The organism is Brevibacterium sp. S111 (assembly GCF_004745075.1).
GTDB lineage: Bacteria > Actinomycetota > Actinomycetes > Actinomycetales > Brevibacteriaceae > Brevibacterium.
In genome coordinates this window covers 284037-499008 of sequence record NZ_RHFH01000001.1, presented here as the reverse complement: position 1 = coordinate 499008, position 214972 = coordinate 284037, and the positions used below count along the sequence as shown (strand labels likewise).

Annotated in this window: 183 protein-coding genes, 4 tRNA genes and 2 pseudogenes; 101 read left to right on the top strand and 88 right to left on the bottom strand. The window is 66.1% G+C overall.

What is annotated here, in order from left to right; all coding sequences use genetic code 11:
- Positions 1-211, bottom strand: a 211-nt coding sequence (locus tag EB836_RS02325; RefSeq protein ID WP_167854317.1) for a transposase, incomplete at its 3' end; no start/stop codon positions are given.
- Positions 212-513: 302 nt separating this feature from the next.
- On the opposite strand from EB836_RS02325, the gene EB836_RS02320 reads away from it, so the two are divergent.
- A complete protein-coding gene (locus tag EB836_RS02320) occupies positions 514-1629 on the top strand; it encodes a DoxX family protein (RefSeq protein ID WP_240689545.1) in 1116 nt (371 codons plus the stop codon).
- Positions 1630-1716: 87 nt separating this feature from the next.
- On the opposite strand, the gene EB836_RS02315 is transcribed toward EB836_RS02320, so the two are convergent.
- Positions 1717-2877 (bottom strand): DUF6882 domain-containing protein, encoded by a 1161-nt coding sequence (locus EB836_RS02315; protein ID WP_135537473.1) that lies wholly within the window; start codon positions 2875-2877, stop codon positions 1717-1719.
- A gap of 230 nt (positions 2878-3107) precedes the next feature.
- Between EB836_RS02315 and EB836_RS02310 the strand changes: the two genes are divergently transcribed.
- The 3 genes from EB836_RS02310 to EB836_RS02300 all read left to right on the top strand — a co-directional run bounded on the left by EB836_RS02310 (position 3108) and on the right by EB836_RS02300 (position 8932).
- On the top strand, positions 3108-4841 hold the full coding sequence (locus EB836_RS02310; RefSeq protein WP_135537472.1) for an ABC transporter ATP-binding protein: 1734 nt from the start codon (positions 3108-3110) through the stop codon (positions 4839-4841).
- Between the two features lies 1 nt (position 4842).
- Positions 4843-6894, top strand: coding sequence for an ABC transporter ATP-binding protein (locus EB836_RS02305; RefSeq protein ID WP_135537471.1), 2052 nt, complete (start codon positions 4843-4845; stop codon positions 6892-6894).
- 322 nt (positions 6895-7216) lie between these two features.
- On the top strand, positions 7217-8932 hold the full coding sequence (locus EB836_RS02300; RefSeq protein ID WP_135537470.1) for a hypothetical protein: 1716 nt from the start codon (positions 7217-7219) through the stop codon (positions 8930-8932).
- Positions 8933-9107: 175 nt separating this feature from the next.
- Here EB836_RS02300 and purQ read toward each other — a convergent pair whose 3' ends face one another.
- From purQ to purD, 9 genes are all read right to left on the bottom strand, one after another.
- A complete protein-coding gene (gene purQ, locus EB836_RS02295; protein ID WP_135537469.1) occupies positions 9108-9848 on the bottom strand; it encodes a phosphoribosylformylglycinamidine synthase subunit PurQ in 741 nt (246 codons plus the stop codon).
- On the bottom strand, positions 9845-10102 hold the full coding sequence (gene purS / locus EB836_RS02290; protein ID WP_135537468.1) for a phosphoribosylformylglycinamidine synthase subunit PurS: 258 nt from the start codon (positions 10100-10102) through the stop codon (positions 9845-9847). Before purS ends, purQ begins: the two co-directional genes overlap by 4 nt.
- Positions 10103-10240: 138 nt before the next feature.
- A complete protein-coding gene (locus tag EB836_RS02285) occupies positions 10241-11623 on the bottom strand; it encodes an FAD-dependent oxidoreductase (protein ID WP_135537467.1) in 1383 nt (460 codons plus the stop codon).
- A gap of 114 nt (positions 11624-11737) precedes the next feature.
- Positions 11738-12601, bottom strand: coding sequence for an ABC transporter permease (locus tag EB836_RS02280; protein ID WP_135537466.1), 864 nt, complete (start codon positions 12599-12601; stop codon positions 11738-11740).
- 1 nt (position 12602) lies between these two features.
- A complete protein-coding gene (locus tag EB836_RS02275; protein WP_135537465.1) occupies positions 12603-13571 on the bottom strand; it encodes an ABC transporter permease in 969 nt (322 codons plus the stop codon).
- Positions 13568-14731: a spermidine/putrescine ABC transporter substrate-binding protein gene (locus tag EB836_RS02270; RefSeq protein WP_135537464.1), complete on the bottom strand. Its 1164-nt coding sequence runs from the start codon at positions 14729-14731 to the stop codon at positions 13568-13570. The genes EB836_RS02275 and EB836_RS02270 overlap by 4 nt, the downstream gene beginning before the upstream one ends.
- Before the next feature lies 1 nt (position 14732).
- Positions 14733-15896, bottom strand: a complete 1164-nt coding sequence (locus tag EB836_RS02265; RefSeq protein WP_135537463.1) for an ABC transporter ATP-binding protein — start codon at positions 15894-15896, stop codon at positions 14733-14735.
- Between the two features lie 14 nt (positions 15897-15910).
- Positions 15911-17584 carry an amidohydrolase gene (locus tag EB836_RS02260; RefSeq protein ID WP_135537462.1) on the bottom strand — a complete coding sequence of 558 codons (1674 nt, stop codon included), beginning with the start codon at positions 17582-17584 and terminating at the stop codon, positions 15911-15913.
- A 450-nt stretch (positions 17585-18034) separates the two neighbouring features.
- A complete protein-coding gene (gene purD, locus EB836_RS02255) occupies positions 18035-20287 on the bottom strand; it encodes a phosphoribosylamine--glycine ligase (protein WP_135537461.1) in 2253 nt (750 codons plus the stop codon).
- A 33-nt stretch (positions 20288-20320) separates the two neighbouring features.
- Here purD and EB836_RS02250 point away from each other — a divergent pair, with 33 nt between their 5' ends.
- The 4 genes from EB836_RS02250 to EB836_RS02235 all read left to right on the top strand — a co-directional run bounded on the left by EB836_RS02250 (position 20321) and on the right by EB836_RS02235 (position 24285).
- Positions 20321-21451 (top strand): asparaginase, encoded by a 1131-nt coding sequence (locus EB836_RS02250; RefSeq protein ID WP_135537460.1) that lies wholly within the window; start codon positions 20321-20323, stop codon positions 21449-21451.
- Positions 21451-21852, top strand: coding sequence for a sterol carrier family protein (locus EB836_RS02245; protein WP_135537459.1), 402 nt, complete (start codon positions 21451-21453; stop codon positions 21850-21852). Before EB836_RS02250 ends, EB836_RS02245 begins: the two co-directional genes overlap by 1 nt.
- Entirely contained in the window at positions 21849-23327 is a 1479-nt protein-coding gene (locus EB836_RS02240; RefSeq protein WP_135537458.1) for an aldehyde dehydrogenase family protein, read from the top strand. Before EB836_RS02245 ends, EB836_RS02240 begins: the two co-directional genes overlap by 4 nt.
- Before the next feature lie 61 nt (positions 23328-23388).
- Positions 23389-24285: an EamA family transporter gene (locus EB836_RS02235; protein ID WP_135537457.1), complete on the top strand. Its 897-nt coding sequence runs from the start codon at positions 23389-23391 to the stop codon at positions 24283-24285.
- Positions 24286-24354: 69 nt separating this feature from the next.
- Here EB836_RS02235 and EB836_RS02230 read toward each other — a convergent pair whose 3' ends face one another.
- Positions 24355-25332 carry a universal stress protein gene (locus EB836_RS02230; protein ID WP_135537456.1) on the bottom strand — a complete coding sequence of 326 codons (978 nt, stop codon included), beginning with the start codon at positions 25330-25332 and terminating at the stop codon, positions 24355-24357.
- A 177-nt stretch (positions 25333-25509) separates the two neighbouring features.
- On the opposite strand from EB836_RS02230, the gene EB836_RS02225 reads away from it, so the two are divergent.
- The 3 genes from EB836_RS02225 to purM are packed head-to-tail and all read left to right on the top strand — an operon-like array spanning position 25510 to position 28652.
- Positions 25510-26013: a hypothetical protein gene (locus EB836_RS02225; protein WP_205683273.1), complete on the top strand. Its 504-nt coding sequence runs from the start codon at positions 25510-25512 to the stop codon at positions 26011-26013.
- Positions 26014-26056: 43 nt separating this feature from the next.
- A complete protein-coding gene (gene purF, locus EB836_RS02220; RefSeq protein WP_135537455.1) occupies positions 26057-27538 on the top strand; it encodes an amidophosphoribosyltransferase in 1482 nt (493 codons plus the stop codon).
- Position 27539: 1 nt separating this feature from the next.
- Positions 27540-28652 (top strand): phosphoribosylformylglycinamidine cyclo-ligase, encoded by a 1113-nt coding sequence (purM, locus tag EB836_RS02215; protein WP_135537454.1) that lies wholly within the window; start codon positions 27540-27542, stop codon positions 28650-28652.
- A 344-nt stretch (positions 28653-28996) separates the two neighbouring features.
- Here purM and EB836_RS02210 read toward each other — a convergent pair whose 3' ends face one another.
- A complete protein-coding gene (locus EB836_RS02210) occupies positions 28997-29215 on the bottom strand; it encodes a DUF3073 domain-containing protein (RefSeq protein ID WP_135537453.1) in 219 nt (72 codons plus the stop codon).
- 126 nt (positions 29216-29341) lie between these two features.
- Between EB836_RS02210 and EB836_RS02205 the strand changes: the two genes are divergently transcribed.
- From EB836_RS02205 to EB836_RS02195, 3 genes are all read left to right on the top strand, one after another.
- Positions 29342-30157 (top strand): hypothetical protein, encoded by an 816-nt coding sequence (locus EB836_RS02205; protein WP_135537452.1) that lies wholly within the window; start codon positions 29342-29344, stop codon positions 30155-30157.
- A gap of 125 nt (positions 30158-30282) precedes the next feature.
- Positions 30283-30861: a hypothetical protein gene (locus EB836_RS02200; RefSeq protein ID WP_135537451.1), complete on the top strand. Its 579-nt coding sequence runs from the start codon at positions 30283-30285 to the stop codon at positions 30859-30861.
- 69 nt (positions 30862-30930) lie between these two features.
- Positions 30931-31743, top strand: a complete 813-nt coding sequence (locus EB836_RS02195; RefSeq protein ID WP_135537450.1) for a hypothetical protein — start codon at positions 30931-30933, stop codon at positions 31741-31743.
- On the opposite strand, the gene EB836_RS02190 is transcribed toward EB836_RS02195, so the two are convergent.
- On the bottom strand, positions 31740-32669 hold the full coding sequence (locus EB836_RS02190; protein WP_240689544.1) for a LysR family transcriptional regulator: 930 nt from the start codon (positions 32667-32669) through the stop codon (positions 31740-31742). The two genes, EB836_RS02195 and EB836_RS02190, sit on opposite strands and share 4 nt — an antisense overlap.
- A 72-nt stretch (positions 32670-32741) precedes the next feature.
- On the opposite strand from EB836_RS02190, the gene EB836_RS02185 reads away from it, so the two are divergent.
- Positions 32742-33695 carry an EamA family transporter gene (locus EB836_RS02185; protein WP_135537449.1) on the top strand — a complete coding sequence of 318 codons (954 nt, stop codon included), beginning with the start codon at positions 32742-32744 and terminating at the stop codon, positions 33693-33695.
- A 59-nt stretch (positions 33696-33754) separates the two neighbouring features.
- A complete protein-coding gene (locus EB836_RS02180; RefSeq protein ID WP_135537448.1) occupies positions 33755-35065 on the top strand; it encodes a hypothetical protein in 1311 nt (436 codons plus the stop codon).
- 45 nt (positions 35066-35110) lie between these two features.
- Here EB836_RS02180 and EB836_RS02175 read toward each other — a convergent pair whose 3' ends face one another.
- Genes EB836_RS02175 through EB836_RS02165 form a run of 3 tightly spaced genes read right to left on the bottom strand, consistent with a single transcriptional unit; the run spans position 35111 to position 38348 of the window.
- Positions 35111-36586 carry an NAD(P)/FAD-dependent oxidoreductase gene (locus EB836_RS02175; RefSeq protein ID WP_135537447.1) on the bottom strand — a complete coding sequence of 492 codons (1476 nt, stop codon included), beginning with the start codon at positions 36584-36586 and terminating at the stop codon, positions 35111-35113.
- A 9-nt stretch (positions 36587-36595) separates the two neighbouring features.
- Entirely contained in the window at positions 36596-37273 is a 678-nt protein-coding gene (locus EB836_RS02170) for a uridine kinase (RefSeq protein WP_135537446.1), read from the bottom strand.
- Between the two features lie 52 nt (positions 37274-37325).
- Positions 37326-38348 (bottom strand): alpha-L-glutamate ligase, encoded by a 1023-nt coding sequence (locus EB836_RS02165; RefSeq protein WP_135537445.1) that lies wholly within the window; start codon positions 38346-38348, stop codon positions 37326-37328.
- 147 nt (positions 38349-38495) lie between these two features.
- Here EB836_RS02165 and EB836_RS02160 point away from each other — a divergent pair, with 147 nt between their 5' ends.
- The 4 genes from EB836_RS02160 (at position 38496) to EB836_RS02145 (ending at position 42706) form a co-directional block, all read left to right on the top strand.
- Positions 38496-38858 (top strand): VOC family protein, encoded by a 363-nt coding sequence (locus EB836_RS02160; RefSeq protein ID WP_135537444.1) that lies wholly within the window; start codon positions 38496-38498, stop codon positions 38856-38858.
- Between the two features lie 47 nt (positions 38859-38905).
- Positions 38906-39481: a HutD family protein gene (locus EB836_RS02155; protein ID WP_135537443.1), complete on the top strand. Its 576-nt coding sequence runs from the start codon at positions 38906-38908 to the stop codon at positions 39479-39481.
- A gap of 281 nt (positions 39482-39762) precedes the next feature.
- On the top strand, positions 39763-40992 hold the full coding sequence (locus EB836_RS02150) for a hypothetical protein (RefSeq protein WP_135537442.1): 1230 nt from the start codon (positions 39763-39765) through the stop codon (positions 40990-40992).
- A 235-nt stretch (positions 40993-41227) separates the two neighbouring features.
- The gene (locus tag EB836_RS02145; protein ID WP_135537441.1) at positions 41228-42706 is read left to right on the top strand and encodes a catalase; all 1479 of its coding nucleotides are present in this window, start codon (positions 41228-41230) and stop codon (positions 42704-42706) included.
- A 183-nt stretch (positions 42707-42889) separates the two neighbouring features.
- On the opposite strand, the gene EB836_RS02140 is transcribed toward EB836_RS02145, so the two are convergent.
- The gene (locus tag EB836_RS02140; RefSeq protein WP_135537440.1) at positions 42890-44491 is read right to left on the bottom strand and encodes an amino acid permease; all 1602 of its coding nucleotides are present in this window, start codon (positions 44489-44491) and stop codon (positions 42890-42892) included.
- A gap of 340 nt (positions 44492-44831) precedes the next feature.
- Here EB836_RS02140 and EB836_RS02135 point away from each other — a divergent pair, with 340 nt between their 5' ends.
- The 5 genes from EB836_RS02135 to EB836_RS02115 all read left to right on the top strand — a co-directional run bounded on the left by EB836_RS02135 (position 44832) and on the right by EB836_RS02115 (position 49937).
- The gene (locus tag EB836_RS02135) at positions 44832-46196 is read left to right on the top strand and encodes a glutamine synthetase family protein (protein ID WP_135537439.1); all 1365 of its coding nucleotides are present in this window, start codon (positions 44832-44834) and stop codon (positions 46194-46196) included.
- On the top strand, positions 46111-46950 hold the full coding sequence (locus tag EB836_RS02130) for a type 1 glutamine amidotransferase (protein ID WP_135537438.1): 840 nt from the start codon (positions 46111-46113) through the stop codon (positions 46948-46950). Before EB836_RS02135 ends, EB836_RS02130 begins: the two co-directional genes overlap by 86 nt.
- Positions 46947-48299 (top strand): aldehyde dehydrogenase family protein, encoded by a 1353-nt coding sequence (locus EB836_RS02125; RefSeq protein WP_135537437.1) that lies wholly within the window; start codon positions 46947-46949, stop codon positions 48297-48299. The genes EB836_RS02130 and EB836_RS02125 overlap by 4 nt, the downstream gene beginning before the upstream one ends.
- A gap of 84 nt (positions 48300-48383) precedes the next feature.
- Positions 48384-49151, top strand: a complete 768-nt coding sequence (locus EB836_RS02120) for a 3-oxoacyl-ACP reductase (protein ID WP_205683278.1) — start codon at positions 48384-48386, stop codon at positions 49149-49151.
- A 12-nt stretch (positions 49152-49163) separates the two neighbouring features.
- Positions 49164-49937, top strand: coding sequence for an FCD domain-containing protein (locus EB836_RS02115; protein ID WP_135537436.1), 774 nt, complete (start codon positions 49164-49166; stop codon positions 49935-49937).
- Between the two features lie 122 nt (positions 49938-50059).
- Here EB836_RS02115 and EB836_RS02110 read toward each other — a convergent pair whose 3' ends face one another.
- Positions 50060-51994, bottom strand: a complete 1935-nt coding sequence (locus tag EB836_RS02110; protein WP_135537435.1) for an aconitate hydratase — start codon at positions 51992-51994, stop codon at positions 50060-50062.
- A gap of 147 nt (positions 51995-52141) precedes the next feature.
- On the opposite strand from EB836_RS02110, the gene EB836_RS02105 reads away from it, so the two are divergent.
- Positions 52142-52987: a DNA-formamidopyrimidine glycosylase family protein gene (locus EB836_RS02105; RefSeq protein WP_135537434.1), complete on the top strand. Its 846-nt coding sequence runs from the start codon at positions 52142-52144 to the stop codon at positions 52985-52987.
- Positions 52988-53113: 126 nt separating this feature from the next.
- On the top strand, positions 53114-54064 hold the full coding sequence (locus EB836_RS02100; protein WP_135537433.1) for an aldo/keto reductase: 951 nt from the start codon (positions 53114-53116) through the stop codon (positions 54062-54064).
- Here EB836_RS02100 and EB836_RS02095 read toward each other — a convergent pair.
- Positions 54047-54751 (bottom strand): TetR/AcrR family transcriptional regulator, encoded by a 705-nt coding sequence (locus EB836_RS02095; protein WP_135537432.1) that lies wholly within the window; start codon positions 54749-54751, stop codon positions 54047-54049. The two genes, EB836_RS02100 and EB836_RS02095, sit on opposite strands and share 18 nt — an antisense overlap.
- 21 nt (positions 54752-54772) lie before the next feature.
- Between EB836_RS02095 and EB836_RS18365 the strand changes: the two are divergent.
- The 3 genes and pseudogenes from EB836_RS18365 to EB836_RS02085 form a co-directional block, all read left to right on the top strand.
- Positions 54773-55450: pseudogene (locus EB836_RS18365) on the top strand (NAD(P)-binding domain-containing protein); the annotation flags it as partial.
- A 214-nt stretch (positions 55451-55664) separates the two neighbouring features.
- Complete coding sequence (locus EB836_RS18360) at positions 55665-56162, top strand: hypothetical protein (protein WP_240689549.1); 498 nt, start codon at positions 55665-55667, stop codon at positions 56160-56162.
- Complete coding sequence (locus tag EB836_RS02085; protein WP_135537431.1) at positions 56159-56986, top strand: SDR family oxidoreductase; 828 nt, start codon at positions 56159-56161, stop codon at positions 56984-56986. The genes EB836_RS18360 and EB836_RS02085 overlap by 4 nt, the downstream gene beginning before the upstream one ends.
- On the opposite strand, the gene EB836_RS02080 is transcribed toward EB836_RS02085, so the two are convergent.
- On the bottom strand, positions 56967-58604 hold the full coding sequence (locus tag EB836_RS02080) for a GMC family oxidoreductase N-terminal domain-containing protein (protein WP_135537430.1): 1638 nt from the start codon (positions 58602-58604) through the stop codon (positions 56967-56969). The two genes, EB836_RS02085 and EB836_RS02080, sit on opposite strands and share 20 nt — an antisense overlap.
- 275 nt (positions 58605-58879) lie before the next feature.
- Here EB836_RS02080 and EB836_RS02075 point away from each other — a divergent pair, with 275 nt between their 5' ends.
- Positions 58880-59851, top strand: a complete 972-nt coding sequence (locus tag EB836_RS02075; RefSeq protein WP_135537429.1) for a helix-turn-helix domain-containing protein — start codon at positions 58880-58882, stop codon at positions 59849-59851.
- A gap of 184 nt (positions 59852-60035) precedes the next feature.
- The gene (locus tag EB836_RS02070; RefSeq protein ID WP_135537428.1) at positions 60036-61451 is read left to right on the top strand and encodes an aldehyde dehydrogenase family protein; all 1416 of its coding nucleotides are present in this window, start codon (positions 60036-60038) and stop codon (positions 61449-61451) included.
- Here the strand turns inward: EB836_RS02070 and EB836_RS02065 are convergent.
- Positions 61441-62361: a LysR family transcriptional regulator gene (locus EB836_RS02065; RefSeq protein WP_240689542.1), complete on the bottom strand. Its 921-nt coding sequence runs from the start codon at positions 62359-62361 to the stop codon at positions 61441-61443. The two genes, EB836_RS02070 and EB836_RS02065, sit on opposite strands and share 11 nt — an antisense overlap.
- 127 nt (positions 62362-62488) lie before the next feature.
- On the opposite strand from EB836_RS02065, the gene EB836_RS02060 reads away from it, so the two are divergent.
- Complete coding sequence (locus tag EB836_RS02060) at positions 62489-63661, top strand: acyl-CoA dehydrogenase family protein (RefSeq protein WP_135537427.1); 1173 nt, start codon at positions 62489-62491, stop codon at positions 63659-63661.
- Here the strand turns inward: EB836_RS02060 and EB836_RS02055 are convergent.
- Together EB836_RS02055 and EB836_RS02050 are read right to left on the bottom strand one after the other, a co-directional pair.
- Entirely contained in the window at positions 63631-63810 is a 180-nt protein-coding gene (locus tag EB836_RS02055; RefSeq protein ID WP_135537426.1) for a hypothetical protein, read from the bottom strand. The two genes, EB836_RS02060 and EB836_RS02055, sit on opposite strands and share 31 nt — an antisense overlap.
- 114 nt (positions 63811-63924) lie before the next feature.
- The gene (locus EB836_RS02050; RefSeq protein WP_205683272.1) at positions 63925-64821 is read right to left on the bottom strand and encodes an oxidoreductase; all 897 of its coding nucleotides are present in this window, start codon (positions 64819-64821) and stop codon (positions 63925-63927) included.
- 157 nt (positions 64822-64978) lie between these two features.
- Here EB836_RS02050 and EB836_RS02045 point away from each other — a divergent pair, with 157 nt between their 5' ends.
- Both EB836_RS02045 and EB836_RS02040 read left to right on the top strand, forming a co-directional pair.
- Positions 64979-66697, top strand: coding sequence for an ABC transporter ATP-binding protein (locus EB836_RS02045; protein ID WP_240689541.1), 1719 nt, complete (start codon positions 64979-64981; stop codon positions 66695-66697).
- Positions 66694-68487: an ABC transporter ATP-binding protein gene (locus tag EB836_RS02040; RefSeq protein WP_135537425.1), complete on the top strand. Its 1794-nt coding sequence runs from the start codon at positions 66694-66696 to the stop codon at positions 68485-68487. Before EB836_RS02045 ends, EB836_RS02040 begins: the two co-directional genes overlap by 4 nt.
- Positions 68488-68506: 19 nt before the next feature.
- On the opposite strand, the gene mgtE (EB836_RS02035) is transcribed toward EB836_RS02040, so the two are convergent.
- Positions 68507-69865 carry a magnesium transporter gene (gene mgtE / locus EB836_RS02035; RefSeq protein ID WP_135537518.1) on the bottom strand — a complete coding sequence of 453 codons (1359 nt, stop codon included), beginning with the start codon at positions 69863-69865 and terminating at the stop codon, positions 68507-68509.
- Positions 69866-70113: 248 nt separating this feature from the next.
- Here mgtE (EB836_RS02035) and EB836_RS02030 point away from each other — a divergent pair, with 248 nt between their 5' ends.
- On the top strand, positions 70114-70926 hold the full coding sequence (locus tag EB836_RS02030; RefSeq protein WP_135537424.1) for an isocitrate lyase/phosphoenolpyruvate mutase family protein: 813 nt from the start codon (positions 70114-70116) through the stop codon (positions 70924-70926).
- Between the two features lie 59 nt (positions 70927-70985).
- On the opposite strand, the gene EB836_RS02025 is transcribed toward EB836_RS02030, so the two are convergent.
- The 9 genes from EB836_RS02025 to EB836_RS01985 form a co-directional block, all read right to left on the bottom strand.
- Positions 70986-71309, bottom strand: a complete 324-nt coding sequence (locus EB836_RS02025; protein WP_135537423.1) for a hypothetical protein — start codon at positions 71307-71309, stop codon at positions 70986-70988.
- Positions 71310-71342: 33 nt separating this feature from the next.
- Positions 71343-72326 carry a patatin-like phospholipase family protein gene (locus tag EB836_RS02020; RefSeq protein ID WP_135537422.1) on the bottom strand — a complete coding sequence of 328 codons (984 nt, stop codon included), beginning with the start codon at positions 72324-72326 and terminating at the stop codon, positions 71343-71345.
- A gap of 85 nt (positions 72327-72411) precedes the next feature.
- Entirely contained in the window at positions 72412-73284 is an 873-nt protein-coding gene (locus EB836_RS02015; RefSeq protein WP_135537421.1) for an SDR family oxidoreductase, read from the bottom strand.
- A gap of 156 nt (positions 73285-73440) precedes the next feature.
- The gene (acs, locus tag EB836_RS02010) at positions 73441-75390 is read right to left on the bottom strand and encodes an acetate--CoA ligase (RefSeq protein ID WP_135537420.1); all 1950 of its coding nucleotides are present in this window, start codon (positions 75388-75390) and stop codon (positions 73441-73443) included.
- A gap of 107 nt (positions 75391-75497) precedes the next feature.
- Positions 75498-76589, bottom strand: coding sequence for a DUF418 domain-containing protein (locus EB836_RS02005; protein WP_135537419.1), 1092 nt, complete (start codon positions 76587-76589; stop codon positions 75498-75500).
- A gap of 105 nt (positions 76590-76694) precedes the next feature.
- Positions 76695-76770 (bottom strand) — tRNA-Phe (locus tag EB836_RS02000).
- 70 nt (positions 76771-76840) lie between these two features.
- Positions 76841-76914, bottom strand: a tRNA-Asp gene (locus tag EB836_RS01995).
- A gap of 55 nt (positions 76915-76969) precedes the next feature.
- Positions 76970-77042: transfer RNA gene (locus EB836_RS01990), tRNA-Glu, on the bottom strand.
- A 123-nt stretch (positions 77043-77165) separates the two neighbouring features.
- Positions 77166-77417, bottom strand: coding sequence for a hypothetical protein (locus EB836_RS01985; RefSeq protein ID WP_135537418.1), 252 nt, complete (start codon positions 77415-77417; stop codon positions 77166-77168).
- 130 nt (positions 77418-77547) lie between these two features.
- On the opposite strand from EB836_RS01985, the gene EB836_RS01980 reads away from it, so the two are divergent.
- Together EB836_RS01980 and ybaK are read left to right on the top strand one after the other, a co-directional pair.
- On the top strand, positions 77548-77895 hold the full coding sequence (locus EB836_RS01980; protein WP_135537417.1) for a metallopeptidase family protein: 348 nt from the start codon (positions 77548-77550) through the stop codon (positions 77893-77895).
- A gap of 236 nt (positions 77896-78131) precedes the next feature.
- Positions 78132-78632 carry a Cys-tRNA(Pro) deacylase gene (gene ybaK / locus EB836_RS01975; RefSeq protein WP_135537416.1) on the top strand — a complete coding sequence of 167 codons (501 nt, stop codon included), beginning with the start codon at positions 78132-78134 and terminating at the stop codon, positions 78630-78632.
- Positions 78633-78656: 24 nt separating this feature from the next.
- Here ybaK and EB836_RS01970 read toward each other — a convergent pair whose 3' ends face one another.
- On the bottom strand, positions 78657-79268 hold the full coding sequence (locus EB836_RS01970; protein ID WP_135537415.1) for a YigZ family protein: 612 nt from the start codon (positions 79266-79268) through the stop codon (positions 78657-78659).
- Positions 79269-79356: 88 nt separating this feature from the next.
- Here EB836_RS01970 and EB836_RS01965 point away from each other — a divergent pair, with 88 nt between their 5' ends.
- Positions 79357-80721 (top strand): aspartate aminotransferase family protein, encoded by a 1365-nt coding sequence (locus EB836_RS01965; RefSeq protein WP_135537414.1) that lies wholly within the window; start codon positions 79357-79359, stop codon positions 80719-80721.
- 72 nt (positions 80722-80793) lie between these two features.
- On the opposite strand, the gene EB836_RS01960 is transcribed toward EB836_RS01965, so the two are convergent.
- Positions 80794-82425 carry an amidohydrolase gene (locus EB836_RS01960; protein WP_135537413.1) on the bottom strand — a complete coding sequence of 544 codons (1632 nt, stop codon included), beginning with the start codon at positions 82423-82425 and terminating at the stop codon, positions 80794-80796.
- 104 nt (positions 82426-82529) lie between these two features.
- The gene (locus EB836_RS01955; RefSeq protein WP_135537517.1) at positions 82530-84257 is read right to left on the bottom strand and encodes a thiamine pyrophosphate-dependent enzyme; all 1728 of its coding nucleotides are present in this window, start codon (positions 84255-84257) and stop codon (positions 82530-82532) included.
- A gap of 187 nt (positions 84258-84444) precedes the next feature.
- Between EB836_RS01955 and EB836_RS01950 the strand changes: the two genes are divergently transcribed.
- Both EB836_RS01950 and EB836_RS01945 read left to right on the top strand, forming a co-directional pair.
- Positions 84445-87276: an ornithine decarboxylase gene (locus EB836_RS01950; RefSeq protein WP_135537412.1), complete on the top strand. Its 2832-nt coding sequence runs from the start codon at positions 84445-84447 to the stop codon at positions 87274-87276.
- A gap of 315 nt (positions 87277-87591) precedes the next feature.
- Positions 87592-88551: a hypothetical protein gene (locus tag EB836_RS01945; protein WP_135537411.1), complete on the top strand. Its 960-nt coding sequence runs from the start codon at positions 87592-87594 to the stop codon at positions 88549-88551.
- Between the two features lie 89 nt (positions 88552-88640).
- On the opposite strand, the gene EB836_RS01940 is transcribed toward EB836_RS01945, so the two are convergent.
- The 14 genes and pseudogenes from EB836_RS01940 to EB836_RS01880 all read right to left on the bottom strand — a co-directional run bounded on the left by EB836_RS01940 (position 88641) and on the right by EB836_RS01880 (position 103416).
- Positions 88641-89426, bottom strand: coding sequence for an amino acid ABC transporter ATP-binding protein (locus tag EB836_RS01940; protein WP_276606417.1), 786 nt, complete (start codon positions 89424-89426; stop codon positions 88641-88643).
- Positions 89426-90220 carry an amino acid ABC transporter permease gene (locus EB836_RS01935; RefSeq protein ID WP_135537515.1) on the bottom strand — a complete coding sequence of 265 codons (795 nt, stop codon included), beginning with the start codon at positions 90218-90220 and terminating at the stop codon, positions 89426-89428. The genes EB836_RS01940 and EB836_RS01935 overlap by 1 nt, the downstream gene beginning before the upstream one ends.
- Positions 90221-90435: 215 nt before the next feature.
- Entirely contained in the window at positions 90436-91125 is a 690-nt protein-coding gene (locus EB836_RS01930; RefSeq protein WP_205683271.1) for a basic amino acid ABC transporter substrate-binding protein, read from the bottom strand.
- Between the two features lie 365 nt (positions 91126-91490).
- Entirely contained in the window at positions 91491-92933 is a 1443-nt protein-coding gene (locus EB836_RS01925; RefSeq protein ID WP_135537410.1) for an MFS transporter, read from the bottom strand.
- Between the two features lie 197 nt (positions 92934-93130).
- Positions 93131-93871, bottom strand: coding sequence for a peptidylprolyl isomerase (locus EB836_RS01920; protein WP_135537409.1), 741 nt, complete (start codon positions 93869-93871; stop codon positions 93131-93133).
- A 179-nt stretch (positions 93872-94050) separates the two neighbouring features.
- On the bottom strand, positions 94051-95262 hold the full coding sequence (locus EB836_RS01915) for an MFS transporter (protein WP_135537408.1): 1212 nt from the start codon (positions 95260-95262) through the stop codon (positions 94051-94053).
- A gap of 192 nt (positions 95263-95454) precedes the next feature.
- Complete coding sequence (pcaC, locus tag EB836_RS18355) at positions 95455-95910, bottom strand: 4-carboxymuconolactone decarboxylase (protein WP_240689548.1); 456 nt, start codon at positions 95908-95910, stop codon at positions 95455-95457.
- Between the two features lie 111 nt (positions 95911-96021).
- Positions 96022-96810: pseudogene (locus tag EB836_RS18350) on the bottom strand (alpha/beta hydrolase); the annotation flags it as partial.
- Between the two features lie 42 nt (positions 96811-96852).
- Positions 96853-98223 carry a lyase family protein gene (locus EB836_RS01905; protein WP_135537406.1) on the bottom strand — a complete coding sequence of 457 codons (1371 nt, stop codon included), beginning with the start codon at positions 98221-98223 and terminating at the stop codon, positions 96853-96855.
- A gap of 5 nt (positions 98224-98228) precedes the next feature.
- A complete protein-coding gene (pcaG, locus tag EB836_RS01900; protein WP_135537405.1) occupies positions 98229-98813 on the bottom strand; it encodes a protocatechuate 3,4-dioxygenase subunit alpha in 585 nt (194 codons plus the stop codon).
- Positions 98806-99666, bottom strand: coding sequence for a protocatechuate 3,4-dioxygenase subunit beta (pcaH, locus tag EB836_RS01895; RefSeq protein ID WP_135537404.1), 861 nt, complete (start codon positions 99664-99666; stop codon positions 98806-98808). The genes pcaG and pcaH overlap by 8 nt, the downstream gene beginning before the upstream one ends.
- Before the next feature lie 56 nt (positions 99667-99722).
- Positions 99723-100907 carry a 4-hydroxybenzoate 3-monooxygenase gene (locus EB836_RS01890; RefSeq protein ID WP_135537403.1) on the bottom strand — a complete coding sequence of 395 codons (1185 nt, stop codon included), beginning with the start codon at positions 100905-100907 and terminating at the stop codon, positions 99723-99725.
- 209 nt (positions 100908-101116) lie between these two features.
- Entirely contained in the window at positions 101117-101953 is an 837-nt protein-coding gene (locus EB836_RS01885; RefSeq protein WP_135537402.1) for a phosphosulfolactate synthase, read from the bottom strand.
- Positions 101954-102024: 71 nt separating this feature from the next.
- Positions 102025-103416, bottom strand: coding sequence for an MmgE/PrpD family protein (locus EB836_RS01880; protein WP_240689540.1), 1392 nt, complete (start codon positions 103414-103416; stop codon positions 102025-102027).
- Positions 103417-103619: 203 nt separating this feature from the next.
- Here EB836_RS01880 and EB836_RS01875 point away from each other — a divergent pair, with 203 nt between their 5' ends.
- Together EB836_RS01875 and EB836_RS01870 are read left to right on the top strand one after the other, a co-directional pair.
- A complete protein-coding gene (locus tag EB836_RS01875; RefSeq protein ID WP_135537401.1) occupies positions 103620-104675 on the top strand; it encodes a YeeE/YedE family protein in 1056 nt (351 codons plus the stop codon).
- A complete protein-coding gene (locus tag EB836_RS01870) occupies positions 104672-104896 on the top strand; it encodes a sulfurtransferase TusA family protein (protein ID WP_135537400.1) in 225 nt (74 codons plus the stop codon). The genes EB836_RS01875 and EB836_RS01870 overlap by 4 nt, the downstream gene beginning before the upstream one ends.
- Positions 104897-104929: 33 nt before the next feature.
- Here the strand turns inward: EB836_RS01870 and EB836_RS01865 are convergent, their stop codons facing one another.
- Entirely contained in the window at positions 104930-105700 is a 771-nt protein-coding gene (locus tag EB836_RS01865) for a class II glutamine amidotransferase (protein ID WP_135537399.1), read from the bottom strand.
- Between the two features lie 74 nt (positions 105701-105774).
- Here EB836_RS01865 and EB836_RS01860 point away from each other — a divergent pair, with 74 nt between their 5' ends.
- Positions 105775-106308: an O-acetyl-ADP-ribose deacetylase gene (locus EB836_RS01860; RefSeq protein WP_135537398.1), complete on the top strand. Its 534-nt coding sequence runs from the start codon at positions 105775-105777 to the stop codon at positions 106306-106308.
- Between the two features lie 63 nt (positions 106309-106371).
- Here the strand turns inward: EB836_RS01860 and EB836_RS01855 are convergent, their stop codons facing one another.
- Together EB836_RS01855 and EB836_RS01850 are read right to left on the bottom strand one after the other, a co-directional pair.
- Positions 106372-106623 (bottom strand): hypothetical protein, encoded by a 252-nt coding sequence (locus EB836_RS01855; protein WP_135537397.1) that lies wholly within the window; start codon positions 106621-106623, stop codon positions 106372-106374.
- Positions 106624-107036: 413 nt separating this feature from the next.
- The gene (locus tag EB836_RS01850) at positions 107037-107795 is read right to left on the bottom strand and encodes a glucose 1-dehydrogenase (protein ID WP_135537396.1); all 759 of its coding nucleotides are present in this window, start codon (positions 107793-107795) and stop codon (positions 107037-107039) included.
- Positions 107796-107996: 201 nt separating this feature from the next.
- On the opposite strand from EB836_RS01850, the gene EB836_RS01845 reads away from it, so the two are divergent.
- From EB836_RS01845 to EB836_RS01835, 3 genes are read left to right on the top strand one after another with little or no spacing between them, the layout of a single operon-like run.
- Positions 107997-108560 (top strand): dihydrofolate reductase family protein, encoded by a 564-nt coding sequence (locus EB836_RS01845; protein WP_135537395.1) that lies wholly within the window; start codon positions 107997-107999, stop codon positions 108558-108560.
- 9 nt (positions 108561-108569) lie between these two features.
- Positions 108570-108833, top strand: coding sequence for a DUF2277 domain-containing protein (locus tag EB836_RS01840; protein WP_135537394.1), 264 nt, complete (start codon positions 108570-108572; stop codon positions 108831-108833).
- Positions 108830-109216 (top strand): DUF1304 domain-containing protein, encoded by a 387-nt coding sequence (locus EB836_RS01835; RefSeq protein WP_135537393.1) that lies wholly within the window; start codon positions 108830-108832, stop codon positions 109214-109216. Before EB836_RS01840 ends, EB836_RS01835 begins: the two co-directional genes overlap by 4 nt.
- Positions 109217-109251: 35 nt before the next feature.
- Here the strand turns inward: EB836_RS01835 and EB836_RS01830 are convergent, their stop codons facing one another.
- Positions 109252-110022 carry an IclR family transcriptional regulator gene (locus EB836_RS01830; protein WP_135537392.1) on the bottom strand — a complete coding sequence of 257 codons (771 nt, stop codon included), beginning with the start codon at positions 110020-110022 and terminating at the stop codon, positions 109252-109254.
- A gap of 150 nt (positions 110023-110172) precedes the next feature.
- Between EB836_RS01830 and mdlC the strand changes: the two genes are divergently transcribed.
- The 4 genes from mdlC to EB836_RS01810 are packed head-to-tail and all read left to right on the top strand — an operon-like array spanning position 110173 to position 115748.
- Complete coding sequence (mdlC, locus tag EB836_RS01825; RefSeq protein ID WP_135537391.1) at positions 110173-111786, top strand: benzoylformate decarboxylase; 1614 nt, start codon at positions 110173-110175, stop codon at positions 111784-111786.
- Positions 111787-111796: 10 nt separating this feature from the next.
- The gene (locus tag EB836_RS01820) at positions 111797-113254 is read left to right on the top strand and encodes a benzaldehyde dehydrogenase (protein ID WP_135537390.1); all 1458 of its coding nucleotides are present in this window, start codon (positions 111797-111799) and stop codon (positions 113252-113254) included.
- 30 nt (positions 113255-113284) lie between these two features.
- The gene (locus EB836_RS01815) at positions 113285-114565 is read left to right on the top strand and encodes an aromatic acid/H+ symport family MFS transporter (protein WP_135537389.1); all 1281 of its coding nucleotides are present in this window, start codon (positions 113285-113287) and stop codon (positions 114563-114565) included.
- A gap of 28 nt (positions 114566-114593) precedes the next feature.
- Entirely contained in the window at positions 114594-115748 is a 1155-nt protein-coding gene (locus EB836_RS01810; protein WP_135537388.1) for a PrpF domain-containing protein, read from the top strand.
- Between the two features lie 13 nt (positions 115749-115761).
- On the opposite strand, the gene EB836_RS01805 is transcribed toward EB836_RS01810, so the two are convergent.
- A complete protein-coding gene (locus tag EB836_RS01805; RefSeq protein WP_135537387.1) occupies positions 115762-118596 on the bottom strand; it encodes an ExeM/NucH family extracellular endonuclease in 2835 nt (944 codons plus the stop codon).
- 260 nt (positions 118597-118856) lie between these two features.
- Here EB836_RS01805 and EB836_RS01800 point away from each other — a divergent pair, with 260 nt between their 5' ends.
- Positions 118857-119759 (top strand): alpha/beta hydrolase, encoded by a 903-nt coding sequence (locus EB836_RS01800; RefSeq protein WP_167854316.1) that lies wholly within the window; start codon positions 118857-118859, stop codon positions 119757-119759.
- Positions 119760-119802: 43 nt separating this feature from the next.
- Here the strand turns inward: EB836_RS01800 and EB836_RS01795 are convergent, their stop codons facing one another.
- From EB836_RS01795 to EB836_RS01770, 6 genes are read right to left on the bottom strand one after another with little or no spacing between them, the layout of a single operon-like run.
- Positions 119803-120717: an endonuclease/exonuclease/phosphatase family protein gene (locus EB836_RS01795; RefSeq protein ID WP_167854315.1), complete on the bottom strand. Its 915-nt coding sequence runs from the start codon at positions 120715-120717 to the stop codon at positions 119803-119805.
- Positions 120718-120752: 35 nt separating this feature from the next.
- The gene (locus EB836_RS01790; protein ID WP_135537384.1) at positions 120753-121433 is read right to left on the bottom strand and encodes an HAD family phosphatase; all 681 of its coding nucleotides are present in this window, start codon (positions 121431-121433) and stop codon (positions 120753-120755) included.
- Positions 121430-122524 (bottom strand): ABC transporter ATP-binding protein, encoded by a 1095-nt coding sequence (locus EB836_RS01785; protein ID WP_135537383.1) that lies wholly within the window; start codon positions 122522-122524, stop codon positions 121430-121432. Before EB836_RS01785 ends, EB836_RS01790 begins: the two co-directional genes overlap by 4 nt.
- Positions 122521-123396, bottom strand: a complete 876-nt coding sequence (locus EB836_RS01780) for an ABC transporter permease subunit (RefSeq protein WP_205683269.1) — start codon at positions 123394-123396, stop codon at positions 122521-122523. Before EB836_RS01780 ends, EB836_RS01785 begins: the two co-directional genes overlap by 4 nt.
- Positions 123397-123422: 26 nt before the next feature.
- Positions 123423-124352: a spermidine/putrescine ABC transporter permease gene (locus EB836_RS01775; protein ID WP_135537382.1), complete on the bottom strand. Its 930-nt coding sequence runs from the start codon at positions 124350-124352 to the stop codon at positions 123423-123425.
- Positions 124349-125488 (bottom strand): ABC transporter substrate-binding protein, encoded by a 1140-nt coding sequence (locus tag EB836_RS01770; protein WP_135537381.1) that lies wholly within the window; start codon positions 125486-125488, stop codon positions 124349-124351. Before EB836_RS01770 ends, EB836_RS01775 begins: the two co-directional genes overlap by 4 nt.
- A gap of 348 nt (positions 125489-125836) precedes the next feature.
- Here EB836_RS01770 and EB836_RS01765 point away from each other — a divergent pair, with 348 nt between their 5' ends.
- Positions 125837-126628 (top strand): GntR family transcriptional regulator, encoded by a 792-nt coding sequence (locus EB836_RS01765; RefSeq protein WP_205683268.1) that lies wholly within the window; start codon positions 125837-125839, stop codon positions 126626-126628.
- 88 nt (positions 126629-126716) lie between these two features.
- On the opposite strand, the gene EB836_RS01760 is transcribed toward EB836_RS01765, so the two are convergent.
- A complete protein-coding gene (locus tag EB836_RS01760) occupies positions 126717-130151 on the bottom strand; it encodes a bifunctional proline dehydrogenase/L-glutamate gamma-semialdehyde dehydrogenase (RefSeq protein WP_240689539.1) in 3435 nt (1144 codons plus the stop codon).
- Positions 130152-130300: 149 nt separating this feature from the next.
- On the opposite strand from EB836_RS01760, the gene EB836_RS01755 reads away from it, so the two are divergent.
- Positions 130301-131842 carry an FCD domain-containing protein gene (locus EB836_RS01755; RefSeq protein ID WP_135537380.1) on the top strand — a complete coding sequence of 514 codons (1542 nt, stop codon included), beginning with the start codon at positions 130301-130303 and terminating at the stop codon, positions 131840-131842.
- Positions 131843-131865: 23 nt separating this feature from the next.
- Here the strand turns inward: EB836_RS01755 and mgtE (EB836_RS01750) are convergent, their stop codons facing one another.
- Positions 131866-133209: a magnesium transporter gene (gene mgtE, locus EB836_RS01750; protein WP_135537379.1), complete on the bottom strand. Its 1344-nt coding sequence runs from the start codon at positions 133207-133209 to the stop codon at positions 131866-131868.
- 263 nt (positions 133210-133472) lie between these two features.
- Here mgtE (EB836_RS01750) and udk point away from each other — a divergent pair, with 263 nt between their 5' ends.
- From udk to EB836_RS01735, 3 genes are all read left to right on the top strand, one after another.
- Positions 133473-134093, top strand: a complete 621-nt coding sequence (gene udk / locus EB836_RS01745; RefSeq protein ID WP_135537378.1) for a uridine kinase — start codon at positions 133473-133475, stop codon at positions 134091-134093.
- Between the two features lie 153 nt (positions 134094-134246).
- Positions 134247-135902 (top strand): HNH endonuclease signature motif containing protein, encoded by a 1656-nt coding sequence (locus EB836_RS01740; protein WP_135537377.1) that lies wholly within the window; start codon positions 134247-134249, stop codon positions 135900-135902.
- 185 nt (positions 135903-136087) lie between these two features.
- Positions 136088-136582, top strand: a complete 495-nt coding sequence (locus tag EB836_RS01735; RefSeq protein ID WP_135537376.1) for a hypothetical protein — start codon at positions 136088-136090, stop codon at positions 136580-136582.
- Between the two features lie 148 nt (positions 136583-136730).
- Here EB836_RS01735 and EB836_RS01730 read toward each other — a convergent pair whose 3' ends face one another.
- On the bottom strand, positions 136731-138674 hold the full coding sequence (locus EB836_RS01730) for an FAD-binding monooxygenase (protein ID WP_135537375.1): 1944 nt from the start codon (positions 138672-138674) through the stop codon (positions 136731-136733).
- Between the two features lie 101 nt (positions 138675-138775).
- The gene (locus EB836_RS01725; protein WP_135537374.1) at positions 138776-140158 is read right to left on the bottom strand and encodes an MFS transporter; all 1383 of its coding nucleotides are present in this window, start codon (positions 140156-140158) and stop codon (positions 138776-138778) included.
- Positions 140159-140287: 129 nt separating this feature from the next.
- On the opposite strand from EB836_RS01725, the gene EB836_RS01720 reads away from it, so the two are divergent.
- From EB836_RS01720 to EB836_RS01695, 6 genes are all read left to right on the top strand, one after another.
- Entirely contained in the window at positions 140288-141775 is a 1488-nt protein-coding gene (locus EB836_RS01720; protein ID WP_135537373.1) for a fumarylacetoacetate hydrolase family protein, read from the top strand.
- A gap of 62 nt (positions 141776-141837) precedes the next feature.
- On the top strand, positions 141838-142512 hold the full coding sequence (locus EB836_RS01715) for a GntR family transcriptional regulator (RefSeq protein WP_240689547.1): 675 nt from the start codon (positions 141838-141840) through the stop codon (positions 142510-142512).
- Positions 142509-144014, top strand: coding sequence for an aldehyde dehydrogenase (locus EB836_RS01710; RefSeq protein ID WP_135537371.1), 1506 nt, complete (start codon positions 142509-142511; stop codon positions 144012-144014). Before EB836_RS01715 ends, EB836_RS01710 begins: the two co-directional genes overlap by 4 nt.
- Positions 144015-144063: 49 nt before the next feature.
- The gene (gene hpaD / locus EB836_RS01705; protein ID WP_135537370.1) at positions 144064-145176 is read left to right on the top strand and encodes a 3,4-dihydroxyphenylacetate 2,3-dioxygenase; all 1113 of its coding nucleotides are present in this window, start codon (positions 144064-144066) and stop codon (positions 145174-145176) included.
- A gap of 33 nt (positions 145177-145209) precedes the next feature.
- Positions 145210-145995 carry a fumarylacetoacetate hydrolase family protein gene (locus EB836_RS01700; protein ID WP_135537369.1) on the top strand — a complete coding sequence of 262 codons (786 nt, stop codon included), beginning with the start codon at positions 145210-145212 and terminating at the stop codon, positions 145993-145995.
- A complete protein-coding gene (locus EB836_RS01695; RefSeq protein WP_135537368.1) occupies positions 145980-146768 on the top strand; it encodes an HpcH/HpaI aldolase/citrate lyase family protein in 789 nt (262 codons plus the stop codon). Before EB836_RS01700 ends, EB836_RS01695 begins: the two co-directional genes overlap by 16 nt.
- A 60-nt stretch (positions 146769-146828) precedes the next feature.
- Here EB836_RS01695 and EB836_RS18590 read toward each other — a convergent pair whose 3' ends face one another.
- Positions 146829-148808, bottom strand: coding sequence for an LPXTG cell wall anchor domain-containing protein (locus tag EB836_RS18590; protein ID WP_135537367.1), 1980 nt, complete (start codon positions 148806-148808; stop codon positions 146829-146831).
- A 774-nt stretch (positions 148809-149582) separates the two neighbouring features.
- Here EB836_RS18590 and EB836_RS01685 point away from each other — a divergent pair.
- Positions 149583-150947, top strand: coding sequence for a PrsW family intramembrane metalloprotease (locus EB836_RS01685; protein ID WP_240689538.1), 1365 nt, complete (start codon positions 149583-149585; stop codon positions 150945-150947).
- A 9-nt stretch (positions 150948-150956) separates the two neighbouring features.
- Positions 150957-152147 (top strand): MarP family serine protease, encoded by a 1191-nt coding sequence (locus EB836_RS01680; RefSeq protein ID WP_135537366.1) that lies wholly within the window; start codon positions 150957-150959, stop codon positions 152145-152147.
- A 90-nt stretch (positions 152148-152237) separates the two neighbouring features.
- On the opposite strand, the gene EB836_RS01675 is transcribed toward EB836_RS01680, so the two are convergent.
- The 3 genes from EB836_RS01675 to upp all read right to left on the bottom strand — a co-directional run bounded on the left by EB836_RS01675 (position 152238) and on the right by upp (position 155066).
- On the bottom strand, positions 152238-153179 hold the full coding sequence (locus EB836_RS01675) for an endonuclease/exonuclease/phosphatase family protein (RefSeq protein WP_135537365.1): 942 nt from the start codon (positions 153177-153179) through the stop codon (positions 152238-152240).
- A gap of 102 nt (positions 153180-153281) precedes the next feature.
- Positions 153282-154100, bottom strand: a complete 819-nt coding sequence (locus EB836_RS01670) for a winged helix-turn-helix domain-containing protein (RefSeq protein WP_135537364.1) — start codon at positions 154098-154100, stop codon at positions 153282-153284.
- A gap of 327 nt (positions 154101-154427) precedes the next feature.
- On the bottom strand, positions 154428-155066 hold the full coding sequence (gene upp / locus EB836_RS01665) for a uracil phosphoribosyltransferase (RefSeq protein WP_135537363.1): 639 nt from the start codon (positions 155064-155066) through the stop codon (positions 154428-154430).
- A 72-nt stretch (positions 155067-155138) separates the two neighbouring features.
- Here upp and EB836_RS01660 point away from each other — a divergent pair, with 72 nt between their 5' ends.
- From EB836_RS01660 to EB836_RS01600, 13 genes are all read left to right on the top strand, one after another.
- Positions 155139-155687, top strand: coding sequence for a tRNA adenosine deaminase-associated protein (locus EB836_RS01660; protein ID WP_135537362.1), 549 nt, complete (start codon positions 155139-155141; stop codon positions 155685-155687).
- A gap of 44 nt (positions 155688-155731) precedes the next feature.
- Complete coding sequence (locus tag EB836_RS01655) at positions 155732-156163, top strand: nucleoside deaminase (RefSeq protein ID WP_135537361.1); 432 nt, start codon at positions 155732-155734, stop codon at positions 156161-156163.
- A gap of 87 nt (positions 156164-156250) precedes the next feature.
- Positions 156251-156341, top strand: a tRNA-Ser gene (locus EB836_RS01650).
- A gap of 286 nt (positions 156342-156627) precedes the next feature.
- Positions 156628-158103, top strand: a complete 1476-nt coding sequence (locus EB836_RS01645) for an NCS2 family permease (protein ID WP_135537509.1) — start codon at positions 156628-156630, stop codon at positions 158101-158103.
- Positions 158104-158312: 209 nt separating this feature from the next.
- The gene (locus EB836_RS01640; RefSeq protein ID WP_135537360.1) at positions 158313-159818 is read left to right on the top strand and encodes an FAD binding domain-containing protein; all 1506 of its coding nucleotides are present in this window, start codon (positions 158313-158315) and stop codon (positions 159816-159818) included.
- The gene (gene xdhB / locus EB836_RS01635; RefSeq protein ID WP_135537359.1) at positions 159818-162196 is read left to right on the top strand and encodes a xanthine dehydrogenase molybdopterin binding subunit; all 2379 of its coding nucleotides are present in this window, start codon (positions 159818-159820) and stop codon (positions 162194-162196) included. Before EB836_RS01640 ends, xdhB begins: the two co-directional genes overlap by 1 nt.
- The gene (xdhC, locus tag EB836_RS01630) at positions 162193-162978 is read left to right on the top strand and encodes a xanthine dehydrogenase accessory protein XdhC (RefSeq protein ID WP_167854313.1); all 786 of its coding nucleotides are present in this window, start codon (positions 162193-162195) and stop codon (positions 162976-162978) included. Before xdhB ends, xdhC begins: the two co-directional genes overlap by 4 nt.
- A 114-nt stretch (positions 162979-163092) precedes the next feature.
- Positions 163093-164376 carry a guanine deaminase gene (gene guaD, locus EB836_RS01625; RefSeq protein WP_135537358.1) on the top strand — a complete coding sequence of 428 codons (1284 nt, stop codon included), beginning with the start codon at positions 163093-163095 and terminating at the stop codon, positions 164374-164376.
- A gap of 175 nt (positions 164377-164551) precedes the next feature.
- On the top strand, positions 164552-165382 hold the full coding sequence (locus tag EB836_RS01620) for a TIM barrel protein (protein WP_135537357.1): 831 nt from the start codon (positions 164552-164554) through the stop codon (positions 165380-165382).
- Positions 165383-165412: 30 nt separating this feature from the next.
- The gene (locus EB836_RS01615; protein WP_135537356.1) at positions 165413-166300 is read left to right on the top strand and encodes a 2-hydroxy-3-oxopropionate reductase; all 888 of its coding nucleotides are present in this window, start codon (positions 165413-165415) and stop codon (positions 166298-166300) included.
- 147 nt (positions 166301-166447) lie between these two features.
- Positions 166448-168241: a glyoxylate carboligase gene (gene gcl / locus EB836_RS01610; RefSeq protein ID WP_135537355.1), complete on the top strand. Its 1794-nt coding sequence runs from the start codon at positions 166448-166450 to the stop codon at positions 168239-168241.
- Between the two features lie 91 nt (positions 168242-168332).
- Entirely contained in the window at positions 168333-169688 is a 1356-nt protein-coding gene (allB, locus tag EB836_RS01605; protein ID WP_240689537.1) for an allantoinase AllB, read from the top strand.
- Between the two features lie 150 nt (positions 169689-169838).
- Positions 169839-170828, top strand: a complete 990-nt coding sequence (locus tag EB836_RS01600) for a DUF559 domain-containing protein (RefSeq protein WP_167854312.1) — start codon at positions 169839-169841, stop codon at positions 170826-170828.
- A 70-nt stretch (positions 170829-170898) separates the two neighbouring features.
- Here the strand turns inward: EB836_RS01600 and bcp are convergent, their stop codons facing one another.
- A complete protein-coding gene (gene bcp, locus EB836_RS01595) occupies positions 170899-171372 on the bottom strand; it encodes a thioredoxin-dependent thiol peroxidase (protein WP_135537353.1) in 474 nt (157 codons plus the stop codon).
- A gap of 14 nt (positions 171373-171386) precedes the next feature.
- A complete protein-coding gene (locus EB836_RS01590; RefSeq protein ID WP_135537352.1) occupies positions 171387-172598 on the bottom strand; it encodes a glycerate kinase in 1212 nt (403 codons plus the stop codon).
- A 189-nt stretch (positions 172599-172787) separates the two neighbouring features.
- Here EB836_RS01590 and uraD point away from each other — a divergent pair, with 189 nt between their 5' ends.
- The 4 genes from uraD to aceE all read left to right on the top strand — a co-directional run bounded on the left by uraD (position 172788) and on the right by aceE (position 177513).
- The gene (gene uraD / locus EB836_RS01585) at positions 172788-173282 is read left to right on the top strand and encodes a 2-oxo-4-hydroxy-4-carboxy-5-ureidoimidazoline decarboxylase (RefSeq protein ID WP_135537351.1); all 495 of its coding nucleotides are present in this window, start codon (positions 172788-172790) and stop codon (positions 173280-173282) included.
- Positions 173279-173602, top strand: a complete 324-nt coding sequence (uraH, locus tag EB836_RS01580; RefSeq protein WP_135537350.1) for a hydroxyisourate hydrolase — start codon at positions 173279-173281, stop codon at positions 173600-173602. The genes uraD and uraH overlap by 4 nt, the downstream gene beginning before the upstream one ends.
- A 157-nt stretch (positions 173603-173759) precedes the next feature.
- Positions 173760-174644 (top strand): factor-independent urate hydroxylase, encoded by an 885-nt coding sequence (pucL, locus tag EB836_RS01575; RefSeq protein ID WP_135537349.1) that lies wholly within the window; start codon positions 173760-173762, stop codon positions 174642-174644.
- Positions 174645-174759: 115 nt separating this feature from the next.
- Positions 174760-177513, top strand: coding sequence for a pyruvate dehydrogenase (acetyl-transferring), homodimeric type (gene aceE, locus EB836_RS01570; RefSeq protein WP_135537348.1), 2754 nt, complete (start codon positions 174760-174762; stop codon positions 177511-177513).
- Positions 177514-177661: 148 nt separating this feature from the next.
- Here aceE and EB836_RS01565 read toward each other — a convergent pair whose 3' ends face one another.
- Positions 177662-178444, bottom strand: coding sequence for an IclR family transcriptional regulator (locus EB836_RS01565; protein ID WP_135537347.1), 783 nt, complete (start codon positions 178442-178444; stop codon positions 177662-177664).
- A 162-nt stretch (positions 178445-178606) separates the two neighbouring features.
- Here EB836_RS01565 and EB836_RS01560 point away from each other — a divergent pair, with 162 nt between their 5' ends.
- From EB836_RS01560 to EB836_RS01550, 3 genes are all read left to right on the top strand, one after another.
- The gene (locus tag EB836_RS01560; RefSeq protein WP_135537346.1) at positions 178607-179986 is read left to right on the top strand and encodes an NAD-dependent malic enzyme; all 1380 of its coding nucleotides are present in this window, start codon (positions 178607-178609) and stop codon (positions 179984-179986) included.
- A 119-nt stretch (positions 179987-180105) separates the two neighbouring features.
- Entirely contained in the window at positions 180106-181413 is a 1308-nt protein-coding gene (locus tag EB836_RS01555) for an aldolase/citrate lyase family protein (protein ID WP_135537345.1), read from the top strand.
- Between the two features lie 29 nt (positions 181414-181442).
- A complete protein-coding gene (locus EB836_RS01550) occupies positions 181443-182267 on the top strand; it encodes a bifunctional allantoicase/(S)-ureidoglycine aminohydrolase (RefSeq protein ID WP_135537344.1) in 825 nt (274 codons plus the stop codon).
- Between the two features lie 103 nt (positions 182268-182370).
- Here EB836_RS01550 and EB836_RS01545 read toward each other — a convergent pair whose 3' ends face one another.
- The gene (locus tag EB836_RS01545; protein ID WP_135537343.1) at positions 182371-183846 is read right to left on the bottom strand and encodes a malate:quinone oxidoreductase; all 1476 of its coding nucleotides are present in this window, start codon (positions 183844-183846) and stop codon (positions 182371-182373) included.
- A gap of 214 nt (positions 183847-184060) precedes the next feature.
- Between EB836_RS01545 and EB836_RS01540 the strand changes: the two genes are divergently transcribed.
- Entirely contained in the window at positions 184061-185122 is a 1062-nt protein-coding gene (locus EB836_RS01540; protein ID WP_135537342.1) for an aminotransferase class I/II-fold pyridoxal phosphate-dependent enzyme, read from the top strand.
- 74 nt (positions 185123-185196) lie between these two features.
- On the top strand, positions 185197-186591 hold the full coding sequence (locus EB836_RS01535) for an FAD-linked oxidase C-terminal domain-containing protein (RefSeq protein ID WP_240689536.1): 1395 nt from the start codon (positions 185197-185199) through the stop codon (positions 186589-186591).
- 131 nt (positions 186592-186722) lie between these two features.
- Here EB836_RS01535 and mmuM read toward each other — a convergent pair whose 3' ends face one another.
- Positions 186723-187826, bottom strand: coding sequence for a homocysteine S-methyltransferase (mmuM, locus tag EB836_RS01530; RefSeq protein WP_135537340.1), 1104 nt, complete (start codon positions 187824-187826; stop codon positions 186723-186725).
- 21 nt (positions 187827-187847) lie between these two features.
- On the opposite strand from mmuM, the gene tgt reads away from it, so the two are divergent.
- Positions 187848-189101 carry a tRNA guanosine(34) transglycosylase Tgt gene (gene tgt / locus EB836_RS01525; RefSeq protein ID WP_205683267.1) on the top strand — a complete coding sequence of 418 codons (1254 nt, stop codon included), beginning with the start codon at positions 187848-187850 and terminating at the stop codon, positions 189099-189101.
- Positions 189102-189242: 141 nt separating this feature from the next.
- Here tgt and EB836_RS01520 read toward each other — a convergent pair whose 3' ends face one another.
- Both EB836_RS01520 and EB836_RS01515 read right to left on the bottom strand, forming a co-directional pair.
- Complete coding sequence (locus EB836_RS01520; protein WP_240689535.1) at positions 189243-190037, bottom strand: queuosine precursor transporter; 795 nt, start codon at positions 190035-190037, stop codon at positions 189243-189245.
- Positions 190018-192711 (bottom strand): M3 family metallopeptidase, encoded by a 2694-nt coding sequence (locus EB836_RS01515; RefSeq protein WP_135537339.1) that lies wholly within the window; start codon positions 192709-192711, stop codon positions 190018-190020. The genes EB836_RS01520 and EB836_RS01515 overlap by 20 nt, the downstream gene beginning before the upstream one ends.
- A 94-nt stretch (positions 192712-192805) precedes the next feature.
- On the opposite strand from EB836_RS01515, the gene EB836_RS01510 reads away from it, so the two are divergent.
- Positions 192806-193876 carry an AI-2E family transporter gene (locus tag EB836_RS01510; protein ID WP_135537338.1) on the top strand — a complete coding sequence of 357 codons (1071 nt, stop codon included), beginning with the start codon at positions 192806-192808 and terminating at the stop codon, positions 193874-193876.
- Between the two features lie 2 nt (positions 193877-193878).
- Here EB836_RS01510 and EB836_RS01505 read toward each other — a convergent pair whose 3' ends face one another.
- On the bottom strand, positions 193879-194088 hold the full coding sequence (locus EB836_RS01505) for a hypothetical protein (RefSeq protein WP_135537337.1): 210 nt from the start codon (positions 194086-194088) through the stop codon (positions 193879-193881).
- Between the two features lie 58 nt (positions 194089-194146).
- Between EB836_RS01505 and EB836_RS18340 the strand changes: the two genes are divergently transcribed.
- The 6 genes from EB836_RS18340 to EB836_RS01480 all read left to right on the top strand — a co-directional run bounded on the left by EB836_RS18340 (position 194147) and on the right by EB836_RS01480 (position 197838).
- A complete protein-coding gene (locus tag EB836_RS18340) occupies positions 194147-194317 on the top strand; it encodes a hypothetical protein (RefSeq protein WP_240689534.1) in 171 nt (56 codons plus the stop codon).
- Positions 194287-194514 carry a GNAT family N-acetyltransferase gene (locus tag EB836_RS18335; protein WP_240689533.1) on the top strand — a complete coding sequence of 76 codons (228 nt, stop codon included), beginning with the start codon at positions 194287-194289 and terminating at the stop codon, positions 194512-194514. Before EB836_RS18340 ends, EB836_RS18335 begins: the two co-directional genes overlap by 31 nt.
- Positions 194511-195080, top strand: a complete 570-nt coding sequence (locus tag EB836_RS01495) for a GNAT family protein (RefSeq protein WP_135537336.1) — start codon at positions 194511-194513, stop codon at positions 195078-195080. Before EB836_RS18335 ends, EB836_RS01495 begins: the two co-directional genes overlap by 4 nt.
- Positions 195077-195703: a M23 family metallopeptidase gene (locus tag EB836_RS01490; protein ID WP_240689531.1), complete on the top strand. Its 627-nt coding sequence runs from the start codon at positions 195077-195079 to the stop codon at positions 195701-195703. Before EB836_RS01495 ends, EB836_RS01490 begins: the two co-directional genes overlap by 4 nt.
- 192 nt (positions 195704-195895) lie before the next feature.
- A complete protein-coding gene (locus EB836_RS01485; RefSeq protein ID WP_135537335.1) occupies positions 195896-197419 on the top strand; it encodes an aldehyde dehydrogenase family protein in 1524 nt (507 codons plus the stop codon).
- Positions 197419-197838 carry a DUF779 domain-containing protein gene (locus tag EB836_RS01480; RefSeq protein ID WP_135537334.1) on the top strand — a complete coding sequence of 140 codons (420 nt, stop codon included), beginning with the start codon at positions 197419-197421 and terminating at the stop codon, positions 197836-197838. The genes EB836_RS01485 and EB836_RS01480 overlap by 1 nt, the downstream gene beginning before the upstream one ends.
- Positions 197839-197979: 141 nt before the next feature.
- Here the strand turns inward: EB836_RS01480 and EB836_RS01475 are convergent, their stop codons facing one another.
- The 6 genes from EB836_RS01475 to EB836_RS01450 are packed head-to-tail and all read right to left on the bottom strand — an operon-like array spanning position 197980 to position 205770.
- Entirely contained in the window at positions 197980-199347 is a 1368-nt protein-coding gene (locus tag EB836_RS01475; protein WP_135537333.1) for an alkylhydroperoxidase domain protein, read from the bottom strand.
- 1 nt (position 199348) lies between these two features.
- Positions 199349-200401, bottom strand: a complete 1053-nt coding sequence (locus tag EB836_RS01470; protein ID WP_135537332.1) for a putative FMN-dependent luciferase-like monooxygenase — start codon at positions 200399-200401, stop codon at positions 199349-199351.
- Between the two features lie 5 nt (positions 200402-200406).
- Complete coding sequence (locus tag EB836_RS01465; RefSeq protein WP_135537331.1) at positions 200407-202101, bottom strand: ABC transporter ATP-binding protein; 1695 nt, start codon at positions 202099-202101, stop codon at positions 200407-200409.
- Positions 202098-202970 (bottom strand): ABC transporter permease, encoded by an 873-nt coding sequence (locus tag EB836_RS01460; RefSeq protein ID WP_135537330.1) that lies wholly within the window; start codon positions 202968-202970, stop codon positions 202098-202100. Before EB836_RS01460 ends, EB836_RS01465 begins: the two co-directional genes overlap by 4 nt.
- A complete protein-coding gene (locus EB836_RS01455; protein ID WP_135537329.1) occupies positions 202967-204064 on the bottom strand; it encodes an ABC transporter permease in 1098 nt (365 codons plus the stop codon). The genes EB836_RS01460 and EB836_RS01455 overlap by 4 nt, the downstream gene beginning before the upstream one ends.
- Positions 204061-205770 carry a TIGR04028 family ABC transporter substrate-binding protein gene (locus EB836_RS01450; protein ID WP_135537328.1) on the bottom strand — a complete coding sequence of 570 codons (1710 nt, stop codon included), beginning with the start codon at positions 205768-205770 and terminating at the stop codon, positions 204061-204063. Before EB836_RS01450 ends, EB836_RS01455 begins: the two co-directional genes overlap by 4 nt.
- 482 nt (positions 205771-206252) lie before the next feature.
- Between EB836_RS01450 and EB836_RS01445 the strand changes: the two genes are divergently transcribed.
- The 3 genes from EB836_RS01445 (at position 206253) to EB836_RS01435 (ending at position 210643) form a co-directional block, all read left to right on the top strand.
- The gene (locus EB836_RS01445; protein WP_135537327.1) at positions 206253-206921 is read left to right on the top strand and encodes a VOC family protein; all 669 of its coding nucleotides are present in this window, start codon (positions 206253-206255) and stop codon (positions 206919-206921) included.
- Between the two features lie 157 nt (positions 206922-207078).
- Positions 207079-207876, top strand: a complete 798-nt coding sequence (locus tag EB836_RS01440; protein WP_135537326.1) for a DUF3152 domain-containing protein — start codon at positions 207079-207081, stop codon at positions 207874-207876.
- Positions 207877-208093: 217 nt separating this feature from the next.
- Positions 208094-210643: an ATP-dependent Clp protease ATP-binding subunit gene (locus EB836_RS01435; protein ID WP_135537325.1), complete on the top strand. Its 2550-nt coding sequence runs from the start codon at positions 208094-208096 to the stop codon at positions 210641-210643.
- 164 nt (positions 210644-210807) lie between these two features.
- Here the strand turns inward: EB836_RS01435 and EB836_RS01430 are convergent, their stop codons facing one another.
- The 3 genes from EB836_RS01430 to EB836_RS01420 form a co-directional block, all read right to left on the bottom strand.
- A complete protein-coding gene (locus tag EB836_RS01430; protein WP_135537324.1) occupies positions 210808-211605 on the bottom strand; it encodes a YidC/Oxa1 family membrane protein insertase in 798 nt (265 codons plus the stop codon).
- A 243-nt stretch (positions 211606-211848) separates the two neighbouring features.
- Positions 211849-212154 carry a hypothetical protein gene (locus EB836_RS01425; protein WP_135537323.1) on the bottom strand — a complete coding sequence of 102 codons (306 nt, stop codon included), beginning with the start codon at positions 212152-212154 and terminating at the stop codon, positions 211849-211851.
- A 52-nt stretch (positions 212155-212206) separates the two neighbouring features.
- The gene (locus tag EB836_RS01420) at positions 212207-212845 is read right to left on the bottom strand and encodes an endonuclease (RefSeq protein WP_135537322.1); all 639 of its coding nucleotides are present in this window, start codon (positions 212843-212845) and stop codon (positions 212207-212209) included.
- A gap of 145 nt (positions 212846-212990) precedes the next feature.
- Between EB836_RS01420 and EB836_RS01415 the strand changes: the two genes are divergently transcribed.
- From EB836_RS01415 to EB836_RS01405, 3 genes are all read left to right on the top strand, one after another.
- A complete protein-coding gene (locus EB836_RS01415; RefSeq protein ID WP_205683266.1) occupies positions 212991-213626 on the top strand; it encodes an ATP-dependent Clp protease proteolytic subunit in 636 nt (211 codons plus the stop codon).
- Positions 213623-214204 carry an ATP-dependent Clp protease proteolytic subunit gene (locus EB836_RS01410; protein ID WP_135537321.1) on the top strand — a complete coding sequence of 194 codons (582 nt, stop codon included), beginning with the start codon at positions 213623-213625 and terminating at the stop codon, positions 214202-214204. Before EB836_RS01415 ends, EB836_RS01410 begins: the two co-directional genes overlap by 4 nt.
- Positions 214205-214266: 62 nt before the next feature.
- The gene (locus EB836_RS01405; RefSeq protein WP_135537320.1) at positions 214267-214563 is read left to right on the top strand and encodes a hypothetical protein; all 297 of its coding nucleotides are present in this window, start codon (positions 214267-214269) and stop codon (positions 214561-214563) included.
- Positions 214564-214568: 5 nt separating this feature from the next.
- On the opposite strand, the gene EB836_RS01400 is transcribed toward EB836_RS01405, so the two are convergent.
- The gene (locus tag EB836_RS01400; protein WP_167854311.1) at positions 214569-214928 is read right to left on the bottom strand and encodes a helix-turn-helix transcriptional regulator; all 360 of its coding nucleotides are present in this window, start codon (positions 214926-214928) and stop codon (positions 214569-214571) included.
- Positions 214929-214972 lie beyond the last annotated feature (44 nt).

Genomic DNA, 214972 nt, shown 5'->3' with positions numbered 1-214972 from the left:
CGTCGGGAGCGCGTCGAGCTGATCCGGAGCCGGTTCCTTCAGTGCCAGTGGCCTTCGCGACCCACCGGCCCAGCGTCGACTCGTTGATGTCGAGGTCGCGGGCGACTTCGGCTCGGGACTTCCCGAGGTCGGTGACCATCGCGACGGCGTCGGCCTTGAACTCCGAGGTGAACTCTCTGCGGGGCCGCCGCGGGGATTGGTTGGTAGTCATGTGCAGCAGTTTCCTTTCATCGGGTTCTGCTGTCTACTCAAATCATGACACCCCACTCGCACAGGAGTCATCTCAAGATCACCCGTGCGAATCGTCAGCCCGAACGGTGGCCAGATGTCTGCGAGATCCATGCGTCGATCCTAACCTCGCATTCCCCGAACGAGTCGTGACGGCGCCGGGATATCTGCTGACCGATGTCGGTGCCGCGGAAGACTCCCGTCCAGGACTCGGTCCGCGTTCATGATCGTGCTTTCTGGAAAACCCCAATACCAGCATGCAATGCTGTCGGTAACGTGGACTCCATGACGACTCCTGATACACACGGACCATCGGATGCTCAGGTTACCTCGGACGCCGCTGACGTCCCTGACAGTTCAGACGCCACCGGAACCGCTGCTCAGCACGCCTCAGAGCCAGCCGCGCCCGGCGGCGAGCGTCCACGGTGGACCGCAGTGCTCTGGGCACTCCACTGGCTGCTGCGCATGGGCTTGGCCGTCTCGCTCATGCCCTACGCCTGGACGAAGGTCTTCCACGTTCAGATGGGATACGCGGACTACGCCGACGCACTCGTTCAGTACGGAGAGATGAGCCCGATGGGGCTGCTGTGGCGATTCATGGCATTCTCCCCGACCGTGCAGCTCCTTGCCGGGCTCGCCGAACTCATCGCCGTCATCCTGCTGCTCTTCCGTCGTACAGCCTGGCTCGGTGCCCTCATCGCGGTGCTCGACATGAGCATCGTGTTCCTGCTCAACCTGACGTTCGACGTCCCCGTCAAACAGCTGTCGGGAGCAATGGCGGTGGCCGGCATCATCCTCCTCGTCCCCAACGTCCCCCGCGTCGTGAGGTTCCTGCTCGGCCGGAACACCGGGCCGGCTGTCAGCGGCCTGATCTGGCGCAACAGAGTCTTCGTGCGCATCACCCGCTGGGCCTCACCGATCCTCGCCGTGCTCCTCGTCGTCGGCGGCGGCCTCGCCTCCGGGGCGAGCTTCGGCTGGGGGCGTCTGACCGGTTCCGAAGAGGTCTCGGGCGTCTACACGGCAGCAGCCGGCGGTACTCCGGTGAAGATCGACGGCACCGAGCACACAACAGACGACATCACACAGATCGCTTTCGGACAGATCAACTCCGGCAACGGCAATCGACTGAGCATCCGCTACGCTGACGGCGACTTCCAGGACGGCCTGTACACCGTCGACGGCACCTCGATCACAGCCGAGCTCTTTCCCATCCGGAAAGGCGCTCAGACGCTCATCCGCGACTCGTCCGGCACCCTCGAGTTCGACTACGAGAAGAAGGGTGACGATTCGTTCTCACTGCGCATCGACGGCTCGGAGCTGACAATCGAGAGCGATGAGGAACGACGCTTCCTCTTCGACCGCGGTTTTCGCTGGGCTCCCGAGGCACCAGTGAATCGCTGACGCTCAATCGCTGAGGCCCAGTCACATGATGGAGGCCCCACATTCCGCGCAAGGACCCGTGCAACGTCACGGGCCCTCGCCCTCGAGTCAGCGTCCGAAGAGCTTGGAGAACAGTCCCTTCTTCTTCGGCTTGTCTTCCTTCGCCGCAGGCTGTTCGACCTCTGCCGCATCCTCGGCAGGAGTCTCCGGCGAGGAGACATCTGTCGGCTTCTCATCGGTCCAGGAACCGGTCGAGTCATCGGCCGCGGAGCCTTCGCCGACGGAAGACTCGATCGGGGAGTCCGCCCCCGCCGAGGCGGCCGCAGGCTCGTTGCGGACCGGTTCGGCCGACCCGGGGCCGGCGCCTGGGTGCTCGGTGCGTCCGGCTCCGGCGGAACCAGCACCGGTGTCGGCGGGCGCAGCGGTGGTGGGGGCCGCCTCGGCGGACGACGTCGACGGTTCGGCTGGGGAAGGCTGCGCGGCAACCGTCCCACCGCTTTCCCCACCGGCGGTCGCTGTTGTCGGGCTCGCGGCCGCTTCGGCGGAAGTGTGCCCGGCCGCAGCAAACTGTTCGGCGGCCTCGCCCTCCAGCGGGGTATTCATATCGCAATTGGAGATACGGCGTTCGGAATCGAAGGACAGGTCAGCGGAACCGTCGGCGAAGAGCATCCGCAAACCGCCCTCGGGCAGCTCACGGACGGGGATCCCGCGCTTGGCCACGTACGCGTCGATGGCTGCGCGATGATCGCTCACCGTCGTCTGCGTCAGACCCTGCATGAGCGCGCGCACGGACACCTTCACCTGCGGCTCGGGCAAGACGATCTCGTCGGCTTCGACGAGAAGCCACACGGTCGTGCCGGCACCGGCAGCGGCCGGATAGTGAGTCCATCTGCCGGTGGCCTCCTTCGCCGCCAGGGTCAGCCGCAGCGCAAGCTCCTCATCAAGATCGAGTTCTGCGGTCGTGAGCTCGGCGACCTCCTCGGCGGCACCGAACTTGCGGACGTCGTGAGAGAGTCCGACGACGGCGTCGGGGAAGTCGTTGACGTTCTCCCATCCCCAGAGCCAGGTCTTGTCCCGGCCCGATTCGGACCCGAGCAGATGCGGTCGTGCACGCAGCACGACACCCTCGGAGGAGCTGAACGTCAGGTGCGGGTCGGCGCCGAAATCGACTTCCCATTCGGCGTCGGCGATGAGACCACCGAAATGCGTCTGCACCTCGGTGGAGTAGAAGACGGCGCGATTGACCAGATCCTGCAGAGTTGAGCTCATATTTCCAGCCTAAGCCGGAGCGCCCGAGAAGCGAGGAGGCACGCGGTGATTCGCTCGTGTCAGTGCCGCATGGTGTGCTGAAGGCAGAAACGAGCACTGGAGGAAGGGGCAGGACCGAGAGGAGATCCTGTCCGTCTACCGCTGAAAGGGGAAGGTATGTAAGATAGTCTGTTGCGCTTCGCATCTCTCACGACTCATTCGTCAGTCACTCTTCAATCAGGACGTTCAACGTGGCCCTACTCCGCCTGTCCCTGAAATATGCCAAAGACTATTGGCTGTTCATCATTCTGGTCGTCATCCTCCAATTGGCGGCGACCATCGCCGCGCTGTACCTGCCGAGCCTCAACGCCCGGATCATCGATGAAGGCGTGGCCAAGGGCGACACCGACTTCATCTGGTCGACGGGCATGACGATGCTGCTCGTCTGCTTCGTCCAAGTCGTCACCGCGATCGCCGCGATCTACTTCGGCGCGCGCACCGGCATGGGCGTCGGGCGGGACCTCCGCCGCGCCATCTACCGCCAGGTCGACGAGCTGTCGATGCTCGAGGTCGGGAAGTTCGGCTCCGCGACCCTCATCACCCGCAACACCAACGATGTCCAGCAGGTCCAGATGCTCGTGCTCATGACCTTGAACTTCATGGTCTCCACCCCGATCATGTGCATCGGCGGAATCATCATGGCGCTGCGTGAGGACGTCGGTCTGTCCTGGCTCGTCTGGGTCGCCGTGCCTGTCCTCTTCGTCGTCGTCGCGATCCTCGTCTACCTCCTCATGCCGCTGTTCCGCCGCATGCAGGACCAGGTTGACGACATCAACGGCGTCCTGCGCGAGCAGATCACCGGCATCCGCGTCATCCGTGCATTCGTGCGCGAACCCTTCGAGACCGACCGCTACGCCGACGCCAACCGGGCCCTGACCGAGACCTCGGTCAAGGTCGGCAACCTCTTCGTGCTCATGTTCCCCGCGATCATGATGATCCTCCACCTCGCCACCGCCGCAGTGCTGTGGTTCGGCGGACACCGTGTCGACGCCGGTCAGATGGAAGTCGGTTCGCTGACCGCTTTCCTGCAGTACCTGCTGCAGATCCTCGTGGCCGTGATGATGGGCGTGTTCATGATGATGATGATTCCTCGCGCCGTCGTCTGCGCCGAACGCATCGCCGAGATCCTCGATGCCCGCACCACCATGACCATTCCGGAAGGAGTCGACGAACTCCCGCGCCGAGGCGAGCTCGAGTTCCGCAATGTCACCTTCGGCTACCCCGGCGCCGAGGTGCCCGTTCTCGAAGGTCTGAACTTCACGGCGGAGCCCGGCACCACGACGGCGATCATCGGTTCCACCGGAGCCGGAAAGTCGACGATCGTCAACCTCATCCCCCGGCTCATCGACCCGCAGATCGGAGAGATCCTCATCGACGGGATCCCCGTGTCCGCTTTCAACCGTCATCAGCTGGCGCGGCTGATCGGCCTCGTCCCGCAGAAGCCCTACCTGTTCTCCGGCACGATCGCGACGAATCTGCGCTTCGGCAACGAAGACGCCACCGACGAGGAGCTGTGGGAAGCCCTGCGCGTCGCCCAAGCCGACGACTTCGTGTCCGAGAAGGAAGACCAGCTCGAACAGGGAGTCGCACAGGGCGGCACGAACTACTCGGGCGGACAAAGGCAGCGACTGTGCATCGCGCGGGCGCTGACCGTGAAACCGCAGATCTACGTCTTCGACGACTCGTTCTCCGCCCTCGACGTCGCCACTGACTCCCGACTGCGGGCGGCACTGTCCGAATCGACGGAAGAGGCCACTGTCATCGTGGTGGCCCAGCGCGTGTCCACCATCCGCGAAGCCGACCAGATCATCGTCCTCGAAGCCGGCAAGATCGTCGGACGCGGCACTCACGAAGAACTCGCAGAGTCCAACCCGACCTACCGCGCCATCGTCGAATCCCAGCTGACAGCGGAAGAGGTGAACTGACATGACGAACGACACCTCGACCGAAAACGCCGTGTCCACGGACGATGAATACATGCCCAGCGGCGAAGAACTCGAAATGAGCGGAGGCACCCCACCGCGCAAGGCCAAGCACTTCTGGCCCTCGGTCAAACGCCTCTTCGGGCTCATGGCCAGCGAGAAGATGGGGCTGATCAACGTCGTCGCGCTCGTCGTCGGCTCCGTCGTCCTCACCGTCATCGCCCCCAAGGTGCTCGGCAAAGCGATGGACGTCGTCTACTCCGGCATCATCGGCGCGCAGCTGCCGGCGGGCGCGAACATCGATGACATCATCTCCGGAGCCCGCGCCGAAGGCCGCGACGACTTCGCCGATATGCTCGCCACCGCAGATGTGGTGCCCGGAGAAGGCATCGACTTCACAGCGCTCGGGCAGATCATCATCATCGTCCTGCTCATGTATCTCGTGGCCTCGATGCTCATGTGGGCGCAGGGCTACATCCTCAACGCTTTGGTCATGCGCGTGGTCTACCGACTGCGTGAGGACATCGAACGCAAGATCAACCGTCTGCCGCTGCGGTACTTCGACACTCGGCAGCGCGGAGACGTGATGTCGCGAGTGACGAACGACGTCGACAACATCCAACAGGCGCTGCAGCAGGCGTTCTCCCAACTGGTGCAATCGGCTCTGACGATCATCGGCATCGGCGTGATGATGTTCATCGTGTCCTGGCAGCTCGCGCTGCTGGCGCTCATCGCCCTGCCTCTGTCGGCGATCATCGCCGGGATCATCGGCACCCGGTCGCAGAAGCTGTTCAAAGCGCAGTGGAAGCACACCGGCGAGGTCAACGGGCACGTCGAAGAGTCCTTCTCCGGACTCGACATCGTTCGGGCCTTCGGTCGTGACGAGGTCATGCTCGAAGAGTTCGACCGTCGCAACGAATCGCTGTATGCGGCGTCGGCCGGAGCCCAGTTCGTCTCCGGCATGATCATGCCGTCGATGCAGTTCGTGTCCTACCTCAGCTATGTGCTCATCGCCGTCGCCGGCGGCCTCAAGGTCGCCACAGGCCAGATGACGCTCGGTGATGCGACCGCTTTCATCCAGTACTCTCGTGAGTTCTCGCAGCCCATCTCCGAGATGGCCGGTGTCGCGAACATGCTCCAGTCCGGTGTGGCGTCGGCCGAGCGGACCTTCGAACTGCTCGACGCCGATGAAGAGGACCCCGATGAGGTGGAACAGACGCTTCCTCCGCGGACCCCAGGCAAGGTCACGTTCTCCGAGGTCAGCTTCCGCTACGACCCGCAGACTCCGCTCATCGAGAAAGTGTCCTTCACCGCGGACCCCGGCCACACGGTCGCGATCGTGGGACCGACCGGTGCCGGCAAGACCACCCTGGTCAACCTCGTGATGCGCTTCTACGAGATCACCGGCGGCAGGATCATCCTCGACGGCATCGATGTCCGGGAGCTCAGTCGTGCCGATCTGCGGTCGCATGTGGGCATGGTGCTCCAGGATGCGTGGCTGTTCGAAGGAACGATCGCGGAGAACATCCGTTACGGTCGTCTCGACGCCACCGATGAGGAAGTCATCGCTGCGGCGCAGGCGACGATGGTCGACCGATTCGTCCGGCAGCTTCCCGACGGCTACGACACGGTCATCGACGCCGACGGAGGCAGCGTCTCCGCCGGTGAGCGACAGCTCATCACCATCGCCCGAGCCTTCCTGGCCGACCCTTCGCTGCTCATCCTCGACGAGGCGACCTCTTCTGTCGACACCCGTACCGAGGTGCTTGTGCAGCAGGCGATGGCGGCCCTGCGAACCGATCGGACTTCCTTCGTCATCGCGCACAGGCTCTCGACGATTCGCGACGCCCACACCATCCTCGTGATGGAAGACGGTGCGATCGTCGAGCACGGCAGTCACGACGAGCTGCTCGCGGCCGGCGGCGCCTACCACCGCCTCTATATGTCGCAGTTCCGCGGTGAGGACGCTGAAGAGCATTTCACCACCGAGGTGCTCGCCGAAACCGATGCTGATGCCGTTGACATCGCGGATACGGAGTCGCCGACGAACACGTGATGGGTTGACCCGGATAACGTTTTTCGGGCCCGGAATGGCGAAAGCGATGTATTCGAGACAATCTTCCGAAGTCCGATGCAGGCGAGTACGAGGTCGGTTTCGCGATGATCGTGCAGGTCAGAGAGCGAGGTCTGTCGGACGCACGCCGGGCACCGAAACGGTCGGCTCGGGCCAGGGTTGCGAAGTGGTAAATATTCGGCAATACCGCTCTATCACTTCTGTCATGACCACAATGACCTAAAGTTCTCTGCTCTCCTCCACCTGCGTATGGTCCGTACCACAGCTGACGACGGCAGCCGGTCAGCATTCTGGAAGGACCATCATGAAACGGTTGGCAATGGCGGCGACATTCGCCCTGGCTCTCTCCCTCGGCGGATGGAGCCCGGCGGCCGCACAGGCAGACAGCGACACGGTCCCGCAATCGGCAGATCTCCATGCCGCAGGTGATGCCGGAGACGGTGCTGCGGATGCTCCCGAGACTGAGAATCCGGCACCGGAGGATCCCGGCGATGGTGAGGACGCCACGGACCCCGGTGGCGGCGGTGAATCCACCGATCCCGATGAGGGAGATCACGGAAGCGATGCAGGTGAGGGCGAGGACTCAGCTGACCCGAACGACGGCGAGGACTCCGCCGACCCCGACGACGGTGCCGACGGCGGAGGCGAGGATTCGACTCCGATCGACGCGTCCTTCTCCCTCGACCAGAAGACGATGCCCGTCGACGAAGCGGCTGAGGCCATCCCCTATACGATCACCGGACTCACCGCCGGAGACAGAGTCACCGCCTCGCCCGGCGAAGACGGTCCGATCACCGTCGACAGCGATGGAACGTTCAACGGATCGCTGCGCGGCAACTCCGAAGTGAAGGTCGGCGATGTCCTCAGCGTCACCGTGACGGTCGACAGGGACGGGCAGGAGTCGAAGACCTTCACCGGCAGCGTGACCATCACCGCAGCCGATGACGATTCCGATGGCGATCTCAGCGTCGATCCGAAGACTCAGGGCCTCGACACCTTCCAGAAGAACGGTGTCGGCATCACCCTGAGCAACTGTGTCATGGACGAAGAAGTGACCTTCACGGTCACCCGCGAGGGAGAGGACACTCCCATCTGGGAAGACACTCAGTTCGCGGCGGGGGAAGACGCCGCCGGCTTCACCACCTTCATTCCGGACGCCGGAGGAGACGAGCTGGTCGGCGACTACGCGGTGAGCGCGAGCTGCGGTGACACGACCGAGGAGACGACGTTCTCCGTCACAGCAGACGATGCTGCCGACGCGGACCTCACCGTGACTCCGAAGACTCAGTCGCTGCGCGACTTCCTCGACAGCGGTGTCACCATCACGTTGGTCAACTGCCACGTCGACTCCGATGTCACCTTCCGCGTGAGCACCAAGCACGATCCCGACACCGAGATCTGGTCGGAGACGCAGAAGGCAGGTGAGGACGCCGCCGGATCCGTCCGGTTCACTCCCGAAGAAGGAGGTGGCGGATGGGCGACCGAATTCCTCGTCATGGCCACCTGCGGTGATAAGAGCGCCGAGACGACGTTCACCGTCACCGATGACGGCAGCGCCATCGACCCGAAGCTCTCGATCACTCCTGAACGGATCTCCGGAACCGACTTCATCGATCGGGACAAAGGCGTAGAACTGACGGTCACCGAGTGTGCTCCCGACACTGATGTGCAGTTCGAGGTGTATTCGGCAGGCATGGAGGACAAGCTCTATGAGCAGACGGCGGCGGCCGATGAAGAGGGCACCGCCGGAATTCAGGTCTACGGTCTCGGCGACGATCCTGCGCACTACGTCGGAACCTACAATGTGCGCGCCACCTGTGTCGATACGTCCCGGGACGGGCAATTCGTCGTCACCGGTTCGGAGACCGGTGGGGGCGGGAGCGGAGATTCCGACAATGCCGGCGGCGGAGCATCGATGCCGCGCACCGGTGCAGAACTCACCGGACTGGTGGCAGGCAGCCTGCTCATCCTCGGCGGGGGAGCGGCGATCGCCTTGGCCCGGCGCAGAAGCCTGAACTGACAGTGACCGGTGACCCGTCGGGTCGGTGACGATACCCGGTCCGACGGCGCGCCCCGGTCCCGGCAGACAGGCGATCGGCCCCGGTCCCTCGACACAGAGTCGAGGAACCGGGGCCGATCTGAGCCCGGGAGGATACCCGAGAGAGCCCGGTGAGGCGCCCAGCCTCGTGAGAGATTCAGCCCTTGCTGATGAGCGTCCGCACGGCCGAGGAGAAGAATCCCTGACCGTCGGTTCCACTGCCGTCTTCGGGACCGAACCCGGCTTCGACGGCGTGCTCGGGGTGCGGCATGAGGCCGACGACATTGCCCGCTTCATTCGTGATCCCCGCGATGTCACGCAGAGAACCGTTCGGGTTGAAGCCCTGGTAGCGGAAGACCACACGGCCGGTGGCCTCGAGCTCGTCGAGCACCTCGTCGGTGGCGACGAATCCGCCCTCACCGTTCTTCAGCGGAATGCGGATCGTCTGACCCTGGTCATAGTCGCTCGTCCATGCAGTGTTCGCGTTCTCCACCACGAGGTTCTGATCGCGGCAGATGAAATGCTGGTGGTCGTTGCGGATGAGCGCACCGGGCAGCAGGTGGGATTCGCAGAGGATCTGGAAGCCGTTGCAGATGCCGAGCACGGGCATGCCCGCGTTCGCAGCAGCCACGACGGACTCCATGATCGGGGCGAAGCCGGCGATTGCGCCACAGCGCAGGTAGTCACCATAGGAGAACCCGCCGGGCAGGATGACGGCGTCGACACCGGACAGCGACGAATCCGCATGCCACAGGTTCACCGGGTTCGCACCCGCAAGACGCACGGCACGGGCCGCGTCGCGGTCATCGAGCGTTCCGGGGAACGTGACGACACCGATGGAGGCTCCGGACTCGGCCGCCGCCTCGGCGAGGGTGGGATCATCGGCCACAGCGGTCACGAGGCATCCTCGGCCACGCGCACTGCGACGACGTTTTCGATGACGGGGTTCGACAGGAGCTTCTCCGCGGCTTCACGGGCCTGGGCGAGCACTTCCTCGGTGGCCTCGCCTTCGACTTCGAGTTCGAACCTCTTGCCCTGACGAACCTCACCGAACCCGGTGAAGCCGAGGCGATTCAGTCCGCCGGAGATCGCCTTGCCCTGGGGGTCAAGGATCTCGGGTTTGGGCATCACCTCAACGACGACACGTGCCATGCGTGTTCTGCTCCTTTGTGAAAGTGTTCGGGAGTTCCTCCCGCGCTCGCCCAAAGTCTATCAAGCATGGCCGGTGCTCCGCCCCGCGGTCCGGTCGAAGGACCGCCGGGCCGTCCGGCAGCGAGACCGCCGGTGAGCTCAGGAGTCGAAGCCCATGCCCACGGCGTCCAGGACCTTGAGCAGCGGACCGCGTCGGCCTTCGTTCTCGTCGGCCTTGATCATCGCGTTCGTCGTCATCGTGATCCCCAGCCAGGCGATCGGCTCGGGAGGGAACGGCAGCGGCAGCTTGCGGACCATCTCGAGCTCGGTCAGTTCGGTCCTCTCACCGCTGAGCAGGTCGAGCATGACCGTGCCGGCGAACCGCGAGGCACCGACGCCGAGGCCGGTGAAACCGGCCGCCATCGCCACCTTATTGCCGTAGGCGGTGGTGAAGAAGGAGAAGAAGCGTGAGCAGGTGTCGATCGCCCCGCCCCATTTGTGCGTGAACTTCAGCCCCTCCAGCTGCGGGAAGGTCTCGAAGAAGTGCTCGGCCAGAGTCTCGAAGGTCTCGGGCCGCTGATCGTACTTCCACGAGATCTGCCGCCCATAGTGGTAGACGGCGTCCCAGCCGCCGAAGAGGATCCGATTGTCGGCGCTGAGCCGGTAGTAGTGGAAGCGGTTGGCGCAGTCGCCGATTCCCTGCCGCCCGTCCCAGCCGATCGCCGCCAGCTGCTCGTCCGACAGCGGTTCGGTCATGAGCGCGTAGTCGTAGACGGGAACTGTGTGCAGGCTGACCCGTTTGAGCAGGGACGGGAAGACGTTCGTCGCCAAGGCCACGTTTCGGGCGGCGATGGTCGCCTCCGGAGTGGTCAGCCGCACGGTGGACTTCTCATCGCTGACCGCGGTGACCTTCGTGCCCTCATAGACCTCGACGCCGAGTTCGCGGATGACCCGCAGCAGCTCCCAGCACAGCTTGGCCGGGTTGAGCATCGCGACTTCACGGGAATCCCACAGCGCACCCTTGTAGGTCGGGGACTTGACCATCTGGGCAAGCTCCTGCTGGTCGTAGAAGATGAATCCCGCGTCCGGATCATGGGCTTCCCGGAGGTCGGCGACCTGGTAGTCCTCGGTCGCGACGTCGAGCTCTCCGGTGCGTTCGAATTCGCAGTCCATCGAATACCTGGCCACGGCGGCCTCGATCTCGTCGAGGTTCTCTCGCCCCAGCTGAGCGAGGCGATCGTTCTCATCGGGCAGATGATTCGCGCCGTTGTCATAGCCGTGGGTCAGGCTCGCAGCGCAGAATCCGCCGTTGCGACCGGAGGCGGCCCACCCGATGGAGTTCGCTTCGAGAAGGACCACGTGCCGCTCGGGATCGCGTTCCTTCGCCTGAAGTGCGGTCCAAAGTCCGGTGAACCCGCCTCCGACGATGACGAGGTCCGCTTCGATGTCCTCGCCCAGAGGAGGCAGAGGCTCGGGTCGCTGGTCGGTATCGAGCCAGAACGGAACGGTTGAGGCGTCGGCCAATGCGGCGTTGACGTCCATGTCACTTCACTTTCTGCCTTGCGGCATTCTTGAGGCGTTCGGCGGTGCCGTGCGCCTGGACCCCGCCTCGGCGAGCGGAGGTGCCGCCTCGGCGGGGTCCGGGTCTCTCATGTCTCAGGCGGCCATGGTCTTGATGATCTCGGTGGCATTGCCTCCGGCCTTGCGCAGCACGAAGCCGACGAAGCCCAGGGCGGCCAGGGTGAGGACGAACATCACCGTCGACATCGCCGCGACCTCGGGGCGCAGGGCCACGCGGACGGCCGAGAAGATGTAGACCGGCCAGGGCGTGTAACCGGGCTGCTGGACGAAGCTGGAGAGGATCGTGTTGTCGAGGCTGACGGTGAACGACATCAGTGCCCCGGCGAGAATGCCGGGAGCCGCGATCGGCAGGGTGATGTCCTTGAACCGGTTCCACGGGGTGGCGCCGAGATCCGCGGCGGCATCCTCGAGCTGGGTGTCGATTCCGGCCAGCCGGGCCCGGACGATGAAGGTCACGATCGCCATGGAGAACATCGCATGGGAGATGATGAGTCTGACCAGGCCGTTGTTGAGCGGGGTGATTCCCCAGTCGACGCCGACGGTGACGAACCACGGCAGGAATGAGATGCCGTCGACGATCTCGGGTGTGACCAGTGTCAGCCCGAGCACGGCGGTCAGGCCGAGCGCCCACCAGGCGCCCCTCGGCGCCCGTGCCAGTGCCACCCCGCCCAGGGTGCCGAAGATCGTCGAGACGATCGCCGTGCCCACAGCCGCCTGAAGACTCGTGACGATCGAGGAGATGATGATGTCGTTGTTGATTCCGCTGATGTAGGCGTGCAGCCCGAAGCCGCGGAAGTTCGCGAGCACCTTGCCGTTGTTGAACGAGTAGGCGATGATCACCGCGATCGGCACGAACAGGTAGACGAAGACGAGGATGCCCCAGATGTGCAGACCGATATCGGTCGGGGTCCGGCGGGCGAATGTGTTCTTCTTCGGCATCTCAGGCCCTCCCATCCTGCAGCGGCACACTGTTGAGTCTGGCCGTGATCGTCTGTCCGAGCTTGAGCAGCGCGAATCCGACACCGACGACGACCAGGGTGGAGATGATGAGGATCATCGCCATGGCCGCGCCGACCGCCCAGTTCTGGGCGGTGTTGAACTGGTTGGCGATGAGCTGGCCGACCATCGACCCGCTCGCTCCGCCGAGCACGGTGGCCGTCACATAGTCACCGTTGAGGGGGATGAACACGAGCAGGCAGCCGGAGACGACGCCGGGCATCGCCATCGGCAGGGTCACGCGCATGAAGGTCTTCACCTTTCCCGCGCCGAGGTCGTAGCTGGCCTCCCGCAGCCTCTTGCCCGAGGCATCGATGGCCACGAAGAGGGGCAGGATCATCAGCGGCAGATAGTTGTAGACGACACCGATCTGCACCGCTGTGCGCGTGTAGAGGATGTCGAGGGGCCCGTCGAGCATCCCGATGCTCTGCATCCAGTTCGAGAGGAAGCCGTCGGGAGAGAGCATGATCTGCCACCCGAGGGTCCGGACCAGGAAGTTCGTCCAGAATGGCACCATCACCAGAGCCAGTGCCAGGGACCTGCGGGCCGGCGAGACCTTCACCGCCAGCCAATAGGAGAAGGGCAGGGCGATGAGCAGACACAGGATCGTGCCGAGGATCGAGATCCGCAGAGTCGCGAAGAACGTCGATACGAAGCTGGCCGACATCGCCTCCGGGTAGCGGTCGAAGGACAATTTGTCGGTGGCGATGGCGGTGAACTCATCGGGTTTGTATCCGAAGCTGTAGAAGATCACCAGGGCCAGGGGAATGATGAAGAAGAAGACGACATAGGCCCAGGTGGGAAACGACAGCGCCGAGGCTCCGAAGAGCCGTGAGGCGAGCGGTTGCTTCGTGGGCGCGGTCTCCCGTGTCTCTGCGGGCGGCTGCTGTTTCGGTCGCGCGGTCGTGCTCATGCTCCACTCCTGGCCTGGGCATCGGTGAGAATCTTCGTCCGGATCTGATCGGCCGGGGTCTGCTTGCTGGGTTCGAGACGGTCGAGGACCTTCTGCGGGGGGAAGATGAGGTCCGGTTCGTCGAGGTCGGCCTTCTTCGCCTGTTCCTCAAGCCCCTTCGTGCCGATCGGGTAGCCGATGTAGTCGAGCTGCTCGACCGCGGTGTCCGGGGACAGCATGTGGTTGATGAAGGCGTGTGCCGAATCCGGGTGCGGGGCGCCGGTGGCGATCGCCCAGCAGTCCATCCACAGATTCGCCGAGGGGGTCGGGAATACGAACTTCCAGTTCTCCGGATCCTTGATCTCGGTCAGTCCCTGCCGGGCATCGCCGTTGTAGGAGTGCAGGAGGGTGAAGCTGCCTTGGATCATGCTGGTGGCGGCGCTGCCGACATAGGCCTTCACGTTCGGGGCCAGCTGGTCGACGATGATATCGCGAGCCTTGTCGAGTTCGCCCTCGTCTTCGGTGTTGAGGCTGTGGCCCGAAGCTGCCAAGGCGATCGCCGCGACCTCCCAGGGATCCTCGAGCAGCGCGGTCGTGCCGGCGGCTTCCTTCTGTGCAGTGTCGAGGAAGTCCTGCCAGCTCGTGAGCTCCCGGTCGATCTTCTTCGTGTTGTAGACGAACCCCGTGGTGCCCCAGGCCTTGCAGATCGAGTACTTGTTGTCGGGGTCGAAGTACTGATGCGTGAAGTTCGGGTCCATGTGCTCGAAGTTCGGGATCAGACTGAGGTCGAGTTCCTGGAGGAGATTGTGATTGAGCATCTGCGGGATGTTCGCCCCTGTCGGCACGACCACGTCATAGCCGGAGGTGCCGCGTGAGGTCGACAGCTTCGCCACGAGCTCCTCGTTCGACCCGTAGGAGTCGACCTGGACGAGGATGTCGTTCTGCGATTTGAAGGCTTCGAGGAGTTCCGGATTGTCGTAGTCACCCCAAGAGTAGAGGTTGAGCTTCGGTTCGAGTTTGCCGTCGGTCGGCGGTGACGCCGCCATCTTCGTCGTCTTCCCGCAGGCACTGAGCGCACCGAGGCCGACGACTCCGAATCCGGCCAGCAGCGCTCGCCGGGTCAGCCTCGCCGAGGCGGCCCGGGGAGCCAGGAAGGTCACATCGGGAATCGTTCGCGTCATCTCAGGCACCGCCTTCGAAACCGTAGACGGCGACCGCATCGGCGTCCCAGCTCAGGTCGACTTCGGCGTCGGCGGCGAGGAGTTCGTTGCCGGCGGCGGGGACACGGGCGAGGAGCTCATCGTTGTCGCCGACGACGATCATGTACTGGATGACATCGCCGAGGAAGGACGTCGAGATCACCTTCCCGCGAGCGGTGTTCGGTCGGCCGGTCTCCTCTCCGGCCGGGGCCACGCGCATCCGCTCGGGGCGGATGGCCGCCCGCACCCTGTCTCCGACGCTGAGCGTGCCGGCTTCCCCCGCCGCCGAAGCGGGGCGCAGGTCCAGCGACGGGGTCTCCATGACCGTGCTGTTGGCCGAGACCATCTGCGCGGTGCCGCCGTCGGTGGAGGTCACCTCGGCGGGGATGAAGTTCTGTTTGCCGATGAAGCCGGCGACGAAGCCGTTGTGGGGGTTCGCGTAGATGTCCTCACCGGAACCGATCTGCTGGATCACACCGTCGTACATGACGACGATGCGGTCGCTCATCGCCAGCGCCTCGTCCTGGTCGTGGGTGACGAAGACGAAGGTCGTGTCGAGCTTCGTGTGCAGACGTTTGAGTTCGAGCTGCATCTCCTCGCGCAGCTTCCGGTCCAAGGCGGACATCGGTTCGTCGAGGAGGAGGACCTGGGGCCGGTTGACCAGGGCACGGGCCAAGGCGATGCGCTGCTGCTGTCCGCCGGAGAGCTGCTCGGGTTTGCGCCCGGCGAAGTCCTCCATCTGCACGAGGGCGAGGACGTCGCGGACACGCTGAGCGATCTCGGGCTTGGGCACCTTCGCCTGCTTGAGCCCGTAGGCGATGTTGTCGGCGATGTTCATGTGCGGGAACAGCAGATACGACTGGAACACCGTGTTGACGGGGCGCCGGTGCGGCGGCAGCCCGACGATGTCCTTGCCGTCGAGGTAGATGTGGCCGTTGGTGGGATGCTCGAAGCCGGCGATCATCCGCAGCAGGGTGGTCTTGCCGCAGCCGGAGGGGCCGAGCAGTGAGAGGAACTCTCCCCGGCGGACGCTCAGGTCGAGGCGGGCGATGGCGGTGTTCTCGCCGAAGACCTTCTTCACGCCCTGGATCTCGAGGTGGTCGAGTCCGGTGTCGGGCGTTGTTTCGGCGGTGGCTGTGCTGGTCATGATGGCCTTTCGTCTCAGGCGGAAGCGGAGCTGGTCGTTGCGGGCGGCTGCGATGTCTGCGGCGCGGTCTGCGATGACAGGGCGTCGTGGACGAGGCGGCCGTTGCTGATGGTCAGATCGTTCGTGATGTGCGCGATTTCGTCGGCCGGGAGATCGAAGGGGTTCGCGCTCGCCAGGGCGAGGTTCGCCCGCTCGCCGAGGCGGATGACGCCATTGGTCCGTGAGCGCAGCAGGTGGGCCGATCCGGAGGTGTAGGCCCGCAGCGCCGTCTCCACGTCGAGGGCCTCCTCGGGCAGCAGGGGCGAGATGTCCGCGGCGGTGGGGTGGGACCGGTTGACGGCGACGTGGATGGCCTCCCACGGATTCGCGGTCGACACCGGCCAGTCCGAGCCCATCGCCAAGTGGGTGCCGGCCGAGGCGAAGGAGCCGAAGGGGTAGAGCCATCCGGTGCGTTCCTCGCCGAGGACCGGGATGTTGAGGTCGATCATCTGCTCGTCATAGCAGGCCCACAGTGCCTGCAGGTTCGCGGTGATCCCCAGCTGCGCGAAGCGCGGGACGTCGACGGGATCGACGACCTGGACATGGGCGATGTGGTGGCGGGCCTCGGCACGGGGCGAGGCGATCGCGGCGAAGGCGTCGAGGGCCGCTCTGACCGCGGCATCGCCGATCGCGTGGCAGTGGATGTCGAAACCGGCCGCGTCGAGGGCGGCGAATGAGGCTTCGAGGTGCTCGCGGGTGAAGTAGCTCGTGCCGAACCCGCCGCAGGTGCACGTGTATTCCGTGTTCATCGCCGCGGTGCGGGATTCGACGATGCCGTCGAGCATGAACTTCACCGAGGTGGCGCGGAAGCGGCCCTCGCTGCGGGCCCGGGCGGTGAGTTCGGCCACCTCGGCGTCGATGTCCGTGACCTCGCGCGGCCACCACAGGCTGCCGACGACCTCGGAGTGCAGTTCCTCGGAGGAGGCGGCGCGGACATAGGCGTCATAGGGGTCGCGGTGCCCTCCGTAGTCGCCGACGATGGCGTCCATCCACGCGGTGACGCCGAGGGAATTGAGGTAGTTCTGCCCGGCGAGCAGGCCTGCGTGGACCTCGGCATCGGTGGCCTCGGGAACGTGGGCGGAGACGAGGTCGATCGCCGATTCGTGAAGACACCCGGTCGGAGTGCCGTAGTCATCGGCGACGATGATGCCGCCAGCCGGTGACTCGGTCGCGGCGTCGATCCCGGCCACGGTCAACGCCGCTGTGTTCACCCACGCCGAGTGGTGGTCGGCACTGAGCAGGAGGGCGGGCCGGTCCGGGCAGACTGCGTCGAGGATGTCCGCGGTCGGAGCGCCTCCGGGGAAGTCGGCCATCGACCATCCGCCGCCGATGACCCAGTTGTGTGCAGGGGCGGAGTCGGCGTGTGTCGCGGCGATGTGGCCGCGGATGAGGTCGAGGGTTTCGGCGAGGCCGTCGGCGCTGCTGAGATCGCAGGACAGCGACTCCTGCCCGCCGAAGGTCGTGTGTACGTGAGCGTCGACGAAACCGGGGGTGAGGAGCCTGCCGGTGGCGGTGATGGTCCGGTCCGCCGGCACCTGTGCCGGTCCCGTGGCGATCTCGGTGATGATGCCGTCGCGGATGCTCACGCGATTCTCGGGCCGGATCGTGCGCCCGTCGAAGATCGTGACATCGAGGATGTCGAGGTCCACTGCTGCCTCCCGACTGCATTGTCGAAGCTTCGGCGGGGCCGCGGAGTCCGCGCCCGCCGAGTGTCATTTTCGGTCCGGCGGCACGAGAGCCGCAAGAGCCCGCGTCCAGCCGTTACCTGTTCGTTTCACTGTCGGTGACCGAGCCCAGCGTGTGGTCTGAGTCACTGATGAGAAACGATAGCGGAAGTTCATGCCGGAATCCACTGATTCCGTTGCGTGAGACAGTTCAGGCTGATTGTTTCTTTCTTCGATGTGCTGATGACCGCTGAATCAGTGTGAACGCGTGCGTTTTTCGAAAAGCGCGTGGTGCCGCGCGGGACGGTCGCTGAGCGCGCTTGTCGCCGGGCGGGGCGGGGATGAATGCACGAGTGGTCACAGTGCCGAAGGGGACCGAACGAATTCGTCCGGTCCCCTTCGGCACTGTGACCACAGGCGGTGTGCGCTGCGAGATCAGCCGGGGAAGGTCTGCCCGGTGAGCTTCTCGAAGGCTTCGATGTAGCGGGCGCGGGTCTTCTCGACCACTTCGGCGGGCAGCGCCGGGGGTGGAGTGTCCGAGGACTTGTCCCATCCGGACTCGTGGGTCAGCCAGTCGCGGACGAACTGCTTGTCGAAGCTCGACTGCGTCTGCCCGGCCTCGTAGCCCTCGGCGTCCCAGAAGCGCGAGGAGTCCGGAGTGAGCACCTCATCGCCGAGGACGAGCGTGCCATCGGGCAGTGTGCCGAACTCGAACTTCGTGTCGGCGAGGATGATCCCGCGTTCGCGAGCGATCGCTTCGGCGCGCTGATAGATCTCCACGGTCAGCTCCCGCAGCCGCTCGGCGGTGTCCTCACCGACGGTCTTCGCGACGGCATCGAAGCTGACGTTCTCATCATGATCGCCGAGCTCGGCCTTCGTCGCCGGAGTGAAGATCGGGGGTTCGAGGCGATCGGCCTCGACGAGCCCGGCCGGCAGGCGGATGCCGCACACGGATCCGGTGGCCCGATAGTCGGCCATGCCCGAACCGGTGAGATAGCCGCGGGCGACGCATTCGACGGGGAACATCGACAGGTTCTTCACGATGAGGCCGCGACCTCGCACGGGCTCAGGCACATCGGAGCTGATGACATGGTTGCCGATGATCTCGGCCAGCTGATCGAACCACCACAGGCTCAGGCCCGTGAGCACCTTGCCCTTGTCCGGGATCTCCGAATCGAGCACCCAGTCATAGGCGGAGATCCGGTCCGAAGCGACCATGAGCAGCGATTCGGCGGTGGCCGCATCGGCGGCATCTGCAGGAATGTAGAGGTCACGGACCTTGCCCGAATACACGTGCGTCCAGCCCGGCAGCTGCGGGGCCGAGGAGGGGGCGGACTGCTCGGGAGCGGGGTAGATGTCGGCGAGGGAGATGCGGCCGGCGGCGGCCGCCTCGGCGATATCGGTGCGGTGCTGCTCACCGGGCCATTTGATCTCCTCGATCGCTGAGTACGCCCGCGCCCGCGCATCGTCGAGATCGGACCCGAGCGAGACGACGGAGAGCACGCGTCCGCCGGCGGTGACGATGTCACCGGCCTCGGCGATGTCCTTCGTGATCACAGCGTCTTCGGGAGCGAAACCGCCGCTGGAGCCGGTCGCAATCTTCGTGCCCGCGTGCTGCACGCTGATGTCCTCGAGCGTTTCCGCGGTGCCGAGCCCGCGGATGATGTCACCGGTGCTCGGGGCGCCCGGGTAGTTCTCCGCGGCCATGACCACGGTCACCGAGGCGCGCGGATCCCATTCGAGATCACCGACCTCGTCGAGGCGGCCCTCTGCGGCGGCGAGCAGGGTCTGGCCCAAGGGGCTGCGCAGGCGGGCGAGTACGGACTGGGTCTCCGGGTCGCCGAAGCGGACGTTGAACTCGACGACGCGCAGACCCTTCGACGTCATCGCCAGTCCGCAGTAGAGGAGGCCGGTGAACGGGGTGCCGCGGCGGGCCATCTCGTCGACGACGGGCTGGGCGACGGTGTCGATGATCTCCTCGACGGTGCCGGCCGGCAGCCACGGCAGCGGCGAATAGGCGCCCATACCGCCGGTGTTCGGGCCGGTGTCGCCGTTGCCGATGCGTTTGAAGTCCTGCGCCGGTGCCAGCGGAACGGTGCGCTGACCGTCGCAGAGGACGAAGAGGGAGACCTCGGGACCGTCGAGGAAGTCCTCGATGACGACCCGGTCGGAGACCTCGAGACACGACGAGGCGTGAGCGATCGCCGCATCGAAGTCGTCGGTGACGACGACGCCCTTGCCGGCGGCCAGCCCATCGGCCTTGACCACGTGCGGGGCGCCGAACTCGCGCAGCGCCGCAGAGGCCTCAGCGGTCGAATACGCGACCACGGTGCGCGCCGTCGGCACGTTCGCGGACTCCATGATCTCCTTCGCGAACGCCTTCGAGCCTTCGAGCACGGCGGCTTCGGCACTGGGGCCGAAGACCGGGAACGAGGCTTCGCACAGAGCATCGGCGACACCGGCGACCAGCGGAGCCTCGGGGCCGATGACGACGAGATCGACGTCGAGGGACTCGGCCAGGGCGGTCACGGCCGCGGAATCCGAGGCATCGACCGCCTCGGTGTGGGCGATCTGCGCGATCCCGGGATTGCCGGGCGCAGCGATGACGGCGTCGACCTGGGGGTCGCGCGAGAGAGCGAGGACGAGGGCGTGTTCACGGGCGCCCGAACCGATGACAAGAACCTTCACGCCACCAGCCTAAAGGGTCGTAGGCTGGAGTGCGTGACCAGTTCGACTTTCACCCCCACCGAGGCGGCCGAGCTCGCCGTCGTCATCCGTTCCGATTTCATCGAATCCCGGCACATCGGCTCCGCCGTGGTCCTCGACCCGCACGGATCGCCGGTGCTCGGGGTCGGCGCCCCCGAGATCCCCGTGTTCACCCGCTCGAGCCTCAAACCGCTGCAGGCGATCGCGGCGATGAGCCTCGGGGCCGAACTGCCCGGGCCCGCGGCGGCCCTGGCCACGGCCTCGCACAAGTCCGAAGCCGGGCATGTCGAGGTGGTGTCGAACATGCTCACGACTGCCGGGCTGAGCGTCGCCGACCTGCAGTGCCCTTTCGCCCATCCCGCAGACGGTGCCTTTCGGCGTCAGCTCCAGGACGACGCTCGGGCTGCCGGGGCTGCGGACACCGATCCCCGCTCGCCGCTGTACTTCAACTGCTCGGGCAAGCACACGGCGTTCCTCGCCGCGGCCCGCGCCATCGGTGCCGATACGGCCACCTACCTGCACCCCGACCATCCGGTGCAGCAGAGAGTTGCCGAGGTCGTCGAAGCCTTCGCTTCGGAGACGCCGGCCGCCGTCGGCGTCGACGGCTGCGGGGCACCCGTATTCGCGCTCAGCCTCACCGGCCTGGCTCGGGCCATCGGCCGAGCGGTGCGCACCGGCCATGCAGGTGCCGACGAAGGCGTCGCCTCGGCGAGGGCGGAGGGCTGGACCGCCTACGAACGCGAAGCGCGCACCCTCATGGGCGCGGTCTTCGCCGACCCGTGGGCCATCGAAGGCCACGGACGACCGAATACCACGGTCATCGAGCGTCTTGGAGTCTTCGCCAAGGGCGGAGCCGAAGGCGTGATCGTCATGGCCGCGAAGTCCGGGCACTCGGTGGCGGTGAAGTGCCTCGACGGGTCCTCCCGCGCCACCGGCCTCGTCGCTCTCACCCTGCTGCAGCGGGCCGGCGCATTCGACGGGGACGACGGCGCCGCCTCGGTCAGCGAAGAGGAGTTCGCCGCGACGGTCGCCGCGATCACGGACCCGGTCACGGGCGGAACGGATTCCGAGGGGCGGACGAGCGTTGTCGGACGGCTGGAGCTCGGGGAAGATGTTGCCGAGATCGGTGAGAGGAAGAGGGACTGATGGCGATTCGCAGAAGGATCGACCCGGATCAGGGACGCAGCGCACTGGAGATGTGGTCGAAGCAGACGACGCTCGACGCCGGCACGGTGGACAGGACGACCCTGGCGACCGCCGTGCGATTCGCGCTCGAGGAGCTCGCCGCCCGCGCCGAAGGCAACAGCGTCGAAGTCCGGGTTCCGCCGTTCGGGGTCACCCAATGCATCGCCGGGCCCCGTCACACTCGCGGGACCCCGCCGAACGTCGTCGAAACCTCCGCCGAGGTGTGGCTGGACCTTGTGACCGGTCGCACGGACTTCGCGTCCGCGCTCGCCGCCGGCGGCATCGACGCCTCCGGCACACGAGCGGATCTCGGCGATCACCTTCCCCTCTTCACTCCGGCAGATCTCGAGGATCGACGATGAGCGCGCAGATCACCCAGACGACCTCCTTCATCGGCGGACGGCACGTGCCCTCGCTGATCACGTATCCGAACAGCGATCCGGCCACCGGCGGGCACCTGGGCGATGTCTCCCGCGCCGGTGCCGACGAAGTCGACCGGGCCGTCCGAGCGGCGGCGAAGGCGCAGAAGGAATGGAAGAAGTCGAGTCCGGGGCAGCGGTCCCGGCTGCTCGTGGCGACCGCGGCCGTGATCGGGGACCACCGCGACGAACTCGCGCGCCTCGAGTCCGAAGACACCGGCAAACCGCTCACCCAGGCCTACGCCGACGTCGACGTCTGCGCCCGCTACTTCGAGTTCTACGGCCACACGATCGAGTCCTACTACGGGCGCCAGATCCCCATGGCCGATGACATGCACGTCTACACCAGGCGCGAACCCTTCGGCGTCACCGGGCACATCGTCGCCTGGAACTACCCGCTGCAGCTCATCGGCCGAGCAGCCGCAACCTCGTTGGCCACAGGCAATGCCGCCGTGGCCAAACCCGCCGATGAGACACCGCGGTCGACGGTCCGGCTGGCCGAACTCATCCACTCCGTCGGCTTCCCGGCCGGAGCCTTCAACGTCGTCACCGGCCTCGGCGCCGAGGCCGGGGCGGCCCTGAGCTCGCACCCGGACGTGGCGCACCTCGGATTCGTCGGGTCGACGCAGACCGGATCGGCGATCGCCCACGCCGCGGCAGATCGGGTCGTGCCGACTGTGCTCGAACTCGGCGGGAAATCCGCGAACATCGTCTTCCCCGACGCCGACATCGACGCGGCCGTCCCGTCCCTGCTGCGCTCGATCATCCAGAACGCCGGGCAGACCTGCTCGGCCGGCTCCCGACTGCTCGTCCACCGCGACGTCCACGCCGAGGTGGTGGAGAAGATGACTGCGGCCATGTCGTCGGTGACCATCGGCTACGGCCTCGACGACCCGATGCTCGGGCCCCTGATCTCGGCCGACCAGCACGAGCGGGTCCTCGGATTCCTCGCCGAGGTGGGTACCGGATCCGGGACGGCAGGTGCCGGGTCTGCGGGGTCGGGTGAGATCGTCACCGGCGGTGTTCGTCCCGAGGGCCTGGCCGATGACCTCGCCGAGGGGGCGTTCATCACCCCGACCCTCATCGATTCCGTCGACCCGCAGTCGCGGATCGCTCAAGAAGAGGTCTTCGGCCCCGTCGTCGTGACGATGCCGTTCTCCGACGAGGACGAAGCCGTGCAGTTGGCCAACGGCACCGACTACGGCCTCGTCACCGCACTGTGGACGCAGAACATCTCCCGCGCCCACCGTGTGGCCGCCGAGGTCGACGCCGGACAGATCTTCGTCAACACCTACGGAGCCGGCGGGGGAGTGGAGCTTCCCTTCGGCGGGTTCAAGAAGTCCGGGTACGGGCGCGAGAAGTCCATCGAAGCCCTTGACGAATACACGCAGACGAAGACCGTCGCCATCAAGCTGTGACGGTGTGGGTGCCCGCTGACCGGAGACCGCCGGCCGACCGGGGCGGGAACGGGGTGCGTCGATGACCTTCCCCGTGCTCGGCCTCGTCCTCCTCGCCTCGGTCGCCCACGCCCTGTGGAACCTCGCGGCGAAGTCCGTCACCGGCAAGGGCTACGCTTTCGTGCTCGCCTACCATGGGCTCTCGGCGATCCTCCTCGTCCCGATCGCGATCATCATCATCGCCTCCGGGAGTCAGCCGCTGAACTGGACGCTGGTGGGCGCTGCCGGGCTGAGCGCGGTGTTCCACATTGCCTATTCGGTGGCCCTGCAGTCCGGCTACGATCACGCGCCCTTGGGCGTCGTCTACCCGACGGCCAGGGGCACCGGGCCGGTGGTGACGATCATCATCGCCGTGGCCTTCCTCGGCGAACGTCCCACCCTCGCCGAGGCGCTCGGAGCCTTCACCGTCATCGCCGGCATCGCTGTGGTGACCATCCGTCCCCGCGGCGGAGGCAAGGCCCCCACGAGCGGATCCGGGCGGCGCCGCGGGCTCGCCTGGGGCGGGCTGATCGGGGTGTTCATCGCGTCCTACACGCTGTGGGATGACTTCGCGGTCAATCACATCAGCGACTCCCCGCTGCTCTACTTCGCCGTCTCCGAAGCCTGCGTCGGGCTCCTCATGACCGCCGGCATCGTCGGCCTGCCGGGAGGTGCGAGCCGACGTGCCGACTTCCGCAGCATCCTCCGTGAGCACAAGCGTGCCCTGGTGACCGTCGCGATCCTCTCACCGCTGGCGTATGTGCTCGTCCTCTACGCGATGCAGCAGGCCCCTGTGGCGCTCGTGGCTCCCGTGCGAGAGACCTCGATCATCGTCGGCACGCTGCTGGCCTGGTGGTTCTTCGGCGAGAAGAACGTCGTCCTCAAGCTCCTCGGAGCGCTCATCGTCGTCTCCGGCATCGGGCTCATCGCCCTCGGCTGACGACCCGGCACCCACCTGCCCGGCAGGTGGGCGGACGGCGGAGCGCCGGAGCGTCCGGCACAGTGCCGTTCAGCGGCGGCGGGCGGGCTGTCGTCTCGTCACCCGCACAACCCGAACCGGGCACACGGCGTGCGAGAGCACTCCCTGCGAGGTCGAGCCGAGGACGGTCGAGACGAATCCGCCGCGACCACGGGAACCGATGACCACGAGTTCGGCGGTGTACGTGGCGGACACGAGCACCTCGGTGGCGGGGGCGTCGAAGATCGAATAGCGGACCTCGAGGTCGGGGAAGTCTCCCCGCAGGGACTCGGCGGCGGCTTCGTAGGCCTTCGCCGCCTCGTCGTACATCCTGATCAGGTGCTTCTCGCTCGGCATCCATTCGGGCGAGAGGATGTGCGTGGCGGTGACGCCGACGAGCCGCAGCGGAAGCTGGTAGACCGCCGCCTGCGAAGCGGCCGCCCGCAGCACCGGAGTGTCGGTTTCGAAGGGGTCGACGGCGGCGACGATCTCACCGGAGAAGTCCGGCCGCGCACGGATGTCCTCCGCGGCGGTTCGATGATTCTTCACCCGGACGGGATCGTCGACCGGCAGGGGAGTCGACGGCATGACCCGAGTCGGCCAAGTGCTCGGGACGACGACGGTGGGGCAGTGCGAATGCGCGGGCATCGCCAGTGCCACGGACCCGAGCAGGCGCCCGGCGAACCCGCCGCGACCGCGGGCGCCGACGACGGCGAGGTCGGCGTTCTTCGAATGCTCGACCATGACCCCTGAGGCGTCGCCGGGAACGATCGTCGTCGACACGGGGACTCCGGATTCGGTGACCGTGGAGGCGGCCGCCTCGGCGATGGTCTCAACGGTCTTCTTCACGGCCGCATCGAAGTCGGCGGGATAGACGATATCGGCCTGGCTCATGTTGACGCCGGGGACGGCGTAGGCGGAGACGAGTCGGATCTCGGCGGAGGTCTTCTGCGCGTGAGCGATTGCCCACTGCAGTGCGCAGTCCGCGTTATCGGAACCGTCGATGCCGACGATGATCGTGTGTGCCATGTCTGAACCCCTGTCTGCTGTGACCGTCCAACTGGATGTGTTCAGTTTATGGGAACCGGCATGAGACTGCCTGGGAGGAGGCTCAGGGTGACTCGACTAGAATGTTCGCGACCTGTTGTGCCGGGGCCCTCTCCGGTGAACCATCGGCCGTGAGCGGCCCCCTCGCCCAAGGAGATCATGAAGGACCAGATCGACGTCGCCGTCCGCCGCAGCCCCAAGTATTCGGTGTTCATGGGCATCGGTGCGGTGCTCGGCGTCATCGTCGCGGGAGTCCTCGCGATGTTCGTCGACCCGGCGGACATGCCGATGGGCTACACCGTGGCCAAGGGGGTGGGACTCCTGCTGCTCGTCCTCGGCGTGGGCGGGCTGTTCATCGGCGGGCTCATCGCTCTCATCCTCGACTGGGCCGGCAGGAAGCGGGCGAAGGAGTTCCGGGTCGACGCGCAGATCGACATGGTCGATGACCCGAAGGAGATCGCTCGCCGTCGCATCGCCGAAGCCCGCGGTGAGGATCCGGATGCCGCAGCCGCCCCGGGGGCCGAAGCCGCAGCGGATGCGGACGGCACGGTCGCGGTCGAGGGCGGAGCCGCCTCGGCGAATGCGGATGACGCACTCGAGGTCGAGGACACGACCGACAACGGGGGAGCCGGGCGCGGACCCGCCCCCGATTCCACAGTCTGAGTCGGAGGCGGAGCTCGGTCGCGGGTGTGAGACAATTTCACTCGTGGCAAGACGAGACGGGCAGCTGACACACGAAATCGACCCCCAGGACCGCGGACCGCAGGACGAATGCGGTGTGTTCGGAGTCTGGGCCCCCGGCGAGGAAACCGCCAAACTCACCTACTTCGGGCTCTACGCCCTGCAGCACCGCGGACAGGAGTCCGCCGGCATCGCTGCCAGCAACGGCAAGCAGATCCTCATCTACCGCGATATGGGTCTGGTCTCGCAGGTGTTCCACGAACGCGATCTCGAACTCCTGCAGGGACACATCGCCGTCGGGCACACCCGGTACTCGACGACCGGATCGCCCTCATTCGAGAACGCTCAGCCCACGCTGGGACCGACCCCGTTCGGCACCGTGGCGCTGGCCCACAACGGCAATCTGACGAACTTCGACACCCTCGAAGCCATGGCCGATTCCCGTCGCGACCACGCGACGAAGGTCGTCGAAGAGGCGACGAAGAAGACCTCGCGCACTCGTCCCTTCCGCGACTCCTCGAACGACACCTCCCTGGTCACCGAACTCTTTGCGACCGAGCAGGGAGAGAACCTCACCGAGGCGGCGCTGAGTCTGCTGCCGCACGTCGAAGGAGCGTTCTCACTCGTCTACATGGACGAGCACACCCTCTACGCCGCCCGCGACCGGCACGGGGTCAGGCCCCTGTCGTTGGGCCGGCTGGAGAACGGGTGGGTCGTGGCCTCGGAGACCGCGGCACTCGACATCGTCGGGGCGAAGTTCGTCCGCGACGTCGAACCCGGTGAACTCATCGCCATCGACGAGGACGGGCTGCGCTCCCACCGCTTCGCCGAACCCGATCAGGCACGCTGCGTCTTCGAATACGTCTACCTCGCCCGTCCGGACAGCCTCCTGGCCGGCAAGAACGTCCACGCCGCTCGGACCCAGATGGGCCGGCAGCTGGCCGAGGAGTACCCAGTCGATGCCGACCTCGTCATCGCCACCCCCGAATCGGGCACCCCCGCGGCCGTCGGCTATGCCGAAGCCTCGGGCATTCCGTTCGGTCAGGGGCTGATGAAGAACGCCTATGTCGGACGCACCTTCATCCAGCCCTCGCAGACCCTGCGGCAGCTGGGCATCCGGCTCAAGCTCAACCCGCTGCGAGAGAACATCGAAGGCAGACGCCTCGTCGTCGTCGACGATTCGATCGTGCGCGGCAACACCCAGCGGGCGCTGGTGCGGATGCTGCGGGAGGCCGGTGCGAAGGAGATCCACGTCCGCATCTCCTCCCCGCCGGTGAAGTGGCCGTGCTTCTACGGCATCGACTTCGCCACCCGGGCCGAGCTCATCGCCAACGGGCTGACGACGAATGAGATCTGCGAGAACCTCGGCGCGGACTCACTGGGCTACATCTCCTTGGACGGCATGATCGCCGCCACCCAGCAGGAGCGCAGCCAGCTGTGCACCGCGTGCTTCTCGGGCGAATACCCGATTCCCGTCAACAACACCACTGCCGACAAAGGATGCTGAGTTGAGTTCCGACGCGAACCCGCAGGCCACCGCGCCGAAGTCCACCACCTATGCCGCCGCCGGCGTCGACGTCGAGGCCGGAGACCGCGCCGTCGAACTCATGAAGGCCGCCGTCTCGGCGACCCACAATGCCAATGTCGTGGGCGGAATGGGCGGATTCGCCGGCCTCTTCGACGTCTCCGTGCTCAAAGACTTCGACCGTCCGCTCATGGCCTCGTCGACCGACGGAGTCGGAACGAAGGTCGCCATCGCACAGGCCCTCGATAAGCACGACACCATCGGCTATGACCTCGTGGGCATGGTTGTCGACGACATCATCGTCTGCGGGGCTCGGCCGCTGTTCATGACCGACTACATCGCCTGCGGCAAGGTCGTGGCCGAACGCATCGCCGACATCGTCCGCGGAATCGCCGATGCCTGCGCTTCGGCCGGAGTCGCCCTCGTCGGCGGCGAGACCGCCGAACACCCGGGTCTGCTCGGCGTCGACGAATACGATGTCGCCGGTGCCGCCACCGGCGTCGTCGAAGCCGCCGACCTGCTGGGGCCCGAGAAGGTCCGTGACGGGGATGTCCTCATCGGATTGCCGTCCTCGGGCATCCACTCCAACGGCTACTCCCTCGTGCGCCACATCATCGCCGAGGCGGGCTGGGGACTGGACCGACAGGTCGAGGAATTCGGCCGCAGCCTCGGTGAGGAACTGCTCGTTCCCACCCATGTCTACACCGGTGAACTCGCCGCCCTCTTCGACGCTCTGCCCGGTGCCGTGCACTCGGTCTCCCACGTCACCGGCGGGGGACTGTCTGCCAATGTCGCCCGTGTGCTCCCGCAGGGACTGGTGGCGAAGATGTCGCGTGCCTCGTGGGAGATCCCAGCCGTGTTCTCCGTGCTCGGGGATCTGGGCGGAGTGCCGCAGGCCGATCGCGAACGCACGTGGAACCTCGGCGTCGGCATGGTCCTCGTCGTCGACCCGTCCGCGGTCGATGGTGTGCTGGCCGCAAGCCCCGGCGCCTGGGTGCTCGGCGACGTCACCGCCGATGACGGTGCACTGGCTTCCGAGCCCGACTACGTCCAGGGTGCGAAGGGCGTCGACGGCGGCGCCGCGATCCTGCAGTAGGTCGACGCAGTCGTCGGTGTTCCGCCGACTGTCGCGGCCGACTGTTGCGGCGAGATCCGCCGACTGTGCGGAGCATCCCTCACCGTTGGCCTCACACCCGCGTGTTCCTGCACGCCGGTGTGAGGCCAACGGTGGGTGGTGGCCCGAACTGTAGGCGATGAGGGCAACGGTGAAGGATGCCTCGACGGGCGTCTGCCGGACTCGGCGGGCGATGACGGGGCGGGCCGCCTCGGCGAGGGACTGCCCCAGCGCGGAAATGCGTGCGCGTACGACAGAGGGCGGGAACCGAAGTCCCCGCCCTCAAAGAAGTCGTTTCAGCCGCTCGCGACTGGAGTCATCCGCACTCAGTCATCGTCGTCTTCGTACTCGTCATCATCGTCGACGTTGTACTTATCGGCGTAAGCGGAGTAGTCGGGTTCGTCGTCGTACGGATCGGACGACCCAGACTTGCGCGAGTCGGCGCCCAGCTCCTGCTGGAGTCTATTAAGGTCGGTATCCGGGCTGTAGTACTTCAGCTTCCGAGCTACCTTGATCTGCTTTGCCTTTGCGCGGCCGCGACCCACTGGCGTGACCCCCTCCGTCGTCATTGGGGCTCTGGCCCCGGACTAGATCTCTGCTATGCGCTTAAATCCTACCTGTTCGTACTGGGAAGTTCCATTTTGCGAACCGACCTTGGATAGGCTGAGTCCATGGCCTACCGTCGCGATTATGTCGTCACCCTGCGGATCTTCGAACCTCTTGTCGTGCATTCCGAATTGCAAGACAGGCAGGTAGAAAGCAACCGGCAGCGGGTCGAAGAACAGATCTCCCGAGACGCCGACAAGCGCCTGATCTCCCTGCCGCCGAGCCCCGTGGCCGATTCTTTCCGCCGCACTCCCGTCTTCCTCCCGGCGTCTCAGTCATCGGACGGAGTCGATCGCTTCTGCCCCGCGCAGGAGGACATCCGCGGGTGGGAGGCCCTCGAATCGCTGGCCGAACACACCTCGAAGGCGACCCTGGATATCATCGCCCCGAAGTCGGTGCGGCGGCGGGCGGCCAGTCGCCGTGCCGAATGGCTGCAGGACGCGAAGGACACCCGCATCTTCACCCGCGTCTCGGCGTGGGATGTGCCCCCGGCCTGGTGGCTGTTCTTCTCCCTGAGCGAAGACCAGATCATCGCCGATGAAACCGAAGCAGGACTGCGCGTGTACATCCGCACGGACATCCTGGCCGCCTCGGCGCGCATGGAATGGGCCGCGGAGACGATTGCGGACAATTCGAAGGTCGTCGACATGGTCGAACAGACTTCGGCCCTGGCCGAGTGGGTCGACACCTTCGACATGAACTCGATCCTCGAGCTCGATCTCGGCGGAATGTCCGATGTGCTGTGGCCGACCGAGGCCCCCGAACTCGTCGACTCCTGGGTCACCGCGCTGAGCAACGACGATCACGAGTCCGCTGTCACCGCCTTCCAGAAGTACGCGGCCAGCTGGGAGCAGCTCAACCTCTACGCCCGCAGCTCCTAACCTCCCTTACTACCTCACGGCGGCCCAGCAACCTCGCGCCAGGTTGCTGGGCCGCCGTGAGGTAGTTCTGGGCGGATAGGATTGTCTGCGAATGATCCGCACCCGAGAGGACGAGCCCGCAGCGTATGGACGAGAAGAAGCGTCGCCTCCTGGCGAGACAGGACCCTGCCGCCGAAGGGTCGACGGCGGGCCGGTCCGTGGGCGGCCGGGCGCATTCCGAGAACACGGGCGCGGGCAGCCCCAAGCCGCCCACCCGGGTGAAACCGCTGTCGAAGCTCGGCATCGGCTGGCGCGTCGTCGTCCCGGCTGCGGCCCTCGTCGTCCTCACGTGCGGTCAGTTCCTCAACACGAACGACTTCTTCCCACTCGGCTCACTCACCCAGTACGCCACTGCCAAGGACCTCAACGGCACCGTCGGCTCCACCTGCATCGCCGCCCAGTTCCCCGGCGAGGACGAACCGCGTCGCCTCGGTTTCAACGCGGCGACCGTCGGCATCGAGCGCGGTGACGTCGAATCCCAGCTCGACCGGGTCATCGCCCACCCCGAACTCATGCAGTCGATGGCCGATTCGTACGTGCGGCTGCACCCGCTTGAGCCGAAGCCGGAGACGATGATCCTCTGCCGGACCACCACGCAGCTGAAGAACGGCCTGAGCGTCGGCGAACCCGAAGAGACGACGCTGGCGACCTGGGAGGTCCGATGAGTCGCACCCTGACTTTGACGACCACCCCCCGCCGAGGCGGGACCGCGCAACCCGTTCCTGCGCTGGTTCATGCCCGAGGTCCCCCTCGCCCGAGCGGCCGTGTTCCGGGTGTTCGTCTACGTCTTCATCATCATCGATGTGCTCACCATCTCCGGTGACGTCATCGCCCACGGGTGGACGCCCGAGTTCTACCAACCACTGTGGCTGGCACGCGTCCTCCATATTCCCGCCGTCGGCGTCCTCGGTGCGCAGCTCCTGCTGGCCGCCATCATCGTCTTCTCCCTCCTCGCCGCGGCCGGGATCATCCAGAGAATCAGCGGTTGGGCGGTGGCGATCAGCTTCGGCGCGTGGATGTTCTACACCCAGGGCTACGGCTACGTCGCCCACGATCACATGGCGCTGGTCATCGCCGCCTTCGTCCTGCCGACGATCGGGCCCGCACGCTTCCGCGATGTCGCGACCACCTCGGCGCGGGCGGGTTGGGCGCTCCGGGTCGTCCAGATCTCGGTCGTGCTCACCTATTTCTACTCGGTGCTCATGAAGTGGGTCGCCTCCGGCAACATCACCCATTGGGCCAACGGTGCGGTGATCATCTGGGCGCTCATGCGCCGCGGGGCCGAATGGTCGAAGCCGTTCCTCGAGGTGCCCGGCCTCCTCATCGCCGCACAATGGGCGACCCTGGTCTTCGAGTTCCTCTCCCCGGTCGCCCTGTTCCTCAAGGGCCGATGGCTCTATGCGGTCGTCGCATTCTTCTGCCTCTTCCACCTCATGACCTACCTGGCGTTGGGCATCCACTTCCTGCCGACCGTCATCTGCTGGGCGGCGTTCCTGCCGCTGGAGAAGCTCGTGCCGAAGCGCTTCACCGGCACCCGCACCGCCTAGTCGGCTGTGCGGGCCTCACCCTCGTCCGCTGTGCCCTCGATCTGGCTGAGCGCCGCGATCACCGCGCGCACCGCGACCCGCTCAGCCGTGTCCGGTCGCATCACCGCAACGATCCAACGCGTCGTGCTCACCCCCATCAGCGGCACAAGTGCCAACCCCGCATCTCGCGGCGTCGTGAACCGGGGAAGGAGCGCGGCCTGATCCGAGGAGGCGACGATCGCCTCGATGAGGCGGTTGTCCCTAATCCGTTGGACAACGTCGAGGTCGTGCCCGGTGACGTGCTCGATCGAGGTGAGAATTGTGTCGAAGGGATACCCGCGCGGCACCCCCACCCAACGACACCCGACGACATCGTCTGGGGCCAGTGAGGCACGCCCGGCGAGCGGATGGTCGGCGGCGAGGGCGACGTCGATGGGTTCGCGCGCGAGCGGAACGACGGTGAGTCCGTCGGTGCCGATGGGACGTTCGGCGACGAGGCTGTGCGCGACGACGATGTCGACATCCCGAGTCAGGCCCGCGAATTCGTGTTCGGCGAGGTCGACGTCGTCCATGCGCAGGTCGATCCCCTGGTGCTCCCGGCGCAGCCGTCGCAGGGCGTCAGGGAGGAGATAGGTGAGCGCGCTCGGCAGTCCGGTCAGGGTGATCTCTCCGACGGCCTCGCCGAGGTGGCCCTCCCACTGCGCCTGCACGCGGGCGAGCGTGCGGGCCACGTCCCGCCCGCCGTGGGCGAGCAGACGTCCCGCGGCGGTGAGCGTGAGTCCGCGTCCGGCGGGTTCGACGAGAGTGCGGCCGATCTCGCGGCTCGTCTGCCGCAGTTGCTGCGAGACGGCCGAAGGCGAGCGGTGCGTGACGTCGGCGACGGCGGTGACGCTGCCGTACTCGTCGAAGAGGCGCAGCAGTTCGAGATGCCTCGCATCAATAACCATGAAGCCAGGTTACACAGTGTATTAAGGATCTTGCGATTGTGCTTCAGTGTGACCGGGCCCGAGAATGAGGCCATGTCTTTCAAACACTGCCTGCTGGCCGCCTCGGTGGCGGTGATGTGGGGGTTGAACTTCCTCGCGATCGACCTCTCACTCGACCAGTTCCCGCCGTTCTTCCTCGTTGCGCTGCGCTTCGGTCTCCTCGCGCTGCCGGCGCTGCTGTTCGTGCCGAAACCGGACGTGAAGTTCCGCTGGATCGCCGGCTACGGGCTCGGCTTCGGGGTCCTGCAGTTCGCGTTCCTCTACTGGGCGATGGCCACCGGCATGCCCACCGGGCTGGCCTCGCTCGTCCTCCAAGCCTCCGGGCCCTTCACCGTGCTGCTGGGGATGACGTTCCTGCGCGAGCGGGTCCGCGCCTCACAGATGGTGTTCCTCCTCGTCGCGATGGCGGGCCTCGGCGTCGTCGGCTGGCAGCGCCTCGACTCATCGGCGAGCTTCCTGCCCTTCCTCCTCACCGTGGCCGGGGCGTTCGGGTGGGCGATCGGCAATATCTGCAATCGGCAGGCGCAGTCGGTCGAACCTGTGAAGTTCACGATGTGGATGTCGATCATCCCGCCGCTGCCGATGCTTCTCATCTCGCTCATCGTCGAAGGACCGGCCGCGATCGGCACATCGATGACGACGCTCGGCACGGCGACCGGCATGATCGGGGTCGCGGGGCTGATCTATACCGTCGTCATCGCCACGGTGCTCGGCTCCGGCATCTGGTCGTGGCTGATGTCGCGCAATCCCGCCGGTGTCGTCGCCCCGTTCTCCATGCTCGTGCCGATCGTCGGCATGAGCGCGGCCTGGCTCGTCCTCGGGGAGACCGTGACCCTTGGGGAGCTGTGCGGCGCCGTGCTTGTCATCATCGGTGTCCTCGGCGCCGGGCTGAAAGCGGCGAAGGGGGCAAGGATTCTCGCCGAGGCGGTGCCGATTGACGAGACAAACATCGAGCAGCCGCATTCCGACGTCCCCACGGGGACGTGATGACGGCAGTGGGGCAATGATGACTGCAGCGGAGCACACACCGATTTAGGGTTGTGCCCATGACCGAATCGGAGAACCGACTGCTCACCGCTGAAGAACTGCTCGCGTCCCCGCGGGGACGTTCGCTGGTGTTCACGATCGCTCGCCAAACGCCCGAAAAGATCGAACGTGAGCTCAGCGCGGACGACGGACCCCAGACAGACGCTGCGCGCGCATATGCGGAGTTCAACGAAACCGCCTTCATCGCCGCCTACCTTCAGGATCGGGCACAAGGCGCGGCTGTGGTGATGTACCAGGGGCCGGACACGTCAGAGCCGGAGGAGAATTCTGCACTCCCCGCCGACGTCGCCGAGAAGCTCGGGCACATCACACCTGTCACGCCCAGCCAAGACGACCTGGGAGACGCAATGGCCGAAGTGATCTCCGGGGCCATGTATTGGCAGCCTCCGCATGGAGCGGACATCGTGGCCGGCGCACCCGAAGTGCGGCAGGCACTCATTCCCTTCGCCGAGGCGATCCTCGCCACAGGTCTCCTCGATGATTGGTCGCGTCCCCTCGACCGGGAGAACCAATGGGCTCTGGCTTGGGACGACTCGGGCATCAAGGGCGTGCTGCCCGCTGTGTACTCCGCAGATCCTGAGAATCCTGCAGATCTTGCCGAAGTCAGTCGTGACGACATGGTTGCGCCCTTCGATGCCGACTCGGGCGTAGTGATGCCGCAGAATCTGGAGGGATGGCTGGCGTGGATGCTCACCGCCGAAACGGACTATCGCCACGACTTCGCAAAGGACCCGTTTAAGGAAGTCAGCGGCGAGTGGTGGTCGATTCCACCGTTCGGGCTCTGGACCTCGACGGACAGCTGGCCGAAGGGCACGCCCATCGGCGTCGACCTCGTCGAAGACGATGTCGGACTCGAGCGGGCCCGTGCCTGTCGACTGAAGATCCGAACCGAGGCGAGCATCTGCGAGATCCACACCCCGGACGACTGGGCGGACCTCTGCCGTCGCTATCCGCTCGACGTCACCGCGCAACGACGTCACGTATGGTTCGAAACGACCGGCCGCAAGGGCCGCTGGGTGATCCCTGACTGGTCACAAGTGGCCGAAGAGTTCGACGCCGTGCACGTCAGCCTCGCCGGATATCTGCGCACGGCCGGAGCCATCATTGACGTCGGCGATGCGAGCTTCATCGAGGACACGCCATCACGTCCGATGGCAGGTGACACGGATGAGAGGACGGTGAGTCTCATGGCCGGGTGGAACCCGGACACGACGTATTGGCTGGGCGACGTCGTCACCGGCATCGCCGAGGTGGCCGAATGGTCCTATGACGACGATGCGGATGCGTGGCGTAAAGTGCCGACTCGGTGAGCGATCGACGTCCCTGTGGGGGCTCCGTGACCGGCGCACCTAACGTCAGGGCGCCAGGCTCGGGGCCTCGTCGATGCCGAAGCGGGTCTTCAGCGCTCGGCGGGCGGCGAACCAACCGTTCATGCCGTGGACACCGGGGGCCGGCGGGGTCGCGGCCGAGCACAGAAACGCGCCGGGCACGCCGAGGCTGTAGGAGTCCCAGGTCAGGCGGGGGCGCGCCATCATCCGGTAGAAGGTCACGGCTCCGGTGGCGATGTCCCCGCCGATGTAGTTCTGGTTGTGACCGGCCATCTCGGAGGCGGGAATCGCGTTGTGCGCGACGATGCGGTCGCGGAAGCCGGGGGCGAAGCGTTCGATCTGCCGGGTGATGTACTCGGTCGGATCGAGCGGGCAGTCGAAGGGTACGTGAGCGTACGTCCACAGCGGGCGCAGGCCGCCCACCTCGCGTGCTGGGTCGAAGACGGTGGGGTCCGAGACGAGGCACACGGGGTCGGCGGGCATGCGGCCCTTCATCACCTGCCCCTCGGCGGCGGCCATCTGGGCGCGAGTTCCGCCGACGTGGATCGTTCCGGCTCGGCCCACCTCGGGGTCGGTCCAGGGGACGGGACCGTCGAGGACGAAGTCGACCTTCGCTGCGGCGTTGCCCTGTTTGAACCCGCGCAGCGCACGGTCGACGTGGGCCGGCAGCAGTCCGGAGAAGATCTGCGCCGCCCCCAGCGCCGAGGTGTCGAGCAGGTAGGCACGCGCCGCAGGCAGGTCGGAGACGTGGTCGATGCGGGTGTTCGCGTGCACTCGGCCGCCGTGGGCTTCGAGATCGGCGACGAGGTGGTCGATGATTGCCTGCGAACCGCCGATGGGGGAGGGCCAGCCCCCGGCGTGGGCGACCGTGGAGAGCATCGTGGCCGTGGCGGCCGTGCCCATCGCAGGCAGCCCGCCGATCGCATGGGCGGCGACCCCGGTGAATAGGGCCTGGGTCGATTCGTGGGCGAGCGGAATGTTCCACGCGGGGCTGGCCTGCGAGAGCAGCCGCAGCCCGAACTTCACGATGTTCGCGAGCCCGGGAAGATCGCGCAGGGTTTCGGGCACCGACCGCTTGTCGCCGAGGGACAGCCAGATCGCGTCATCGACACGGTCGAGAAGCGGGGCGAAGAAACGGCGCCATTCCGGCCCCGCCTCGCCGAGGTGGTCGACCGTTTCGTCGAGATCGTGGAAAGCCAGCGCGGCGGGTCCGCCGTCGAGCGGTTGGGCGTAGGAGATCTCGGGGGTGGTCAGCTCCATCCCGCGGGCGCGCAGGTCGAAGTCGACGAAGAAGGGGCTGGCGATGGCCAGCGGGTGCACGGCCGAGCACATGTCGTGGGTGATGCCCGGGGCCAGTCCGAGGTCGAGGGTCCGGGCACCGCCGCCGATCGTCGGCTGCGCTTCGAACACCTGGACCGAGAGCCCTGCACGGGCCATGGTGACCGCGGCCGCCAGGCCGTTCGGTCCGGATCCGACGACGACTGCATCCACCTCAGTGCTCATGTAGCCAGTCTAGGGGAGTGGGGTGACACGGGTGCCTTGTGCCAGTTTCGGCCGGTCCAAGTCGGTGTTGTCGAGGATCCAGGTGGCACGGTCCCACGGGGCCGCCTCGGCGAAGTAGAGCCTCTGTCCGCCGACGTAACGACGATTGGATTCAGACTCGGGATCCGCAGAGCTCAGGTGCGGGAACCGCGCATTCCCTCGCGGCACCGAGACCGCGAACGGCACCTCGATCCAGACGCTCGCATCCCAGATACCGCGCAGTTCGGGACGGTGGAGGAAGATCCCGTCGACGAGGAGGACGCAGTCACCCGGCAGGTCGACGGGTTGGGGTGAGGCAGGCTGATCGGCAGCGACATCCCACACCGCGGGCGTGATCGCCTCACCCTTGCGGAAGGGGTCAACGACGGATTCGACGAACGCTGGATAGTCGTAGGAGTCCCGATAGAAGCACTCGGGGCCGCAGCCCTTCGCGTGACGCACCGACCTGGGGTGATGGAATCCGTCGATGCTCACCCCTGCCAGTCGGCGGCCGTCGACCCGGGACGCGAGGTCGACGAGCTCGGAGACGAGCACTGACTTGCCGGCCCCGTCGAGGCCGTCGATCGCGATGAGGACGCGGCCGCCTCGGCGAATGGATCGCACTCGGTCGAGGAGTTCGCCTAACACCGTCTGCCGTGTCTCCGCCATGTCTTGAGGCTAACGCAGGACGCCGACTTTCGTGCCAGGTCCGAGGGCCAGGTCAGCGCACCGCCGCAGCTGAGGGAACCAGCGCGGTCACCTCGTCGAGCCGTGTCGCCAGCATCGAGGCGATCCGGTCGACGGCGGGCTGGCGGCCGGCTTCGCGTTCGGCCGCCTCGACGGTGGGGTTGTAGTTCGTGTTCGTGTTGATGTCGTAGACGACCTGACGGCCATCGGCAGTTTCGATGAACTCGATGCCGGCGATCTCGATGCCCAGATCCGCCATGAGAGACTCGAGCCTGCCGATCAGTGGAGTGTGCCGGGTGATCTCGGGGCGGAGGGAGAACTGGCTTACGGGGAAGGGGCCGGTTCCCGTTGCCCCAGCGCGGGGGATCTCGCAGGCATCGGCCGGGCACAGCTCGAAGGACCCGCCGGAGACATCGACGCGCACCGCGAAGTGGAAGCGGCCGCCGATGAACTCGGCGCGAGTGATGAACGGCTGCGCCGGCTGCACGTACTCCTGGATGAGGGTGATCCCGTCGATCGGCGCATTCGCTCCACCGAGCGCGAACTCCTCGGTGGCCGCGGCGAGCTCGGCGTGGGAGTCGAAACGGCGCACACCGAGGCCCTTGCCGCCCTGATTGTGCTTCGTGATGAACGGGGGAGTGAAGGCCGCGGCCGCCTCGGTGAGTGCTTCGGCGCCGAACGCCGCGGCGGTGCGTGGGACTTCGAATCCGCGTGCGGCCAGCTCGCGATGCTGACGGATCTTGCTCACCTCGAGCTCGTAGACGCCGCGGCCGTTGATGATCCGACGCTCGGCGGCGGCGAGCCAGTCGAGGATCGCGCGCCCATACTCCTTGACGTGCGGATCGGTGCGGGTGTGCGCCGAGGCTGACAGCCGTGACCAGAACAGACCCTGCGGAGGCTCGGCGGTGAGGTCGATCGTGGTTTCGGGCAGCAGCCACTCGACATGGGCGACACCGAGGCGGTCGAGCGCCTCCGTGAACGGGCCGATCCATTCTGGATTGTCATGGATGATGTAGACCGCCGGATCGACGACGGCGGGCAGAGCATGAGAACTCATCGCGAACCTTCACTGGAGGGGGTGGGCGATGCGACTGCGAACGGCAGAAGCATCGACGGATCTGCTCAACAATCCTACGCCCTCGCGGAAATGCCACCCGCCGGTCAGGTCCTTCGCCATGTCCGTGCCGCGGCGTAGACTCGGGTCATGGCTATCGCAAAGCAGCCCGTGGTCGTGCTCGACGCTCCCGACGCCGCGGAACTCGCGGAGTTCTACGGTCGGCTCCTCGACTGGAAGGTCGCGGTCGACGAGGACGGCACCTGGGCGGAAGTCACCTCCGATTCCTGGCCCCCGCTGTGCGTCCAGCAGGTCGAGGACTATCACGCACCCAGTTGGCCCGGTCAGGCCCACCCGCAGCAGATGCATCTCGACGTCATCGTCGAAGACCTCGACGTCGCGGAGAAGGCCGTGCTCGAGATCGGTGCGGGCAAAGCGGCCGAACAGCCGGGCGAGACGTTCCGCGTCTTCCTCGACCCGGCCGGTCACCCGTTCTGCCTCTGCCGAGGATGAGAACACCGGCACCGAGGCGGCCCCACCCGGCCGTGCACGGCTGAGTCATGCGCACGCTCGCCGCCTTCGCCGACCGGCCCGCCGTGCCGTGGGCCAACGGGGCCGGTGAGACCACCGAACTCGTCGCCCTCACGGAGTCCGCGTCTCTGACGCCGGGGCTGCGCCCATGGCGTCTGAGTATTGCCCGGTTGGACAGGACCGGCCCGTTCTCGGCTCTGCCCGGAATGGCACGCACGTTCCTCCCCACCGCCGAGGTGGTCCTCGAGATCGATGGGCGCACGCGCCGTGCGAACCCGACTCGGCCCGCGGCGTTCCACGGCGGTCAGAGCGTCAGCGTCGTCGAACTGACCGAGCACTGCTTCGCCGTCAACCTCATGGTCGCCGACCCCGCCGCCCTCATGGATGTCGACGTTGATGACGGTGACGACGCCCTCGTCGATGGCGATGACACCCTGATGATGAGCGTCGGCGCACCGATTCCCACCCAGGGCTTCCGCTTCGTGCTCACCTTGCACCCGACATCCGACCACCCACGCTTCAGTCTGTTCGCGCTCGAACCCGATGACCTCGTGCCCGAAGACTGGTCCGTTGTCGTGCTGAGCGGAGTGCACGAACCGCAGTGATGGTGCGCGGCGTCGAGCTGACCTGACAGATCAATGAGAATCGACTGTTCCCAGGGTCACATCGCCAGACATCATCCCAGGTGGTGATCGCTATGAAGCCGATCTGCCTCAGGGCTTTCCCAGCTTCGGGCGCACGGTGTCAGGATGCCCGGACGTAGCTGATCGACAATGAAGATCCACGGGCTTTTGGAGGAACATTGACGGCAGGCCACAGTGAGACGAGCAGACAGCGCGACACGAACGACGATCCGCATGTCCCGGAGCATTCTCAGACGCTGCCGATGATCACAGAAGAGGTCGCAGTCGCCCCCGCGAAGACGGCAGAGACTCCGACCCAGCATGTGAGCACTCCGGTGATTCCGCCCAACCCGGTCCGCCGCGAAACGCCTGCAGCGCCGAATACTGCGGCGCCGAATGATGTCACGGCTCCGGCGATCGTTGCCGCCCCCGCAGGGGAGAGCGCGGGCGAAGCCGAAGAGGAGAAGAAGTCCGAAGGCCGGATCTCAGCCACTCAGCTCATCGCCGGTGCCGGCGCTGCAGCGACCTCATCGGTCATCGGCGGTCAGCTCGGAGTCGCCGGAACCGTCGTCGGCGCCGGAGTCGCCAGCATCATCACGGCCCTGGCCGTCACTCTCTACGGCCGCAGCCTCGACAAAGGCAAGGAGAAGATCCAGGAAGTCAGCTCCAAGCTCGCCCCGGCCGTCAAAGCGAAGATCGCGAAGAACCCAGCGGACGCGAAAGGCGTCGTCGATCCTTCTCTCGCCGAGGATTCGGCCTTCGCCCCACCGGAACCTGCCGGTATCGACGCGAACCCGGCAGCCGCCTCGGCGAAGGAAGCGGAATCGGTCGGATATGAGGAGAACACCGGAACCGACGAGAAGCCGCGCGGCTGGTGGCAGCAGCTGCGCCGCAAGCGGGTCCTCTACCCGCTGACCATCGGCGTCGCTGCCTTCGGCATCGGACTCGGCGGCGTCGTCATGGCCGAATCCTTCACCGACGCCGACATCTCTCCGGGCACCTCGCAGATCTCACGATCGGTCTCGGGACAGTCATCGACGGGCGAAGACCCGGGCACCGGAACCTCCGATTCGGGAACCTCCGGTGAGGGCTCGGCCGGCGGCTCGGGATCCGGTCAGGACGGAAGCCAAGGCTCGACGGACAGCGGATCGGGCGGGCAGAATGCTCAGTCCACCTCGGCGGGGGAATCCGGCTCGCAGGGCACGGATACCGGTCAGGCCGACCAGGGCACAGACTCCACGACAAGCACCGGAACCGACACCGGCTCGACGACTGCCGAGGGCACCGACACGAGCAGCGGTGCGACAGGCTCCGACGGCACCGAAAGCACCGGTGGCGGCGGCGATTCCAGCGGCGGTGCGGACGGCTCGTCGAGCACCGGAGGCGGCAGCGGCAGCGGATCGTCAGGGGCAGGCGGCGGATCGGGCGGTGCGGGAACCGGCGGGTCGGCCGGCGGCTCCAGCGGTGGGTCGGGCACCTCGGCGCAGGGGTGAGCCGATCGACATCGGAAACGGGAATTTGGACAGTGCACCCTTGGTTGTGCCTGGTAGAGAACATCGCTAGGTTGAAAGTAACTCCGACAGTGCTCTGCCGAAGTCGGGAAATCGAGAACAGGTCAGCGGCGCGCTACCGGCCGTCTCGTCGCACCGGTGGAAGATGGTTCATCCGGTGGGCCGACGGCGACGGAATGCGCCCCGCGCCTGAGATCCAACGGTTGAAGGAGATGTAATGACGCAACATACAGATCACGAATACGCCGGACACGACAGCACCAAGCCGTCCACGACCGAATCCGGTAAGCCGAGGGAATCCGACGCCCATTCGCTGAGCGTGGGGGCCGACGGTCCGCTCCTGCTCCACGATGTGGCCCTGGTCGAGAAGCTCGCGCGATTCGACCGTGAGCGTGTTCCCGAGCGCAGCCCCCACGCCAAGGGCTCAGGTGCCTTCGGTGAGCTCGAAGTCACCGAGGATGTCTCCGCCTACACGAAGGCCGACTTCCTGCAGCCGGGTAAGAAGACCCCGATGCTCGCCCGCTTCTCCACCGTCGCCGGAGAGCTCGGCTCGCCGGACTCCTGGCGCGATGTGCGCGGATTCGCGCTGAAGTTCTACACCGATGAGGGCAACTTCGACATGGTGGGCAACAACACCCCCGTGTTCTTCGTCCGCGACCCCATGAAGTTCCCCGACTTCATCCACTCGCAGAAGCGTCTGCCTGACTCGGGTCTGCGCAGCAACAACATGCAGTGGGACTTCTGGTCGCTCTCGCCCGAATCCGCCCACCAGGTCTCCTACCTCATGGGACCCCGTGGTCTGCCCAAGACCTGGCGGAACATGAACGGCTACTCGTCGCACACCTACATGTGGGTCAACGCCGAAGGGGAGAAGTTCTGGGTTCAGTATCACTTCCACACCGATCAGGGTGTGGAGAACATGTCGAACGAGGAAGCCGGCAAGCTCGCCGGTGAGGATGCTGACTTCCACCGTCGCGATCTGTTCGAGGCCATCGAGCGCGGGGACTACCCGTCCTGGACCTTCTACGTCCAGATCATGCCGTACGACGAGGCCAAGGACTACCGGTTCAACCCCTTCGACCTGACGAAGACCTGGTCGAAGAAGGACTACCCGCTCATCAAGGTCGGCAAGTTCACCCTTAACCAGAACCCGTCGAACCACTTCGCACAGATCGAGCAGGCTGCCTTCAGCCCCTCGAACACTGTGCCGGGCACCGGTCTGTCTCCGGACAAGATGCTGCTGGGCCGCGTGTTCTCCTACCCGGATGCTCAGCGCAACCGGATCGGCACGAACTTCAACCAGCTGCCGGTCAACGCCCCGGTGACGAAGACGAACTCGTACGACAAGGAAGGCCAGATGGAATATCACCACTCTGGCAACGCTCCGGTCTACGCCCCGAACTCGTACGGACGTGCCTTCCAGGACGAACAGGGCCCGGTCGACAACGGCTGGGAGGCCGATGGCGAACTGGTGCGCAGCGCCTACAGCCTCCACTCCGAGGACGATGACTTCGGCCAGGCACACACCCTGGTCCGCGAGGTCTACTCCGAAGAGGAGCGCCAGGGTCTCATCGAGACCGTCGCAGGCGGACTCTCGGACGGAGTCGAGGAGCCGGTGCTGTCGAACGCCATCCAGTACTGGAAGAACATCGACGCCGAGGTCGGCGCGGCCATCGAGGCCAAGGTGAAGGGCTGAACACCCTGAGACCTTGAGCGCCTGACCGCTCGAACATACGGCGGCCCGGATACCGAAAGTGGTATCCGGGTCGCCGTTGTCTGTCCCCAGCCAACCCCCCTAATTGCTACGTGACGGCGGCCCAGCAACCTCGCGCCAGGTTGCTGGGCCGCCGTCACGTAGTAAGGGCGGGGCGGAGTAGGGCTAGTCGTCGATCTCTTCGAGCAGCTTCTTCTCGTCGATGGCCAGCTGGTCCTTGTCGAGGTGCTGCATGAAGTGTTTCCGGCCACGGGCGTACCACAGGATGACGCTGATGAGGGCAACTGCGATGACCGCTATCGGCGAGTAGTTGAATGTCGAAATGGTGATCGGCAGGCTGGGCGGAAGGACAAACAGGATGCAGATGAAGATGACCCACACGACTGCGATCCAGCCGATGACGCCACTCCAGCGTCCCAGGTTCCAGGGTCCATCGCTGAAGTCCTTACCCTTGAGACGGCGCAGCAGCACGGGAGCCACATAGGCGATGTAGAGGCCGATGACCGCGACACTCGTCACCGCCAGGTAGGCGGTCTCATTGAACAGCGCCGGCACGGTCAGCACGGTGGACAGAACGATGCACAGCCAGATCGAGTTCGTCGGTGTGCCCGTGCGCGGATTGACCTTCTTCCACCATTTCGATCCGGGAATCGCATCATCGCGGGAGAAGGCGTAGCTCATCCGCGAGTTCGCGGTCACCGAAGCCATGCCGCAGAAGAACTGCGCGCCGCAGACGATGAAGAGCAAGAACTTCGCCATGGTCGGGTTGTTCAGCGCGTCGAGGAACACCTGCGCTGGCGGCAGACCGGTCTCCGTGGCGTTGAGCGCCGTCAGCCCCGCTTCGGTGCCGTCCTGGATGGAGGCGGTGATCGAATAGAGCAGGATCCAGCCGCCGATGATCGAGATGAGCACGCTCATGACGATGCCCTTGGGCGCGGCGACGGCGGCGTTCTTCGTCTCCTCGGCGACGTGCGCCGAAGCATCGTAGCCGGTGTAGGTGTACTGCGCCATGAGCAGGCCCATGAGGAACACGAACGGCATGAACGTGAACCCGGTTTCGTTGTGCCAGGCCGTCATTGTCCAGCTGAACGACTGGTGCTTGGTCGGCATGATCCACAGGGCGCCGACGATGACGAGTACGCCGACGATATGCCACCAGGCAGAGACACCGGAAAGCAGGTTGACGAGGTTGACGCCGAAGGTGTTGAGCAGGCCGTGGGCGGTGATGATCACGAGGAAGAGCACGAAGGTGTTCAGCGCTGTGGGCACGACTCCGAAGGTCAGTGCCGCGAATGCCATCATCGTCGTCGCCGCACCATAGTCGATGGCCGCGGTGACGGCGACCTCACCGAGGAAGTTGAACCAACCGACGTACCAGGCCCAGTGCCGCTTATTGCGTTTCGCGAGACGGCCCGCCCAGAAGTACAGACCACCCGCGGTCGGATACTTCGAACACACCTCGGCCATGGCCAGGGCCACACAGAGGACGAAGACGCCGACCAGCGGCCAGCCGATGGTGATCGCCGAGGGCCCGCCCGAGCCGAGAGCGATGCTGTAGGAGGTGATGCAGCCGGCGAGAATCGAGATGATGGAGAACGAAACGGCGAAGTTGCCGAACCCCGACATCCCTCGTTTGAGCTCCTGCTTGTAGCCGAGTTCGGCGAGGCCGGCCTCATCATCGCTGAGGCCTGCGGTCGAGGGAGACGAGTCCGCGCCGTATGGTGGGTTCTTCGTCGGGTCCGGTGGAGGAGTGGCGTCATTGCTCATGGAGAACACCGTTCTGTTCGAAACGAGTTGGTCTGCGCGTGATCAGGTGCCATCCGATCGGCGATGATCGGGTTGTCAGAATGTGCCTTGGCGACACGAAATCCGAACGTATGACCGAGGTCACAGTTGAGTTCTGAGGTTGAGCATGGCACCCGACAAATGGTTTGTCAATGGTTGTTTTGCGCGTCTGCTGGGCGACAATACTCAAAATATGAGTGGACCTATTGCATAGAAAAGGATTGATGGCATACCTTAAATATGCGTACTCAGAACAGCTATCGACCAACTGAGAGTTTCCGCGAGCGGTCGCAATGACGCGCCACGATCGAGAAGAGGAACCATGAGCACTGCTCCATCACCATTGACCTTGGGCGAGCTGGAGAACGAGATCGAGTCCAGGGAAATCGACACCGTTCTCATCGCGGCCACCGATATGCAGGGTCGTCTGCAGGGAAAACGCGTCACCGGCCGCTTCTTCCTCGATGAGGTCAGAGATCACGGCACCGAAGGGTGCAACTATCTGTTGGCTGCTGACGTCGAGATGAATACTGTCGATGGCTTCGCCCTGACCTCGTGGGAGCATGGCTATGGCGACCTGATGTTCGTCCCGGACTTCTCGACCCTGCGCAGGATTCCCTGGCACCCGGGCTCGGCTATGGTCCAATGCGACCTGGCCCGCACCGATGGTACTCCGCTGGCCGTCTCACCCCGACAGGTTCTGAAAGCCCAGCTCGAACGACTCGAGGAGCACGGACTCGCTCCGATCGGCGCAACTGAATTGGAATTCGCGCTCTACAACACCAGCTATCGGGATGCGATGGTCGGCGACTACCGCAACCTCGAGGCTGCCAGCACCTACAACATCGACTACTCGCTCTTCGGCACAGGGCAGGTCGAAGAGTACCTGCACCGGCTTCGCACCGAAATGGACGGAGCAGGCCTCTATACGGAAAGCGCGAAGGGCGAATGCAACTTGGGTCAACTCGAGGTCGGGTTCCGGTACACCGATATTCTCGCCACCTGCGACAACCACGTCGTCTACAAGCTGGGTGCCAAACAGATCGCCGATCAACAGGGCCGATCGGTGACCTTCATGGCCAAGCCGAACGACCGTGAAGGCAGTTCCTGTCATATCCATATGAGTCTCAACGACCGTGACGGTACGCCCGTTTTCCCCACCGGACACGGCACTGAGATGTCGGAGACGATGCGGCAATTCGTTGCCGGAGTCGTTGCCACCCAGTACGACTTCACTTACCTCTATGCTCCGAATATCAACTCCTACAAGCGATTCGCCGACGGTTCATTCGCTCCCACCGCCGTCGGATGGGGATGGGACAACCGCACCTGTGCCGTCCGCATCGTCGGACACGGATCCGCGCTGCGATTTGAGCAGCGTGTCCCGGGCGCGGATGCCAACCCCTACCTTGCCTGCGCCGCACTCATCGCCGCAGGGGTATACGGATTGGAGAACCGATTGGAACTGCCTGAGGCGCTCGCCGGAAACGCTTACACCCAGGATGTGCCGAGCATTCCCCGGCGTCTCCACGAGGCCGTAGCGGCCTTCGACTCGTCGGCAACGGCGCGAGAATCCTTCGGCAACCAGGTCGTCGACCACTATGTCCACGCCGGCGAAGTCGAGATGGCGGCCTTCGACGCGGCAGTCACCGATTGGGAGGTCCGGCGTGGATTCGAACGGCTCTGATCTCCCGACGCACCGGCGGCCCCTCATCGGTTTGCCGACCTATTACGGGCGTGGTCAATTCGGTGTCTGGGACCGCGATGCGGCCTTCCTGCCCAGCGTCTATATCACCGCAGTCACGCGTGCGGGGGGCAGAGCCGTCCTCTTGCCGCCGGAACAGCCTTGGTCGGCAGGCGAAGTGGCCGACCTCGACGGGGTCATCCTCACTGGAGGAGACGACGTCGATCCTTCCCTGCACGGAGCCGAACCGCATGCGCGCACACAGGCGCCGAACACGCGTCGTGACAGGTTTGAGACCGCCCTCTACCGTCACGCGTCCGCTGCCGGGGTCCCTATCCTCGCCATCTGCAGGGGAGCCCAGATCGTCAATACGGTGCACGGTGGCACGCTTCATCAACATCTGCCGGATCTTGCAGGGCTTGACCCACACGAATCTGAAATCAAAGACGAGTTCGCCGAGGTGGTCGTGACTGCCGTTGCCGGCACGGCTGCTGCGCGGATCATCGGAGCCGAAACCACGGTCCGTTGCCATCACCATCAGTCCCTCGACCGCCTCGGCGATGGGCTGGTGCTCTCTGCTCGTGCATCCGATGGCACCGTCGAAGCGTTTGAGTCCGTCGATGCAGCGATGCTTGCGGTGCAGTGGCACCCGGAAGAGACTCTCGACGACCTGCGACTCTTCACCGACCTTGTCGGCAGAGCCGAACAGCGTCTTCGAGCCCGATCCACCGCGACCAATGAGGAGACCCGACCATGACCGACGTGCTCAACCCCTCGACCGGGGAGACCATCGCCGCTGTCGCAGGGCACACCGTCGAATCGACACAGGACGCGATCGGCCGTGCAGCAGACGCCTTCCAGCGCTGGAAAGCGACTGCTCCGGCCGAACGTGCCGAACTTCTACGGGCCTTCGCCCGTGCCGTTGACGCGGACATCGAGCATCTTGCCCGACTCGAAGTGGCTGAGGCCGGTCACACGATCGGAAATGCTCGGGGCGAGGCTGCGAATGTCCGCGATGTCCTCAACTACTATGCGGGCGGAGTCGAGCGCCACCTCGGTGATCAGATCCCAGTCGCCGGGGGAATCGATGTCACTTTCAATGATCCTCTTGGAGTCGTCGGGATCATCGTGCCCTGGAATTTCCCGATGCCGATCGCAGGCTGGGGTTTCGCACCGGCTCTCGCCGCTGGCAATACGGTTGTGCTCAAACCCGCCGAGCTGACCCCGTTGACGGCGATCCGCCTCGGCGAACTCGCGGTCGAAGCGGGGATTCCGGTCGACGTCTTTCAGGTGCTTCCTGGGGCGGGGTCGACCGTCGGCCAGGCATTCACGGACGACCCCCGGGTGGCGAAAATCGTGTTCACCGGGTCCACCTCGGTGGGGGAGAAGATCCTCGCAGAATCGGCCAAGACGATGAAACGTACGACTTTGGAGCTCGGCGGTAAGTCAGCGAACATCGTGTTCGCCGACGCCGACCTCGAACAGGCTGCGGCGACTGCGCCGTATGGGGTGTTCGACAACGCCGGTCAGGACTGTTGCGCCCGCTCGCGCATTCTGGTTGAGGACTCGGTGTTCGACCGCTTCCTCGAGCTGCTCGAGCCCGCGGTCAAGGGTGTCAGAGTCACCGACCCCAGCCAAGAGGACGCAGAAATGGGGCCGCTCATCTCCGCGGGCCATCTCGCATCGGTGCGGTCGTTCCTCGACGGAGTCGACGTTGCCTTCACCGGTGACGCACCGTCTGGAGCGGGCTATTGGCTCGCACCCAGCGTGGTGCTGCCGAAGTCCCCGCAGGATCGCATCGTCACCGAAGAGGTATTCGGTCCAGTGGTCACCGTCCAGCGCTTCCGTGAGGAATCCGAAGCGATCGCGATGGCCAACGACTCGCAGTATGGATTGTCCGGTTCGATCTGGACGCGCGATATCGGTCGCGGACTGCGCGCCGCCCGCGGAGTCGAGTCCGGAGCGTTATCGGTGAACTCCCATGCGGCGGTTCGCTACTCGACTCCGTTCGGTGGTTTCAAACGTTCAGGCATCGGCCGTGAGCTGGGGCCCCATGCGATGGATTCGTTCACCGAAATGAAGAACGTCTTCATCGCCACCGACTGACCGAACCGCTCATCCTCCCCTCAAGCAAAGGACTGATCAATGAACGCACCAATGACGACTACTGACCACACCTCCACTGAGATCATCTGCCGCCGCCTGCCGGGTCGCACCGCTGTCGTCACCGGAGGCGCCAGTGGAATCGGGCTCGCCACGGCGAAGAGGCTGGCTTCTGAAGGCGCCCACGTCGTCATCGCTGATTCGAACGCCGATGCCGGAGCTGCGGCCGCCGAGGCGGTCGGTGGGCTCTTCGTCGCCACCGATGTGACAGATCAGGCGGCAGTAGAGAACCTGTTCGACACCGCTGCTGCGACCTATGGAAGCCTCGACGTCGCATTCAACAATGCCGGGGTGTCCCCGACGGATGATGCCTCCATCACCGACACCGGAATCGACGTTTGGCACAAGGTCCAGGACATCAACCTGACATCGGTGTATTTGTGCTCGCAGGCGGCGCTGAAGCATATGCGAAAGCAGGGCCGCGGTTCGATCATCAACACAGCATCTTTTGTTGCGCTGATGGGCTCCGCCACCTCACAGATCTCCTACACCGCGTCCAAAGGCGGGGTGCTGGCGATGACACGTGAGCTCGGCGTGGAATTCGCCAAAGAGGGAATCCGGGTGAATGCACTGTGCCCGGGCCCGGTGAACACCGACCTGCTCCGAGAGCTCTTCGCAAAGGACCCCGAAATGGCTGCCCGGCGCCTTGTGCATGTCCCCATGGGGCGTTTCGCTGAAGCCGAGGAGATGGCGGCAGCCGTCGCCTTCCTCGCCAGCGACGATTCCTCATTCGTCACCGCCCAGTCATTCACCGTCGACGGAGGGCTGACCAACGCCTATACGACTCCACTGTGAGAAGGTGAGGACATGAGCGCAGACAGAACGAGCGCGCCGCAGGAGCAGATGACAGCATTGCGGGCGATCGCACCTGCGCGTTCGGGGAACGTCTTCGAAGAGACCATCGAGTGCCTGCTCCAGATCGTCAGGCTCGGAATCATTCCTCCCGGTCAGCGATTTCCTCCGGAACGCGAACTGGCTGAGCAGCTGGGAATCTCCCGCGCGACATTGCGTGAGGCCATTTCTGAACTGCAATCAGCCGGGTGGGTGAATGTGCGCCGCGGGCGCGGCGGCGGCACATTCGTCTCACGGTCCTACTCCGATGAGACTGGAGCAGCTGGTGTCGGCATGGCCGATCCAACGGTAGGGACCGGGCCGTCCGCAGACGAAGTCGAGGACACACTCGTTTGGCGTCGAATCATTGAAGTGGGTGTCGTCGAAGTAGCAGCCGGGCAGGATCTTTCTGCGGCCCAGCGCGGCCAGCTTGCTGCGGCAGTTGCGGCCAGTCGCGAGTCGGATCTGTCATCGTATCGACGACTCGACTCTCAGCTGCACCTGACTTGGGCGCAAATGACTGGATCGCCGAGTCTGGTCCGTTCGATGGTTGAGAGCCGTACCCGGGCGAACAAACTCCTCGGGCGGATCCCGATGATCGAACCCAATCTCATTCACTCTCACGAGCAGCATCAACGGATCCACGAGGCGATACTCGCCGGCGACCCGGAGTCTGCTCGAGCGGCGATGGCTGAACACCTTGACGGGACCGCCGCCCTATTGCGCGGGTTTCTGTCAGCACCACAGTAGGTGTCTCACGAGCCCGTGCTTCGGGCTCGTTTCGCCCCTCTGTTCCTCCCCCAATTGCTACGTGACGGCGGCCCAGCAACCTCGCGCCAGGTTGCTGGGCCGCCGTCACGTAGCAATTGGGGTTAGGATTCTTTGGCGGCGCGCTGGGCGATGCGGCCTCCGGCGAGGACCATCTCGACCTGACGAGGCGAGAGGCCGTGACGGAATTCGAAGATCCGACCCTCCACCTCGGCGGTGACGGTCTTCCCCTCGGCCAGCTCATCACGCAGCCGACGGAATTCGAGGACATCGCCTTGGGCCAGGGTCTCGTAATCGGACTCGTCGGTGAACTCGAGAGCGAGGACTCCGAAGTTCGCGAGATTCTGCCAGTGGATCCGTGCCAACGACTTCGCCACCACCACTCGCAGGCCGAGGTAGCGGGGAGCGATGACCGCATGCTCACGCGAGGATCCCTGCCCGTAGTTCTCCCCACCGACGATGGCATGGCCGCCGTCGTGCTCGGCGGCCCGAGTGGCGTAGGTGTCATCGACTTGGATGTAGACGAACTCGGAGATCTTCGGAATGTTCGACCGGTACGGCAGAACCCGTGAACCGGCCGGCATGATCTCGTCCGTCGATACGTTGTCGCCGACCTTGAGCAGGACCTCCAGGTCGATGTCGTCGGGCAGCGGTTCGAAGTTCGGCAGGGTCGAGATGTTCGAACCCTTGACGAGCTCGACCTTCCGCGCCTCTTCCGGCTCGAGCGGTGGGACGAGCATCTTGCGGTTGGCCGAGAACTTCTCGGGCAGCCTCACCTGCGGATAGTCCATACCGAGCTCACGCGGATCGGTGATCTTGCCTGTCAGCGCCGCTGCCGCCGCGGTCTCCGGCGAACACAGCCAGACCGAGTCCTCGTCGGTGCCGGAGCGACCGGGGAAGTTCCGCGGCATGGTGCGCAGACTGTTGCGCCCGACGGCCGGAGCCTGACCCATGCCGATGCAGCCCATGCACCCGGACTGGTGGATCCGAGCACCGGAGCCGACCAGTGAGGTCAGCCACCCGCCGGAGATGAGGTCGGCCAAGACCTCTCGGGAAGTGGGGTTGATGTCGAGGGAGATCTGCGAGTGGATCTGCCGGTCGGACAGCGTCTGAGCCACGACAGCGAAATCCCGGAGCCCCGGGTTCGCCGAGGAGCCGACGACGACCTGGAAGACATCCTCACCGGCAACTTCACGCACCGGGGTGACATTGCCCGGCGACGAGGGAGCGGCGATGAGCGGTTCGAGCTGCGAGAGGTCGATGGAGTCCGTGAGATCGTATTCGGCCCCGGCATCGGCGACAATTCGGGTGAAGTCCTCACCGCGATCACTGGCCTCGAGATAGTCGCGGACGGCATCGTCGGCAGGGAAGACCGTGGCAGTGGCACCGAGTTCGGCACCCATATTCGCGATGACGTGCCGATCCATGGCGGTGAGGTTCTTCAGCCCGTCACCGTGGTATTCGATGATCTTGCCGGCCCCGCCCTTGACCCCATGGCGGCGCAGCATCTCGAGGATGACGTCCTTGGCTGACACCCAATCGGGCAGCTCACCGGTGAGTTCGACACCCATGACCTGCGGGGCGCTGATGTAGAGGGGCTCACCGGCCATGGCCATGGCGATCTCGAGACCGCCGACGCCGATGGCCAGCATCCCCAGGGCTCCGGCGGCGCAGGTGTGCGAGTCCGAACCGATGAGTGTGGTGCCGGGGCGACCGAAGCGTGACTGGTGGACGGGATGAGAGACGCCGTTGCCGGCCGGAGAGAACCACAGCCCGAAACGCTGGGCGGCCGAGTGGAGGAACTCGTGATCCTCCGGGTTCTTCTCATCGGTCTGCAGCAGGTTGTGATCGACGTACTGCACGGACAGATCCGTGCGGATCCGGTCGAGGCCGAGCGCTTCGAGTTCGAGCATGACCAGCGTGCCCGTCGCATCCTGGGTCAGCGTCTGGTCGATGCGGATCCCGAGCTCGTTCCCCGGCGCAAGATCCCCGGACTCCAAATGTGATCGGATGAGCTTCTGCGCAACGTTCTCAGCCATCGTCAGCCTCCTTCGGCAGTATGCGATCCGCCGGGACCAGACCGGCCCGGCGGTCAATCCACGCTAGTCCTCACCCTAGGGGATCTCAAGGGGCCGCAGACCGGCAGAGTCTGTTGTCGTGTCCGCCTCAAAGCGCATACTGGAGTCATGCCGGAACTGCCCGAGATCGACGCGCTCGTGGAATTCCTGCGCCCACGACTCATCGGCGACTTCATCGAACGCGCCGATGTCGCAGAACTCAGCCTGCTCAAGACCGCCGATCCTCCGCTGGAATCCCTGCTCGGACTCGAGATCACCGGCGCGCGGAGAGTCGGCAAAGCCCTCATCGTCGATTTCGACGGGCTCCATCTCGTCTGCCGCTTCGCTCGTGCCGGCTGGCTGGCCTGGCACGATTCCGTGCCGAGGGCACCCGTGCGGATGGGCAAAGGCCCCCTCGGCCTGCGCGTGGCGCTCGCCTCGGGGGCCGGATTCGATCTCACCGAGGCGGGAACGAAGAAGAACGCGTCCGTGTCCCTCGTCCGTGACCTCGCCGAGGTGACCGCTCTTGCGCAGTCCGGTCCCGACGCTCTGACTGTCGACTCCCAGACCTTCGCCGAGGCTCTCGATGGGTCCCGCTCACACATCAAGACGATCCTCTGCGACCAATCGGCCATCGCCGGGATCGGCAATGCCTTCTCCGACGAGATCCTCCACTCCGCACAGCTCTCTCCCTTCGCCGCTGCGGAATCGGTCGATGCCTCGGCGCTGCGGGACACGATTCGCGAGGTGCTCGGCGATGCCGAAGAGGCCCTCGTGGGGCTGCAGCCGACGAAGATCAAGACCGCCAAGAAGAAGCTCATGCGGGTGCACGGCCGCACCGGCGAAACCTGCCCGGTCTGCGCAGCGACGATCGCGGAGGTCTCCTATGCGGAGAAGTCCCTGCAGTACTGTCCCGGCTGCCAGACCGGAGGGAAGAGACTGTCCGACCGTCGGATGGATCGCCTGCTCAGGTGACGAGAAGCCTCCACCGGTGAGGGCCAGTGTCCGTCGGAGGGGAATTATTCCTCCTGGTCGCATCGTTGTACCTGGTGGGCGACCTGAATGGGTAGTCGTCCATGACCGATCGAATACAGGAGCACAATGACGCAGCAGGTACAGATTCCCGGCACCGACCTCTCGATCTTCCCGATCAATCTGGGAGCGAACACCTTCGGCTGGACCGCTGACGAAGCGGAGTCTCATGCCGTGCTCGATGCCTTCACCGCCGCCGGCGGCAACTTCATCGACACCGCCGAGTCCTACCCGGCCTGGGTTCCGGGCAACACGGGCCGCGAATCCGAGACCATCATCGGCACCTGGCTGGCCGCCCGCGGCAACCGCGACAAGGTCGTCATCGCCACGAAGGTCGGTGACCACCCGGATCACAAGACACAGGATCCCGAGTACATCCGCACCGCCATCGACGCTTCGCTCGAACGACTCCAGACCGATTACGTCGACCTCTACTATGCTCACCGCGACGATGAGGTGACCCCCATCGCCGATATCGCCCGCGTCTTCGACGAGATCGTGCGCGCCGGCAAGGCACGCTACGTCGCCGTCTCGAACTACTCCCCGCAGCGGCTCGGCGAATGGCTTGCCGTCGCCGAGGAGGAGGGGCTGGCCCAACCCGTGGCCATCCAGCCGCAGTACAGCCTCGTCTTCCGGCATGAGTACGAGGCCGAGCTGGCCCCTGTCGCCATCGAGCACAAGCTCGGGGTCTTCAGCTACTTCAGCCTGGCCGCCGGCTTCCTCACCGGCAAGTACCGCACCGAGGCCGACCTCGAAGGGGCCAGCCGCGGCGGAATGGTCCAAGGCTACTTCAACGCCGAGGGCCTCAAGGCCGTCGACGAACTCGTCGCCGTGGCCGAAGCCAGAGACGCAGCCCCGGCGACCGTGGCACTGGCCTGGCTGCTGGCCAAGGGCGTCACCGCGCCGATCGCCTCGGCCCGCACCCCCGAACAGCTCGACGCTCTCATGTCCGCACCGAGCCTCGAGCTCACCTCGGACGAGTTCTCCCGCCTCGACGCGGCCTCAGCGACTTTCGCCTGAGTCGAAGAGCTCCTCGCTCACCCCGTGGGCGCGCAGAATCACCTCGGCGATCTCCGTGAGGAATTCGCCCGTCGGTCTGCGCTCCGCGGCCGGTGTGCGCACGCGCTGGACCAGCGCCTCGGTGATCCCTCCGACGAGGACGAGGCTTGTGAGGTCCAGCGCGTTCTCATGTCCCCGCCGGTCGCGACCGGCGGGCAGACCATAGATGGGGAGCACGCGTTCGACGGCAGAATCCACGGATGCGGCGAGCAGAAGCATCGTCTCCCTCCTCCGTTCCTCGAGAGACTCGCTGACGCCGACGGCCTCGACCTCGAGGACTCGAGCCTTGCGCTCGTCGTCGAGCATGGGCATGAGCGCCGCTGAGACGATGTGCACTCCCGCTTCGAGGAGCGTGACTCCCTGTGGAACCGAGATGGCGGCCAATGCCGCAGTGATCTCCTCGTTGAGCACGATGTAGAGACGCTCGAGCAACGGCTCCTGCGCGGAGAAGAGCTCATAGAACGAACGGCTCGAGACCCCGGATTCCTGACACAGCGCCTGCACACTCGTATGGCGGAAGCCGACCGTCCCGTAGAGCTCGAGCGCGGCGTCAAGGAGCCTGTCACGCCGAGCTTCGTCGCGCTCGGCACGAGAGGTCCCGCGCCACAGGCCAGGGGCCGGGGCGGAAGCGGTCTCGTCGAAGTTCATTACCCCAGTGTAGTGAAAATTATGATTTTCAATGGCATGATGTGTGACATGCCTTACACAGTCAGACAGAAGGATCGCGCTCCTGCGATCACCGAACCGATCCCGGCCGACCCGACGCTGCCGTCGGTCTGCGTCATCGGCGCCGGCCCCTCGGGCCTTTCCGCGGCCAAGGCCCTCTACACCGCCGGAGTCCCCTTCGACTGCTTCGAGAAGGGCAGCGCCTTCGGCGGCAACTGGCTCTTCGACAACCCCAACGGTGTCAGTGCCTGCTACGAGACGCTGCAGATCAACACCTCATGCCCGCGCATGGCCTTCTCGGATTTCCCGATGCCGGAGTCCTATCCGGCCTATGCCAGCCATGACCAGGTCCACGCCTACTTCCGCGACTACGTCGACCACTTCGGATTCGGCCATACGATCACCTATGACACCGAGGTCCTCGATGTCAGACGAGACGGCCGCCGGTGGGCCGTCGACATCGAATCCGCAGGAGTGCGCGAGACGCGCACCTATGATGCGGTGATGGTGGCCAACGGCCACCACTGGGATGCCAGATGGCCGGAACCGGCCTACCCGGGGCAGTTCGACGGCGAACAGATCCACGCCCACGATTATCGCAGCGGAGACCAGCTGGACGATCGCGACATCGTCGTCGTAGGGGCAGGGAACTCGGCGATGGACATCGCCGTCGAAGGATCCCACCGGGCGCGCAACGTCACCCTCTCCATCCGCCGCGGACAGTGGGTGATGAAGAAGACGGTGTTCGGCGCCGCCACTGACCAGGTCGCTCTGCCCGGATGGGTGCCCTGGTGGGTGACCAGCGCGAGGCTGCGCCTCGGCGCGCTCCTCTCGGGCGGACTGAAGAAGTACGGGTTGGCCGAAGCCGCCGCACTCACCGGGCCAATCGCATCCGGTGCAGTCGGATGCGATCCGGGACCGCCTCGGTGCAGGTGCCATCACGGTCCGGCCCGGGATCGAACGGCTCGAGAAGGACCGGGTGGTGTTCACCGACGGTTCTTCGGCCACAGCCGATCTCATCGTCTGGGCCACGGGCTACCGGGTGAGCTTCCCCTTCTTCGACCCCGGCCTCATCTCCGCCGAGAACAACGATCTTCCCCTGTGGAAGAGGATGGTCCACCCGGATCGGCCGGGACTGTTCTTCATCGGTCTCCTCCAGCCGGTCGGCGCGGTGATGCCGCTGGCGCAGGCTCAGTCCGAGCTCGTCGTGAAGGTCCTCACCGGAGAATGCGAACTGCCGAGCCGCAGGGACATGGTCAAGACGATGCACGACGACGATCAGCGGAACAAACGCCAGTTCTACGACTCTCCCCGCCATACGATGCAGGTCGACTTCGACCACTACCTGTGGGACCTGAAGCGGGAGATGCGCAGAGGGAAGGTGGCCGCGTGAACAGGCGGAAGACCCCAGATATCAGAGTCGTTGCGGTCACCGGGGGAGCGCGTGGCATCGGTGCGGAGATCGCGACCGCCTTCAGGGCGACCGGAGCCGAGGTTGCGATCGGCGACACCGATCGACAGGCGGCCGAACAGACCGCTCGCGAATCCGATGTGCACGCCTACTCCCTCGACGTCACTGACCCCGCATCCATTGAGGACTTCCTCGGGCAGGTGCGCGGCGACCTCGGCCCCATCGACGTCTTCGTCAGCAACGCCGGACTCATGTGGGTCGGTCCCTTCGCCGAGGAGCCGCATTCGGCCGCACGTGCCCAGGTCGAGGTCAACCTCCTCGGCGTGATCAACGGAATCAAGGCGGTGGCACCGGCCATGGTCGCTCGCGGGCGCGGTCATCTCATCACCGTGGCCTCGGCGGCATCGATCCTGCCGACGCCGGGTGAGGCGAGCTATGCGGCGACGAAGCACGGGGTCCTCGGCTATCTCAAGGCCGTGCGTGCCGAGCTGCGCGGCCGCGGTGTGCAGATCACGGCGATCATGCCCGGAGTCGTCGACACCGCCCTTGGGGCGGGCACGTCGAGCGGTGCGGCGAAGCTGCTCAGTCCCGCCGAGGTGGCCGCGGCCGTGGTCAAGTCAGCCTTCCGCCCCCGCTTCGAAGTCACTCTGCCCGGTTTCATCGGACCGGCCGTGCGAGTGGCCGGACTCCTGCCCACCGGGCTGAGGGACCGCCTCTTCGGCGCGCTGGTGCCCGACCAGGTTGCGCAGGTGCGGCCGGAAGAGCGTCGCGGCTATGAGCGGAGTTTCACTCTTCCGGAGCGGTGATCCCCTCCGGCGCTGACCCGACGAGGACGGCGGCGGCGCGTTCGGCGATCATGATCGTCGGGGCGTTCGTATTGCCGGTGGGCACAAGCGGCATGATCGAGGCATCCGCGATGCGCAGCCCCTCGAGCCCGCGGACCTTGAACGACGTCGGATCGACGACGGCGGACTCATCCTGGCCCATCCGGCACGTGCCGACCTGGTGGTGGTAGGTCACGACCGAGCCGCGGACGTAGTCCTCGAGGTCCTCATCGGCGACCTCGGGGCCGGGGTAGATCTCGGTCGGCTGCCACGGTGCCAGAGCCTCGGTCCGCCCGATCTGCCGGCACTGCCTGACCGAGGCGACGAGCGCGTCGACATCGGCTTGTGCGGAGAGCACATTCGGGTTGATGATGATCGCATCCTGCGGATTCGGTCCGCTCAGCGTCACCTCGCCGCGGCTCTCGGGCCGGACCAGTCCGCCCTGGAGGGTGAAGGCCCCTCCCGGCCCGGGCCCCGACTGCACCTGAGGGGCGGAATCCTGGGCGTACATCGGCACGGAGAAGAAGAGCGGCTGAGTGTCGGGGACGGGCAGTTCGGGTCGGGACTTCCAGAACAGATGCACCTCGGCGGGGGCGACCTCACCCATCGGCACCTCTGTCTCGCCGGTGGAGAAGATGACGGGGGACAGCCAATGGTCCTGGAGGTTCTTGCCGACCCCGGGCAGGTCATGGATGGGCTCGACCTCGACGGCGCGCAGCTCCTCGGCCGGTCCGACGCCTGAGCGCAGGAGCAGCTCCGGTGAAGCCAGGGCGCCGGAGGTGAGGATGACTTCATCGGCGGTGAGTTCACCCGTGCGACCGCGGAGGTCCACCTCGACGCCGGTGACCTGCTTGGTCTCGTCGATGAGCAGCCTGCGGGCATGAGTTGAGGTCAGCACCGTGAGATTGCCGTCGCCGAGGCGGGGCTTGAGGTAGGCCCGCCACGTGTTCAGGCGTTTGCCCTCGCGGACATTGAGCTGGATCCGGGAGATGCCTTCGACGCTGCCGGAGTTGTAGTCGGGGTTATAGCTCAGGCCCGCCTGTTCGCCGGCGACGACCATATCCTCCTGGAGCGGGTTGCGCTCGTAGTCGATGCGCACGTCCAAGGGGCCCTCGGCGCCGCGGGTCTCGGTGACCTCGCCGTCATAGTTCTCGATCGCGCGGAACACCGGCGAGACCTCGTCCCAGGACCAGCCTGGGCAGCCGGAATCGACCCACTGCTCGTAGTCCCAGGCATCACCGCGAACCCAGATCACGGCATTGAGGGCATTGGATCCGCCGAGGACCTTACCGCGCGGCAGATGGATCCTGCGGTTCATCGCCCCAGGCTGCGGGACCGTGTAGTAGTCCCAGTCCTGCGCGGAGTGCCAGATGAGTCCGAGGTTGTTGAGGTGATCGATGTTCGGGTTCGTCTCATCCCCGCCTGCTTCAATCAGGCACACACTCTTACCGGCGTCGATGAGCCTGCGGGTGATCACGCACCCGGAGGATCCAGCGCCGATGACGATGTAGTCGAAGTGCTCGGTGGGCAGTTCGGTCGGGAACGCGGAGGGCTCGCCGGTCGTCGCGGCGGCGCTGCCTGCGGTGCTGTCGGTAGTCATGGCCTCAGGCTAGTGAGGCGCGTCACGGTGCGGGAAGAGTCCGCCTGTCTGGGTGCACGCAGAGGCAAGCAATTCGGCCGGACCTGCGTGGAAAGTCAAGAAACCGCGTCGGCAGGCCCAGACGGATTTGACGGCGCCGATCTCTGCAGTATGCGGACCGAACGGTCGGTAATTCCCGGGATGGTGGTGACTCTCCGTTTCGGTGGGGATAGAGTGGCCGCACAGAGGTCGCCGCCGCTGAGGTCGGCGAACGTTCGCTTTCGTGAAGGACGAAGATGTTACTTGAGGGCACAGCGTCTGACTTCGACAGTTGGCAGAGCCTGGTTTCGGGCTCGTTCGTTCCGCTGGACACCGAGCCCCAGCGTCGAGGCGGTTTCAATGGGCGCATCAGCGCGCGGGACTACGATTCCGTCGTCATGTCCTATATCAATGCCAATCCTCATGCAGTGCTGCGCACGCCTGGGCTGATCTCGCAGGGGGCTTCCGCGCAGGACACAGCTGGGCCGACCTCGAGCTACTATAAGGTCTCACTCCAGCTCCAAGGTTACGGACTGCTGATTCAGGACGGCCGAGAAATGGCGCTGTCGCCGGGATCGCTGGCGATCTACGACACCTCCCGCCCCTACACGCTCAGCTTCGACAGCGACTTCTCTTCCTATGTGATGATGTTCCCGCAAGCGCGGGTCAACCTGCCCCGAGGCACCGTCGAGCAGCTCACCGCCACTCCGATCGGCGCGGATCACCAGCTCGGCGGGCTCGCCGCACAGCTCATCACCCAGGCCGGCGCAATGCTGCCGACCCTGAGCCGGTCGGTCAGCGTGCGATTGGCCGGAAATGTCGTCGACCTGCTCACGACCGTGATGGCCGATGAGCTCTCAGAGGCAGGGGACGGACCCGATGAACGACAGCGGCTCTGGTCCGATATCACTGCCTACATCGAAGCGAATCTTGCCGACCCGCAACTCTCGCCCTCGACCATAGCCGCCGCGCACTTCATCTCAGTGCGGACCCTGCATCAGATCTTCGAAGGCAGCGGGGAGACGGTCGCCGGCGACATCCGTCGGCGCCGAATCGAGCGGTGCCGCCAAGATCTTGCCGATCCGCTTCAGCGTCAGGTCCCGGTTGCGGCGATCGGCGCTCGTTGGGGGCTTGGCGATCCCGCCCACTTCTCCAGGCTCTTCCGCGGTGCCGTGGGCCAGCCTCCAGCGGGATATCGACGAAGCACCCTGGGCTCTTCTGCAAGCTGAGCGAAAACGGTGAATGGGCCGGTGCACCGATCGTCAACAACGGTGCCCCCAAAGCCAAGACGCACATCGGTCTCGCGAGTCATGCTGGCAGTACATCCATTCCTGTTAGGCGGATCACATGAGCATTCACGACGTGACCTGCTCACCTCGGCCCCCTGTCCGAGCAACTGACACAAGGAGAAACATGACCACCGAGCTCACGACCACCGACGCCCTGCTGGCCGCGATCGACGACCCCAGCGGACGCGAGATCCACGACCCCGCCACCGGTGAGGTCGTCGGCCGCACCCGTGAAGGCAGCCCCGCCGACATCGATGCCGCGGTCGCATCCGCCCGCCGCGCCCAGCCCGGCTGGGCCGCGAAATCCTCGCAGGAGCGCAGCGACCTGCTCAACCGGGCCGCCGATGCCATCGAATCCTCCGCCGAGGCGCTGGCCGAACTGCTCTCCCGCGAACAGGGCAAACCGCTCAACGGTCCCAACGCCCGCTTCGAGGTCGGCGCCTGTGCCGCCTGGCTGCGAGCCAATGCCGCCTTCGAACTCGAGCCCGAGGTCCTCGTCGACGATGAGGAGACCCATGCGGAGCTCCACTACGATCCGGTCGGCGTCGTCGGTGCCGTCGGCCCCTGGAACTGGCCGATGATGATCTCCGTGTGGCAGTTCGCCCCCTCTCTGAAGATGGGCAACACCGTCGTGCTCAAACCCTCGGAATACACTCCGCTGTCCGTGCAGGCGCTCGTGGCTGTGGTCAATCAGGTGCTGCCGGCCGATGTACTCTCCATCGTCCCCGGCGACGGGAAGGTCGGAGCGGCGCTGACCGATCACGCCGATGTCGACAAGATCATGTTCACCGGCTCGACGAAGACCGGTCAGGCGATCATGCGCTCAGCGGCAGACAGCCTGGCCCGCATCACTTTGGAACTCGGCGGCAACGACGCGGGCATCGTGCTCGCCGATGCCGATCCGGCGGCGATCGCCGGAGACCTGTTCTGGGGCGCTTTCATCAACACCGGTCAGACCTGTGCGGCGATGAAGCGTCTCTATGTGCCCGAATCCCTCTACGACCAGGTCTGCGAGGCCCTCGTCGAGGTGGCCGGACAGTCGCCGATGGGTGTGGGCCTGGAAGAGGAGAACGTCCTCGGCCCCCTGCAGAACAAGCAGCAGTACGATATCGTCGCCAGGCTCGTGCAGGCGGCGAAGGACGGGGGAGCGCGGGTGCTCATGGGAGGCGACCCCGTGGACGATCAGCCCGGCTACTTCTACCCCACGACGCTGGTCGCTGACATCGACAACGACAATCCGCTGGTTGCCGAGGAGCAGTTCGGGCCGGTGCTGCCGATCATCAAATACACCGATCTGGAGCAGGCCATCGAATGGGCCAACGGGCTCGACGTCGGACTCGGTTCCTCGGTGTGGGGCACCGACCTCGATGCCTGCCGGAACGTCGCGGCTCGTCTTGAGGCGGGATCGACGTGGATCAACAAGCACGGCGCCGTCGACCCGCGGATCCCCTTCGGTGGAGTGAAGAAGTCCGGGTTCGGGCTCGAATTCGGACTCGAAGGACTCAAGCAGGTCAGCGTCCCGCACGTCATCAGCTGGTGAGGACCGACTGCTTTGCGGCGGCTGCCGCGGGCACGACCTCACGGACGATCTCCAGTGTCCTGGCCAACGCCATCGACGGGTTATTGCAGCGCCAGCCGAGGGCGAGGGTGAAGGCATCTCCGCCCTCGGCGAGTTCGACATAGCGGACGCCGTCGATGCGGATGTGGTCCGATGAGGCGACGACGATAGCCACACCCACCTGTGCTCCGACCAAGGCCAGCAGGCTGTAGGGGTCCGGTGCCTCCTGCACGACGTGCGGGAGGAAACCGGCCTCGTCGGCCAGCCGCATCATCACCTCCCTGACCTGGGAGCCGTGTGCCGGGGCATAGGAAATGAAGGGCTCATCAGCGAGATCGGCCATGGAGACCTGATCCGCATCGGCCAGCGGGTGGGTGATCGGAACTGCGGCCATCACGGTCTCCCGGCGGATGACGTGGACTGCCACGCCGGTCGGGGCCGGAGGGCTGACGACGGCGAGGTCCATGTCTCCGTCTCGCAGTGCCTGAGCGGCCTGTCCGCAGTACATCTGCGGATTGAGTTCGAGGCTGATGCCCGGCTGTCTGGCGGCCACCTCACGGGCGATCCGGGACAGGATCGAATAGCCGCTGGTCCCACCGAAGCCGATGCGTACTCGTCCGACCGCTCCATCCTGGGCCGCGCGGGCGATGCGCGCTGCACCGTCGACCTGCGTGCGGATGGACTGTGCAGGGTCGAGCATCGCCTCACCGGAGGCGGTGAGTCGGACTCGTCTCGTCGTGCGCTCGAAGAGCTTGACCCCGAGCTCCTTCTCCAGAGATCGGATCATCTGGCTCAGAGCCGGCTGAGCGATGTGCAGCTTCTCAGCGGCGCGTCCGAAGTGCAGTTCTTCGGCGACCGCGATGAAGGCGTTGAAATGTCTGAGCTCCACCATTTCTCTCCTGTAGATTGATAGGCCAAATCAATCAATCCACTCAATATTAGGTCTTGGACGTGATGTAATTCCACTGGCAGGCTGGAAGAGCACGCCTCTCAGCCACCGAACACCCGAGGAGACCTCCATGACCGTTGCAGCCGACCCCTCCGACCTCCTCGACCTCGCAGGACTCTTCAGCGAGACCGAGCTCGAACTCCGTGACCGGGTGCGGGCCTTCGTCGATGAGCGGATCCGACCGAACATCGCCGACTGGTACGAGAACGCGGTCTTCCCGCGCGAGATCGTGGCCGAGATGGGCGAACTCGGACTGCTCGGCATGCACCTCGACGGATACGGGTGCCCGGGACGCTCTGCCGTCGAGTACGGGCTGGCGGCACTCGAGCTCGAGGCCGGGGACTCCGGACTGCGCACCTTCGTCTCCGTGCAGGGCTCACTGGCGATGTCCGCGATCCACAAGTTCGGCTCGGAGGAGCAGAAGAATCGCTACCTGCCGGGCATGGCCGCAGGCGAGATCATCGGCTGCTTCGGCCTGACCGAACCGACCGCGGGATCCGATCCCGGCTCTATGGCCACCACCGCCGAACGAAACGACGATGGATCCTGGAGACTCAACGGTGCCAAGCGGTGGATCGGGTTGGCCTCGATCGCCGATGTCGCCGTCATCTGGGCAGCTACCGATGAGGGGATCCGCGGCTTTCTCGTCCCCACCGAGACGGCCGGACTCACAGCGACCCCGATCGAGGCGAAGCTGTCGATGCGCGCCTCCATCCAGTGCGACATCGAACTCGATGACGTCGAACTCCCCGCCGAGGCGGTTCTGCCCGAGACCTCGGGACTCAAGGGACCCTTCTCTTGCCTCAACGAGGCCCGGTACGGAATCATGTGGGGTGCCATGGGTGCCGCCCGTGACTCCTTCGAGGTCGCACTGGACTATGCACAACAGAGGATGCAGTTCGACAAGCCGCTCGCGGCCTACCAGATCACCCAGGAGAAGCTGGTGAACATGGCCCTCGAAATCCAGAAGGGCCTCCTGATCGCCGTGCAGACGGGCCGACTCAAAGATGCCGGGACTCTCGACCCGGTGCAGATCTCGGTCGGCAAACTCAACAACTGCCGTGAAGCCATTCAGATCTGCCGCGAGGCCCGCGCCATGCTCGGCGGCAACGGCATCACACTCGAGTACTCACCGCTGCGGCATGCCAACAACCTCGAATCCGTGCGCACCTACGAAGGCACCGACGAGGTCCACACCCTCATCCTCGGCCGTCACATCACAGGCGAGCAGGCCTTCCGGTGATTCCGGTCAAGGCACCAGTCGACGAAGTCGCCGGCTTCGACTCGGGCCGTCTGCGAAGGCTGCTTTCGCAGCAGCGACCACCAGTATTCGAAGAGTTCGCGCCGCCGTCGCGCGACCTTCGCCGAGCCCTTCCTGCCTGTCGATCTCATCGAAAAATTGTTGTGTGATCTTCACGTCGCGGATCGTGACCCATTGGCCACTGCCGGGCATGCTCGTCGCCTCGCTGTGCACGCACAATCCACGTGAGTGAAGGTTCGTGGGGGCTATCGATCCCCGGCGGATGTCTTGGGAAACCCGACCTCGGTCAGCTCTTCGGACACCGTCCACAGTCGTTCTGCCACCTCGGCGTTCTTGGCCTGGATGGAGCGTTCGACGAGCGTCGGTGCACCGCGAGCACCGAAGAGGCCGCCCGGACCCACGTAGCTGTTGCCCGGGACGTCCGCGACGGCCGCGGCGAGCGTCGGCAGCACACCGTACTGTCCACTCTGCGCGACCATCCCGATGAACGCATTGCTGATCGCGCCGCGCAGTCCATTTCCCGGGGCCGCGAACAGATTCGTCCGCGCCAGACCCGGATGGGCGGCAACGGCGATGAGAGGAGAGGAGCTCTCCTTCAGACGCCTGTCGAGTTCGGAGGTGAAGAGCAGGTTCGCCAGTTTGGACTGCGCATAGGCAGGCATCGGCCGGTACCGTCTGCGCTCCCAATTGAGGTCATCGAAATCGATCGTGCCTGACCGATGAGCCAGGGACGAGAGCGTGACCACGCGATCGCGGATCTGCGGAAGCAGCAGGTTCGTGAGCGCGAAGTGGCCGAGATGGTTCGTCCCCAACTGCGATTCGAAGCCGTCGGCGGTGCGTCTGAACGGCGGAATCATGATCCCGGCGTTGTTGATGAGGATGTCGATCGGATCAGTGAAAGCTTCTGCGAACGACCGCACGGAGCCGAGATCGGCGAGGTCGAGCTCTCGGACCTCGACCTCGCCCTCCAAGGCTTCCGCCGCCGCTCGCCCCTTCTCGAGGCTGCGCACGGCCAGCACGACTCGGGCGTCCATCCCCGCCAATACGAGTGCGGCGGCATTGCCGAGTCCGCTGTTCGCTCCGGTGATGACGACGGTGCGTCCGGCCATCGAAGGGATGGTGTATTCGAGAGGCGTCGGCATATACGCCATCGTAGACGGTGCTCGTTCGGGCCCGCATGCTCCCAACGGCGTCTGATGGTGCTCGCCCGCTCCCGCCCGCTCTCGTCCGCTTTCTTCCGCGAACATCCGATCGCATTCAGCGAGCCGCGTGAAGGCGGAAAATGTTAGGCTTGCCTTCGTGCCGAAGACTCCCTCAACAGGTTCGATCCTCCTCCGCAGAGCCGCCCGGCGCCGCCTCAGACTGCTTGTGTCAGGAGCCATCACTCTGTCCATGTGGCAGGTCTGCGAAGCGCTCGTTCCCGTCGCCATCGGAATCATCGTCGACCGTGCGATCATTCCTCTGTCGATTCCGGCGCTCATCCTCTCAATCATCGGCCTCGGACTGCTCTTCACGATCCTCAGCCTCGGCTACCGCTTCGGATCCCGCTTCTGCAACGCCGCCCGCGAACACGAAGCACACGCACTGCGCGTCGAGATCACGCACGCCGCGCTCACCTCGGCGACGCTGCCGGCCGACCGTGCCTCCGGTGAGGTCCTGTCCATCGCCTCGGCCGACGCGGACACCGCCGCCCAATCCTTCGCCCAGGCCGGCCGCGGCATCGCCTCCGTGCTCGGCATGGTCACCGCCTGCATCTTCCTCCTCATCGCCGACCCGGTGACCGGCCTCGTCGTGCTCATCGCCGTGCCCATCGGCCTCCTCATCGTCGCCCTCCCGGGCCGTTCGGTGTCCTCGAAGGCCGCGGCACAGCTCGAAGCCGTCGCCCGGGCGGGCCGATCGGCCTCCGACCTCATGCACGGCCTGCGCGTGATCAAAGCCATGGGCGGGGAGGACTGGGCGGTGCGCCGCTATCGGAAGACCTCCGATGACGCCGCAGCTGCCGGCATCGCCACGGGGGAGAGGACCGGACGCCTGGCCGGACTCGGGGCCCTCGTGATGTCGACGGTGCTCGCCATCGTCCTCGTCGTCGCAGGGCTGCGCCTCATTGACGGGCAGATGAGCGTCGGGGCACTCATCGGCATCCTCGGAATGACGGCCTTCCTCACCGAACCGATGCGCGCGCTCGCCGACATCGTCGGCCTCTTCGCTCAATCCCACGGCGCCGCCCACCGCATCGCCCGGCTGCTCAATGACATCGACACAGAGGCGGACCCCTCCGCCGAAGACGATCCCTCCGCCGAGGCGGCCCACCCCTCCGAAGCCCCCACACCGTCCCCGTCGGTCACCGTCGACGACACCGCGATCAGTGTCAGCGGGTGGGCGGTCGGCGAGGGCCGCAGCATCGACTTCACCACCGAGTTCGGATCGCTGACCTGCATCGTCACCCCCGATGCTCGAGCAGAGTCCGAACTCCTCGCGGCCCTGGCCGGCCACGCCCGCGGTGCCGGACCGGATCGGATGATCGTCTCGCCCCACACCGTCGACCTGTTCGAGGGAACGATCCGCTCGAACATCACGATGATCGTCGGCACGACCGACCACCCGGTCACCGAGGAGGTGCTCACCGCCTCGGGGACGGATGAGCTCCTCGGCTTCGTCGACGGGGGACTGAACCACCGGATCCAGGAACTCGGCGGAAACCTCTCCGGCGGCCAGCGCCAGCGTGTGGCCCTGGCCCGGGCGCTCGACGCCGACCCCCGCGTCCTCGTCCTCCACGAACCGACCACCGCCGTCGATGCCGTCACCGAGGCCCGCATCTGCGCGGGAGTGTCCCGGCTGCGCCGAGAGGACGAGGCGGCAGCGACGATCATCATCACGAGCTCCCCGGCGTTCCTCGCCGCAGCCGACACCGTGGTGTTCGCACCCGCCGCAGGACCGGTGCTCATCGGCCACCATGCCGACCTCCTCACTGCCGAAGGTGCCAGCGCTGAGGCCTACCGTCAGGCGGTCACCCGATGACTGCGCCCACGCAGACCACCCTGTCGATCGCCACGCGTCGTCGCTCCTTCGCCCACCTCGCCCCGCTGCTGCGCCGACGCGGCGGCTGGATCGTCCTGCTCTTCGTCGCGGGCGTGGCCAACGCCGGGGCCGGACTTGTCGGACCGTGGGCGATCGGCCGCCTCGTCGACGAATTGCCCGCCGGAGCGGGGGCCGACGTGGTCTGGACCAGCGCGATCGCCGTCGCAATCGCCGGCATCGTCATGGCCGTGGGCACCTGGATCGGCGCCTGGGCTCTGGCCCACGTCGCCATGCCGGTCGTCGCCGAACTGCGCACCCAGGTCGTCGAATCCGCTCTGAGCCTCGAATCCCAGCGGGTCGAGAAGACCGGCACCGGCGACCTCGTCTCCCGCGTCGCCGACGACTCCCGCAAGATCAGCGAGGCCGCTGCCCAGGTGCTGCCGCTGGTCGTCGAGTCCCTCCTCGTCGTCATCGTCTCCGCCGCCGGCCTGGCCGCCATCGACTGGCGCCTGGGCATCGTCGGCCTCGCAGCTCTGCCCATGTATTGGCTCACCCTGCGCTGGTACCTGCCCCGATCGGAACCCATCTACAAGCAGGAACGTGCCGCATTCGGCCGACGTGCCGGCCGCCTCCTCGGCGGACTCACCGGGGCGAAGACCCTGCGTGCCTACCGTGCCGAGGCCGGGGAGCTGCGCCGCATCGACTCCGCCTCCGGGGAGGCCCGCGACCTGTCGATCGATGTCTTCCGCTTCCTCACACGTGCCTTCGGCCGCAACAACCGCGCCGAGGCCGTCGTGCTCTCGCTGCTCCTCATCACCGGATTCGTCCTCGTCTGGTTCGGCGAGTCCACCGCCGGCGCCGTGACGACCGCGGCCCTGGTCTTCCACCGCCTGTTCAACCCCATCGGAGCTCTCGTCGGACTCTTCGACCAGATCCAATCCGCCGGTGCCTCGCTGACCCGCATGGTCGGCGTCATCGACGAAGCCACGACCTCGCCGAGGCGGCCCATCGACCCCGGAACCGCTGACCCGGCGCTCGTGCTCGAGGATCTGTGGTTCACCTACGACGAGGACCCGAACTCGAGCAACCACGTGCTTACGGGCGTGAGCTTGCGCATCGACCCCGGAGAGGTCGTCGCCGTGGTCGGCACGACGGGCGCCGGGAAGTCGACCTTGGCGCGGATCGCGGCGGGACTGTCCGCTCCCACCCGCGGACGGGCCGCACTCGTCTTCGGCGGAGCCGCCTCGGCGGGGAAGCCTTCGCAGGACCTGACCGCACTGCCGGAGACGGTGCTGCGCGAGCACATCGCAATGGTCGCTCAAGAGGTGCACACGTTCAGCGGAACCCTGCGCGACAATGTGGCTCTGCCCGTGCCCGAGGCCGGTGATGACCAGGTGCGCTCGGCACTCGAGGAGGTCGGTGCCGGCTGGGTGAGCACACTGCCCGCGGGCCTCGACACCGAGATCGGGGACGGCGGAACCCGGCTGACGGCGGTGCAGGAGCAGACGATCGCGTTGGCGCGACTCGCGCTCGCGGACCCCGATTTCGCCATCCTCGACGAGGCGACAGCCGAGGCCGGATCCGCCGGTGCCCATGTTCTCGAGCAGTCGGCGCGGGCGGCGCTGGGCTCACGCGGGGCACTCGTCGTGGCTCACCGCCTCAGCCAGGCAGAGACCGCGGACCGCGTGCTCGTCATGGAGCACGGACGGGTCATCGAAGAGGGCACCCACGACGAACTCGTCGCCGCCGGCGGTCGCTACGCCGAGCTGTGGGCAGCCTGGTCGGCCTGAGCGCGCGGACCGCCGGGCCTCAGCGCAGCCCGAGGACCGTCGTGGCGATCGTGAAGTAGATGATGAGGCCGGTGGCGTCGCAGAACGTGGAGATGAAGGGATTGGAGAAGACCGCAGGGTCGGCCCCGACCTTCTTCGCGATGATCGGCATGAGACCTCCCACGGTCGCGGCCATCATGCACACCGACAGCAGCGTCAGCCCGATGACCAGACCGATCGCCCACTCGTAGACGAGCCCGGCGATGATGAAGCCCAGTGCACCGAGCACCGATCCCAGCAGCGCACCGACCCGCAGCTCCCTCCAGATGACCCTGCCGAGATCGCGGATGCGCACCTCGCCGACGGCCAAAGCGCGGGTGACCGTGGTCGCGGCCTGGTTGCCGGTGTTGCCGCCGGTTCCGGTCAGCAGCGGGATGAAGAGGGCGAGGACGACGACCTGATCGAGGCGGTCCTCATAGACCTCGAGGACCTGGACGGTGAGGATCGCAGACACGGCGAGGACGAGCAGCCACACGATGCGGCTGCGCACCAGGCGCATGATCGTCGAAGACAGGTAGGAGCGGTCGAGCGGTTCGGTACCGGACCCGCGGGCGAAGTCCTCAGCGTCTTCCTCGTCGATGATGTCAAGGACGTCATCCATGGTGAGGATGCCGACGAGGCGGTCCTCCTGGTCGGTCACCGGCATCGCGATGAGCCGGTGGGAGAGGAACTCACGAGCGGCTTCCTCACGGTCGGTCAGCGCATGAGTGCTCAGCGAATCGCGGACGATGTCCTCGATGACGGTATCCTCGTCGGCGGCGATGAGGTTGCGCAGCGACACCACTCCGCGCAGCACCCGACCGGGGCCGACGACGGGCAGCAGGTAGACGGTTTCGGGACCGTCGATGCGAGCGCGCACGACCTCCATCGCCTCGGCGGCGGTCCAGTCCTCGTGGATGCCGAGCACCTCGGGGGACATGTACCGACCGATCGCGGATTTCGGGTAGCCGAGGACCGCCGAGGTCATCGCCCGTTCCGTCGCCGTCAGCCCCTTCATCAGGCGGCTGGCGACCCCCGCAGGCAGTTCGCCGAAGAGTTCGGCACGGTCATCGGGGTCGAGGCCGTCGACGATGTCGGCGACCTCGGGTTCACGGAGATTGCCGATGAGTTCGGCCTGGTAGGCAGGAGGCAGGTCCTCGAAGACGTCGAGCGCCTCCTCCTTCGTCAGCACCCGGAAGAGCATCGCCGACTGCAGCGGCGTGGACGTGTGGACGAGACGTCCGATCTCGGCACGCGGCACCTGCCGGGCGAGAGCGGCGATCTCATCGAGACTTCGGGGATCGATCCGGCCCGTGAGCGCGGATTCGAGTCGGTCGGCTGCCTCGGTGCTCGCTCTCATATCCGCCACGAATTCCCCCTTGTCTCGTATGGACTTCTCCGCAGTCCACCCTAGGGCATGGGCAGAGGATGAGGGAGCCTGCGTTCGACTTCGCCGTCGGGACTCTTCGGACCATGCCGAAGTGCCGCGGTCCTACGATGAAGACCTCACCCGGAGATCACCGGCCACCGCGCCCGGCATCGCCGCAATCTCAGCGGCGAACGCCGACGACATGCGCGTGACGACGTGTCGAAGAACGGAGCACAGCAATGACTGACCACGACGATGCCACGACGGCTTTCCAGCACCTGCACCGGCCCGGGGATCCGTTCATCCTGCCGTGCGCTTGGGACGTGGCCAGCGCGCAGCTCTTCGCCGAGGCGGGCCACCGAGCCATCGGCACCACGAGTCTCGGCGTCGCCGCCGGAATCGGCGCCGCCGATGAGGACCGTGCGACCCTGGATGCGACCGTGAAACTCATCGCCGCCATCCGACGGGCATTGCCCGATCAGTTCGTGACCTGCGATTTCGAAGACGGCTACGGGGACAGTCCCGAACGCGTCGTCGATGTGCTGGGCGACAGCTTCGCCGTCGCCGGCACGACCGGGGCCGGGCTCATCGTCGATGGCATCAACATCCAGGACTCGCGGCACGGGCTCATGAGCGAACCCGCGATCCTGGCGGCCAAGGTCAGCGCCGTCAGGGACGCGTTCCCGGACCTGTTCGTCAACGCACGGATCGACACATTCTGGATCGGGCAGGACCGCCTCGGCGAGGTCCTCGACCGCATCGATGCCTACACCGACGCCGGAGCGGACGGGATCTTCGTTCCGGGGGACCTCGATCTGCCCACGATCGAGACGATCACCGGCTACAGCCGGCTTCCGGTCAACGTGCTCGCCAGTGCGCGGCACTCACGCACGGCCCTCGCCGAGGCGGGAGTGAGCCGGATCAGCACCGGATCGCTGCTCTACCGGGCGGCGATTTCGGCGGCCCTGCGCTCGCTCGATGGCCTCAACGACGACCTCCAGGCCGACACGGAAACCGTCCTGCCCTACAGGGCGTTCACCGAACTGGGCTGACTCAGTGCCTGACCGGATCCCGATGCCTCGTGCGCACAGGGGTCTGGGGAGAGGAGAGGTCAGTCCTCGTCGAAGTCATCGTCGATGACCTCGACGGAGTCGACGCCGTCATCGGCCAGTGCGTCGACATCGAGCCGGTCACCGGTGAGTTCGTCGACCTCGAAATCGTCATCGCCGTCGGAGACCATCTCATCGCCTGTCCGGTTGCCCTGTTCGGCGGCCGTGACCGGATCCGTATCGAATTCTCGGTCGAGCCCTGGTGCATCGGCCTCATCGTCCCAGCCGGCTTCGTCGATGAGGGCGTCGTCGGCACCTTCGATCCCGGAACCCACGGGGCCTTCGGCGCCGGGCTCGATGTAATCGTCGTCGGGGTTCTCCGTCATGATGTCTCCTTCGCCGGATGCGGGTCTTCCACACTAAACCCTGTCGAAACGTTCTTTCCACCGTTTCCAGTCCCACCGGGCCAGAAACTTCTCCCCGGCCTGGCGTCCCGAGGAGATGAGATCGATCTTGGCGGCCTCAGACAGGGCGAAGTCCGTGGTGCTGTGGCCGGAGGTGTCGACGAACACCGTCCGCTCGGTCACCGACGGGTCATCGATGTGTCTGCGGTCGTGAGCATTGAGCATCGTTGTCAGCAGCGACTTCGCGTACTGGTAGGTCGTGGCGTTCGGCTGCCATTGGGTCGCGGCGGTGTGCCGGGCGGAGAGCATGACGCCGAAGGTCGGCCATCGCGCCGGGCGTGAGTCCTTGCGGTCGAAGACGTCGACGGGGAAGTTCGAGAGCAGACCGCCGTCGGCGCCGAGCACCGATGTTCCGCCAGCCACGTCCTCCCGTGCGCACAGCGACCGGGGGCGGAAGAAGAACGGACTGGCTGCCGAGGCGCACACCGCCTCGGCGACGGATTGGGAGTCCGCATCGACGCCGAGCGCGTCCCGGTAGTCCCAGGGCAGGCGCAGCATGCGACCGCGTGAGACATCGGAGACGATGACGACGAGGCGATAGGACCGCTCGGGCGGGATCGCACCGTCCGGGTCGTCCAGTCGCAGGTCGCTCCAGGTGCGCACGCCCTGAGCGGCGAGTGCCTCGGCGAGGAAATCATGGAGCGCATCACCGAGATACATGCCCTTGTGCAGCAGCAGCCCCTGCACCTTGCCGAGCCAGGGCAGCAGTCGGAAAGCGGGGGAGATGTCCTCGAAAGCGGTGAAGTCCTGCTCGAGGACTCGCTGTCTGAGAGTGTCAGGGGGCAGCCCTGCCGCGGTCAGGGCACCGACGATCGCTCCGGCCGAGGTGCCGGCGATGCGGTGGAATCCGTAGCCGGCATCTGCCAGCGATTCGACGGCCCCGACGAGCCCGGGCAGCTTCGCCCCTCCGCCTTCGAGGACCAGATCGGTCGTGGCCATGGCTGCTCCTCTCCGCGCCTCACTGTCTCTATTGTGGACCGGACGCGACGCGGCGGCGGGAACTGCCAGGGGATCTGCGGTGGATTCAGCGGGCTCCGGCAGTCTGGCGCTTCCGGGCCGATCGACGCTGCCGGTCGCGTCCGTTCACACCGTTCCTGCCGGTGAAGTGGTCCATGGTCTGGTTCACGCCGAGGAAGTCCATGACCTTGTCGAAGGCCCGGGTCGGCAGCAGTCGCACACCGGGGACGAGGCGCACGAGCGACGGCATGACCAGCTGTTCGCGACCGGATTCGATCGCGTCGATGACCTGTGTGGAGACGGTGTTCTCTTCGAGGATCGGCAGCAGACGGGGGAACTTCGTCTGGACTCCGGCGAACATGCCGGTGTTGATGTAGAAGGGGCAGACGACGAGGGTGTTGACCCGGCTGCCCTCGGCGCGCAGCTCGCCGCGCAGCGATTCGGTGAAGCCGACCGCGGCCCATTTGCTTGCCGAGTAGTCGGTCTGTTTGGCCACGCCGGTCCAGCCGGCGGCGCTGGCGATGTTGACGATGGAACCGTGGTCGCGCTCCTGGATTCCGGGGAGGAATGCCTTCGTCGTCCAGTACAGTGCCAGGGTGTTGACGTCGAAGGTGCGCCGGATCGCCTCGGCATCGGCGTCGAGCAGCCTCTTGCCGGTGACGACGCCTGCGCAGTTGATGAGGATGTCGATCGGTCCGACTTCTTCGGCCGTGGCGGCGACCTGCGCGGAGTCGCCGACGTTGATGGTGAAGGCGCGGGCCCGGGTGCCCTTCGCCTCGATCTCCTGCCGGACGGTCTCGCCGTGCTCGGCCGACAGGTCCCAGATGATGACTTCGGCGGCGCCGCGGGCGGCGGCGTCGAGGGCCATGAGTCTGCCGATTCCGCTGCCGGCTCCGGTGATGAGGATACGGCTTCCGGCGATCTGTGTTCCGTGCGTCATGTCTGTGCGTCCTTGCAGTCGATGTCGATCTCTTCGGCTCCGGGTGCGGACCCGCGACCCCGCGGTGACCCACCCGATATTACTTATCAGTAAATCAGTGAGACGTGGGTCACCGCAAGGGTCCGGGGAGTCGAATCTCCGATCGCCGGGCGACGCTCAGCTCTCCGCGACGCCCTTCTGGATGAGATCCATGACCGAGGAGTCCGCGAGCGTGGTGACATCACCGACCTCACGCTTCTCGGCCACATCCTTGAGCAGGCGGCGCATGATCTTGCCCGAACGGGTCTTCGGCAGATCGGGCACGAGCATGATCGACCGCGGTGTCGCGATCGGACCGATCGAGGACCGCACGTGGCCGCGCAGCTCGGCGACGATGTCGTCCCCGCCGTCGGAGGCGCTCTCGCGGAGGATGACGAACGCTTCGATCGCCTGCCCCGTCATCTCGTCGCTCGCCCCGACCACGGCCGCCTCGGCGACCTTCGGATGGGCGACGAGCGCGGATTCGATCTCCGCGGTCGACATCCGGTGCCCGGAGACATTGAGGACGTCGTCGACCCGGCCGAGCACCCAGTAGTCGCCGTCGCGGTCGATCTTCGCACCGTCGCCGGCGAAATAGACGTCCGGGTACTGCGACCAGTAGGTCTTCTTGAACCGCTCCTCGTCTCCCCACAGGGTGCGCAGCATCGACGGCCACGGCTCCTTGATGACGAGGTAGCCGCCGTTTCCGGGCTCGACCGAATTGCCCGCATCGTCGAAGACATCGGCGACGATGCCCGGCAGCGGACGCATGGCTGCACCCGGCTTCGTCGCGGTGACTCCCGGCAGGGGACTGATGAGGATGCTGCCGTTCTCCGTCTGCCACCAGGTGTCGACGACCGGGCATCGGTCGCCGCCGATGTGCTCGCGGTACCACATCCAGGCTTCGGGGTTGATCGGTTCGCCGACGCTGCCGAGCAGCCGCAGGCTGGTGAGGTCGAACTTCGCGGGGATGTCGCGTCCCCACTTCATGAATGAGCGGATCGCCGTCGGCGCGCAGTAGAGGATGGAGACCTTGTACTTCTCGACGATCTCCCACCAGCGCCCGCGATGGGGCGTGTCCGGGGTGCCTTCATAGAGCACCGAGGTGGCCCCATTCGCCAGCGGTCCGTAGACGATGTACGAATGGCCGGTCACCCAGCCGATGTCCGCGGCCGTCCAATAGACGTCGGATTCCGGTTTGATGTCGAAGACCGCCCAATGGGTGAACGAGGTTCCGACGAGGTACCCGCCCGTGGTGTGCAGGATTCCCTTGGGCTTACCGGTCGTGCCCGAGGAGTACATGACGTAGAGCGGATGCTCGGAGTCGAAGGCCTCGGGCGTGTGGGTCTCCGACTGCCGGTCGACGACCTCGTGCCACCACAGATCCCGGTCGTCGTTCCAGGCCACGTCCTGGCCGGTGCGCCGGACGACGAGGACGTTGCGCACTTCGGGGCAGTCCTCCATCGCCTCGTCGACGACGGACTTGAGTGCCGAGGGCTTGCCCTTGCGATACCCGCCGTCGGAGGTGATGACGAATTCGACGCCGCAGTCCTTGACGCGGTCGGCGATCGCCGAGGAGGAGAAGCCGCCGAAGATCACGGTGTGCGGGGCGCCGAGGCGGGCGCACGCGAGCATCGCGAACACCGTTTCGGGGATCATCGGCATATAGATGGCGACCCGGTCCCCGGTCTTCACACCGAGCTCGGTCAGCGCATTGGCGGCCTTCGAGACTTCGCGGAGCAGATCCGAGTAGGTGATCGTGCGGGTGTCTCCGGACTCGCCTTCGAAGTAGTAGGCGACGCGATCGCCGAGCCCGTTCTCCACATGGCGGTCCACGCAGTTGTAGGCGGCATTGAGCCTGCCGCCGACGAACCACTTGGCGAAGGGTTTGTCCGACCAGTCGAGGACCGTGTCGAAGGGGGTGTCCCAGGTGATCCGCTTCGCCTGTTCGGCCCAGTAGCCGAGGCGATCGGCGGCCGCCTTGTCGTACTCTTCGGCTCCGACATTCGCCTGTGCTGCGAATTCGGCCGGCGGATCGAATCTCCGCCCCTCGTAGCTCAGCTCTTCGATGCTCGGGTTGGTGGCCATCGGCTGCTCCTTTCGCGAAGCTTCACTGCGTCGTGATTCGCGGATGCGAACGTGTTTTCAACGTACTCCAGTTGGCGGTGAAATCAAGGGGGCCGTGTGACGGGGGATCAGAGTCGGGAAGCGTCGGGCCACCGCAGCGGCGTGGTCTCCCAGTAGGTGCCGCACCGCCACACCCACTCCAGGGGACCGTAGCGGAAATGACGCAGCCAGAGGGTGGAGAGCGCACACTGGGCGATGATGATGACCGCCCAGATCCCGAGACCTGCCGGGGCGGAGATGTATCCGAGTGAGGTCAGCGGCGGGAGGACGAGCACGCAGATCACGGTCTGACCCAGATAGTTCGAAAACGCCATCCGTCCGTACAGGCGCAGAAAGCTCAGGCCTTTCGCGCCGAGGCGGGTGTGCAGGAGAAGGATCAGACCGGTGACGTACATGAAGCCGGGGACCATCGCGGTGCGGAAGGCGATCTCGTGAGCATCGGAGGATCCGACGCCGGTGTTGCCGGTCCAGATCCAGAGCGGAATCGAACCGATGAGGCCGAGGGCGAAGATGCCGGTGACATAGGCTCGGGGCGGTGAGGAGAACAGGCCGAGACCCGCCAGCCAGAATCCGAGCACCATGTGTCCGAAGGTCCGAGCAAAGGACAGCAGCGGCAGCAGCAGGGGCGGAAGGTGGAGATCGACTCCGCCCGCACTCGAGACCAGCTGCAGCACGTCGGGGACGATCGCGGTCACCACGCCGAGAGTCACGAAGGACCACCTCGGCAGCAGGGTCAGCGGCAGAAGAATGAGGGCGAGGACCCCGTAGGAAGCCAGCACGTCGATGCCGCCGAGGGCAGAGTTGATCACCCCGGCGATGATGAGGATGAGCATCCGGCGCACGTAGACCCACGTCGATCGGCCCTTCGCTCGCAGCCGCGTGAGGAATATGTGGACACCGGTGCCGAAGAGGAAGGCGAAGACGAAATGGAACTTGCCCAGGGCGACATCATCGACGACCTGCCAGATCGTCGCATCGGTGCCGACCGGTTCGTCTGCCTGACCGGCCTGAGACAGGAAGTAGCGGATGTTGATGAGCAGAATTCCTGCGATGGCGATGCCGCGGATGACGTCGATCGAGACGATGCGGTCAGCCGGGCCGGATTGCTGCGTCCGGTCGGTGTGCGTGTCCGGGGGCGGGTGCGACTGTTCGTGGCTCACGCCGGGCCACGCTATCAGACAAGGTCTGTTGCCGATCAGAAGTGGCGAGCAGCGTGAGTCGCGTTTCGGATACGCGAAAACCCCCGCCGCAGCAGGGGTTTTGCTTGGTGGCTCCGACCGGCGTCGATCCGGTGACCTTTCGATTTTCAGTCGAACGCTCTACCAACTGAGCTACAGAGCCGAATTGCCGACATGCGCAAAGTATGTCGAGAGAAACAAAGGCTCTTCCGAAGAAGAGCCTTTGTGCTCCGCGACCCTGACCGGACTCGAACCGGCGACCTCCGCCGTGACAGGGCGGCGCGCTAACCAACTGCGCTACAGGGCCAAACTGATGTGACCAGTGTATCTGTTGTGGTGTCGGACTTTCCAATCCTACACCGTACCCCCAACGGGATTCGAACCCGTGTCGCCGCCGTGAAAGGGCGGTGTCCTAGGCCTCTAGACGATGGGGGCCTAGTTTGTCCTCGGATTCCCCGTGGGCAACGACGTTAAGCTTATCCCACCCGATTCGCGGAATGCAAAACGAAACAGAGTGTCCTCCGTCACAGGGGGAGGCGGTGGTTTCGCCCCCGGTGGTCAGCCGCCTCGGCGAGGGGATTCAGCCCTCCGGCTCTTCGCGCGAAACTCCCGCCGCAGCTGGACGAAGCCGGCGACCATGACGATGAGGCCCAGGGTGAGGAACAGGATGCGCGGCCAACCGCCGAAGTCATCGAAGAGCATGTTCGGGAGGGTGAAGGCGAAGACGGCGCCGATGAAGTACCAGACCGAGGTCGGAGACTGCGGGTCCGTCTCCCTGCGTGTGCGCGCGTGGTGATTGCTGGTGGTCATCGTTGGTCCTCTCCGAGGGTCGAAATCCGAGGGTCGAAAATGCGGCCGCCTCCACCCTAGGCAGTACCGTCGCCTGGCACCTCCCCCTTGCGGTGGAGTTCATCTGAGGCGTCGACCTAGAGTAGGAGGCATGGAATCCCTGAGCGATGAGGAGTTCGACGCGATCCTCGACGAGGCGCTCGACCTCCTGCCTGCCGGGGTGACCGAGCAGCTGGACAATGTCGCCCTGTTCGTCGAGAGCCGTCCGGAAGACGGCGACCGGCACCTGCTCGGTCTATACGACGGCACGCCGATCGGGGAGCGGGGGATCGCGGGCTTCGAAATGCCCGACAACATCTTCATCTACCGCGACAACCTCATCGACTTCGCAGACGACCGCGACCATCTGCGCGACGAGATCGTCATCACCATCGTCCACGAGATCGCCCACTTCTACGGCATCGACGATGACCGGCTGCACGAACTCGGCTGGGGCTGAGCAGAGGGTCGCGCACGCTCTCGGGTCGGTTGCCGGCAGGTTGCTTTGCAGATTGCTTCGCGTGACGGCAATTGGCGCACGCGCCGCCACTTCGCCTATTGTGGGCGGGTACCCATCAGCACCGATACAAGAATTCCGTCCGTATCGACGCGGGATCACGGGGCCTGGAGAGAAGGTCCTGGGCAGCTGCGCCTATCGTGTCCCGCAGACCTGCGGGCAGGAGGCACGACCCCCTTATGACAGTTGCATCCAAGACAACCAGCGCGGCAACCCCGGCCGTGCGAGTGCTCAATCTGGCAGGAATCGAATACAGCCTGCACAGCTTCGATCACGATCCCGCCACCCGTCGCTATGGCTCGGAAGCCGCCGACAAGCTCGGCGTCGGCTCCGACCAGGTGTTCAAGACCCTGATGATCCAGGTCGACGGATCTCCCGTGACCGCGCTCGTGCCCGTCTCCGGACAGCTCGACCTCAAGGCCCTGGCCTCCGCGCGCGGATCGAAGAAAGCCCAGTTGGCCGGCGTCGCCGAGACCGAACGCCGCACCGGCTACCCCGTCGGGGGAGTCTCCCCGTTCGGGCAGCGCCATGCCGTGCCCGTCGTCATCGACCGCACCGCGCTCGAACATTCGGCCGTGTTCGTCTCCGCCGGCCGCCGCGGCCTCGAGATCGAGATCCGTCCCGAGGACCTCGTCATGCTCACGAACGCGCAGGTCGCGAAGATCGCCGCACTCGACTGAGTGCTCTCGGGCTGATCTCTCGGCTCACACCCATTCGACCTCACCGACCGTCGGCTCCGCCCGACCGGCGGTGAGGTCGGCGTATGTCGCCAACGCCAGATCCACCTCGGCGAGGGGGACGAGAATATCGAGTCCGACGTCACCACCGTACTTAGCCCGCGTCGTCCATCCCCGGTTCCCGGCCGTCCGCTCGAGGGCATTGGCCTGGGCGTAGTCGACGGCCGCGGACACCGGGACGCGTTCAAGCCGGGTGACGATTCCTGCCCGATCCACCGCCTCCGAGGTGGCCTGACCGTACGCGCGCACGAGCCCGCCCGCGCCGAGCAGGGTCCCACCGAAGTACCGGGTGACGACCGCGACGACGAAGGTCAGACCGTGCCCGGTGAGCACATCGAGGATCGGGGCGCCCGCGGTTCCCGCCGGTTCCCCGTCATCGCTGAAGCGCTGTGTCCGCGAATCCACGTCGAGCACGAACGCCGAACAGTGGTGGCGGGCCTTCGGATGCTCGGCACGTGCCTCGGCGATGACCGTGCGGGCTTCGGCCTCGTCGGCGACGGGGGAGAGGCGGGTGAGGAAGCGGGATTTCCTGATCTCGATCTCGGCTTCGACACTGCGGGTGATCGTCCGATAAGACATGGTCGTCACTGTAGCCGAAACTGATCTACGATGACCTCACGAGCGCACTTCACGCGCTCATCCCGGGTTCTTCAGCGAAAGGGTGACAATGGTGCACCGACTCAACGACGTCGATCTCGCAGCGATCAAGGACGAATCCGCCCGAGCCCATGAGCTCGACCGCGCGCACGTGTTCCACTCCTGGTCGGCCCAGCGGCTCATCGATCCACCGACCGTTGCCCGAGCGTCTGGTTCGACGGTCGTCGACGGTGAGGGCCGGGAGTTCCTCGACTTCTCCTCGCAGCTGGTGAACACGAACATCGGTCACCAGCACCCGAAGGTCGTGGCCGCGATCAAAGACCAGGCTGACCTGCTGTGCACGATCAGCCCCGCCACCGTCAACGCCGCCCGTTCGGAAGCCGCACGGCTCATCACCGACCGCACTCCGGCCGGGCTCGACCGCGTGTTCTTCACCAACGGCGGCGCGGATGCGAACGAACACGCCATCCGCATGGCCCGCCTCCACACCGGCAAGCACAAGGTCCTCTCCCGCTATCGCTCCTACCACGGCGGAACGGAGACGGCAGTCAACGTCACCGGCGATCCCCGGCGGTGGGCCAGCGACCGCGGCGACTCCGGAGTCGTCCACTTCTTCGGGCCTTTCCTCTACCGCTCCGAGTTCAGCGCCGCCACCGAGGTGGAGGAGACCGAGCGAGCGCTGCAGCACCTGCGCCGGACCATCGAGTTGGAGGGTCCGTCGACGATCGCGGCGATCATCCTCGAATCGATCCCCGGCACCGCCGGCATCATGATCCCCAGCCCCGAATACATGCAGGGAGTGCGGGCGCTGTGCGATGAGCACGGGATCGTGTTCATCGCCGACGAAGTGATGGCCGGGTTCGGACGCTCGGGCAGATGGTTCGCCTTCGAACACTTCGACATCGTCCCCGATCTCATCACCTTCGCAAAAGGAGTGAACTCCGGTTATGTGCCCTTGGGCGGAGTCGTCATCAACGAGGCGATCTTCGAGACCTTCGCCGAACGCGTCTACCCCGGCGGGCTCACCTACTCCGGGCACCCGCTGGCGTGTGCGGCGGCGGTCGCGACGATCAATGCGATGGAGGACGAGGGCATGGTCGACCATGCCGCTCGGATCGGGGAGAACATCATCGGGCCGCGCCTGCGCCAGATCGCGGAGAACTCCAAGCACGTCGGCGAAGTCCGCGGCACAGGCGCGTTCTGGGCGATCGAACTCGTCTGGGACAAGGAGTCCAAGGAACCGCTGGCGCCGTACGGCGGCGATTCGCCCGAGGTCGCCTCGGTGGTCGCGGCGCTGAAGGAGCACGGCGTGGTGCCGTTCAACAACTATCACCGGCTGCACGTGGTCCCGCCGATCAACATCAGCGAAGAGGACCTCGAACGTGGCCTCGGAGTCTTCGAGAAGGTCCTCACCGACCTCGACTTCTCCCGCTGACACCCTCCCAGAACTACCCGACGGCGGCCCAGCAACCTCGCGCGAGGTTGCTGGGCCGCCGTCAAGTAGCAATTAGGGGGTGGAGTGGGTGAAATCGCCGCCGAGGACGGTGGCGCGGACCGGGATCTGCGCGATCTCCGTCGGGGCGACCTCGCCGGGATGCGCCTCGAGGGCGACGAAGTCCGCGAGCTTCCCCCGCGTTAGCGTGCCCTTGTCCGCGCCCTGTCCCGAAGCGATGGCCGCCTGCGAGGTGTAGGCCGCGATCGCCTCGTCGACGCTCAAGCATTCGGCGGCCGAACCCATGACGTCGCCGCCGCGGGTGGCGCGGGTGACATACGCTTCGATGCCGCGCAGCACATTGCCGTCGGCACACGGCCGATCCGAACTGCCCGCCATCGGCACACCGGCGTCGATGAAGGACTTCGCACGGTAGAGCAGGCGGCGCCGCTCAGGCCCCAGGGACGCATTCATCCCGTCGCCGATGCCCTCGGCGAAGGCCGCCTGCGGGGTCACGACGATGCCGTGCTCGGCCAAGGTCGCCAGGTGCTCGTCGTGGACCATGGCCGCATGTTCGATGCGGTTGGGAACCGACCGCCGCCCGAAGCGCTTCTGTGCGTCGACGATGTTCTCGATCGCCGCATCGACAGCGGCATCACCGATCGCATGCACGGCCACCGACCACCCGGAGGCGTAGGTGTTCAGAATCTGCTTGCGCAGCACCGCGGCATCGTCCTGCAGGTAACCCGGATGGTCCTTGCCCGCATAGTTCTCCCGCATCGCCGCGGTCTCACCGGACATCGCTCCGTCCATGAAGAACTTCACGGGACCGATCGAGAGAAGATCGTCGCCGAGGCCGGTGCGCAGCCCCGCATCCAGACCGATGCCGAACCCGTCGGCGGAGTTCGCCGCGATCGGATGCAGCCCGTCGGCCTGCGGCATGAGCTGGGCACGGGCCCGGAGTCTGCCCTCGTCCCGGGCGCGCAGGTAGGCGCTGATCTCGATGGGGGAGTGGCCGATCCACCCGTAGGCGATTCCGCACTCGCCGAAGGACGTGATGCCCTCCTTCGCGTAGTACGCGGTGGCGAGGTCGATCGCCTCGACGAGGGTGTCGAGCGAATACGGTCGGATGAGATCCTGCACGAGTGCCTGCGCCGTCTCTTCGAGCAGCCCCGTGGGACGGCCGGCACCGTCGCGGACGACCTTGCCGCCGACGGGCTCTTCGAAGCCGTCGGCGAGGATCCCGGCCTGGCGCATCGCCTCGGTGTTGACGATCGCGGCATGCCCGGAAGTCTGCCGCATGAACAGCGGACGGCCTGCGGTGATCTCGTCGAGGCGGGCCAGCTCCGGGTACTCCCCGTCGTAGTCGCGGTGGGCGAACCCCGTGGCTTCGATCCACTCCCCAGCCGGGGTCGTGGCCGCGGCCTTCTCGAGCGCGGCGTAGACATCGGACAGCCCGCCCGGCAGCGCCGTGACGTCGACGGAGGCGAGAGTGAGGCCGAACCACGCGGTGTGGCAGTGGACGTCGTTGAAGCCCGGCAGCACCGTCGCCCCGCCCAAGGACTCGACCCGGTCGGCACTGACGCCGTCGAGTTCCTCGTCGAAGCCGATGATCCGGTTGTTGAACACCCCGATCTTCTGCGCCCGCGGGCGCGCCGGGTCGAGAGTGTGGGCGTCGAGGTCGGTGAAGATCGCGTCGATTCTCATGCAGTCACCTTAGTCAGGTTCGGCACCAGTTCGTTCATTGGTTCACGGCCCGCCCCGCCCGCCTTCACGGCAGGCCCAGTGCTCACAGCGGGCCGGCCCAGCGTTCACGGCAGGCGTGCCCTGCGGACGGACGGGTCGGTGGTGCAGTGGACGAGTGAGAGCCCCTTGTGCTCAAGCGCCCGTGCGAAGGCGTCCCGGAAGTCCTCCGTCCGCTCGACGCGGATGCCGAGTCCGCCGAAGGCCGTGGCCATGGCCGCGAAGTCCGGGTTCTGCAGCGCCGTGGCCGTGGCCCGGCCCGGGTACTCCCTGTCCTGGTGGCCGCGGATGGTGCCGAAGACCGAATTGTCGTTGACGACGACGGTAATATCGGCCCCGTACTGGACCGCCGTGGCCATCTCCTGGCCGTTCATAAGGAAATCCCCGTCCCCGGCGATGCAGAACACGGCCCGTTCGGGGTGGACGAGCCCGGCGGCGACCGCGGCCGGCAGACCGAATCCCATCGACCCGTTGCGCGGTCCCAGAACGGAGGGGAACCCGTGCGAGGGCAGGAATCTCGTCGCCCACCCGGAGAAGTTCCCCGCTCCGTAGGTGATGAGCGCGTTGTCCGGAAGCAGGTCTCTGACGTGGATGAATGCTTCGTCCATGTCGACATACCCCGCCGAGGCGGCCCGCCCGTCCGTGGAACCGTCGACCTGAGGTTCGCGCCACGTATCGAGTTCGGCCCGCGCCTGCCTCACCCAGTCCGGCAGCGGAACCGTGTCCCCGGCCGCTTCGGAGAGGGCATCACCGAGGGGCGGTTCGTCGATCGACCCGTCCGAGGACACCGAATACGTCCGGGACCCGTCCTCGGAGAACAGACTCTGCGCGAAGCGCGACACCGAGGTGACGATGTGCTGGTCGAGGCGACCGAAGTGACCGTGTGCGTCGGCATCGGGACCGATGACGACGGTGCGCTGATCCGTGCCCAGAGTGAAGCCGTCGGTGGACACATCGGTGCGGACGCAGCCGAGGAAGATGTGCAGGTCCGCCTCGGCGAGGACGCGTTCGGCCACGGGCGTGGCCCCGTAGCCGAGCATGCCGAGGAAGTTCGGACTGTCGTGGTCGATGCCGTCGTAGGCGCGGAAGGTGCCGAGCACGCCGATGCCGCGGTCGCGCGACCATTGGGCGATGCGTCGTGAGGTCGCCGGCGACCAGTCCTCGCCGCCGATGATGAGCACGGGGCGGTCGGCGGCGGTGATGCGGGCACGCAGCTCCGTGACGTCTCCGGCGTAGGGGGAGGCCGAACCGAGCACACGCGGCGGCAGCACCCGGCCGGAGCTCGCCTGCACAAGCACCTCTTCGGGCAGGCCGACGATGACGGGACCCGGCCGACCGCTCACGGCGGTGTGCATGGCGTCGACGACCACCTCGGCGGCCTTGGCCGGGTCGTCGAGGGTGAGCACCTTCTTCACGGTCGTTGAGAACCAGCCGTTGAGGTCGAATTCCTGGAACGACTCGCGACCGCGATGAGCGGTGGGGATGAGGCCGACGAACACGACGAGCGGAGTCGCATCCTGGAAAGCGGTGTGGACGCCGACCATGACGTTCGAGGCACCCGGCCCGCGGGTGACCATGGCGATGCCGGGCACACCGGTCATCCGCCCCTCGGCGACGGCCATATAGGCGGCCCCGCCTTCCTGACGGCAGACGATCGGGGTGATCGCCGAATCATGAAGCCCGTCGAGGACGTCGAGAAAGGATTCGCCGGGCACAAGATAGGCACGGCGGACCCCGTGAGCTTCGAGTTCCTCGACGATGAGGTGGCCTGCGGAAAGCGACGCGGAGGTATCCATACTCAATGCTTATCATCCTTTTCGCTCTTGTTGTTGTCTCACGAGGTCCCCACCAGGAACATTCGCCTGTGTGAGGTCGTATGATCGTGCAACAACGGAATCAGTGCGGCCCGCCGCCTGAACCCATGAGCAGGGAACCGTCGTCGCAGAGACGACGGAAGAGGACTGACAGCCAGGAGGCATACGCATGACCGGCATCGACTCCGACCAAGAATCGGCGCAGGCGCTCGACTTCACCGAACGCGGTGCCGACGGAAGGCGCGGTCGAGCAGGGTTCCAGTCGAAGCCGCGCAAGGCACAGCTCGAACGGGATCCGGGCATGCCGACGAGTACCTGGCGGCTGCGTTCCGATGCCTGGGAGTACCTGAAGTTCGCGATCAAGCGTCTGGCCGTCAGCGGCGGAGACTTCTCGATGATCGCCGAAGACGGCGAGGTCTGGCGGTCCCTGCGCTCGCTGAAGACGATCGAGCTCTACTGGGGCGGTTTCGGGCAGCGCTACGTCGAAGAGATCACCGAGCTGCTCTCGAACGGCGAATTCGACCGGGCACATGACATGATCACCCGGGCCGTCAACCGGCTGCGTGGAACCACGGTGCCCGACACGGGCGAGGACGACCTGACCGAGGACGAGCGCGCCGAGATCAAAGACCGGCAGGACACCCGGCCCCGTTTCGAGGTGCTCATCGTCGATGAGACCACCGAGGGCGGCAGGGACGAGCTGCACACCGACCTGCTCAAACTCCGCAACGCCTCTGACCAGTTCATCTACGACTACGTCATCGTCCCCACTGCCGATGACGCCGTCGCCGCGGCCCTGACGAACCCGAACCTGCTCGCCTGCGTCATCCGTCCCGGGTTCACCGACGACACCCGCGAGGTGCTCAGCCGCGATCTGCGCGATTCCATCGAGTTCGCGCACACCTCGACGAAGGAATCTCCGACGGCCCCGATGAGCCCGCTCAACTCGGTGCGCCGAGTGCTGCGTCTGGCCGACACCCTGGCGAACCTGCGCCCGGAACTCGACCTCTACCTCATGGCCGGTGCGCACATCGAAAGTCTCGCCGGGGCGCTGACCCACCGGTTCCGGCGCGTCTTCCGCCGTGAAGACCAGTTCGAACTGCACCTGTCGCTGCTGCGACGCATCCAGCATCTCTACGACACCCCGTTCTTCGACGCCATCCGTGAGCATGCGCGCCGCCCGGCCGGCGTGTTCCACGCCCTGCCGGTCTCCCGCGGCGGATCGGTCGTCGGGTCGAAGTGGATCGGGGACTTCGTCGACTTCTATGGGCTCAATCTGCTGCTGGCCGAATCCAGCGCCACCTCGGGCGAGCTCGACTCCCTGCTGGCTCCGGTGCACACGCTGAAGAAGGCGCAGGCGCTGGCTGCGCGAGCCTACGGCGCCAAGCGCACCTACTTCGTCACCAACGGCACCTCGACGGCGAACAAGATCGTCCACCAGGCCGTCGTCTCACCCGAAGAAGTGGTCATGGTCGACCGCAACTGCCACAAGTCCCACCACCACGCGCTCATGCTCACCGGTGCGCGCACCGCGTACCTCGAGGCCTACCCGCTCAACGATGTCGCCTTCTACGGGGCGGTTCCGCTGAGTCGGATCAAGCAGCTGCTGCTCGACTACCGGGCAGCCGGCCGCCTCGACGAGGTGCGGATGATCACCCTGACCAACTGCACCTTCGACGGCATCGTCTACGACCCGTACAAGGTCATGTCCGAATGCCTGGCGATCAAACCCGACCTCGTCTTCCTCTGGGACGAAGCCTGGTTCGCCTTCGCCCGGTTCCACCCGGTCACCCGCAAGCGCACCGCCATGGTCGCCGCAGAGACCCTCGAGGACACCCTGTCCACCAATGCCCATGCCGCGGCGTACCGAGAGCAGCAGAAGCGCCTGTTCGACCCCGAGACCGGTGCCCCGGCCCCCGATGCGGTGTGGCTGGAAGAGGACCTGCTGCCGCCGCCGGACGCGACGATCCGCGTGTACGCGACCCAGTCGACGCACAAGACGCTGACCGCGCTGCGCCAGGGTTCGATGATCCACGTCTACGATCAGGAGTTCGCCGCCGGCGCCGAGGAGGCCTTCCACGAGGCGTACATGACGCACACCTCGACCTCGCCGAACTATCAGATCCTCGCCTCCCTCGACCTCGGGCGCAGGCAGGTGGAGATGGAGGGCTTCGCGCTCGTGCAGAAGCAGCTCGACCTGGCGATGAGCCTGTCGTCGGCGATCGCTCGGCACCCGTTGCTGAAGAAGACATTCAAGGTCCTCACCGCCGCCGATCTCATCCCTGAGGAGTACCGGGTCACGGATCGGACGATGCCGCTGCGCGATGGCCTGTCGACGATGTGGGACGCCTGGGTCCGCGACGAATTCGTCGTCGACCCCAGCCGCATCACCGTCGAGATCTCCGGTACCGGGGTCGACGGAGACACGTTCAAGCACGAGCACCTTATGGACCGCTACGGCATCCAGGTGAACAAGACGAGCCGGAACACGGTGCTGTTCATGACGAACATCGGCACCTCCCGTTCGGCCGTGGCCTATCTCATCGAGGTCCTCGTCAAACTGGCCGGGATGTTCAACGACCCGCACGAGGCCCCGGAGCAGGATGCGCTGACGGAGCCGGCCGCGGTGATGCCTTCGCTGCCGGACTTCAGTGCCTTCGCCCCCGACTATGCCGCCGAGGTGCCTGCCGACGACCCGTCGAAGCAGCTGCCCGACGGGGACCTGCGCCGCGCCTACTATGCCGGTCTGCGCCGGAAGAACATCGAGCATGTGCTCCCGCACGAGCTGCGCCGACGCGTGGAGCGAGGTGAGCAGCCGGTCTCGGCCGGGTTCGTCACTCCCTACCCGCCTGGCTTCCCGGTGCTCGTGCCCGGGCAGATCATCACCGTCGAGGTGCTCGACTTCATGTCGGCGCTGGACACCCGTGAGATCCACGGCTATGACCCGCGCCTGGGCTACCGCGTGATCCTGCCGAAGGTGGTCGAGGGCGCCCAGAGCTAAGGCGGCGAGACGTCCGGTGCCGAGTGTTCGGTCTCGCGTGCCCAGCGCTCGCCACCGAGCGGGCCCCTCAGCGTCGCCCTTACGTCCAACGGGCCACTCAGCGCCGACTCGTCGCCCAACGGACCACTCAGCGTCGCTTCTACCCCCAACGGACCACTGAGCGTCGAAAGGACCAGTTGCAACCGGTCCTTTCGACGCTCAGTGGTCCGCTCGCTGACATTCGGCGCTCGAAACTGGATGACCTCGTCAGAGCTCCGTCCAGAAGATTAGTTCGTTTGATTGCATTTGCTGACAAGTGATGCACATAATTGCTTTATGGTATCGGTCTTCAGTGCCAAGGAGCTCCGTGAACTCGGCTTCACCGATGCAGGCATACGCGATGCTCTCGAGTGCTGTCTGGAGCGAGTGCGGCGAGGTCGTTTCGTGCTGCGTCGAAGCTGTTCCCAGGTGGGGCATGAGCCGCTGCGGCTCGTCCACGAAGCTTCTGCAACCGAACACCCGCGCACCTACGGCGACATTCGGGACGACACGGAGAGGCTCAAGATCCTCATCCGCTCTCACGCCGACGACCTGCCGCGGGATGCGGTGTTCTCACACATCTCTGCCGCAGTCATCCATGGGCTCGACCCACCGTTTCCTGCCACGGATGTCGCCGAGGCGATTCGACGAGGATTCCACCGGAGCAAGCCGACGATCCGAATCCGAGAACGGAAGCTCCCCGCCGACGACGCCTCTGCCGTCGCCGACCTTCCTGTGACGACGATCCTACGGACGCTGCTCGACATCGCAAATGACTACAGCTTGGAGACGTCGGTTCCGATCATCTCGGCCGCTCTGCGCCGGGGCGATGCCTCGATCGAGGACCTGTCGAGCGGGATCGTACGAGGAAGACGGGGATGCAGGGATGCGGTTCAGGCACTCAAGCTCGCAGATGAACGGCATGAGTCGCCGGGAGAGTCGCTGTGCGCGGTGAAGTTCTTCCGGTTCGGCATCACCGGAATGCAGCCGCAGGTCGACACCTTCGACGAGGCGGGAGCGTGGCTTGCGCGTAACGACTTCAGGCACGAGCGTCTGCCCGTGATCGCGGAGTTCCATGGTGTCGGCAAGTACTACCTCAGCGAAAAGGGCCCCGACCGGGCGAGCATCGAGAACCACGAACGACACATGAGGCTCCTCAACGCCGGTTTCCGGGTGTTCAACCTCGTATGGGCGGACCTCTTCCGGGCACGGGAGTTCAAGCGGATCAGCGCCGAAATCGCCAACCTCGGAGGCTGAGGCGATGTCGAAAGGACCAGTTGGCTTCGAGCGGCCCGCTTGCAACCGGATCTCTCGAAGCCAACTGGTCCTCTCGGAGACTCGCGGCGCTAACCCAGCTGTCCCGGGTGCAGCACGCGGGAGAGGAAGTCCTTCGTCCGCTGCTCCTGTGGATCCCCGATAACCTCCTTGGCCGGTCCGGTTTCGACGACGACACCGCCGTCCATGAACACCACACGGTCGGCGACCTGACGGGCGAACTCCATCTCATGGGTGACGACGACCATCGTCATCCCCGCCTCGGCGAGGTTGCGCATGACTTGGAGGACATCGCCGACGGTCTCGGGGTCGAGCGCCGAGGTGGGTTCGTCGAAGAGCATCACGTCCGGATCCATGCTCAGCGCTCGAGCGATCGCCACCCGCTGCTGTTGGCCGCCGGACAGTGACGAGGGCTTGGCCTCGATCTTCTCGGAGAGTCCGACCTTCGCGAGGTTCGCCTCGGCGACCTTGTCGGCCTCGGCCTTCGACCGGCGCAGCACCTTGATCTGGGCGACCGTGAGGTTCTCTCGCACGGTGAGGTGGCCGAAGAGGTTGAAGGACTGGAAGACCATGCCGATTCGCGTGCGAGCGGCATCGATGTCGAGGTCGAGGTCGGTCATATCCATCCCGTCGACGACGATCGACCCTCCTGTCGGATCCTCGAGGGTGTTGATGCAGCGCAGCATCGTCGACTTTCCCGATCCCGAGGGGCCGATGACGCAGACGACTTCGCCCTTGCTCACGTCGAGGCTGATATCGGTGAGCACCTGGTTGGACCCGAAGCTCTTCTGCAGGTTGCGGATCGAGATGATCGGGGTCGCCGTGGCCCGCGCCGAGGTGGTTGCTGAGTCGGTCATCATTTCACTCCTGAATCGGCGGAACCGTATTTGCGTTCGAGCACCCGTGACAGATACGACAGCGGGATTGTGATCACGAGGTAGCAGAGGGCGACCACGATGAATGGGGTGAGGTTCGCGGTATTGACGATCTCGGCTCGGGCGAGTGCTGTCAGCTCGCGGCCGTCGACGGAGGAGCCGAGGATGTAGGCGAGCGAGGAATCCTTCGTCAGCAGGATGAGTTCGTTGGTCAGCGGCGGCAGAATGATCCGCATCGCCTGTGGCAGGACGATCGTGAACATCGCCCGCGAGGACGACATTCCCAAAGAGCGGGCCGCCTCGACCTGCCCTTTGGGAACGGCCTGGATGCCGGCACGGATCGTCTCGGCCATATATGCGGACGACACCAGGGCCAACGCAATCATGATGATGATCAGCTGTGGGAGGTTGAAGCCTTTGAAGGCCAGGGGCAGACCGAAGCCCATGACGAGGAAGACGACGAGAGCCGGCAGCCCGCGGAAGAATTCGGTGTAGACGAATGCCAGCCAGCGGTAGACGCCGACCGAGGACAGCCGCATGAGGGCGAGGACGATGGCGATCGCCAATCCCAGAACGAAGCCGAGGCCGGTGAAGACGACGGTGTTCTTCAGCGCTTTGGTGATGACCTCGGGGAACATGCCGATGGCGATATCGACGCGGCCGAAGGTATCGATGAGTGTGGGCCAATCGGCGACGACCGCGATGACGGCGGCGATGACGATGAGGATGCCGTATTGGATCCCGCGCGAGATCTTCGCCTTCTGGCGTTTGCTCATCTTCGCTTTGGGAGTCGCAGTGGCGACGGGAATGTCGGTGCCGGTCCGGTCGCCGTCTCCAGTCACATGGTGTGATGACATGGGTGTTGTCCTTCTGATGCGGTGGCGGTGGTGACCGCCGGTGGAGGTGAAGTGCAGGTGGCGAGTTCGCGCTCAGCCGACGAGACGGCCGGCCGCGGCACTGACGCCGCGGCCGGCCGATGGATTACGGTCGATCATTTCGGAGCGTCGCCGAACCACTTCTCGTAGATCGAGTCGTACTCGCCGTTGTCCTTGATCTCCTTGAGAGTGTCATCAACGGCCTTCTTCATCTCCGCATTGCCCTTCTTCATGCCGATGCCGTAATGCTCACCGGTGTCGATGTCGAAACCGACAGCGAAGCCGTCGTTGTTCGCGGCATAGTCATAGAGCACACCGTTGTCGTTGATGACGGCGTCTGCCTGACCGTTCTTCAGCGCTTCGAGTGAGAGCGGAAGATCTTCATAGGTGATGACTTCGGCGTCCTTGAAGTGCTCGGTGGCGTAGTCGAGCCCGGTGGTGCCTGCCTGGGCGGCGACTTTGAAGTCTTTCAGTCCTGCTTCATCGTCGGCGGTCTTGTCATCTCTGGTCAGAATCGCCTGATTGGCGGGGAAGTAGGGATCCGAGAAGTCGATGGCTTCCTCGCGCTCAGGCGTGATCGTCATGGCTGCGGCGGCCACATCGCACTGATCTTGGGCGAAGGAGGCTCCAGCGGTGATCGGCTCGAACGGCACGTTGACGATCTCCTGCTCGACGCCGAGCTTCTTCGCCACGGCATCGACGATGTCGACGTCGAAGCCGACGACCTCGCCGTCCTTCTCGAACTGGAACGGCTGGTAGGACAGGTGGGTGCAGGTCGTCAGTTTGCCCTCTTCAACGAGAGGCACGCCCCCCTTCGGCAGTCGCTGCAGGTTCGGAATCGCCTCCACCGCCGCAGGCGGACAGGGCGAGCATGGCGCCGACAGCCACAGTGGCCAGGGGCAAGCGTCGTTTCATGGTTCCTCCAGTGAGTCGGTGACGGAGCTGTCACGCAAACGGCCTGTTCAGGCCTCGATGTCTGAACAGTCTCTGTGAGGAATCCTACCGTGAACTGAGTCACACAATGGGTGTGGTGACCCGCATCGTGGCGGTCGTTGCCAAATCGTAGTGTTGGCAGCCGCGGTTCCAGAGACGACGAGGCCCGACCGCCGAAGACGGGGTCGGGCCTCGAAGCGGCGAGCAGGGCACTCGCTGCGGTGTTCGGATCAGAACCTCAGCTGAGCTGATCCTCCATGTCGATCTCCGAGGTGTCCTTGGCCAGGTACAGCGCAATGAAGGTGAGGATCGCTGCGGCGATGATGTAGAGGCCGCAGTAGAAGATCGTGCCGCCTTCGTACTGCCACAGGGCCACCATGGCGAAGGGCGCAGGCCCGGCACCGATGACGCTGGACATGTTGTAGGACACCGCAGAACCCGTATAGCGGACGTTGGCGGGGAAGAGCTCGGGCAGATAGGCCGCCATCGGACCGAAGGTCAGCCCCATGAGGATGAAGCCGACGATGAGGGCGATGACCACGCCCACGGTGCCGGCGTTGAACAGAGCGTTGACGACGAGTCCATAGGCGGCGATGGCGACGGTCACGCCCATGAGCATCTTCCGACGTCCCAGTTTCTCAGCCAGCGGTCCGGAGACGACGGTGAAGACTCCGAAGAAGACGACACCGATGATGAGATAGGTGAGGAACTCGCTCTTCGTGTACCCCAGCCCCGCGACGAAGCCTGCGGGATCGAACGACTGTCCGGCCGCCTCGGCGGCGGTCTTCGCCTGATCGGGGTTGGCCGGGGAAGTGCCGTAGGTGAGGGTGAACGCGGTCATGAAGTAGAAGATCACGTAGGTCGCGAGCATGATGAATGTGCCGAGGACGAGCGGCTTCCAGCTCGTGGCGAAGACACGGCCGATCGGGGCCTTGGAGATCTGCTGCTTCTGCGCGACCAGCTGGAACGCCGGAGTCTCCATGAGGGAGAGGCGGACGTAGAGTCCGACGGCCACCAGCAGGGCCGAGAGCAGGAACGGAATGCGCCAGCCCCAGGCAAGGAAGGCCTCGGGGGAGGTCCAGGAGTTCAGGCCGACGAAGAGGAGGTTCGCGATGATGAAGCCGACCGGGGCGCCGAGCTGCGGGAAGGTGCCCCAGACGGCGCGTTTGCCCTTCGGAGCGTTCTCGGTCGCCAGCAGGGCCGCGCCCGACCATTCGCCGCCGAGGCCCACACCCTGGCAGAAGCGCAGGAGGACGAGGCACAGCGGTGCGAGGACGACCCAGCCCGGAGTGCTGGCCGTGGGCAGAAGCCCGATGAGGAAGGTGCCGATGCCCATGATGAGCAGTGAGGCGATGAGTGTCTTCTTCCGGCCGACCCGGTCGCCGAAGTGACCGAAGATGATCGAGCCGAGGGGGCGGGCGACGAAGGCGACGCCGAAGATCGCAAACGAACTCAAAAGCTGCGTCGTCGAGGTCTGATTGGGGAAGAACAGGGCCGGGAAGACCAGCGACGAAGCAGTCGCATAGGCGTAGAAGTCGAAGAACTCGATCGTGGTGCCGACCATCGAGGCCGTCAGCACCTTGCCGCGGGTGTTGTTCTTCCTGGTCGCCGCGATGGCGTCGGTCGCGGCCGAGGGATCCGGCGATGGGGTGGGGTTCCCCGGCTGTGTTTCAGTGGACATGGTGTCGTTGTGCTCCGCTGTTTCGTGAATGCAGGCACGGGCGGATGGTGCTCGTGTCAATGGAAAAGGCCGCCGGCGCTGTGCGGGCACAGCGTCGACGGCGACGACACGAGACTACGCGCGTCTCACGAATCGCGGGCTCGAGGTCTCATAGGCTGAGATCTATAGGTCGTCCGAGTAATCGACCGGGCTGACGATCACTGCGCTGCCGTGATGCCGGTGATGGTCACCTTCTCCTTCGGTGCACCGTCTCCGGAACCGGAGTCCGTGCCCTTCGCGGCGATGTCGGCGACGGTCTTCGTGCTCGCTTCGTCGAGGGATCCGAAGACGGTGTAGTCCGGGGGCAGCGAACTGTCGTCGTAGACGACGAAGAACTGCGAACCGTTCGTATCGGGTCCGGCGTTTGCCATGGCCAGGGTGCCGGCCGGGTAGGTTTCGGAGCCGTCGAGCTCATCGGCGAAGGAGTATCCGGGGCCGCCGCTGCCGGTGCCGGTCGGGTCGCCGCACTGGAGGACGAAGATGCCTTCGGTCGTCAGGCGGTGGCAGTCGGTGTCATCGAAGTACTGCTGATCGGCCAGCGATAAGAAGCTGTTGACGGTACAGGGGACGCGCTCGGCGTCGAGGACGACGGCCAGGTCGCCGGCGGAGGTCTTGATCGTGGCATCCACACTGTCCTCGGCCTTCGGCTTCTCTGCCGGGGCCTTGACCTCTTTCGCCGCGGACTGCTCGTCGGCGGGGTAGGAGCAGGTGCCTGAGGCGGCCTCGCCTGATGAGCCGGAACCGGCCGAACCATCGGCAGAGTCGGCGTCCGAATCCGACGAGCCGCACCCGGTCAGGGTGAACAGTGCGACGATGGCGAAGATCGCCAGGGCCAACAGTGCGATCGATTTCGAACGGTGGGTCAGGGCGTGCGGGCGACTCTGCGCGAGATGATCCATGCCTTCATCGTATCGGCACTCAATTTCGGGTCGCTTTCGGATACTTTCCGGCGCGAAAACTATCCGATAGTGACCACTGTTTGAGCAGCGCCTCATCGAGAAGCGGGTGGCGTGTCGAGAAACGGCTTCGCACATGCGTGTTTCTGCACCCCACCCGGTCCGCGGCAGAGGCCGCGGGGTCAGATCTCGACGGATGACCGAGCTCTCGGGTCGGGGGAGCCGCCTCGGCGGAGGATGATGGCGATGGTGAGGACGATGAGGCCGGCCAGGCAGAGCCCCACGCCCACCCAGGCCGGAGCACGGTATCCCAGACCGGCGGTGATGACGATGCCGCCGAGCCAGGCGCCCAGCGCGTTCGCGAGGTTGAAGGCGGCATGATTCATGGCCGCGGACAGGCTCGGGGCGTCGTGGGATTCGCGCAGCAGCCGCATCTGCAGTGACGTGGTGATCATCGAGCCGGCGATGCCGATGAGGAAGATCGCGATGATCGCGATGGCGGCGATGTGGGTGAAGGCGCCGAATGCTGAGAGCACGAGGGCGGAGAGGATCATCCCGCCGATTCCCGAGCGCTCGATGGACTTGTCGACCAGAGGCCCGGCGATGAGTGAACCCGCGGTCATGCCGAGACCGTAGACGGCCAACACCCAGGGAATCGCGACCTCAGGCACTCCGGCGACCTGGGTCATGGTCGGGGTGATGTAGGTGTAGACGGCGAACATGCCGCCGAAGCCGACCGACCCGGCGAGCAGGGTGAGGATGATCTGCGCCCGCCCCAGGGCCTTCATCTCACCGCGAGCCGAGGGCACTGCGCCGAGTTTCACCCGCGGCACCGCGATGGCCACCATGATGACGGTGAGGATCCCCAACGCTGCCACCAGGGCATAGGCGCTGCGCCAGCCCAGAAGGTTGCCGAGCGCCGCGGCAAAGGGAACGCCGAAGATGTTCGCGATCGTCAGACCGAGCATCACACGCGACATCGCCCGACCTCGTCGGTTGACCGGTACGAGCGAGGCCGCAACGACGGCGCCGATGCCCAGGTAGGCACCGTGGGGCAGGCCGCTGACGAAGCGGGCGATGTTGAACAGTCCGGCGGTGGGCGCGAGCATCGAGGCGATATTGCCCAGTGCGAAGAGGCCCATGAGCCCGAGGAGGAGGTTCTTCCGATCCATATGCGCGGCGATCGTCGTGATCAGCGGTGCACCGATGACGACGCCGATGGCGTAGAAGGACACCGCGTGGCCGGCCTGGGGCACGGTGATGCCGAGATCTTCGGCGATGAGGGGCAGCAGTCCCATGGTCGCGAATTCGGTCACCCCGATGCCGAAGGCACCGACCGCCAGGGCGAAGACGGCGAATTTGTAGACTCCGCGGGAGACCGGAGCGTCACTCATGGAGATCCTTCGGTGGGACGACGGGGGTGAACGCAGGGCAACGGAGACGGAATGCGCCGCTGACCGCAACCGCACCAGCCTATTGCCCGGGTGGTGCCGACCGGTAGTCCCACCGACCCAATGTGACGATTCGAACAGCCGCAGGCAGAACCTGCACCCTCGCCGAGGCGGCCGCCCGTTCCGGGCGAACGCTCAGTCTGCGTTCGTCTCCGGATTCGTTGCTTTCGCCCCTGCTCCCGTTTCCGCCTCGTATTCCGCCAGCGCCTGTGAGGCGACGGAGAATGCGGTGTTCGCGCTCGGGACCGAGCAGTAGATCGCCGACTGAAGCAGCACTTCTTTGATCTCGTCGCGGGTCAGGCCATTGCGGACGGCGGCTTTGACGTGCATGGCGAGTTCGGCCTCGTGGCCGCCGGCGATCATGGCCGTGAGCGTGATCGCCGAGCGCATGCGCCGCTCGAGGCCGGGGCGGGTCCAGATCTCGCCCCAGGCATAGCGGGTGATGAGATCCTGGAAATCGGCGGTGAAATCGTCGACCTTCGCATTCGCCCGGTCGACGTGAGCATCGGAGAGCACCTGACGGCGCACGGTCATCCCAGCTTCACGGACGTCATCTCGGCTCGCCTCCCGCGGCCCTGAAGCCGTCGGCAGTCCCGCTTCAACGCCGCCTGCCACGCCGGCAGCGCTTGCACCGGTTCCACTGCCGGCGCTGCCGCCGAGTCCCTTCCCGCGGAGGAAATCGTCGAGCAGGCTTGCTGTCACGGCCGGAGCCTCGGCCGGCACGAGGTGCGCGGCACCTTCGATGACTTCGAGCATGGCGCCGGGAACCGCGTTCGCGATCTCGGCGAGCTTCGTCGCCGGTGTCGGCAGGTCCTCGGACCCGGCGACGGCCAGCAGCGGACGGGAGATCTCGGGCAGGCGCTCGCGGACGTCGAAGTCAGCGAGAGCGAAGCACAAAGCGGCGTAGGAATGTCGGTCGGCGTCCTGCAGCGAGTGGAGCAGCGCGGCCGAGGCTTCGGGCTCACGGTCCATGAACCCCTCACCGAACCACCGCTGCGCCGAACCGATGATCTGGGTGGGCGTGCCGGAAGTCGCCACCGTCTGTGCACGTTCCTCCCATGCCGACGCCTCGCCGATCTTCGCACCCGTGCAGAACACGGCGATGCGACCGAAGCGTCCGCCGTGATCAAGACCCAGCTGCAGAGCAATGGCTCCACCGATCGAGTCCCCGGCGAGGTCGACCGGTGCCCCGGCTCCCGCCACATCGGGAAGAACCCGATCAAGGGTGGCAAGGACCGCCTCGGCGAGATCGGACATCGCGATCCGTGGGGCCACCGCAGTGTCGGTGGGGACGCCGAGTGCGGCTGACCGGCCGTGACCGGGAAGATCGATGCCGATGACCGTCGTCTCCGGGCTGAGCCCGCCGAGTTCGGTGGCCGCCTGCTGCCACAGGGCGGCGGCCGAGGTGCCCAGGGACGGCAGGACGACGAGGACCCGCGCTTCATCGGACGGTGTCCGGGGTGCGGCGAGTACGGATGCGGTGAGCTCCATGGATGTCACTTTCTCAGTCGGTGTCTCGGTCAGCTGTCTGTCTCAGTCGAAGGCCGGCAGGTCGATCTCCTGCGGTCCGGATTGGTCGATGGCGGCGAGGATGGTGCGGCGGATGTCCTCGGCCTCTCCGAGGTAGGACTCGGGTGTGAAGAAGTCCTCGACTCCGTTCTCGTCTCCGACCGCTTCACGCAGTGCGGCCACGGGATCGGTTCCGGGGGCGGTGATCGCCGCAAGCTGCTCCTTCGTCAGCCGATCGCCGAAGACGATGCCCAGCTTCTCGCCGAAGATGCCCGGACCAGCGGCGTCGAGGTTCGCGCGCATGGCTTCGGGATTGACGCTCAGCCCCGCGACCATCTCATCGAGGAGGATCAGAGACGAGATCGCCAAGGTCATGAGTTCGGACAGGGCCGGCCATTCGGCATGCCAGGCGCCGTCCGAGCGTTCCTCGACCGCTTCGGCCGCAGCCGTGGTCAGGGTGGAAAGTGCACCGGGCACGCGCATTCCGTTGCGGTGGAGGAGCACCGCCGAGGTGGGGTTCGACTTGTGCGGCATCGCCGAGGATCCGCCCGTGGCGGCCAGGGACAGCTCCCGGATCTCTGCACGGACGCCGACAAGGACGTCGCGGGCGATCGACGCGCCCACGGTCACGCACTGGGTCAGGTGGGAGCCCCAGGACAGGATGCGCACTCGGTCGGTGTGCCAGGGGACGGGGATCTGGGTGAGCGCGGCATCGGGGCCGACCATCTGCATATGGAATTCGCGCAGCAGCGATTCGGTCGAGTCGCCGGCGAACCAGCGGATCGCCGCGCGGGTGCCGGCAGCCCCGCCGACCTGCACATAATCGACGAACGGCGCCTGAGCTTGGACTTCGATGACCTCGGCGGCCCAGGTCGCGGCCTTGAGGCCGAAGGTCGTCGGCAGCGCCGGCTGCGTCAGCGTGCGGGCCAGGCACAGTGTCTCGGCATGGGCTTCGGAGAGGTCGACGAGGGCGGCGCCGATGACTTCGAGACGGGCCTGCATCTGTCGGACGACGCGGGAGACGAGCAGACCGATCGCCGTGTCGATGACGTCCTGGCTGGTCAGCCCCCGGTGCAGGCAGCGGGAGGCCTCGGGGGAGAGTCGAGCGCGGACGAGGGCGAGGAACGGGATGACCGGGTTGCCGCCCGCCTCGGAGTTCTCACCGAGGGTCTGGAGCTCGGCGTGATCGTCGGTGAGCTGCCTGATGGTCGCATCGATGGCGGCGGCCACCTCGGCGCGGATCTCGGAGGACACCAGCCCCACCCGTGCCTGCGAGACGATCCACGCGGTCTCGACCTGGCCGATCGCGGTGATGAGCGCGGCATCATCGATGGCTTCAGCGCCGCGCAGGTCGCCGGGGGCGAAGAGGAAGCGGGTGTGGGCGGTGTCCGTCATGGGTGTCAGTCCTCGTGGCTGGGGAACCGGAGGAACGGTGTTTCCTCCGCACCCTGCAACCGTATGTCGAAACGCAGCGATCCGTCAGCCCCTCGGGTGGCGATGAGGCGGTTTCTCTCGGACTCCTCGAGGGAGGACAGGAGAGGATCGGCGGCCAGCGCAGCGGTGTCCTCGGGCAGGTAGATGCGGGTGAACAGGCGATTGAGCAGGCCGCGGGCGAAGATGACGACGCTGATGAACGGTGCCTTGCCCTCCTCGGTGGGGCCGGGATTGACCGTCGAGAAGCTGAACTCGCCCTCGGGGTCGACGGCGGCACGGCCGAAACCGGTGAAGGTGAACCCATTGCGGCGCAGCGATCCCGACGCACGAACAACCTCACCGTTCTCGTCCGGCTGCCAGATCTCGAGGATCGCATCGGGGACCGGGTCGCCCGCGCCGTCGAAGACGGTGCCGGTCAGTTGCACGGCGCGTGCCGAACCGGGAGGGACGAGTTCGCTGTCGTGGTCGTAAGGCAGCGCGTAGCCGTAGAAGGGGCCGACGGTCTGGCCAGGCGTCGCTGTCAGGTCAGGGGTTGCGGTGGAGTCAGTCATCGTCCTCTTCTTCCATCCAGGTCCGGTTCGCTCCGGTGAGCACGATGTCCCAGTTGTAGCCCATGAGGAATTCGTGCTCGGTGATGTTGTGGTCGTAGGTTGCGACGAGGCGGTCGCGGGCCTTCTGATCGGTGATCGACTGGTAGATCGGGTCGAGGGCGAACAGCGGGTCACCGGGGAAGTACATCTGGGTGATCATCCGCTGAGTGAACTCGGACCCGAAGAGGGAGAAGTGGATGTGGGCGGGCCGCCATGCATTGTGGTGGTTCTTCCACGGGTAAGGACCGGGCTTGATCGTGGTGAAGGAGTACGAGCCGTCATCGCCGGTGAGGGTGCGACCGACACCGGTGAAGTTCGGGTCGATCGGAGCCGGGTGCTGGTCGCGTTTGTGGATGTAGCGACCGGCCGAGTTCGCCTGCCAGATCTCCACGAGCTGGTTGCGCACGGGCCGTCCTTCACCGTCGAGGACGCGACCGGTCACGCGGATACGCTCGCCGATGGGTTCGCCGTCGGCCTGGATGGTCAGATCCGATTCGAGGGTGCCGATATCACGGTGGCCGAAGGCGGGGGAGAAGAGCTCGATGGTCTCCGGGTCCGTGTGGCGGGGGTCCTTCGTCGGGTGCCGCAGGATCGAGGACCGGTAAGGCGCGTAGTTCAGTCGCGGTTGGGTTTCGGCCTTCTTCCCGGCGGCGACGTCCTGTTTGTGCTGCGATTCGATGTCAGCGATCTCGGCCGAGAGCGTCGCCTGAGACTCGGCGGCGTCATCGGGGCCCTTCACGGCCTGATCGATGACGACCGGGGAGGTGAACGCCTCGGTGGATTCGTCGGTATCCGTGTTCTGCTGTGGACTCATCGTCGAACCTTTCTGCTTCGGTGGGAGTCGTGGTGGGGGGCGGTGGGGGGAGCGGCTCAGCCATGGGGCCAGCCGGTGTAGCACTCGGCCAGGTAGCGGCGACCGTGCTCGGAATCGAGTATGGAACGGAGTTCGCCGAGGCTGCGCTTCGTTTCGAAGGCGTCCTGAGTCGGGTCGGTGTGAAGCATCCGGGTCATCTGGTAGGAGAAGTTCTGTGCCTTCCATACCCGTGTGGTCGCGGTCTGCGAATAGCCGGCCAGCGCCTCGGCGTCGGAGTCCTTCAGCGCCGAGGTGAGGGCGGGGGCGAGCACCGCGACGTCGGCGAACGCGAGGTTGAGGCCCTTGGCGCCGGTCGGCGGAACCGTATGGGCACTGTCGCCGGCGAGGAACAGCGAACCGTGCTGCATCGGTTCGGTCACGGCGGATCGGAACGGCAGAACCGTCTTGTCGATGATCGGTCCGGTCTTGAGTTCGAAGTTGTCGGGACCGTCGACCCGGGCCTGCAGTTCGGTCCAGATGCGGTCATCGGACCAGTCTGCGACGTTCGTGTCCGGGGAGGCCTGGAAGTACATCCGCTGGACGGTCTCGGAGCGCTGGGAGATGAGCGCGAAGCCGCGTTCGGAGCGGGAGTAGATGAGGACTTCGTGGCTGGGCGGGGCCTCGCAGAGGACGCCGAACCAGGCGAAGGGGTACTCGTGGAAGAACCGCTGCCGGGTGCCCTCGGGGATCATGGCGCGGCAGGGTCCGCGGGAGCCGTCGGCGCCGACGACGTAGCGGGCGCTGATGCGCAGGTCTTCACCGTCCGCGGTCCGGGCCGAGACCCAGGGTTTGTCGGATTCGATATCGCGCAGGCTGGTATCCGCGACCGAGTAGAAGATCGGGCGTCCCGTGCGTTCGCGGGCGGCGGCGAGGTCGACGAAGACTTCGTTCTGCGGATAGAGCCAGACGGACTCGCCGACCAGCTCAGGGAAGTCGAAATGGTTCGAAGTGCCGTTGACGCGGATGTCGATGCCGTCGTGGCGGTGCCCGTCGGTGTGCACGCGGGAATCGACTCCTGCGGCTTCGAGCATCCGCACGGATCCTGCCTCGAGGATTCCGGCACGGTGGGTGTGGGCGATCTCGTCGCGGCTGCGATTGTCGATGACGACTGAGTCGATGCCTGCATTGTGAAGCAGGTGGGCGAGCATGAGCCCCGCGGGTCCCGCGCCGACGATAGCGACATCTGTCTGAAGTTCTGGCACCGTGGCCTCCTTGCCTGTCTCGTCCTCTCAGTGTGCGCCCAGTCACTGACACGAAGCGATGTCATTCTCGATGAATGGGAGGAGCGGGCGAAGGGAGGGGTGATAGGACAAAGCGGAGGCGGGCGGCGGGAGCCGGCGGGAGCGCAGCAGCGCGCGGGGTGGCAGGCACCCCGCGCGCACTTCAGCAGGTTCGGTTCACGAGCGTCACCTCACGGTGCCGGGTTGATCACCCGTCCCCAGGTGGACTTGTTGCCCCAGATGTTCTGGCGAAGTCCCTCGAGCTGGAGGATCTGCGAGTGGTCGACGAACAGATTGCATTCGTTGCCGTAGTTCTTGATGTACCACTCGAAGACCGGACCGTCGGCGGCCTCGAACATGACGTTCTCCAGCCCCAGACCGTTGATGATCGAGGCGGCTGCGGCCGTGTTCCATCCGTCGACGTTCTCCGTGATTCCTTCGGATTCGATCATGATGATCGATGCGCCTGCATCGAGCGCCCGCTTGCCGCGGTCGACGAGATCGCCGATGTCCTTCGCTGATTCCGCGGCAAGCTCGGCTTCGCCCGAGTCTCCTCCCGAGCCGATCTGGATGCCCAGCTCCGGCTTGGCCTTGAGCCCGGCCTTGACGACCTTGTCGACGAGGCGTTCGAGTCCTGAGGTCGGGAGCATGATGAATCCGGTCGAGATCTCGATGACGTCGAAGCCGACTTCCTTCGCCTCCTTGAGATACTGGTCGACCGCGTCATCGCCAAAGCGCAGGACTGTCTCGATCCAACCGCCTGAAGACACATACGAACCGTTCTCATGAGCGATCTCGCTGAAAGCTCGGACCTGTTCGGGTGGGACGAGGGCGAAGGATCCGCCGGCCCACTTGATGCCGTCGATCCACTGCCCTGCGACGTCGAAGACGTCCTGGAGATGGCGAGTGCCGTAGGTCGAATAATAAGGGGCGCGGATCTCGGTCATCCCGCGGTTGCGGGGTTTGGCCGGACGATGGGCGCGGGGGACGAAGTTCATCGACACATCGAAATCTATGGTGTTCGACATGATCTTTCCTTTCTTCGGGTGTCGGCGACGGGCCGACTGGGTGCCGGCACGAGCCGGCGGTTGTCGCAGCCTCAGCTGCGAGTCCGGGGGACTTGGGCGAGCAGTTCGGTCAGCTCTCTGATCCGATGGTTCTCCAGCTCGTGGACGAGATCGGCGATGCGGTCACGCAGCCCCGCCTCGGCGAAGGGCGAGACCACGGCATCGAACTTCCGGCGGGCACCCGCCCAGTCGAGGGGATCCGTGGTGAAGCCCTCATAGCCGTTGGTGCTGGCGTGGAACCTCGTGCCGTCGGTGAGAGTGACGACGAGATCGGCGCACATCTCTTCGGGGAACCGATCGCTGAACTCCTGCGACGGGCTGATCGTGACCTTGCGCATGAGATCCTGAACATCGTCGGCGGTGATCCGACTCGGCGTGTACTGGCCCGGGTTGAGTTCCCCGTCGAGGAGGACGACGGCGAGCATCCACGGCAGCGAATGATCGGCCTCTTCCTTCGTGCGCACGTTGCGTTTGTCGCCTTCCTCGCCGCCGCCGATGATCGAATAGGCGACGTCGAAGGTCGTCAGCTCCACGCTGGCGATGGCGTCGGTGCGGAAGCCGTCGTGGCGCCGGATGTCCTGCGCGGCGTCGAGGGCAGACTGGGAGTGGATCTCCGCATTGTGCTTCTTGATGATCGTGCCCGCAACCTTCTCGAGGTCCTCCTTCGACCAGTCGAGTTCGAAGTCTCCGGCCAGGGCCTTGAAGCCCTTGTTGCCTTCGAAGACCTCGGCCGGACCGGTGATGCCGCGTGCGGCCAGCAGAGCGTCGAACACGCCCTCCTTCGACACGTGCGGATACGCCAATCCTTTCCAATGGCTCAGATCTCCTGTGCGAGTGACCCGCAGCGCGACGTTCGCGGTGCCGGCCATGGCTGCGGCGTTCGCGATCTGGTCGGTGCCGAGCCCCAGGGCCTTCGCCGAGGCGGCGGCAGCGGCGAACGCGCCCTGCGTCGTATGGTCGAAACCGAGATCCCTGACCGGGGCGACGTCGGACAGGCGAGCGTGGACCTGGTAGGCCACGGCGAAGGCGGTGAGGAAGTCCGCTCCCGAGGCATCGGCGACTTCTGCCGAGGCCAGGACTGCTCCCATGTTGTCCGAGGGATGGTTGGTCTCGCCCTTGGCGAGATAGGCGTCCATGAAGTCGAGATACCGGCTGAGCGCGGAGTTGAAGAACGCGGCATGGTCGGGGCTGGCCTGACCACCGCCGATGAGGGTGGCTCCGTGTCCGGAGCCGAGACTTTCGACGAGTGCGCGAATCTCCTTGAGCGGTTGCGCGTCGAGAGCGCCGATGGCGACTGCGATCGTGTCGAGCACGCGGATCTTGAGTTGTTCGAGGGCGGTGTCGCTGAGCATGTCCAGCGAAGCGTCTGCGGCGAACTGTGCGAGTGACTGCACTTCTGTGAGTGCCTGATTCCGATTCATCATGACCTCTCTACCTTAGGTTAGGTATACCTAAATTATGCTACTCGAAGTATCTTGATGTCAAGATACTTTTGCGGTGACGTGAGTCACGGGCGCTGAGCGCGGCGGCATTTTCGGTCGACTCGGTTGACTCACTCATGATTGTTGAGCAAAATGGGCCACTGTTGTGTTCGCCCGCGATCCTGCCGTGCAGAGAAAGCAGCCTAATGATCATCACCGGACTCATCGTCGGCCTTGTCCTCGGATTCGTCTTCCAGCGTGGCCGATTCTGTGTGACGGGTGCCTTCCGTGATCTCACCCTGACGGGGAACACGCGCTGGTTCTCCGCCCTGATCGTGCTCATCGCCGTCCACTCCATCGGACTCTTCCTGCTCAACAGCTTCGGCGTCATCGCCCTCGAGGCGGAACCGTTCCCGTGGCTGGCCTCGATTGTCGGAGGGTTGATCTTCGGGTTCTCCATGGTCTTTGCCGGAGGCTGCGCGACCGGAACCTACTACCGTGCCGGGGAGGGTCTCGTCGGCAGCTGGTTCGCCCTCATCTTCTACGCCCTCTTCTCCGCCGTCATGAAACTCGGCCCGGCCGCCGGCTTCACCGACGGCATCCGCGCCATTACCTTGGACAACGGCAGCCTGCAGGCGAGCACGGGCCTCAGTCCCTGGGTCTTCGTCGTCATCGTCTCGGCCATCGCGATCTGGCTGACCGTCTACCACTCCCGCAAACTCAAGACCCCGATGGCCAGCCTGCCGCCGCGCAAGACGGGACTGGCGCACCTGCTCACCGAGAAGCGCTGGAACCCGTTCGCCACCGCCGTGGTCATCGGCGTCATCGCCACGATCGCCTGGCCGCTGTCGGCGGCGACGGGACGCAATTCCGGACTGGGCATCACCACCCCTTCGGCGCATCTCGTCGGCTTCCTCACCACGGGAGACACCGGCCTCATCGACTGGGGCGTCATGCTCGTCATCGGGATCCTCGTCGGGTCGTTCATCGCGGCCAAGGCCTCCGGGGAGTTCCGCCTCCGCGTGCCCGATCAGGCCACGATCCTCAAATCGATCGTCGGCGGCATCGGCATGGGCGTCGGCGCGGCCATCGCCGGCGGCTGCACCGTCGGCAACTCCATGGTCTCGACCGCACAGTTCGAGTATCAGGGCTGGGTGTCGATGGTCTTCATGATCGCCGGCGCCGGAATCGCCGCCAAAGCCACCATCAAACCGAAGAAGTCGCAGGCCAGTGTGCCCGCGGCGGAAAGCAGGAGCGTATGAAGCAGGTACTCGAAACCGACGGTCAGGTCTGCCCCTTCCCGCTCGTCGAAGCCAAAGAGGCCATGACAGGCCTCAACGACGGCGACGAACTCGTCATCAACTTCGACTGCACCCAGGCCACCGAGGCGATCCCGCAGTGGGCGGCGGAGAACGGCTACCCCGTCACCCACTTCGACCGGGTCACCGACGCCAGCTGGACCATCACCGTCCAGAAGGCCTGAACCCCGGACGGGTTGAATCCAGGCACGCCCTGACTACAGCTCCACGATCGTCTCCGCGCCATCGGCGACGGTCAGTCGGGTGATCGTGTTCTGCTCGATGAGACTCCAGCCTCGATGTTCTAGTCCCGAGGAGGACACGATCATTGCGTTGTCGGGCAGCCTCTGCCAGCTCATCCGGTAGTAGTGATCGTGATGATCCGGCGGCAGCGGCCCCTGCAGATAGGGCACCTGGGTGCCTGCCGTCGCGTGGGCGACGATCATCTCCTCGACCGTGAGGAAGAGCAGATTGATCCCGGGGTGATCGAAGTCGGCCCGCAGCATCCGCACCGTTGCGACCACGGCCTCGAGCAGCGGTTCGCCCTGACGCAGCCGCCGGAGGACGAGGGCGAAGATGATCGCCGAATCCGTTGTTCCGCCGATCTCGTCGATCTCGCCGAGGCTCACGTATTCGCGCAGCCGCTCGATGGGATGCACCGAACCATTGTGCGCCATCGCGATCCCATCGGCCAGGAACGGGTGCGTGTTCTCCTCGAGGTCGGTCAGCCCCGTCGTCGCCATCCGCAGATGGCAGATCCGACCCTCGCTCGCGTCCCCGTCCAAGGCTCGGGTCAACCGCGGATCATCGGCACCCTCGGTGGGCGTGCGGAACCGTGCGACCGCCTCGGCGCCGATGTTGATCCATGCCGTGCCCCACCCGTCATCGTGGAGGGTGCCCATCGACTGCCACTGCCGGCACTCATCGACACCGACGAGATCCGCGGCCGTGGTCGGGGTGGGAGAGATGAATCCGAGCAGCCTGCACATGAACCCTCCTTCACGGTGTCTCCAGGCTACGCCGACCGGTGGGCAACGTCAGTGCCGATGTCTAGACTCGAGGCATGAAGATCACGGTTCTCGAAGGCGATATCACCGAGGTGGCCGTCGACGCGATCGTCAACGCCGCGAACTCGAGTCTGCTCGGAGGCGGCGGGGTCGACGGAGCCATCCACCGCGCGGCTGGGCCTGCTCTGCTCGAAGCCTGCCGCGAAATCAGGCAGACCACACATATGCGCGGGCTCCCGCCGGGTCAGGCTGTGGCCACGAGCGCCGGTGACCTTCCGGCCCGCTGGGTCATCCACACGGTCGGGCCGAATCGGCACGCCGGTGAGGCCGATCCGGAAATCCTCGAGTCGTGCTTCGAGTCGAGTCTCAACCTCGCCGAGGAACTCGGTGCGACCTCGATCGCGTTCCCGGCCATCGGCGGCGGTGTCTATGGCTGGTCCGCCCGCGACGTCGCCGAGGCGGCTCACAGCGTCATCGTCGACGGGCGGTCCCGCGGCCGCTGGGAATCGATCGCCGAGGTCCAGTTCGTCCTCTTCAGCGACCAGATGACGAGCGTGTTCTGCCAGGTATTCGACCACGATCAGTGGTGAGGACGGAAAGACCGCTCACCCGTCCGCCCGCGAGGAGCGCGAGCGGCTCGATTCGGCCGCTGCTCACGCCGCCGAATGACGCATCCAGTGCACGATCGCCAGCGCCGCCGCGGTGATTGCGCAGCCGGCGGCAAGGAGCAGCGGGATCCCGGAGATGATGGCCTCGACGACGAGTTCGGGACCGGTCTGGAGGATCGGGCCGATGATTTTGACGAAGAGGAATCCGAGGACTCCGATGAGCAGGAAGAGTCCCGCTCGCCTGCCGAGGACCACGTGCAGGGGTTTCGGGTGCTGGTAGATCTGGTTTGTGCTCATGGTCGATCACCTTCGGTATCGTCCACGGTCCAAAGTCTTTGGGCTGTGCCTGCGACGCTACGCTGGAAAACAGTGTGAGTTCTGGGCGATTTAAGAGCGTTCGGTGGGAACGAGGTCGGCGCCTCGCGAACTAGCTGCAGAAGGCGCGAGGAACTTGCAGTCGCAGATCGACCTCGACGAATTCGCCGAGCTGCTCGAGGACTCAACCCGAGCGAATGACGCAGTGAGGGAGATCGTGGGGGAGACAGGGCGGACGCCATGACCATGTCACCTCCCACGTCCTCGCTGCGTTGTCCACGACCGCAATTGTGAGTTTCGCTCGCGGTCCCGAGTGCTCAACGAACCGTGCATGTTCAAAAGATTGAACATCGGCAAACGTTGAACACCCGGTCAGGAGATCACCGCATTGAACCTCACACCGCGGTATAGCCGCCGTCGATGAGATAGTAGGCACCGGTGACGAACGAGGCGTCGTCGGAGAGCAGGAAGCTCACGACCTTCGCGACCTCCTCGGCGGTGCCCAGGCGTCCGAGCGGGTGCTTGGCCTTGAGGCCCTCGAGGGTTTCGGCGTCGAGGCTGTTCTCCAGCAGGGGAGTCGTGATGTAGCCGGGACCGACCGCGTTGATGCGCAGTCCCTCGGCACCGTATTCTGCGGCGGCGTTCTTCGTGATGCCGACGACGCCGTGCTTGGCTGCGGTATAGGCGCCGTTGTTGATCGCCGCGACCGTTCCGTGGACCGAGGCCATATTGACGATCGCCGAGTCCTTCGCTCCGGCCTTGAGCATCGCCGGGATCTGGTGCCGCATGCCGTAGAGCACGCCGTTGAGGTTGATGTCGATGACCTTGTCCCAGGAGTCCAGGTCGGTCTCGCCTGCTGGCGCCTGCTTGCCGCCGATGCCGGCATTATTCACCGCATAGTTGAGTCCGCCGTAGGTGTCGACGGCGAACTGCACGACCTTCTCCGAGTCTTCCTTCGCGCTCGTGTCCTGCTTGATCGCCGAGGCGGTCCCGCCGGTTTCGGTGATCTCATCGGCAACGCGCTGCGCGGCATCGAGATCGATGTCCGTGATGACGACCTTCGCACCCTTGGAAGCGAGATCCTTCGAGATCGCTTCTCCGAGACCCGATCCGCCGCCGGTGACGAGTGCGACCTTGTTCGTGAAATCTGCCATGGTGGTGACCTACTTTCTCGAAAATCTGTGGAGCCATGCTGGTGTGGCCCTCACCAGGAACAACGAAGAACGGACGGAGAGCATTCCGTTGCCTGCGGGACTGATCGGTCACACGAGGCATTGATTGAGCTCCACAGCAGTGGTTCACTGGTTGCATTCCGCAATCAGATGTCGGCGATCGCCGATGCTCGAGGGGGAGCGATGGGAAAAGTGGCATGGGGTTTCACCTGTTCGATCGACGGGTTCATCGCCGGGCACGGGCATGACATGTCCTGGCTCTCGGCATCGGAACCGAACTCCGAGGGCACCACCGAAAGCATGGCTTCGAAGGTCGCCGTCATCATCTCCGGGCGCCGAGGCTACGACGCGGCCAAGGCGCAGGCCGACGAACGCGACGAGATGACATCCGAGGCCTACGGCGGTGCGTGGTCGGGAACGGAGTTCATCCTCACTCACCGTCCCGAGGAATTGGCCGCAGACGCCTCGGTGACGGCGATGAACTGCACCATCACCGAGGCGGTCGAGAGGGCCCAGCAGATCGCCGGGGACCGCGATATCCAGATCATCAGCGCCGACATCGCTCGGCAGGCGCTCGAGATCGACCTCATCGACGAGCTTCAGGTCTACGTCGCTCCGGTCTTCCTCGGCGACGGAACCCGGATCTTCGACGTTCCCGGCGGTCGGCGTGTGGATTGGGAGCTCGTCGAGATCGACGAGTCCAACCGACGCAGCTTCGGACGCGCCTATCGACCCAGGAGAGCGTAGTCTTCGACCATGTGCAGGAACATCAGGACACTCCATAACTTCGAGCCCGCCGCCACCTCCGACGAAGTCCATGCTGCGGCGCTGCAGTATGTGCGCAAGATCGCCGGGACGACAAAGCCTTCCCTGGCCAATGCCAAGGCTTTCGACTCCGCCGTCGCCGAGATCGCCCACTCCACCCAGCACCTCCTCGACGCGCTCGTGACGAACGCGCCGCCGAAGGATCGGGAGGTCGAGGCCGAGAAGCGCCGAGCCAGATTTGAGGCCCGCGGATGATCATCGCCGGCCTCGTCCTCGCGGGCCTCGCCGCCGCCCTGCACGTCTTCATCTTCTACATGGAATCCATCGCCTGGACGAGTGCGCGTGCCCGTGCGACCTTCGGCACCACCGAGGCCGAAGCCGAGGCGACGAAATCCCTCGCCTTCAACCAAGGCTTCTACAACCTCTTCCTCGCGCTTGCCGTGATCATCGGCATCATCGTCGTCGCGGCCGGATCGTCCCCGATCGGCCTCACCCTCGTCTTCGTCGGAGCCGGATCGATGCTCGCTGCGGCGTTCGTGCTCGCCGTGTCGAGCCCCGAACAGCTCGGGGCAGCGCTCAAGCAGGGAACACTGCCCCTCCTCGGCGTGGTCTGCCTGATCGTCGCACTGCTCGTCTGAATCCTGGGGCGAGTGGTCAGCCGAGGTGACGGACCTCAGCCGACGAAGCGATCATCGGCGGCAAGGTCCTGAGTGATCCTCGCCGAGGCGGTCCTCAGTGCCTGCATGATCGCGGGCACCCCCTTGCGGTGCTCGGAGTCGATGACGACGCCGAGCCCGGCGATCGCCACCCCGCCGGCGTCGAAGACCGGAACCGTGATGCCGGTCGTGCCGTCATCGATATGCCCGGAGAGTTCGGCGAAGTGATGGGCGCGGATGGAGGAGAACATCCGCCGCAGAGTCGCTGGATCCGTCGTCGTCTTCTCCGTGATCGCCGCCAGCGGTCCGCGCAGATAGGTCTCACGCACGTGCTTGGGTGCATAGGCCAGCAGGACGAGACCGCACGAGGAAGCGTGCGCCGGCAGGCGGCCGGCCGTCTTCGACCGGTGGATGACCGCGTTCGGTGCAGACATCCGCTCGATGATGAGCACCTCCCGCTCACGCAGGATCCCCAGCTGGGTGTTCTCCCCGACGAACTCCTGCACGGCCATCATGTGCGGCCGCGCCACCGAGGCGAGCCCGACGGCGTCCGAGGCTCGGTTCGACAGCTCCCACATCCCCACGCCGATCCGGATTCGCCCGACTGGGTCGCGCTGGAGCAGATCATGGCGCATCATGTCGTTGATGAGCCGATACGCCGTCGACTTCGGCAGATCGGCGCGCTCGGCGATCTCCTCACTGCTCAGGCTCTGATGGTCGGGATCGAATGACGCGAGCACGCGGACGAGGCGATCGATCATCGAGTCGCCGGAACGAGAATTCGCCATACCCTGATTCTAGCGGTTCTCAGCGATGGTTCTCAATGAATGGGACCATTGTGGTCTCTCGTGTCGCCGATCACTACTCTGACGAGAGGTGCAACACAGTCCTCAGCTGACTGTGCCCGCAACCCCACCACCTCAAGGAGCATCACGTCGATGACGACAGTCACGGTTCGCCAGGCAGTCCACGAACTCATGGCCTTTCATGGGATGACCACGATGTTCGGCAATCCGGGCTCCAATGAGCTGCCCTTTCTCAAAGATCTGCCCGCTCGCTATATCCTCGGCCTCCACGAAGCCACCGTCGTGGCCATGGCCGACGGTCACTCGCTCATCACGAACCGCCCCACACTCGTCAACCTCCATGCCGCCTCCGGCACCGGCAACGGTCTCGGGGCGCTGACGAACTCGGTGATCTCGAAGTCGAAGCTCGTCATCACCGCAGGCCAACAGGTCCGCGACATGATCGGCCCCGAAGTGATGCTCGCCAATGTGCAGGCACCGAAACTCGCCGAACCTCTCGTCCATCAGTCGCTCGAACCCTTAAGTGCGCAGGACGTGCCCCGTGCCTTCTCCCAATCCGTCTTCGCCGCCGAAGAAGGCCCCGTCTACCTCTCTGTGCCCTACGACGACTGGGATGCCGAGGTGCCTGCCGAACGGATCCGCCAACTCTCCCGCAGCATCACCTCCGCTCGCACCGTCGACCCCGCAGCGGTCACCGAGCTCGCGGACAAGCTGCGCGGAGCCGAGGCACCGGCCCTCGTGCTCGGCCCCGACGTCGACGACGAGACCGTCTGGGACACGACGGTCGCCCTTGCCGAGACGCTCGAGCTGCCCGTCTGGGCAGCCCCGTCACTTGCGCGTCTGCCGTTTCCCAACCAGCACCCGAACTTCCGCGGCGTCCTGCCCGCCGGAATCGCGCCGATCGGCGAGATCCTCGGCGCGCACGACTTGGCACTGGTCATCGGGGCACCGGTCTTCCGCTACCACCAGTGGCAGTCGGGCCAGTATCTGCCGGCGACCACCGAACTCATCCAGATCGGCGAGGATACCGCAGCCGCCGCTCGTGCACCCTTCGGCGATGCCCTCATCGCTGATCCCGTCGACACCATTCTCGCCCTCGCGAAAGCCCTCGACATCGCTCCAGCGGGCACCGGACCGGCCGGCATGGCACCGGAACGGGTCATGCCCGATCCGGCCACCTCGGCGACCGATGGGGTCCTCCACCCCGAGGAGGTGTTCGCGGGCATGCGCGAAACGATGCCGGATGACACCCGCTACGTCGTCGAATCGACCTCGACGAACGCGGCCTTCTGGACCCAGATGGACCTCACCGGCCCCGGATCCTACTTCTTCCCCGCCTCCGGCGGACTTGGGTGGGGGCTGCCGGCCTCGATGGGCATCACCCTGGCCGATGCCGACCGACCCGTCGTCGCGATCATCGGCGACGGCTCCGCCCATTACTCGATCTCCGCCCTGCGCACCGCCGTCGACGAGAGCATCGGCGTCATCATCGTCCTGCTGCGCAACGGCACCTACGGGGCACTCGACTGGTTCGCCGACATGCTCGGCGTCGACAAGGCGCCCGGTCTCGACCTCGGCGAAGTCGACTTCGTGTCCATCGCCAGCGGGTACCAGATGCACGCCGCCCACGCCGGAACCACCGCCGAACTCGCTGACCTGCTCCACGATGCGCAGGACCGGGCGGCCCGCGGACAGGCGAGCCTCATCGAAGTGAACACCGAAAAGACCCGCCCCGAGAAGAAGTAGAGGACACATCATGGCTGATTTCCTGGGAACCGACTGGCACGAGAAGATCTTCACCGGCACCTGGACCGCCGGATCCGGCGAGACCTACGACGTCATCGAACCGGCGACGGGAGAGACTCTGGGCCGCCTCGGGGCCGCCAGCGCCGACGACGTCAACGCCGCCGCCACCCGCGCCGCGGCCGCGCAGAGGCAATGGGCGCGAACAACACCGGCCGACCGCGCGGCCGTGCTCCGCCGGGCCGGTGCCCTGTGGGCCGAACACGCAGACGAACTCTCTTCCTGGATCGTCCGCGAAGCCGGCTCCATCCCGGCCAAGGCCGCCCTCGAAATCGCCTCCGCCGAAGCGATCTGCTTCGAGTCCGCGGCCCTGCCCAGCCACCCCAAGGGCCAGGTCCTGACCTCGAACGAACCCCGCTGGTCGTTTGCCCGCCGGGTGCCGGCCGGAGTCGTCTCCGTCATCGCCCCGTTCAACTTCCCGCTCATCCTCGGCATGCGCTCGGTCGCGCCGGCACTGGCCCTCGGCAACGCGGTGCTGCTCAAACCCGACCCCCGCACCGCGGTGTGCGCAGGCGTATCGATCGCGAAGGTCTTCGCCGAGGCGGGACTGCCCGAAGGACTGCTCCAGGTCCTGCCCGGCGGACTCGACGCCGGCGAAGCCGTCGTCGCCGCCCCCGAGGTCTCGGTCATCTCCTTCACCGGGTCGACCGGGGCCGGACGCAAGGTCGGCGAAGCCGCCGGTCGCCTCCTCAAGCGCTGCCACCTCGAACTCGGAGGCAACAACGCGCTCGTCGTCCTGCCCGGCGCCGATGTCGGTCCGGCCACCTCGGCGGGGGCCTTCGGATCATGGATGCACCAGGGCCAGATCTGCATGACCACCGGCCGCCACCTCGTCCACGAATCGATCTTCGACGAATACGTCGAGGGCCTGGCCGAACGGGCCCGGAATCTGCCGGTCGGCAATCCCGCCACCGAAGACGTCGCGATCGGACCGATCATCGACGAGAAGCAGCGCACCCACGTCCGCGACATCATCGACAAGGCCACCGCCGACGGTGCCCGTCTCGTCGCCGGGGGAGTCGGCGAGGGCGCCTTCGTCCCACCCACGGTGCTCACTGACCTCAGCCCGTCGAACCCGGCGTGGACGACCGAGATCTTCGGCCCCGTAGCCCCCGTGGCCCGGTTCTCCACCCTCGAAGAAGCCGCGGAGATGGTCAACGCCAGCGAATACGGCCTGTCCTTGGGCATCCTCGGTGATGTGGGGTCGGCCATGGAGCTGGCCGACCTCGTCGATACCGGAAAGGTCCACATCAACGAACAGACCGTCTCCGATGAGGCCAACGTCCCCTTCGGCGGGATGAAGGACTCCGGCAACGGTTCGCGCTTCGGCGGTGCCGACGCCAATATCGAGGCCTTCACCGAAACCCAATGGGTGACGATGCGTTCGACCATCGCGCCCTACCCGTTCTGATTCGCCACACCACCTGATTCGGAGACTCCGATGTCCTCATCCGCCCCGTCCGCAACCATGCCTGCCGTCACCCCGGCTGGTCGGTGGCCCGCCGTCCTCTGCTGGCTCGCCGTCGCCCTCGAAGGCTTCGACCTCGTCGTGCTCGGCGCAGTCATCCCCGAGCTCCTCGCCACCCAGGCGCTCGGCTTCACCCCCGAGGCGGCCACCGTCGTGGCTACGCTCAGCCTCGTCGGCGTCGGACTCGGTGCCGTCTCCGTCGGTCCCGTCGTCGACCGGATCGGCCGACGCTGGGCGATCATCGCCTGCGTCATCGGTTTCAGTGTCTTCACCCTCTTCGTCGCCTTCGCCCCGAACGTCGCCCTGTTCACGACGTTCCGGTTCATCGCCGGTCTCTTCCTCGGCGCCGTGATGCCCAGCGCCCTGGCCTACATCAGCGAATACAACAGGTCCGGAAAGACGGGCAAGGCCACGACCCTGACGATGACCGGCTACCATGCCGGCGCCGTTGCGATCTCCCTGCTCGCCGTCGCCTACTCCCACAACTGGCATCTCCTCTTCATCGCCGGCGGTGTCGCGGGCCTGCTCATGGTTCCGCTTCTGTGGTGGAAGCTGCCGGAGTCCGAAGCATTCCTCATCGCGCAGGAGCTCAAACGGAACCCGGCGGCCGCCTCGGCGACGGTGGGAGCGGACGTCGACCCTGCCGGCGGGGTCGATGCGAAGGCGAAGACGGGCATGGCCGGACTCTTCGAGGGCAAACTCGCACTCGTGACCATCGGTGTGTGGGCGGCGAGCTTCATGGGCCTCCTGCTCGTCTACGGCCTCAACACCTGGCTGCCGAAGATCATGGCCGACGCCGGCTACGAGGTCTCGGACTCCCTCGTCATGCTCTTCGTCATGAATATCGGAGCCGTCGTCGGGCTCGTCCTGGCCGGATGGCTGGCCGATAAGCACGGGACGAAGAAGATCGTCCTCATGTGGTTCATCCTCGCCGCGATCTTCCTCGCCGCGCTGTCCGTGCCGATGACCAGCCAGATTCTGCTCAACGTCGCCGTCTTCGTCACCGGCGTCTTCGTCTTCTCCGCCCAGGTCCTCGTGTACGCTTTCGTCTCAGCGATCTACCCGGCCCAGGCCCGCGGCACCGCGCTCGGCATGGCCTCGGGAATCGGCCGCCTCGGTGCCATCGTCGGACCGTTCATCACCGGTGCCCTCGTCACCGCCGGCATCGCCTACCCCTGGGGCTTCTACCTCTTCGCCGTCGTCGCGGTGCTCGGGTTCGCGGCCATGGCCATCGTGCCGAAGTCGGTGAAGTGATGTCCGGGGTGTTGGCTACTCTGGGGGTATGACCCGCTGGATCGATGCCGCTTTCGTGCGCGGCGGCACAAGCAAAGGCCTGTTCTTCCGTGAGGACGCTCTGCCGCCGTTGGGCCCCGGGGGTGACACCTCGGAGCGGGACGCGATCTTCACTGCCGCCTTGGGATCACCGGACTCGTTCGGCCGGCAGCTCGATGGGATGGGCGGAGGCCTCTCCTCGCTGTCGAAGGTGATGGTCGTGTCCGCCTCGACCCGTGCCGGGGTCGACCTCGACTACATCTTCGGGCAGGTCGCAGTCACCGAGGCGGTCGTCGACTATTCCGGCAACTGCGGAAACCTCTCCTCCGGGGTCGTGCCCTTCGCCCTGTCGTCCGGGCTGGTCTCTGCCGACGACGGGTGGCATGTCTTTCGCCTATTCAACACGAACACCGAGAAGTTCGTCGATGTCGGCCTCGACGTCGTCGACGGGCAGGCTGCGGTCGAGGGCGATCTGATGCTGCCCGGTGTCAGCGGCACGGGCGCGACGATCGAACTCACCTACCCCGACCCTGCGGGCAGTCGGACCGGTGCACTGTTGCCGACCGGAGTCGCACGCGAAGAATTCGAGGTGGGCGGATGTCGGTTCGAGGCTACGCTTGTCGATGCGACCCTGCCGCTCGTGGTCGTGCCGTCCTCGTTGGTGATGCTGCGTGGCACCGAATCACCCGGAGCTATCGACGCAAACGCGCCGTCATTGCGCCTCATCGACGAGCTGCGGCGCAAAGCCGCCGTGCGCATGGGGCTGTGCGAGACTCCGGAGACGGCGCCGGAGGTCGTGCCGAAGGTCGCGATCGTCAGCAATCCGCAGGCGACGACACTCCTCGACGGCACCGGACTTGCGGCTGCCGACGTCGACATCCTGGTCCGCGTCATCTCGATGGGACAGGCGCACAAGGCCGTCCCGGGAACCGCGGCGATGTGCCTGGCCGCGGCCGCACTTCTGCCCGAACGTGATTCGTTCGTCCGCGGAATCATCGAACGCAACAATCCCGAATGGACCGGCCCAGAGGTGCGACTGGGCACACCATCGGGAGTAGTGACCGCCTCGGCGGTGTGGGACGACGACGCGCAGACGGTGACGGCGACCTCCCTGTTCCGCACCGCACGGGTGCTCATGGTCGGGAAGGTCGCCGTCAGCGACTGAGGGGTGGCCGGCCTCAGCTCAGGCGGCGCCGACGAACGAGGAAGACGACGCCCGCGCCGATTGCGATGAGCCCCGCCGCGATCGCCATCATCACCGTCAGGTCGGTACCCGTCCGGGGCAGATGGCCTCCCGCGTCGCTGCCCGAGTCGGCGTCGCTCGCGTTGGCGTCGCTCGAGGCTGACGCGGTGCCGTTGTTCCCGCTGTCGCTGCCGCTCGCGCTGTCGGAGCCAGCGTTAGCGCCGTCGGCGCTGCTTCCGGCGCCGTCCGAACCGGCAGAGTCCGAACCGTCGGCGTCCTCTGACCCGCCATCTGCACCGTCCGAGTCAGACCTCGCACCATCCGAGCCCCCGTCATCGGAGTCCTCGTCGAAGAGCCCGACGATCACGGGATCGTGGTCGGAGGCTCGGAACTGATCCGGTGCGAAGAGGTCAGCCGCGTTGTAGTTGAAGCGGCTGTATTCGAGGGCCAGCGCCTCCACCGAGTTGATGTTCCAGATATCGGCCCCGGTGATCGCGTCGAATCCGCTGGAAGGAAGGGCCGCCTCGGTGCTGGTGTTCTGTGTGTTCGCCGCGTTTTCTGCGCCTCCAGCGGAATCGAGGGCGAGCACGTGGTCGAGACTGCCGGTGCGCGAACCGTAGACGTAGGTCGACTTATCCGTCTTCTCCGAGGCGACGTCCTTGAAGCCGGCCTCGTAGAAGACCTGCATCGGATCCTCCTGTGTGTACGAATTGAAGTCGCCGAGGAGGTAGACATAGTCGCTGCCGGCAGCCTTCTGCCGGTCTCCGGCGAAGTCGACGAGCGACTTCGCCTGCTTGACGCGATCGGCGTTCGAGGCACCCTGGCCGTCGCCGGAGTCCTCATTGCCCGGACCTTCGCCCGAGCCTTTGGACTTGAAGTGATTCGAGATTGTCACGAACGTCTTGTCCTTCTCGACCTCACCGGAGTCGTCCTTCGGGGCGAACGCCTGAGACAGGGGTTCGCGTGCGTTCGAGAACGCATCCTCATCGTCAAGGATCGTGGAGTCCTTCTGCGGGGCCACCTCGGCGGGCTGATAGATCAGCGCTGTGCGGATGACGTCCTCATCGGCCGGGACCTCTTCGGGTGAGGGCACGAAGTCCCACTTCTCGGTTCCGGCCGCCTCGTTGAGGCGTTCGACGAGCGTCTCGAGCGCGACATCGCGGTCGTCGCCGAACTTCGCGGAGTTCTCGATCTCCATGAGGGAGACGACGGAAGCGTCGAGCTTGTTGATCGCCGTGACGATCTTCGACTCCTGCCGCTTGAGGCTCTCGGCATTCGCAGCCCCTCGAGCCTCGCAGCCGCCGCGGACGGTGATGTGGTTGCCCTCGCGGTCGTCGTAGTAGGTGCAGCCGGAGAGCTGGTCACCGGTCGTGGTGAAGTAGTTGAGGACGTTGAAGCTGGCGAGACTGATCTGACCGCCGACGGCCTCCGGAACCTCGGTGCGGGTGTCGGAGAAGCTCGCCGGCTGGACCGCGTCAGCGTTGGCCCCGGTCAGGCGGGTTGTGGGCTGGAAGCGCCACTTCTCGTGATCGAATCCGAGCACCACCGGCGAGGTGATCGTTGCCGTGGCGCCGACCCGGACGGGAGCGTCGTTCGAGACATAGGGCAGAGGCACATCCTTATCGTTCTCCAGGAAGTTCACGGTCGCTCCGTCGTCGAGGATGACCTCGCGTTCGAGGTTGTCCGCCTCGATCGCCTCGGCCTCTTCGGAGCCCGGGCGGGCCACATCCGTGGCCTGAGGGAGGGTTTCCTCACCGGTGGCCAACACGACTTCACCATAGGTGTTCGTGTTGTAGTTGTCGGAGACGGTGAGCTCACCGCTGGGCTGGAGGAGCATACCTTCGAGGGCCTCGCGTTCGGCCTCATCCGTGGGGAACGCATCCTCGACCGGTTTGACCGCCTCGGCGGGTTCTTCCAGAGTCGTCAATCCGTTCGCACCGACGGAGATCTGCGTCTGACCGTAGTGCTCGGATACGATGCCGGTCAGTTCGAGGTGATCGCCGATGCTGATGCTGCCGACGGTGTCGGGGGAGTAGACGAAGATGCCGTCGGAGGCACCCGGAGTCTCGTCGTCGGCCCCGCCGGTGCCGGGTGTCTGCACGTAGTAGCCGTTGAGACCGCCGTCGGGGTAGGAAGCGGTGACGACGCCGCGGGTCTTCACGGTCTCACCCTGAAGGGGGCTCTCGCTGCCCGTGCCCTGGATGTCAGCGATCGGAGTGACGTCTTCGGGGTCAGGGCCCGGATCTTCGCCGCCATCATCACCGGGCAGGGCGTTGGGGGCGGGGGCCGCGGATGTCCATGTGCCGTCGACGAGCTGGATCGACTGCCCGCCGGCGGCCGTGGCACCCGTGGGTTCGGCTTCCTCACCGACCACGGGTGCGGGCGTGTACTTGCCGTTTGCTCCGGTCACGCCCTTGCCGCCGACGACGCCGCCGATCTGTGCGAAGGACACGAGTGCGCCCTCGTCGTCGATGGCGTAGGCGGACGAGCCGTAGCTGCCGTCGGCGGCGGGACCGGAGTTCACGGAGTTGGTGATCGGCACCTCGACGGCCAGTGCGCCGGAATCACCGACGGTGCTGTCCTCGGGCAGCGTCGTCGTGTTCTCCTCGGCCTGGACGCTGCCGCCGCGAGTGACGGACCCGATGGTCCACCCCGAAACGTCCGTGCCCGGTTCCGCGGCGATCTCGATGAAATCGATGTCGAGGGTGTAGCCGATCTCGCTGATGTGGACAGCATCGGCAGCAAGCGCCGGGCCGCCGGGAAAAACAAGTCCGAGGCCTGCGACGAGGCAGAGAGCAGCAGCGGATGAAGCCGTCTTGGAGACGTTCATAGGGGCCTTTCGTGGGAACGGAGCACCGCGCACGGAATCAGCGCAATCTCCTGCACGTTATCCGGCGACAGGTCGACAACGGTGTCGACCATGTGAATACGATGTGAACTGACTGTACTACGGACTTCTGCCGCTGTGGCGTCTATGCGAGCGATCTGGGCTCGCCGTGTGGGCATCGCAGTACGGTGGAGTACCGTCGTCTCGGAATGCCGCCGAGGTGGCAGAGACTCAGACGAGGCCGAAACCGAAAGAGGTCAGTCATGGCAGTTCCCCGTCCCGTCGCCGATGTCATTGCCCGTCTGGCGCAGAAGGGCCCAGGCGGTTCCCGCCGACCGTCGGAGGTCTCGTTCGCGGAGATCCCGGCGAGCACCGAGGACATCAGGATTCCCACGCGTCACGGCAGTCTGCCCGCGACGGTCTACTCCCCTCCGCAGGGGATGGAGGGCAGGGGCGTCTATGTGAATCTGCACGGCGGCGGCTTCATCCTGCGCCACCCCGAACAGGACGACCCGCTGTGTCGGTACCTCGCAGCTGAAGCGGAGGTGACCGTGATCAACGTCGATTACATTCCTGCGCCGCAGTGTCGCTTCCCCGGCCCTGTCGAACAGGCCTATGATGTGGCGCTGTGGGCAGCGGAGAAGAAGCGCCCCTGGGACGGCACACGATGCGCCATCGGTGGTCAGTCCGCCGGCGGCGCCTTGGCCGCGGGCGCGGCGCGGCTCGCGCTCGAACACGGCGGTCCTGAACTCGCTCTGCAGATGCTCATGTACCCGCCTCTCGACCTGAGCATCCCCGCCGCCCAGAAGCTGCGCGAGGGCAAGGAGACGTTCCTGGCGCGCATGGGCCCGATCTTCGACGTCGTCTACTGTCCGGATGCGACCGACCGTCGCAGTCGTCTGGCGTCACCGGCCGGCGACCACGACACTGCGCCACTGGACGGCATCGCCCCCGCCCTCATCATCACCTGCGGCAGAGACATCCTTCGTGATGAGGGCATCCGCTACGCCGAGCGTCTCGAACGGGCCGGGTCGCTGCGCGGGCACGTCGACCTGCCCGAGGTCGGTCATGGCTTCAACCTCATCGGCGCCACACGACAGACGGTGCTGCCCGTCTACGAAGGGATCGCCGAGGAGGTCGGGCAGCAGCTGAATACCGGTCCCTGAGTGCGATCGACCGCGTGACACCCCGCCGATCGCGACAAGACGATCAGCTGCGGAAGGCGAACCTCGTCTCAACGAGCTGATGATCGGACGGGAAGCGGTTCTGCCGCTGGTGCGGGATGAGTTCACAGCGGCCGCCCACATCGACGAACCCGTCTTCGGTCAGGCCCTCGGCACTGCAGCCGCGCATCACGCTGTCGACGATGTCGAGGCCGCGGGAGAAGATGAAATCGATGCGATCACGAGGTTCGGCGCCGTCGGTGCGACCCGGTTCGGGCTTCTCCTCATGACCGGCATGGGTGAGTGGTTCGATCGGAGACCAGGTATCGGCCGGCGCGGCGACGGGGTCGGGGTGGATCGCGCGGAAGGTGTCGGTGAATCCGGCGGCCAGCAGCGCATCGGGAGAGCGCCAGGCGATATCGGGTCGATCGGTGCGCGCCGCCCAATCCCCGGTGGACGGGGTGTTGAAATCACCGCAGATGACCACCGGCAGGTCGTCCTCGTCGACCTCAGCGCTGATGCGGGCAGTCTCGGAGAGGATCTCTTCGATCTGCTGCAGACGAGGAGCCTCTTCGGCATCGGCGACCTCTTGGCCCTCACCCTGCAGGGCTCGGTAGACCGCATAGGGGTACGGCGCGAGGTGGACGGACCACACGAGGATCCGCGGCGAGTCCGGCAGCGGTCGCACGAGTGCGGCCTGAGCGTAGGGCAGCGTGCTGGTGTCCACCGGCGTCAGCTGCCCGGTGCTGAGCACGGCTGTATCCCATCCGCGCTGCGCATGATCCGCCAGGAGCTTCGGGGCCAGGTTCTCCGCAGCGCTGCCCCAGCACTCCTGCAGCGCCAGGACGTCTGCCGGGAACTGCGCTGCGATCGCGTACTGCTTCTCCTGGCCGAAGTCGACTTCTCGACCGCCGTACCAGACGTTCCATGTCTGCAGGGTGAAAGTGGTCTCAGCGGGCATGGGATCTTCTCCAATGATCGGCATCGGGTGGGTGGTCAGTAGTCGGAGTCGAGGAGGAGCGTGCGGGTTCGGGAGTCGAAGCGCAGCTGGGCGAAGTGCCGCAGCCGCACCTCGCCGGCCAGTTCGATGCTGGGATCGCTGTTGACTCCGATCACCGTGCATCCGGCCGTGTGAGCTGCCTGTGACCCCACCGGTGAGTCCTCGAAGGCGACCACCGCCGAGGCGGCCAACCCGAGTCGCTGTGCGGCCAGCAGGTAGGGGTCCGGAGCGGGCTTGCCCTGATCGACATCGTCGATCGTGATGATCGCGTCGAAGAGGTCGAGCATGCCTGCTCGCTCGAGAAGGCCGCGCACGTCGCCGCCGCGACCGTTGCTGGCCACGGCGATCGGGATGCTGCCTGACAGTGATGCCACGAGTTCGGGAGCACCGGGCACGGGTGCTGCGACGTGTTCCAGAGCGGCGCTGTAAGCGCGGTCGACCTCCTCGGCTGTCGGCGGTCGGACATCGCTGGGGGAACCGAGGCTCTTATGCACCTGCTGCAGTCGCGCCACGGCTTCGGCTGCTGTGAGTCCGCGAAGATCCTCGGCTGCGATGTCGTCTGCGGCCAGCGACTCCAGGTAGTCTCCCATGAGTTCGATCCAGGGCGCTTCGGAGTCGACGAGGATACCGTCGCAGTCGAAGACGGCACCGGAGAAGCCGGTGATGGAGCCGCTCATGCGCGGAGTCCTGCGGCGTCGTTGCGGCCCAGGCGCAGTGCGGGCTCGGCGGTGACTGAGGCATCGATGCGCAGTCCCGGTCGCATAGCGTCGGCGTCAGCGGAGGCCAGCGATGCCGACCACTGTGCGCTGTGGTCGCCGGGCAGACCGAGGTGGACCATCGTGCGCTCGCCGGTGTAGGTGCTGTGCTTGACCTCGAGGAAGCCATCAGCGGCCGCGGTGATCGAGAGATTCTCGGGCCGGACGAAGATGGTGTCATCGGGTGCGGGTTCGACGGGCAGACGGTCCCGGATCGTCCAATCGCGGCCGACGGCGAACTCATTGATCGATCCGACGAAGCGGGCGACGAACGCGGTGGCGGGGGAGGAGTACACCTCGTGAGGGGCGGAGTACTGCTCGATCCTGCCGCCGTTCATCACGGCCACACGGTCGGCGATCGCCAGCGCCTCTCCCTGATCGTGGGTGATGAAGACCGTCGTGGTGCCCAGCGCCTGCTGCACCCGACGGATCTCATCACGCAGTGAGGAACGGACCGAGGCGTCGAGTGCCGACAGCGGCTCGTCGAGCAGAAGGACCTTCGGCTGGGTGGCCAATGCGCGGGCCAGAGCCACGCGCTGCTGCTGGCCTCCCGAGAGCTGATGCGGGAAGCGGCCGCCCATGCCGGTCAGCCCGCAGATCTCGAGGAGTTCCTCGGTGCGTCGGCGCCGTGCTCCGACATCGACCTTGCGGATCCGCAGACCGTATTCGATGTTGTCGCTGACACTGAGGTTGGGGAACAGGCTGTAGCTCTGGAACACCATGCCCATGTCCCGGCTGTTCGGCGGCAGTTTCAGTACGGATTCGCCGCCGACGAGCACGTCTCCTCCGTTGACCGGTTCGAAACCGGCGAGGATGCGCAGAGTCGTCGTCTTGCCGCAGCCCGAAGGGCCGAGGAAGCTGACCATGCTGCCGGCCTCGATGTCGATGTTGAAGTCCTTGAGCACCTCGGTGCTGCCATAGGACTTGTCCACGTGCTCGAAGCGCACGGACTCGGGCTCGTTCGACTGCTCGGGGCCCGCGGGCGATGGTCGAGTGCGTTCAGAGATGGTCATGAGGTCACAGCGTCCTTTCTTGAGGCGGCGGCCGAAGCGGGGGCCGGGTCGTCGGCCTCTGTCTCATCGTCTTCGCTCACAGCGTTCGGTCGGTGACCGAACCGCGATGCGCTCACGGTTGCAGCTGCCAAGAGCAGCCACGTGGTGAGGTTGAGCAGCACGGACAGCGTGATCGAACCGCGGAAGTTCGTGCTCGAGAGCGTGTTGAGGAAGACCGGCAGGGTGTTGATCGACAGGGTCGCGGCCACCGTGTACTCCGCAATGGACAGGGCGAAGGTGAAGAAGAGGGAGAACATCACCGGTCCGCGGATGTTGGGGATGACGACCCGGCGGAGCGTGGTTCCCAGTCCGGCACCGAGGATCGACGAGGACTCGAAGAGGGTGCGCAGCGGCAGGGTGGACAGTCCGGCATCGATCGACCGGAAGGTGAAGGGAAGACACAGGATGACGTAGGTGCCGACGAGCACGAGCGGCAGGTCCTGGGACTGCAGCATGGTGTTCAGCTGCATGCCGAAGCTGCCGCGTCCCTGGGATGCGAGGCTGCGCAGAACCGCCGAGAGCCCGGCGACGATCGCGATCGCCGGGACGACCAGCGGAAGGGTGCACAGGATGCTGAGCACCGATCGCAGTCGGGGCGCCCAGAGGTGGACGGCGACGACCGCGGGAACCAGCGTGACGACGAGGATGACGGCGGCGAGCACCGACACGATGAGGCTGCGCATGAGCGGGGCCACGATCTTTCCTGAGTCAGCCAGACCGGTGAGCCCGGATGTGGTGAAGCTGCCGTCGGCACGGAAGAACGAGTAGGTCAGCGAGCTCAACAGCGGTGTGAGGATGAAGATCGCCAGGGCCGCCAGTGGCAGCCAGGCCAAGAATCTCCTCATCCGCGGAGAGCTGTTCAGGTGTTGAGCCACTTGGCGCTCCTCTTCGTCAGTGCGTTGAAGGCGATCAGGACGATGACGGCGATCGCTCCCGTCGTCACACCCAGCGCCATGGCCACCCCTTCTCCGCCGGTGGCAGCAGAGCCTGCGAGCTGGCCGGCGATCTCGAGGGGGATGAGGGGGAAGCCGCCCGTGCCGATGAGCACCGCCGCCGAGGCGTGAGTGCCGAAGGCGGAGCCGAACATCAGCAGCCAGGCGCCCAGCAGGGCAGGGGTGATGACCGGCAGTCCGACTCGGCGCCAGAAGGTCAGGTCGGTGCCGCCCAAGGAGGTGTTGGCCTCACGCCACTGCTGTCTGAGCGCGACGAAGCTGGGCAGCGTGAGCAGGATCATCGTGGGGATGAGGAAGTACTGGTACATGAGGATCAGGCCCTTGACACTGTAGAGCGTGAACGTCGAATCGACCGCAGTGATCAGCGCGGTGAAGTATCCGGTGTTGCCGACCGCAACGATGAAGGAGAACGCCAGAGGGACGCCTCCGTCGTTGGCCAGCACGCTGGAGATGACCGCGGTGATGGAGTCGACGATCTTCGACTTCACGGTCGAGATCGCCCAGGCGCAGATGCCGCCGAAGACCGCGGCTACCGTGGCGGCGGTGAACGACAGCAGCAGGCTGTTGCCCAGGGCCATCGAGCGCGAACCCGAACCCAGCGCGGTGTAGTTGTCGAGGCCGAAGGTCTTCGTCCCCGGTTCGCTGCCCGGGACGAGGAACGATGTCGCCGCCATTCCGCCGATCGGGATCACGAAGAACAGCACGATGATGATCGTGATCGGTGCCAGAGCCGTCAGGGCCGGTGAGGGGGTGCGCCTGCGCCGTGGGCCGGCCGGAGAGGAATCTTCTCCGGCCGGCCCACCGGTGTGCGGCAGCGACTGTGGGACTGAGGTCATCCGATCGCTTTCGCCCAGTTGTCGGCGAGGACCTTCTGCTGCGAATCCCGCTGTTCCTGAGTCGGCTGCGGTGCTGTCTGGTCCACCGCATCATCGAGCAGCTTCGACAGCGCATCGTCGTCGACCGTGTCGGACTCGACCATGGCGTCGAGTCGTCCGGGCATGACATACCCCTCGAGCAGCAGGTTCTGCCCCTCGTCACTGAAGACGAATTCCTGCCACAGGCGAGCAACTGCCGGGTGCGGTGCATCCTCGTTGATCGATGCTGCGTAGTAGGAGGCGACAGTGCCGTCCGACGGGATGGAGATCGACATGTCCACCCCGCCGTCAGCGAGGTCGTCCGCCCACTGCAGGAGCAGGTAGTCCCAGTTGACGGCGATCGGCGTCTCACCGGTCTCGAACGTTCCGGCCTCGGCCTCGGTCGGCACGAGGTTGCCCTTGTCCGAGAGCTCCGCGAAGTAGTCGATGCCCGGCTGGATGTCATCGAGTGAGCCGTCGTTGGCCAGGGACGCGGCGACGACGGCCATGAAGCCGGCCTCGCCCGTGGTCGGGTTTCCGCGCATAGCGACCTTGCCCTTGTACTCCGGGTCGAGCAGCTCCTCGAAACTCGTGGGGCACTTCTTCACCGCTTCGGCGTCGCAGCCGATGGCCATGGTCCCGCCGAGGTGGTTGAACCAGGTGCCGTCCGGTGACTTCATGTTTTCGGGGATGTCATCGGCGGTTTCAGGGTAGTACTCGGCGAGCAGACCCTCTTCGGCGGCATCGACGGCAAAGGATTCGCCGGTGTCGAGATAGTCGAGAGAGGTCTCCTGCCCCTGCCTGTTCTTCACCGCGTTGATGAGGTCCTGGCTCGCGCCGGTCGAGGTGTCGTTGTCGATCTCGATGTCGTACTTCTCCGCGAACGCGTCGAGCAGCCCGCCGTAGTTGGCCCAATCGGGGTAGAGGCCCATGACGTTGAGCGATCCCTCCGCCTGAGCCGCTTCGACGAGAGCATCCATGCCCCCGCCGTCTTCGACCGACGTCGCCGATCGCCAATTGGCGGATTCCTCAGATTCCCCGCTGCCACCGCAGCCGGACAGGGCCGCCAGAGCGCCCACTGCGAGGACAGCTGTGAGCTTTCGTGTGTGTTTGAGCATCGTCGTACTCGCCTTTCGGACTTGCGCGTAAGCGCATGTGTTCTTATTCGAAGTGCTTCGATCCCCATCCACGATAGGGAACAGATGAAGGATAGGCAATTTAGCTCACTAGTGAGGATGTGGAATTAAGAATAACCTCACCAGCGAAGTGTGAATGGAGAGTGACACTGTCGCCCCTCTCGGGTGAACACTGGACGCCCGTCGACGTTGCCGCATCCGGATGGTCAGCATGCGGTGAGTGCGCTGTCATCGACATCTCGGTGCTTGCGGTAGCGTAGATGCACAGCACCGTATGCGGTGCTGAGCGTGCTGGCGGGACTGGAGGAATATCATGAGAGGACTGAAGGCGTGACCGAAGCGCAGCGGGAGTCAACCGGGGCGAGTGGCGCAAGGTACGAGCAGATCGCGGAGCAGATGCGGGAGTCGATTCGCACCGGGGCACGTCAGGTGGGGCAGAGCCTCGAATCCGAAGCGGCTCTGGCCGCCGAGTACCGAGTCGCTCCGGGCACGGTGCGCGAAGCCCTGCGTCTGCTGGTCAGCGAGGGCACGCTGGGAGGCCGCCGGGGCGCGCGGAAGACGGTGCTGCGACGTCCCCGTCCGGCGGCCGTGGCCGAGGAGTTCCGCAGCTTCGCGCAGTGGGCGAGTGCACACGGACGGACTCCCGGCGGTCATGTCATCGAACAGAACTGGCGCATCGCGGGGGAGGAGACGGCCGCGGCACTCAAAGTCGACCCCCGTGCACGTGTGCTGCGGGTTCTGCGTGTGCGTCTGCTCGACGGGGAGAAGGTCATGGTTGAGAGGACGAGCTACCCCGAGCAGCTCGGCGAGATGGTCGAGAAGATTCCCGGTGATGCGGCATCGGTCAGCCGCAGCCTCGCCCAGCAGCACGGAATCGTGTTCGCCGGTGCCGATCATGTCTTCTCAGCCACCGTCTGCGGCCAACAGGACGCTGCCCTCCTGGGTGTCGCCCGCGGGCGACCGCTGCTGCGTCACCTCCGCCGCAGTCGTGACAGCGCGGGCCGGCCGCTGGAGATCTCCGAAGATCGCTATCTGGCCAACATCCTGTCCGTGGCGATGTCGAACGGCCGCAATGTCAATCCGATCAGCTGGCTGACCGCCGACGAGCCGAACTGGTTCTGAGGTCCTCGCGGGCTGCGTGAAGCCACAGACGAAGGCGGCCCGGCTCCCCTTGCGAGGAGGCGGGCCGCCTTCAGTGAGAGGTTCGCGTTCAGCCCTTGAGTTCGGCCGCAAGTTCGTGGAAGTCGCGACTGGGGTTGCCGAAGCGGTGCAGAGTCATCGACACCGCCTGCTCCTGCACGTAGTAGCGCAGCTCCACCCGGGCAGAGGACGTCACCGGCTCATCGATGATCGCAACTTCGGGGCGAGGAGCGGCCGCGGCCAGCAGTTCGTCCTCAAGGGCGCCGAGCACGCGGATGCGGGCCCCGACCGTGTCGTCGTACCTGCCCGCGGCGACCATCTCGGCGAAGTCCGCGGCGGACTCGGTGCGTGCGGCGACCCCGGCGTTCGTCACGGCGATCTTCACCGCGGCGGGTACATCCTCGGCGACGGAGAGCTGAACCGTCGCCCCGACGGTCTTGGCCGCGTGAACCGAGCGTTCGAGGTCGAACAGCGTCGCCGTCGACGTCACTCGCAGAGTGACCGGACGAGGGCGGTAGCGGAAGATGTTGGCCTCGGAGGCCAGCCCGGTGTGGTCCTTGGCCGCCCCGAATTCGCGGGCCAGCCAGCGTTCGTCATCGGCCTTGGCCAGATCGAGGTCCTGCTCGGGGCCGACGGCGCCCGGCAAGCTCGCGGGATCGTCGGCGTAGTGGCCGAAGAGCATGAGGTAGTTCGGCCCGCCGGCTTTCGAACCCAGACCCACCGAGGACTGCTTCCAGCCGCCGAAGGACTGCCGGCGCACGATCGCTCCGGTGATGCCGCGGTTGACGTAGGCGTTGCCGACCTGAACACGATCGAGCCAGGTCCGCACCTCCTCCGGGTCGAGGGAGTGGATGCCGCCGGTGAGACCGAAGTCCACGGCGTTCTGGAACTCGATCGCCTCGTCGAGATCCTTCGCGTGCATGAGCCCGAGGACCGGACCGAAGACCTCGGTGAGGTGGAAGAACGACCCCGGTTTGACCCCGTCCTTGATACCCGGGCTCCACAGGCGTCCGGTGTCGTCGAGCTGCTTGGGCTCGAGCAGCCAGGACTCTCCGGGCTCGAGCGAGGTCAGGGCGCGACGGAGCTTGTCCGAAGGATCCTCGGTCAGCGGGCCCATGGTGGCCGCGAGGTTCGCCGGCCAATCGACGACCATCGAGGACGCGGCATCGATGAGCTGGCTGCGGTAGCGCTCGGAGTCGTAGGTCGACCCGACCATGATGCCCAACGAGGCGGCCGAACACTTCTGCCCGGCATGGCCGAAGGCCGAATGGACGAGATCGGCCATGGCCAGATCACGGTCGGCTGCGGGCGTGACGATGAGAGCGTTCTTGCCCGAGGTCTCGGCGTTGACGTGGAGTTCGAGGCGGAAGGACTTGAACAGGGCCGCGGTCTCCGAGGCCCCGGTGAGGATGACCCGGTCGACATCGGGATGGGACACGAGGTGCTGACCGAGGTCCCGTTCGATCGGGGCGCACAGCTGCAGAACGTCCTTCGGGACACCGGCCTGCCACAGGCAGTCGACGATGAGCGCCGAACAGTGCGGCGTCGGCTTCGAAGGCTTGTGGATCACGGCCGACCCGGCCGCCAGGGCCGCCACGGTGCCGCCGGTCGGGATTGCGACGGGGAAGTTCCACGGCGGGGTGATGACGACCATCTCATCGGGGGTGAACTTCGCCCCGTCGAGCGAGTCGAGTTCGAGGGAATTCAGGGCGTAGTAGCGGATGAAGTCGATGGCTTCGGAGACCTCGGGGTCCGACTGCGCGGGCATCTTGCCGACCTCGGCGGCCTCGACCGCGATGAACTCACCGCGACGGGCGGCGAAGATGTCCGCGGCCCGGTGGAGGATCTCGGCTCGTCCGGCAGCCCCGAGCTCACGCCAGCCCTTGGCCGCGGCGCGCCCGGATGCGATCATCTCATCGAGCTGCTCGGTCGATTCGACCGTCGGCGCGTGCGGACGATCGTCGAGGTACCCGGGAGCGGTCGCCTCGGCGATGATCTTCCGGACCCACGCCTGGTTCGCCGGCAGCGAGGGATCGGTGTCGGGTTCGTTGAAGAACTCGGTCGGGACGACGGTCTCGCCGAGGACTTCGGCCGAACGGTCCTGGTGGCGGTTGGGAAGGGGCGCGGCTTCACCTTCGGAGTCGAGGATCGACTCGAGGTCGGCGACAGCGGCGGTGAACCGATCGGCCTCGCGCTTGAACACGTCGTTGCCGTTGGCGAGGTCGAAGATGCCGGACATGAAGTTCTCGGAAGCCGAGTTCTCCTCGAGGCGGCGCACCAGGTAGGAGATCGCGACGTCGAACTCCTTCGGGTGCACGGCCGGGACGTAGAGGAGGAGGTCGCCGACGTCCTCGGTCACGGCGGCGGCCTGCTCGCTGGCCATGCCCTGGAGCATCTCGAACTCGACCCGGTCGGTGACCGAACGGTCGACGGAGAGATGATGGGCGAAGGCGATGTCGAAGAGGTTGTGTCCGGCCACGCCGATGCGCAGGCCCTTCATCCGCTCCGGAGTGAACAGCCAGTGCAGGACGCGCTTGTAGTTGGCATCGGTGGACTGCTTCGAGTCGCACGTCGTCACCGGCCATCCGGCGATCTCGGCGTGCACGGTCTCCAACGCGAGATTCGCGCCCTTGACGAGGCGGACCTTGATCCCGACGCCGCCGTTGTCCACACGTTCGGCGGAGAATTCGCTCAGCCGCTGCACCGCGCCGAGCGCATCGGGCTGGTAGGCCTGAATGACGATTCCGGCCTCGAGGTCCTTGAACTCCGGTTCGGAGAGCAGGCGCGTGAACACAGCGATCGTCAGTTCGAGATCCTGGTACTCCTCCATATCGAGGTTGACGAATTTCGCGCCCGTCGGGGCCTTCGCAGCCTGTTGGTAGAGGGGGCGGAGACGCTCGACGACATAGTCGACGGTCTCGTCGAAGGCCCACATCGAGATCTGCGAAGCCACCGAGGAGACCTTGACCGAGACGTAGTCGACATCCTCGCGGGCGAGGAGGCGGTGGGTCTCCTCGAGGTGGTGGTCGGCTTCGCCGTCGCCGAGCACGGCCTCGCCGAGGAGGTTGATGTTGAGCCGGTGGCCGTCGGCGGTGAGTTTCGCGACGGTTTTGCCGAACTGCTTGTCGCGGGCGTCGACGACCATGTGCCCGACCATCTGGCGCAAACGGGTGCGGGCGGCGGGGACGACGACCTGCGGGGCGATCTTCGCCAGCGCGGCGCCGGCCTTGATCTGCGCGCGGTCGAGGGCGGACATCGTCTCCGGGGCGAGCTTGCCGACCTCGGCGAGGGCATCGGCAGCCGCATGCACATCATCGGTGCGGACCACACGATCGACGAATCCGACCGTGAAGTCGAGACCGTTCTCATCGGAGAGGACCGCGGAGAGGCGTTCGGCCGCCGGGTTCTTCGCAGCGGTCTTCGAAGTTGCCACCCGCAGCCATCTGCGGACGGTGTCGATCGACCGGGCCGTGAGCTGTTCGAGATCGGTATCGGTGTGCAGCAACTGCGCTCCCTTGCTTGTCGTGGATGGTGCCTTCGCGCATCGGCGCTGACCGCGTGGCTTCGATCTCAGTATGCTCCGCGGGAATCCGGGGGTGAAGAGACCGGAGACCATCACTGACATCTTTGAGTCAGAAATATTAGAATGACGGGATGTATTCCCCGGAGTTCCGTCGTCAGGCGGTGGCAGCGCTGGAGACCTCCACCCTCGCCGAGGTGGCGCTGGCCACGGGCGCGTCCCCGACGTCGCTGCGGCGCTGGGCGAGCAGATCCGACCTGAGCGATCGCCCGCGCAGCGGGCGCCCGCCGATCCAAGACACCGCCGACCGCGTCGTCGAGGCTCTTGTCGCGACGGCCGGGGCCCGGATCTCCGGACGAGACTATTCGACTCGGGCGCTGGCGGAGGCGACCGGTCTGAGTCAGAGCATCGTCTCCCGCTCCGTCCGCTCTCTCACCGTGCCCGTGGCCACGGTGACAGGCGGCCACGAGATCATCCTCGCCGCCAGCGGGTTCCCTCTCGTCATCGTCGGTGTCCGGCGCGTCGATGCTGGTGACGAGGGTGAGAACGGGGGCGGAGGCCCGTCGGTGCCGCCACGACGGATCCAGCGTCGGATCGCGGGAATCGCGGCGGCGCTGCGCTCGGCCGGCGTGGGGCGGTGGCGGCAGCGCTTCGACAGCGAACACCGGCAGATGCCCACCGGTCAGCTGCTCGATCTGTTGTCAGGCGAGGGCCGTTTCCTCGTCTTCGACCCGCTGCGAGAAGTTCCCGACGACCTCGGTGCGGGGCCGGAATCACGGGTGAGCGCATGCGTTGACTTCGAGGAATTCCTCGACGCGCTCAAGGCCATGCTGGCCGGATGCCAGGACATCCCCGGGTCTCTGCTCGATCTGCTCTCCGCACGGGTCCGGCACGGACTCGAGGGGGTGCTGTGGCGGGAGTCTGTGCCCGTCGAGCCCGTGAGAAGTTCCATGAGTTCTGACTCAATGGAGATCTCTTCATGGCTGCCGAAGGAGACCCGGTCGATCACCGAACACCTGGCGATCGCCCTGCGCGAGGAGATCATCGACTCCGGTTACGAACCCGGGGACCGAATCAACCCGCGCCTGCTCTCTCGACGGATGCGTGTGCCCAGGGCCTCCGTTGACGCCGCCCTGCGCCGGATGGTCGATGACAAGCTGCTCGACGGTTCTCGCGGCGGGGCGCGGATCCCGCTCATCACCACCGTCGACGTGCTCGACCTCTATGCCGCCCGCATGGCCATCGGCGAGGTTGTGCTGAGATCGCTGTCCCTGCGCCCGCAGCGTTACCTCGTGCCCGTGCAGTTGGCCCTGCGGCAGGTCGAGGCCTCGGCACCGACTCGCAGCGGAATCGACGTCGAAGACGCCGACCTCCATTTCCAACAGGAGCTTGCCCGAGCCTCGGGACTGCGGGAATCGGCGCGGGCCTTCGAATCCCTGACCCTGCGGCTGCGCCTGTTCATCTCCGTCCTCCAGCTCGACTACTCACCGGCCAGCGACCGCATCGTCAGCGACGATCGGGCGATGTTCCGCGCGCTGAGCGGAGCGGATGCGAAGACCGCGATCGACGTCTGGCGCGGCAAGGTCGACAATGCGGTCCGTCATATGGCCGGTCTGCTCGGTCGGCGTCGCTTCGACCAGCAGCTGTGGACTCAGCTCACCCGCAGCCTCGGGTGAGGCCGGGCTGGGAGACGGTCGGCTCAGAGGCCGAGCAGCGCGATCGCGATGGTGAAGTACACGAGCAGACCGCTGGCATCGCAGAAGGTCGAGATGAACGGTGTCGACACGACCGCGGGATCGACCCTGCACGCCTTCGCCGCAATCGGAATCGAGCCTCCGACCACGGCCGCGATCGGGCAGTTGACCGTGAGCGTCAGCGCGATGACGGCACCGATCTCGAGGCCGTAGAGCGGGGAGGCGATCGCGAACGCCGGTACGGCCAGGAGCACACCGAGCAGCAGACCCGTCGTCAGTTCCTTGCCGGCGACTCGGATGAAGTCGCGCAGTCCGATCTCGTCCATCGCCAGTGCACGGGTCACCGTCGTCGCGGCCTGCGAACCCGTATTGCCGCCGATGCCGGTCAGCAGCGGGATGAACAGCGCGAGCGCAACCACCTCGGCCAGCGTCGATTCGAAGATCTCGAGCACGTGGACGGTGAGCACCGCCGAGATCGCGAGAACGAGCAGCCACACGATGCGGGTGCGGGCGATGGTGAGGACCGATGTGGGAAGGTACCGGCGATAGAGCGGCTGGGTGCCGCCGGACAGCGCGTAGTCCTCCTCGTCGGCCTCGGCGATGATGCGTGCGGCATCCTTGATCGGCAGGATTCCGACGAGGCGACCCTCACGGTCGCCGATGGGCAGGACGGTGACGTCCTCGCGCAAGGCAGTTCTGGCGGCGGTCTCCATATCGTCATCGGTGTGCGTGATCTCCTCGACGGGCACGGCCAGGCCCTCCACTCCGGTACCGGGTGCGTAGCGGAGGAGTTCGAGCGCGTCGAGGGTGCCGACGATCCGACGATCAGGGGTGAGGACGGGGATGAGGCGGACGTCCTCGAGGTCGACCTCGGTGTCGCGCAGTCGACCGGTCACCTCGGCGACGGTGTCGTTCGTCCACGCGATGACGGCCGTCGGCGACATCCGGCGGGCGATCGAATTCCGGCCATAGCCGGCGATCGCCATCACCGCGCCGAGGTCGGAGGCGGGGACGGCGTTGAGCAGCTTCGTCGTGACATTCGCGGGCAGCTCATCGACGAGTCGGCCCTGATCCTCGGGATCGAGGTCGCTGAAGATCGTGCTCAGCTCCTCCGTGTGGAGGGCATCGATGATATCCGAGCGCGTGCCGCGGTCGAGACCGTCGAAGACCTCGACGGATTCGTCTTTGGGCAGGAGGCGGAAGACGATCGCGGCTTCGGTGGCCGAGAGCTCGGCGATGAGCTCAGTGGTCGCATTGGGACCGAGATCGCGGATGGCGGAACCGAGGGCCGCGAGATCACGATCGTCGGTCAGCGTCCGGACAGTGGCGGCGTCGAGGACAGAGGTCATGACGTACTCCAAGCAGAGTCGGGTCGACGCGTGCGCGGTGGGGCAGGCGTCAGCGGAAGTGAGGGAGGGGGCACAATCGACTGTCGGAATCCATTGACAACCACCTCCCGGGAATCTGCTCGAAGAAACTTCTGCGCGCGCATCATCGGCGCGCGGTCCGAGTCTAACGGACGCCGGTGGGGCATCGAGAATCCGAGGCAGGGCGCTCCCAATCGGCTGGTATAGATTTGGGGAGGAGCGAAGCCGAGGAGGAGAATCGAACCGTGGAGACTTTGGTTGTGGGTGTGGCCGGCGGAACCGGCAGCGGAAAGACGACACTCACACAGGCGCTGTTGGACAGATGCGAGGGCCCGCCCTCGGTGCTGTTCCACGACAACTACTACAAGCGACGCGATGAGCTCAGCTATGCCGAACGTGAGAAGGTCAACTACGACGATCTCGACGCCTTCGACAACGATCTCTTCGTCGAACATCTCACCACGCTGCGCGCCTCACAGGCGGTGCAGAGTCCGGTCTACGACTTTTCGATCCACAATCGCAGCGATGCCACGACCCTTGTCGAACCGTCGCCGGTGATCATCGTCGAAGGCATCCTCATCTTCGCGGAGCCGCGCATCTGCCGACTGCTCGACATCAAACTCTTCGTCGACACCGACGCCGATGTGCGTCTGCTGCGTCGGATCAAACGCGATGTCGTCGACCGGGGGAGGACCCTGCAGTCGGTCGAAGACCAGTACCTCGGCACGGTCAAACCGATGCACGAACTCTATGTCGAACCCTCGAAACGCAACGCCGATCTCATCATCCCCGAGGGCGGCCACAACATCGTGGCCATGGACATGATCCTCAATCGGATCCAGAGGGGTGTCGGCGGAGCCGGCTGAGTCGCGGCCCCACATCCTGTGTGAGCCGGCATAGTGCCTGACTGGGACGTTTCTGAGCTGGACGTGTCTGACCTGACATGTCTGACCTGGACGAACGGCGTTTGCCGGGTTTGTCTCCGATGTCGTGTCAGTGCCGACGGGTAGCGTCTTCATATGGACGTCGACTCCGCACGGGAACCAGCGATGGCTCCGGATCCGCTGACCGAGATCACTCGGTTCGGCGAGTTCCTGCGCGGTCTCGACCAGGGCGACACCGAAGCGGAGACGCTGGCGCGGATCACTGCGCTCGAAGAACTCAGATCCGCTGTCGTCGCCGCACAGTCCAAAGAGGCCGTGGCCTTCGAAGCGCTGCGTATCGGACGGGACCGACTCAACCGGGTGCCGGCGATCGACTGCGGAAAGCGCGCCGGCGACGAGGTCGGGCTGGCGAAGAAGGTCTCTCCCGGATCGGGCAGGAAGTTTCTCAGCACTGCCCGCACGATCGTCATCGGGATGCCCAACACCTTCAAGGCCCTGGCCAAGGGGGAGATCTCCGAGGACAAAGCGCGCATCATGGTCGACGAGACCGCGGTCCTCGCCGATGCCGATCGACGCAAGGTCGATACGCGGATGAAGCGCAGTCTGGAGCCGACAGGGCTGCGCAGCCTGCGCGCCGAAGTACGTGCGCTCAGCGCCGAGATGGACGCCGAAGCGGCTGCGAAGCGGGCAGCGAAAGCAGCGACCAATCGTCGTGTGAACCTGACCGTGATCGATGACGGGATGGCCAGGATCTCCGCGATCCTGCCGCTTCCACAGGCCGTCGCCGCCTATGAGAGCCTCCGGGCCGGTGCTGAGTCGATCACTGTCGCCGCTGATGCAGGCGGGCGGAACCGCCAGCAGGTGCTCGCCGACACCTTTGTCGAACGACTGAGCGGCCAATCGAGCGCAACGGCGGTGCCCTCGGAGATCCATCTGCTCGTCGAGGCCGAATCTCTGCTTTCTGACGGACTCGTACCGGCCTGGCTGCCCGGGTTCGGGCCGTTGCCGGCGAAGACGGCAAGGGAATTCGTTGCCGCGAACGAGGCGAAGATGTTCATCAGCAGGATCTTCACCCGCCCCGACGACGGACAGCTGGTGGGAATGGACTCGAAGAGCCGGGAGTTCACCGGACGATTGCGGCAGATGATCACGTTCCGCGACGATGTATGCCGAACTCCGTGGTGTGATGCCCCGATCCGGCACGCCGACCACGCCCGGCCGGTCGCATCGGGTGGAGCGACCACCTGGGAGAACGGTTCAGGCCTGTGCGCATCCTGCAACTACGCGAAAGAGCACCCCGGATGGAAGCACGAAGCCACAGCGGAGGGCCTGCGGGTCACCACACCGAGCGGGCGCACCTACGATGTGGCCACGCCCGCGGTGATCCGCCGCATGCGGTTTCCGCGCCCCGAAGCGGTGTCCGAACCCGGAGGTTCGCCGCCAGGGGTCGATTGGCGCCAAGCCCTCTCTCGATTCCTCGAACCGCAGCGGGAAGAAGAGCCACAGCGAGACCTCCGCCAACCACAGCCGGACCTCCTCGAACCACAGCGGGACCTCCCCGAACCACAGCGGGGCGAGTCGCCGCGCAGGGCTGAGGGTTTTCCGATCGAGTTCCAGTCGATCGTCCCGAGATTCGTACTGCCCGAGCAGTTGCAACAGCGGTATTGCACCCGTGCCGAGAAGATCGCCGACTGGCGCAGACGCAATGCGCACCGGCGGCTGACAGCGACGGACTGCAAAGGCAGCCCGGTCGAGACGGAACTGGTAAAGGCAGTCTTCGGACCGGACTGAGTCGGAGCTGCATACCTGAGCCGAGGCTGCGTACCTGGGCTGAGGCAGCGTGTCGGATCTGGAACATCGTGGGAACACCTGTCACACGAATGCTGCAGATAATCGTGGGTATGGGCACGGCGGGTAGGAACGGCAGTTCACGATGGACGACAGCGCGAGGGCGAAGTCTCAACCTCGCAGCGCGTGTGCTCCCGTTGGGATCGGTGGCCTGCTGGGTGATCACGGCCTTCGTGCCTGTCCTCGACAGCGGCGGGAACGGATCGATGCGGATCCGTGTGACGTCTCTCGGATTCTCCCCGATCGACATGAATGACCTCAATCCGGGGTACCTCGCGCTCTGGATCATCATCCTCACCGGCGCGTTCACTGCCTGGCTGCTGTCCGCCTCGAAATGGTGGTCGATCGCAGCGATCGTTCTCGGTACGGTCCTGGGGCTGCACCTGCTGCAGATGGTCGCCGATCCGCCGATCCTGATGTGGGACGGACAGACCGCGAACGGGATGCTCACCGGGGGCATGGAGGTCGCCTATCCTGCGGCAGGCTTCGGTTTGTGGGTCCTGGGAAGCATCCTCTTCGTCGCCGCGGGAATTTGTGGACTGGTCGCCGAGGCCCAAAAGAATCGTCACCGCCGTGAACGAATCAAACGCTGCATGGCCAAACGCCATGGTCCCGCCGCGTGAGGCTGGTTCCGGGTCTTCGGACACATCGCTGCCGGCGTCGAGGGTTGGCAGCACAAGCGAAATGCCCCCGACCACAGGTCGAGGGCACTTGAGCCTCAGCATTCTGAAAAGGGGCTGTTGCCTCAGTCAGCCGCTGCAGTCATTCGCGTCACTTCACGGGTTCGAAGACTCCTGCGAAGTAGTCGCCGATCTCGGAGTGCGCCTCGAGCGGGAAGACACCCGACACGTACTGATCGGGCCGGACCACGACGACGGCACCGTCACGGCTGATCTCACGCACGTCGAAGATGTCGTCGTCGGACAGGGCAGCGTAGATCTTCTCTACGTATTCGAGATCGAAGGCACCGACATGCGGGCGGAAGACCCGCGGCACATCGGGGAACGCGAACTCGGCATGCTCCTGCTGGTAGATGACGCTGAGCTCGATGAGGGCGTCGAGGTCTTCGTCGGCGCGGCGGTAGGCGACCAGGGGAGAGGTCGGATCGGATTCGAGCCACTGCGCCAGTCCTGCCACCTTGGACTCTGCGGTGCCATCGACCGCTGCGGTGCCATCGACCGCTGCGGTCGGAGCCGCGGCATCAGCGAAGACGTACACGCGCCAACGGCCATCGGCCTTCGCCTCATGGCCGAGGTGGATGAAGTTCGCATCGCAGCTGCGCTGGACACGAGCGGATTTGAAGCGTTTGCCGATCGGGAACCCGGCGGCCAGCTCCTGATGCTTCGTCGACGTCGTGATCATCGACTCCGTGTACTCGGTCATGAACCCGGCGGGGAACTCCGCAGTCTTGACGTAGAACTCCTCGAGGTAGGCCTTGTCCGGGAGTTCCTCCTGCGGAGTCGCCATGAGCGTCGACCACTCCTTGTCGAAATCGATGAGGTTCTTCGCCGTCACCTGACGCTCGGCCGAATAGGTGCGCAGCAGCTCCGTCGACGACCGGCCCGTGATGACCTGGCCGAGCTTCCAGGCGATGTTGAAGCCGTCCTGCATCGACACGTTCATGCCCTGACCGGCCTTCGCCGAGTGCGTGTGGCAGGCATCGCCGGTGATGAACACGCGCGGGCAGGGCGAACCCGGGTCGGTCTCATCGGTATCGTCGAAGGCATCGGTGAGTCGGTGGCCGACTTCGTAGACCGAATGCCAGGCGACATTCTTCACATCGAGGCTGTAGGGCGCGATGATCGCATTCGCGCGCCGGATGATCTCGTCGATGCTCGTCTGCCGGACCTTGCGAGCATCGTCTTCGGGCACCTCGCCGAGGTCGACGTACATCCGGAAGAGGTGACCGCCCTCGCGGGGGATGTGGAGGATGTTGCCGTGCTTCGACGAGATCGCGCACTTGGTGCGGATGTCGGGGAAGTCGGAGTTCGCGAGGACATCCATGACACCCCAGGCATGATTGGCCTGGTCACCGGACATGGTCCGCCCGATCGACGAGCGCACCTTCGACCGGGCCCCATCGCAGCCGACGACGTAACCGGCACGGATGGTCCGTTCCTCACCGGCACGGTCACCGGCGGTGTAGCGGACGGTGACGGACACCGGATGGTCGTTGACGGGCGCATCCTCACCGGCGGAATCGACGGAGAGGTCGACGAACTCGATGCCGTAGTCAGGAGTGATCCGACCGGGGGACTGGACGGCGAACTGGGCGAAGTAGTCGAGCACGCGGGCCTGGTTGACGATGAGGTGCGGGAACTCGCTGATCCCGTGTTCGTCATCCTTGGGCCGTCCGGTGCGGATGATGTGCTCGGGGTTGTCCGGATCCGGATTCCAGAACGACATCTCCGTGATGTGATAACCCTCGCGCATGATCTCCTCGGCGAAACCGAAGGCCTGGAAGGTCTCGACCGATCGAGCCTGGATGCCATCGGCCTGACCGATGACCAGACGGGAATCGCGCTTCTCGATCATCCGGGCGTTGACCTCGGGATACTGCGAGAGCTGAGCGGCCGCGATCATTCCCGCGGGGCCGCTGCCGACGATGAGGACGTCGACCTCATCGGGCAGGTCCTCGCTGCGATCGATTCCGCAGCCCGCGGCTTCCTCGATCCGCGGGTCAGCGGACACATAGCCGTTCTGATGGAAATGCATGTCAACCTCCGGTTCTTGACACGTCGTCGTGATACTCGAATGCTATCAGTTCATATACGATCGAGCGTTTTCAGGGTGGCACTCGTCACCGTCGTCGCAGGTCACTGGCGAAGAGCCGCTTCGGTGGCGGAAGTCGCCTGCCTCCGCGAGCCGATCCCGATGATCGGACTCACGGCCTGCTCCTCCTCGTGGTCGGGGCCCAGCGGGATGCCGGTGCGATCGCGCAGCAGCAGAGTCGCGACCAGTGCGAGCGCGGCCACGACACCCAGATACACCGCCACCGAGGTGGTCGTGCCCGTCTCGGACACGAGAGCTTTCGCGATCGTCGGGGCGAAGGCGCCGCCGAGGATCGACCCGATCGCATAGGACACCGACACCCCGGAGAAGCGGACGCTGGAGGGAAAGAGCTCGGCGTACATCGCTGGCTGCTGACCGTAGGTGAAGCCGAGGCCGACGGTGAGGATGACGAGGCCGAGCAGGAGCATGCCCAGTGATCCGGTGTTGACCAGCGGGAACAGCGAGAAGATGCCCACGAGCAGGAAGGCCCAGCCGAGCAGGTAGGAGTTCCGCCGCCCGATCTTGTCCGACACCGCGCCGGCGAGGATCGTGAAGATCAGCCAGGACACCGCCGAGGCGGCCACCGCCCACAGCACGGGACCGCGCTCGAGGCCGATGGGTCCGGCCGGATCCGTGGCGTAGTTCTGGATGTATCCGCCGGTGGTCATGTACCCGGCGGCGTTGTTGCCCATGAACACGAGCGAGGCGAGGATGACGAGCAGCCAGTGGCCCCTGAAGAGCTTGCCCAGCGGGTTCGACACCTGTTCCTTGCGTGCGGCGATCTCATGGAAGACGGGGGACTCCTCGACTCCGCGGCGGATCCAGTAGCCGATGAGGACGAGCGCGATGGACAGGAAGAACGGCACTCGCCACCCCCACTCGAGGAAGGCGTCGCCCGGAGCGATCGAGGTCATCAGCGCGAGCACACCCGAGGACAGGAGCAGGCCGATGGACACGCCGATCTGCGGGAAGGAACCGCGCAGTCCGCGGGACTCCTCGTCCGCGTGCTCGACGGCGAGGAGGACGGCTCCGCCCCATTCGCCGCCGGCCGAGATGCCCTGGATGATACGCAGGACGATGAGCATGGCCGGGGCGATGACGCCGACGGAGTCATAGGTCGGCAGGGCGCCGATGAGAGCCGTGGCCGCGCCCATGGCGATGAGTGTGATGATGAGGACGGCGCGACGGCCGAGCTTGTCGCCGAAGTGTCCGGCGAGGAAGGCGCCCAGGGGGCGGAAGAGGAAGCTGATGCCGACCGTCGCGAAGGCGACCATGGTCGACAGGGTCGACCCGAGCGGGCCGAAGAAGAGCTCGTTGAAGATCAGCCCCGAGGCCGCGGCGTAGAGGAAGTAGTCGTACCACTCGATGCTCGTGCCCACGATCGTCGCGAACGCCACTCGGGTCTGAGTGTGCTTCTGTGCTGCCATGACTCCTGTGTCCTGTCGTGCGTCTGCGGTGCATCCCGACCGCATTCTCTGTGGTCTGGATTACTTGTCGCTGGGAACCGTATCATATACGATTCATTGTGAAGCCAATCGAAATGAGGTGTGAGATCGATGTCGACTCCAACTGGTGTTCCCGTCCGTCCCGGCAAGATCATTGCCGTTCATGTGGCCTATGAGTCCCGCGCGGCTCAGCGCGGAAAGCGTCCCGCGCAGCCGTCCTACTTCCTCAAGACCGCGAGCTCAGTCGCCGGAACCGGGGAGACCATCGAGCGGCCGGCCGGAACCTCGCTGCTCGCCTTCGAAGGGGAGGTCGCCATCGTCATCGGCACCGCCGCCCGCGGCATCACCGAGACCGATGCCTGGTCCCATGTGGCCGGAGTGACCGCGTCGAACGACTTCGGCCTCTACGACATGAAGACCCCGGACAAGGGATCGAACGTGCGCTCGAAGAGCCGCGACGGCTACACCCCGCTGGGCCCCGAGCTCATCCCCGCCGCCGAGGCGGCCCCCGAATCCCTGCGCATCCGCACCTGGGTCAACGGCGAAGTCGTCCAAGACGACGGCACCAGTGCCGAACAGCTCATCTTCAGCCTGCCGCGCATCATCGCCGACCTCAGCCAGCACCTCACCCTCGAACCCGGCGACGTCATCCTCACCGGCACCCCGGCCGGATCCTCGGTCGTCGCGCCCGGCGACACGGTCGAGGTCGAGGTCACGGCCGCCTCGGCGAACGGAGGGGAACTGAGCTCCGGTCGTCTGAGCACCACCGTGGTCGAGGGCCCCGGCGGATTCGACGAAAGCCTCGGCAGCCTGCCTGCCGTGAACGAGACGCTGACCGTCGACGCGTGGGGCTCCCGCGAAGCCGCGGGGCTGCCTGCCGAGGACGCCGCGGCGACCGTGGAGGGCGGACTCGGCGAGGATCTCGTCGCCAGGCTCACCGAGGCCCCGACCGCCGGGCTGTCCGCGCAGCTGCGAGCTCGCGGACTCAACAATGTCGTCATCGAAGGCGTGGCCCCGCTGCAGCCGGGAGCGAAGGTCGTCGGGACCGCGAAGACTCTGCGTTTCGTGCCCAATCGTGAGGACCTGTTCAAGTCCCACGGCGGCGGCTACAACGCGCAGAAGCAGGCCTTCGACTCCATCCGCCCCGGAGAGGTCATCGTCATCGAGGCCCGCGGCGAATCCGGTTCGGGCACACTCGGCGACATCCTCGCCCTGCGCGCGAAGTCACTCGGCGCCACCGGTGTCATCACCGACGGGGGAGTCCGCGACTCCGCCGAGGTGGCCGGCATCCTGCCTGTGTTCGCCACCGCGAAGAACCCCGCCGTGCTCGGCCGCCGCCACGTGCCGTGGGAGTCGGACGTGGCTGTGGCCTGCGGCAACGCCACCGTCCTGCCCGGTGATGTCATCGTCGCCGACGACGACGGAGCCATCGTCATCCCGCGCGACCTCGCCGAGGAAGTCGTCGACGCCGCCCTGGCCAAGGAGATCGAAGACGGCTGGGTGGCCGACCAGGTCGCCGCCGGCAACCCGATCGAAGGGCTCTTCCCGCCCAAGGGCGAGTGGAAGGCGAAATTCGAGGATTGGAAGGCCTCCCGGTGACGACCGAGACCCCGTCACCCGCGTCCGCCCCGTCGCCCGCGTCCGCCTCCTCCACGGCCTCGCTGAGCAAGGCCGAGACGGCGTATCGGTGGATCCGTGAACGCGTCGCCGACCAGACGTATCAGCCCGGGCATAAGCTCGTGCTCGCGCAGATCGCGCTCGCCCTCGACACCTCGGTGGTGCCGGTGCGCGAGGCGATCCGCCGGCTCGAAGCCGATGGGCTCGTGACCTTCGAACGCAATGTCGGCGCCCGCGTGGCCATGGTCGATCAGGGCTCCTACGCACAGTCGATGGACACCGTTGCGATCCTCGAAGGGGCGGCGGTCGCCCAGGCCAAGGACCACCTCGGCGCCGCTGATCTCGACGCCGCCGAGGAGATCAACGATCGGATGCGGGTGCTGCTGACGGACTTCGAGCCGTCCGAATTCACTCGGCTCAACCACGAGTTCCACGAAGCGCTCTACCGGCGCTGCCCCAACGAACGGCTGTGCACCCTCGTCGGACTCGAATGGGATCGGCTCTCGCACCTGCGGGATTCGACGTTCTCCTTCGTGCCCGAACGGGCGCTCGAATCCGTCGAGGAGCACTCCCGCATCGTCGCGCTCATCCGGGCCCGCGCCTCGGCTCAGGAGATCGAACGGGCCGTGCGCGAGCACCGTTCGGCCACACTGCACAGCTACCAGAACCTGCAGATGACCACCGCTTCGACCACAGAACCACGAAAGGACAAGTCATGACACAGTCCATCACCCCGCCGGCCGATATGCCGGAGAAGATCCGCCACTACATCGGCGGCGAGTTCGTCGACTCGATCGACGGGGACGAATTCGACGTCCTCAATCCGGTGACGAACGAGCCCTACATCAAGGCCGCCTCGGGTAAGAAGGCCGACATCGAGGCCGCTGTCGCCTCGGCGAAGAAGGCCTTCGATGAGGGCCCGTGGCCGACGATGCTGCCGCGTGAGCGCGCCCGCATCCTGGGCCGGATCGCCGATATCGTCGAGTCCCGCAAGGACGAGCTCGCCGCGATGGAGTCCTTCGACTCCGGTCTGCCGATCACTCAGGCCAAGGGTCAGGCGGCCCGGGCGGCGGAGAACTTCCGCTTCTTCGCCGACCTCATCGTCGCCCAGGTCGACGATGCCTTCAAGGTCCCCGGGCGGCAGGCGAACTACGTCAACCGCAAGCCCATCGGCGTGGCCGGACTCATCACCCCGTGGAACACTCCGTTCATGCTCGAATCCTGGAAGCTGGGACCGGCGATCGCGACCGGCAACACCGTCGTGCTCAAGCCCGCCGAGTTCACTCCGCTCTCGGCCTCACTCTGGCCCGGCATCTTCGAAGAGGCCGGACTGCCCACCGGTGTCTTCAACATGGTCAACGGCTATGGCGAAGAGGGCTTCGCCGGCGATTCGCTGGTCAAACACCCGGACGTCCCGCTCATCTCCTTCACCGGCGAGTCGGCGACCGGGCAGACGATCTTCGCCAATGCCGCTCCCTGGCTCAAAGGCCTGTCGATGGAGCTCGGCGGGAAGTCACCTGCCGTGGTCTTCGCCGATGCGGACCTCGACGCGGCCGTCAACGCCACGATCTTCGGCGTCTTCTCGCTCAACGGCGAACGCTGCACCGCCGGTTCGCGCATCCTCGTCGAGGACTCGATCTACGACGAGTTCGTCGAGCGCTACGCCGCCCAGGCCAAGCGTGTGAAGGTCGGTCTGCCCTCGGATGAAACCACCGAGGTGGCTGCGCTCGTCCACCCCGAGCACTACGAGAAGGTCATGTCCTACGTCGAGATCGGCAAGACCGAGGCCCGCCTCGTCGCCGGCGGCGGACGGCCGGACGGCTTCGAGACCGGCAACTTCGTCGAACCCACCGTATTCGCCGATGTGGGACCCGATGCTCGGATCTTCCAGGAGGAGATCTTCGGGCCCGTCGTCGCCATCACCCCCTTCTCCTCCGACGAGGAGGCCCTGGAGCTGGCCAACAACACGAAGTACGGTCTGGCCGCCTACATCTGGACCTCGGATCTCAAGCGGGCGCACAACTTCTCGCAGGCCGTCGAGTCGGGCATGGTGTGGTTGAACTCGAACAACGTCCGTGACCTGCGCACCCCCTTCGGCGGAGTCAAGGCTTCGGGCCTCGGCCACGAGGGCGGCTACCGTTCGATCGACTTCTACACGGAACAGCAGTCCGTGCACATCAACCTCGGCGAGGTCCACAACCCGGTCTTCGGCAAGCAGTGATCCCGCCCGCCGTCATTCCTTCGACTCACTGACCCTTTAAGGAAAACCCATGTCCACTGCCATCCCAACCCCGTCCGTCCCCGCTCCGGATGTCCTGCGCTGCGCGTATATGGAACTCGTCGTCACCGACCTGAAGAAGTCGCGTGACTTCTACGTCGACGTGCTCGACCTGCAGGTCACCGAGGAGGACGAGAACACCGTCTACCTGCGCTCGATGGAGGAATTCATCCACCACAACCTCGTGCTGCGGCAGGGGCCGGTCGCCGCCGCGGCCGCGTTCTCCTACCGCGTGCGCACCCCCGAAGACGTCGACCGCGCCGAAGCGTACTACCGCGAGCTCGGCTGCGAAGTCCGCCGCAGCAAGGACGGCTTCGTGCGCGGCATCGGCGATTCGGTGCGCGTGCAGGACCCGTTGGGCTTCCCCTACGAGTTCTTCTATGAGGTCGAGCATGTCGAGCGCCTGGCCTGGCGCTACGACCTGTACTCGCCGGGAGCGCTCGTCCGGCTCGACCACTTCAACCAGGTCACCCCGGACGTGCCGAAGGCCGTGGACTACATGGAGAAGCTCGGCTTCCGTGTGACCGAGGACATCCAGGACTCCGAGGGCACCGTCTATGCGGCGTGGATGCGTCGCAAACCGACCGTCCACGACACCGCGATGACCGGCGGTGACGGCCCGCGCATGCACCATGTCGCCTTCGCCACGCATGAGAAGCACAACATCCTCGCCATCTGCGACAAGCTCGGTGCGCTGCGACTGTCGGACTCGATCGAGCGCGGACCCGGACGCCACGGCGTCTCGAACGCCTTCTACCTCTACCTGCGTGACCCGGACGGGCACCGGATCGAGATCTACACCCAGGACTACTACACCGGTGACCCCGACAACCCGCGCGTGACCTGGGACGTCCACGACAATCAGCGTCGCGACTGGTGGGGCAACCCGGTCGTGCCCTCCTGGTACACCGATGCCTCGCTCGTGCTCGACCTCGACGGGGCGCCGATGCCGGTCCTCGAACGCACCGACGACTCCGAGATGGAAGTGACCATCGGCGCCGACGGGTTCTCCTACACCCGGCGTGAGGACGCGGACTCGAAGTTCGGTGCCCGCTCGGGAGCCGATGACGGCGAGGACGAGTTCAAGCTCGGTCACCAGCTGTGACCGACTGCCGGCCACAGCGCAGAGAGGATGACAATGCTCGATGAGACGACGATCGCGGCCATCGCCGACGATCTCGCGGAAGCCGAGCGGACCCGGTCGAAGATCGGTCTGCTCACCGCGAAGTACCCGGACATGACCGTTGAGGACTCCTACGCGGTGCAGAACGAATGGCGCCGCCGCGGAGAGGCCGAGGGCAGACGGCTCTTTGGCCACAAGATCGGACTGACCTCGAAGCCGATGCAGCAGGCCACCGGCATCAGCGAACCCGACTACGGGGCGATCTTCGCCGACCAGGTCTATGACACCGGGTCCGTGATCGATCACTCGAAGTATTCGGGGGTGCGCATCGAAGTCGAACTCGCCTTCGTGCTGAAGGACGAGCTGCGCGGACCCGATGTCAGCCTCTTCGACGTCCTCCGCGCCACCGAATACGTCATCCCGGCGCTCGAGGTCCTGTCCTCGCGCATCGAGATGGAAGGGCGCACGATCGTCGACACCATTTCGGACAATGCGGCGTTGGGTGCGATGGTCCTCGGCGGGCGGCCGGTCGCCGTCGATGCCGTGGATCTGCGCCGGGTCAATGCGCTGCTCTACCGCAATGAGACGATCGAGGACTCCGGGGTCGCCGCCGCCGTGCTCGATCATCCGGCCCGCGGCATCGTGTGGCTGGCGAACAAACTCGCCGAACACGGCCATGTGCTGCAGGCCGGGGAGACGGTGCTGGCCGGGTCGTTCACCCGCCCCATGTGGGTCCATCCCGGCGACACCGTCCACGCCGACTACGGAGAACTGGGAGTCATCACATGTCGTTTCGCGTAGAACTTCCGCAGACCTTCGCCGACCGGGTCGCTGGCCTCGACGAAGGACAGCACCTGGCCGGGATGTGGGTGTGCTCGGGTTCGCCCGTGGCCGCCGAGATTGCGGCAGCCTCCGGAATGCAGTGGGTGCTCATCGACGCCGAGCATTCGCCGATCGGACTCGAGACCACGGTGAGTCTGCTGCAGGCGATGAACGGCTATCCGGCCACCGCCGTGGTCCGGGTGCCGGTCAACGATCGGGTGCTCATCAAGCAGTACCTCGACCTCGGTGCGCAGAACCTGCTCGTTCCGATGATCGACACGAAAGCCGACGCCGAGGCGGCTGTGGCGGCCATGCACTATCCGCCGAGGGGTGTGCGCGGGGTCGGTTCGGCCCTGGCCAGGGTCTCCCGGTGGAACGCTGTGGACGGGTACCTGACGCGGGCCGCGGAGTTCGTGTCTCTGACCGTCCAGATCGAATCGGCGACCGCGGTCGACAATGCTGCGGAGATCGCCGCCGTCGAGGGCATCGACCAGATCTTCGTCGGGCCCTCCGACCTGGCGGCGTCGATGGGGCTGCTCGGCCAGCAGACGCATCCGGATGTCACGGACGCGGTGGCCAGGACCTTCGAGGCGGTGAAGGCGGCGGGCAAACCCGTCGGCGTCAATGCCTTCGATCCGGAGCAGGCGCAGAAGTACTTGGATGCCGGGGCCTCGTTCGTCCTCGTCGGCGCCGATGTCGGACTGATGATGAACGGTGCCCGAGCCTGGGCGAAGACCTGGGTCCAGGACTGAGCACACCTCACCCCCGTCCGCGAACATGCGGTCGGGGGTGAAGTGCATTTGCCGTCGGCCTCATTCCTTGTCGCGGCTGCGACCTGTCAGGAGCAGGACCGTGGAGCCGAGGCCGACGAGGACGATGCCCATGCCGATGAGCATTCCATTGCCCGTGGCGCCGGTGCGAGGCAGTTCGGCCGGTGGGCCCGGGGCCGCCGGGGTCTCGGCAACCGGTGCGACCGGTGGGGTCTGCGGCTTCTTCGGGGCCGCGGGCTGCTCAGGCTGCTCGGGAGGCGCTGGGGGAGTCGTCGGCTGCTCAGGCGGGGCCGGGGATTCCGGCGGAGTGCTGGGTTTCTCCGGTGGTGCCGGCGGGGTGCTCGGCTTCTCCTCGGGCGGACGGTGCACGGTCTCGGCCGGGACGCCCCAGTCGCTCGTCCATGCCGCGTTGACATCGCTGCCCGCGATCTCTGTCACATAGGTGACCCACCCGACCGGCATGTCGATGGCTTCGGTGCTCACCTCGGCGTGACCGTCAGCGTCGGCGACGACGGTGAAGTCCTGCACGGACAGTTCCTCGCCGTCGGGCTTCGCGGACTGCTCGGGCTCATCCTCCACGTGGTAGGTGGTGACGGTGAGCACGGCTTCGGATCCGGGGTGCAACCCGGTCACAGCCACCTCGTCGTGGGTCGATGTTCCCTCGAGCACCGCCTCGGTGTCGGCCTGCGGAGTCCAGGGGACGAATCCGGTCTCGCGGGGCTGACCGTGGATGCCCTTCCATTCCTTCGTTGCCGTGTCCCCGGCGATCGTCTCGGTGAAGTACAGCCAGCCGCGGAAATCCTCCGGCACACTGATCTCATCGGAGGTGTGCGTGCCGTTGCCGACCTTCTTCGAGGTCACGGACCCGATCGCGCGGGCATCGTCGTTCTTCGTGCCCAGTGTCGGTCGTGCAGCTGTCTGCCACAGAGTGTGTTCGACAGTGACGGTGTGGTCGCCGATGAGTCCGGAGACGGTGAACTCATCGGTGACGGCATCGCCGGGCGTCGGAGTCTGGTCCGAGATCTCGGTGGTCACCTTCGGCTGGGAACTCAGTTCGAGGGTCGCCTTGTCCGCGACTTCTGCGGGACTGTCAGGGGTGATGACCCGCTGGACCCGGGTGCCCGAAGTCGGTTCGAAGACGCGCACGGTCTGCGGGGCGACCTTCGCGGAGGCGGTGACCGACAGGGTGCCGGGGGCGCTCGCCTGCAGCGTCGTAGTCACGGCTTCATCCCCGGTGGTCAGCGTCGTCGGGACGTCTTTCGCCCCGGCCGCCTGGAGCGTGATGGGGACATCGGGAACCTGTGCTCCGGAGGCGCTGGTCAGCGAGATCGTCAGCGTCGCCTCGTCGGTGGGGGTGCCGAGGATCTTGCCCTTGTCGGTATCAGGCTCGGGTTCAGGCGTGTCGGAGTCAGGTGTCTCGGAGTCAGGAGAAGAGGAGGACTCCGCGACCGCATAGGGCTCGAGCACGGGCATCTGCAGGACTGGTTCGAGGCTGATATCGAGCGTGTACGGGCCCGCGTACTTCTTCGCCTTCGCAAGGATCGTCGAGTGCTGTTTCGCAGCACTGTCGAACTTCTTGCCCAGGTCGCCCGGTTTCTGTGGAGGCACCTTGTGATCATGGGGGAGTGCCTTGTCGAGACGGGCCATGGCGCTCAGCGCCGCCTGCACGTCCTTCGATTTCGAGTCGGCGTATTCGTGCAGAGCCCACGCGGTGCGGGCCGAAGTCACCTGTTCGGCTTCGGCGCCCTTGAAGTACTTCGCCAGCGGAGACTTCTTCCCCGCATCGATGCAGTAGGCCGAGGTGTCCGGGAAGGTCCGATACGAGCCGTACCAGGTCTTGCCCTGCTTCGCATGGTGCCAGATGCCCGGTCCGTAGGCGTTCGGCGCGGTGAGCACGGGAACCTCGCCGAGGCTGACCGGCGGGCCCGCGGCCATCGCCGGGCCCAGCCCGATGAGTGAGGCCACGGTGAGGACGGTGAGGAGCAGTGCGGTGCGCAGCGATGCGAGTCTGAGAGTAGTCATGGACCGATTCGACATGGCACGTCCGTCGCTGGGCCAGAGCTGTCGGAGCGCCTGTGGAAACGGGGTCCTGTGTCCACAGGTTTCAGCGTTCGAGTCGACGATGATCAGGGCGTCTCCGGGTGGGAGAGTGGGGTGGCCTGGGTCTGGCGCCTCCGGTCGGACTTCGCGCCGAAGCGGCCGCATCAGCGCCCGAAGCAGTCGCCGTCAAACCGTCTGCTGTCCACAGCCGAATACGTTCGAGTCGGATTTCGGCTGACATTCGCAATAGGTGGCAGTCGGCTGAAGTGTTGCTGGACGGATACATGGCGCGGGTCTCTGCCGACGACGTTCGACCATAGACTTGTGGGGAGCGGTACATTCCCCATCGAAGAAGGACGATCTATGTCGGCACAGAACGGTCCCGGAGCGCAGGGTCCGAACCAACCCGGAGTGCAGCGATCCCAGCCGCCCCAGGTGCAGGATCCACGGAACCCGAACGCTCCGTCCGCGCCCGAGCCGCAGGTGCCGCAGCAGGGCCAAGTGCCGCCGGGGCAAGTGCCGCCGCAGTCGCAGTCACAACGACCGCAGAACAACGATCGGTTCCGACCTCGGCCTCAAGGCACCCAGCAGAATCCGCAGCAGGTACCTGCCCAGGCACCACAGCCTGTGCCTGCACCGGGTCAACCGATGCCGGGCGTGCAGGCACCTCAGCCTGTGCCAGCACAGGGCCAGCCGATGCAGGGCCAGCCGATGCCGGGCCAGGGCAGTCCTTCCTTCCAAGGACAGCCTCAGCCCATGATGCATGGCCAGTCTCAGCCGGCTCACGGCCAGCCGATGATGCACGGCCAGCCGATGATGCCCGGGCAGCCGATGCCGGGCCGACCGCCGGTGCAGGCACGCGTCTACGCGCAGCCGCGCTTCGCCCCGACAGTCACCCAGGAGATGCGGGTCCGGGCCGGGATGCAGGCACCCCAACAGGTGGTCACCGAGACCCCGTGGACAGGTGCCGTGCGGAAAGCACAGCCGGAGACCGCACCCGATTCGACCGGCAACATCATCCGGCTCGTCGCCGCCGTCCTCGTCCTCGGCATCCTCCTCGTCGGACTGGGCGGCCTTGCGCTCCTCGGCGGACTGAGCTTCGGGGCACGACTGTTCGCCCTCATCGGGCTCTCAGCGATCCCGCTCGTCGGCATCATCTCCTATGTGCTCTGGCTCGACCGGTGGAAACCGCAGCCGAAACTCATCCTCGGCATCTGCCTGCTCTGGGGCGCCGTCGCTGCGGTCATCCTCACCCTCGGCTTCTCGCTCGTCGGCGACATCGCGCTCTACCTGGTCGGCATCAACGGGGTTCCCGACGTCATCGGTGCGGTCATCCAGGCCCCGATCCTCGAGGAATCGACGAAGACCGTCCTCCTGCTCGTCATCGTCCTCGCCGCCCGCCGGTACTTCGAGGGTCCTCTCGACGGGCTCGTCTACGGCGCCCTCATCGGCGCAGGTTTCGCCTTCACGGAGAACATCCTCTATCTCGGCCAGTCATGGAACGACGGTCAGCTCGATGCGCTGAAATGGACATTCCTCCTGCGCTGCATCGGTTCGCCGCTGCTGCATACGACGTTCTCGACCTGTGCGGGAGTGTCCATCGGCTTCGCCGCCCGCAAATGGCCCTGGTGGTCGCTGATCCTCATGTGGCTGCCCGGCCTCGTCCTCGGCATGGTCCTGCACGGTTTCTGGAACGCCTCGATGTCGCTGTTCAGTCTCATCGGACCGCTCATCCAGATCATCGGCCTCATCGTCATCAGCGTCATCCTCTCTGCCGCCTGGGTGACGCTCGGACTCGTCCTGCGCCGCAGCGAACGCATCCACACACAGAACATGCTCGGCGACTACGCGAACTCCGGCTGGCTCACTCACGCTGAAGTCGACATGCTCGGCACCTGGAAGGGGCGGAAGAACGGCCGTCAGTGGGCGAAATCCTTCCCGGGCGGCAAGGACGAGATGAAGACGATGATCCGCACCTCGGGAAAGCTGTCGACGACCCGCATGCGAGTGTTGGCAGGCATCGGCGGCGATCAGGAACGCAAGATCGAGCGGGCCGAACTCCAGCAGTTCGCCGACGCCCGAGACAGACTGCTCGCCGCCTCCAAGCGGACGGTTCGGTAAGTTCGTCCGGTGACAGTCCTCGACATCCTCCTCATCATCTTCGGCGTCGGCGCGCTCTTCGCCGGTTTCCGCCAAGGATTCATCACCGGGCTCGGCACCGCGGCAGGCTTCGTCGTCGGCTGGATCCTCGGTCGGCTGCTCTCCCCGCTCGTCGAAACGCTCAGCGAAGGCACGAGCGCCATGGACAACCCCGGCGTGCTCATGCTGCTGGCGTCCATGCCGCTGGTCCTCAGCGTCCTCTTCGCCTTCGCCGGCAGCGGCATCGGCGCATGGATCAGACGCTCAATGGATTCCGAGCTCGGACAGGGCATCGACGCCATCGGCGGCACCATCACCGCCGGTATCGTCTACATCCTCGTCGTCTGGCTCGCTGCCGGCTTCATCCGCACCACCCCGCTCGTCGACCCCAACCGGTGGGTCGCCGACTCGGCCGTCATCGCAGCCGTTGACCGCACCATTCCCTACTCCTCCCAAAGCGCCCTCGGCGGTCTCGCCAAAGGACTGAGCGCCTCGGGCTTCCCGCAGGTGTTCTCCGGCCAGACCGAGCAGATCCGCGGCGTCGGCGAACCCGACGAAGCCGTGGTCGACGTCGGCCGCGACGTCGAGGACTCGGTCGTGAAGATCACGACCACAGCGACCTCCTGCGCCACCGGTTCCGAAGGCTCGGGATTCGTCTATGAGGACGGACTCGTCGCCACCAACGCCCACGTCGTGGCCGGGTCCTCGGAGCTCGCCGTCCAGGTGGGAGGAAAGGGCCGGCCCTACCGCGCCGAGGTGGTCGGATTCGAGGCCGAAGCCGACGTCGCCGTGCTCCGTGTTCCGGGGCTTCAGGCTCCCGCCCTCGACTTCGGCGATGGACTCGGGCCCGGGGACGACTCCGTGGTCGTGGGCTTCCCCGCCAACGGTCCCTACACGATCTCACCGACCCGTGTGCGAGAGAAGATCAATGCACGCGGTCTCGACATCTACGATTCGAAATCGGTGGTGCGCGAAGTGTATTCGCTGCGTGGAATCGTCCGCGAAGGCAATTCGGGCGGCCCGCTCATCGATGATCAGGGCGATGTCGTCGGCATGGTCTTCGCCCGATCCGCCACCGATGATGAGACCGGCTACGCTCTCACGCGCGCCGAGATCGCCGACGAACTGCGGGCCGGAGCGAACAACCGCAGCCCGCAGCCGACCGGACAGTGCACGAACTGAAACGTGTGCACGCAATGACCCGTGGGCCCGAACAGAATTGCGGACCCGCATACAAGCGCGCACTCGAACGGAAGCTCGCGATCCCGCAGATTACTTGAGGTCGAGCCCGGCCAGGACGGCGCGGTGATCGCTCGACCCGCGTTCGAGCACCTCGTCCGAGGTGGCAGCGAAGCCGCGGTAGAGGACGTGGTCGAGCCGGGTCACGGGGAACCGGGCAGGCCAGGTGAAGCCGAATCCGCCACGGGCCTGTACGCGGGAGTCTTCGAGCGGGGGAACCAGGCTCTTGAGATTGTTGTCCGTCGATGCCGTGTTGAAGTCACCGGCGACGATGACATGCTCGGCGTCGTCGGTCTCGACGCTCGTGGCCAGACGACGCAGTGCGGCATTGCGCATCGATTCGTGTCCCGGCCGCACCGAGGGCATGTGCACAGCATAGAAGCGGATGTCGCCGTCGTCGGTCGAGACCGTTGTGGCGAACGCACGCGGCCACTGCAGGCCCAGGTCGACCTCTTCGGGCTCGGACATCGGCCACTTCGACCACACGCCGACGGTGTCGAGGACCTGTGCGTGGGCGAATGAGGAGTCGAGCTCTTTGTGGATGATCTTGCCCGACAGGGATTCGAGCTCCTGGATCGTGACGATGTCCGGGTCGTGATCGACGATATTCTGTGCCGCCGCCGTGGGTTGAGGCATCCGGGCGCCCACATTGTGGGTGGCCACGGTCAGATCCGCTTCACCGGAGTCCTCATTGGGCAGCAGCGCCGGACCGAACATTCCCGTCCACACCAGCGTCGGCACGAGGAACCCGATGGCCGACAGCCACGAGAACCGGATGAGGAACATCAGCAGCACGAGCGCGAGGAGGATCCCCGTCCACGGCAGCACCGATTCGACGATGAGAGCGATGCCCATCCGCGTCGGCAGCAGTTCGTGGAGAAGCAGGAACGCCGCATAGAGGATCCCGAAGATCAATGCGGTGATGCCCTTTGCGGGACTGTGCCGTCTGCGCGGTGAAGAATATGCCTGGTTCATCGATCAACGATCTTAACCGGGAAGTCTGGCCCCAGGCTGGGTGGGTGGTGCGATGCGTCTCACAGTCAGCTCGCGCCCGGTGCGGACGCTGCCGCCACCGCGTCAGTGACGCGCGGTGGCGCTCCACACCGTGACATCCGGGTGGGTGTCGTATCGGTAGCCCGAACCCCGCATGGTGCGCACCACCGAGGCATATTCGCCGAGGCGGCGCCGCAGTCGCCGGATGTGGACGTCCACGGTGCGTTCGTCGGGGACTTCGCCGCCGGACCACACGGCGCTGATGAGGTCTTCGCGCGGCAGGGTCTCATCCGCATGCGTGACGAGGGTGGCGAGCAGATCGAATTCCTTCGTCGTGACATCGACGAGGTCACCGTCGACGCGGACCTCCCGGCGGGGGATGTCGATGCGCAGACGTTCGGATGCGGCATGCGTGTAGGCGTCTCCGGCACGGCCTCCGAAACCGCGCGGTGCGGGAGCCGCCGGCGCAGTCTCGTCCCGCAGCGTCGGCGGGTGGATGCGGTTGGGAATCCGCGAGCGCACGGGGCCGTGTGTGGCGGCCGGGGCGCCGGTGGCGGCCGGGGAACCGGTGGCCACGGCCCGGACGGCGTCGATGTCGCTGCCGCGGCCCTCCGGGGCCAAGGCGATGACGGCCTGGGTCTCGGCCTGGCTGGCCAGTTCCTTCGCATAGGCCTGCAGCTCACCGGCGATGGCCGAGAGGTTCGTGCCGTCGGCGGCGGCCTTGGACTCGTCGAGTCCGATGTAGACGATGATTCCGCGAGCGGCCTTCGGGGAGGGAACGACCCCGGCCGGCCCATAGGTGTGCGGGGGGTTCTGCGGGTCGACTGCGCTCAACCTGGCTCCTGCACGTCGAGTGGCCACGGCACTGCGTGGGTGGACGTAGGCGGGTTCTGGATTCGGCATGACTGTCCTTTGCTCCGATCATCGGATCGAGATGACTGAATGAGTCCGCTGCTTGCGTCTACTCGTTCGGGGCCGGACAGCGGGAGGGCGATCACCGACCACGAACGCAGGGCATGCACATGGCTGCCGCAGGCATTCGCTGTAGTTCGATCACTGAAGTCATGGCTTCATTATTTGTCACATTGCGCTGGCGCTGCAATGCAACGGCCGAAAATGAGACGACTGTGACGGTTTATGACGAAACGCTCGCCGAGGCGGCCCGTCGAACCCGTCATCGGCGGGCTCCTTCGCCCGCGGGGTGTCAGCCGACATCGCCTCCGTGCGGGGTCAGTCGACGATTCCGTACATCCGGTCCCCGGCATCGCCGAGGCCGGGGATGATGTAGCCCTTCTCGTTGAGCTTCTCATCGAGCGCGGCCGTGTAGATCTTCACTTCCGCGGCATCGCTGTAGTCGGCTTCGATGCGGCGCACCCCCTCGGGGGCGGAGACGAGACACACGGCGGTGACGTCGCGAGCACCGCGGGCGAGGAGGAAATCGATCGCCATGGCCAGGGTGCCGCCGGTGGCGAGCATCGGGTCGACGACGAAGATCTGCCGGCCCGTGAGGTCGTCGGGCAGCCGATCGGCATAGGCGCTGGGCTCGAACGTCGTCTCATCGCGGACCATGCCGAGGAAGCCCACCTCGGCGGTGGGCAGGATGCGCAGCATCCCGTCGAGCATGCCCAGGCCGGCGCGCAGGATCGGGACGACGATGGGGCGGGGCTCGGCGATGCGGGTGCCGGTGAATGTCGACACGGGGGTCGAGATCTCCTTGTCTTCGACCGCCACCGACCGAGTCGCCTCGTAGGCCAGCAGCATGACGAGCTCTTCGGTGAGCTGGCGGAAGCGGGCGGAGTCCGCGTTCCGATCGCGCAGGGCAGTGAGTTTATGGGCGATGAGCGGGTGATCGGCTACGTGAAGATGCATACCCAAATGGTACGGGAGAACTCGGTGCCCCCGGCAGTGGTCAACACGCGGCGAAGCGTTCACAATGGAGGCATGTCGTACTTCACTGAGATCCTGACCGATTCCGGCGATGGCTACCGTGCCCTCGATGTCGACGTCCGCGATGCCTCCGACCTCGACGATCTCGTCGACACGATGCGCGGAGCGGCAGGTGATGACGGCGAGGCCGTGGCCGTCATCGAACACGAAGACGAATGGTTCGGCCTCGTGCGCCTGTGCGCGGACAACGAGGTCAAGGTCTTCCTCTCCGATCTCGTCGCCGTCGAGGCGAGCCCGTTCGCAGAGATCTTCGCCGACTTCCTCGACTCCCGGCCCGACGCCTATGAGGCCGAGCCCGAAGAGGACTTCGGCATCGACGTGGATGAGGCCGCCGAGGATGAGGACGAGGAAGACGAGGTCGAGATGCTCGAGCTCGACCCCGACGCCGAATGGGGAGGGGACGCCGACATCTACGCCGATCGGGGAGTGTCTGCCGCGACCCTCATCGAGCAGGTCGAGGCGTACCGTTCCGACCCGGCTCGCGTCGTCGCCCACGTCGGTGAGACCGTCGGCTTCGCCGACCAGCTCGAGGCCGCACGCTGAACCCGGCTTCCCCAGATGCGGACGAGGCGCAGCTGTTCGAATGGATGGGACTCGCCCTCGCCGAGGCGGCGCGGGCGCCCGCTCATGACGACGTTCCCGTCGGGGCCGTCGTCCTCGACCGGGTCGGCACTGTTATCGGGCGCGGTCACAATCGCCGCGAAGTCGACGCCGATCCGCTCGGCCATGCCGAACTCATGGCCATCGCCGAGGCCGCGACGACCACCGGTCGCTGGCGCCTCGACGATGCCACGCTCGTCGTCACCTTGGAACCGTGCGCGATGTGCGCCGGCGCCCTCGTCGGCTCCCGCATCTCCCGGGTCGTCTTCGGTGCCTTCGACGACAAGGCCGGCGCCGTCGGTTCGGTCTGGGATCTGCTGCGCGACCGTGCCGCACTCCACCATCCGACGGTGAGGTCCGGGGTGCGGGCGGCGGAGAGCGCGGACCTGCTGCGGGAGTTCTTCTCAGCTCGGCGATGACTGACTCCCAGGGGCCCGTGCTGACGTGGCCCACCTCACGCTGACTCGATTTGGCCGCGGAAAGTGCACCGCTGTACAGTTGTCGGCGGTGGCGTGTCCGAGCGGCCGAAGGTGCGACACTCGAAATGTCGTGTAGGGCAACCCCCTACCGTGGGTTCAAATCCCACCGCCACCGCCATGTGGAACCCCTGACCGGCTCCGTCCGGTCAGGGGTTTTCGTCTGTTCGCGGCCTGGTCCGAGGCGGGCTCGCGCCGAGACGGCGGGAAATGTGATGATTGACACACGATGGTCGAGCGGCCAGACTGACTCGATGAAACAGAAAAAGCTTTCCGGGATGTGGAAATTCCGGCTTCGGTCCCGGACCGATGGCTAGTCTGCTTCATTGCGCACGTTCAAGGCGCAGGGTCGGCGACAATGATGTCGGCGACTGACCAAATCGAACAACCTGAGGTGGTCCATGAAAATGGCTGACAAAGACGAAGGGCGGAATACGACAACTGCCCCCGAGAGCACCGGAAGTCCCGGCCTGCTCGACAAGTTCTTCGAAATCACAGCTCGCGGCTCGACGATCAGACAGGAGATCCGCGGAGGTCTCGTCGCCTTCGTCGCGATGGCCTACATCGTTGTGCTCAACCCGCTCATCCTCGGCGGTTCCGAGGACGTGGCCGGCGGCAGCCTCGACTTCGCTCAGCTGACCGCGGTGACCGGCCTCGTCGCCGGTGTCATCACGATCCTCTTCGGCGTCGTGGCCCGGCTGCCGTTCGCACTCGCTGCGGGCCTGGGCATGAACAGCTTCCTCGCAGTCTCCGTGGTCCAGGAAGTCACCTGGGCCGATGCGATGGGGCTCGTGGTCATCAACGGTGTCATCATCGTCATTCTGGGAGCCACGGGCATCCGCACGGCGATCTTCAATGCCGTCCCGCATGCCCTCAAGGTGGCGATCACCGTCGGCATCGGGCTCTTCATCGCCTTCATCGGCTTCGTCAACTCCGGATTCGTCACCCGCACCCCGTCGGGTCCGCCGGTCCAGCTGGGGCAGGACGGGTCCATCGCTTCACTGCCGACGCTCGTCTTCGTCGTGGCGCTGATCCTCATCGGCATCCTCGTGGCGCGCAATGTCCCGGGCGGTATCCTCATCGGCATCGTCGTGGCGACGATCCTCGCGATCGTCATCCAGGCGTTCGCGAAGCTCGGCACTGTCGGCGACCCGGTGGACCCGGATCCGCTGGGCTGGAATCTCGCGGCTCCGGAGTTCCCCAAGCAGGTCGTCGCCGCCCCCGACTTCAGTCTCGTCGGGTCCTTCGACCTCATCGGCGGCTTCCAGCATGTCGGCGTCCTCGCCGCCACGATGCTCGTGTTCACCCTCGTGTTCACGAACTTCTTCGACGCTATGGGCACCATGACCGGACTGGCTCGCAGCGCCGGCCTGCAGACCTCGGACGGAATGTTCCCCCGCATCCGCGGAGCCTTCGTCGTCGAGGGCCTCGGCGCCGTCGCCGGAGGTGGAGCCTCTGCGTCGTCGAACACCGTTTTCGTCGACGCCGCTGCCGGCATCGCCGAGGGTGCGAGGACAGGGCTCGCCGCCTGCATCACCGGAGTGCTGTTCCTGCTGTCGATGTTCTTCTCCCCGCTCATCGCCGTCATCCCGATGGAAGCCGGAGCCGCAGCGCTCGTCGTCGTCGGAGCCATGATGGTCACTCAGATCCGCGAGATCGACATGAGCGATTTCCGCACCTCGCTGCCGGTCTTCCTCACCATGGTCACGATGCCGCTGACCTACTCGATCGCCAACGGCATCGGCGTCGGATTCATCTCCTGGGCGCTCATCCACGCCATGAGCAAGCGCGGTCGTGATGTCCACTGGCTTCTGTGGGTCGTCTCAGCCGGATTCGTCCTGTACTTCGTTCGCGGCCCGATTTCGGCTATCTTGGGAGGATGAGCACGATGAGTCAGATCACAGCCTGGCCGAAAGGGCAGATCGCCCACGGAGAATGACGAACATCGCCGTGGGCGGCGAGACCTGCCGCTGGCGACACGACGATGTTCTTCACTGCTGTTCGCATGGATAACCAGAAGTCTCGAAGAACATAGCAACCGCTCCAACCATGCACGGTGCGTCTCAGTGACGAGGCGCAGGAGGAAAGTGCGATGTCTGCGACGACGACAGACCGCTCGATCGCTGAGGTCTCGGTCAACGGAGAGACCCGCGAATTCGACGGACCACCACACACCAATGCCCTGGACTTCCTCCGGGGCCACGGCCTGACCGCGGCCAAGGAAGGCTGCGCGGAAGGCGAATGCGGGGCCTGCGCGATCATGATCGCCCGCCCCGACGCCGAGGGCACCACTCGCTGGACCTCGGTGAACTCGTGCCTGCTGCCGGCCGCCGCCCTCGACGGAGGTGAGGTCGTCACCGCCGAAGGACTCGTCGACGGCAAGACCGTCCACCCCGTCCAAGAGGAGATGGCCGTACGCGGCGGATCCCAGTGCGGATACTGCACCCCTGGCTTCGTCTCCTCGATGGCCGCCGAATACTATCGTCCCGAACGCGCGGCAGACGCCGCAGACGCTGATGCCGCCGAGGCCGAGCACCACTGCGGGCCCAACGGTTTCGACCTCCACTCTCTGTCGGGCAACCTCTGCCGCTGCACCGGATACCGCCCCATCCGCGACGCCGCCTTCGCCCTCGGGCAGCCGAGCGCCGACGATGCGCTCGCGGCCCGCCGCGAACTGCCGGCCCCCGCGGCCGTGGCCACCGACTATCAGCGCGCCGACACCGCGACCGGCAGGATCGGCCGCTACCGCCGTCCTGCCACCCTCGCCGAGGCGGTCGAGATCCTCAGCAGCGAACCCGACACCACCGTCGTGGCCGGGGCCACCGACTGGGGTGTCGAGGTCAACATCAAGGGTGCACGAGCCGAGAACGTCCTCGCCGTCGACCGGCTCGACGAGATGCGCGGCGTCCGCCGCAGCGCCGACCACATCGAACTCGGCGCGGCCCACACCCTGTCCGAACTCGAACGCGAACTCGCCGGCGACATTCCGCTGCTGGGCAAGCTGTTCCCGCAGTTCGCCTCCCGCCTCATCCGCAATGCGGCGACGATCGGCGGCAACCTCGGCACCGGTTCGCCGATCGGCGACACCCCGCCGGCGCTGCTCGCCCTCGATGCCGAACTCGTGCTCACCTCGGTGCGCGGAGACCGGAGCGTGGCCCTGGCCGATTACTTCACCGGCTACCGGCAGACCGTGCGGGAAGCAGACGAGCTCATCACCGCCGTCCGCATCCCGCTGCCGCTGTCGCCGCTGACCTCGTTCCAGAAGATCGCCAAGCGTCGCTTCGACGACATCTCCTCGGTCGCCATCGGCTACGCCGTCGATGTGCGTCAGGGGCAGATCGCCAAGGCCCGGATCGGGCTCGGCGGAGTCGCGGCCACCCCGCTGCGGGCGCGAGCCACCGAAGCCATGCTCGAGGGCCGGCCGTGGAGCCTCGAGACCGTGCACGCGGCGACCGAGACGCTCGCCGCAGAGGGCACACCGATGGACGACCACCGCGCGAGCGCGAAGTACCGCACCGCGATGCTGCGGTCCTCACTCGAACGCTTCTATGCCGAACAGCTCGGAAACACGGCAGTGACCAGCCAGGAGGTCCAGTGATGAGTCAGCTCTCCCAGCGCCCCGCCGACCCGGTCGTCGGCGAACGCCACCACCATGAAAGCGCCTTCGGACATGTCACCGGCTCCGCTCTCTACACCGACGACCTCGTCGGTCGGCTGACCGGAGTCCTCCACGCCTACCCTGTGCAGTCGACGACCGCGCATGCGCGGCTGCTCTCCCTCGACGTCGAGCCCGCCTATGCGATGCCCGGAGTCGTTCGGGTCATCACCGCCGCGGACATTCCGGGAGTCAACGACCAAGGTGTCAAACACGATGAGCCGATGCTGCCGACCGACGAGATCATGTTCTTCGGTCAGCCGCTGGCCTGGGTGCTCGCCGACGATCTCGACGCCGCACGCGAAGGCGCGGCCGCCGTGACCGCCGAGGTCGACGAACTGCCCTCGCTGGTCACCGTCCGTGATGCCATCGCCGCGGAGAGCTACCACGGGCAGCCGCTGCACATCGACAAGGGCGAGGTCGACGCGGCCTTCGCCGACGCCGCGCACGTCTTCGAAGGCGAATTCGAATTCGCCGGGCAAGAGCACTTCTACCTCGAGACGCAGGCCTGCCTGGCCCACGTCGACGAGAACGGACAGATCTTCGTCCAGTCCTCGACCCAGCACCCGACCGAGACGCAGGACATCATCTCCCACGTCCTCGGCATCCCCGCCCACGAAGTCACCGTGCAGTGCCTGCGCATGGGCGGCGGCTTCGGCGGCAAGGAGATGCAGCCGCACGGCTATGCCGCGCTCGCCGCTCTCGGGGCCACCCTCACAGGGAGGCCGGTGCGGCTGCGCCTCAACCGGACGCTGGACATCACGATGACCGGAAAACGGCACGGATTCCACTCTTCGTGGAAGATCGGGTTCACCGACGACGGCAAGATCCTCGCCCTCGACGCGAGCCTGACCGCCGACGGCGGCTGGAGCCTCGACCTGTCCGAACCCGTGCTCACCCGCGCGATGTGCCATATCGACAATGCCTACTGGGTGCCGAACATCCGCGTCACCGGTCGCATCGCGAAGTGCAACAAGACCTCGCAGACTGCTTTCCGCGGCTTCGGCGGACCCCAGGGCATGCTCGTGCTCGAGGACATCCTCGGCCGGGTCGCCCCGCAGCTCGGGCTCAGTGCCCGGGAGCTGCGGCGCCGGAACTTCTACGCGCAGGGGCAGGACACTCCCTACTATCAGCCGGTTCGTCATCCCGAGCGGATCGAAGCCTGCTGGGACCAGCTCATCGACGAATCCGAACTCGAGGCCCGCGAACTCGAGATCGAGGCCTTCAACGCCGGCAGCGACCACATCAAGCGCGGACTGGCGATCACCCCGGTGAAGTTCGGAATCTCGTTCAACCTCACCGCGTTCAACCAGGGCGGTGCGCTCGTGCTCGTGTACAAGGACGGATCCGTCCTCGTCACCCACGGCGGCACCGAGATGGGGCAGGGACTGCATCAGAAGATGCTGCAGGTCGCGGCCACCACCCTCGGGGTGCCGCTGTCGACGGTGCGCCTGGCGCCGACCCGCACGGACAAGGTGCCCAATACCTCCGCGACGGCGGCGAGCTCGGGCTCCGACCTCAACGGCGGGGCGGTGAAGAACGCCTGCGATCAGATCCTCGATCGGCTGCGGCAGGTCGCCGCGGGCATCCTCGGCGCTCCCGCCCATGAGGTGGACATCTCCCGCGGAATCGTCTCCGCACTGTCCTCGCCGAAGACCGTGACCTGGGAAGAGCTCATCAACACCGCGTACTTCCAGCGCATCCAGCTCTCGGCCTCCGGTTTCTACCGGACCGAGGGCCTGCACTGGAACCTCAGCCAGATGCGCGGCGAACCCTTCAAGTACTTCGCCTACGGAGCCGCGGTCTCCGAGGTCGAGGTCAATCGCTTCGACGGTTCGTACACGCTGCGCCGCGTCGACATCGTCCACGATGTCGGGGATTCTCTGTCCCCGCTCATCGACCTCGGACAGATCGAAGGCGGCTTCGTCCAGGGGGCCGGCTGGCTGACCCTGGAGGACCTGCGCTGGGACGAATCCGACCGACCCAGCCGAGGGCGCTTGGCCACCCAGGCGGCGAGCACGTACAAGATCCCGAGCTTCTCCGAGGCGCCGGAGGTCTTCAACGTCTCCCTGCTGGACAAAGCCCATGAAGAGGGAGCGGTCTACGGTTCGAAGGCCGTGGGCGAGCCCCCGCTCATGCTCGCCTTCTCCGTGCGTGAAGCCCTGCGCGAAGCGGTGCGCGCCTTCGGCGGACCCGGACGCGGCGTGGAACTGGCCTCCCCGGCCACCCCTGAAGCGGTGTTCTGGGCGATCGAGGACGTGCGCGCCGAGGAATCGAGGGCGGCCGCCTCGGTGACGGAAGGACAACGAGTTCCGTCATGACCTGGATGGACACCGCAGCCGAGCTTCGCGGAGCTCGGGTGCCGGCCGTCCTCGTCACTCTCGCCACCGTGCGTGGGCACGCCCCACGCGAGGCGGGAGCGAAGATGATCGTCACCGCCGATGACCTGTTCGGGACCATCGGCGGCGGCAATCTCGAGATGACGGCCCTCACCCGTGCCCGCGAACTGCTCGCCGAGGATCAGCGCGCCCCGGAGATGCTCACCCTGCGGCTCAACGACAAGGCCCCGGCCAAGTACGGCAGGCAATGCTGCGGCGGGGAGGTCACGGTGCTGCTCGAACCGCTGCCCGTGCCCGCCTCGGTGGGGATCTTCGGCATCGGCAACATCGGACTCGAACTCACCCGCATCCTCGCCCGTCACGACGTCGACCTCGTCGTGTCCGATTCGCGGCCCGAGCAGTTGGAGGCTCTCGATTCCCTCGAGGCACCCGTGGCGCGGCTGCGCCGCGAGTTCGCCGTCGTCGGGGAGGAAGTGCTCACCACGCTGCCGGCCGGATCGCACGTGGTCATCATGACCCACGACCATGCCGAGGACCTGCACCTGTGCGCGGCCGCGCTGGCCCGCGGCGACCTCGGCTCCGTCGGACTCATCGGTTCGGGCGCGAAGTGGCAGCGCTTCCGCAAGAACCTCACCGCCGAGGGCTTCGCGCCCGAGGTCGTCGACACCATCCGCTGCCCCATCGGACTGCCCGAACTGCCGGGCAAGGCACCGGCGACGATCGCCGTGAGCGTCGCCGCCGAGCTGCTCGGCCGCATCGGCTGAGGCCGGCAGGAGCTGAGGGCGCCTTCTGCGTCTGTGCTCCGTCGCAGCCGACCGACACTGTCTTCCACCCCTGACTCAAACAGTCTTCCACCCCCTGACTCAAGGAGAACCATCGTGGTCATCTATCGTGCGCGCGTCTTCGACACGCCTGACAACCCCTTCACCGGAGGGCAGCTGCGCTCCGAGACCGACATCGCCCTCGTCGTCGACGACGGGCTCATCACCGCCCGCACCGACTTCGCCGCCGCCCGGAATGCCCACCCCGACGCAGAGGTCGTCGACCTGCGAGACGGCGTGCTGCTGCCGGGGCTCATCGACACCCACGTCCACCTGCCGCAGGTCCGCGCCATCGGTCATCTCGGCAAGCCCCTGCTCGAATGGCTCGACCAGTGCGCCCTGCCCGAAGAGGCGAGACTCGGTGAGCCCGCCTACGCGGAAGCCGTGGCCGGAGAGTTCCTCACGGGACTGATCGCGGCGGGGACCACCTCGGCGATGGTCTTCGGTTCGCACTTCGCCGGGGCCATGGACATCTTCTTCTCTGCCGCCGCGCGGGCCGGACTGCGGGTGACATCGGGCCTGGTCACCAGCGACCGGAATCTGCCGGAGTCCCTGCTCACCGACGTCGACCGATCGGTGGCCGAAGGGCAGGCGCTCATCGACGCCTGGCACGGGAAGGGGCGGCTGCGCTATGCGGTGACCCCACGGTTCTCGTTCTCCGCCGGTCCCGAACTCCTCGCCGCGGGCGGTCAGCTCGTGACCGACAATCCCGGCATCTGGGTGACCTCGCACCTCAACGAGAACCTCGACGAGGTCTCCGGGGTGGCGGCGATCCACCCCGAATCGCGGGACTACCTCGACACCTACGACCGGGCGGGACTGCTCGGGCGGCGCACCGTGCTCGCCCACAATGTCCACCCGCAGGACCGGGAGCTCGAGCGCATGGCCGAGGTCGGGGCCGTCGCTGCACACTGCCCGACGTCGAACTCGGCGCTGGCCAGCGGCTTCTTCCCCCTGCGCCGCCACCTCGACGCCGGAGTCCGGGTCGCCTTGGGATCCGATGTGGGTGCAGGCACCGGATTCAACCTGCTCAAGGAAGGGGTGCAGTCGTACTTCATGCAGCAGCTCGACCCGTCCGGGGGAGTGGCACTGAACTCCGCGCACCTGCTGCACCTGGCCACGGCGGCCGGCGCCGAGGCGCTCGAACTCGACGAAGTCGGGGATCTGTCCGTAGGCAAGCGCTTCGACGCCGTGCTCGTCCGCCCGGCCGCCGGCGAGCCCCTCGACGTCGGCATCCGGCATGCCGCCGACGACGGAGACGCCTTGGCGACGATCTTTGCCATGGGCACTCCCGCTGACATCGCCGAAGTCTGGATCGACGGCCACCCCACCAAAAACTGACCCTCCCTTACTACCCGACGGCGGCCCAGCAACCTCGCGCCAAGTTGCTGGGCCGCCGTCGGGTTGTTTTGGGGAGGGGTCTTGACGCGGGCTTCGCCAACTGCCTATGCTTATTTCACTGAATGGAAATGAACTTCCGCAATACGGAAAAAAGAGATCCTCAAAGGAGAGCTCCATGACCCAGGCCTTCGACTTCACCGCTCCCGACAGCTACATCCTCAACTGCTCCACCCTGCTCACCGAACTGCCCGTCCTCGAACGCGCCCAGGCCGCGAAGGACGCCGGCTTCGACCGCGTCGAATTCTGGTGGCCCTTCGACGGCAACCCGCGCCCCACCTCGGCGGAGGTCGATGAGTTCATCGCCTCGCTCGAGACCGCCGGAGTCGAACTCGCCGGGCTGAACTTCTGGGCAGGGAATATGGCCGCCGGTGACCGAGGCATGGTCTCCGTCATCGGCGCCGAGGAGGACTTCGCCGCGAACGTCGACATCGTCGTTGAGATCGGCCGCCGCACCGGCTGCCGCGCCTTCAACGCCCTCTACGGACTGCGCACCGAAGGCCAGGACGCCGCCGGCCAGGACGCCACGGCCGTCGCCAACCTCTCCCTGGCCGCGAACGCGGTCGCCGCGATCGGCGGCACCGTCCTCGTCGAACCCGTCTCCGGGGCCGAGGCCTACCCGCTCAAGCGCTTCGCCGACGCCGCCGAGGTGGTCGCCGCCGTCCGCGCCGACGGACCATCGAACATCGCCGTGCTCGCCGACTTCTTCCACATGAGCGTCAATGGCGACGATGTGGCCGCCGTCATCGAAGCCGCGGCCGCCGACTTCGGCCACATCCAGATCGCCGACGCTGAGGGGCGCGGAGCACCGGGCACCGGATCGTTGCCGCTGCGCGACTGGATCAACCGTGCCTATGCGCTCGGCTACACCGGCTCGGTCGCGCTCGAATACAAGCAGGACCGTGCCACCGCCTTCGACTGGCTGGCCCACGCCGCCCAGTCCGCCTGAGAACCCCGAACTCCACACGAAGGAAACCCCATGAGCAAGACAATCGCATTCATCGGACTCGGCATCATGGGCCTGCCCATGGCCAAGAACCTCGTCGCCGCCGGCTTCGACGTCCGCGGCTTCAACCGCACCCCGGCCAAAGCCGATTCCCTCGCCGAGGCGGGAGGAACCGCCGCAGCCACCATCGCCGAGGCGGTAACCGGTGCCGATGTCATCATCACCATGGTCCCGGACTCACCCGACGTCGAAGCCGTGCTCACCGGCGACGACGGCATCCTCGCCCACGCCGAGCCCGGCGCCACCTGGATCGACTTCTCCACCATCCGCCCCGACGTGGCCAAGCAGCTCGCCGAGCAGGCGAAGGAAACCGGACTCAAACCGCTCGACGCTCCCGTCTCCGGCGGAGAGCCCGGCGCCGTCGACGGCGTTCTGTCGATCATGGTCGGCGGAGACAGAGCCGACTTCGACTCCGTGGCCGATGTCTTCGACGCCGTCGGCAAGACCATCGTGCTCGTCGGCCCCTCGGGCGCCGGTCAGACCGTCAAGGCCGCCAACCAGCTCATCGTCGCCGGCAACATCGGCCTGCTGGCCGAAGCCGTCGTCTTCCTCGAAGCCTACGGCGTCGAGACCACCCCGGCGCTGCAGGTCCTCGGCGGGGGACTGGCCGGATCCAAGGTGCTCGAACAGAAGGGGCAGAAGATGCTCGATCGTGAGTTCGGTCCCGGGTTCCGCCTGGCACTCCACCACAAGGACATGGGCATCGTCACCGCCGCCGCGCGAGAGGCCGGAGTCGCCATCCCGCTCGGGTCCGCCGTCGCCCAGCTCGTCGCCTCGACCGTGCAGCAGGGCAACGGAGGACTCGACCACTCGGGTCTCTTCACCGTCGTCGAACAGCTCTCCGGGAAGAACGAGAACTGAAACGGCCGCCTCGGCGAGGGTGATCAGCCCGTCGCGAGGCCACACCAGCCGGGCGGGGCCGTCGGCCCAACGACACCGACGGCCCCGCCCCACCACGAACCGAGCCGGCGACAGTGTCGTCGTCGGTTCATGAACAAAGGACGAACAATGACACGTATGCGCGCAGTCGACGCCGTTGTGCTCATCCTCGAAAAGGAAGGCGCGACGGAGACCTTCGGCCTGCCGGGAGCCGCGATCAATCCGCTGTACTCGGCGATGAAGGCCCATGGCGGCATCCGCCACACCCTGGCCCGTCACGTCGAAGGGGCCTCCCACATGGCCGACGGCTACACCCGTTCGGCACCGGGCAACATCGGCGTCTGCCTCGGCACCTCGGGGCCGGCCGGCACCGATATGATCACCGGCCTCTACGCCGCGGCCGCCGATTCCCAGCCGATCCTGTGCATCACCGGCCAGGCCCCGGTCGCCGTGCTCGACAAGGAGGACTTCCAAGCCGTCGACATCGCCTCGATCGCGAAACCGGTGACGAAGATGGCCAAGACCGTACTCGAAGCCGGGCAGGTCCCCGGAGCCTTCCAATCTGCGTTCCAGATCATGCGCTCGGCCCGACCCGGGCCCGTGCTCATCGACCTGCCCATCGACGTGCAGCAGACCGAGATCGACTTCGACATCGACACCTACGAACCGCTGGCGCCCGCAAAGCCGGAGGCCACCTCGGCGCAGGCGGAGAAGATCCTCGACCTCATCGCCGAGGCGGAGCATCCGCTCATCATCGCCGGCGGCGGAATCATCAACGCCGATGCGTCCGATCGGCTCGTCGAATTCGCCGAACTCACCTCGATTCCGGTCTCACCGACCCTCATGGGCTGGGGCACCATCCCCGATGACCATGAGCTGCAGGCCGGGATGGTCGGCATCCAGACGCACGTGCGCTACGGCAACGCCTCCTTCCTCGAATCGGACCTCGTCATCGGCATCGGCAACCGCTGGGCCAACCGGCACACCGGTGACCTCGGCGTCTACCGGAAGGGGCGGAAGTTCGTCCACATCGACATCGAACCGACGCAGATCGGGCGCGTGTTCTCGCCCGACTACGGGGTGGTTTCGGACGCCGGAGCGGCCCTCGAGGCACTCATTGCGGCCGCTCGCGACCGGGCCGGCTCTCTGCCGGACTTCACCGGCTGGGCCGGTGAGTGCACGGCACGGAAGTCGACCGAGCACCGGAAGACGAACTTCACCGAGGTGCCGATCAAGCCGCAGCGGGTCTACCAGGAGATGAACCAGGCGTTCGGCAAGGACGTCACCTATGTATCGACGATCGGGCTGAGCCAGATCGCCGGAGCCCAGATGCTCCACGTCTACCGGCCGAGGCACTGGATCAACGCCGGACAGGCCGGCCCCCTCGGCTGGACCGGGCCCGCGGCTCTCGGCGTGGCCAGGGGCAAGCCGGGCGAAACCGTCGTCGCCCTGTCCGGTGACTACGACTTCCAGTTCATGCTCGAAGAACTCGCTGTCGGCGCGCAGCACAAGATCCCCTACGTCCACGTCGTCGTCAACAACTCCTACCTCGGGCTCATCCGCCAGTCTCAGCGCGGATTCGAGATGGACTACGAGGTGTCGCTGGCGTTCGAGAACATCAACTCCGCCGGGTCCGGCTCGGCGGGGTACGGAGTCGACCACGTGGCCGTGGCGCAGGGGCTCGGATGCAAGGCGCTGCGGGTCGAAGACCCCGAGCTCATCGGCGAAGGACTGCGCGTGGCCAAGGAACTCATGGACGAACATCAGGTGCCCGTGGTCGTCGAGGTCATCCTCGAACGCATCACGAACATCTCGATGGGAGCCGCGCTCGATGCGATCAACGAGTTCGAGACCCTGGCCCAGACCCCGGCGGACGCTCCGACGGCGCTGACACCGATGGGAGAACTGGCCGCAGCGAAATAGGCTGGGCCGAAACGCCCGGGACGAGTAGGCTAGAACGGTATACCGAACCCGCATACACTGGCCGCCCGGGTCGGGCGACTGAGGAGGAACATTGAGCAATGACGCCAACTTCGATCTGATCATCCACGCCGAGAGGGCTCTGCTGCCCGACGGCACCGACTCCGTGAAGATCGGTGTCGCGGATGGAACGATCGCCGCGATCGCCCGCGGTGGCCAGGATCTGGATACGGCCGCCTCGGCGGGGGCGACGATCATCGAGGTCGGAGCCGATCAGGTGCTGCTGCCCGGGCTCGTCGACTCCCACGTCCACGTCAACGATCCCGGTCGTGCCGAGTGGGAGGGCTTCGCCAGCGCCACCCGCGCGGCCGCGGCCGGGGGAGTGACGACAATCGTCGACATGCCGCTGAACTCGCTGCCGCCGACGGTCAGCGTCGCCGCGCTCGACGCCAAACGCGAGGTCGCCGGCCCCAAGGCCTTCGTCGATGTCGGCTTCTGGGGCGGGGCGATCCCCGGCAACACCGCGGATCTGCGTCCTCTGCACGAGGCCGGGGTCTATGGGTTCAAGTGCTTCCTCGAGGACTCCGGGGTCGAGGAATTCCCTCCGCTGGAGCCGGATGAGATGGCCGCCGACATGGCCGAGATCGCCGCTTTCGACGGGATGCTCATCGTCCACGCCGAAGACCATGCGGTCATGGCTGAAGTGCCGAAGAACTCGGGTCCGAAGTTCGCTGATTTCCTCGCCACGCGTCCGCGCGAGGCCGAGAACGTCGCGATCGCCCGCGTCATCGACGCGGCGCGGGCGACCGGGGCGAGGGCGCACATCCTCCACCTGTCCTCGGCGGATTCGCTCGACCAGATCGCTGCGGCCAAGGCGGAAGGCATCAAGCTCACCGTCGAAACCTGCCCGCACTATCTCGTCTTCACCGCCGAGGAGATCCCCGACGGAGCGACGACGCACAAGTGCTGCCCGCCGATCCGTGAGGAGTCGAATCGGGAGGCGCTGTGGCGGGGACTCATCGACGGCACGATCGACTGCATCGTCTCCGATCATTCGCCGTCGACGGCCGAACTCAAACTGCTCGACACCGGTGACTTCGGTGCGGCCTGGGGCGGAATCTCCTCGCTGCAGCTGGGGCTCTCGCTGGTGTGGACCGAGGCGGCCAAGCGCGGCATCGACCTCGCCGAGGTGGTCCGCTGGATGTCCGCGGCACCGGCGGCCGTGGCCCGGGTGGCGAACAAGGGCGCGATCGCTGAGGGCAATGACGCGGACTTCGCCGTATTCGCCCCCGACGAGGAGTGGACCGTGCATGCCACGGATCTCTACCACCGCAACCAGATCAGCGCATACGACTCCCGCGCCGTCCGCGGTCGCGTGGTGCAGACGCTGCTGCGGGGGACCCCGGTCGACTTCGAAACCCCGACCGGCCACCTCCTCACCGCCCGCTGACCCTCCCTTACTACCCGACGGCGGCCCAGCAACCTCGCGCGAGATTGCTGGGCCGCCGTCGGGTAGTCCGGGGAAGAAGTTATCCACAGATTGTCCTCGACTATTGCCGTTCGGAGTCGAATGATGCAATTTGGTGTCATGTACTTGTGTATGACGACCGCGAAGCTGTATCGGCTGGGGTTTTCCAAGGACGAAGTCAGACGCGCTGTGCGCTGCTGTCTGAGACGCATCGCCCGTGGGCGGTATGTGGCGACCGGGTCCTGCGAAGACGCACGGCATGAAGCCATCTGGGCGGCACTGAGCGAGGAGGACTTCGAGGAGTTCGCCCACCGCGACGATATGCGCGATGAGATCGAACCCTTGCGGGTCCTCATCCGCACCCGTGCCGAACAGATCCACACTGCATCCGGGCGCTGGCGGGTGACGAAGGGTCGCGAGGTCTTCTCCCACCTCTCGGCCGCCCTCGTCCACGGTCTGCCGATCGCCTACCCCGCACAGACGCGGGTGGAGGTGTTCCGCCCGAACGTCAGCCGCAAGTACCGTCACCTCTACGTCCGCAACCGGGAGATCCCCTCGGCGCATCGGAAGATGGTCGGCATCTACGCGGTGACGACGGTGGAGCGCACGCTCATCGATGTCGCCCGCGACTACGACCCTGATGTGTCCGTGCCGATGCTCGACGAGGCGATCCGCCGACGCCTGACAAGCCGGCTGCGGTTGGAGGCCGTCCTCGAGGAATGCCCGGAATCCCGCGGCGACGCTGCCGTCGTCTGCGCGCTGAACTTGACCGACGGGCGCAGGGAGGCGCCGTCGGAGTCCATCGCCGCCGTGCGGTTCTTCGAGCACGGGATCGCAGGCTTCGAACCGCAGGTCGAATTCTTCGGTGACCACGGCGAGGTCATTGCCCGCGTCGACTTCTGCCATCGGGACGCCAAACTCATCGTCGAGATCGACGGCGTCGAGAAGTACACGATGAACGGCCGGACTCCCCGCGCGAGCATCGCCGCAGAGAAGGCACGGGAGGCCGCTCTCGAAGCCCGAGGCTACAAGGTCATCCGCCTGACCTTCGGCGAACTCTTCCGCACCGCGCCCTTCGAGCGGATCCTCGGCGTGCTCGCCTCACGGTTGCGCACCGGATGATCGCACCGGAAACACCCGACGGCGGCCCAGCAACCTGGCGCGAGGTTGCTGGGCCGCCGTCGGGTAGCAATTAGGCACCGAGTTGGGTGCGGAGGCGGGCGACGTGGCCGCGCGCGTCGACATTGTATTCGGCGTGGGTGAGGGTGCCGTCGGCGCCGATGACGAAGGTTGAACGCTGCGTGCCCTGGAAGGTGTGCTCGCCGATCGTCTTCTGCCCGTAGCTGCCGTAGGCCTTCGCGACGGCAGCGCCCTCATCGGAGAGCAGAGAGAACGTCAGCCCCTCCTCGGCGGCGAATTCCTTGAGCGACTCCGTATCATCGGGCGAGATGCCGAGGACCTCGAACCCGGCGGCTGCGAGCGCGGAGAGATTGTCCCGGAAATCGCAGGCTTCGGTCGTGCAGCCCGGCGAGGCAGCCTTCGGGTAGAAGTAGAGGATGACGCGGCGGCCGGCGTAGTCCTCCTTCGACACGGTCCGCCCCTCGGCGTCGGTGAGGCAGAAGTCGGGAGCGATGTCCCCGACGGCAAGCTGAGTCTGAGTGATCATGGTGCATCCTTTCGTCATTGAGTGGTGCTTCCAGCGGCCACGAGTGCGCACGCATGCGCGGCCGTGTCCTCGATGAGCGCTTCGGCGCGCTCGGACAGGGTGGTCAGATCGGCCGGGCCCGGTGCGATCGACAGAGCGGCCGTGATCCCGGCCTCCCGGCACTGCGCGGGCGAGAGCCCGACACGTCCGGCGATGACGATCACCCGCGCCGAGGCGGGGGCGTGGTGCCGCACGGCCGCGACGACCTTCCCGCCCAGGGACTGCGAGTCGAACGATCCCTCTCCGGTGAGGACGATGTCGGCCTCGGCCAGGGCCGCGGCCAGTCCCACGGTCTCGGCGACCATGGTGGAGCCGGGCACCACCTCGGCGCCGAACAGCGTCGTGAGCACCAATGGGATACCGCCGGCGGCCCCGAACCCCGGCGTCGCAGCCAGTGCCTCGGCCTCGGTGGGGGAGGCGGCGAGCACCTCGGCGAGGTGGCCGAGTCCCGTATCGAGCACTGTCACGGACTCCGCGTCGGCGCCCTTCTGCGGGCCGAAGACCGCGGCGGCTCCGCGGGGTCCGGTCAGCGGATTGTCGACATCGACGGCGATGCGCCAGCGCACGGTGCGGGCGCGCGGGTCGAGATCCGTGGTGTCGACGGCGGCGACCGCAGCCAGCCCTCCGCCGCCGGGGGCGACGGAAGCGCCGCTGGCATCGACGAAGCGGGCGCCGAGGGCCGCGGCGATGCCGACTCCGCCGTCGGTGCTCGCCGAACCGCCGATGCACAGCAGGATCTCCTCGACGCCGAGATCGAGCACGGCCCGGGCGATGAGTCCGACCCCGAAGGTGTCGGCGCGCTCGGGCTGCAGCGGCACGTCCGAGACCTGGGGCAGTCCGTTGGCCTGCGCGGCCTCGATGACCGCAGTCGTGCCGTCGGGGGAGATGCCGAACGCCGCAGAGGCGGCCCTGCCCAGGGCGTCGACCGTGTCGACGGTGCGTCGCGGGGTTCCCCAGACCGCGAGCAGCGCGTCAAGGGTGCCCTCCCCGCCGTCGGCGAAGGGCAGCTCGGTCACGGCGGCGTGCGGGTAGGCCGTGCGGGAGCCGCGGGCCAAAGCGGCCGCGGCCGCCGGCGCGGATGCCGAGCCTTTGAAGGAGTCAGGGGCGCAGACGATCCTCGGGTACGCGGCCGCAGCTGTTCGTGCGGCCGGTGCCGAGGTGCTGTGTGTCGAAGATGTGTCGCTCATTCCCTCATTCAACCTCATCGTCGGGAGCGGGATCGTCCTCATGTCATTATCCACGATTCGGAATAAAGTTTCCACAAAATGGTGTGAGCAATTTGACATTGCAGCGCAGGCCCAGCACACTCGAACCAGTTGTTCGGAAATGGTATTCCGAACCGTGAAAACCCGTCAGTGCACGTCAAGGAGGTCACCGTGGACCTGGCCGAGTTCAACCGACTCCCAGCCGACGAGGCCCGGAATGTTCTGCGCCCCTGCCTCGACGTCGACCGGTGGATCGACGCGGTCATCGCCGCACGGCCGTTCCCCGACCTCGACTCCGCGCTGGAGTCGGCACGCAATGACGCCGCCCCGCTGCGCACCGACGAGATCGACGCCGCCATGTCCCACCACCCCCGCATCGGGGAGAAAGCGAAGGGACAGAGCGCCGAGGCGGCCCACTCGAGTCGTGAACAGGCCGGACTCGGCACCCTCGACGATGAGGTGCAATCGCAGCTGGCCGCCGGAAACGCCGCCTACGAGGAACGCTTCGACCGAGTGTTCCTCATCCGTGCCGCCGGGCGCACACCCGCAGAGGTCCTGTCCGAGCTGCAGCGGCGCATGGACAACACCGATGCGGACGAAACCGCCGAAGTCGGCGAACAGCTGATCCAGATCGCCGCCCTGAGACTCGAAGGAATCCTCGCATGAGCTTCATCACCGCCCACGCCCTCGACTCGACCGTCGGCACTCCTGCCGCAGACCTCGAAGTCACCCTCTACGCGGGCGACGAAGAGATCGTTTCGGCCCGCACCGACGACAACGGGCGCGTCTCCGACTTCGGCCCCGACCACCTCGAACCCGGTGACTACCGGATCGTCTTCGGCACCGGCGCCTACTTCGCCGCCCGGGACATCGACCACTTCCACCCCGTGGTGACGATCGACATCACCGTCCAGGCCGGGCAGGCTCACTACCACATCCCGCTGCTGCTGAGCCCCTTCGCCTACAGCACCTACCGCGGCAGCTGAGCCGCCCCCACAGCGACATCAGGGGAAGCAGGCCCCCTGCAGGATCAGATCCTCAACAAACCGCCGAAGCCGACCGGAAACTCGCCGGCAGGCCTCGTCAATCGAATGGTCACGGTATGCGCATGCCCGCATGCCGACGAACTGGAGGAATACCAAGATGAGCAAGGTCCGACTGACATCGAACCAGTACGGCAAGGCGGAGAACCGATTGATGCGGGTCTACCGCGACTCCGAACGCCACGAACTCCGCGATCTCAATGTCACCTCACAGCTGTGGGGCGACTTCGAGACCGCGCACACCGAAGGCAACAACGAACACGTCGTCGCCACCGATACGCAGAAGAACACGGTCTTCGCGAAGGCCAAGGAACTGGGCGTGAGTTCGCCCGAACAGTTCATCATGGGTCTGGCCGACCACTTTACCTCGAGCTTCGACTGGGTCACCGGCGGACGCTGGGAAGCCGAGGAGTACGGCTGGAGCCGGATCAACGATCACAATCACTCGTTCTTCAAGTCCGCCCCCGAGGTGCGCACCGCCGTGTTCACCCGTGACGGCGACAAGGACACACTGATTTCCGGCTTCAACGGGCTCACCGTGCTCAAGACGACCGAATCGGGCTTCGTCGGCTACCCGAAGGACAAGTACACGACCCTGCCGGAGACCGAGGACCGGATCCTCGCCACCGACATCGCCACGCGGTGGATCTACAACTCCACCGATCTCGATTTCGAAGCCGTGTACAAGCAGGTCAAGGAGATCATCCTCGACTCCTTCACCGACCACTTCTCCCACGCTCTGCAGCACACCCTCTACCAGATGGGTGAGAAGGTCATCGAGGCCGTGCCGCAGATCGACGAGATCCGCTTCTCCTGCCCGAACAAGCACCACTTCCTCTACGACATCGAACGCTTCGGGCTCGAGAACCCGAACGAGGTCTTCATCGTCGCCGACCGTCCCTACGGCCTCATCGAAGCCACGTTCACCCGCGAAGGCGTCGACGAGAACAGGGACGCGTGGGCACAGATCGCCGGCTTCTGCTGACCCGGCGCACCACCTGCTGAGTCAGCAGAGCCGCTGCAGCAGGTCTTTCCGTCTCCGGGCTCCCGGCCGGGACACGGCTCCGGGAGCCCGGACCCCGTGAGAAGGAAACCCCGAAATGACACAGGACACCACCTCGGCGAGTCTGAGGAGCACCACCGACGAAGAGGTCGATGAATGGCTCGAGTCCTGGGAGGGACTCGTCAACGTGCGCGGAACCCTGCGCGCCGGCGAGATCATGGAGGCGCTGCGCCGTCGCGCAGCCACGAATTCCGTCGCCCAGCCCAAGGTCACCACCACCGACTACGTGAATACGATCCCCGCCGATCAGGAACCGACCTATCCCGGCGATGAGCGGATCGAACGCCGCTACCGGAAGTGGCTGCGCTGGAACGCGGCCATGCTCGTCCACCGCGCGCAGCGGCCCGAGATCTCCGTGGGTGGACACATCTCCACCTACGCCGGAGCCGCAACCCTCTACGAGATCGGATTCAACAACTTCTTCCGCGGCCAGGACCATCCCGGCGGCGGCGACCAGGTCTTCTTCCAGGGCCATGCCTCACCGGGAATGTACGCGCGGGCGTTCCTCGAGGGCCGCCTCGGCGAGGCCGATCTCGACGGGTTCCGGCAGGAGGTCTCACGCGCTCCGCACGGGCTGAGCTCCTACCCGCACCCGCGGCTGATGCCCGAATTCTGGCAGTTCCCGACCGTGTCGATGGGGCTGGGTCCGATCAACGCGATCTATCAGGCGCAGATGAACCGCTACCTGCACCACCGGGGGATCAAGGACACCACCGACCAGCGGGTGTGGGCGTTCCTCGGTGATGGGGAGATGGACGAACCCGAATCGCGCGGGGCCCTGCAGCTGGCCGCGAATGAGGGGCTCGACAACCTCACCTTCGTCATCAACTGCAACCTCCAGCGCCTCGACGGGCCCGTGCGCGGCAACGGCAAGATCGTCCAGGAGCTAGAAGCGACATTCACCGGCGCCGGCTGGGACGTCATCAAGGTCCTGTGGGGCCGGGAATGGGACGACCTCCTAGCCGCCGACCGCACCGGCGAACTCGTGCGGATCATGAACGAGACCCTCGACGGGGACTACCAGACCTTCAAAGCCGAATCCGGTGGATTCATCCGCGACAACTTCTTCGGCCGCTCCCCGGTGACCAAGGGCCTCGTCGAGCACCTGAGCGATGACGACATCTGGAACCTCAAGCGCGGCGGCCACGATTACCACAAGGTCTTCGCCGCCTATCAGCGGGCGGTGAACACCACGGGCCGGCCCACGGTCATCCTCGTCCAGACGGTCAAGGGCTACGGGCTGGGCACGAGCTTCGAATCCCGCAACGCCACGCACCAGATGAAGAAGTTCACCGCCGCCGACGTCAAGGCCTTCCGCGATCGGATGGACATCCCGATCTCCGACAAGGTCATCGACGACGACCCCTACGCGGTGCCCTACTACCATCCGGGCACCGAAACGGAGGAGATCCAGTATCTGCTTGAGCGGCGCCGTGAGCTCGGCGGGTTCCTGCCGGCGCGGAAGCCGGAGAACAGCAAGGTGACCCTGCCTGCGGTCAGCGACAAGGTGTTCGCACAGACGAAGAAGGGGTCGGGCCAGCAGCAGGCTGCGACGACCATGGCCTTCGTCAGACTGCTCAAGGACCTCATGCGGGAGAAGGGGCTCGGCGAGCGGATCGTGCCGATCATCCCCGATGAGGCCCGGACATTCGGCATCGATGCGTTCTTCCCGACCGCGAAGATCTACAACCCGAACGGGCAGAACTACCTCGCCGTCGATCGTGAGCTCTTCCTCTCTTACAAAGAGGCGACCTCGGGTCAGCTGCTCCACGTGGGCATCAACGAGGCCGGTGCCGCCGCCGGTTTCACCGCCGCCGGCACCGCTTACTCCACTCACGGCGAACCGATGATCCCGATCTATGTGTTCTACTCGATGTTCGGCTTCCAGCGCACCGGCGATGCATTCTGGGCCGCCGGTGACCAGATGACCCGCGGGTTCATCATCGGCGCCACTGCCGGACGCACCACCCTGACCGGGGAGGGGCTCCAGCACGCCGATGGGCATTCGCCGGTGCTGGCGGCCACGAACCCGGCCGTACGTGTCTACGATCCGGCCTACGGGTACGAGATCGGCCACATCGTCCGTGATGGGCTGCATCGCATGTACGGCGAGCACGACCTCGGCGAGGATGTGCGCAATGTCATGTACTACCTCACCGTGTACAACGAACCGATGCTCCAGCCGCCCGAACCCGATGATGTCGACGTCGAGGGCATCCTGCGCGGCATCCACCGGATCGCGGAAGCCGGATCCGGCGCCGAGGCGGAACCGGGGTCCCGCCCGCAAGCGCAGCTGCTCGCCTCCGGCGTGGCCGTGCCTTGGGCGCTTGAGGCCCGCGAACTGCTTGCCGCGGACTGGGGCGTCGATGCGGCCGTGTGGTCGGTGACCTCGTGGGCGCAGCTGCGCCGGGACGCCCTCGAAGTCGAGGCGGCGAAGCTGCACGAGGTCGAGGCAGAACCGCGTGTGCCGTATGTGCGCCAGCGCCTCGGGGCCGAGGCCGGACCGATCGTGGCCACAAGCGATTTCGATTCGACCCAGCCGGACCTCATCCGGCCGTTCCTGTCGCACGACTTCGCGACGCTCGGTGCCGACGGCTTCGGCTTCTCCGACACTCGGGCGGCGGCTCGCCGGCACTTCAAGATCGACGCCCATTCGATGGTGGTCCGAACCCTGCAGCTCTTGGCCGAACGCGGGGAGGTCGATCCCGGCACCCCCGCCGAGGCGGCCCGACGCTACCGACTCACCGATGTCAACGCCGGGACCTCGGGAACCGCCGGCGGCGATTCCTAAGACCCCGGCCCTGGGCTGCTCTGGGATAATCCCCAGGGCAAGCCCCTGGGCTTCGGCACCGAAACACGGGCGCTGGATCGAAGCACGGGTGTACACCCGGGTCTCGGTCCAACGCCCGTGTTTCGGCGGAGACGGCTGGTGGCGCCGACTACCGGTCGGTGCCCTGCATCTCCGCGGAGATGCGGTCGGCGGCGGCCCGCAGAAGCGGAACGGCGCGGTCGGCGAAACTCTTGTCGACGCGGCTGACCGGCCCTGACACCGAGATCGCCAGCGGTGCGGGGGAATCGGGGATCGCCATTGCGAAGCACCGCACCCCGAGCTCCTGCTCCTGCTCATCGATGGCATAGCCGCGTTCGCGGATGCGCTCGAGCTCGGCCTCGAGCTCGGAGACCGAACCGATGCTGAACTCCGTGGGCGTGGGCATGCCCGCGGTCGTGACGATGTGGCGGACCTGCTCGGAGTCGAGACCCGCGAGGATCGCCTTGCCGACGCCCGTGTCGTGCATATGCGCCCGGCGTCCCACCTCGGTGAACATGCGCATCTGACGTTCGGAGGCGACCTGATCGACGTAGACGACCATGTCTCCGTCCATCGTCGCGACATTCGCCGACTCACCGAGTTCGGCGACGAGGTCGCGCAGGTAGGGGCGGGCGATGGCCCCGAGCTGGGAGCCGGCGAGGTTGCCCAGCCGCACGAGCCCCGGACCCAGCGCATAGCCGCGATTGGGCAGCTGCCGGACCACGCCGAGGTTGACCAGCGTGTTCAGCAGACGGTGGATTGTGGGCAAGGGCAGGTTGACGTCGGCTGCGATATGGCTCAGCGTCGCCGAGCCCGCGGAGTTCGCGATGCATTCGAGCAGACCGAACGCACGCTCGACGGACTGCACACCGCCCTTGGTCTGGCGGACTGCAGGAGTGTCCTTGCTGCTCATCGATCATCCTTCTTCCGGGGGATGTTTCGGCTGTGAAACTGGGTTCAGTCTAATCCCGAAATGGAAGAAACTTTCCGAATCGGTGAATAACCTCTAGAATTTCCACTAGGTAGAAGATAATGTCCGTAATACGGAAAATCAATATCAGAGAGGATATTGCCCATGGCCGCAACCAGTCCCGGATACTCCATCACCCTGCGCGTCGGCACGACCGTCGGAGAGTCGTCGACGTCCGACCTCGTGGCCGCAGCCGCGGCCACCGGTGCGGGAGTCACGGCGCTCGACGTCGTCGAATCCACCCCGCACACGGTGACCATCGACGTCAGCGCCGACACCCGCGACGTCGCCCATGCCGGTGAGGTCTCCGACGCGCTGGAGAAGCTGCCCGGGGTCGAGGTCCACAAGGTCTCGGACCGGACCTTCCTGCTCCACCTCGGCGGCAAACTCGAATCCGCCCCGAAGGTGCCCCTGCGCAACCGCGATGATCTCTCCCGCGCCTACACCCCGGGCGTGGCCCGCGTGTGCCAGGCGATCGCGAAGAACAAGGACGATGCCCGGCGGCTGACGATCAAACGCAACACCGTCGCCGTCGTCACCGACGGCACCGCGGTGCTCGGACTCGGTGACATCGGCCCCGAAGCGGCCATGCCCGTGATGGAGGGCAAGGCCGTGCTGTTCAAACAGTTCGCCGGTGTCGACGCCTGGCCGGTGGCCCTCGACACGAAGGACACCGAGGAGATCATCGCGATCTGCAAGGCCATCGCCCCGGCCTACGGCGGCATCAACCTCGAGGACATCGCCGCCCCGCGCTGCTTCGAGATCGAGGCCCGACTGCGCGAAGAGCTCGACATCCCGGTCTTCCACGATGATCAGCACGGCACCGGCGTCGTCACCCTGGCCGCACTGAAAAACGCACTCAAGGTCGTGGGCAAGAGGATCGAGGACCTGCGCATCGTCGTCTCCGGCGTCGGGGCGGCCGGTAACGCGATCATCCGACTCCTCCAGGTCGCGGGGGCCACGAACATCATTGCCTGCGGACGAGGCGGCGCGATCGGCCCGCACTCGACCGTCGACACCGAGCACAAGAAGTGGCTGCAGGCGAACACGAACCCCGAAGGCTTCGACGGATCCCTCAAGGAAGCCGTCGTCGGCGCGGATGTGTTCATCGGCGTCTCTGCCCCGAACGTCCTCGACGGCTCCGACATCCAGGCGATGAACTCCGACGCCCTCGTCTTCGCCATGGCCAACCCCGACCCGGAGGTCGACCCCGCCGAGGCGCTGAAGTACGCAGCCGTCGTCGCCACCGGACGCAGCGACTACCCGAACCAGATCAACAATGTGCTCGCCTTCCCCGGCATCTTCCGCGGCCTGCTCGACGCCGAGGCGACCGACATCGACGAGAACATCATGGTCGCGGCCGCCGACGCCATCGCCTCGTGCATCCCCGAGGACGAACTCCACCCCGGCTACGTCGTCCCCTCGGTCTTCGACCCCGAGGTCGCGGCGAAGGTCGCCGAGGCGGTCGCGGCGGTTTCGTCCTGAACGGAGCGCGGCCGCTCCGAGAGTCGCCGTGCCCAGGTGCGGGGAATGAGAGACAATGAACACAGGCCCGGCATCGCCGCCTCGCCGTTGAATCCTGTGCAGAGAAAGAGAATGTGAAAGTGGAACGATCAACACTGGCTGATATCGACTCACTGCTGGGGGACACGGATGAGCTCCTGAAGCGGAGCTATCCGGGCGAACGGGATGTGCGCCAGCCCGTGCACACCGTCTACGTGCCCGGGGACCGAACGACACCGGACCTGCCGTACCAGTGGGGCCAGCAGGCGCTCGAATGCGTCGAGGCCCACGGGGGCATGCTCCAACTGGCCGAACGCGTCATCACCGCCGCCCGCAAGGAAGCCGGCCCCGGCCCCGCCGGGCAGATGCCCAGCCTCCATCAGGTCGCCCGGGAAGCCGAAATGCTCGCCGAGGCGGTCACCGCGAAGCTCGAGCGCGAACCGATCGAGGACCTGCGCCTGGACTTCGAAGACGGGTTCGGCGATCAGGGCGATGAGAACGAAGACCGGTGGGTGATCCAGGCCGCCCGCGACGCGGTGGCCGGGCGCAGCGAGACCGGGGCACCGGCGTTCGTGGGCATCCGCTTCAAGTGCATGGAGGAGGACACACGAGCCCGCGGGCTGCGCACCCTCGACCTCTTCCTCTCCGAACTCGTCAAGGCCGGCGGGCAGCTGCCGGACAACCTCGTCCTCACCCTGCCGAAAGTCACCACGATCGACCAGGTGCGCGCCATGGTGATCGCCTGCCGCAGCCTCGAAGCCGAACACGGCCTGGCCGAAGGCACACTGACCTTCGAGATCCAGGTCGAGACCCCGCAGCTCATCCTCGGCGCCGATGGCACCGTGCCGCTGGCCCCGGCCCTGCATGTGGGGGCGGGTCGGGTCACCTCTCTGCACTACGGTACGTACGACTATTCTGCGTCGCTGGGTGTGGCCGCGGCCTACCAGGCCATGGACCACCCGGTCGCGGACTTCGCGAAGAACCAGATGATGCTCGCCGTCGCCGGCACCGGGGTCCACCTCTCCGACGGTTCGACGAACATCCTCCCGCTGGGCGAACCCGCCGAGGTCCACCACGGGTGGGCACTGCACGCCAGCCTCGTGCGCCGCCATCTCAAGCGCGGAATCTACCAGGGCTGGGACCTCCACCCGCATCAGCTGCCGACCCGGTTCCTCGCGACCTTCGCCTTCTACCGCGAAGGCGGAGCGAAGGCCGCCCAGCGCCTGTACAACTATGTGTTCAAAGCGGACTCGACCGTCCTCGACGAACCGGCGACCGCGAAGGCGCTCGCCCGCTACCTCGACCGCGGACTCGTCTGCGGTGCCCACACCGAGGATTTCGTGACCTCCCGCACGAACCTCAGCCTTGCCGAACTCGGGCAGCTCGCCCGCACCGGATCCCTGGACTGAGAACACACCGACCGAAGGAGACCCCGCCCATGACGACGACCGATCCCTACACCTATTGGGCTCCGACCGGAGGCCACCCTCCGCAGTCGGATCTGCTCACCGACCGCGCCCTGGTCACCGAGGCCTATACGGTCATCCCGCGCGGAGTGCTGCGCGATATCGTCACCTCGAATCTTCCCGAATGGACCGGGACACGGTCCTGGGTGCTGAGCAAACCCGTGGCCGGGGGAGCGGTGACGTTCTCGCAGACGATCCTCGAAGTCACTCCCGGCGGCGGCTCCGAGAAGCCGGAACCGCAGCCCGAGGTCGAAGGTTTCCTCTTCGTCATGGCCGGCCAGCTCGAGGTCACCCATGAGGGGCAGGCCCACACTCTGACCCCCGGCGGGTTCGCGTTCCTGCCGGCCGGTTCGACGTGGTCCGCGAAGTCCACCGGCACCGAGGCGGCCCGTTTCCATTGGGTGCGCAAACGCTATCAGCCCGTGGCCGGGCTGACCCCGGAGGCGAAGTTCGGAAACGAGGCCGAAGTCGAGCCCTCGCCGATGCCCGGCACCGACGGCCGGTGGCGGACGACGCGTCCGCTCGATCCGGAGGATCTCGCCTACGACATGCACGTCAACATCGTCACCTTCGAGGCCGGTGCGGTCATTCCGTTCGCGGAGACGCACGAGATGGAGCACGGGCTCTACGTGCTCGAAGGCAAGGCCGTCTACCGTCTCAACGGCGACTGGGTCGAGGTGCAGGAAGGCGACTTCATCTCCATGCGCGCGTTCTGCCCGCAGGCCTGCTACGCCGGGGGACCGGGGCGGTTCCGCTACCTGCTCTACAAGGACGTCAACCGTCAGGTCGAACTCTGAACCGAGCGTGAAAACGACAACTGCTTGCCGGAAGTGATTCCGGCAAGCAGTTGTCGTTTCCGCTGTTTCGGCGGCGCGCAGTTGAGTCTTGGAACGAACCGACTCAGATGAGCTGCAGGGTCCGCGAGGTGTACTCGGAGAGTTCCTTGAGCAGCGTCTCGTCGTCGGCGAGGTCGCGGCCGAGCGAGGGGATCATGTCCTTGAAGTTCTTCTCCCAGCCCGCGTACTCACGCGGGAAGCAGGTCTTGAGCAGCTCGATCATGATCGGCACGGCCGTCGACGCACCCGGTGAAGCACCGAGCAGAGTCGCCAGCGAACCGTCGGCGGACGAGATGAGTTCGGTGCCGAACTGAAGGACACCGCCCTTCTTCGGATCCTTCTTCATCACCTGCACGCGCTGACCGGCCTGGATGAGCTCCCAGTCGCTGGGGTCGACGGAGGGGATGAAGTTGTGCAGGGCCTCGAAGCGGGCCTTCTTCGTCGCGGCGAGCTCACCGAGGAGATACGTGACGAGGTCCGTGTTGTCCTTGGCGACATTGAGCATCGTGGCGATGTTGTTTCCGCGCACGGAGAACGGCAGATCGGTGAAACGGCCCTTCTTGAGGAACTTCGGCGAGAAGCCGGCGTAGGGGCCGAACATGAGATAGTCCTTGCCGTCGACGACACGGGTGTCGAGGTGCGGCACGGACATCGGGGGAGCATCCTGAGCGGCCTGGCCGTACACCTTCGCCTGGTGGCGGGTGACGAGATCCTGGTTCGCGGTGCGCAGGAAGTAGCCGGAGACCGGGAAGCCGCCGTAGCCGCGTCCCTCGGGGATGCCGGACTTCTGCAGCAGCGGCAGGGCTCCGCCGCCGGCACCGACGAAGACGAACTTCGCGCCCACTTGATGGGTCTCATGCGAGAGCAGATCCTTGACGGTGATCGTCCAGCCGTCGGAGGAACGGTCGAGGTCGGTGACCTGGTGGCTGGTGCGCACGGTCGCGCCCTTGTCGGCGACGTAGCTGAGCAGCTGACTCGACAGAGCGCCGAAGTCGACATCGGTGCCCTGCTGGATGCGCGAGGTGCCGTTGACCTGTCCGGGGCCGCGGCCTTCGAACATCAGCGGCAGCCATTCGGCCTGGGTGGCCGGATCCTCGGTGTACTCCATATCCGCGAACAGCGGGTTGCGCACCATCTGCTCGTAGCGGTTCTTGATGTAGTCGCGTCCCTTGTCGCCGCGTCCGTAGCTGACGTGGGCGATGGGGTTGATGAAGGACTTCGGGTCAGTGAGCACACCGGTGTCGACGAGGTGGGACCAGTACTGGCGCGAGTGATGGAACTGCTGGTTGATGTTCGAGGCCTTTTCCAGGTCGATATGACCATTGGAGTCCTCGGGGGTGTAGTTGAGTTCGCAGAGTGCGGCGTGGCCGGTGCCGGCGTTGTTCCAGGGGTCCGAGCTCTCCGTGGCCACATAGTCGAGCTTCTCGTAGACACGGATGTCCCAGTCGGGCTGAAGTTCGGTCAGCATGGCACCGAGCGTGGCGCTCATGATGCCGCCGCCGATCAAGACGACGTCGACCTTTTCCTGCGGTGAGGGCATTTGGACTCTCATTCCTCGTCACTGACTGCTTGTAGTTGTCTCTCAGCGTACTCTTCGGATGCCGCAGTGCCGTAACCAGGGCCGACCGGGGCCCGCGGTGGGAGAGCATTCTCACAGCGGATGGGTGTCCGCGAAAACCGTGCAGATCCGACCGATCGGACACTTTGGCAAGACAGTCTGTGTCGCGTGCCACAAGGTGTGCAAATATGGGCACATGTCCAAACGTTTCCTTCTCCGTGACGCGCTGGCCGAGTTCCCTCCGTATGCCCCCGGCAAGCCTCCCGTCAATTCCCCGGGCCTGACTCCGTACAAACTGTCCTCGAACGAGAACCACCTGCCGCCGCTGCCAGGCGTCCTCGACGCCGTCGCCTCCGCCTCGGCGATTCCGGGGAACTATCCCGACCCCACGTCGGCCGCGCTCGTGGCCGATATCGCCTCCCACCTCGGGGTCGAACCCGCTGAGGTGGTCCCCGGCGCCGGTGCCTCCGAAGTCCTGTCAGCGTTGACGAACATCACGCTCGAGGACGGCACGTCCGTGGTCTACCCGTGGCCGTCGTTCGAGATGTACCCGATCCTCGCGGCCGCCCGCGGTGCGCAGAAGCGCCCCGTCGACCTCCTCGACGACGGTCGCCACGACTTCGGTGCGATGGCCGCGGCCATCGATGACACGACCCGGCTCGTGCTGCTGTGCTCGCCGAACAACCCGACGGGTCCGACGATCACCGATGCCGAACTCGAAGGGTTCCTCACCGAGGTGCCCGAGGACGTCATCGTCGTTCTCGACGAGGCGTACCTCGAATTCGCCAGCGAGGCGGCCGATGGTCTGGCGGCGCGGCGGAAGCATCCGAATCTCGTCCTCGCCCGAACCTTCTCCAAGGCCCATGGGCTGGCCGGTCTGCGGGTGGGCTTCGGTATCGCCGATGCCGAGATCGCCTCGGCGCTGCGCCAGGTCATCGCCCCATTCTCCGTCACCGCCGGTGCCCAGGCCGCGGCTCGGGAATCTCTGGCTCGGATCGACGAGGTGGCCGTGCGGGCCAAGCAGGTTGCGACGGTGCGCGACCGGTTCGCCGATGAGCTGCGCAAGCTGGGTCTCACGGTCCCCGAGGCACAGGGCAACTATGTGTGGATCGCCCTCGACCCCGAGGCGGCAGTCGCGTTCGAAGGCGCCTGCGCTGAACAGGCCGTAGCCGTGCGTCGTCTGCAGGGCGGTGTGCGGGTGAGCATCGGACCCGATGAGGCTCTCGAACGCGTGCTCAAGGTCGCTGCCGCTCTATGACGACGAGTGCGAACTCGACCGTGAGTGCGGATTCGACCGGGAGCGGGGATTCGACTGAGAACGGGGGCCCGATTGTGAACACGCAAGCGCCGCTGCCGGAGCTCGCCTCTGTGCTCAGTCCGGATGCGCTTGTGACCGACCGCGACGTCATCGACTCCTACTCGTCGGACAAGGCCTTGTTCTGTCCGGCCGGTGCTGCGCTGGCTCTGGTCAGGGCCGCGAACATCGATGACGTGGCGGCGGTGATGCGTTTCGCTGCGGAGCATCGGGTCCCCGTCGTCACGCAGGGCGCGCGGACGGGCCTGTCCGGAGCGGCGAACGCCGTCGATGGGGCGATTCTGCTCAATGTCGCCAAGCTCGATGCGATTCTCGACATCGATGAGGTCGATCAGACCTGCCGGGTCCAGCCCGGTGTCATCAACCAGGATCTCAAGCATGCCCTGGCCGAGCACGGATTGTCCTACCCTCCGGATCCGGGGTCGGTGGCGATTTCGACGATCGGCGGCAATGTTGCCACGAACGCCGGGGGCATGTGCTGTGTGAAATACGGGGTGACGAAGGACTATGTGCGGGCGCTGACCGTGGTGCTCGCCGATGGCACGGTGACGAAGCTGGGCCGTCAGACGGCCAAGGGCGTGGCCGGCCTCGACCTGGCTGCCCTGTTCATCGGCTCCGAGGGCACTCTGGGCGTCATCGTGGAGATCACCTTGGGGCTCAAACCGCTGCTGGCGCTGCCGGTGACCGGGGTCGGCATCTTCCCGGACATGGAATCGGCAGGCCGAACGGTGTCTGCGTACATGGCCTCCGGCGCCGCACCCTCGATGCTCGAACTCATGGACGGGGCGACGGTGGCGATGGTCAACGCCTATGGGGACTTCGGTCTGCCCGATGAGGCGGGTGCGCTGCTGCTCGTGCAGTCCGACGCTCCAGGGGCCTCCGGAGTGGCAGAACTCGAATCGTTCCAGACCATCGCCGAGGAGCAGGGGGCCAGCGAGGTCTTCTTCTCCGACGACCCCGCCGACTCCGAGCTCTTCGTCGCCGCACGTCGGGCCGTGTCGCCAGCGCTGGAGAAGTACGTGTCGACGATCGGTGGGGGCGAACTCATCGACGATGTGTGCGTGCCGCGGTCCCGCCTCGGCGAGTTCTTCGCACGTCTGGCCGAGATCGATGCCAGGCACACGGTCGAGGTGTCCACGGCCGGTCATGCCGGTGACGGGAACATGCACCCGAGCGTGCTCTTCGATGCCTCGGATGAGGCGAGCGTGGCCGAGGCGAAGGAGACGTTCGCTGAGATCATGCAGCTCGGGCTCGACCTCGGTGGGACGATCACCGGCGAGCACGGGGTCGGGTACCTCAAACGGGACTGGCTGGTCCGTGAGCTCGATGCGGGGGCGCGCTCCCTGCAGGATGGGATCAAGACCGCCGTGGATCCGCTGGGGATCCTCAACCCGGGCAAGATGCTCGGCTGAGACTTCAGGGGCCGGATCGTCGAGGACGTCTCGGCCGCTGTTCAGGGCTGAGTCGCCGGTCGATCACCGGTCTCCTATCGGTCCCGGCCGATCGCTGGTCGGTCTCCGGTGGCTGGTCGGTTTCCGGTCGATCACCGGTCGCCGGTCGGCCCTTGGCAGCCAGTGGGTTCCAGACCGCCGCTCAGCACCGCGATATCGGCGGGCCGAACCCGGCAGCAGCCGCCGATGATCTGCGCCCCGAGTCGGGCCCACTCCGCGACCGGCCACGTCTCGACCCCCGCCACTGGCGACGAGTTGGTTCCCGCCTCCGTGCGCTCACCGGCCCAGGCCAGTGCCGCTGCATCATAGGTTTCGCCCGAGTTCGGGTAGGCGACGAGCGGCAGCTGCGTGTGCCGCGCGAGTTCCGCGAGTGCCGGGGCGACGATCGAAGGACGCACACAGTTGACCCCGATCGCTTTCACCGCCACCGAGACGGACGCTGCCTCAGCGAGTTCGGCCAAGCTCGATCCGTCGGGCAGGGTGGGGCAGTCGTGCGGAGTCGTGTCCGTGCCTGCCTGTAGGGTCACACTCACCCACGCAGGAAGACCCACCTCTTCGGCCAGGTTCATGATCGCGCGGATCTCGTCGAGACGCGGCTGGGTCTCGATGGCGAGCAGGTCCGCACCCGCCTCGGCGAGGGCTTCGATGCGCGGACGGTGAAAGGACGCGTACTCCTCGGAGTTGAGACGGTAGGCACCGGTGTACTCGCCGCCGTCGCCCAGCGCGGCACCATATGGCCCGACGGAGCCTGCGATGAGTATGTGTGCAGGTCCGGCACTCGTGGCTGCAGCCGATGCCTCGCCTGCGTTCGCGTTCGCTGCGGCCGGCACCCTGTGCGGCGTCGCGGCGGCTGTGCCTGTGCCCTCCGATTCGATGCCTGCGGCTGCGGTCGCCGCAGCTCGGGCGATCCGCACGCTCTCGGTGACGATCCGACGGCCCTCGGCCGCACCGATTCCTGCCCGCTCGAAGCCGAGCGGCGTCGCCTGATAGCTCGCGGTCGTGAGGATCCGGGCACCGGATGCGGCGAAGGCGGCGTGCACCTCGGCGAGGGCGTCGGGGTTCCTGCGGATGAGTTCGGCTGACCACAGGTCGTGGTCGAGGTCGATGCCGCGGTCCTCGGCCGCGGTGCCCAACCCGCCGTCGATGACGATGGGGGCGGTCGCCTCGGCGTGGGTGCGTATCTGCGGAAAGGTCATGGACTTAGTTAAGCTTGTCCGGTGACTACAGACGAATCTCCGGCAGCATCCGAGACTGCGCCCATCAACGACCGTTCGCAGTTCGGCTTCGAGGTGGGTACCCGCATGGACACGGGTGGACGCACCGGGCTCCTCCGCACTCCGCACGGAGACATTCAGACTCCCGCGTTCATTCCGGTCGGCACGAAGGCCACGGTCAAGGCCGTCCGCCCAGACGAGGTCGCCGAGCTCGGCGGGCAGGCGGTGCTCGCCAACGCCTATCACCTGTATCTGCAGCCCGGTTCGGACCTCATCGACGAGGCCGGAGGACTCGGCAAGTTCATGAACTGGCCGGGGCCGACGTTCACCGACTCCGGCGGATTCCAGGTGATGAGCCTCGGTTCGGGGTTCAAGAAGGTCATCTCGATGGAGTCGACGGGGGTGCAGAACGACGAACTCGTGGCCGTGGGCAAGGAAAGGCTGTCGAACGTCGACGATGACGGGGTGACGTTCAAATCGCATCTCGACGGGTCGATGCACCGCTTCACGCCGGAGATCTCGATGCGGGTGCAGCACGAGCTCGGTGCCGACATCATGTTCGCCTTCGACGAGCTGACCACGCTCGTCAACACCCGCGGCTACCAGGAGGAATCGCTCGAACGGACTCGACAGTGGGCGATCCGCTGCATCGACGAGCACTTCCGGCTCACCGAGGAGCGTTCGCACCGGCCCTATCAGGCGCTCTTCGGGGTGCTCCAGGGTGCGCAGTACGAAGACCTGCGGCGCAAGGCCGCCAGGGACCTGGGGGCCATGGACTTCGACGGTTTCGGCATCGGCGGGGCACTGGAGAAGGAGAACCTCGGCATCATCATCCGGTGGGTGTGCGAGGAGCTGCCGGAGAACAAGCCTCGGCATCTGCTGGGCATCTCCGAACCCGATGACCTGTTCGAAGCGATCAAGACCGGTGCCGACACCTTCGACTGCGTCTCACCCTCCCGCGTGGCCCGCAACGCTGCGATCTACACCCGCGATGGGCGGTACAACCTCACCGGGGCGAAGTACCGCAGAGACTTCGGCCCGCTCGACCCCGACTGCTCGTGCTACACGTGTCAGAACTACTCACGGGCCTACCTGCGCCACCTGTACAAGGCGAAGGAGATGCTCTTCTCCACGCTGTGCACGATCCACAACGAGCACTTCGTCGTCTCACTCGTCGCCGAGATCCGGCAGGCGATGATCGATGGCCGCTTCGACGAACTCGAGTCCGAGGTCCTCGGCCGCTATTACTCGAAGTAGCTCGGGTCCGGCAGCCGTGGCCAGCAGGGCTTCAGCGTCTCAGGTCACGCGAAACTCGAAAACAACGCCGCTGGCGACGACTTTTTCGAGTTTCGCGTGACCTGAGCCTCGAGCGCCGGCCGGAATGCGACGGACGACGCCTCAGTGAGCGCCGGCGGGGTCGAGCTCGTAACTGGGTTCGTGGCGTTTGACGAGTTTGATGACCCGGTAGGTGACGGGCAGGAAGATGATCTCAACGGCGACCTTGTAGACGAAGCCGACGATGATGTAGTTGAGGAAGTCGAGGCCCGGGATGACTCCGGCGAAGGCGATGACGCAGAACAACAGCGTATCGACGAACTCGCCGACACCCGTCGAGGTCAGCAGCCGCACCCACAGCTTCGACTCGCCCATCCGCTTCTTCACGGCCACGAGCACCCACGAATTGAGCAGCTGGCCGACGAAGTACCCGACGAGCGAGGCCGCGACGATGCGCGGGTAGAAGCCGAGCACCGCGGCGAAGGCTTCCTGATTCTCATAGCCGGGCCCCGGTGGGGAGATGAGTACGAGCCAGAACACGAAGGTCGCGAGGATCTGCAGGCCGAATCCGGTGATCACAGCCTTGCGGGCGGCTTTGAAGCCGTACACCTCGCTGATCACATCGCCGAGGATGTACGCGATGGGGAAGAGGAAAGCGCCGCCGTCGGTGACGATCGGACCGAAGCCGATGACCTTCGTGGCCGAGATGTTCGAGATGATGAGCACCGCGCAGAACACGGCGAGGAAGACCGCATAGTAGCGGCCCCGAGAGGAAGCGAAAGCTGCGAAGCGTGCAGCGGAGGTGGTGTCGGTGTCCGCCGAGTCGACTGCTCGACCCGGCTGCCCAGACTCCGCTTCGGAACGTTCGGACTCCGACGCCGAGCGCCCAGACTCCGCCTCAGGACTCTTCTGCGACAACGGTGATTTCCTTCCCTCCCGTGACGGTGAGCAGCTGCTCATACGTCAGGGGCATCATCGAATTCGGCGTCCCCGCGCCGGCCCAGAGAACAGGATAATCCTTGAGCGTGACATCGACGAAAGTGGGAATCGGGCCCGGATGACCGCAGGGGGCGACACCGCCGATGACGTGACCGGTCGCCTCACGGACGAGTTCCTTGCTCGCCCGGTCGAGCGAGTCGACTCCGATGAGTGACGCCACATGCGCGGTGTCGACGCGGTGGGCTCCCGAGGCCATGATGAGCACCGGGGAACCGGCCGCGGAGAAGATGAGGCTGTTCGCGATCGCCCCGACCTCGATACCCAGAGCTTCGGCTGCGGTCGCCGCGGTCGGCGTCGATTCGGTGAAGATTTCGATGCGCGGTTCGATGCCCGCGGCGACGAGATCGGCCGCGACCGCCTCATGGTTGGGGTGGATCTTCGTCTCCCCGCTCGACGAGGCGGCTCCGGGCCCGGACTCGGCAGTGACCTCCTCGGCGGGGTCCGACTCACCCACCGATTCCGCGCCGAGGCTCGCACCCGTTCCCGCGCCGGCCTCCGCGTTCGCATCCGCTTCAGTACCTTCAGCCTCAACCTCGGTCTCTGCCTCGGCCTCGGTCACGGGTTCGGCGAGTCCGCGGCGGCGCAGGAGCGGGCCGACATCGGGGCGGGTGCCGAAGAAGCGTTCGATCGCCGACATCGGGTCGACCGAATAGCCGGGAGCGAGAATGGCCTCGCGGAAGGCATCGCCGGCCTCGCGGCTGAGCCCGCCCTGCTCGTCGAACCATTCGCTCACCCAGGCGGCGATGACCTCGGAGTAGAGGTAGGAGTAGTAGCCGGATGCATAACCGGAGGCGAAGATGTGCCCGAAGTACGTCGACCGGTAGCGCGGCGGAACGAGCGGGGAGAACCCGGCAGCGGCAAGCACTTCGGATTCGAAGGACAGCACATCGGTGATGTGCTCGCCGGCTTCGAGCGAATGCCAGGACAGGTCGAGCATGGCCGCGGCGAGGTATTCGATCGTGTCGAAGCCCTGCCCGAACTTCTCACTGGCGATGAGGGCGTCGACGAGTTCGGCCGGCATCGGCTCACCCGTGTCGACGTGCTTGGCGAAGTGGGGGAGGACCTGCGGGTGGAAGCGCCACATCTCGTTGAGCTGGGAGGGGAACTCGACATAGTCGCGCGGTACCGCGGTACCCGCCGTCGACGGGTATGTCGAGTTCGCGAACAGTCCGTGGAGGACATGGCCGAATTCGTGGAAGAAGGTCGTCAGCTCGGTCGGGTTGAGCAGGGTGGGCCGTCCCTGTCCCGGCTTGGCGAGGTTGAGCGAGAGAGTGACGACCGGCAGCAGCCCCGTCAGGCGGGAGGCCGGAACCAGCTGGTCCATCCAGGCGCCGCCGCGCTTCGTATCTCGGGCATACGGGTCGATGAGCACCAGGCCCAGGGGGCGTTCGGTGGTATCGGTGACTTCGAAGGCGCGGACATCCTCGTGCCAGGCACGGACTCCGTCATAAGGGGCGAAGGTGATGCCGTAGAGACCGGTCGCGGCGCGGAAGACTCCTTCGGTGAGCACGGTGTCGAACTCGAAGTACTTAGCCACTTCGTCGGGGTCGATGCCGAATTCATCGGCCCGGAACTTCGCCAGATAGTGCTTGACGTCCTCGGCTGCGACGGCTTCGAGGCCGTAGCGGTCCTTGACCTGCGCGAGCTCCTCATCGAGTTGGGCATTCGCGGCATTGATGAGGGAAGAGACGATGTCCGCGGCGGCATCGGGGTTGCCTGCGGTCTGATTGTCGATGGCGAACGACGAATACGAGGGGTATCCGAGCAGGTGCGCCTGCAGGGCGCGCAGCGCCGTGGTGTCAGCGACCTGGGTGCGGGTGTCCCCGTCGCCGCCGCGGGACCCGCGGGCCATCGAATTGTTCAGCACGTGCCGACGGGTCTGCGCCGTGTTGAGGGATTCGAGCACGATCTGCTGCGTGAAGTTGTTCAGCGGCAGCAGGTAGCCGTCGACCCCGCGCTCGTTCGCGCGAGTCGCCGCTGCCGCGATCTGGTCCTCGTTCATCCCGGCCAGGGCTTCGACCTCGCCGAGGTGGACGGCCAGTTCCCGTGTATCGAGCTGCAGGGCGCGGGAGAAGGAGTTCTCCAGCGTGGTCAGTTCCGCCGCGATCGTGGCCATCTGCTCCCGGCCCTCCTCGCCGAGGCGGGCACCGGCCCGGACGAAGAGTTCGACGGTGAGCTCCTGCTGCCGTTTGTCCTCGGGGTTGAGGTCGGTGACCGAGACCTGTTCGATCCGGTGGAAGAGGTCGACGTCGAGCAGGATCTCGGTGCGGGTCGCGGACAGGACCTCCCACACCTCGGCGATGGCGTCGGTGAGTTCAGGACGCAGATGATTCGACTCGACGGCCGCGGCCACGGAGGCGATGCGGGTCATCGGCACGGACGCGGACTCGAACCTCACGGTGGTGGAGAAGAACGTGGACTCCGCTTCATCAGCGATGATGGCGGCCACCTCGGCGCGGGCGAAATCGGTCGCCGTGTGAACCGCGGTCAACAGGGCCTCCGGGGTCACCGCGGTGAAGTCGGGCAGCGAATAGTCGCCCTGCGGGTCGAGGAACGCCTCCCAGACATCGATGCTGTTCGGTTCTGCGTTCATTCTCGACATACCACTTTCTCTACGGTTGGGGTCTCCAGCCGATCCTAACGTGAGAGTGCCGACCGGCGCATGATCGCTGGTTACACTTGAGGTCATGGGCACTGGGCAGGGCAAATCCCTGACACTCAACAACGCATTCCGGGTCGGCTTCACCGGCGCTCTGGGTGTGGGACTGGCGATCGCGCTGATGACGGCGCTGCAGTCCGTGGCAACCCTGCTCATCTACGTCGGTCTGGCACTGTTCCTCGCCCTCGGACTCGACCCGATCGTGCAGTGGTTCGTCGCACGCAAGGTGCCGCGCTCGCTGGCGGTCCTCATCGTCGTCGCAGCCTTCATCCTCATCGTCGTCGGGGTGGCGCTGCTAATCGCCCCGGCCGTGATCAGTCAGATCCAGACGTTCATCGCGGATCTGCCCGGGATCGTGGCGAACCTCGCGGCGACGGGGTGGGTGACGGAACTCGAAAAGCAGTTCACCGGTGCGATCGACATCGATGCGGTGTTTGCGAACATCGGCGCATGGGTCTCGGATCCGAAGAATGTGCTCTCCGTCGGCGGCGGTGTCGTGTCGATCGGGGCGGGGATCCTCAGTTTCCTCACCGGCGTGATCATCGTCGTCATCCTCACCATCTACTTCGCCGTGACGATGCCGACGATCAAATCCGCAATGTTCTCCCTGGTTGCGGCCTCCTCGCGGCCGACGGTCGAATCCGTCACCGAGGAGGTCACCCGCTCCATCGGACGCTACGTCCTCGGCCAGCTGTCCCTGGGAATCGTCAACGGTGTGTGCTCGGCGATCTTCCTGTCCATCATCGGCGCGCCCCTGCCGGCGCTGCTCGCCTTCATCGCGTTCCTCGCCTCGCTCATTCCGCTCGTCGGCCCAATCGCGGGTGCGATCATCATCACGGCATCGTGCCTCATGGTCTCGCCGGGGCTCGGCATCGCCGCAGGCATCTACTACCTCGTCTACATGCAGGTCGAGGCCTATCTGCTCAGCCCGCGCATCATGAAGGCCGCTGTCGACGTGCCCGGAGCGCTCGTCATCATCGCAGCGATCGCCGGCGGAACCCTCGGCGGTGTGCTCGGTGCGGTCGTCGCGGTGCCGGTGGCCGCCTCGGCGCTCATCGTCATCCGCAAGGTCGTCGTGCCCGCGCAGGCGAAGAAGTAGGGTCAGGAAGGATCATCGTCGATGCGGGTGACGATGACGTGGATGATGAGCTTGACGATGTAGTACGCGGCGAAATACGCCACGGCCCCGAAGACGAGGTTGATGAGCAGATCCCCGTCGCCGCCGAGACGCGGCAGTGTGATGAAGACGGCCGCGGTGATCGCCGCGAGATACGGGATCAGACGGAGGACGGGGCTTTGGGGCTCACTCATGGACGTGAGTCTAACAACGCAGAGTTGACGGTTCTGTGTCGCACCTAAGATGGGGATCATGGCTCAGACACGATGGGCGGCACACCGCGACGAAGCGGTCCCCGAGGATGTGGAGCGTCTGCTTGCGACCGTGCCGGAATGGTTCGGCAGGCCCGAATCGAATGCAGAATACATCGACGAGGCACGCACCATGGAGACATGGACGGTGCGGGGGTCGGGACGGCGATGATGCGGGCGATCAGTGCCGATGCCCGGAAGCGTGGGGTGAAATTGCTGCAAGTGAAGACTCTCGGGTTTTCGCACAGCGATGCGAACTATGCGCGAACCCGGCACTTCTACGAGACGGCGGGATTCATTTCGCTCGAGGAGACCGACCTGTGGGGCGAAAGCACGCCCTGCCTGATCATGGTCAAGCCGCTGATATGACGAGCTCCGCAATTCCGCCCTGGCCGGCGACGTCTCCTGCTCGTGGTCGAGTTCGCCTGCGAGCGGTGGAAGCGCGAGACAGTGCAATGGCGCGTGAACTCTCGACCGATCCCTATGTGCCTCTGACGGGATCGCTGCCGAGCTGCGCGACGGAGCAGCAGGCGAAGGCGTGGCTGAGTCGCCAGCAGAAGAGGAATCGCGAGGGAACCGGTTTCTCATTCACGATAGCCAGACGGACGGATGACGACGCTGTCGGTCATTGCGGCTTGTGGCTGAAGGAGCTGGGGGAAGGGCGCGCGACTGCAGGGTATGCGATCGTTCCTTCGCAGAGGAAACAGGGACTTGCGAGCGAGGCGCTGGCACTGCTGACCGAATTCGCGTGGACGATTCCTGGTCTGTACAGAGTCACACTCTTCATAGAACCGTGGAATGTCTCGTCACTGCGAACGGCAGAACACGCCGGTTACGTGCGAGAAGGCGTGCTGGCAGGCCATCAGATGATCGGCAGGGAGCGCAGGGATATGGTTCTCTATGCTGCCATTCGGCGAACTGGACGCGGACGATGACGGATCCGATGGAAGCGGCAAGTCTCGACCTGGAGTTCCCCTTCACCGGTCGTTGGCTGGTACAGAACAGCCCGGCCGATCGCGTGCCGAGTCATGGTACAACGATGTTCGCGACCTCCTTCAGCATCGACTTCGTACCGGTCGACGACGCAGGGAGGTCGGCGGTCTTCACTCTCGGATCGCTGTTGCGGTCTGAGCCTCCAGGGAATTTCACAGGCTTCGGCCGTTCCGTGCTCGCCCCGACCGATGGGACGGTGATGACCGTCCACGATTCCGAATTCGATCATCCTGCCTATCGGGGCCTGCCCTCACTCGGCTATGCGCTGACTCAGCGCAGGCGTGCCGAAGCGGGGTGGCGGGCGCTGGCCGGAAACCATGTGATGATCAAGAGCTCCGGTGGAATCGTGGCTCTGTGCCATCTGCAGCGGGGCAGTGCTCGGGTTCGACCGGGTCAGGATGTGCATGTCGGTCAGGAGATCGGCCGCTGCGGGAACTCGGGCAACAGCACGGAACCTCATCTGCACGTTCAAGCGCTCGACGGCTCCGATATCGAGCGAGCCGCCGCTCGGCGAATATCGTTCAGAGGGTCCCTGCCCTCAAACGGTTCGATCATCGCGGTCTGAGGCGCGAGGAGACACGTGCAGCGCACCGTTCTGCCTGCGGACGAACTCTCTGCCGAGAACCGCCGACCTATTGTCCCGTCGGACAGTCCGGCCTATGGTGAGAGGACGTTATCCATCGACTCGGTGGACGCCGGTCAGTGCATCGGGCGTGACAGAGGAATCCGAGCGGATGGACTCACACGAAGGAGTGTCATGGCAGTCTACTCAGCACCCGGAACCGACGGTTCTCTCATCACGTTCAAATCGCGCTATGAGAACTACATCGGCGGAGAGTGGGTGCCGCCGAAGGACGGCAACTACTTCGAGAACATCACCCCCGTCACCGGCCAGGTGTTCACAGAGATCCCCAGCTCCACGGCAGACGATGTCGAGACCGCCCTCGACGCGGCCTGGGCGGCGGCCCCGGCCTGGGGCAAGACCTCGACCACGGAGCGGGCGAACATCCTTCTCAAGATCGCCGACCGGATCGAGAACAACCTCGAGATGCTCGCCGTCGCCGAGACCTGGGACAACGGCAAGGGCATCCGCGAACCGTTGGCCGCGGACCTGCCGCTGGCCGTCGACCACTTCCGCTATTTCGCCTCGGCGATCAGGGCGCAGGAGGGCGGAATCTCGCAGATCGATGACGACACCGTGGCCTACCACTTCCAGGAACCCCTCGGCGTCGTCGGACAGATCATCCCCTGGAACTTCCCTCTGCTCATGGCGACCTGGAAGCTGGCCCCGGCGCTCGCCGCCGGCAACTGCGTCGTCCTCAAACCTGCGGAGCAGACTCCGGCGTCGATCCTCGTCCTCGCCGAACTCATCGGTGACCTGCTGCCGGCCGGAGTCCTCAACATCATCAACGGCTTCGGAGTCGAGGCCGGAAAGCCCCTGGCGTCGAACAAGCGCATTCGCAAGGTCGCGTTCACCGGTGAGACGACGACCGGTCGACTGATCATGCAGTACGCCTCGCAGAACATCATCCCGGTGACCCTGGAGCTCGGCGGCAAGTCACCGAACATCTTCTTCGACGACGTCATGGACGCCGATGACAGCTACCGGGACAAAGCCCTCGAAGGATTCGCGATGTTCGCGCTCAACCAGGGAGAGGTCTGCACCTGCCCATCCCGTGCGCTCGTCCAGGACTCGATCTTCGACGACTTCGTGGCCGCCGGCGTCGAACGCGTACGCGCCATCAAGCAGGGCAATCCGCTCGACACCGACACCCAGGTCGGTGCACAGGCCTCGAACGACCAGTTCGAGAAGATCATGTCCTACCTCAAGATCGGCCGAGACGAAGGCGCCGAGGTGCTCATCGGCGGCGACAAGGCCGAACTCGACGGAGACCTCGCCGGCGGCTTCTACATCCAGCCGACGATCTTCAAAGGCACGAACACGATGCGTGTCTTCCAGGAGGAGATCTTCGGTCCGGTCGTCGCCCTGACTTCGTTCTCCGACTACGACGATGCGATCTCGATCGCCAATGACACCCTCTACGGCCTCGGTGCCGGAGTCTGGTCGCGTACCGGCAACACCGCCTACCGGGCCGGACGTGACATCCAAGCCGGCCGTGTGTGGGTGAACAACTTCCACGCCTACCCGGCCCACGCGGCCTTCGGCGGATACAAGTCCTCGGGCATCGGCCGCGAGAACCACAAGATGATGCTCGACCACTACCAGCAGACGAAGAACCTGCTGGTCAGCTACTCCGAAAGCGCACAAGGATTCTTCTGATGAGTGATACAGCCGAAACAGCCGTTCTCGAATCGACACCGACGATCGAAGGCGAAGGGAGATCGCGAGTGGCGATGACTCAAGCCGCCGTCGACCTGCTCGCCGGCCTCGTCGACAAGCACGGGCAGCTCATGTTCCATCAGTCCGGCGGATGCTGTGACGGATCGTCGCCGATGTGCTTCCCCGAAGGGGACTTCCTCACGTCGGAGGCCGACGTGCTGCTGGGCCACTTCGAATTGCCCATCGAAGATTCCGAGAAGGCCGGACTGGACTTCTGGATGTCGACCGAGCAGTTCGAGTACTGGAAGCACACGCATCTGACCATCGATGTGGTGCCGGGACGAGGAGGCGGCTTCAGCGTCGAATCACCGACGGGCAACCGCTTCATCATCCGCTCGACGCTCATGGACGTCGCCTGAGGCGGGGCTCATCCGCGCGATCGGCGCCACTGCACGATTATCTGGTCGATCCACGGCGTTCTGCCCGCCCAGAACGCCGTGGATCGACCGTACTATCGCTGCCGCATAACGCTGGAAGTTGCCGCACTACCGTGAAGACGGTCACTTCCCCGGCTTCAGCAGCTCCGGCTCACCGAGCGAGAGCATGAGGCGATTCGCCCAGTTGAAGAACGCCGCGCAGCCGAGGACATCGATGATGTCCGCGTCGTCGAGCCCGGCCTGACGCAGCGTGGCAACGTGATCGGGTCCGAAGGACTGCGGGGTCAGTGTGAGCGCAACCGAGGCATCGACGACGGCATCCCACACCGGATCGCCGAGGCGGGACGTCGTACCGATGCCCTCATCGAGCAGCCGCTGCACGAGATCCCGTCGGCCCGATTCCTCGGTGGCCCGATCCGCGTGGATCGAGGCGCAGAAGAGGCAGCCGTTGAGCCGCGAGGCCGCAGTGGCTGCGAGTTCGCGTTCGGCCCGACCCACACCGTCAGTGGTGTTGAAGAAGATGTCGAAATCGGTCAGTGTGCGCGCTTTCAATGCCGCCGGATCGCGGGCGAGGAGACGGAAATAGGGGTTCTTCGCCCGTCCCGCCTCGACGAGGGCATCACGTTGGGCATCGGTGAGATCCGCCTCGGCGACGGGGGCGATCCACGGCACCCAGCCGAGCCCGGCCTGCTGGAACAGCTCGGGCCGTTTGAGTGTCGGATGGGTCTTCACCCGGTCCCCGACGTGGCTCAGTGCCCGCTCCGCCTGTGCCGAGGTGGAGGTGTCGTCCGAGTGATCGTCCGACGAGCCCGGAGTCCGAGGTGCGGGAACGTCCGGCGTCGGAGTCGCACTGGTCAGTGCTGCCAGGCCGGTGCTGATGCGGATCTGGAAATTGAGGAACGACACGAGCTGGGCGAGGGTGACGATGCCGTCCTCGTCCCATCCTGCCTCGAGCAGGAGCGCGAGATGCCCGGGACGGCAATCGCGCGGATGGAGCACGAGCAGATGAGCGAATTCGAGTCCGGCCACAAGCTTCTCGCCGAGACGGTCCGCCGTCGCCTCTCGCGCGGCGAGCCACGGACCCGGGACGCTCTCCTGTGCCAGAGCCGAGGATTCGTAGATGCCGTACGGTCCGTGCACGCCGGACATCGCAGCCGAATCGGACTCGTCGTCCGGGCCGGGCCCCGCAGCCGCACCCGCAGTCGCGGTCGCATCGTCGAGGAGTTCGGCGACCGCCCACGACGCGGACTCGTCTTCGTCGCGGAGCAGATCACGGTAGAACTCCTCGGCGCGCGGAGCCCCGAGCAGGCCTGCGGTGAAGGCAGCGACCGCGTAGCGGTCGCGGTAGCTCACTTCGGCCGGATCAGCCGGTTCGAGCAGCGCTTCGAAGCTCAGCTGTGCGTTCTCCTTGGCCTGGGCCCGGTGGTCACGGAGGGCATCGAGAGGATCGTTCGCGGCGATCCCCGCGAGGAGGTTGATGATGTCGGCCATCTCAGTGCACCCGCTCCTTGGTCACGGCGAATCCCAGGGCGGGGGCCACCTCGGTGGCGAGCAGTTCGATCGATCGCAGAGCGGTCTCATTCGTCGCCGGCACCGAATGCACCTGGAAACTGACGTCCGTGGCCCGGTCGAGAACGCGGTCACGGTGGAGCCGTTCGCTCACCTGCTCGGGCGTGCCGAGGTAGGTGTCGGTGGCTTCGAGGAGCTCGTCGAGGCTCAGCCCTGAGGTGTCATAGCCGACGAGGCGGTCGGCCTCGGCCCGCAGTGCCGGTTCGGTGATCTCTCGCAGCCGCGGCAGGTCTGCGGCATCGGCGACCACGGCAGTGCGGGAGGCGAGGATGCGCGGTTCGACCCCGTCGGGCAGCTGGGAGAGATAGGTGTCGATGACGGGCAGCTGCACCTCGTCGAGGCGGGCCCCGGGATCGTCTTGCGGGCGCGGCTGAGTTCGCGAGAGCATGAGCCCGTCCCCGGCGGCGCCGGCCGCCCCGGCCCCGCCCGAAGAGAAGGTCGCCTGCCACAGTCGCCGGTCGAGATTCGCCCGGTCGGCACTCGAGGCGGGGTAGAGCCGGTGTGCGGTGGGAAGCGGCCCGCCGGCGAACAGGGTGCGCAGCGTCGCGAGATTGTCGGCGAACGTCTCCCGACGTTCCTCGAAGCTCGTGCCGAAGGCGGGGAAGGACTTCGGATTTCCGCCCGACCCCAGGCCGATCTCGAGCCGTCCGACCGAGAGTTCGTCGAGGACGGCGGCGTCTTCGGCCACACGGACCGCATTCTCCATCGGCAAGGTGATGATCGCGGTGCCCAGTCGGATCCGACGGGTTCGGGCGGCTGCGTGGGAGAGGAAGACGAGCGGGGAGGGGAGGCCGCCTTCGGCCGCGGAGAAGTGGTGTTGAGCGACCCAGGCGGAATGGAAGCCGAAGTCCTCGGCCGTCTCGATCTGCTCGAGGGCGAAGCGGTAGCGTTGCGCGGCCGGGGCGTCCTCGAGCAGGCGGGTGAAGAATCCGAGCTTCGGGCCCGTCGCCTGATGGTCGGTGGGGTGACTGGTCATGGGTCTCAGCTTTCTGCTGCCGTGGTGAGCAGGGTCGGGGTGAGCGGTCGATCGTCCGCGGGTGGTGAGTCCGACGACAGTGTCGCGGGACGGGGGATCGCGTCGAGCAGACTCCGCGTGTAGGACGTGCGCGGGCGGGCGAAGATCTCCTCGGTCGGGCCGGTCTCCATGAGATGCCCGCGCGACATCACGGATACCGTATCAGCGATCTGACGGATGACGGCGAGGTCGTGGGAGATGAAGACGTAGGTGAGGTCGAGCTGGCTCTGCAGATCGTCGAGCAGGGTGAGGATCTGTGCCTGCACGGTGACATCGAGAGCCGAAACCGCTTCATCGAAGACGACGAGCTCGGGTTCGACGATGAGGGCACGGGCGATCGCGACCCGCTGCAGCTGCCCGCCGGAGAGTTCGGCGGGACGGCGGTCGAGGAAGTCAGCCGGCAGCGCCACCCGGTCCATCGCCTCGGCGACGAGCCGGGGCCGGGAGGTGCGATCGCCGAGGCGGAAGCTGCGCAGAGGCTCTGTCAGGGTCGAGCGGATCGAATGCTTGGGATCGAGCGCGGAGAACGGGTTCTGATGCACGAGCTGGACGGTGCGTCGGAACTCTCGCCGCCGCTGCCGGGAGGGACGGCCCCGCCCGAACTCGGCGGCGTCGAAGTCGCCGATGCGCAGCTGCCCGGACTGGGGCGTGAGGAAACCGGCCAGGGCCTTGCCCGTGGTCGTCTTGCCCGAACCCGATTCGCCGACGATGCCGTGGGTGGTGCCGCGGGCCACCGTGAAGTCCACGTCTTCGACACCGGAGACCTGATCCCCGGTGCGGTCGAAGACGTGGGTGAGTGATTCGACGGAGACGAACGGGTGTGCAGTCCGCGCGGCCGCCTCGGCGAGGGCAGGGCGGGCCTTCGTCTGCAGGGCTGGGGCATCGGTGATGAGGCGGGAGGCGTACTCGGTGGAGGGGTGGGAGAAGACCCGACCGGCCGGGCCCGACTCGACGATGAGCCCGCCGTGCATGACGGCGAGTTCGTCGGCTCGCTCCCCGGCGACGGCGAGGTCGTGGGTGATGAAGAGGACGCCCATCCCGGTCTCGGCCCGCAGCTGGTCGAGAAGGTCGAGGACCTGCTTCTGCACGGTCACATCGAGCGCCGAAGTCGGTTCGTCGGCGATGAGCAGGCGCGGGCGCAGTGCGATGGCCGCGGCGATGAGCACCCGTTGCCGCATCCCGCCGGAGAGTTCATGCGGGAACTGGTCGGCCCGTTTCTCCGGCCGGTCGATGCCGACCCGTGCCAGCAGCTCGATGACCTGGGCGCGGGCCTCTGCCCGGTTCGCACGACGGTGGATGCGCAGCGCCTCGGCGACGGACTTCCCGATGGTCTGCAGCGGGTTGAGCGAGGACCCAGGGTCCTGCGGGACGTAGCCGATCTGCGTCCCGCGCACACCCCGCCACCCGGCAGCGCCCAACGACAGCAGATCGAGATCGCCGAGGCGGATCCGCCCGGCCGTGACCCGCGCCGAGGACGGGAGCAGGCCGATGACGGCGTTGGCCGTCGTCGACTTCCCCGAACCGGATTCGCCGACCACGGCCGTCATCGAGCCGGGGCGGACCACGAGATCGAGCTCGCTCACGGCCGGGACGGAAGGGCCGCCTCGGTGGGTGTAGTCGACGGAGAGCCCGTCGATGCGCAGCAGCGAAGACCCGGTCATGATGTCACCTTTCGCAGGGTGTTGCCGATCTGATGGGTGGCGAGCACGATGGCCATGACCACGATGCCGGGCAGCACGGTCAGCCACCATGCGGTGGCCACGAAATTGCGGCCCTCGGCGATGATGAGGCCCCATTCGGGGGTCGGCGGCGGGGTGCCGTAGCCGAGGAACCCGAGTGTTGAGATCTGGAGGATCGCGGATCCGATCTGCAGCACCGCCAGCGACAGCACCGGAGAGATCGAATTCGGGAGGATGTGGCGGACGAGGACGGAGAAGAATGTGCCGCCGGAGCCGTAGGCCGCGGCCACGAAGTCGCTCGTGTTGATCTGCACCGCCTGGGAACGGGCGAGACGGGCGAATTGGGCGATCGCCGTGACGCCGACGGCGATGGCCGCGTTGATCGTGCCGAAGCCGAGGACGACGACGATCGAGAGGCTGAGCAGGATCGCGGGAATCGACAGCAGCACATCGACGAGGCGCATGAGCACATCATCGAGCCAGCCGCGTCTGGTGCCGGCGATGAGCCCGATCGTCGTACCGAGGACCAATCCGACACCGACCGCCACGAGAGCAGCCAGCAGGGATTGGGAGGCGCCGTAGACGACGCGCGTGAAGGCATCGCGACCGGTTTGGTCGGTGCCGAACCAATGCTCGAGGCTCGGTGCCAGCAGTGCCGGAGTGTCCCCGCCGTCGTTCGGATCGTAGTGGGTGAACAGGCCGGGGACGAGGGCCCAGGCGATGGCGATGAGCAGGACCAGCGCCGAGACGACGGTGGCCGGGGGAATCCCGGGGCGCGTCCGAGTTCCGTGCGCGCGGGCACGGTGCGGGCCGGCACCCTGACCTCGAGTGAAGACATCGGTGATGCTCATGCGTTCTTCTCCTTCGTCTCTCCGGAGGGCGCGGGATCGTCATCCCAGTCGAGGTCGACGCCGACGCTCGCCGCGGTTGCCGTCAGCGCCCGTCGTGTGGGCCCGTCGTGACTGCGCAGGCTCCTGCTCACCGAGGCGACGCTGCGTTTCGAGCGCAGCCGGACGTCGATGATGGGATAGAGGAGGTCGACGATGAGGTTGATGATGACGTAGCCGAAGGTGGCGATGACGACGACGGCCAGCAGAATCGGATTGTCGCGGTGGGTCACCGCCTGGGCGGTGATGAGCCCGATGCCGTTGCGGCCGAAGACGGTTTCGGTGACCACGGCACCGGCGACGAGCTCGCCGAAGACGAGCCCGATGATCGTCAGTCCCGGCAGCACCGCATTGCGGGCGACGGTGTGGACGAGGAGCCACAGTTCGGAGGCGCCCTTCGCGGTGGTGACCTTGACGAACCCGGAGGCCTGCACCTCGGTGATGGAGCGGATGAGCACCTGGGCGATCGGAGCCGAGAGCGGGACCGCCACGGTCAGGGTCGGCAGCACGAGCGCTTCGGCGGGGCCGGCATCGACGACCGAGACGATTCCGAGCTGGAAGGAGAAGACCTGGATGAGCAGGATTCCGAGCCAGAACACGGGGATCGAGATGAAGAGACTGGGCACCGAGTCGAGAACCCGACGCACTCGCGACAGCGGCCCGGTGGCCGGGCCGTAGGTCGCGAAGACGGCGATGAGTACGGCGAGGACGAGGGCGGTGACGAACCCGGAGATCGCGAGCACCGCGGTCGAGGGCAGGGCCGCGGAGATGATCGTCGATACGGCCGCGCCGGTCTGGACCGAATAGCCGAAGTTGCCGGTGAGGAATCCGGTCAGGCTGGTGATATAGCGTCCGAACCACGAGTCGTCGGCGCCGGTGGCCTCTCGGATCTCGGCGATCTGTTCAGGGGAGAGGCCCAACGTGGGATCGGCGAAGCGGGCGGTGACGCCGTCGCCGGGGATGAGGCTGAGCAGGATGAACGCCGCGGTGAACGCGAGGAGGAGGACCAGGACCGCTTGGCCCAGGCGGACGATGAGATAGCGGGTGTCGAGGATCATTTCTCTCCTGCCAGCCAGGTGCTGTAGAAGTCGGGCCGGCCCACGGGTTCGGTGGTGAAGCCGTGGACGCGGCGGCGGAAGGCGAAGACCTGCGGCTCCTCGAAGAACGGCAGCACGTAGGCCTGCTCGACGAGGTAGTTCTGGACCGCCTCGGCGGCCTGCTGACGTTTCTCATGATCGGGCTCGGAGGCCAGGGCTTCGAGGAGTTCGTCGACCTTCGCATCGATCGAACCGTCGGCGGCATCCGTGCGGTCGGCGCCGTTGAGGAAGACATCGCGGTTGACCGAGGAGTAGTTCGAGCGCAGGTTGTCGAAGTCGGCACGGGCAACCATCGAGTGGTAGATCTGCACGGTATCGAGGTCGAGGGCGTCGAGAGTCTGCTTCGATTGGTCGCCGGGGTTGATCGACAGGCGCACGCCGACGCGACGCAGCTGCTGTTGGATGAGGGTCTGGACTTCGTTCGAACGCGGCTGCGGCAGTGCGATATTCACCGTCAGGGCCAGCGGCTGCCCGTCCTTGACGCGGTAGCCCTGCCCGCTGCGTTCGCTCCACCCGGCCTCATCGAGGAGTCGGTTGGCTCTGTCCGGGTCGTATTCCCAGGAACCCGACTGATCCGTGTAGCCCATCGCGCCCTTGGCCAGCAGCCCGGTGGCCAGCGGGTAGTTCGGGGTGAAGAGCTTGTCGACGATCTCCTGGCGGTCGATGGCGGCGATGAGCGCCCGCCGGACGTCGACATCGGCGAGCAGATCGTGGCGGAAGCGGAAGTTGATGCTGTTGTTGATCCCGTTCGTCGCTTTCGCGAAGAGGCGCAGTCCCTGCTCGGTCACGCGTGACTCGTCCGGTGCCTGGACGTCGCGGACGCCGTCGCCCTGCCCGGAGATCACGGCTCCGATGCGCACCGAGTATTCGTTGTTGACGAGGTAGTCGATGCCGTCGAGGTGGGCTCGGCCCTGATGGTCCAGGTGCGGGGGCGCCCAGTCGTAGTCCTCCCGGGCGCGGACAGACAGCTTCGTGCCGATCGTCTCGGCGGTGATGTGGAAGGGGCCGCAGGTGTGGATCTGCGTGGCTCCGCCGGGGCCGAAGCCTTCGGCGTCGAGGGTGAGGGTGGAGTCGGCGAGCAGTCCTGCGTTCATCGTCGAGGTCGCCTGGGCGAAGCCGGGGGACGGGGCGGAGAAATGGAATCGCACTCGGTGGTCATCAAGGACTTCGCTGCGTTCGTAGTTCGAGATCTGTTCGGACACCGGCAGGGTGCGTGACTCGTCGCCACGGCCGAAGAGGTCGAAGTTCCTCGCGACGTTCGCCGGAGTCAGCGGCGAACCGTCCGAGTAGGTCACTCCCTCACGGATGGTGAAGGTGTAGGTCCTGGCCTCGGCGTCGATCTCCGGCAGCTCGGTGGCCAGCCAGGGGTGCAGGTCGAGCGTCTCCGGGTCCTGCCACAGCAGGCGGGCGGAGATGTTGTTCATGATTCCGCCGTTGGGATAGAAGCCGACCGACGGCGGGTAGAGCAGCGTCCAGGTCTGCGGTTCGAAGTAGGTGAGCACCCCACCGCGCACGGGTTCGCCGTCCGCGAGGGAACCGGCGTCCCGTGGTGTGCAGGCGCTGAGGGTGAGCAGTGTGCCGAAACCGAGACCGAGTCCGAGGAGCGATCGGCGGTCGAGGTGACGCTGAGCGTGGCGCGTCGAGGTGGCGGGACGGTCGTCCGTCATGGAATGAGGTCCTTCGGGCCGGAGAGATGGAATTGCGAAACGTCAGTGTGATAGTTCAACAATATGCGGACGTTGCCGGTGCCATGGAATGCAGGCAGAGGCGATGTCCGGAGCGGGTCCCGAGGTGGAAGTGCATGGTTCGAGTTAAGCGCATCGTACTGATCGCGGTCAATCCGGGGCTTCATATTGAGACATGTTGAGCAATTCGGATTTCGACCATCAGGTCATCGTCGCACCCGACCCTCGAGAAGATGTTGAGCAATTCGAGGTTCGGGTCCGAATGAGGCACGCCGAGGATGTTGCGCGTCCGGAGCTCGTGGGTGGTACGCACCCGAGGCCCGGGATGCTGCTCGCTTGGTGGCTGGCCCTAAGGGTGCCCCGGCGACGATTCGCACGGCCCGCGCCCTCTTCGGCATTGCCCTCGACGTCGAAGCGGGGGAGACTGAGGGTCTACGCACTCATTTGAAAGGTCCGGGTGGATCATGGACGTTCCGAACACCATTCCCGCTGAACTCGACCACCTCATCATCACGGTTCCCGACCTGGAAGCGGGGGTCGCCGCCGTCGAGGAAGCCACCGGTCTGCGTGCCGTCTCCGGTGGTTCGCACACGGGGATGGGGACCGCGAACTTCCTGCTCGGTCTCGCTCCCGCGCACTGGCCGGACGGTGCCCGCACCTACCTCGAGATCCTCGGGCCCGACCCGCAGCAGGAACCGCCCGCTGATGGGACGCTCCCGCTCGACGCGCACCTGTCCACGGGGCTGACCCTGCAGACCTGGGCCATCCACCCGCGGGCCTTCCTCGCAAAGATCGCGGCCGCGAACTCCGCCGGAATCGACTTCGGCGAGGTCAAGGACATGGCCCGCGATACCGCTGACGGCGACCGCCTCGAATGGCGACTGACCACCCGCTCCCCGCTCCCGCACGCAGGTGCGCAGCCGTTCCTCATCGACTGGGCCGAGTCGGTTCACCCCGCCGAGGCGGCCCTGCCCACCCTCGAACTCCTCGAGTTCCGTGTGGAATCCCCGGAACCCGAGGCGGCCCGGCAGGTGCTCGAGGTGCTCGGAGCCGGCGACGCCGAAGTTCGTCAAGGACCAGAGTGCCGCCTGCGGGCGAAGCTGCGCGGCCCCGGCGGTGTCCTCGAGTTCTGATTTCGCCGAAACACAAGCGGAGCGCCGAGACACAAGCCGGGCGTCGAAACTCAAGCCGGGCGTCGAGACACGGGATGAGCGCCGAAGCACTGCCGCGTGCACGCGTGTTTCGGCACTCAACCTGTTTCTCGACGAGGCGGCGGCTAGACTCGCAGGCGTGCTCAGTCGAAACCGCCTCGCCTCCCGCTCGCACCTCCGCGCCCTGACCTCCCTTGCCGCTGTCTCGCTGCTCATCGGTTTGAGCGGTTGTGCGCCCGCCGCAGACGAGGAGACCCGGCCGACCCCGAAGGCAGCCGAGACTGCCGTGGCATCGCCCGGCCCGAGTGACCAGACAAGCGGCCAGGCGAGCGACGACCCGACGGAGTCGCCTGCGCCGACCGAAACCGCGAACGTCGATGACGCCGGCGCGGCAGGAGTCAGCGAAGACGACATCGACGCTCACGGCAGCGGGAAATGGGATCGACCGGCCGAAGAGACCGGACTCAACCGCGACGGAGGCAAGACCTTCAAGGTTGCACTGCGCGTCGAAGACAACCTGCCCATCGACGTCGACGAAGCCGGCGACTTCATCATCAGGACCCTCCAGGACGAGCGCGGCTGGCAGGACATCGACGATGTCTCCATCGAACTCGTCGACGAGGGGCAGGACACGATGATCTCCATCGCCAGCCCCGACACCGTCGACGAAATGTGCCTGCCACTGCGCACCCTGGGCAAACTCTCGTGCCGCAACGGACCCAATGTCATCCTCAACGCCAAACGCTGGGTCGCGGCCACCGAGGAGTTCGATGACATCGTCCAGTATCGGCAGTACCTCATCAATCACGAGGTCGGACATGCACTGGGCCATGGTCACGAGTCCTGTCCCGGCCCCGGGGAGGCCGCACCGCTCATGCAGCAGCAGACCAAAGGTCTGCAGGGCTGCGAACCCAATGGGTGGCCCTCGAAAGGCTGAGTGCGTCTGAGGCTGTGCTGCCGCTCCGTGGTGAAGGCGACTGCCGCTCCGTCCGCTCCGTCCGACCGTCCGACCGCGTCCGCTCCACCTGGCCGCCAGCCCCTCATCGGGGCCGTGGCGGCGTGTGACGGCGACCTCAGATTCGCGCGGGAATAACTGCAGCGGATCTCCTGTTGATTGAGTCGTATACGCTCAACTCTGAAAGAGGAGGTCGGCTTTGGCCACATTCTTCGGACCCGCAGGTTCGGGTGGAGACTCATTCGACGAGTTCCTCGCCCGCTTCCTCCAGGGACAGAACGGAGCCCGCCGCGGGCGAGCCGTCGACATCAACCGCCTGCTGAGCAAGCGCAGCCACGAAGTCATCGAGGCCGCCGCCGAATTCGCCGGCAGGCACGGACAGTCCGAGGTCGACGCACTCCACATCCTCCGGACGATGGTCGATTCCGAACCGGGAATCTCCGCCGTGCGGCAGGCAGGTGCTGACCCCGAGGCCATCGCTCACAGCATCGAAGAGCGCCTTCCGGCGAGTACCGACACCGAGGTGGAATCCACACCGACGCTGACCGGTTCGGCCCAGCGGGCGCTGCTCGACGCCTACCAGGTGGCCCGCGCCTTCGGTTCGACCTACATCGACCCGGAGCACATCTTCTTCGCCTTCGTGCTCAACCAGGAGATGCCTGCGGGCCGCATCCTTGCCCAGGCCGGAGTCACCCAGGCGGCCCTGCAGGCAGGAGCCGAAGCAGCCGAGGCCGCAGGCATGCACCCCGGTCAGGAAGCCGACGGTGAGGACGGGCAGGGATCGGTGCTGGAGAAGTACGGCACCGACCTCACGGCGCTCGCCGCCGAAGGCCGCCTCGACCCGGTCATCGGCCGTGCCCACGAGATCGAACAGACCATTGAGATCCTCGCCCGCCGGACGAAGAACAACCCCGTCCTCCTCGGCGAGGCCGGCGTCGGCAAGACCGCGATCGCCGAAGGCCTCGCACGTGCCATCCACTCCGGCGATGTGCCCAAGCAGCTGCACGGCAAACGCATCATCTCCCTCGACATGCCCGGAATGCTCGCGGGCACCCGCTACCGAGGCGACTTCGAAGAACGACTGACCGGGGCGCTGAATGAGATCGCCGAGGACGGAGACATGATCGTCTTCGTCGATGAACTCCACACCCTCGTCGGCGCCGGCGGCAACGGCGAAGCGAATTCGATGGATGCCGGCAACATCCTCAAACCGCGACTGGCGCGCGGCGATCTGCACATGATCGGCGCGACCACGCTCAAGGAATACCGCACGATCGAGAAGGATTCAGCTCTCGAACGCCGATTCCAGCCGGTGATCGTGGGCGAACCGAGCGTCGCCGATGCCGTGACGATCCTCGACGGACTCAAGGACCGCTACGCCGAATTCCACGAGGTCACCTACACCGACGAGGCGGTCCGGGCCGCCGTCGAACTCTCCAACCGCTACATCACCGACCGGTTCCTTCCGGACAAGGCCATCGACCTCATCGACCAGGCCGGTGCCCGGATGTCGCTCAAGCGCGGACCTGGTGTCGACATCGACGCCCTCAAGCTCAAGCTCTCCGAGCTCGAGGCGGAGAAGAAATCCGCGATCGAGGTCGAGGACTACGAACGCGCCGGACGCCTGCGCGATGAGACCACCGAGGTGGCCGCCCGGATCGACACCGCGGAGAACCCGGGTGCCGACGCCGCGAAGACCGTTGCCGCCGAGGCGATCATCGACGACCAGGAGATCGCCCAGGTGGTCTCCCGTGCCACCGGAATCCCGGCGGCCCGGATGACGCAGAGTCAGAAGGTGCGCCTGGCGAACATGGAGGACGTCCTCCACGATCGTGTAGTCGGGCAGGACGAAGCGGTGACCGCGGTGTCACGCGCCATCCGCCGCAGCCAGACCGGGATGAGCGACCCCAACCGGCCGATCGGCAGCTTCCTGTTCCTCGGCCCCACCGGTGTCGGCAAGACCGAACTGGCCAAGGCGCTCGCACAGACCCTGTTCGATGACGCATCCGCGATGATCCGCTTCGACATGAGTGAGTTCGGCGAACGCCACACCGTGTCCCGTCTCGTCGGTGCCCCTCCCGGCTACGTCGGCTACGACGAGGCCGGGCAGCTCACCGAGCAGGTCCGCCGCCGCCCGTACTCGGTCATCCTTCTCGACGAGGTCGAGAAGGCCCACCCGGATGCGTTCAACCTGCTGCTGCAGGTCCTCGACGACGGACGGCTGACCGACGGTCAGGGTCGGACGGTCGACTTCCGCAACACCGTCATCATCATGACGAGCAACCTCGGTTCGGAGTTCATGTCCGGCACTCCGCTGGGCTTCGCCTCTGGTGCCGCCGAGGATGCGGAGAAGGACCTCAAGGCCAAGGTCATGGGTCGGCTCAAGGAGTTCATGCGTCCGGAGTTCATCAACCGCATCGACGACACCGTGATGTTCTCCCGTCTCGATCGTGAGCAGCTCCACGCCATCGTGGGCCATCAGCTCGAGGCTTCACGGCAGCGTCTCGAGGCTCAGGGCATCGGTCTCGATGTCTCGCCCGAGGCTCTCGACTGGCTCGCCGACGCCGGGTATGAGCCCGAATTCGGTGCCCGTCCGCTGCGCCGGGTGATCCAGCGCGAGCTTGATGACCGGATCGCCGATCTCCTCGTCACCGAGGCGGTTGGCGACGGTGGCCGGATCCGCGCCACCGTCGTCGACGGGGATCTCACGGTCACGCCCGAGGCCCGACAGGAGGTCATCACCGCCTGATCGCCGAGGCGGTCGTGCACCGACCGTCGAACCGAAGAGCCCGAGGTAGGAGGATCGCAGGTCCTTCACCCCGGGCTCTTCGTCTGCCGCGCGAATCACTGCGCCGCATAATGCGCGGTGCAGCACGAAGCGCTGCACCGCACCGCTGAGCCCGACGTACGTTCTCAGCTCTTCACCGGCTGTTCCTCGTTTGCGCCGAGGAGACGGTTGAGGACGAGTCGTTCGCACAGCGTCCACGTGGTCGTCGTCGCCAGGTAGAGAGCGGCAGCCAAGGGGACGAAGAGCGCGATCACTGCGGTGATGAAGGGCATGAAGCTCAGGGTCTTCATCACTCCCGACAGGTCCGGCATCGCCGGGGACTCGTGGCCTGATCGGGCCGGGGGAGCTGCGGGAGTCTCCGGGGCGGCGGGGGTGAGCAGGTGGCGGGAGAAGCCGGCGACGACGCCGATGAGCACGACGAGGATGAGGTAGACGGTGATCGCCGAACCGGTCAGGTCTCCGGCGCCGAGCAGCTTGACGAAGCTCGTGCTCAGGGGCAGTCCGAGGAACGTGTGTCCGAGCAGCTCATTGGTGTGCCCGCCGATCGTCGCGTTGATGAATAGTCCGTAGACGGCCATGAGCACGGGCATCTGTGCGAGCACCGGCAGGCACCCGGCGAAGGGGGAGGCGTTCTCCTCCTTGTACAGCTCCATGAGCTTCTGCTGCTTGAGCTCGGGCTGCTTCTTGTACTTCGTCTGGAGCTCGCTGATCTTCGGTGCGAGCCGTTTGCGGGTGATCCCGGCTTTGACCTGGGAGACTCCGACGGGGATGAGCACCGCCCGCACCAGAAGGGTGAGCACGATGACGGCCAGTGCTGCGCTGAAGCCGCCGGCTAAGGGTTCGAGGAAGGAGCTGATGCCGGTGACCACGGTGTATGCGGCTTCGACGAGCAGGCGGATGGGGAGGAATTCATAGATATTCATCTGGGCTGTGTCCTAGGGACTGGGCGCACTGCGGCGCGGGTGAGTTGGGCCGAATGAGGCCATCACCGTGACGAGGCAGGAGGACACTTCGCGGACGGATGCACCGTCGGTCGGGGAGATTCCCCGCGCCGAGGCGGCACGCGGGTTCCGTGCGAAGGGCACCCGGGTCCCGTGCGAAACGACACCCTGGCCCCGTGCGAAACGGCACCCGGGTCCCGTGCGACAGCGCGGGGGAAGCGTCGTTCAGGCGATGGCGTGAACGACGCCGGTCGGTGCTCTGGCCAAAGCCGTACCCGGAGTGCCGGGTTCTTCGGGCATCCGGAACTCGCGCACACTGCTGCGCATGTCCGGCAGCGACGGTGGACGCGTCGACAGCGACAGCACGCGCAGCAGAGCGATGCTCGCCCAGGCAGCGATCGGCGTCAGCAGGGCCGCGCCGAGGAGAGCCAGAACGATGAGATGAATGGGGGATTGGGGAACGACCGAGTCGAGATCGGAAGACAGCACGACGACGAGCAGCTGCAGAGTCAGCCACATATTCGCCATCATCTCGTCCCCTTTCCTGTGCGTCGATGCTAGCACGCGAGCCCGCGTGGCGGTCTCAGTCCTGCGCGTCGGCGGCGAGGTCCGGATCTCGGGCGAGACGCACGAGCGCGGCCGCGAACCCGGCGAGGTCCTCTTCGTCGACCAATGCGGCCAGCTTCTCGTCCTGCTCAGGCAGACCGGCCGTCTTCGCGCCCTTGCGGACGAGCGGGTCGAAGGCGGGCCTGACCGAGGGCCAGACCTGCTGGACCTCTCGGAGGAAGATGGACGCCCCGGTCGGACCGATCCCGGTGAATTCCTGCAGGAGCTTCGCAATCCGGCGAGGCTGCCCCTCGGCCTCATCGCGCAGCTTCCGCAGGTCCCCGTCCCAGCGGTCGATGAGCAGACCGGCGGCCTCGGACAGACGGGTGGCGGTGCTCTCGTCGTACCGCCGATAACCGCCGCGCCCGAGCGCATCGACTCGCTGTTGCCACGTGCTCGCGTGCAGGCTCTGCGGAGTTCTCCACTTCGCCGAGAACAGTTCGCGCGCGCTCGCGAGGGCGATGCCAGAGCTGATGCGCGTCGACAGGAGCAGGCTGAGGACGAGCAGCTGCCACAGCGGGGCCGGCTTGTCCCGGAGAGTGATCGAGGCCTCCGCGGCGAAGGTGCGACCGTGCCCATCGAGGAGGCGGCCGGCCCGATCTCGCTGTGTACTCATGCGGCCGATCCTATGTCCGAGCCCGGTCGAAGAGTCAAGGGTCGCCGGAGCCTCAGCTGCCGGTGTTCGTCCGCTCACAGCGGCACCGTCCCGCTTCCAGCGGATTTGTGCCCGCTACGCCGTCGCCAGGTCGCACAGTTGAGGCATGCACACACGATCCGCAACCAGCCCACCGATGTTCTCCGACGCCGACGAGTCTCCGCCGACGACCACGATCCCCGAATCCCAGCGCATGCTCTACGCCTACCGATCCGTCGTCTTCAACGGAGAGCTGCGCGACGAGAGCGGAATGGAGATCATCTCCCGCCTCGTCCTCCTCTCCGCCGAGGATCCGCGTTCCGATATCCACCTGTGGATCAATTCTCCGGGCGGATCCGTGCCGATGATGCATGCGATCGCCGACACCATCGCCGCCCTGCCCAATGATGTGGTCACGATCGCCTTCGGGTGGGCCGCCTCGGCGGGGCAGTTCGTGCTCAGCATGGGCACGACAGGGAAACGTCTCGCCCTGCCTCACGCTCGTATCCTCCTCCACCAAGGCTCGGGTGGGATCGGCGGAGCCGCCGCCGACATCGAACTCCAAGGCGACGACCTCCGAGAGGTCCGGGACTCCGTCCTGCAACGGATCGCCGAGGCGACCGGGAAGACGCACGAACGCATCTTCGAAGATTCACTGCGGGACCGGTGGTTCACCGCCGAGGAGGCGATCGAGTACGGACTCATCGACCGGGTCCTCACTTCCCCGGCCGACCTGCATGCCCAGATCGGAGGAGGGCGATGAGCCAGTACACGATTCCCAATGTCGTCGACCGCTCCGGGGGCAGCGAGAAGATCGTCGACGTCTACTCGCATCTGCTCGGAAACCGCATCGTCTACCTCGGCGTGCCCATCGACGACGGAGTGGCGAACACGATCATTGCGCAGCTGCTCCACCTCGATTCGGGCAGCCGGGATCTGCCGATCAGCATGTACATCAACTCCCCGGGCGGGTCACTGACCGCGATGACTGCGATCTTCGACGCCATGCACCACATCGGCGCGCCCGTGGCCACCACCTGCGTCGGGCAGGCGGTCGCGGATGCGGCAGTGCTCCTGGCCGCAGGAGAGCCCGGTCAGCGGGCGATGCTCGCACATGCCCGCGCAGTGCTGCGTCAGCCGCATGCCGAAGGTGCACGGGGCACGATTCCCGACCTCATCGTCGCCGCAGACGAGATCGTCCGACAGCGCCGAGAAGTCGAAGAGATGCTCGCCGGCAGCACAGGGCGGACCCCGGAGCAGATCCACCGTGACTTCGATCGCGACCTCGTCCTCGACGCCCAGGCGGCACGGGACTTCGGACTCGTCGACGTCATCCTCTGACTCCCTGCTCCCGCCGAGGTGGTCGGAAGTACTCCCCGAGGATGACGACGGCGTCGGGTGCAATGATCGTACGCATCGGCACTGCGGTCGTCTCACCTGCGATCTTCTTCGCGGCGAGGCGGCCGGGACCGCGCGCGGCCGCACTGGCAGGACTTGTCCTCCTCGACATCATCACCCTCAACCGACGCCGGTGGCGGCAGGCCGGGGGACCGCCGTGGGCGTATGCGGCACGAGAGGGGACGAGGAGCGCCGAGGCGACCCTGGCGCAGCGTTTCGCCGAAGGTGACATCGAGGAAGCCGAATACCGCGCCCGCCTCGAGGTGCTGCGGGCGAATCGGCTCGAGGCCGGCAACGGCTGAGTCGTTCAGGCGGCCAGAGCGAGCCGCACCTGACCCGCCGCCGGCGGCGAGGGTGCGGCTCGCGTCATATCGGCGGCGGAGAGGAGCGTGGTCGCGGAGACTCCGGAGGTCATGCCGACAGCCGCGAGCACGAGGATCTGCGGCAGCTGCAATCCGAGGACCGCTGCGACGGCCTCGATGACCTCCGACGACGGGTCCTTGAGTCCGCGTTCGATCTCGGAGAGGAACTGGGTCGAGACCCCGGACCGTTCAGAGACCTGTGCCAGGGTGAGACCCATGTCGGTGCGGCGCAGTCGGAGTGCGCGGCCGAGCGCCTCACGCCACAGCAGCGGCGGGGTCGGACTGTGCGGGAGCATGTGGGTCATGTGGTGAGCCTACGATCTGCAGGGCCGCCTCGGCGAGAGCTTCT

Coding starts and splice junctions, on each gene's coding strand:
- EB836_RS02320 (WP_240689545.1), top strand. CDS start 514: ATGACGACTCCTGATACACACGGACCATCGGATGCTCAGGTTACCTCG.
- EB836_RS02315 (WP_135537473.1), bottom strand. CDS start 2,877: ATGAGCTCAACTCTGCAGGATCTGGTCAATCGCGCCGTCTTCTACTCC.
- EB836_RS02305 (WP_135537471.1), top strand. CDS start 4,843: ATGACGAACGACACCTCGACCGAAAACGCCGTGTCCACGGACGATGAA.
- EB836_RS02300 (WP_135537470.1), top strand. CDS start 7,217: ATGAAACGGTTGGCAATGGCGGCGACATTCGCCCTGGCTCTCTCCCTC.
- purS (WP_135537468.1), bottom strand. CDS start 10,102: ATGGCACGTGTCGTCGTTGAGGTGATGCCCAAACCCGAGATCCTTGAC.
- EB836_RS02285 (WP_135537467.1), bottom strand. CDS start 11,623: ATGGACGTCAACGCCGCATTGGCCGACGCCTCAACCGTTCCGTTCTGG.
- EB836_RS02280 (WP_135537466.1), bottom strand. CDS start 12,601: ATGCCGAAGAAGAACACATTCGCCCGCCGGACCCCGACCGATATCGGT.
- EB836_RS02275 (WP_135537465.1), bottom strand. CDS start 13,571: ATGAGCACGACCGCGCGACCGAAACAGCAGCCGCCCGCAGAGACACGG.
- EB836_RS02270 (WP_135537464.1), bottom strand. CDS start 14,731: ATGACGCGAACGATTCCCGATGTGACCTTCCTGGCTCCCCGGGCCGCC.
- EB836_RS02265 (WP_135537463.1), bottom strand. CDS start 15,896: ATGACCAGCACAGCCACCGCCGAAACAACGCCCGACACCGGACTCGAC.
- EB836_RS02245 (WP_135537459.1), top strand. CDS start 21,451: ATGGCGATTCGCAGAAGGATCGACCCGGATCAGGGACGCAGCGCACTG.
- EB836_RS02240 (WP_135537458.1), top strand. CDS start 21,849: ATGAGCGCGCAGATCACCCAGACGACCTCCTTCATCGGCGGACGGCAC.
- EB836_RS02235 (WP_135537457.1), top strand. CDS start 23,389: ATGACCTTCCCCGTGCTCGGCCTCGTCCTCCTCGCCTCGGTCGCCCAC.
- EB836_RS02230 (WP_135537456.1), bottom strand. CDS start 25,332: ATGGCACACACGATCATCGTCGGCATCGACGGTTCCGATAACGCGGAC.
- EB836_RS02225 (WP_205683273.1), top strand. CDS start 25,510: ATGAAGGACCAGATCGACGTCGCCGTCCGCCGCAGCCCCAAGTATTCG.
- EB836_RS02205 (WP_135537452.1), top strand. CDS start 29,342: ATGGCCTACCGTCGCGATTATGTCGTCACCCTGCGGATCTTCGAACCT.
- EB836_RS02200 (WP_135537451.1), top strand. CDS start 30,283: ATGGACGAGAAGAAGCGTCGCCTCCTGGCGAGACAGGACCCTGCCGCC.
- EB836_RS02195 (WP_135537450.1), top strand. CDS start 30,931: ATGCCCGAGGTCCCCCTCGCCCGAGCGGCCGTGTTCCGGGTGTTCGTC.
- EB836_RS02190 (WP_240689544.1), bottom strand. CDS start 32,669: ATGGTTATTGATGCGAGGCATCTCGAACTGCTGCGCCTCTTCGACGAG.
- EB836_RS02185 (WP_135537449.1), top strand. CDS start 32,742: ATGTCTTTCAAACACTGCCTGCTGGCCGCCTCGGTGGCGGTGATGTGG.
- EB836_RS02180 (WP_135537448.1), top strand. CDS start 33,755: ATGACCGAATCGGAGAACCGACTGCTCACCGCTGAAGAACTGCTCGCG.
- EB836_RS02175 (WP_135537447.1), bottom strand. CDS start 36,586: ATGAGCACTGAGGTGGATGCAGTCGTCGTCGGATCCGGACCGAACGGC.
- EB836_RS02170 (WP_135537446.1), bottom strand. CDS start 37,273: ATGGCGGAGACACGGCAGACGGTGTTAGGCGAACTCCTCGACCGAGTG.
- EB836_RS02165 (WP_135537445.1), bottom strand. CDS start 38,348: ATGAGTTCTCATGCTCTGCCCGCCGTCGTCGATCCGGCGGTCTACATC.
- EB836_RS02160 (WP_135537444.1), top strand. CDS start 38,496: ATGGCTATCGCAAAGCAGCCCGTGGTCGTGCTCGACGCTCCCGACGCC.
- EB836_RS02155 (WP_135537443.1), top strand. CDS start 38,906: ATGCGCACGCTCGCCGCCTTCGCCGACCGGCCCGCCGTGCCGTGGGCC.
- EB836_RS02150 (WP_135537442.1), top strand. CDS start 39,763: ATGATCACAGAAGAGGTCGCAGTCGCCCCCGCGAAGACGGCAGAGACT.
- EB836_RS02145 (WP_135537441.1), top strand. CDS start 41,228: ATGACGCAACATACAGATCACGAATACGCCGGACACGACAGCACCAAG.
- EB836_RS02140 (WP_135537440.1), bottom strand. CDS start 44,491: ATGAGCAATGACGCCACTCCTCCACCGGACCCGACGAAGAACCCACCA.
- EB836_RS02135 (WP_135537439.1), top strand. CDS start 44,832: ATGAGCACTGCTCCATCACCATTGACCTTGGGCGAGCTGGAGAACGAG.
- EB836_RS02130 (WP_135537438.1), top strand. CDS start 46,111: ATGTCCACGCCGGCGAAGTCGAGATGGCGGCCTTCGACGCGGCAGTCA.
- EB836_RS02125 (WP_135537437.1), top strand. CDS start 46,947: ATGACCGACGTGCTCAACCCCTCGACCGGGGAGACCATCGCCGCTGTC.
- EB836_RS02115 (WP_135537436.1), top strand. CDS start 49,164: ATGAGCGCAGACAGAACGAGCGCGCCGCAGGAGCAGATGACAGCATTG.
- EB836_RS02110 (WP_135537435.1), bottom strand. CDS start 51,994: ATGGCTGAGAACGTTGCGCAGAAGCTCATCCGATCACATTTGGAGTCC.
- EB836_RS02105 (WP_135537434.1), top strand. CDS start 52,142: ATGCCGGAACTGCCCGAGATCGACGCGCTCGTGGAATTCCTGCGCCCA.
- EB836_RS02100 (WP_135537433.1), top strand. CDS start 53,114: ATGACGCAGCAGGTACAGATTCCCGGCACCGACCTCTCGATCTTCCCG.
- EB836_RS02095 (WP_135537432.1), bottom strand. CDS start 54,751: ATGAACTTCGACGAGACCGCTTCCGCCCCGGCCCCTGGCCTGTGGCGC.
- EB836_RS02080 (WP_135537430.1), bottom strand. CDS start 58,604: ATGACTACCGACAGCACCGCAGGCAGCGCCGCCGCGACGACCGGCGAG.
- EB836_RS02075 (WP_135537429.1), top strand. CDS start 58,880: ATGTTACTTGAGGGCACAGCGTCTGACTTCGACAGTTGGCAGAGCCTG.
- EB836_RS02070 (WP_135537428.1), top strand. CDS start 60,036: ATGACCACCGAGCTCACGACCACCGACGCCCTGCTGGCCGCGATCGAC.
- EB836_RS02065 (WP_240689542.1), bottom strand. CDS start 62,361: ATGGTGGAGCTCAGACATTTCAACGCCTTCATCGCGGTCGCCGAAGAA.
- EB836_RS02060 (WP_135537427.1), top strand. CDS start 62,489: ATGACCGTTGCAGCCGACCCCTCCGACCTCCTCGACCTCGCAGGACTC.
- EB836_RS02055 (WP_135537426.1), bottom strand. CDS start 63,810: ATGAGATCGACAGGCAGGAAGGGCTCGGCGAAGGTCGCGCGACGGCGG.
- EB836_RS02050 (WP_205683272.1), bottom strand. CDS start 64,821: ATGCCGACGCCTCTCGAATACACCATCCCTTCGATGGCCGGACGCACC.
- EB836_RS02040 (WP_135537425.1), top strand. CDS start 66,694: ATGACTGCGCCCACGCAGACCACCCTGTCGATCGCCACGCGTCGTCGC.
- mgtE (WP_135537518.1), bottom strand. CDS start 69,865: ATGAGAGCGAGCACCGAGGCAGCCGACCGACTCGAATCCGCGCTCACG.
- EB836_RS02030 (WP_135537424.1), top strand. CDS start 70,114: ATGACTGACCACGACGATGCCACGACGGCTTTCCAGCACCTGCACCGG.
- EB836_RS02025 (WP_135537423.1), bottom strand. CDS start 71,309: ATGACGGAGAACCCCGACGACGATTACATCGAGCCCGGCGCCGAAGGC.
- EB836_RS02020 (WP_135537422.1), bottom strand. CDS start 72,326: ATGGCCACGACCGATCTGGTCCTCGAAGGCGGAGGGGCGAAGCTGCCC.
- EB836_RS02015 (WP_135537421.1), bottom strand. CDS start 73,284: ATGACGCACGGAACACAGATCGCCGGAAGCCGTATCCTCATCACCGGA.
- acs (WP_135537420.1), bottom strand. CDS start 75,390: ATGGCCACCAACCCGAGCATCGAAGAGCTGAGCTACGAGGGGCGGAGA.
- EB836_RS01985 (WP_135537418.1), bottom strand. CDS start 77,417: ATGACCACCAGCAATCACCACGCGCGCACACGCAGGGAGACGGACCCG.
- EB836_RS01980 (WP_135537417.1), top strand. CDS start 77,548: ATGGAATCCCTGAGCGATGAGGAGTTCGACGCGATCCTCGACGAGGCG.
- ybaK (WP_135537416.1), top strand. CDS start 78,132: ATGACAGTTGCATCCAAGACAACCAGCGCGGCAACCCCGGCCGTGCGA.
- EB836_RS01970 (WP_135537415.1), bottom strand. CDS start 79,268: ATGTCTTATCGGACGATCACCCGCAGTGTCGAAGCCGAGATCGAGATC.
- EB836_RS01965 (WP_135537414.1), top strand. CDS start 79,357: ATGGTGCACCGACTCAACGACGTCGATCTCGCAGCGATCAAGGACGAA.
- EB836_RS01960 (WP_135537413.1), bottom strand. CDS start 82,425: ATGAGAATCGACGCGATCTTCACCGACCTCGACGCCCACACTCTCGAC.
- EB836_RS01955 (WP_135537517.1), bottom strand. CDS start 84,257: ATGGATACCTCCGCGTCGCTTTCCGCAGGCCACCTCATCGTCGAGGAA.
- EB836_RS01950 (WP_135537412.1), top strand. CDS start 84,445: ATGACCGGCATCGACTCCGACCAAGAATCGGCGCAGGCGCTCGACTTC.
- EB836_RS01945 (WP_135537411.1), top strand. CDS start 87,592: ATGGTATCGGTCTTCAGTGCCAAGGAGCTCCGTGAACTCGGCTTCACC.
- EB836_RS01940 (WP_276606417.1), bottom strand. CDS start 89,426: ATGACCGACTCAGCAACCACCTCGGCGCGGGCCACGGCGACCCCGATC.
- EB836_RS01935 (WP_135537515.1), bottom strand. CDS start 90,220: ATGAGCAAACGCCAGAAGGCGAAGATCTCGCGCGGGATCCAATACGGC.
- EB836_RS01925 (WP_135537410.1), bottom strand. CDS start 92,933: ATGTCCACTGAAACACAGCCGGGGAACCCCACCCCATCGCCGGATCCC.
- EB836_RS01920 (WP_135537409.1), bottom strand. CDS start 93,871: ATGGATCATCTCGCGCAGAGTCGCCCGCACGCCCTGACCCACCGTTCG.
- EB836_RS01915 (WP_135537408.1), bottom strand. CDS start 95,262: ATGAGTGACGCTCCGGTCTCCCGCGGAGTCTACAAATTCGCCGTCTTC.
- EB836_RS01905 (WP_135537406.1), bottom strand. CDS start 98,223: ATGACGGACACCGCCCACACCCGCTTCCTCTTCGCCCCCGGCGACCTG.
- pcaG (WP_135537405.1), bottom strand. CDS start 98,813: ATGACTGACTCCACCGCAACCCCTGACCTGACAGCGACGCCTGGCCAG.
- pcaH (WP_135537404.1), bottom strand. CDS start 99,666: ATGAGTCCACAGCAGAACACGGATACCGACGAATCCACCGAGGCGTTC.
- EB836_RS01885 (WP_135537402.1), bottom strand. CDS start 101,953: ATGTCGAACACCATAGATTTCGATGTGTCGATGAACTTCGTCCCCCGC.
- EB836_RS01880 (WP_240689540.1), bottom strand. CDS start 103,416: ATGATGAATCGGAATCAGGCACTCACAGAAGTGCAGTCACTCGCACAG.
- EB836_RS01875 (WP_135537401.1), top strand. CDS start 103,620: ATGATCATCACCGGACTCATCGTCGGCCTTGTCCTCGGATTCGTCTTC.
- EB836_RS01870 (WP_135537400.1), top strand. CDS start 104,672: ATGAAGCAGGTACTCGAAACCGACGGTCAGGTCTGCCCCTTCCCGCTC.
- EB836_RS01865 (WP_135537399.1), bottom strand. CDS start 105,700: ATGTGCAGGCTGCTCGGATTCATCTCTCCCACCCCGACCACGGCCGCG.
- EB836_RS01860 (WP_135537398.1), top strand. CDS start 105,775: ATGAAGATCACGGTTCTCGAAGGCGATATCACCGAGGTGGCCGTCGAC.
- EB836_RS01855 (WP_135537397.1), bottom strand. CDS start 106,623: ATGAGCACAAACCAGATCTACCAGCACCCGAAACCCCTGCACGTGGTC.
- EB836_RS01850 (WP_135537396.1), bottom strand. CDS start 107,795: ATGGCAGATTTCACGAACAAGGTCGCACTCGTCACCGGCGGCGGATCG.
- EB836_RS01845 (WP_135537395.1), top strand. CDS start 107,997: ATGGGAAAAGTGGCATGGGGTTTCACCTGTTCGATCGACGGGTTCATC.
- EB836_RS01840 (WP_135537394.1), top strand. CDS start 108,570: ATGTGCAGGAACATCAGGACACTCCATAACTTCGAGCCCGCCGCCACC.
- EB836_RS01835 (WP_135537393.1), top strand. CDS start 108,830: ATGATCATCGCCGGCCTCGTCCTCGCGGGCCTCGCCGCCGCCCTGCAC.
- EB836_RS01830 (WP_135537392.1), bottom strand. CDS start 110,022: ATGGCGAATTCTCGTTCCGGCGACTCGATGATCGATCGCCTCGTCCGC.
- mdlC (WP_135537391.1), top strand. CDS start 110,173: ATGACGACAGTCACGGTTCGCCAGGCAGTCCACGAACTCATGGCCTTT.
- EB836_RS01820 (WP_135537390.1), top strand. CDS start 111,797: ATGGCTGATTTCCTGGGAACCGACTGGCACGAGAAGATCTTCACCGGC.
- EB836_RS01815 (WP_135537389.1), top strand. CDS start 113,285: ATGTCCTCATCCGCCCCGTCCGCAACCATGCCTGCCGTCACCCCGGCT.
- EB836_RS01810 (WP_135537388.1), top strand. CDS start 114,594: ATGACCCGCTGGATCGATGCCGCTTTCGTGCGCGGCGGCACAAGCAAA.
- EB836_RS01805 (WP_135537387.1), bottom strand. CDS start 118,596: ATGAACGTCTCCAAGACGGCTTCATCCGCTGCTGCTCTCTGCCTCGTC.
- EB836_RS01800 (WP_167854316.1), top strand. CDS start 118,857: ATGGCAGTTCCCCGTCCCGTCGCCGATGTCATTGCCCGTCTGGCGCAG.
- EB836_RS01795 (WP_167854315.1), bottom strand. CDS start 120,717: ATGCCCGCTGAGACCACTTTCACCCTGCAGACATGGAACGTCTGGTAC.
- EB836_RS01790 (WP_135537384.1), bottom strand. CDS start 121,433: ATGAGCGGCTCCATCACCGGCTTCTCCGGTGCCGTCTTCGACTGCGAC.
- EB836_RS01785 (WP_135537383.1), bottom strand. CDS start 122,524: ATGACCATCTCTGAACGCACTCGACCATCGCCCGCGGGCCCCGAGCAG.
- EB836_RS01775 (WP_135537382.1), bottom strand. CDS start 124,352: ATGACCTCAGTCCCACAGTCGCTGCCGCACACCGGTGGGCCGGCCGGA.
- EB836_RS01770 (WP_135537381.1), bottom strand. CDS start 125,488: ATGCTCAAACACACACGAAAGCTCACAGCTGTCCTCGCAGTGGGCGCT.
- EB836_RS01755 (WP_135537380.1), top strand. CDS start 130,301: ATGTATTCCCCGGAGTTCCGTCGTCAGGCGGTGGCAGCGCTGGAGACC.
- mgtE (WP_135537379.1), bottom strand. CDS start 133,209: ATGACCTCTGTCCTCGACGCCGCCACTGTCCGGACGCTGACCGACGAT.
- EB836_RS01740 (WP_135537377.1), top strand. CDS start 134,247: ATGGACGTCGACTCCGCACGGGAACCAGCGATGGCTCCGGATCCGCTG.
- EB836_RS01730 (WP_135537375.1), bottom strand. CDS start 138,674: ATGCATTTCCATCAGAACGGCTATGTGTCCGCTGACCCGCGGATCGAG.
- EB836_RS01725 (WP_135537374.1), bottom strand. CDS start 140,158: ATGGCAGCACAGAAGCACACTCAGACCCGAGTGGCGTTCGCGACGATC.
- EB836_RS01720 (WP_135537373.1), top strand. CDS start 140,288: ATGTCGACTCCAACTGGTGTTCCCGTCCGTCCCGGCAAGATCATTGCC.
- EB836_RS01710 (WP_135537371.1), top strand. CDS start 142,509: ATGACACAGTCCATCACCCCGCCGGCCGATATGCCGGAGAAGATCCGC.
- hpaD (WP_135537370.1), top strand. CDS start 144,064: ATGTCCACTGCCATCCCAACCCCGTCCGTCCCCGCTCCGGATGTCCTG.
- EB836_RS01700 (WP_135537369.1), top strand. CDS start 145,210: ATGCTCGATGAGACGACGATCGCGGCCATCGCCGACGATCTCGCGGAA.
- EB836_RS01695 (WP_135537368.1), top strand. CDS start 145,980: ATGTCGTTTCGCGTAGAACTTCCGCAGACCTTCGCCGACCGGGTCGCT.
- EB836_RS18590 (WP_135537367.1), bottom strand. CDS start 148,808: ATGACTACTCTCAGACTCGCATCGCTGCGCACCGCACTGCTCCTCACC.
- EB836_RS01685 (WP_240689538.1), top strand. CDS start 149,583: ATGATGCATGGCCAGTCTCAGCCGGCTCACGGCCAGCCGATGATGCAC.
- EB836_RS01675 (WP_135537365.1), bottom strand. CDS start 153,179: ATGAACCAGGCATATTCTTCACCGCGCAGACGGCACAGTCCCGCAAAG.
- EB836_RS01670 (WP_135537364.1), bottom strand. CDS start 154,100: ATGCCGAATCCAGAACCCGCCTACGTCCACCCACGCAGTGCCGTGGCC.
- upp (WP_135537363.1), bottom strand. CDS start 155,066: ATGCATCTTCACGTAGCCGATCACCCGCTCATCGCCCATAAACTCACT.
- EB836_RS01660 (WP_135537362.1), top strand. CDS start 155,139: ATGTCGTACTTCACTGAGATCCTGACCGATTCCGGCGATGGCTACCGT.
- EB836_RS01655 (WP_135537361.1), top strand. CDS start 155,732: ATGGGACTCGCCCTCGCCGAGGCGGCGCGGGCGCCCGCTCATGACGAC.
- EB836_RS01645 (WP_135537509.1), top strand. CDS start 156,628: ATGGCTGACAAAGACGAAGGGCGGAATACGACAACTGCCCCCGAGAGC.
- EB836_RS01640 (WP_135537360.1), top strand. CDS start 158,313: ATGTCTGCGACGACGACAGACCGCTCGATCGCTGAGGTCTCGGTCAAC.
- xdhB (WP_135537359.1), top strand. CDS start 159,818: ATGAGTCAGCTCTCCCAGCGCCCCGCCGACCCGGTCGTCGGCGAACGC.
- xdhC (WP_167854313.1), top strand. CDS start 162,193: ATGACCTGGATGGACACCGCAGCCGAGCTTCGCGGAGCTCGGGTGCCG.
- EB836_RS01620 (WP_135537357.1), top strand. CDS start 164,552: ATGACCCAGGCCTTCGACTTCACCGCTCCCGACAGCTACATCCTCAAC.
- EB836_RS01615 (WP_135537356.1), top strand. CDS start 165,413: ATGAGCAAGACAATCGCATTCATCGGACTCGGCATCATGGGCCTGCCC.
- gcl (WP_135537355.1), top strand. CDS start 166,448: ATGACACGTATGCGCGCAGTCGACGCCGTTGTGCTCATCCTCGAAAAG.
- EB836_RS01600 (WP_167854312.1), top strand. CDS start 169,839: ATGACGACCGCGAAGCTGTATCGGCTGGGGTTTTCCAAGGACGAAGTC.
- bcp (WP_135537353.1), bottom strand. CDS start 171,372: ATGATCACTCAGACTCAGCTTGCCGTCGGGGACATCGCTCCCGACTTC.
- EB836_RS01590 (WP_135537352.1), bottom strand. CDS start 172,598: ATGAGCGACACATCTTCGACACACAGCACCTCGGCACCGGCCGCACGA.
- uraH (WP_135537350.1), top strand. CDS start 173,279: ATGAGCTTCATCACCGCCCACGCCCTCGACTCGACCGTCGGCACTCCT.
- pucL (WP_135537349.1), top strand. CDS start 173,760: ATGAGCAAGGTCCGACTGACATCGAACCAGTACGGCAAGGCGGAGAAC.
- aceE (WP_135537348.1), top strand. CDS start 174,760: ATGACACAGGACACCACCTCGGCGAGTCTGAGGAGCACCACCGACGAA.
- EB836_RS01565 (WP_135537347.1), bottom strand. CDS start 178,444: ATGAGCAGCAAGGACACTCCTGCAGTCCGCCAGACCAAGGGCGGTGTG.
- EB836_RS01560 (WP_135537346.1), top strand. CDS start 178,607: ATGGCCGCAACCAGTCCCGGATACTCCATCACCCTGCGCGTCGGCACG.
- EB836_RS01550 (WP_135537344.1), top strand. CDS start 181,443: ATGACGACGACCGATCCCTACACCTATTGGGCTCCGACCGGAGGCCAC.
- EB836_RS01545 (WP_135537343.1), bottom strand. CDS start 183,846: ATGCCCTCACCGCAGGAAAAGGTCGACGTCGTCTTGATCGGCGGCGGC.
- EB836_RS01540 (WP_135537342.1), top strand. CDS start 184,061: ATGTCCAAACGTTTCCTTCTCCGTGACGCGCTGGCCGAGTTCCCTCCG.
- mmuM (WP_135537340.1), bottom strand. CDS start 187,826: ATGACCTTTCCGCAGATACGCACCCACGCCGAGGCGACCGCCCCCATC.
- EB836_RS01515 (WP_135537339.1), bottom strand. CDS start 192,711: ATGAACGCAGAACCGAACAGCATCGATGTCTGGGAGGCGTTCCTCGAC.
- EB836_RS01510 (WP_135537338.1), top strand. CDS start 192,806: ATGGGCACTGGGCAGGGCAAATCCCTGACACTCAACAACGCATTCCGG.
- EB836_RS01505 (WP_135537337.1), bottom strand. CDS start 194,088: ATGAGTGAGCCCCAAAGCCCCGTCCTCCGTCTGATCCCGTATCTCGCG.
- EB836_RS18340 (WP_240689534.1), top strand. CDS start 194,147: ATGGCTCAGACACGATGGGCGGCACACCGCGACGAAGCGGTCCCCGAG.
- EB836_RS18335 (WP_240689533.1), top strand. CDS start 194,287: ATGGACGGTGCGGGGGTCGGGACGGCGATGATGCGGGCGATCAGTGCC.
- EB836_RS01495 (WP_135537336.1), top strand. CDS start 194,511: ATGACGAGCTCCGCAATTCCGCCCTGGCCGGCGACGTCTCCTGCTCGT.
- EB836_RS01490 (WP_240689531.1), top strand. CDS start 195,077: ATGACGGATCCGATGGAAGCGGCAAGTCTCGACCTGGAGTTCCCCTTC.
- EB836_RS01485 (WP_135537335.1), top strand. CDS start 195,896: ATGGCAGTCTACTCAGCACCCGGAACCGACGGTTCTCTCATCACGTTC.
- EB836_RS01480 (WP_135537334.1), top strand. CDS start 197,419: ATGAGTGATACAGCCGAAACAGCCGTTCTCGAATCGACACCGACGATC.
- EB836_RS01475 (WP_135537333.1), bottom strand. CDS start 199,347: ATGGCCGACATCATCAACCTCCTCGCGGGGATCGCCGCGAACGATCCT.
- EB836_RS01470 (WP_135537332.1), bottom strand. CDS start 200,401: ATGACCAGTCACCCCACCGACCATCAGGCGACGGGCCCGAAGCTCGGA.
- EB836_RS01465 (WP_135537331.1), bottom strand. CDS start 202,101: ATGACCGGGTCTTCGCTGCTGCGCATCGACGGGCTCTCCGTCGACTAC.
- EB836_RS01460 (WP_135537330.1), bottom strand. CDS start 202,970: ATGAGCATCACCGATGTCTTCACTCGAGGTCAGGGTGCCGGCCCGCAC.
- EB836_RS01455 (WP_135537329.1), bottom strand. CDS start 204,064: ATGATCCTCGACACCCGCTATCTCATCGTCCGCCTGGGCCAAGCGGTC.
- EB836_RS01450 (WP_135537328.1), bottom strand. CDS start 205,770: ATGACGGACGACCGTCCCGCCACCTCGACGCGCCACGCTCAGCGTCAC.
- EB836_RS01445 (WP_135537327.1), top strand. CDS start 206,253: ATGGACGTTCCGAACACCATTCCCGCTGAACTCGACCACCTCATCATC.
- EB836_RS01430 (WP_135537324.1), bottom strand. CDS start 211,605: ATGAATATCTATGAATTCCTCCCCATCCGCCTGCTCGTCGAAGCCGCA.
- EB836_RS01425 (WP_135537323.1), bottom strand. CDS start 212,154: ATGATGGCGAATATGTGGCTGACTCTGCAGCTGCTCGTCGTCGTGCTG.
- EB836_RS01420 (WP_135537322.1), bottom strand. CDS start 212,845: ATGAGTACACAGCGAGATCGGGCCGGCCGCCTCCTCGATGGGCACGGT.
- EB836_RS01415 (WP_205683266.1), top strand. CDS start 212,991: ATGCACACACGATCCGCAACCAGCCCACCGATGTTCTCCGACGCCGAC.
- EB836_RS01410 (WP_135537321.1), top strand. CDS start 213,623: ATGAGCCAGTACACGATTCCCAATGTCGTCGACCGCTCCGGGGGCAGC.
- EB836_RS01405 (WP_135537320.1), top strand. CDS start 214,267: ATGATCGTACGCATCGGCACTGCGGTCGTCTCACCTGCGATCTTCTTC.
- EB836_RS01400 (WP_167854311.1), bottom strand. CDS start 214,928: ATGACCCACATGCTCCCGCACAGTCCGACCCCGCCGCTGCTGTGGCGT.